Origin of the sequence: Latilactobacillus sakei subsp. sakei DSM 20017 = JCM 1157, from assembly GCF_002370355.1 — a bacterium.
Taxonomy (GTDB): domain Bacteria; phylum Bacillota; class Bacilli; order Lactobacillales; family Lactobacillaceae; genus Latilactobacillus; species Latilactobacillus sakei.
The window spans coordinates 288,357-519,042 of the sequence record NZ_AP017929.1 but is presented as its reverse complement, the minus strand read 5'-3'; the positions used below and the strand labels follow the sequence as shown (position 1 = coordinate 519,042).

Annotated in this window: 212 protein-coding genes, 1 tRNA gene, 13 pseudogenes and 1 riboswitch (1 of these 227 running past the window's edge); of the genes and pseudogenes, 163 read left to right on the top strand and 63 right to left on the bottom strand. The window is 40.5% G+C overall.

What is annotated here, in order from left to right; genetic code table 11:
• Nucleotides 1-36: 36 nt before the first annotated feature.
• Both LEUCM_RS02565 and LEUCM_RS02560 read left to right on the top strand, forming a co-directional pair.
• Nucleotides 37-765 carry a DUF6574 domain-containing protein gene (locus LEUCM_RS02565; protein ID WP_016264341.1) on the top strand — a complete coding sequence of 243 codons (729 nt, stop codon included), beginning with the start codon at nucleotides 37-39 and terminating at the stop codon, nucleotides 763-765.
• Between the two features lie 85 nt (nucleotides 766-850).
• Nucleotides 851-1,066 (top strand): P8 family protein, encoded by a 216-nt coding sequence (locus LEUCM_RS02560; protein ID WP_011373759.1) that lies wholly within the window; start codon nucleotides 851-853, stop codon nucleotides 1,064-1,066.
• A gap of 88 nt (nucleotides 1,067-1,154) precedes the next feature.
• On the opposite strand, the gene LEUCM_RS02555 is transcribed toward LEUCM_RS02560, so the two are convergent.
• Nucleotides 1,155-2,342 carry an SAM-dependent methyltransferase gene (locus LEUCM_RS02555; RefSeq protein ID WP_011373760.1) on the bottom strand — a complete coding sequence of 396 codons (1,188 nt, stop codon included), beginning with the start codon at nucleotides 2,340-2,342 and terminating at the stop codon, nucleotides 1,155-1,157.
• Between the two features lie 164 nt (nucleotides 2,343-2,506).
• On the opposite strand from LEUCM_RS02555, the gene LEUCM_RS02550 reads away from it, so the two are divergent.
• A complete protein-coding gene (locus tag LEUCM_RS02550; RefSeq protein ID WP_025016419.1) occupies nucleotides 2,507-3,520 on the top strand; it encodes an AI-2E family transporter in 1,014 nt (337 codons plus the stop codon).
• A 56-nt stretch (nucleotides 3,521-3,576) separates the two neighbouring features.
• Here LEUCM_RS02550 and LEUCM_RS02545 read toward each other — a convergent pair whose 3' ends face one another.
• Nucleotides 3,577-3,822 (bottom strand): helix-turn-helix domain-containing protein, encoded by a 246-nt coding sequence (locus LEUCM_RS02545; RefSeq protein WP_025016418.1) that lies wholly within the window; start codon nucleotides 3,820-3,822, stop codon nucleotides 3,577-3,579.
• 169 nt (nucleotides 3,823-3,991) lie between these two features.
• Between LEUCM_RS02545 and LEUCM_RS02540 the strand changes: the two genes are divergently transcribed.
• Nucleotides 3,992-4,189 carry a helix-turn-helix domain-containing protein gene (locus tag LEUCM_RS02540; RefSeq protein WP_025016417.1) on the top strand — a complete coding sequence of 66 codons (198 nt, stop codon included), beginning with the start codon at nucleotides 3,992-3,994 and terminating at the stop codon, nucleotides 4,187-4,189.
• A 106-nt stretch (nucleotides 4,190-4,295) separates the two neighbouring features.
• Here LEUCM_RS02540 and LEUCM_RS02535 read toward each other — a convergent pair whose 3' ends face one another.
• A complete protein-coding gene (locus LEUCM_RS02535) occupies nucleotides 4,296-5,348 on the bottom strand; it encodes a D-alanine--D-alanine ligase family protein (RefSeq protein ID WP_025016416.1) in 1,053 nt (350 codons plus the stop codon).
• A gap of 194 nt (nucleotides 5,349-5,542) precedes the next feature.
• Here LEUCM_RS02535 and LEUCM_RS02530 point away from each other — a divergent pair, with 194 nt between their 5' ends.
• From LEUCM_RS02530 to LEUCM_RS02510, 5 genes are all read left to right on the top strand, one after another.
• Nucleotides 5,543-5,983: an Hsp20/alpha crystallin family protein gene (locus LEUCM_RS02530; protein ID WP_011373765.1), complete on the top strand. Its 441-nt coding sequence runs from the start codon at nucleotides 5,543-5,545 to the stop codon at nucleotides 5,981-5,983.
• Between the two features lie 123 nt (nucleotides 5,984-6,106).
• Nucleotides 6,107-7,003 (top strand): ABC transporter ATP-binding protein, encoded by an 897-nt coding sequence (locus LEUCM_RS02525; protein WP_025016415.1) that lies wholly within the window; start codon nucleotides 6,107-6,109, stop codon nucleotides 7,001-7,003.
• Nucleotides 6,996-8,240: an ABC transporter permease gene (locus LEUCM_RS02520; RefSeq protein ID WP_016264344.1), complete on the top strand. Its 1,245-nt coding sequence runs from the start codon at nucleotides 6,996-6,998 to the stop codon at nucleotides 8,238-8,240. The genes LEUCM_RS02525 and LEUCM_RS02520 overlap by 8 nt, the downstream gene beginning before the upstream one ends.
• A gap of 140 nt (nucleotides 8,241-8,380) precedes the next feature.
• A complete protein-coding gene (locus LEUCM_RS02515; RefSeq protein ID WP_016264345.1) occupies nucleotides 8,381-10,276 on the top strand; it encodes a M13 family metallopeptidase in 1,896 nt (631 codons plus the stop codon).
• Between the two features lie 374 nt (nucleotides 10,277-10,650).
• Nucleotides 10,651-11,268 (top strand): sugar O-acetyltransferase, encoded by a 618-nt coding sequence (locus LEUCM_RS02510; RefSeq protein WP_025016483.1) that lies wholly within the window; start codon nucleotides 10,651-10,653, stop codon nucleotides 11,266-11,268.
• Here the strand turns inward: LEUCM_RS02510 and LEUCM_RS02505 are convergent.
• The 4 genes from LEUCM_RS02505 to thiM are packed head-to-tail and all read right to left on the bottom strand — an operon-like array spanning nucleotide 11,258 to nucleotide 14,695.
• The gene (locus LEUCM_RS02505; RefSeq protein WP_016264347.1) at nucleotides 11,258-12,424 is read right to left on the bottom strand and encodes an SLC5/6 family protein; all 1,167 of its coding nucleotides are present in this window, start codon (nucleotides 12,422-12,424) and stop codon (nucleotides 11,258-11,260) included. The genes LEUCM_RS02510 and LEUCM_RS02505 overlap by 11 nt on opposite strands.
• Nucleotides 12,414-13,088, bottom strand: a complete 675-nt coding sequence (thiE, locus tag LEUCM_RS02500; RefSeq protein ID WP_016264348.1) for a thiamine phosphate synthase — start codon at nucleotides 13,086-13,088, stop codon at nucleotides 12,414-12,416. The genes LEUCM_RS02505 and thiE overlap by 11 nt, the downstream gene beginning before the upstream one ends.
• On the bottom strand, nucleotides 13,081-13,893 hold the full coding sequence (thiD, locus tag LEUCM_RS02495) for a bifunctional hydroxymethylpyrimidine kinase/phosphomethylpyrimidine kinase (protein WP_016264349.1): 813 nt from the start codon (nucleotides 13,891-13,893) through the stop codon (nucleotides 13,081-13,083). Before thiD ends, thiE begins: the two co-directional genes overlap by 8 nt.
• Nucleotides 13,886-14,695: a hydroxyethylthiazole kinase gene (gene thiM, locus LEUCM_RS02490; protein ID WP_016264350.1), complete on the bottom strand. Its 810-nt coding sequence runs from the start codon at nucleotides 14,693-14,695 to the stop codon at nucleotides 13,886-13,888. Before thiM ends, thiD begins: the two co-directional genes overlap by 8 nt.
• A 72-nt stretch (nucleotides 14,696-14,767) precedes the next feature.
• Nucleotides 14,768-14,873: riboswitch (TPP riboswitch) on the bottom strand.
• Nucleotides 14,874-15,101: 228 nt separating this feature from the next.
• On the opposite strand from thiM, the pseudogene nagE reads away from it, so the two are divergent.
• Nucleotides 15,102-17,116, top strand: a pseudogene (gene nagE, locus LEUCM_RS02485) (N-acetylglucosamine-specific PTS transporter subunit IIBC).
• Nucleotides 17,117-17,175: 59 nt separating this feature from the next.
• Here the strand turns inward: nagE and LEUCM_RS02480 are convergent.
• Nucleotides 17,176-18,120, bottom strand: a complete 945-nt coding sequence (locus LEUCM_RS02480; RefSeq protein WP_016264352.1) for a DUF1002 domain-containing protein — start codon at nucleotides 18,118-18,120, stop codon at nucleotides 17,176-17,178.
• 99 nt (nucleotides 18,121-18,219) lie between these two features.
• On the bottom strand, nucleotides 18,220-19,368 hold the full coding sequence (locus LEUCM_RS02475) for a VanZ family protein (RefSeq protein ID WP_016264353.1): 1,149 nt from the start codon (nucleotides 19,366-19,368) through the stop codon (nucleotides 18,220-18,222).
• A gap of 267 nt (nucleotides 19,369-19,635) precedes the next feature.
• Here LEUCM_RS02475 and LEUCM_RS02470 point away from each other — a divergent pair, with 267 nt between their 5' ends.
• The 4 genes from LEUCM_RS02470 to LEUCM_RS02455 all read left to right on the top strand — a co-directional run bounded on the left by LEUCM_RS02470 (nucleotide 19,636) and on the right by LEUCM_RS02455 (nucleotide 23,717).
• Complete coding sequence (locus tag LEUCM_RS02470) at nucleotides 19,636-20,916, top strand: adenylosuccinate synthase (RefSeq protein WP_025016484.1); 1,281 nt, start codon at nucleotides 19,636-19,638, stop codon at nucleotides 20,914-20,916.
• Nucleotides 20,917-21,086: 170 nt separating this feature from the next.
• Nucleotides 21,087-22,397, top strand: a complete 1,311-nt coding sequence (locus LEUCM_RS02465) for an NCS2 family permease (protein WP_016264356.1) — start codon at nucleotides 21,087-21,089, stop codon at nucleotides 22,395-22,397.
• A gap of 124 nt (nucleotides 22,398-22,521) precedes the next feature.
• The gene (locus LEUCM_RS02460) at nucleotides 22,522-22,980 is read left to right on the top strand and encodes a DUF2975 domain-containing protein (protein WP_016264357.1); all 459 of its coding nucleotides are present in this window, start codon (nucleotides 22,522-22,524) and stop codon (nucleotides 22,978-22,980) included.
• A 74-nt stretch (nucleotides 22,981-23,054) separates the two neighbouring features.
• On the top strand, nucleotides 23,055-23,717 hold the full coding sequence (locus LEUCM_RS02455) for a class A sortase (RefSeq protein ID WP_016264358.1): 663 nt from the start codon (nucleotides 23,055-23,057) through the stop codon (nucleotides 23,715-23,717).
• 50 nt (nucleotides 23,718-23,767) lie between these two features.
• On the opposite strand, the gene LEUCM_RS02450 is transcribed toward LEUCM_RS02455, so the two are convergent.
• A complete protein-coding gene (locus LEUCM_RS02450; protein WP_016264359.1) occupies nucleotides 23,768-24,337 on the bottom strand; it encodes a helix-turn-helix transcriptional regulator in 570 nt (189 codons plus the stop codon).
• Nucleotides 24,338-24,851: 514 nt separating this feature from the next.
• Here LEUCM_RS02450 and LEUCM_RS02445 point away from each other — a divergent pair.
• A complete protein-coding gene (locus LEUCM_RS02445; RefSeq protein WP_016264360.1) occupies nucleotides 24,852-25,406 on the top strand; it encodes a recombinase family protein in 555 nt (184 codons plus the stop codon).
• A 126-nt stretch (nucleotides 25,407-25,532) separates the two neighbouring features.
• Here LEUCM_RS02445 and LEUCM_RS02440 read toward each other — a convergent pair.
• Nucleotides 25,533-25,605: transfer RNA gene (locus LEUCM_RS02440), tRNA-Lys, on the bottom strand.
• A gap of 240 nt (nucleotides 25,606-25,845) precedes the next feature.
• Here LEUCM_RS02440 and yycF point away from each other — a divergent pair.
• From yycF to LEUCM_RS02390, 9 genes and pseudogenes are all read left to right on the top strand, one after another.
• Nucleotides 25,846-26,559 (top strand): response regulator YycF, encoded by a 714-nt coding sequence (yycF, locus tag LEUCM_RS02435; protein WP_011373790.1) that lies wholly within the window; start codon nucleotides 25,846-25,848, stop codon nucleotides 26,557-26,559.
• Between the two features lie 9 nt (nucleotides 26,560-26,568).
• Nucleotides 26,569-28,467: a cell wall metabolism sensor histidine kinase WalK gene (walK, locus tag LEUCM_RS02430; RefSeq protein ID WP_025016486.1), complete on the top strand. Its 1,899-nt coding sequence runs from the start codon at nucleotides 26,569-26,571 to the stop codon at nucleotides 28,465-28,467.
• Nucleotides 28,457-29,473 (top strand): two-component system activity regulator YycH, encoded by a 1,017-nt coding sequence (yycH, locus tag LEUCM_RS02425; RefSeq protein ID WP_056936473.1) that lies wholly within the window; start codon nucleotides 28,457-28,459, stop codon nucleotides 29,471-29,473. The genes walK and yycH overlap by 11 nt, the downstream gene beginning before the upstream one ends.
• Before the next feature lie 50 nt (nucleotides 29,474-29,523).
• A protein-coding gene (locus LEUCM_RS02415; RefSeq protein ID WP_112234043.1) for an IS3-like element IS1163 family transposase occupies nucleotides 29,524-30,593 on the top strand; the annotation gives its coding sequence in 2 pieces (ribosomal slippage) (nucleotides 29,524-29,752 and nucleotides 29,752-30,593; 1,071 coding nt in all).
• 46 nt (nucleotides 30,594-30,639) lie between these two features.
• A pseudogene (locus LEUCM_RS02410) lies at nucleotides 30,640-31,044 on the top strand (two-component system regulatory protein YycI); the annotation flags it as partial.
• A 34-nt stretch (nucleotides 31,045-31,078) separates the two neighbouring features.
• Entirely contained in the window at nucleotides 31,079-31,885 is an 807-nt protein-coding gene (locus tag LEUCM_RS02405) for an MBL fold metallo-hydrolase (RefSeq protein ID WP_016264363.1), read from the top strand.
• A gap of 133 nt (nucleotides 31,886-32,018) precedes the next feature.
• Nucleotides 32,019-33,278, top strand: a complete 1,260-nt coding sequence (locus tag LEUCM_RS02400; protein WP_025016471.1) for a S1C family serine protease — start codon at nucleotides 32,019-32,021, stop codon at nucleotides 33,276-33,278.
• Between the two features lie 544 nt (nucleotides 33,279-33,822).
• On the top strand, nucleotides 33,823-34,302 hold the full coding sequence (gene rlmH / locus LEUCM_RS02395; RefSeq protein ID WP_011373797.1) for a 23S rRNA (pseudouridine(1915)-N(3))-methyltransferase RlmH: 480 nt from the start codon (nucleotides 33,823-33,825) through the stop codon (nucleotides 34,300-34,302).
• Nucleotides 34,303-34,441: 139 nt separating this feature from the next.
• Nucleotides 34,442-35,101: a hypothetical protein gene (locus LEUCM_RS02390; RefSeq protein WP_025016470.1), complete on the top strand. Its 660-nt coding sequence runs from the start codon at nucleotides 34,442-34,444 to the stop codon at nucleotides 35,099-35,101.
• Between the two features lie 56 nt (nucleotides 35,102-35,157).
• On the opposite strand, the gene add is transcribed toward LEUCM_RS02390, so the two are convergent.
• Nucleotides 35,158-36,183, bottom strand: coding sequence for an adenosine deaminase (gene add / locus LEUCM_RS02385; protein ID WP_025016469.1), 1,026 nt, complete (start codon nucleotides 36,181-36,183; stop codon nucleotides 35,158-35,160).
• Nucleotides 36,184-36,352: 169 nt separating this feature from the next.
• Between add and LEUCM_RS02380 the strand changes: the two genes are divergently transcribed.
• A complete protein-coding gene (locus LEUCM_RS02380; RefSeq protein WP_151388575.1) occupies nucleotides 36,353-37,696 on the top strand; it encodes an NCS2 family permease in 1,344 nt (447 codons plus the stop codon).
• 9 nt (nucleotides 37,697-37,705) lie between these two features.
• Nucleotides 37,706-39,490, top strand: a complete 1,785-nt coding sequence (locus tag LEUCM_RS02375; protein ID WP_025016467.1) for an adenine deaminase C-terminal domain-containing protein — start codon at nucleotides 37,706-37,708, stop codon at nucleotides 39,488-39,490.
• Between the two features lie 562 nt (nucleotides 39,491-40,052).
• Here LEUCM_RS02375 and LEUCM_RS02370 read toward each other — a convergent pair.
• Nucleotides 40,053-40,979: a DMT family transporter gene (locus tag LEUCM_RS02370; RefSeq protein WP_025016466.1), complete on the bottom strand. Its 927-nt coding sequence runs from the start codon at nucleotides 40,977-40,979 to the stop codon at nucleotides 40,053-40,055.
• 178 nt (nucleotides 40,980-41,157) lie between these two features.
• On the opposite strand from LEUCM_RS02370, the gene LEUCM_RS02365 reads away from it, so the two are divergent.
• From LEUCM_RS02365 to LEUCM_RS02355, 3 genes are all read left to right on the top strand, one after another.
• A complete protein-coding gene (locus LEUCM_RS02365) occupies nucleotides 41,158-42,834 on the top strand; it encodes an aryl-sulfate sulfotransferase (protein ID WP_025016465.1) in 1,677 nt (558 codons plus the stop codon).
• Nucleotides 42,835-42,867: 33 nt separating this feature from the next.
• Nucleotides 42,868-43,275 carry a DUF1697 domain-containing protein gene (locus LEUCM_RS02360; protein WP_025016464.1) on the top strand — a complete coding sequence of 136 codons (408 nt, stop codon included), beginning with the start codon at nucleotides 42,868-42,870 and terminating at the stop codon, nucleotides 43,273-43,275.
• 83 nt (nucleotides 43,276-43,358) lie between these two features.
• A complete protein-coding gene (locus LEUCM_RS02355) occupies nucleotides 43,359-44,195 on the top strand; it encodes a YitT family protein (protein WP_056936485.1) in 837 nt (278 codons plus the stop codon).
• A 216-nt stretch (nucleotides 44,196-44,411) separates the two neighbouring features.
• Here LEUCM_RS02355 and LEUCM_RS02350 read toward each other — a convergent pair whose 3' ends face one another.
• Nucleotides 44,412-45,635: an MFS transporter gene (locus LEUCM_RS02350; protein WP_025016463.1), complete on the bottom strand. Its 1,224-nt coding sequence runs from the start codon at nucleotides 45,633-45,635 to the stop codon at nucleotides 44,412-44,414.
• A gap of 193 nt (nucleotides 45,636-45,828) precedes the next feature.
• Between LEUCM_RS02350 and LEUCM_RS02345 the strand changes: the two genes are divergently transcribed.
• Nucleotides 45,829-47,358, top strand: coding sequence for a YfcC family protein (locus tag LEUCM_RS02345; RefSeq protein WP_025016462.1), 1,530 nt, complete (start codon nucleotides 45,829-45,831; stop codon nucleotides 47,356-47,358).
• Between the two features lie 276 nt (nucleotides 47,359-47,634).
• Here LEUCM_RS02345 and lepB read toward each other — a convergent pair whose 3' ends face one another.
• Together lepB and LEUCM_RS09850 are read right to left on the bottom strand one after the other, a co-directional pair.
• Nucleotides 47,635-48,246, bottom strand: coding sequence for a signal peptidase I (lepB, locus tag LEUCM_RS02340; RefSeq protein WP_011373809.1), 612 nt, complete (start codon nucleotides 48,244-48,246; stop codon nucleotides 47,635-47,637).
• Between the two features lie 84 nt (nucleotides 48,247-48,330).
• Nucleotides 48,331-48,474, bottom strand: a complete 144-nt coding sequence (locus LEUCM_RS09850; RefSeq protein ID WP_011373810.1) for a hypothetical protein — start codon at nucleotides 48,472-48,474, stop codon at nucleotides 48,331-48,333.
• 184 nt (nucleotides 48,475-48,658) lie between these two features.
• On the opposite strand from LEUCM_RS09850, the gene LEUCM_RS02335 reads away from it, so the two are divergent.
• The 4 genes from LEUCM_RS02335 to LEUCM_RS02320 are packed head-to-tail and all read left to right on the top strand — an operon-like array spanning nucleotide 48,659 to nucleotide 52,474.
• Nucleotides 48,659-49,912 (top strand): carboxylate--amine ligase, encoded by a 1,254-nt coding sequence (locus tag LEUCM_RS02335; RefSeq protein WP_016264380.1) that lies wholly within the window; start codon nucleotides 48,659-48,661, stop codon nucleotides 49,910-49,912.
• A gap of 8 nt (nucleotides 49,913-49,920) precedes the next feature.
• Nucleotides 49,921-50,625, top strand: a complete 705-nt coding sequence (locus LEUCM_RS02330) for an aspartate/glutamate racemase family protein (protein ID WP_016264381.1) — start codon at nucleotides 49,921-49,923, stop codon at nucleotides 50,623-50,625.
• Nucleotides 50,626-50,634: 9 nt separating this feature from the next.
• Complete coding sequence (locus LEUCM_RS02325; protein ID WP_016264382.1) at nucleotides 50,635-51,342, top strand: 2,3-bisphosphoglycerate-dependent phosphoglycerate mutase; 708 nt, start codon at nucleotides 50,635-50,637, stop codon at nucleotides 51,340-51,342.
• Nucleotides 51,323-52,474, top strand: coding sequence for a serine hydrolase domain-containing protein (locus tag LEUCM_RS02320; RefSeq protein ID WP_016264383.1), 1,152 nt, complete (start codon nucleotides 51,323-51,325; stop codon nucleotides 52,472-52,474). The genes LEUCM_RS02325 and LEUCM_RS02320 overlap by 20 nt, the downstream gene beginning before the upstream one ends.
• 44 nt (nucleotides 52,475-52,518) lie before the next feature.
• On the opposite strand, the gene LEUCM_RS02315 is transcribed toward LEUCM_RS02320, so the two are convergent.
• From LEUCM_RS02315 to LEUCM_RS02305, 3 genes are all read right to left on the bottom strand, one after another.
• Nucleotides 52,519-53,115 carry a VanZ family protein gene (locus tag LEUCM_RS02315; protein WP_011373815.1) on the bottom strand — a complete coding sequence of 199 codons (597 nt, stop codon included), beginning with the start codon at nucleotides 53,113-53,115 and terminating at the stop codon, nucleotides 52,519-52,521.
• Between the two features lie 25 nt (nucleotides 53,116-53,140).
• Complete coding sequence (locus LEUCM_RS02310; protein ID WP_016264385.1) at nucleotides 53,141-53,623, bottom strand: MarR family winged helix-turn-helix transcriptional regulator; 483 nt, start codon at nucleotides 53,621-53,623, stop codon at nucleotides 53,141-53,143.
• 171 nt (nucleotides 53,624-53,794) lie between these two features.
• Nucleotides 53,795-54,289 carry a thiol peroxidase gene (locus LEUCM_RS02305; RefSeq protein ID WP_025016461.1) on the bottom strand — a complete coding sequence of 165 codons (495 nt, stop codon included), beginning with the start codon at nucleotides 54,287-54,289 and terminating at the stop codon, nucleotides 53,795-53,797.
• A gap of 111 nt (nucleotides 54,290-54,400) precedes the next feature.
• Between LEUCM_RS02305 and LEUCM_RS02300 the strand changes: the two genes are divergently transcribed.
• From LEUCM_RS02300 to LEUCM_RS02290, 3 genes are all read left to right on the top strand, one after another.
• Nucleotides 54,401-54,604, top strand: coding sequence for a hypothetical protein (locus LEUCM_RS02300; RefSeq protein ID WP_025016460.1), 204 nt, complete (start codon nucleotides 54,401-54,403; stop codon nucleotides 54,602-54,604).
• Between the two features lie 111 nt (nucleotides 54,605-54,715).
• Nucleotides 54,716-55,990 carry a C40 family peptidase gene (locus tag LEUCM_RS02295; RefSeq protein WP_025016459.1) on the top strand — a complete coding sequence of 425 codons (1,275 nt, stop codon included), beginning with the start codon at nucleotides 54,716-54,718 and terminating at the stop codon, nucleotides 55,988-55,990.
• A 95-nt stretch (nucleotides 55,991-56,085) separates the two neighbouring features.
• On the top strand, nucleotides 56,086-56,646 hold the full coding sequence (locus tag LEUCM_RS02290; protein WP_025016458.1) for a guanylate kinase: 561 nt from the start codon (nucleotides 56,086-56,088) through the stop codon (nucleotides 56,644-56,646).
• Between the two features lie 60 nt (nucleotides 56,647-56,706).
• On the opposite strand, the gene LEUCM_RS02285 is transcribed toward LEUCM_RS02290, so the two are convergent.
• Nucleotides 56,707-56,895, bottom strand: coding sequence for a hypothetical protein (locus tag LEUCM_RS02285; RefSeq protein WP_011373821.1), 189 nt, complete (start codon nucleotides 56,893-56,895; stop codon nucleotides 56,707-56,709).
• 289 nt (nucleotides 56,896-57,184) lie between these two features.
• Here LEUCM_RS02285 and LEUCM_RS02280 point away from each other — a divergent pair, with 289 nt between their 5' ends.
• From LEUCM_RS02280 to LEUCM_RS02265, 4 genes are read left to right on the top strand one after another with little or no spacing between them, the layout of a single operon-like run.
• A complete protein-coding gene (locus LEUCM_RS02280) occupies nucleotides 57,185-57,613 on the top strand; it encodes a Fur family transcriptional regulator (RefSeq protein WP_016264389.1) in 429 nt (142 codons plus the stop codon).
• Between the two features lie 18 nt (nucleotides 57,614-57,631).
• The gene (locus LEUCM_RS02275; protein ID WP_035147525.1) at nucleotides 57,632-58,108 is read left to right on the top strand and encodes a hypothetical protein; all 477 of its coding nucleotides are present in this window, start codon (nucleotides 57,632-57,634) and stop codon (nucleotides 58,106-58,108) included.
• A gap of 35 nt (nucleotides 58,109-58,143) precedes the next feature.
• Nucleotides 58,144-58,962, top strand: a complete 819-nt coding sequence (locus tag LEUCM_RS02270) for a DUF6681 family protein (protein WP_035147527.1) — start codon at nucleotides 58,144-58,146, stop codon at nucleotides 58,960-58,962.
• A gap of 21 nt (nucleotides 58,963-58,983) precedes the next feature.
• Nucleotides 58,984-59,397, top strand: coding sequence for a hypothetical protein (locus LEUCM_RS02265; protein ID WP_035147530.1), 414 nt, complete (start codon nucleotides 58,984-58,986; stop codon nucleotides 59,395-59,397).
• Between the two features lie 9 nt (nucleotides 59,398-59,406).
• Here the strand turns inward: LEUCM_RS02265 and LEUCM_RS02260 are convergent, their stop codons facing one another.
• Nucleotides 59,407-60,336: an IS30-like element ISLpl1 family transposase gene (locus LEUCM_RS02260; protein WP_085391442.1), complete on the bottom strand. Its 930-nt coding sequence runs from the start codon at nucleotides 60,334-60,336 to the stop codon at nucleotides 59,407-59,409.
• A gap of 415 nt (nucleotides 60,337-60,751) precedes the next feature.
• On the opposite strand from LEUCM_RS02260, the gene nrdI reads away from it, so the two are divergent.
• The 4 genes from nrdI (at nucleotide 60,752) to nrdF (ending at nucleotide 65,383) form a co-directional block, all read left to right on the top strand.
• Entirely contained in the window at nucleotides 60,752-61,210 is a 459-nt protein-coding gene (nrdI, locus tag LEUCM_RS02250) for a class Ib ribonucleoside-diphosphate reductase assembly flavoprotein NrdI (protein WP_076631995.1), read from the top strand.
• A gap of 27 nt (nucleotides 61,211-61,237) precedes the next feature.
• Complete coding sequence (gene nrdE, locus LEUCM_RS02245) at nucleotides 61,238-63,385, top strand: class 1b ribonucleoside-diphosphate reductase subunit alpha (RefSeq protein WP_025016512.1); 2,148 nt, start codon at nucleotides 61,238-61,240, stop codon at nucleotides 63,383-63,385.
• A gap of 106 nt (nucleotides 63,386-63,491) precedes the next feature.
• Entirely contained in the window at nucleotides 63,492-64,418 is a 927-nt protein-coding gene (locus LEUCM_RS02240; protein WP_025016513.1) for a ribonucleotide-diphosphate reductase subunit beta, read from the top strand.
• 14 nt (nucleotides 64,419-64,432) lie between these two features.
• A complete protein-coding gene (gene nrdF / locus LEUCM_RS02235; protein WP_016265840.1) occupies nucleotides 64,433-65,383 on the top strand; it encodes a class 1b ribonucleoside-diphosphate reductase subunit beta in 951 nt (316 codons plus the stop codon).
• 54 nt (nucleotides 65,384-65,437) lie between these two features.
• Here the strand turns inward: nrdF and LEUCM_RS09845 are convergent.
• Nucleotides 65,438-65,527: pseudogene (locus LEUCM_RS09845) on the bottom strand (IS30 family transposase); the annotation flags it as partial.
• Between the two features lie 194 nt (nucleotides 65,528-65,721).
• Between LEUCM_RS09845 and LEUCM_RS02225 the strand changes: the two are divergent.
• Together LEUCM_RS02225 and LEUCM_RS02220 are read left to right on the top strand one after the other, a co-directional pair.
• Nucleotides 65,722-66,897 (top strand): IS256 family transposase, encoded by a 1,176-nt coding sequence (locus LEUCM_RS02225; protein WP_025016529.1) that lies wholly within the window; start codon nucleotides 65,722-65,724, stop codon nucleotides 66,895-66,897.
• A 111-nt stretch (nucleotides 66,898-67,008) separates the two neighbouring features.
• On the top strand, nucleotides 67,009-67,458 hold the full coding sequence (locus tag LEUCM_RS02220; RefSeq protein WP_025016530.1) for a DUF305 domain-containing protein: 450 nt from the start codon (nucleotides 67,009-67,011) through the stop codon (nucleotides 67,456-67,458).
• A 57-nt stretch (nucleotides 67,459-67,515) separates the two neighbouring features.
• On the opposite strand, the gene LEUCM_RS02215 is transcribed toward LEUCM_RS02220, so the two are convergent.
• The gene (locus LEUCM_RS02215; protein WP_025016531.1) at nucleotides 67,516-68,076 is read right to left on the bottom strand and encodes a hypothetical protein; all 561 of its coding nucleotides are present in this window, start codon (nucleotides 68,074-68,076) and stop codon (nucleotides 67,516-67,518) included.
• Nucleotides 68,077-68,405: 329 nt separating this feature from the next.
• Between LEUCM_RS02215 and LEUCM_RS10060 the strand changes: the two are divergent.
• A pseudogene (locus LEUCM_RS10060) lies at nucleotides 68,406-68,495 on the top strand (IS30 family transposase); the annotation flags it as partial.
• A 31-nt stretch (nucleotides 68,496-68,526) separates the two neighbouring features.
• On the opposite strand, the pseudogene LEUCM_RS02205 reads toward LEUCM_RS10060, so the two are convergent.
• A pseudogene (locus LEUCM_RS02205) lies at nucleotides 68,527-69,447 on the bottom strand (IS30-like element ISLsa1 family transposase).
• Nucleotides 69,448-69,514: 67 nt separating this feature from the next.
• On the opposite strand from LEUCM_RS02205, the pseudogene LEUCM_RS09840 reads away from it, so the two are divergent.
• Nucleotides 69,515-69,670 (top strand): annotated as a pseudogene (locus tag LEUCM_RS09840) (helix-turn-helix domain-containing protein); the annotation flags it as partial.
• 199 nt (nucleotides 69,671-69,869) lie between these two features.
• Here the strand turns inward: LEUCM_RS09840 and LEUCM_RS02200 are convergent.
• The 4 genes and pseudogenes from LEUCM_RS02200 to LEUCM_RS02185 all read right to left on the bottom strand — a co-directional run bounded on the left by LEUCM_RS02200 (nucleotide 69,870) and on the right by LEUCM_RS02185 (nucleotide 73,832).
• Nucleotides 69,870-70,835, bottom strand: a complete 966-nt coding sequence (locus tag LEUCM_RS02200; RefSeq protein ID WP_016265835.1) for an electron transfer flavoprotein subunit alpha/FixB family protein — start codon at nucleotides 70,833-70,835, stop codon at nucleotides 69,870-69,872.
• 13 nt (nucleotides 70,836-70,848) lie between these two features.
• Nucleotides 70,849-71,625: an electron transfer flavoprotein subunit beta/FixA family protein gene (locus LEUCM_RS02195; RefSeq protein WP_016265834.1), complete on the bottom strand. Its 777-nt coding sequence runs from the start codon at nucleotides 71,623-71,625 to the stop codon at nucleotides 70,849-70,851.
• Between the two features lie 12 nt (nucleotides 71,626-71,637).
• On the bottom strand, nucleotides 71,638-72,759 hold the full coding sequence (locus tag LEUCM_RS02190) for an acyl-CoA dehydrogenase family protein (protein ID WP_025016521.1): 1,122 nt from the start codon (nucleotides 72,757-72,759) through the stop codon (nucleotides 71,638-71,640).
• A 224-nt stretch (nucleotides 72,760-72,983) separates the two neighbouring features.
• Nucleotides 72,984-73,832 (bottom strand): annotated as a pseudogene (locus LEUCM_RS02185) (IS30 family transposase).
• 290 nt (nucleotides 73,833-74,122) lie between these two features.
• Here LEUCM_RS02185 and LEUCM_RS02180 point away from each other — a divergent pair.
• The 5 genes from LEUCM_RS02180 to pgmB all read left to right on the top strand — a co-directional run bounded on the left by LEUCM_RS02180 (nucleotide 74,123) and on the right by pgmB (nucleotide 80,591).
• Complete coding sequence (locus tag LEUCM_RS02180) at nucleotides 74,123-75,076, top strand: LacI family DNA-binding transcriptional regulator (protein ID WP_025016504.1); 954 nt, start codon at nucleotides 74,123-74,125, stop codon at nucleotides 75,074-75,076.
• Between the two features lie 177 nt (nucleotides 75,077-75,253).
• The gene (locus LEUCM_RS02175) at nucleotides 75,254-76,564 is read left to right on the top strand and encodes an SLC45 family MFS transporter (RefSeq protein ID WP_025016503.1); all 1,311 of its coding nucleotides are present in this window, start codon (nucleotides 75,254-75,256) and stop codon (nucleotides 76,562-76,564) included.
• Between the two features lie 20 nt (nucleotides 76,565-76,584).
• Nucleotides 76,585-78,837: a glycoside hydrolase family 65 protein gene (locus tag LEUCM_RS02170; RefSeq protein WP_096695387.1), complete on the top strand. Its 2,253-nt coding sequence runs from the start codon at nucleotides 76,585-76,587 to the stop codon at nucleotides 78,835-78,837.
• Nucleotides 78,838-78,906: 69 nt separating this feature from the next.
• Nucleotides 78,907-79,926, top strand: coding sequence for an aldose epimerase family protein (locus LEUCM_RS02165; RefSeq protein ID WP_016265828.1), 1,020 nt, complete (start codon nucleotides 78,907-78,909; stop codon nucleotides 79,924-79,926).
• 2 nt (nucleotides 79,927-79,928) lie between these two features.
• Nucleotides 79,929-80,591 carry a beta-phosphoglucomutase gene (gene pgmB / locus LEUCM_RS02160; RefSeq protein WP_016265827.1) on the top strand — a complete coding sequence of 221 codons (663 nt, stop codon included), beginning with the start codon at nucleotides 79,929-79,931 and terminating at the stop codon, nucleotides 80,589-80,591.
• Between the two features lie 71 nt (nucleotides 80,592-80,662).
• Here pgmB and LEUCM_RS02155 read toward each other — a convergent pair.
• Nucleotides 80,663-80,962, bottom strand: a pseudogene (locus LEUCM_RS02155) (transposase); the annotation flags it as partial.
• 66 nt (nucleotides 80,963-81,028) lie between these two features.
• Between LEUCM_RS02155 and LEUCM_RS02145 the strand changes: the two are divergent.
• The 7 genes from LEUCM_RS02145 (at nucleotide 81,029) to LEUCM_RS02105 (ending at nucleotide 86,661) form a co-directional block, all read left to right on the top strand.
• Nucleotides 81,029-82,098 (top strand): IS3-like element IS1520 family transposase gene (locus LEUCM_RS02145; protein ID WP_133285957.1). Its coding sequence is split into 2 segments (ribosomal slippage): nucleotides 81,029-81,245 and nucleotides 81,245-82,098, totalling 1,071 coding nucleotides; the frame shifts between segments, so codons are not numbered across the junction.
• A gap of 439 nt (nucleotides 82,099-82,537) precedes the next feature.
• The gene (locus LEUCM_RS02140) at nucleotides 82,538-83,113 is read left to right on the top strand and encodes a recombinase family protein (RefSeq protein ID WP_025016499.1); all 576 of its coding nucleotides are present in this window, start codon (nucleotides 82,538-82,540) and stop codon (nucleotides 83,111-83,113) included.
• An 84-nt stretch (nucleotides 83,114-83,197) separates the two neighbouring features.
• Entirely contained in the window at nucleotides 83,198-83,458 is a 261-nt protein-coding gene (locus LEUCM_RS10055; RefSeq protein WP_096695386.1) for a pentapeptide repeat-containing protein, read from the top strand.
• A gap of 50 nt (nucleotides 83,459-83,508) precedes the next feature.
• Nucleotides 83,509-84,578 (top strand): IS3-like element IS1163 family transposase gene (locus LEUCM_RS02125; RefSeq protein ID WP_112234043.1). Its coding sequence is split into 2 segments (ribosomal slippage): nucleotides 83,509-83,737 and nucleotides 83,737-84,578, totalling 1,071 coding nucleotides; the frame shifts between segments, so codons are not numbered across the junction.
• Nucleotides 84,579-84,917: 339 nt separating this feature from the next.
• Nucleotides 84,918-85,442: a GrpB family protein gene (locus tag LEUCM_RS02115; RefSeq protein WP_016265839.1), complete on the top strand. Its 525-nt coding sequence runs from the start codon at nucleotides 84,918-84,920 to the stop codon at nucleotides 85,440-85,442.
• A gap of 12 nt (nucleotides 85,443-85,454) precedes the next feature.
• Nucleotides 85,455-85,676 carry a hypothetical protein gene (locus LEUCM_RS02110; protein WP_061827405.1) on the top strand — a complete coding sequence of 74 codons (222 nt, stop codon included), beginning with the start codon at nucleotides 85,455-85,457 and terminating at the stop codon, nucleotides 85,674-85,676.
• 64 nt (nucleotides 85,677-85,740) lie between these two features.
• Nucleotides 85,741-86,661, top strand: a complete 921-nt coding sequence (locus LEUCM_RS02105; RefSeq protein WP_011373852.1) for an IS30-like element ISLsa1 family transposase — start codon at nucleotides 85,741-85,743, stop codon at nucleotides 86,659-86,661.
• Nucleotides 86,662-86,680: 19 nt separating this feature from the next.
• Here the strand turns inward: LEUCM_RS02105 and LEUCM_RS02100 are convergent, their stop codons facing one another.
• The 4 genes and pseudogenes from LEUCM_RS02100 to LEUCM_RS02090 form a co-directional block, all read right to left on the bottom strand.
• Nucleotides 86,681-87,010: a bacteriocin immunity protein gene (locus LEUCM_RS02100; RefSeq protein ID WP_025016527.1), complete on the bottom strand. Its 330-nt coding sequence runs from the start codon at nucleotides 87,008-87,010 to the stop codon at nucleotides 86,681-86,683.
• Nucleotides 87,011-87,113: 103 nt separating this feature from the next.
• On the bottom strand, nucleotides 87,114-87,332 hold the full coding sequence (locus LEUCM_RS09970; protein ID WP_231953414.1) for an IS3 family transposase: 219 nt from the start codon (nucleotides 87,330-87,332) through the stop codon (nucleotides 87,114-87,116).
• Nucleotides 87,333-87,406: 74 nt separating this feature from the next.
• A pseudogene (locus LEUCM_RS09965) lies at nucleotides 87,407-87,646 on the bottom strand (DDE-type integrase/transposase/recombinase); the annotation flags it as partial.
• Between the two features lie 365 nt (nucleotides 87,647-88,011).
• Nucleotides 88,012-88,545, bottom strand: a pseudogene (locus LEUCM_RS02090) (transposase).
• A gap of 58 nt (nucleotides 88,546-88,603) precedes the next feature.
• Here LEUCM_RS02090 and LEUCM_RS02085 point away from each other — a divergent pair.
• Nucleotides 88,604-88,924, top strand: a pseudogene (locus LEUCM_RS02085) (tagatose-bisphosphate aldolase); the annotation flags it as partial.
• A 297-nt stretch (nucleotides 88,925-89,221) separates the two neighbouring features.
• Complete coding sequence (locus tag LEUCM_RS02080) at nucleotides 89,222-89,671, top strand: cupin domain-containing protein (RefSeq protein WP_003680965.1); 450 nt, start codon at nucleotides 89,222-89,224, stop codon at nucleotides 89,669-89,671.
• 165 nt (nucleotides 89,672-89,836) lie between these two features.
• Here LEUCM_RS02080 and LEUCM_RS02075 read toward each other — a convergent pair whose 3' ends face one another.
• The gene (locus tag LEUCM_RS02075) at nucleotides 89,837-90,766 is read right to left on the bottom strand and encodes an IS30-like element ISLpl1 family transposase (RefSeq protein ID WP_096695384.1); all 930 of its coding nucleotides are present in this window, start codon (nucleotides 90,764-90,766) and stop codon (nucleotides 89,837-89,839) included.
• 156 nt (nucleotides 90,767-90,922) lie between these two features.
• On the opposite strand from LEUCM_RS02075, the gene LEUCM_RS02070 reads away from it, so the two are divergent.
• From LEUCM_RS02070 to LEUCM_RS02050, 6 genes are all read left to right on the top strand, one after another.
• Nucleotides 90,923-91,915: a hypothetical protein gene (locus LEUCM_RS02070; RefSeq protein ID WP_085391584.1), complete on the top strand. Its 993-nt coding sequence runs from the start codon at nucleotides 90,923-90,925 to the stop codon at nucleotides 91,913-91,915.
• Nucleotides 91,912-92,520 carry a hypothetical protein gene (locus LEUCM_RS02065; RefSeq protein WP_096695383.1) on the top strand — a complete coding sequence of 203 codons (609 nt, stop codon included), beginning with the start codon at nucleotides 91,912-91,914 and terminating at the stop codon, nucleotides 92,518-92,520. The genes LEUCM_RS02070 and LEUCM_RS02065 overlap by 4 nt, the downstream gene beginning before the upstream one ends.
• Nucleotides 92,517-92,672 (top strand): hypothetical protein, encoded by a 156-nt coding sequence (locus LEUCM_RS09835; RefSeq protein ID WP_157777014.1) that lies wholly within the window; start codon nucleotides 92,517-92,519, stop codon nucleotides 92,670-92,672. The genes LEUCM_RS02065 and LEUCM_RS09835 overlap by 4 nt, the downstream gene beginning before the upstream one ends.
• A 10-nt stretch (nucleotides 92,673-92,682) precedes the next feature.
• Nucleotides 92,683-95,142, top strand: coding sequence for a SpaA isopeptide-forming pilin-related protein (locus LEUCM_RS02060; RefSeq protein ID WP_025016496.1), 2,460 nt, complete (start codon nucleotides 92,683-92,685; stop codon nucleotides 95,140-95,142).
• Between the two features lie 11 nt (nucleotides 95,143-95,153).
• Nucleotides 95,154-96,134, top strand: a complete 981-nt coding sequence (locus LEUCM_RS02055; protein WP_025016495.1) for an MSCRAMM family protein — start codon at nucleotides 95,154-95,156, stop codon at nucleotides 96,132-96,134.
• 165 nt (nucleotides 96,135-96,299) lie between these two features.
• The gene (locus LEUCM_RS02050) at nucleotides 96,300-96,740 is read left to right on the top strand and encodes a hypothetical protein (RefSeq protein WP_056936488.1); all 441 of its coding nucleotides are present in this window, start codon (nucleotides 96,300-96,302) and stop codon (nucleotides 96,738-96,740) included.
• A gap of 51 nt (nucleotides 96,741-96,791) precedes the next feature.
• Here the strand turns inward: LEUCM_RS02050 and hflX are convergent, their stop codons facing one another.
• Complete coding sequence (gene hflX / locus LEUCM_RS02045) at nucleotides 96,792-98,063, bottom strand: GTPase HflX (protein WP_056936489.1); 1,272 nt, start codon at nucleotides 98,061-98,063, stop codon at nucleotides 96,792-96,794.
• 300 nt (nucleotides 98,064-98,363) lie between these two features.
• Nucleotides 98,364-99,365 carry an AraC family transcriptional regulator gene (locus LEUCM_RS02040; RefSeq protein ID WP_025016492.1) on the bottom strand — a complete coding sequence of 334 codons (1,002 nt, stop codon included), beginning with the start codon at nucleotides 99,363-99,365 and terminating at the stop codon, nucleotides 98,364-98,366.
• Nucleotides 99,366-99,486: 121 nt separating this feature from the next.
• Between LEUCM_RS02040 and LEUCM_RS02035 the strand changes: the two genes are divergently transcribed.
• From LEUCM_RS02035 to LEUCM_RS02010, 6 genes and pseudogenes are all read left to right on the top strand, one after another.
• A complete protein-coding gene (locus tag LEUCM_RS02035) occupies nucleotides 99,487-100,746 on the top strand; it encodes an MFS transporter (RefSeq protein WP_025016491.1) in 1,260 nt (419 codons plus the stop codon).
• A gap of 45 nt (nucleotides 100,747-100,791) precedes the next feature.
• Nucleotides 100,792-102,261 carry a rhamnulokinase gene (gene rhaB, locus LEUCM_RS02030; protein ID WP_025016490.1) on the top strand — a complete coding sequence of 490 codons (1,470 nt, stop codon included), beginning with the start codon at nucleotides 100,792-100,794 and terminating at the stop codon, nucleotides 102,259-102,261.
• Entirely contained in the window at nucleotides 102,258-102,572 is a 315-nt protein-coding gene (gene rhaM, locus LEUCM_RS02025; protein WP_025016489.1) for an L-rhamnose mutarotase, read from the top strand. The genes rhaB and rhaM overlap by 4 nt, the downstream gene beginning before the upstream one ends.
• Nucleotides 102,573-102,592: 20 nt before the next feature.
• Nucleotides 102,593-103,855 carry an L-rhamnose isomerase gene (locus LEUCM_RS02020; RefSeq protein WP_035148804.1) on the top strand — a complete coding sequence of 421 codons (1,263 nt, stop codon included), beginning with the start codon at nucleotides 102,593-102,595 and terminating at the stop codon, nucleotides 103,853-103,855.
• 17 nt (nucleotides 103,856-103,872) lie between these two features.
• Nucleotides 103,873-104,690 (top strand): annotated as a pseudogene (gene rhaD / locus LEUCM_RS02015) (rhamnulose-1-phosphate aldolase).
• 26 nt (nucleotides 104,691-104,716) lie between these two features.
• Entirely contained in the window at nucleotides 104,717-105,835 is a 1,119-nt protein-coding gene (locus LEUCM_RS02010) for an NAD(P)-dependent alcohol dehydrogenase (protein WP_085391585.1), read from the top strand.
• A gap of 151 nt (nucleotides 105,836-105,986) precedes the next feature.
• Here the strand turns inward: LEUCM_RS02010 and LEUCM_RS02005 are convergent, their stop codons facing one another.
• Nucleotides 105,987-107,156: an iron-containing alcohol dehydrogenase gene (locus LEUCM_RS02005; RefSeq protein WP_016264398.1), complete on the bottom strand. Its 1,170-nt coding sequence runs from the start codon at nucleotides 107,154-107,156 to the stop codon at nucleotides 105,987-105,989.
• 225 nt (nucleotides 107,157-107,381) lie between these two features.
• Here LEUCM_RS02005 and LEUCM_RS02000 point away from each other — a divergent pair, with 225 nt between their 5' ends.
• Both LEUCM_RS02000 and LEUCM_RS01995 read left to right on the top strand, forming a co-directional pair.
• A complete protein-coding gene (locus tag LEUCM_RS02000; protein ID WP_025016150.1) occupies nucleotides 107,382-108,269 on the top strand; it encodes an ROK family protein in 888 nt (295 codons plus the stop codon).
• A 136-nt stretch (nucleotides 108,270-108,405) separates the two neighbouring features.
• Nucleotides 108,406-109,680 carry an APC family permease gene (locus LEUCM_RS01995; protein WP_231953277.1) on the top strand — a complete coding sequence of 425 codons (1,275 nt, stop codon included), beginning with the start codon at nucleotides 108,406-108,408 and terminating at the stop codon, nucleotides 109,678-109,680.
• Between the two features lie 50 nt (nucleotides 109,681-109,730).
• Here LEUCM_RS01995 and LEUCM_RS01990 read toward each other — a convergent pair whose 3' ends face one another.
• Entirely contained in the window at nucleotides 109,731-111,167 is a 1,437-nt protein-coding gene (locus LEUCM_RS01990; RefSeq protein WP_056948595.1) for an APC family permease, read from the bottom strand.
• A 216-nt stretch (nucleotides 111,168-111,383) separates the two neighbouring features.
• Between LEUCM_RS01990 and LEUCM_RS01985 the strand changes: the two genes are divergently transcribed.
• The 4 genes from LEUCM_RS01985 to LEUCM_RS01970 all read left to right on the top strand — a co-directional run bounded on the left by LEUCM_RS01985 (nucleotide 111,384) and on the right by LEUCM_RS01970 (nucleotide 116,712).
• The gene (locus tag LEUCM_RS01985) at nucleotides 111,384-112,142 is read left to right on the top strand and encodes an ABC transporter ATP-binding protein (protein WP_025016148.1); all 759 of its coding nucleotides are present in this window, start codon (nucleotides 111,384-111,386) and stop codon (nucleotides 112,140-112,142) included.
• Nucleotides 112,143-112,156: 14 nt separating this feature from the next.
• On the top strand, nucleotides 112,157-113,977 hold the full coding sequence (locus LEUCM_RS01980) for an FtsX-like permease family protein (RefSeq protein ID WP_011373839.1): 1,821 nt from the start codon (nucleotides 112,157-112,159) through the stop codon (nucleotides 113,975-113,977).
• A 182-nt stretch (nucleotides 113,978-114,159) separates the two neighbouring features.
• A complete protein-coding gene (gene uxaC / locus LEUCM_RS01975; RefSeq protein ID WP_056936446.1) occupies nucleotides 114,160-115,575 on the top strand; it encodes a glucuronate isomerase in 1,416 nt (471 codons plus the stop codon).
• 111 nt (nucleotides 115,576-115,686) lie between these two features.
• Nucleotides 115,687-116,712 carry a LacI family DNA-binding transcriptional regulator gene (locus tag LEUCM_RS01970; protein WP_025016147.1) on the top strand — a complete coding sequence of 342 codons (1,026 nt, stop codon included), beginning with the start codon at nucleotides 115,687-115,689 and terminating at the stop codon, nucleotides 116,710-116,712.
• Nucleotides 116,713-116,762: 50 nt separating this feature from the next.
• On the opposite strand, the gene LEUCM_RS01965 is transcribed toward LEUCM_RS01970, so the two are convergent.
• Nucleotides 116,763-117,419: a histidine phosphatase family protein gene (locus tag LEUCM_RS01965; RefSeq protein WP_011373842.1), complete on the bottom strand. Its 657-nt coding sequence runs from the start codon at nucleotides 117,417-117,419 to the stop codon at nucleotides 116,763-116,765.
• A gap of 214 nt (nucleotides 117,420-117,633) precedes the next feature.
• Between LEUCM_RS01965 and LEUCM_RS01960 the strand changes: the two genes are divergently transcribed.
• Entirely contained in the window at nucleotides 117,634-118,092 is a 459-nt protein-coding gene (locus LEUCM_RS01960) for a MarR family transcriptional regulator (protein ID WP_011373843.1), read from the top strand.
• A gap of 373 nt (nucleotides 118,093-118,465) precedes the next feature.
• On the opposite strand, the gene LEUCM_RS01955 is transcribed toward LEUCM_RS01960, so the two are convergent.
• Complete coding sequence (locus LEUCM_RS01955; RefSeq protein ID WP_011373844.1) at nucleotides 118,466-119,368, bottom strand: proline-specific peptidase family protein; 903 nt, start codon at nucleotides 119,366-119,368, stop codon at nucleotides 118,466-118,468.
• A 73-nt stretch (nucleotides 119,369-119,441) separates the two neighbouring features.
• The gene (locus LEUCM_RS01950) at nucleotides 119,442-121,280 is read right to left on the bottom strand and encodes a cation:proton antiporter family protein (protein ID WP_016264408.1); all 1,839 of its coding nucleotides are present in this window, start codon (nucleotides 121,278-121,280) and stop codon (nucleotides 119,442-119,444) included.
• Between the two features lie 136 nt (nucleotides 121,281-121,416).
• Between LEUCM_RS01950 and crcB the strand changes: the two genes are divergently transcribed.
• The 6 genes from crcB to LEUCM_RS01920 all read left to right on the top strand — a co-directional run bounded on the left by crcB (nucleotide 121,417) and on the right by LEUCM_RS01920 (nucleotide 128,817).
• The gene (gene crcB / locus LEUCM_RS01945; RefSeq protein WP_016264409.1) at nucleotides 121,417-121,824 is read left to right on the top strand and encodes a fluoride efflux transporter CrcB; all 408 of its coding nucleotides are present in this window, start codon (nucleotides 121,417-121,419) and stop codon (nucleotides 121,822-121,824) included.
• Entirely contained in the window at nucleotides 121,821-122,168 is a 348-nt protein-coding gene (locus LEUCM_RS01940; protein ID WP_016264410.1) for a fluoride efflux transporter FluC, read from the top strand. The genes crcB and LEUCM_RS01940 overlap by 4 nt, the downstream gene beginning before the upstream one ends.
• Nucleotides 122,169-122,261: 93 nt before the next feature.
• On the top strand, nucleotides 122,262-124,553 hold the full coding sequence (gene helD / locus LEUCM_RS01935) for an RNA polymerase recycling motor HelD (RefSeq protein WP_056936445.1): 2,292 nt from the start codon (nucleotides 122,262-122,264) through the stop codon (nucleotides 124,551-124,553).
• Between the two features lie 107 nt (nucleotides 124,554-124,660).
• Nucleotides 124,661-125,590: a type I pantothenate kinase gene (gene coaA / locus LEUCM_RS01930; RefSeq protein ID WP_025016146.1), complete on the top strand. Its 930-nt coding sequence runs from the start codon at nucleotides 124,661-124,663 to the stop codon at nucleotides 125,588-125,590.
• A gap of 181 nt (nucleotides 125,591-125,771) precedes the next feature.
• Nucleotides 125,772-127,310, top strand: coding sequence for a glutamine-hydrolyzing GMP synthase (guaA, locus tag LEUCM_RS01925; protein WP_172952568.1), 1,539 nt, complete (start codon nucleotides 125,772-125,774; stop codon nucleotides 127,308-127,310).
• 139 nt (nucleotides 127,311-127,449) lie between these two features.
• Nucleotides 127,450-128,817, top strand: a complete 1,368-nt coding sequence (locus LEUCM_RS01920) for a hypothetical protein (RefSeq protein ID WP_056936444.1) — start codon at nucleotides 127,450-127,452, stop codon at nucleotides 128,815-128,817.
• Nucleotides 128,818-129,027: 210 nt separating this feature from the next.
• On the opposite strand, the gene LEUCM_RS01915 is transcribed toward LEUCM_RS01920, so the two are convergent.
• Nucleotides 129,028-130,299: a type II restriction enzyme gene (locus LEUCM_RS01915; RefSeq protein WP_011373853.1), complete on the bottom strand. Its 1,272-nt coding sequence runs from the start codon at nucleotides 130,297-130,299 to the stop codon at nucleotides 129,028-129,030.
• An 18-nt stretch (nucleotides 130,300-130,317) separates the two neighbouring features.
• Entirely contained in the window at nucleotides 130,318-131,181 is an 864-nt protein-coding gene (locus LEUCM_RS01910; protein WP_011373854.1) for a DNA adenine methylase, read from the bottom strand.
• Nucleotides 131,182-131,397: 216 nt separating this feature from the next.
• Here LEUCM_RS01910 and LEUCM_RS01905 point away from each other — a divergent pair, with 216 nt between their 5' ends.
• The 8 genes from LEUCM_RS01905 to LEUCM_RS09825 all read left to right on the top strand — a co-directional run bounded on the left by LEUCM_RS01905 (nucleotide 131,398) and on the right by LEUCM_RS09825 (nucleotide 138,953).
• A complete protein-coding gene (locus tag LEUCM_RS01905) occupies nucleotides 131,398-132,171 on the top strand; it encodes a DNA-methyltransferase (RefSeq protein WP_025016143.1) in 774 nt (257 codons plus the stop codon).
• Between the two features lie 162 nt (nucleotides 132,172-132,333).
• On the top strand, nucleotides 132,334-134,457 hold the full coding sequence (locus LEUCM_RS01900; protein ID WP_025016142.1) for a DEAD/DEAH box helicase family protein: 2,124 nt from the start codon (nucleotides 132,334-132,336) through the stop codon (nucleotides 134,455-134,457).
• Nucleotides 134,450-134,614, top strand: coding sequence for a hypothetical protein (locus tag LEUCM_RS09830; protein ID WP_155512445.1), 165 nt, complete (start codon nucleotides 134,450-134,452; stop codon nucleotides 134,612-134,614). The genes LEUCM_RS01900 and LEUCM_RS09830 overlap by 8 nt, the downstream gene beginning before the upstream one ends.
• On the top strand, nucleotides 134,604-136,646 hold the full coding sequence (locus LEUCM_RS01895; RefSeq protein ID WP_025016141.1) for an AAA family ATPase: 2,043 nt from the start codon (nucleotides 134,604-134,606) through the stop codon (nucleotides 136,644-136,646). The genes LEUCM_RS09830 and LEUCM_RS01895 overlap by 11 nt, the downstream gene beginning before the upstream one ends.
• Nucleotides 136,639-137,184 carry a hypothetical protein gene (locus tag LEUCM_RS01890; protein WP_011373860.1) on the top strand — a complete coding sequence of 182 codons (546 nt, stop codon included), beginning with the start codon at nucleotides 136,639-136,641 and terminating at the stop codon, nucleotides 137,182-137,184. Before LEUCM_RS01895 ends, LEUCM_RS01890 begins: the two co-directional genes overlap by 8 nt.
• Before the next feature lie 250 nt (nucleotides 137,185-137,434).
• Nucleotides 137,435-138,286, top strand: a complete 852-nt coding sequence (locus LEUCM_RS01885; RefSeq protein WP_197703328.1) for a sialate O-acetylesterase — start codon at nucleotides 137,435-137,437, stop codon at nucleotides 138,284-138,286.
• Complete coding sequence (locus LEUCM_RS01880; protein WP_011373862.1) at nucleotides 138,283-138,801, top strand: PadR family transcriptional regulator; 519 nt, start codon at nucleotides 138,283-138,285, stop codon at nucleotides 138,799-138,801. The genes LEUCM_RS01885 and LEUCM_RS01880 overlap by 4 nt, the downstream gene beginning before the upstream one ends.
• Complete coding sequence (locus LEUCM_RS09825; protein WP_155512444.1) at nucleotides 138,798-138,953, top strand: hypothetical protein; 156 nt, start codon at nucleotides 138,798-138,800, stop codon at nucleotides 138,951-138,953. Before LEUCM_RS01880 ends, LEUCM_RS09825 begins: the two co-directional genes overlap by 4 nt.
• Nucleotides 138,954-139,025: 72 nt before the next feature.
• Here LEUCM_RS09825 and LEUCM_RS01875 read toward each other — a convergent pair whose 3' ends face one another.
• Genes LEUCM_RS01875 through LEUCM_RS01865 form a run of 3 tightly spaced genes read right to left on the bottom strand, consistent with a single transcriptional unit; the run spans nucleotide 139,026 to nucleotide 140,340 of the window.
• Nucleotides 139,026-139,772: a sulfite exporter TauE/SafE family protein gene (locus tag LEUCM_RS01875; RefSeq protein ID WP_025016139.1), complete on the bottom strand. Its 747-nt coding sequence runs from the start codon at nucleotides 139,770-139,772 to the stop codon at nucleotides 139,026-139,028.
• A 41-nt stretch (nucleotides 139,773-139,813) separates the two neighbouring features.
• Nucleotides 139,814-140,137, bottom strand: coding sequence for a hypothetical protein (locus LEUCM_RS01870; protein WP_011373864.1), 324 nt, complete (start codon nucleotides 140,135-140,137; stop codon nucleotides 139,814-139,816).
• Nucleotides 140,134-140,340: a helix-turn-helix transcriptional regulator gene (locus tag LEUCM_RS01865; RefSeq protein WP_011373865.1), complete on the bottom strand. Its 207-nt coding sequence runs from the start codon at nucleotides 140,338-140,340 to the stop codon at nucleotides 140,134-140,136. Before LEUCM_RS01865 ends, LEUCM_RS01870 begins: the two co-directional genes overlap by 4 nt.
• 167 nt (nucleotides 140,341-140,507) lie before the next feature.
• Here LEUCM_RS01865 and LEUCM_RS09820 point away from each other — a divergent pair, with 167 nt between their 5' ends.
• Together LEUCM_RS09820 and LEUCM_RS01860 are read left to right on the top strand one after the other, a co-directional pair.
• Complete coding sequence (locus LEUCM_RS09820; protein WP_155512443.1) at nucleotides 140,508-140,648, top strand: hypothetical protein; 141 nt, start codon at nucleotides 140,508-140,510, stop codon at nucleotides 140,646-140,648.
• The gene (locus LEUCM_RS01860; protein ID WP_025016138.1) at nucleotides 140,649-141,161 is read left to right on the top strand and encodes an HAD family hydrolase; all 513 of its coding nucleotides are present in this window, start codon (nucleotides 140,649-140,651) and stop codon (nucleotides 141,159-141,161) included. It begins immediately after the preceding gene.
• A gap of 52 nt (nucleotides 141,162-141,213) precedes the next feature.
• Here the strand turns inward: LEUCM_RS01860 and LEUCM_RS01855 are convergent, their stop codons facing one another.
• Both LEUCM_RS01855 and LEUCM_RS01850 read right to left on the bottom strand, forming a co-directional pair.
• Complete coding sequence (locus LEUCM_RS01855) at nucleotides 141,214-142,509, bottom strand: L-cysteine desulfidase family protein (RefSeq protein ID WP_035148633.1); 1,296 nt, start codon at nucleotides 142,507-142,509, stop codon at nucleotides 141,214-141,216.
• A 23-nt stretch (nucleotides 142,510-142,532) separates the two neighbouring features.
• Nucleotides 142,533-143,867: an aromatic amino acid transport family protein gene (locus LEUCM_RS01850; protein WP_025016136.1), complete on the bottom strand. Its 1,335-nt coding sequence runs from the start codon at nucleotides 143,865-143,867 to the stop codon at nucleotides 142,533-142,535.
• A gap of 287 nt (nucleotides 143,868-144,154) precedes the next feature.
• Here LEUCM_RS01850 and LEUCM_RS01845 point away from each other — a divergent pair, with 287 nt between their 5' ends.
• Nucleotides 144,155-144,832, top strand: coding sequence for a helix-turn-helix transcriptional regulator (locus LEUCM_RS01845; protein WP_011373870.1), 678 nt, complete (start codon nucleotides 144,155-144,157; stop codon nucleotides 144,830-144,832).
• A gap of 55 nt (nucleotides 144,833-144,887) precedes the next feature.
• On the opposite strand, the gene LEUCM_RS01840 is transcribed toward LEUCM_RS01845, so the two are convergent.
• The 3 genes from LEUCM_RS01840 to LEUCM_RS01830 all read right to left on the bottom strand — a co-directional run bounded on the left by LEUCM_RS01840 (nucleotide 144,888) and on the right by LEUCM_RS01830 (nucleotide 147,189).
• A complete protein-coding gene (locus LEUCM_RS01840) occupies nucleotides 144,888-145,805 on the bottom strand; it encodes an NAD-dependent epimerase/dehydratase family protein (protein ID WP_025016135.1) in 918 nt (305 codons plus the stop codon).
• A 12-nt stretch (nucleotides 145,806-145,817) separates the two neighbouring features.
• Nucleotides 145,818-146,150 carry an ArsR/SmtB family transcription factor gene (locus LEUCM_RS01835; protein ID WP_025016134.1) on the bottom strand — a complete coding sequence of 111 codons (333 nt, stop codon included), beginning with the start codon at nucleotides 146,148-146,150 and terminating at the stop codon, nucleotides 145,818-145,820.
• A 109-nt stretch (nucleotides 146,151-146,259) separates the two neighbouring features.
• Complete coding sequence (locus LEUCM_RS01830; RefSeq protein WP_025016133.1) at nucleotides 146,260-147,189, bottom strand: helix-turn-helix transcriptional regulator; 930 nt, start codon at nucleotides 147,187-147,189, stop codon at nucleotides 146,260-146,262.
• Between the two features lie 202 nt (nucleotides 147,190-147,391).
• Here LEUCM_RS01830 and LEUCM_RS01825 point away from each other — a divergent pair, with 202 nt between their 5' ends.
• From LEUCM_RS01825 to LEUCM_RS01805, 5 genes are all read left to right on the top strand, one after another.
• Nucleotides 147,392-148,522 (top strand): glycoside hydrolase family 88 protein, encoded by a 1,131-nt coding sequence (locus LEUCM_RS01825; RefSeq protein ID WP_025016132.1) that lies wholly within the window; start codon nucleotides 147,392-147,394, stop codon nucleotides 148,520-148,522.
• A gap of 14 nt (nucleotides 148,523-148,536) precedes the next feature.
• Nucleotides 148,537-150,396, top strand: a complete 1,860-nt coding sequence (locus LEUCM_RS01820; protein ID WP_056936443.1) for a DUF2264 domain-containing protein — start codon at nucleotides 148,537-148,539, stop codon at nucleotides 150,394-150,396.
• A 28-nt stretch (nucleotides 150,397-150,424) separates the two neighbouring features.
• Nucleotides 150,425-151,711, top strand: a complete 1,287-nt coding sequence (locus LEUCM_RS01815; RefSeq protein WP_025016131.1) for an MFS transporter — start codon at nucleotides 150,425-150,427, stop codon at nucleotides 151,709-151,711.
• Between the two features lie 17 nt (nucleotides 151,712-151,728).
• Nucleotides 151,729-151,974, top strand: coding sequence for a hypothetical protein (locus LEUCM_RS01810; RefSeq protein WP_025016130.1), 246 nt, complete (start codon nucleotides 151,729-151,731; stop codon nucleotides 151,972-151,974).
• Between the two features lie 82 nt (nucleotides 151,975-152,056).
• Nucleotides 152,057-153,166: a glycoside hydrolase family 88 protein gene (locus LEUCM_RS01805; RefSeq protein WP_052039211.1), complete on the top strand. Its 1,110-nt coding sequence runs from the start codon at nucleotides 152,057-152,059 to the stop codon at nucleotides 153,164-153,166.
• A gap of 43 nt (nucleotides 153,167-153,209) precedes the next feature.
• Here the strand turns inward: LEUCM_RS01805 and LEUCM_RS01800 are convergent, their stop codons facing one another.
• The gene (locus LEUCM_RS01800) at nucleotides 153,210-154,910 is read right to left on the bottom strand and encodes a glycosyltransferase family 8 protein (RefSeq protein ID WP_025016129.1); all 1,701 of its coding nucleotides are present in this window, start codon (nucleotides 154,908-154,910) and stop codon (nucleotides 153,210-153,212) included.
• A 219-nt stretch (nucleotides 154,911-155,129) separates the two neighbouring features.
• Between LEUCM_RS01800 and LEUCM_RS01795 the strand changes: the two genes are divergently transcribed.
• From LEUCM_RS01795 to LEUCM_RS01775, 5 genes are read left to right on the top strand one after another with little or no spacing between them, the layout of a single operon-like run.
• Nucleotides 155,130-155,381, top strand: coding sequence for a GlsB/YeaQ/YmgE family stress response membrane protein (locus LEUCM_RS01795; protein WP_025016128.1), 252 nt, complete (start codon nucleotides 155,130-155,132; stop codon nucleotides 155,379-155,381).
• 18 nt (nucleotides 155,382-155,399) lie between these two features.
• Nucleotides 155,400-155,957 carry an alkaline shock response membrane anchor protein AmaP gene (amaP, locus tag LEUCM_RS01790; protein WP_025016127.1) on the top strand — a complete coding sequence of 186 codons (558 nt, stop codon included), beginning with the start codon at nucleotides 155,400-155,402 and terminating at the stop codon, nucleotides 155,955-155,957.
• Nucleotides 155,958-155,967: 10 nt separating this feature from the next.
• Complete coding sequence (locus LEUCM_RS01785) at nucleotides 155,968-156,162, top strand: hypothetical protein (RefSeq protein WP_025016126.1); 195 nt, start codon at nucleotides 155,968-155,970, stop codon at nucleotides 156,160-156,162.
• Nucleotides 156,163-156,177: 15 nt separating this feature from the next.
• Nucleotides 156,178-156,603, top strand: a complete 426-nt coding sequence (locus LEUCM_RS01780) for an Asp23/Gls24 family envelope stress response protein (RefSeq protein ID WP_025016125.1) — start codon at nucleotides 156,178-156,180, stop codon at nucleotides 156,601-156,603.
• Nucleotides 156,604-156,625: 22 nt separating this feature from the next.
• Entirely contained in the window at nucleotides 156,626-157,078 is a 453-nt protein-coding gene (locus LEUCM_RS01775; protein ID WP_094365867.1) for an Asp23/Gls24 family envelope stress response protein, read from the top strand.
• A 48-nt stretch (nucleotides 157,079-157,126) separates the two neighbouring features.
• Here the strand turns inward: LEUCM_RS01775 and LEUCM_RS01770 are convergent, their stop codons facing one another.
• Both LEUCM_RS01770 and LEUCM_RS01765 read right to left on the bottom strand, forming a co-directional pair.
• Nucleotides 157,127-158,566 (bottom strand): catalase, encoded by a 1,440-nt coding sequence (locus tag LEUCM_RS01770; RefSeq protein WP_025016123.1) that lies wholly within the window; start codon nucleotides 158,564-158,566, stop codon nucleotides 157,127-157,129.
• 170 nt (nucleotides 158,567-158,736) lie between these two features.
• A complete protein-coding gene (locus LEUCM_RS01765; protein WP_016264433.1) occupies nucleotides 158,737-160,230 on the bottom strand; it encodes a helix-turn-helix domain-containing protein in 1,494 nt (497 codons plus the stop codon).
• 391 nt (nucleotides 160,231-160,621) lie between these two features.
• Between LEUCM_RS01765 and LEUCM_RS01760 the strand changes: the two genes are divergently transcribed.
• The 6 genes from LEUCM_RS01760 to LEUCM_RS01740 all read left to right on the top strand — a co-directional run bounded on the left by LEUCM_RS01760 (nucleotide 160,622) and on the right by LEUCM_RS01740 (nucleotide 167,825).
• Nucleotides 160,622-164,020 carry a lectin-like domain-containing protein gene (locus tag LEUCM_RS01760; RefSeq protein WP_025016122.1) on the top strand — a complete coding sequence of 1,133 codons (3,399 nt, stop codon included), beginning with the start codon at nucleotides 160,622-160,624 and terminating at the stop codon, nucleotides 164,018-164,020.
• 19 nt (nucleotides 164,021-164,039) lie between these two features.
• On the top strand, nucleotides 164,040-165,068 hold the full coding sequence (locus tag LEUCM_RS01755; protein ID WP_016264435.1) for a WxLIP family cell surface protein: 1,029 nt from the start codon (nucleotides 164,040-164,042) through the stop codon (nucleotides 165,066-165,068).
• Nucleotides 165,065-166,093 carry a WxLIP family cell surface protein gene (locus LEUCM_RS01750; protein WP_025016120.1) on the top strand — a complete coding sequence of 343 codons (1,029 nt, stop codon included), beginning with the start codon at nucleotides 165,065-165,067 and terminating at the stop codon, nucleotides 166,091-166,093. Before LEUCM_RS01755 ends, LEUCM_RS01750 begins: the two co-directional genes overlap by 4 nt.
• Nucleotides 166,086-166,241, top strand: coding sequence for a hypothetical protein (locus tag LEUCM_RS09815; RefSeq protein ID WP_016264437.1), 156 nt, complete (start codon nucleotides 166,086-166,088; stop codon nucleotides 166,239-166,241). The genes LEUCM_RS01750 and LEUCM_RS09815 overlap by 8 nt, the downstream gene beginning before the upstream one ends.
• A 171-nt stretch (nucleotides 166,242-166,412) precedes the next feature.
• Nucleotides 166,413-167,297: a WxL domain-containing protein gene (locus LEUCM_RS01745; RefSeq protein ID WP_025016119.1), complete on the top strand. Its 885-nt coding sequence runs from the start codon at nucleotides 166,413-166,415 to the stop codon at nucleotides 167,295-167,297.
• A 111-nt stretch (nucleotides 167,298-167,408) separates the two neighbouring features.
• On the top strand, nucleotides 167,409-167,825 hold the full coding sequence (locus tag LEUCM_RS01740) for a transcriptional regulator, SarA/Rot family (protein WP_025016118.1): 417 nt from the start codon (nucleotides 167,409-167,411) through the stop codon (nucleotides 167,823-167,825).
• 41 nt (nucleotides 167,826-167,866) lie between these two features.
• Here the strand turns inward: LEUCM_RS01740 and LEUCM_RS01735 are convergent, their stop codons facing one another.
• Nucleotides 167,867-168,880, bottom strand: coding sequence for a LacI family DNA-binding transcriptional regulator (locus LEUCM_RS01735; protein WP_016264440.1), 1,014 nt, complete (start codon nucleotides 168,878-168,880; stop codon nucleotides 167,867-167,869).
• Between the two features lie 255 nt (nucleotides 168,881-169,135).
• Between LEUCM_RS01735 and LEUCM_RS01730 the strand changes: the two genes are divergently transcribed.
• Nucleotides 169,136-171,196: a beta-galactosidase gene (locus tag LEUCM_RS01730; RefSeq protein WP_016264441.1), complete on the top strand. Its 2,061-nt coding sequence runs from the start codon at nucleotides 169,136-169,138 to the stop codon at nucleotides 171,194-171,196.
• Between the two features lie 24 nt (nucleotides 171,197-171,220).
• The gene (locus tag LEUCM_RS01725) at nucleotides 171,221-173,143 is read left to right on the top strand and encodes a sugar MFS transporter (RefSeq protein WP_025016117.1); all 1,923 of its coding nucleotides are present in this window, start codon (nucleotides 171,221-171,223) and stop codon (nucleotides 173,141-173,143) included.
• A 64-nt stretch (nucleotides 173,144-173,207) separates the two neighbouring features.
• Here LEUCM_RS01725 and LEUCM_RS01720 read toward each other — a convergent pair whose 3' ends face one another.
• A complete protein-coding gene (locus tag LEUCM_RS01720) occupies nucleotides 173,208-174,266 on the bottom strand; it encodes a LacI family DNA-binding transcriptional regulator (RefSeq protein ID WP_016264443.1) in 1,059 nt (352 codons plus the stop codon).
• A 170-nt stretch (nucleotides 174,267-174,436) separates the two neighbouring features.
• Here LEUCM_RS01720 and LEUCM_RS01715 point away from each other — a divergent pair, with 170 nt between their 5' ends.
• Complete coding sequence (locus LEUCM_RS01715; protein ID WP_025016116.1) at nucleotides 174,437-175,516, top strand: SIS domain-containing protein; 1,080 nt, start codon at nucleotides 174,437-174,439, stop codon at nucleotides 175,514-175,516.
• A 17-nt stretch (nucleotides 175,517-175,533) separates the two neighbouring features.
• A complete protein-coding gene (locus tag LEUCM_RS01710; protein WP_016264445.1) occupies nucleotides 175,534-177,384 on the top strand; it encodes a glucose PTS transporter subunit IIA in 1,851 nt (616 codons plus the stop codon).
• A 56-nt stretch (nucleotides 177,385-177,440) separates the two neighbouring features.
• On the opposite strand, the gene LEUCM_RS01705 is transcribed toward LEUCM_RS01710, so the two are convergent.
• Nucleotides 177,441-178,847: a C69 family dipeptidase gene (locus tag LEUCM_RS01705; protein ID WP_016264446.1), complete on the bottom strand. Its 1,407-nt coding sequence runs from the start codon at nucleotides 178,845-178,847 to the stop codon at nucleotides 177,441-177,443.
• A gap of 216 nt (nucleotides 178,848-179,063) precedes the next feature.
• Between LEUCM_RS01705 and LEUCM_RS01700 the strand changes: the two genes are divergently transcribed.
• From LEUCM_RS01700 to LEUCM_RS01645, 12 genes are all read left to right on the top strand, one after another.
• The gene (locus LEUCM_RS01700; RefSeq protein ID WP_016264447.1) at nucleotides 179,064-179,804 is read left to right on the top strand and encodes a metal ABC transporter ATP-binding protein; all 741 of its coding nucleotides are present in this window, start codon (nucleotides 179,064-179,066) and stop codon (nucleotides 179,802-179,804) included.
• Nucleotides 179,801-180,655, top strand: a complete 855-nt coding sequence (locus LEUCM_RS01695; RefSeq protein WP_016264448.1) for a metal ABC transporter permease — start codon at nucleotides 179,801-179,803, stop codon at nucleotides 180,653-180,655. The genes LEUCM_RS01700 and LEUCM_RS01695 overlap by 4 nt, the downstream gene beginning before the upstream one ends.
• Before the next feature lie 2 nt (nucleotides 180,656-180,657).
• Complete coding sequence (locus LEUCM_RS01690) at nucleotides 180,658-181,602, top strand: metal ABC transporter solute-binding protein, Zn/Mn family (RefSeq protein WP_016264449.1); 945 nt, start codon at nucleotides 180,658-180,660, stop codon at nucleotides 181,600-181,602.
• A 113-nt stretch (nucleotides 181,603-181,715) separates the two neighbouring features.
• Nucleotides 181,716-182,183: a MarR family transcriptional regulator gene (locus LEUCM_RS01685; protein ID WP_016264450.1), complete on the top strand. Its 468-nt coding sequence runs from the start codon at nucleotides 181,716-181,718 to the stop codon at nucleotides 182,181-182,183.
• 110 nt (nucleotides 182,184-182,293) lie between these two features.
• Nucleotides 182,294-183,691 (top strand): MDR family MFS transporter, encoded by a 1,398-nt coding sequence (locus tag LEUCM_RS01680; protein ID WP_016264451.1) that lies wholly within the window; start codon nucleotides 182,294-182,296, stop codon nucleotides 183,689-183,691.
• A 100-nt stretch (nucleotides 183,692-183,791) separates the two neighbouring features.
• Nucleotides 183,792-184,529 carry a MurR/RpiR family transcriptional regulator gene (locus tag LEUCM_RS01675; RefSeq protein WP_016264452.1) on the top strand — a complete coding sequence of 246 codons (738 nt, stop codon included), beginning with the start codon at nucleotides 183,792-183,794 and terminating at the stop codon, nucleotides 184,527-184,529.
• A 144-nt stretch (nucleotides 184,530-184,673) separates the two neighbouring features.
• The gene (locus LEUCM_RS01670; protein ID WP_016264453.1) at nucleotides 184,674-185,990 is read left to right on the top strand and encodes a PTS sugar transporter subunit IIC; all 1,317 of its coding nucleotides are present in this window, start codon (nucleotides 184,674-184,676) and stop codon (nucleotides 185,988-185,990) included.
• Nucleotides 185,991-186,010: 20 nt separating this feature from the next.
• Nucleotides 186,011-187,441 (top strand): 6-phospho-beta-glucosidase, encoded by a 1,431-nt coding sequence (locus LEUCM_RS01665; protein WP_016264454.1) that lies wholly within the window; start codon nucleotides 186,011-186,013, stop codon nucleotides 187,439-187,441.
• Between the two features lie 13 nt (nucleotides 187,442-187,454).
• Nucleotides 187,455-188,351, top strand: a complete 897-nt coding sequence (locus LEUCM_RS01660; protein ID WP_016264455.1) for an ROK family protein — start codon at nucleotides 187,455-187,457, stop codon at nucleotides 188,349-188,351.
• Between the two features lie 233 nt (nucleotides 188,352-188,584).
• Nucleotides 188,585-188,824 carry a hypothetical protein gene (locus tag LEUCM_RS01655; RefSeq protein WP_011373895.1) on the top strand — a complete coding sequence of 80 codons (240 nt, stop codon included), beginning with the start codon at nucleotides 188,585-188,587 and terminating at the stop codon, nucleotides 188,822-188,824.
• Between the two features lie 28 nt (nucleotides 188,825-188,852).
• Nucleotides 188,853-190,268: a glycoside-pentoside-hexuronide (GPH):cation symporter gene (locus tag LEUCM_RS01650; protein WP_016264456.1), complete on the top strand. Its 1,416-nt coding sequence runs from the start codon at nucleotides 188,853-188,855 to the stop codon at nucleotides 190,266-190,268.
• Between the two features lie 532 nt (nucleotides 190,269-190,800).
• Nucleotides 190,801-191,814 carry an LCP family protein gene (locus LEUCM_RS01645; RefSeq protein WP_016264457.1) on the top strand — a complete coding sequence of 338 codons (1,014 nt, stop codon included), beginning with the start codon at nucleotides 190,801-190,803 and terminating at the stop codon, nucleotides 191,812-191,814.
• A gap of 4 nt (nucleotides 191,815-191,818) precedes the next feature.
• On the opposite strand, the gene abc-f is transcribed toward LEUCM_RS01645, so the two are convergent.
• On the bottom strand, nucleotides 191,819-193,330 hold the full coding sequence (gene abc-f, locus LEUCM_RS01640; RefSeq protein WP_016264458.1) for a ribosomal protection-like ABC-F family protein: 1,512 nt from the start codon (nucleotides 193,328-193,330) through the stop codon (nucleotides 191,819-191,821).
• An 865-nt stretch (nucleotides 193,331-194,195) separates the two neighbouring features.
• Here abc-f and LEUCM_RS01635 point away from each other — a divergent pair.
• The 4 genes from LEUCM_RS01635 (at nucleotide 194,196) to LEUCM_RS09960 (ending at nucleotide 197,685) form a co-directional block, all read left to right on the top strand.
• Entirely contained in the window at nucleotides 194,196-195,587 is a 1,392-nt protein-coding gene (locus LEUCM_RS01635; RefSeq protein WP_016264459.1) for an amino acid permease, read from the top strand.
• 67 nt (nucleotides 195,588-195,654) lie between these two features.
• Nucleotides 195,655-196,743 (top strand): YibE/F family protein, encoded by a 1,089-nt coding sequence (locus LEUCM_RS01630; RefSeq protein WP_035144475.1) that lies wholly within the window; start codon nucleotides 195,655-195,657, stop codon nucleotides 196,741-196,743.
• Nucleotides 196,740-197,486 carry a YibE/F family protein gene (locus tag LEUCM_RS01625; protein ID WP_025016113.1) on the top strand — a complete coding sequence of 249 codons (747 nt, stop codon included), beginning with the start codon at nucleotides 196,740-196,742 and terminating at the stop codon, nucleotides 197,484-197,486. Before LEUCM_RS01630 ends, LEUCM_RS01625 begins: the two co-directional genes overlap by 4 nt.
• Before the next feature lie 70 nt (nucleotides 197,487-197,556).
• On the top strand, nucleotides 197,557-197,685 hold the full coding sequence (locus LEUCM_RS09960) for a hypothetical protein (protein WP_011373902.1): 129 nt from the start codon (nucleotides 197,557-197,559) through the stop codon (nucleotides 197,683-197,685).
• Nucleotides 197,686-197,775: 90 nt separating this feature from the next.
• Here the strand turns inward: LEUCM_RS09960 and LEUCM_RS01620 are convergent, their stop codons facing one another.
• The 4 genes from LEUCM_RS01620 to LEUCM_RS01605 all read right to left on the bottom strand — a co-directional run bounded on the left by LEUCM_RS01620 (nucleotide 197,776) and on the right by LEUCM_RS01605 (nucleotide 202,254).
• On the bottom strand, nucleotides 197,776-199,134 hold the full coding sequence (locus LEUCM_RS01620; protein ID WP_025016112.1) for an MFS transporter: 1,359 nt from the start codon (nucleotides 199,132-199,134) through the stop codon (nucleotides 197,776-197,778).
• A gap of 123 nt (nucleotides 199,135-199,257) precedes the next feature.
• Nucleotides 199,258-199,554, bottom strand: coding sequence for an ArsR/SmtB family transcription factor (locus tag LEUCM_RS01615; protein ID WP_016264463.1), 297 nt, complete (start codon nucleotides 199,552-199,554; stop codon nucleotides 199,258-199,260).
• A 102-nt stretch (nucleotides 199,555-199,656) separates the two neighbouring features.
• Nucleotides 199,657-200,997, bottom strand: coding sequence for a C40 family peptidase (locus LEUCM_RS01610; RefSeq protein WP_016264464.1), 1,341 nt, complete (start codon nucleotides 200,995-200,997; stop codon nucleotides 199,657-199,659).
• A gap of 285 nt (nucleotides 200,998-201,282) precedes the next feature.
• On the bottom strand, nucleotides 201,283-202,254 hold the full coding sequence (locus tag LEUCM_RS01605) for a toxin Cry1Ac domain D-VI-related protein (RefSeq protein ID WP_016264465.1): 972 nt from the start codon (nucleotides 202,252-202,254) through the stop codon (nucleotides 201,283-201,285).
• Between the two features lie 212 nt (nucleotides 202,255-202,466).
• On the opposite strand from LEUCM_RS01605, the gene LEUCM_RS01600 reads away from it, so the two are divergent.
• From LEUCM_RS01600 to LEUCM_RS01540, 13 genes are all read left to right on the top strand, one after another.
• Entirely contained in the window at nucleotides 202,467-203,891 is a 1,425-nt protein-coding gene (locus LEUCM_RS01600; RefSeq protein ID WP_025016111.1) for a C69 family dipeptidase, read from the top strand.
• Nucleotides 203,892-204,176: 285 nt separating this feature from the next.
• The gene (locus LEUCM_RS01595) at nucleotides 204,177-204,719 is read left to right on the top strand and encodes a MarR family winged helix-turn-helix transcriptional regulator (RefSeq protein WP_025016110.1); all 543 of its coding nucleotides are present in this window, start codon (nucleotides 204,177-204,179) and stop codon (nucleotides 204,717-204,719) included.
• A gap of 144 nt (nucleotides 204,720-204,863) precedes the next feature.
• Nucleotides 204,864-206,048 carry an acetate/propionate family kinase gene (locus LEUCM_RS01590; RefSeq protein ID WP_011373908.1) on the top strand — a complete coding sequence of 395 codons (1,185 nt, stop codon included), beginning with the start codon at nucleotides 204,864-204,866 and terminating at the stop codon, nucleotides 206,046-206,048.
• A gap of 14 nt (nucleotides 206,049-206,062) precedes the next feature.
• Entirely contained in the window at nucleotides 206,063-206,308 is a 246-nt protein-coding gene (locus LEUCM_RS01585) for a YdeI/OmpD-associated family protein (protein ID WP_011373909.1), read from the top strand.
• 174 nt (nucleotides 206,309-206,482) lie between these two features.
• On the top strand, nucleotides 206,483-207,367 hold the full coding sequence (gene rbsU, locus LEUCM_RS01580; protein WP_011373910.1) for a ribose/proton symporter RbsU: 885 nt from the start codon (nucleotides 206,483-206,485) through the stop codon (nucleotides 207,365-207,367).
• A gap of 20 nt (nucleotides 207,368-207,387) precedes the next feature.
• On the top strand, nucleotides 207,388-207,783 hold the full coding sequence (gene rbsD / locus LEUCM_RS01575; RefSeq protein WP_025016109.1) for a D-ribose pyranase: 396 nt from the start codon (nucleotides 207,388-207,390) through the stop codon (nucleotides 207,781-207,783).
• Nucleotides 207,784-207,802: 19 nt separating this feature from the next.
• Nucleotides 207,803-208,711, top strand: coding sequence for a ribokinase (gene rbsK, locus LEUCM_RS01570; RefSeq protein WP_025016108.1), 909 nt, complete (start codon nucleotides 207,803-207,805; stop codon nucleotides 208,709-208,711).
• A 79-nt stretch (nucleotides 208,712-208,790) separates the two neighbouring features.
• On the top strand, nucleotides 208,791-209,798 hold the full coding sequence (gene rbsR, locus LEUCM_RS01565; RefSeq protein WP_025016107.1) for a ribose utilization transcriptional repressor RbsR: 1,008 nt from the start codon (nucleotides 208,791-208,793) through the stop codon (nucleotides 209,796-209,798).
• A 143-nt stretch (nucleotides 209,799-209,941) separates the two neighbouring features.
• Nucleotides 209,942-210,496, top strand: coding sequence for a PadR family transcriptional regulator (locus tag LEUCM_RS01560; RefSeq protein WP_011373914.1), 555 nt, complete (start codon nucleotides 209,942-209,944; stop codon nucleotides 210,494-210,496).
• Nucleotides 210,493-212,052 carry an MFS transporter gene (locus LEUCM_RS01555; RefSeq protein WP_011373915.1) on the top strand — a complete coding sequence of 520 codons (1,560 nt, stop codon included), beginning with the start codon at nucleotides 210,493-210,495 and terminating at the stop codon, nucleotides 212,050-212,052. Before LEUCM_RS01560 ends, LEUCM_RS01555 begins: the two co-directional genes overlap by 4 nt.
• A 95-nt stretch (nucleotides 212,053-212,147) precedes the next feature.
• Complete coding sequence (locus tag LEUCM_RS01550; RefSeq protein ID WP_011373916.1) at nucleotides 212,148-212,837, top strand: 2,3-diphosphoglycerate-dependent phosphoglycerate mutase; 690 nt, start codon at nucleotides 212,148-212,150, stop codon at nucleotides 212,835-212,837.
• A gap of 395 nt (nucleotides 212,838-213,232) precedes the next feature.
• A complete protein-coding gene (locus tag LEUCM_RS01545; RefSeq protein ID WP_056936442.1) occupies nucleotides 213,233-215,356 on the top strand; it encodes an AAA family ATPase in 2,124 nt (707 codons plus the stop codon).
• Between the two features lie 35 nt (nucleotides 215,357-215,391).
• Entirely contained in the window at nucleotides 215,392-215,928 is a 537-nt protein-coding gene (locus LEUCM_RS01540; protein ID WP_016264496.1) for a DUF308 domain-containing protein, read from the top strand.
• 56 nt (nucleotides 215,929-215,984) lie between these two features.
• On the opposite strand, the gene LEUCM_RS01535 is transcribed toward LEUCM_RS01540, so the two are convergent.
• Nucleotides 215,985-216,611 carry a DUF1361 domain-containing protein gene (locus LEUCM_RS01535; RefSeq protein ID WP_035145624.1) on the bottom strand — a complete coding sequence of 209 codons (627 nt, stop codon included), beginning with the start codon at nucleotides 216,609-216,611 and terminating at the stop codon, nucleotides 215,985-215,987.
• 187 nt (nucleotides 216,612-216,798) lie between these two features.
• Between LEUCM_RS01535 and LEUCM_RS01530 the strand changes: the two genes are divergently transcribed.
• The 15 genes and pseudogenes from LEUCM_RS01530 to LEUCM_RS01460 all read left to right on the top strand — a co-directional run.
• Nucleotides 216,799-217,791, top strand: coding sequence for a choloylglycine hydrolase family protein (locus tag LEUCM_RS01530; protein WP_025016105.1), 993 nt, complete (start codon nucleotides 216,799-216,801; stop codon nucleotides 217,789-217,791).
• A gap of 262 nt (nucleotides 217,792-218,053) precedes the next feature.
• Nucleotides 218,054-220,333, top strand: a complete 2,280-nt coding sequence (locus LEUCM_RS01525) for a BspA family leucine-rich repeat surface protein (RefSeq protein ID WP_162252435.1) — start codon at nucleotides 218,054-218,056, stop codon at nucleotides 220,331-220,333.
• Nucleotides 220,330-221,202: a WxL domain-containing protein gene (locus LEUCM_RS01520; protein ID WP_035145629.1), complete on the top strand. Its 873-nt coding sequence runs from the start codon at nucleotides 220,330-220,332 to the stop codon at nucleotides 221,200-221,202. The genes LEUCM_RS01525 and LEUCM_RS01520 overlap by 4 nt, the downstream gene beginning before the upstream one ends.
• A gap of 73 nt (nucleotides 221,203-221,275) precedes the next feature.
• A complete protein-coding gene (locus LEUCM_RS01515) occupies nucleotides 221,276-222,313 on the top strand; it encodes a WxLIP family cell surface protein (RefSeq protein ID WP_025016102.1) in 1,038 nt (345 codons plus the stop codon).
• A gap of 218 nt (nucleotides 222,314-222,531) precedes the next feature.
• Nucleotides 222,532-223,209, top strand: a complete 678-nt coding sequence (locus tag LEUCM_RS01510; protein ID WP_051524282.1) for a hypothetical protein — start codon at nucleotides 222,532-222,534, stop codon at nucleotides 223,207-223,209.
• A 2-nt stretch (nucleotides 223,210-223,211) separates the two neighbouring features.
• Complete coding sequence (locus LEUCM_RS01505; protein ID WP_157697960.1) at nucleotides 223,212-223,388, top strand: WxL domain-containing protein; 177 nt, start codon at nucleotides 223,212-223,214, stop codon at nucleotides 223,386-223,388.
• A 91-nt stretch (nucleotides 223,389-223,479) separates the two neighbouring features.
• The gene (locus LEUCM_RS01500; RefSeq protein ID WP_025016101.1) at nucleotides 223,480-224,043 is read left to right on the top strand and encodes a DUF916 domain-containing protein; all 564 of its coding nucleotides are present in this window, start codon (nucleotides 223,480-223,482) and stop codon (nucleotides 224,041-224,043) included.
• Between the two features lie 36 nt (nucleotides 224,044-224,079).
• Nucleotides 224,080-224,532 (top strand): annotated as a pseudogene (locus LEUCM_RS01495) (WxL protein host-binding domain-containing protein); the annotation flags it as partial.
• A complete protein-coding gene (locus tag LEUCM_RS01490; RefSeq protein WP_025016099.1) occupies nucleotides 224,525-224,809 on the top strand; it encodes a helix-turn-helix domain-containing protein in 285 nt (94 codons plus the stop codon). The pseudogene LEUCM_RS01495 and the gene LEUCM_RS01490, both read left to right, overlap by 8 nt.
• Nucleotides 224,810-225,040: 231 nt before the next feature.
• Nucleotides 225,041-226,960, top strand: a complete 1,920-nt coding sequence (locus LEUCM_RS01485) for a mucin-binding protein (protein ID WP_025016098.1) — start codon at nucleotides 225,041-225,043, stop codon at nucleotides 226,958-226,960.
• Nucleotides 226,961-226,969: 9 nt separating this feature from the next.
• Nucleotides 226,970-227,959: a mucin-binding protein gene (locus LEUCM_RS01480; RefSeq protein WP_025016097.1), complete on the top strand. Its 990-nt coding sequence runs from the start codon at nucleotides 226,970-226,972 to the stop codon at nucleotides 227,957-227,959.
• 131 nt (nucleotides 227,960-228,090) lie between these two features.
• Nucleotides 228,091-228,393, top strand: coding sequence for an LPXTG cell wall anchor domain-containing protein (locus tag LEUCM_RS01475; RefSeq protein ID WP_025016096.1), 303 nt, complete (start codon nucleotides 228,091-228,093; stop codon nucleotides 228,391-228,393).
• 1 nt (nucleotide 228,394) lies between these two features.
• Nucleotides 228,395-228,985, top strand: a complete 591-nt coding sequence (locus LEUCM_RS01470) for a WxL domain-containing protein (protein WP_025016095.1) — start codon at nucleotides 228,395-228,397, stop codon at nucleotides 228,983-228,985.
• Nucleotides 228,986-229,073: 88 nt separating this feature from the next.
• Nucleotides 229,074-230,138, top strand: a complete 1,065-nt coding sequence (locus tag LEUCM_RS01465; protein ID WP_025016094.1) for a WxLIP family cell surface protein — start codon at nucleotides 229,074-229,076, stop codon at nucleotides 230,136-230,138.
• 18 nt (nucleotides 230,139-230,156) lie between these two features.
• Nucleotides 230,157-230,686: the 5' portion of a helix-turn-helix domain-containing protein gene (locus LEUCM_RS01460; protein ID WP_025016093.1), read on the top strand. Its footprint extends 913 nt past the window's final position; 530 of the gene's 1,443 nt are visible here — the first part of the coding sequence; it begins with the start codon at nucleotides 230,157-230,159; its stop codon lies beyond the right edge, outside the window.

The window sequence follows — 230,686 nt, the reverse complement described above, 5'->3', positions numbered from 1 at the left end:
TTTTCGATTAGAATAGGATTATCAGGAGGCAAGACTATGCTAGAATGTCCACAATGTCATATTAAATATGGTCGCAAGCTGCAGCAGTGTCCAAATTGCGGTGCGGCTGCAATCAATCACGAAACGACTCAAGCCAAACCAACCGCACTCAAGTATCACCAATTTTTACAGGCGAGTTGGCGGCAACCCCTACAAACACCATGGCAGTGGGTTAATCCCCAATTTGGCTGGGTAACTTTTGCCATCTTATTGCTGGTTAATACGGCGACGATTAGTTTATTGATGGCGGGCTGGTCCGAACAAGTCGGGGCCGTGGCCGGTGTCACTGGCACGCAAGTTATCTTACGCCAGCCAGTGGCTTTATGGCCGCTTGAATTACGCCTCTTTTTAATCCAACTGGGTGGCTTATTAGTTCTGGTGGGAACCGGGTACTTACTGAAACGGTATCTTTTAAAACAAAAAAATTTGCGTTTTGACCGCTATTTAACTGAAATCAGTGCTTACGGGAGCTTCGTCTTATTGCTAACGATGGCGGCCTTGTTGGTTACTTTTATGGCTGGCTTGATGGCGCTGTGGTTAGTTGTCATCTTACTGGTGTTGAGTTATCTCTGGGTGAATATGGCAATTGTCGTCAGTCTAATCCGTCAACCAATGGCGGGCTTCGATCAATTTTACACGGTCATCCTATTTGAAATTATTGTTCACTTGCTATTGCTTGTGATGAGCAGTCAGGTCGTTATGATGGGCCTTGCGAACCTCTTTTAAAAATAAAAGTGCGTATTTTGGTACACTTTTTGAAAAAGGGACTAATATAGAAAGTGTAATAAGAAATATTTAGGAGGCTTTTGCAATGGCAGTAGGTACAGCAACATTGGTTTTAGATATGAAGATGTCAGAGGCATTTGACTGGAGCGACGATGCAACAATCGTGAGAGAAGCATTATGGGACCACTACATGGAATCAAATGGTCACAATACGGATCAAACAGTTGCCGCAATGAAACCTTACCTCAGCATGAGCGATTCAGAAGTACGGACTAAAGCTGAAGCACTTTTAAAAAAATAACTGAAGACAAAAAAAGTCGCCGTGAACAAGCAATTGTTCATAGCGACTTTTTGATTGGATAAAATGTGTGATAGCACACACTTTTATTTTAGACGTTATACATATAAGCACGTGTCATTGGTAAATCACGGGCGCTAGCGCCTTTAGAAACGAGGTATTGAATAACATCGATATTACCAGATTCAAAAGATGAGGCACAAGCTTGGAGATAGAGATCCCACATTCTAACGAATTCAAGACTCGTTTGTTGTTGGATTTCATCACGGTGTGCGTTGAAATTGGCATCCCAAATTTCCAACGTCTTTTGATAGTGCCGACGTAAAGGTTCCATGTCAGCGATTTGTAAACCGGCATCGACAATGTGTTGCGTATTTTCAACCAAGCCTGGCACATAGCCACCTGGGAAGATATACTTGTTGATCCAGGCGTTCTTGGCGCCGCCTTGTTGACGCGTAATGCCGTGAATAAGGGCCACGCCATCGTCTGTTAAGTAATCCGCAACATCTTTGAAGTATTCAGCCAAGTTTTCTTGACCAACATGTTCGAACATGCCGACACTTGTAATGTAATCAAATGGGGCGTGTTTTAATTCACGATAATCGACAAGTTCAACGGACGCAACGTCACTGAGGCCTTCTTCGTCAATTCGTTGTTGAACAAAATTATATTGTTCTTGGCTTAAAGTAATGCCGACAACTTTTAAGTGATATTCCTTAGCGGCGGTTAACATCAATGTGCCCCAGCCACAGCCGATATCGAGCAATGTCCGATTAGGTTGTGGATTGAGTTTTTGTAGAATATGGTGCACTTTGTTGATTTGAGCAGTTTCTAAATCATCTGTTGGTTGTTCGAAATAAGCACAAGAATAAGTCATGGTTTTATCTAGCCAAAGTTGGTAGAAATCATTTCCTAAGTCGTAGTGACTTTGGATATCCTTTTTGCTAGCTTTTTCTGAGTGTGATTGTTTAGGTAAAAAGTGAATGTAACTGTGACTGCGCATAAAACTCTCTGAGCTGTTATAAGCGGCTGTCAGTAGTTTTTGAAGTGGTGCGTCACCTTTGCCTGTCACCTCAATATCGCCTGCCATATAGGCTTCCCCTAAGGCTAATGAGGCGTTGCTGGTTAGTGATTTGATGGGGATGAGTTTTTTAAAAGTAATTGCTATTTCAGGCTCTCCGGTTCCGTAGACGTCAGTACTACCATCCCAAAAGTGGACGGCGACTGGAAAATCAAAAGAGTGTTGTAGTAGTTTCTTATAAAAAGTTTTTTCTAACATTCCGAAAATCCTTTCTAGGAAAAAATTTTTAATACCAAACTAGTATACGTTTATTTTAAAAATTATGTAAGTCATAACACTTATGTAAGGTTAGATTTTTCATTATTCAATTAACGCGAAGTGTTGTAAAATGATGATATGTTTTAGATTAGGGAGGAAAACGTGTGACTTTATACCAACGATTTGTAGCGAACGAACAATTACGGCGCCTAGTAGTTCTAATGGGGATGATTGGTGTTATTTTTGCGGTTCGTTCAATGATGAATATCATCTTGTTGACGTTCATCTTTACTTTTTTAGTTACCCAATTGGTGCGCCACGTGCAGCGTTATGTTCGGATACCACCAGCCGCGGTGGTTGTACCACTCTACATTTTAGTGATTTTATTGGTCTATCTCGGGGTAACCATTTATGTGCCACAAATCGCTAAACAAACGATTAAATTAGGTGAAAGTGTTTATAATTTTTACCAGAGTCCATCCTTTGATGCCAATAAATTCATGCAACTGATCAGCCAATACATGAAACAGTTTAATTTGACCGACCAGTTAAAGCATGGTGTTTCAACCTTGGTTAACTATATTACCGGGATTGGTACGATGGGCGTGACGATTGTCTTGTCGTTTATCCTCAGTTTCTTTTATACGATTGAACTGGATAAGTTACCACAATTTGGTGGGCTCTTCTTAAAGAGTACCTACGGTTGGCTTTTCCGAGATATTGCTTACTTTGCTAAAAAATTCGTGAACACTTTTGGTGTTGTGATTGAAGCGCAAATCTTTATCGCGGTCGTTAATACGGTCCTCACAACGATCACATTGACGGTGATGAAGATGCCTAATATTCCGAGTTTGGCAATTATGATTTTCTTATTATCAATGGTCCCAGTGGCGGGTGTGATTCTGTCATGTATTCCACTATGTATCATCGCTTTTTCAGTGGGTGGTGTGCAGTATGTGATTTATATTCTGGTGATGATTACCGTCATTCACGCGCTAGAAGCTTATGTCTTGAATCCGCGCTTTATGTCGAGCAAGACACAACTACCAATTTTCTTCACCTTTGTCGTTCTCTTTGTCGCTGAACGTTTCTTAGGCACGTGGGGCTTGATTGTTGGGTTACCAATTTTCACGTTCTTCTTGGACGTCTTAGGGGTTAAAACAATTAAAACGAAATAAAAAAAGGACCCGGCATTTAGCCGAGTCCTTTTTGATTAGTTTAGTGTACTACTGATTTATGAAAGAGATTCGGGGCGGGTTAAGTTACTGTCGGCAATGATGACAGCGAGTTGATTGAGATCAACTTGTAATTCAGTCGCGATGATGAACAACGCTTTTAATGAAGGGGCAGCGCCTTTTTCCCAGCGGAAAATCATGGAGCTACTGACCTTAATATTGTATTTTTGCGTTAATAAATCGGCTAGCTGCCGCATCGTAAGATTCCGTGAAACCCGCTTATCATGTAATAGTTGTCCAAACATTAAATTCACCTTCTTACTCGCAATAAAAACTATAGTACTAAGTATATGACAAAATACGCTAAAAAGTTAACACTTTCGTACAAAATCGTTAATTGACAAGTTTATCTAGATGACGTAATATTCCTAATGTGGAGCAAAGTTTGAGAATATTCATTTGGGGGTGCCAAATTTGGCAGGAAAACTTTTCGTGCTATCAGGATATTTAAAGGGTCGTGACATCAAGCAGCAGGAAGTTGCTGATGTTTTAAATAAAACGCTAACAACTGCTAACCGTAAGATTCACGGTAAAATTCCGTTTACCGTCAAGGAAATTCAGTTGCTACACGATCAGCTAGATGTGCCGATTCTAATCTTCTTTGAATCTTAGTTCCTAAAGAGGAATAATTAGATTAGGATTAAGCGGGGGTACCACTAGTATTTAATAATAAAAAAACGATAAGCCCTCAGGCTTATCGTTTTTTTTTAGAAACTTATTATTTTTCATTAAGTAAAGCTAATTTACCATTCACAATCATTTCGCATAAATCAGGGTAGCTAATACCAAGAACTTCTGCTTCTTGAGGAATTAATGATAATGGTGTCATACCAGGTAATGTATTGCCTTCGATGACGTATAAGCCAGTTTCAGGACTCCAGAAGAAATCGATGCGGGCGTAGTTGGTTAAACCAAGCGCGTGCATGGCATCAAGCGCCATTTGTTTCATGGCTTCGTGAACATTATCTGGTAAGTTGTTAGGTGGTGTGACGAATTTCGTCGTGTTACCTGTTACGAATTTGTGTTCAAAGTCATACCAACCGTCATTGACTTCAATTTCAATGGCTGGTAATGGTTGTTCGTTAATGACACCCAGTGAGAATTCGCGACCCTTGATGAATTCTTCGATCAAGGCTTCGTTATCAAAACGCAAAGCATCTTCGACAGCTGGTTTTAATTCAGCTTCGTTGTGGACGATATGTGTCCCAACACTTGAACCACCATTACTTGGTTTAACCACAACAGGGTATTCAAATGGCATTTCTGGCATTGGTTGATGACGATAAGCAGCGACAAAACGTGCTGTTGGAATGTTGTTGAAGAGTAAGATTTCTTTAGAAACTTTTTTGCTCATAGTAATACCAGCAGCTAATGTGTCACTACCAGTATAAGGAATTTCAAAGACATCGAGAACCGCTTGAACTTTACCGTTTTCGCCATCGCCACCATGTAGTGCGAGGAATACGATATCAGCAGTTTTACAAATTTCTAAGATATTCGGACCAAATAGTTGTGTTGAACCATCTTCGCGAAGTTTATTGATGTCGTCATCTGTTAAAACTTCATCATCAATGTCATAATCTTTTTCAACGGGATCAGATGAATAAAGAGAGTCAATTGTGGCACCATCTTTCAATTCATTCCCTAAAAAAAGATCGACAAAGGCAACATCATGGCCTTTTGTTTGTAGTGCATGGGTAATCTTGTGTCCGGACGTTAGTGAAACGTTACGTTCAGTACTACGACCGCCCGCTAAGACAACAATTTTCATATGAATCTACCTCCGAGTATTTTTGGAACCTTAAGTATAGCATAAAACGCTTAAGGCGGGAATTAAAATGCTAAATTAGGGCGGTTAACTATTTTGCGTTAGCACTCGCGATAAAAGAGTGCTAATTACTTGCATTAGACGACTAACGCGTTAAAATAGAATTGTAATTAAGATAAAGAAAGGAAGTTTTAGAGATGGCAAACGAATTAATGGATCGTCGTCAAGATTGGTTAGACAGTTTAGTAGGTGATGACTTTTTCAAGAATTTCGGCAAACAATTCTTTGCAATGTCGCCTGAAACTGACAACTTGTTGAAAACAGACGTGAAGGAGACTGACAAGGATTATCAATTAACGGTTGATTTACCTGGGCTCAACAAGCAAGACATCCACGTCGATTATCAAAACAACACGTTAAAGATTAGTGCAAAACGGGATAGTTTTAACGATCACAGCGACTCAGAAGGAAACTTGATTCAAAGTGAACGTCACTATGGTCGCTTCAGTCGTCAATATTATTTACCAGAAGTTGATCGCCAAGGAATTAGCGCGAAATATGAGGACGGCGTTTTGCAATTAGTCTTACCAAAAATGGCTGAAGATACACAATCAACAAGCCAAATTGAAATTCAATAATGATTATTTAGGAGTCGCCGATTTTTGTTGGTGACTCTTTTTTTATGGTAAATAATAATAATGCGTTTTCGTAAGGGATATTGTATAGTTAAAGTGGTTAATAAATGTTGAGGAGGCAGTAATATGCTAACGTTAACGCATCTTGAAAAAAGTTTTGGGGCGATGAAAGCTGTTGATGATGTATCATTTACCGTTCAACCTGGCGAAATATTGGGGCTCATTGGGCAAAATGGTGCTGGTAAGACGACCACTTTTAGAATGATATTGAATTTTTTAACACCGGATAGCGGGACGATTTTGTGGCAAGGGCATGCATTTACCAGTCGTGACTACGATCAATTAGGTTACCTGCCAGAAGAACGGGGCCTCTATCCTAAGATGACCGTTGAACAACAAATTTTATATTTTGCGCAGTTACGCGGGCGGACCGCGGCGGAAATTAAACCACAAATTGACGAGTGGTTAGCACGGTTTGCTGTTAAGGGCCAACGTACTGATAAGATTAAGGATTTATCCAAGGGCAATCAACAAAAGGTGCAACTGATTGCGACCTTAATTCATAAACCAGCGCTCATTATTTTGGATGAACCATTCAGTGGGTTGGATCCTGTGAATGCTGGTTTATTAGAAGATGGTATTTTATGGTTGAAGTCGCAAGGCTCGGCAATTATTTTTTCGAGTCATGATATGACGAATGTTGCCAAGATTAGTGACCGGATTGTCATGTTGCGCAATGGGCAAGTCGTGTTATCCGGAAGTGTCGATGAAGTACGAGCACAGTTTGGCCGCACGAAACTCTTCTTAGAATCACCGTTAACGCAATCTGAATTGGAACAAATTGAAGGTGTTTCACGTGTAACACGCCACGGTCACCAGTTTGAATTGACGCTAGCTGACGAAGCGGTTGGCAAAGAGATTTTCGAACGCACGACGCAAGCCGGTTATATTCCAGAATTTAGTCAACAAGCGCCTAGTCTAGACGAAATATTTAGATTGAAAGTGGGTGAGCAACATGACTAAATTTAAGATTATTTTTAAACAGGTTTTCTTTAAAAATATCAAAAGTCCGGCCTATATCATCATGATTATTATGCCAATTATTCTATTAGGGGTCGTCCTAGGGATTGGCAAATTGATGGACCAATCCACCGAACCAGCTAAGATTGCGGTTCTCAGTCAACAACCAGCTGAACAAGCAGCCTTGCAACAAATGAGAGGGCAAGATTACGTCATCGATACGCAAATTAAGACGCAACCGCAAGCAGCTCAAGCGTTGAAACAAGAAAAAATTGATGGTTATTTAATCATTCAGCAAGGCAATAGCCAATATTTTGAACGGAAAGATAGTCGTGATTTTGATCCGAGTGGCATTCAAAATCAGTTGAATGAAATGAATATTGTGACCCTTGCGCGGCAAGCTAACGTCCCGGCGGACCAAATTCAAAAGTTAACGACACCGATGACGATCAAAGCCGTGACCGTTCAGTTTGAAGCTGGGCAACAAAAAATTGATCAATCTAATCAAAAACAAGTGGGAGAAGGCATTTCATTAGCGATTACAGTCTTAATGTTTGTCTTCATCGTTAATTACGCGGGGATTATCGCACAGGAAATTGCGACTGAAAAAGGCTCGCGTATTATGGAAATCATTCTCTCAAGTGTCTCGGCGACAACTCAATTCTTCGCTAAAATTGCCGCTGTATTAGCGTTAGTTTTAACTCAGATTGTCTTTTACATCCTAATTGGAGTGGTGGGTTATCACTACTTAAAACAACAATTACCATTATCGGCGATTTTAAAGCAAGTCGGACCGAACCTCTGGACACCACCGGTTTGGTATGCGATTAGTTTCCTAATTGTCGGCGTTTTACTCTACACAGTGATTGCAGCAATGCTAGGGTCTGTCGTTTCGCGAATGGATCAGGTGCAACAAGCCATTTCACCGTTATTAATCCTCAGTACAATCAGTTATATGTGCGGGTTTATCTTAACGACGCGCTCGGATATCGGCTTTTTAAAAGGCCTGAGTTATGTACCGCTCTTTTCGCAAATCATGTTACCGGTGCGTTTTGCTAGTGGCGATTTAAGTGCGACCGCAGCAGCGCTGGGTCTTGGCTTAGCGATTATCACATTGATGGGGCTCACCTATTTGGCGCTGATTATCTATCGTATGAACATTTTGGTCTATTCAGACAAGGGCGTGATGCGCTCATTTATGCGGTCATTTGCAATGCTGAAAGCGGAAAAGCAAAAATAAAAAAACGGTTGGCATCATTCTAAAAGAAGATGCCGACCGTTTTTGATTGCAATCGTTATCAATAATTAAAGCGCTTAGACTACCGGAAAGTAGGGCATCAATGGTAGAATTGAATTAGAATCTGATTGAGGAGGATGACAATGACAAACGTTCGAATGCAAGATGATTTTTACACGGCAGTGAATCAAGAATGGTTAAAAACAGCCGAAATTCCAGCTGATAAACCAGCAACCGGTGGCTTTGTGGCCCTGGTGGATGAAATCGATCAACAATTAATGACCGATTTTAAGCAACTTAAACAAACGGATAATGCGTTATTACAACACTTTTTAGATTATTATGCCCTAGCGGCCGACTTTAAAACACGTGATGAACTCGGGATTAATCCGATTTTACCGTTTATTGCACGGGTTCGCTCAATTAACAATTTAACAGAATACAATCAAGGCTTGGCAGACTGGGTATTATCAGGCCTACCAACACCTTTTGGCTTGTCAGTAGATGCCGATATGAAAGATACGGCACACCACGCGCTCTACGCTGAAGCGGGGAGTCTAATTTTACCTGATAAAACGTACTACGAGGATGGTAACCAAAGCGCTGAACAATTATTAGCAGTCTTTACCGACATGATGGTCCAACTGTTGCAAAAGGTGGGCTTCGCACCGGTTGTCGCGACTAAGACCGTTAAAGACGCGTTGGCTTTTGATCGCTCACTCGCACCATTTGTGAAGAGCGCCGAAGAAGCTGCGGATTATGCAAAGTTGTATAATCCTAAACCACTAAGCGACTTTATCGCACAACAACAAACGATTGATTTTCAAAAGCTCTTCAGCCGCATTTTACCAGTGCAACCAGATAAAATTATCGTGACTGAACCAGCTTATTTTGAACAACTCAACGAGTTGGTTAATGATGATCATTTTGACCAATTTAAGGCTTGGTTACTTGTGATGACTATTCGTGATTGGAGTGGCTACTTGAACGAAGAAATGCGCCAGATTAGTTCAATTTATAGTCGCGCATTATCCGGTAGCAAGGAAGCAAAACCGCAACAAAAGAGTGCCTATTACTTAGCCCTCGGCATGTTTAATCAAGTCGTTGGGGATTACTATGGCCGCCGTTACTTCGGGGCAACTGCCAAGGCGGATGTCGAAGCCATGGTGAAAAAGATGATTGGTGTCTATCAAAACCGCCTCGAACAAAATGATTGGCTGACCGCAGAAACCCGCGAAAAAGCGATTGTGAAGCTTAATCATTTAGGGATTCATGTTGGCTATCCTGAAAAGATTGCACCCATCTTTGAAAAATTGGTGACTGTATCCCAAGCTGATGATGGCACGTTATTTGAAAATACGGCTGATTTCATTCGGACGATTGAAACGGAAAACTTTGCTAAATTAACCCAACCAGTCGATCGTGCAAAATGGGAAATGGGCGCGGCGACAGTCAACGCCTACTATTCACCTTCTAAAAACGTGATTGTGTTCCCGGCAGCTATTTTACAAGCCCCATTTTATAGTTTGCAACAAAGCAGTAGTGCTAATTATGGTGGGATTGGAGCGGTTATTGCCCACGAAATTTCACATGCTTTTGATAACAATGGTGCACAGTTCGATGAATTCGGGAACTTGCATAATTGGTGGCAAGCAACTGACTTAGATCATTTCAAGACGCTATCACAAGCAATGATTACCGAATTTGATGGCTTAGCATTTGCTGATCAAAAGGTGAATGGCAAGCTAACTGTTTCGGAAAACATTGCTGATGCTGGTGGCTTAAGCTGTGCGCTAGAAGCGGCTAAAGGTGAAGATGATGTTGATTTGGAAGCCTTCTTCGTTAACTGGGCAACAATTTGGCGGATGAAAGCCACACAACAATATCAACAATTACTATTAAATATCGATGTCCACGCACCAAATGCCTTTCGGGCGAACGTCCAAGTTCAAAATCTAGCGGATTTCTACACTACTTTTGATGTTCAATCAGCAGACAAGATGTATTTAGCACCGGATAAACGCGTCACAATTTGGTAAATTAAAAAAGTGCGTTTGAAACGGTTTGGCTTTGAGCATTAGCACAGCTCGGTGAATAACTGCTGGAAGCAGTTGTTTAACGAGTGACGCTAAGCGCAGAAGACAGTTTCAAAAAACACGATTAAAAAAAGTGCGTTTGAAACGGTTTGGCTTTGAGCATTAGCACAGCTCGGTGAATAACTGCTGGAAGCAGTTGTTTAACGAGTGACGCTAAGCGCAGAAGACAGTTTCAAAAAACACGATTAAGAAAAGTGCGTTTGAAACGGTTTGGCTTTGCGCATTAATGTCGAGTGTCAAAGTTTGGAAATCAAAAAGAGGCCGGAGACAAAATTACTTTTGTCCCGGCCTCTTTCATTGGAAATGGGGGATTTTGAATGACAGAAAAAGAACGAATGGTTAACGGTCAGATTTACCGTGCAAATGATGCGGAACTACGGGCAGATATGAAACGGGCCCGTGTTTTAACGCGTCTTTTTAACCAAACTACGGAAGAACAACAGGCTTACCGCCGCGAATTGACGCACCAATTATTCGCTCAAAGTGGCGCCGATTTATATATTGAACCACCGTTTCGCACGGATTATGGGTGTCAGACGACAATCGGTCAGCGCGTTTATATGAACTATGATTGTATTATTATTGATGTCGCGCCAGTCACAATCGGTGATAATGTTTTCTTTGGTCCCCGAGTTGGTCTATACACCGCCGGGCACCCAATCTCAGCACAGGGCCGTCGTGATGACTTAGAATATGGCAAACCAATCACAATTGGCAACGATGTCTGGCTGGGCGGCAATACGGTCGTTAATCCGGGTGTGACAATTGGCAACAATGTCGTGATTGGTTCCGGCTCAGTGGTCACGAAAGATATTCCGGATAATGTTATCGCAGGCGGGAATCCCTGCCGTGTATTACGACCAATTGATCAAGCCGAAGAGGATTATTGGGCCCGCGAAAAAGAACAGTATTTTGCAGAAATCGCTAATGACTAGTTTTCCGATGACCTACAACTTGAGCGATACAGAATAAAATTAACCAGAGGCAGATCATCAAAAAGATGGTTGTTCCCAGTGGGAAATCAAAGCGCTGCAAGCCATAATAAGCAATTGCTCCTAAAAGCCAACCACTAAAGTTGACGGCGATTGGCAATCGACGGTAGAAGTAATTGAAGAAGACAATCGTGTAGAGTGGTGTGAAGGCTGCGCTAATGAGTGTGAGAAAGAGTTCATATTTGAAGAGTTGTTGATTAGCGATTAAGCCCAACCCAATCAATGTGACGACGATCCCTAAGCCATTTTCTGAATAACGGATTTTAGGGAACAGGTTTTTGAGATTAACGCCAGCAGAATAGGCATCCAAAAAGGTCGTCGTAATGGTCGAGAAGATGATGATAAATAAAATTAAAAAGCCAAAGCGACTAGTTGCTAGAAACTGATTAAAATCAGTATAGCCAGTCGTAATAACGGTTAAAAAGCCTAAGAAAAACATCATTAGACTACCAAGAAAGTAGCCGCTAGTACTCCATAAAGAGAGTGCTAGTGGCTTTTTTGAATCCTTGGTATAATCCGCAATTAATGGTAACCAAGAAAGGGCCATCGCAATACTGAGCTCGATGGCGGCCCCAAAGCTCAGTGGATTGGCACTCAGATGAGTGGCGTGACCAGCAAATTGACTGAGTTGCCAAAAAAGGCCCAGGCAAGCAACCACTAAGAGTAATACGATGGAGTTATTTAGCTTGAAAAAGAATTGCGTTTTAATTGCCAACCAGAAAATAATTAAGCCAGCCACGATAATGGCATTCATCAGATAACTGAGGTGAGTCAGCTTGAGTTGCTGCATGGCTTGGGCGGCATTAGCAATCATGATGCCAGTCCACCCAATTAATTGAATGACGTTTAAAATCGCAAAGAGGATAAAACCGATTTTACCGTAAATTGGGGCTGTTAACTCAATCGCGTTTTGATGACGCGTGCCACCGAGAAAACTAGCCGGTAATAGCAATAAAAAGGCACCAATCAGGTGACCAATGATAATGGCTAGACTGCCTTTGACGAGACCAAGGGGCGCAATGAGTGTCCCAGTGATGATTTCCGCAATTGAAATAGCCGCCCCAAACCAGAGTAGGAATTGATTATGATTAACTTTCATGATTATTCCCTTCTGAGCTCTGCCAAGGTTGGTTTAATAGTTGGATTGCTTGGGGAATATTTTTAGCCTGTGTAATAGCAGAAATCACGGCCGCCCCCGCAACACCGGTCTCAGCAACTTGTTGGCAGTTTTTTAAACTAATGCCCCCAATTGCAACAACCGGTAACTGGCTGAGTTGCGTGAATGTTTTTAGTTGTGCTAAACCGAGTGGTGTTTTGGCATCTTCCTTAGAATTCGTCGGAAAGATGGGGCCCACACCAATATAATCGAGCGCCGGTTGTTGATGACTGCTTAGGATTTCTTGAGCAGTATGACAGGATAGCCCGGTAATTAGGCCGTGTTGTTTGGCGACTTCAATTTTAGGCCATGGTTGATCAGATTGCCCAACATGGAGTCCGTCTGCTTGCAAATCTAAAGCTAATTCTAAGCGATCATCGATAATAAAAGGCACGTGATAAGTACGACAAAGTGCTTGCGCCTTTTTGGCGTAGTCGGACCGCATTGCGTCAGTTGGTAAGCTATTTGGGCCCTTATCTCTGAATTGAAAGCAAGTAATCCCAGCTTGTAAAGCCTGGTCAAGTATAGGTAAAAAGTTTTCTCGACCAGTATCTTGTGTACCAGCCACTAAATAAGTTTGGAGTATTTCCTGGGCAATATTAGTCATGTTCAACCTCCTGATAAGCCCAATGATTTGTAGGGCCGTGACCGTGGCCGACCGCAATTGGGTTAGCAATGGCAGCTTGAATGAAGGCTTTACTAATCTGAATGGCTTTTTTGAGTGGGACTTTTTTAGCAAGTTCGGCGGTTAAACAAGCCGAGAAGGTGTCACCAGTGCCGTGGGTGCGAACGGTCGCAATCCGTGGTGTATTTAACCAGTCGTCACTACCATCTGCGTAGAGAACGTAATCACAGGCTTGGTCACTATTATCGAGATGGCCACCTTTAATGATGATATTTTTAGCGCCCATTTTTTGTAGTTGCGTTGCGGCGGTTTTAAAATCGGCAGTTGTTTGAATTTTTTGACCAGTTAAAACTTCTGCTTCTGGTAGGTTAGGTGTTAAGACAGTTGCCAAAGGTAAGAGTTCTGATCGTAAGGTGTCAATGGCGGAGTCAGCTAGTAGAGAGGCACCACCTTTTGCAATCATAACCGGATCGAGTGTTAAGGGGCCAAAGTCGAAGCGCCGGAGGTTTTGGGCAACGACGGCGACGTGCTCAGCATCGGCGAGCATGCCTGTTTTACAGGCTCGGATCTTAAAATCGGCTGCGAGCGATTCAAACTGTTTGGTGACTAGTTCGAGCGGTAGCGGGAAGCTATCTTGAACGCCAATTGTATTTTGGGCCGTAATTGCGACGACCACGTTGGTGGCAAAGACGTCGCGTTCTTGGATGGTTTTAATGTCGGCTTGCATACCAGCACCGCCACCACTATCTGAACCGGCGATTGTTAAGGCTTGTGGGAAATTATTCATGAGTTAAGACCTCCGTGACTTGTGCATGGGTTTGAACGTCAGCTGCTGTGATGTTAAACAAGCAGTCTAATAGTTGTGGGTAAAAAGAACCAGGTAAAGGCGTTGGCATTGCTTCGGCGACTAATTGACCGGCGACTGCAAAGGTCGTTGCCGCGTCGATGGCCGCTTGATAGGGATTGTCAGGACTAACGGCGACAAATGCAGCGCAAAGACCAGTTAGCATATCGCCAGAGCCGACGTGGACTTGGAAAAGTGGCGTGCCATTGGCGACTTTGGTCGTGTGTTGACCATCAGTGATGATATCGGTTGGACCTGAAAGTAAAATGGTTGTTTGCTGTTTTTTAGCCGCTGTTCGAGCAACTTTTACGAGATCAATTTCGCCATTGCCTGCATCAATACCATTAGCTTGCCAGTCTAAACCAGCTAGATAAGCAATTTCGCCCGCATTTCCGCGGATAATTTGGGGTGTTCCCAATGCTAAGAGTTCATCGATAATTTTCTGACGATAATGAATTGAACCGACTGCGACCGGATCGATGACGACTGGTTTAGCTTGGCGATAAGCTTCAGCCATTAAAGTCTTCATTTGGTGAATGGGTTCAGCGGATAGTGTCCCAATATTGATGCTGAGTGCCTGCGCAATAGCGACCATTTCTGGGGCCTCTTCAGGATCACTAGACATGATTGGAGATGCACCGATTATATTTTGAACGTTGGCGACTTGATCGACCGTGACGCTGTTGGCAACGTTGGTGATAATCGGGTTAGCTTGTTTTATCTGGTCTAACAGTGTCTTTGACATGCAAAAAAACCTCCCTTAAAATCAAAAAAACCACTTTTGGATGCACGAATGCATAGAAAAGTGGTGTTGGTTTAATAGAGAAAGGCACTTTCCTACGCAAGTCTGAACTTACAGGTTCAAAGGGATCAGGTTGTACAAACCTATCTCAGTTCTTCTAAGAACACCCCTAGTGCAAAGCGATTAAATTGTACCTTCAGTATACGTCAAATCATTATTTTTGCAACCGTTTTAATTTTAAGGTAATAATTAATGCCGTTATACGGTATAGACCAAAATATTTTTGAATTAAGAAACCGCTTTATTCCTTGGCCTTAAAGGTCTATACCAACTATTAAGCGCTTGCTTATCGTTTGCATTAATGATTTAATATTGTTAACGAAATAAATGAATGAATGGAGAACACCTTATGAAGAATTACTTACAACGAATGGGTCGTTCATTAATGTTGCCTGTTGCCGTATTACCAGCAGCCGCAATTTTGATGGGGATTGCTAACTGGGTTGGCAATGGCGATTCAAATGCAAACGTCTTTACAATTTTCCTAGCAGCTGGTGGCGGCGCAATTTTAAACAACTTGCCATTATTATTTGCCGTTGGTCTAGCCCTAGGGATGTCTAAGGATCAGGATGGGGCAGCCGCACTTGCTGGTTTAGTCGCTTTCTTAGTCCCTAAGACAATTTTAGCACCTGCCTCAATTCAAGCGATGCAAGGTTTATCAGATATCGCTAAGGTGAATCCAGCCTTTGGTAAAATCGAAGGTAATGTTTTAATCGGGATTATCGCCGGTTTAATTGCAGCTGCAATGTACAATCGTTTCCACAACGTGAAGTTGCCAATGGCGCTTTCCTTCTTTAGTGGGAAACGTTTGGTGCCAATTATGGCCGCAACAGCAATGATGGTTGTTTCAGCAATCTTGTACTTTGTTTGGCCAGCTGTCTTTACTGTTTTAGTATCATTTGGTGAAGCAATTTCAAAACTTGGCTGGGTTGGTGCCGGTCTATACGGTTTCTTCAACCGTTTATTGATTCCAACTGGTTTACATCACGCCTTGAACTCAGTGTTCTGGTTTGATGTTGCTAACATTAACGATATCGGTAACTTCTTGGGCGGTGCGAAATCACTTGCTAACGGAACAGCCGTGATTGGTAAGACAGGGATGTACCAAGCTGGTTTCTTCCCAGTCATGATGTTTGGGTTACCCGCTGGGGCCTACGCAATTTACAAGAACGCTCGCCCAGAACGTCGTAAAGCAACAGCTTCATTGATGTTAGCTGCTGGTTTTGCGTCATTCTTTACAGGTGTGACAGAACCACTTGAATTCTCATTCATGTTTGTCGCATGGCCACTTTATGTCTTGCATGCAGCTTTCACAGGGATTTCATTAGCCGTCGCTGCTTTCTTCCACTGGACAGCCGGTTTCGCATTTAGTGCTGGTTTAGTCGATTATGTTTTAAGTTTAAAAAATCCAGTTGCCAACCATTGATGTTATTGGTTGAAGGCTTAGTCATGGCAGTTATTTACTACTTCGGTTTCAACTTTGCCATCAAGAAATTCAACTTGATGACACCGGGTCGCGAAGCAGATGATGCTGTTGATGAAGATACTGCCGGTGTCGAAACAGATGCTACTGATGATAAATTCATGATTCAAGCAAAACGGATCTACGCTGCAATCGGTGGTAAAGACAATATTAAAGTAATCGATAACTGTACGACCCGTTTGCGTCTACAATTAGAAGATACAGCCAACGTTAACCAACCTGCTATCAAGGCAGCTGGTGCCGCTGGGATTAACGTCTTAGACAAAACCAATATTCAAATTATTATCGGGACAGAAGTTCAATTTGTGGCGGATGCCTTGAAAGAACTTTATAACCACAACACACCAATCGCAACCAGCGCATCAGAACCAGCTGCTGCACCAGTTGAAGCCCCTGTTGATAGTGATATTAACTCAGGTGAGACAGATGTCTTTTACGCAGTTGCAAACGGTGAATTGATTGATATTGAAAATGTTGATGATCCAACTTTTGCACAAAAGATGTTAGGTGACGGCTACGCAGTCGTGCCAACTGATGGTAAGATTGTCGCACCAGTTGATGGGACAATCATGACGATTTTCCCAACGAAGCATGCGATTGGTATTAAGACGACTAATGGTTTGGAAGTCTTAGTCCACATGGGGATTGATACGGTTGAATTGAACGGTGCACCTTTTGAAGTCGCTGTTGAAGAAGGCCAAACAATCAAGCATGGTGACTTACTGGCAACCGTTGATCTTGATCAAATCGTTGCAGCTGGTAAGCAAACAGCGATGATGGTGATTATTACGAACATGCCAGCAGTTGCTTACATGAAGTTCAATAATATGGGCCAATCAGTCCAAGCTGATACAGTTGCCGTAAAAGCAACCACTAAATAAACAATCAAAAAACGCCTGACGAATTAAGTTCGTCAGGCGTTTTTGTGTGGTATTAATCATTATCCAAATAGGTTTTTAAAGAAGTTGCCAATACTATCGAATAATTTTTGAATGAAGTTACGGTTACTTTCAGTGTTTAATTTGTCGAAGACATTCTTAGCATTACTTTGAATGTTATCCATTAATTTACCGGCTTGGTTCTTAAAATCATCTGATTTAAGCGCACCAGAATCTTGAATTTTAACGAGTAAGTTAATGATTTGTGTCTTTTGGTTATTATTGATGATTGTTGTGAGGTTATTTTGTTCTAATTGATTATTAACGATGTTGGTAATTTGGTTAACGGTTAGGTTATCACCCTTGTTAGCCATGTCTTTTTTAGCACCTGTTACGGCGTTGTTAAGTTGTGAATCAGTATAGCCGTCAGTGCCTTTGTTAGCCTGGGTAATATCACTGAGGGTGCTCATTTCGTCTTGAGCGGCGGTGACTTGTGATTGATTTAAGGTTTCACCATTTTCCGCGAAAGCGGCGTAAACGCCAGCGAGCGCACCAGAACCATCAATTGGTACGGCGGAAGTAACGTAGATCGTCGCGTTAGTGACGCCTGCGGTTAATGCCGCATTTTTATATTGGTTCGCGGTAATTGTTGTGATATTGTTGCTGCCGTTAAAATCGACAATCTTAACGTTAATACCGGTATTGCTATTATTCTTTTGAATCAACGCACTAGAATAGACGTTGGAATTCGCGTTAAAAGTTTGTTGATTTTGATCGAGATATTTAACGAGGGTTGAACCGGTGACTGTTAATTCATCAGAATCGGTGATGTTAGCGGCGTTTTGAAGCGTTGAGAGGGTTTCTGATTTTTGCGTACTTGAAAGACTTGTTCCGAGTGTTGCGACTGGTTTATCCCAAGTATTACTGTCGGCAAAAACGCTGTGGGCGCTGAGGCCTAAAATAGCCGTCATGACGATTGGGAGAATGTATTTGAGTTTATTAAACATAATCGTAAATCCTTTCTCAGATATAAGATACTTTCATTATAGCTAATTTAACAGGGAAAGTATCTTAATTTGCTAGACCTTTAGAATTAAGCGGTGTTTTTAATTATTTTTTAAGGGATGCTCTCCTTGCGGTTGAACCAAACTCATTTCTTGGGTCTTGGTTAACTTCTCATAAAAGAGTTGCGGCTTTTTGAAAAGCCACGATAATAGGAAGTTACCCGTGAATAAGACGGGTGGTAAGGCAGCCAGACCGCCTAGTAGAAGGTAGATATCTAAATGCGTTTGGCCGCTAGCAACCAAGGCATCGATGGTGATCCGCCATAATTGGAAACTAGGTAGGATGATAAAGAACAGTAAAAATTGGCGACTGAATATCCGCCAAGCAATGGCATTTTCGGCGGTGATTTTTAACCTCAAGAGCGCTTTACCAGGTGTCTGCCCCCGCCAGAGGACGGGCAGTAAGACGAAGTAGAGTCCGTTTTCTAAACAATAGTAGAAAACATCATTGCCAAAAGTAGGTAGTTTTAATAAACGCCAAATCGCTGTAACAATTATGCCAATCAGTGTTAAGAGACAATAATCGATTCCCAGTGCTAATAAGCGACGGAGATAACCAACTTTTTGGCCGTTGATGTAAGCCGCTTGATCAAGTGCATCACGAGTCGGCAAGAAATAGGTTAATAAGGGTGCTAAGCCGAAGCCGATGAGTCCGCCACTCGTGTTTAGCAGTAGATCATCAACATCGAATAACCGATATGGTCGGGGGTAAATACCATAGAGTCCTGACAGCTGGGTTAATTCGAAGAATAATGTGAGGCCAAAACTTAATAATAGGGTCTGTTTGAATGATGTCCGGAAGAAGTAACGAAGGTAAACACCAAAGGGGATGGTTAAAACGATATTAAAGAGCGGTTGAATCGTCGCCGCTTGTTTAAGCGTTGCGAGATAGGTTGCCGGTTGATTCCAAACCCAGTGTGTCGTGTTAATAAATTCGCGGACAAAAGTGAACGGCACTAGGTTATAACGCGGGGTCGTCAAATGAGCGACGACTGATTTTGGTGGTAAGGGGAGTATAATGAGACAGTAGGCGGCTAATAAGTAGAAGATAAAGCTATAAATCACTAAGCTTCGCCAAAAGGTTAGTGCGCCAAAACGCCGGTAATGATAGATTAAAACCGGAATTGTGAGGGCGATTGCGACAAACGGAAAAACCGTCGCTGCGGTGATGATATTATCGAGATATAGCATTAGGCAACTCCTTGAAAGATTAAGATGGTTTAATTGTAGAGGGCAAGTTGGTGGATGTCAAAACCGTAATTATTGTTCGTGTTTAAAGCGCTGTATTAACGTTGTGTAATCATCATTAGGATTTAAAACGTTAATCAGGTAGTGTTTATTAATAAAGTTCGTGTTTTCAGTTGATTTCAAATAGCTGAGTTGGTACAATAGCTTTTGTGAGTTTAGTACTTAAATATCAGGTTAAGACAATTAACTTGAATAAAGGGGTTTATTCATATGACATCTGCAGTAGTAGTTGGAACACAATGGGGCGACGAAGGTAAGGGGAAAATCACCGACTTTTTAGGTCAGAATGCTGACGCAATCGCTCGTTATCAAGGTGGAGACAATGCAGGCCACACCATCAAATTAGGCGAAGATACTTATCATTTACAATTAATTCCATCTGGGATTTTTAACAGTGATAAGGTCAGCGTCATCGGTAACGGGGTTGTGGTTAATCCTAAATCACTCGTTGGCGAATTACGTGGTTTAGCTGACAAGAATGTAGATACAAGTCAATTGAAATTATCAGATCGGGCCCACGTCATCTTGCCTTATCACATTAAGCTAGATGGCTTACAAGAGGCCGCTAAGGGTGATCAAAAGATTGGAACGACTAATCGTGGGATCGGCCCAGCTTATATGGATAAAGCAGCTAGAAGTGGTATTCGTGTGGCTGATCTATTAGATAAAGATTTATTTGCAACTAAATTAAAACAAAACTTAGCTGAAAAAAATGCCTTATTTACAAAGATTTATGAAGTTGAAGCTTTAGATTTCGACTCAATTTTTGAAGAATACTACCAATATGGTCAAGAATTAAAACAATACGTTTGTGATACATCTGTTGTTTTAAATGATGTTTTAGATCAAAAGGGCAACGTCTTATTCGAAGGGGCCCAAGGTATTTTATTGGATATCGACCAAGGGACTTACCCATTTGTAACTTCTTCAAATCCTGCCGGTGGCGTTTCAACTGGTTCAGGGGTCGGCGCTTCACGGATTGATGAAGTGGTCGGGGTTGCTAAAGCTTATACATCACGTGTTGGTGATGGCCCATTCCCAACTGAATTATTCGATGAAACGGGTGATTTCATTCGTCAAGCAGGCCACGAATACGGCACTGTTACAGGACGTCCACGGCGAATTGGTTGGTTTGATACAGTTGTGCTTCGTCATTCTAAACGGGTGGCTGGCTTAACGCAACTTTGTTTAAACTGTGTTGATGTTTTAACTGGTTTGAAGACGTTGAAAATCTGTGTCGCTTACGAATTAGACGGTGAACGCATCGATCGTTACCCAGCAAGCTTGAGCGAATTAGCACGTTGTACACCAATCTATGAAGAATTACCTGGTTGGGATGAAGATATTACTGGCGTTAAGACACTTGAAGAATTACCAGTCAATGCGCGTCGGTATGTTGAACGCTTGCAAGAATTGGTTGATTTACCATTAGCCACATTTGCGGTTGGTCCCGATCGTGATCAAACAAACATTTTAAAAGCAATCTGGTAAGCACAGCCTAAAAAAGGGTACAAAAAAAGAGAATGCAAAGTTCGTTTTCGAAACGCGTCGTTAAACGCGCCAACAAACTTTCATTCTCATGGGTTTGGCACCAGTCAGTATTATACACACATTACCACTAAAAAGATAGTGGGAAAATTAGTTGTTTTAGAGGAGTTATTATGGAAAAAGTAAGTCGTTTCTTCGGTATCGAAGAACAACATTCAACGGTCCAACGGGAAATTCTAGCCGGATTCACCACGTTTATTTCAATGGTTTACATTTTATTTGTTAATCCAAGCGTTTTGGGTGCTTCAGGGATGGATAAAGGGGCCGTTTTCGCGGCGACTGCTTTAGCCAGTGCCATCGGGTGTTTCTTGATGGGCTTGTACGCTAAATATCCAATCGCAACAGCTCCCGCACTTGGGATTAACGCGTTTTTTAGTTATTCAGTAGTCATTGGGATGGGTGTTTCATGGCAAACGGCACTCGCAGGTGTGTTTGTCGCTTCATTGATTTTCATGGTAATCACTATTTTTAAATTACGTGAAATCATTATTGATGCGATTCCGCGCGATCTTAAATTAGCAATTTCGGCCGGGATTGGGATGTTTGTGGCTTTTATCGGCTTACATGGCGGTGGTTTAATCGTCGCCAATAAATCAACAGTCGTGGGTCTTGGGGACTTCTCACAAGGCACGACTTGGTTAACAGTTTTTGGCTTGATTATTACAATTATTTTAATGGTTAAAAAAGTACCAGGTGCGATTTTTATTGGAATGGTCTTAACTTCTATTTTAGGGGCCGTAACGGGTTTAATTAAGTTACCAACTCATTTTGTCGCTGCCGCACCTAGTTTAAAACCAACATTCCTAGCTGGTTTGAATCATGTTGGGGATATTAATACGGTTCAAATGTGGGTGGTTGTCTTGACGTTCTTATTAGTGACGTTCTTCGATACAGCGGGCACATTGGTTGGTTTAGCTGAACAAGCTGGTTTCATGAAGGACAACAAGATGCCACGTGTTGGGAAAGCCTTGATGTCAGATTCTTCAGCAATGTTGGCTGGTTCACTCTTGGGGACATCACCTGTTGGGGCCTTCGTCGAATCATCAGCCGGGATTGCCGTTGGTGGTCGGACTGGTTTAACAGCAGTGGTTACCGGGATTTTATTCGTCTTCAGTTTATTCTTCTCACCACTTTTAACGGTGGTGACGTCACAAGTAACGGCGCCGGCTTTAGTAATTGTTGGGGTGTTAATGGCGCAATCATTGAAGAAAATTGACTGGGAAAAATTGGAAATCGCGATTCCAGCTTTCTTAATCGTTTTGGGGATGCCTTTAACTTACAGTATTTCAGATGGGATTGCTTTAGGGTTTATCGTTTACCCAATCACGATGATTACGGCTGGTCGTCGTAAGGAAATTCATCCAATTATGTACGTGCTCTTTTTCGTATTCGTAATCTTTATGTATATTCTAAACGTCGGTTAACACGACTTAGCGGTTGGTCCTGTGGATCAGCCGCTTTTTTTGTTTCTTAATTTTTGGATAAAGGCGCGGCGTTTAAATTGTTTATTTGGTGTGAATCGCTTAAATTAAAGAGGAGGTGAGTGACATGAAAATTCAAATCCTATTTTTGAAATTAGTTTGTGGCTTAGCCAGCTTACCGCTAATCTTTATCGGGTTGATTGGGCCACGGTTAACGCATAAAATTGCGCAGAACTTCCCCCAAATTCCGGGTGGCTTGTGGTTGGTCGTTCTCTTGGTTTATGGGTCATTGATCCTGGTACTTTGGGGGTTGTACCAACTCCAACGAATTTTACGCGAGGTCGATCTAGTCGGTCATTTTGGCCAGCAGACACAACAAGCCCTCCGCCAAATTCAAAAAGTCGCCAGTATCAATGGCGCGGCCTATCTCTTGAGCTTACCATTATTCTATTTAATTGCAGTCAGACAAGCGACACCGGGTGTCATGTTGATTGACCTAGGGTTAGTTGTTATCTCACTGGCAATTGCGATTACCGCTAATTTATTTCGAAATTTAATGCATCCGGCAATTATTGTGGAAAAATAAGACTTTTTAAAATGAGTAACCGCTTTGAGATGTGATACAATAAAATAAATCAGTAGTAAAGGGGATAAATTGTTGTGCAAAAAAAGACGAAGAATCGGCTTATTAATAGTCTGCTAGCACTTTTATTGCTCATTGGTTTAATACTTGTTTTTATTGGCCCAATTCGCAATCAAATGGTTAAATCAATGGCTAATCGCCGGATGAATACGGTGACGGCCGCTCAAATTAAGAAAAACCAACATAAAAAGGCTAATTTTGATTTCAATAGTGTTAAAACACTCGATACAAAGCAAATCGTCAGCGCCGCCGTTAAGGGCGATGTGATTGTTTTAGGGAAGGTTGCGGTTCCGAGCGTCGGAATTGCATTGCCGGTCATGAAGGGCGTCTCAGAAGCAACAATGGCCCAAGGCGGTGGTACGATGAAACCTGACCAGAAGATGGGTGCCGATAATAACTATGCCTTAGCCGGTCATTCATTTACCAACATCTTTTTACCATTGGAAAATGTTAAAGTCGGCGATATGGTTTACCTAACTGATTTACAAAACGTCTATTCATACCGCGTAAACGTTAAAAAATCGATTGCCCCTGAAGAAGTCAAAGTAATCGATGATGTCCCGGGACATAAAATGGTCACCTTAATTACCTGTGATCAAACGGTTCGTCGGTGGTGCGTCCAAGGCGAATTAGTGAAGACTGAAAAAGCGAATAAGACGAATTTAAAAGTATTTGGCTAATAAAAAAGTGTTAACCCAGAAAAAAGGGTTAGCACTTTTTTTAGCTTCTTTTAAAAAATAACGGTCAGTAAGCTACCAACTACAAAAATTAAAATAAATAACCATATTATTTTACCAATTGGATGGTTAGGGTTGATTGTCAGGCCGATTCCAACGACCTTAGGAATCAAGAGGGGCTGCTTATTTCCAGGCTGTTTAGAGTAGAATTGAACTGTTTTAAAGTAGCTCAAGATAACGAGGATTGTTGTAAAAACTAAGACTAAGAGCCCAGTTAACTGTTCATTGACCAGTGATTTGAAAAAAATCGTAGCTAGAATGATGATGACCAATCCCGATAAAGTAAGCAACAAGGCATAATCTAATAAGTGTGTCTTTTTTTGTTGATTAATTAACTGGTAATCGTTAGCGACTTTATTGAGATAGTTGGTGTCTTGCTTCAACATATCGTCGAGTGATAAATCATATAGATTACTAATGGCGACCAGCATTGGGACGTCGGGATAGTTTTTACCGTTTTCCCAGTTCGAAATAGTCTGTCGACTTGTGTGAAGCTGATCTGCGACAGCTTGTTGAGTTAAATGTAGATCAATACGACGTTTTTTAAGCGTAGTGGCTAACATGATGATTCCTCCCCCAATTGAGCTTAATCATATTATAAGAAAGTAGAGAAGTATTTAAAAGCAAGTGATATTTGCATAGTACTAACTGAAAAACAATTTATTATTTTTGACTATTAATAGTCGCTAAATAGTAATAATGCGATGAAATTTTCAAAATAATTAATAATAATTGTGCAAAATTTAATATAGACCGTCATTTTTGCTAGCGATATTAGATGAAACGATTGATAACAAAAGCTTTAAAGGATTATTAAAATTTTAATAAGCTTAACAAGAGTTAAGCTTTTTTGATAAAACGTTAAAGCGTATAACTTTAACGAGTCATGATGGGTGTGATAACTTATAGATACAATAAAGTAGATGAACTTAAACGGAGAGTGTACACTTGGGGTTAGGCGGCGTGGTTCGATAGTTTCTGAACGGAATGTTTACAAAACGTAAATATAAGCCTTGCTAATCATCGCGTATCTTTTAAAATAAGTTTGTGCATCAAATTTTAGGAGGTAACACTATTATGAAATATGGCTATGCAAGAGTGTCTACGATGGGCCAGAATTTAGATACACAAATCGAGCAACTAAAGCAGGCCGATTGTGATAAAATCTATTCCGAAAAATTCACAGGGACGACAACTGATCGGCCTAAGTTTAAGTTGCTTCTAAAAAAGTTAAAACCGGGCGATACGCTAATAGTGACAAAATTAGACCGATTCGCGCGTAATACAATTGGGGCTTTAAGTATTACGAAAGAGTTGTTTGCGCGTAATATCAAGGTGACGATTTTAAATATGGGGACCATTGAAGATACCCCCACAGGAAACCTAATGCTAACGATGCTGAGTGCCTTTGCGCAATTTGAGCGGGATATGATTGTGACGCGGACACAAGAAGGTAAGGAAGCTGCGCGGATGAATAACCCACTCTATCATGAAGGCCGGCGGCAAAAGTATACAGATCAGCAAATTGAAGGCGCACTGAAGGATGTTGAAAAAGGTTTAACCATCCAAGAGATTAGTTTAAAAACAGGAATTAGTATTTCGACGCTAAGACGTCGTGCCGTGAAGGCCTAACACAAAAGCCCGCTTATCTTCTTAGATAGGCGGGCTTTACTGGGCGGATAATCTTTTATTTTTGTATAAAAAAATAGTCATAACGATGCAATTGCATCATTATGACTATTTATCGTGTATACTTGATGGGTGGTCAGGGGATCGAACCCTGGACCCACGGATTAAGAGTCCGTTGCTCTGCCAGCTGAGCTAACCACCCATGTGATTTAATGTCTCATGCCTTACGACTTAAATATCATACCATAGAGATTGGCAATCTGTAAACAGTTTTTTTAATTTTTTTCAATAAAATTGTTGCGGGAGTAAGTAGCAACGCATTTAGACCCATTAAATATCGTTAATGGCGGGTTTATAACGGGCTTGAAAACGAGACCAGATTTTGAATTGCATTCTTAAAATGAGTATAATAGAAGACAAAGCATCCAAGGAGGATACTAAAATGGCTAAAAAAATATTGGTAGTTGATGATGAAAAACCCATCTCGGATATCGTTAAGTTTAATCTAACGAAAGAGGGCTATGATGTTTACACAGCTTATGATGGGGAAGAAGCACTACAACAAGTAGAAGAAGTTGTCCCTGACTTAATTCTATTAGATTTGATGTTACCTAAGGTTGACGGTCTTGAAGTCGCTCGCCAGGTACGCAAATCACACGATATGCCAATTATTATGGTAACAGCTAAAGATTCAGAAATTGATAAAGTGATAGGGCTAGAATTAGGCGCTGATGATTATGTCACAAAACCTTTTTCCAATCGTGAATTGGTTGCCCGTGTTAAAGCAAATTTAAGACGCCAAGGGTCAACCAGTCAATCTGATAAAGAAGCAAATGAGGAAAACCACGAAATTAACATTGGCGACCTCACGATTCACCCAGAAGCTTATATTGTGTCTAAACGGGGCACGAAGATTGAATTAACACATCGTGAATTCGAATTATTACATTACTTAGCCAAACATATTGGGCAAGTAATGACGCGCGAACATTTATTACAAACAGTTTGGGGTTATGACTACTTTGGTGATGTGCGCACAGTGGATGTCACAGTCCGTCGTTTACGTGAGAAGATTGAAGATAATCCTAGTCATCCAGAATGGTTAGTAACGCGTCGTGGTGTTGGTTATTATTTAAGAAATCCTGAGCAGGAGTAAGTTTAACGCATGAATAAAAAAATTCGGTTATTCCAATCAATCCATTTCAAGATTGCAATTGTTTTTGTCTTGTTGCTGCTAGTAACACTAGAGGTGATTGGGGCTTCGTTTGTTAAGCAATTGGAATACCAAAATGTGAAAGATTTTAAGCAGTCATTGCAAGTGACTCCCTATGTTCAAAACCAATTAAGCAATGAATTGATGAGCAATAGCGGTAATGCGAATAAAAATATCAAGGATATTATCGGCGATATGGGCAATTCTGCTGAGATTCAAGTCGTTGATAATAAAGGGACCATTCGGGGTGTCACTAATCTGAATACGCAAAGTACTGTTGGTCAAAAAACGCGTAATCCACGTGTGAAACAGGCGATTTATTCAGGGCATACGGAACAAGAAGTTGCCTATAGTGAAAGCCAGGGCAGTTATTATACGGCGATTCAACCGTTGACGGATCCCAATGGTGACAGCAATACTGTCGTTGGGGCAGTCTATATTCGTGCCAGCATGGAAGAGGTCTATAAAGGCATTTCATCGATCACGGTTATTTTCCTGACCTCGTCTCTTGTGGCAGGTTTATTAGGGATGGCTTTATCGATTGTCATTTCCCGGGCAATAACGCGTCCAATTGATGAAATGAAGAAACAAGCAATTCAGATGGCACGTGGCGATTATTCAGGCCAGGTCCGCATCTATGGACAGGATGAATTGGGCCAACTTGCGATTGCGGTTAATAACTTGTCAGTTCGGGTCGAAGAGGCGCAAGAAGCGTCCGAATCCGAGCGACGGCGATTAGATAGCGTTATGAGTCACATGACTGATGGGGTAATTGCGACTGATCGACGAGGTAATATCACGATTATTAATGAAACCGGGCAGGACTTTCTCAATGTGACTAGCGATGGCGTCTTGGGCCAATCGCTTCTAAAAGTGCTTAAAATTAGTGAAGAATATACACTTCGCGATTTATTAGAAACCCAACAAGTGATGGTCTTAGATTTTTCAGATCAACAAGATCATGACTTGATTTTGCATGTCGATTTTTCATTGATTCAAAGAGAAACAGGCTATATCACCGGGTTAGTGTGTGTGTTACATGATGTAACGGAACAACAAAAGAATGAACGTGAACAACGCGAATTCGTTTCAAATGTTTCTCACGAATTGCGGACACCATTGACGAGTGTTCGGAGTTACATCGAAGCCCTTAATGATGGTGCTTGGCAAGATCCTGAAGTCGCACCGAACTTTTTGAAGGTTACGCAAGAAGAAACTGATCGAATGATCCGAATGATTAACGATTTATTGAGTTTATCGCGGATGGACCAAGGGACAGCTAAAATGAATTTAGAATTTGTTAATTTAAATGAATTCTTTGGCTATGTACTTGATCGGTTTGATATGATGATTAAACGGGATCAGGAACACGATAACAATGCATCACCGAGAGGGACGGGCAAGTTACCAACTGATGATCCTAATAAAAAATACAGTATTACGCGCGACTTCACCAAGCGGGATTTATGGGTCGAAATTGATACCGATAAATTCATGCAGGTAGTCGATAATATTATGAATAATGCGATTAAGTATTCACCAGATGGTGGGGTCATCACTTGTCGTTTATTGGAAACCCATCGTCATGTGATCTTAAGCATTTCTGATCAGGGCTTAGGGATTCCACGTAAAGATTTAGGGAGAATCTTCGATCGTTTCTACCGGGTTGATAAGGCGCGCTCTCGGAAACAAGGCGGGACCGGTTTAGGCTTGGCAATTTCAAAAGAAGTTATCGAAGCACATAATGGGCGTGTTTGGGTTGATAGCCAAGAAGGCAAAGGCTCAACATTCTATATTTCTTTACCATACGAACCAATTGATTCTGATGGAGGTGATTGGGATGAAATTTAATAGTTTTGTGATGCGGGTCATCCTGATTGCTTCAATCGTTTTAAGTATTATTTTATCCTGGAAGATTTGGACGAATAATACACATTACGAACGACGGACAGATAGTCAAACGACGACGAAAGCGGTGAGTCGAAAATCGGATCGCAAGATTAGCGATATCTTTTTACCCACGCAAATCCTGTGGCGGACTAATCAACAGAGTCAGCTCGTTTATAATTCAAAAGAAAGCTTAGTGCCCAAGCTGAAGGAAGCCATGAAGTTGACTAAATCAGCACGGTTTAAAGCATCTAAGTTAAGTGAAGCCAATTACTATCAGGCGATTACAACTGATGATACATTGACCTTGTTGTATCCGGACAATATTTCGTATGCGGTCTTTAAGAAGGTTTTTGACGACAGTAACAACCAATTGAGCCGGAATACGACCTTTAATCGGATTAAGATTACGATGGGGAATAAGCCACAGCTGACATTGATGAACGATAAGAGTCACATGACTTATCAAACGACGATGCGGCAATTTTCAGAGGCCCAAGTGAAACGTATTTTGGATCATTCAGATGTACACTTGAATGTTAAGGAGAGTTTGTTAAATCATAAACCGTTTATTTATGTGGCTGCCGATCAGTCCCTTTTACCATATAGTTACTTAGTCAACCAACAACCAGAAAATTACTATATTACGACCCTATTGGATCAAAAAAATACTGATAATATTGATGCTAAAGAACAAGGGGACAATGTAATCTATACAGATGGTGCCAATAACGATTTATACAAGCGACTAACCATCAATCATAAAACGGGTGAAATTGCATTTGTGAAATATGAGGATACGAAGTCACCGACAGGCTTAACGAAGAGTTTTGAAACGAGTTTTGCTGCGTTGTTGAAGACGGGCAATTCATTATCCGGCATGCGTTTTTACAGTTATGATGAAGATACCAATTCGACGACTTATCGCACCTATGTTGAAGGTGCTCCTACCCTAGTATTTGGTACATAAATTTCTGAACAGTTGTGCCATAATTAATAAAACAAGATAGGAGCATTCCAATGAAACGATATCAAGATGATTTTAAAGCCAGCATTGTGAAGATGCATCGTGAAGAGAAAAGATCTATTCGCTCGCTTTCCGAGGAATACGGTGTTTCTCCAGCCGCAATTCATAACTGGGTTAAAGGCGCTAAATCAGTTGAGCTAGAAGACGGTACTGAAGTAACGTCCAAAGAATTCAAACAACTTCAAAAGGAAAATCAGCGATTAAAGGAGGAACTCGAAATTTTAAAAGCTGCGGCGGTGTTACTGGGAAAGCATTAGGACGAATTAATTGCCTTGTCTTCATAGAAGATCAGTTATTGCGACACCGCTTATCAATTATTCTTTCGGCACTGAAATTACCGCGCAGCACCTATTACCATTGGAAAAGATATCAACCTAGTCAACACGAACGTGTTGATAATCAACTCAAAGAAAAAATTAAATTGATTTGGGAAAATAATTATCGTGCCTATGGTTATCCACGAATAACGATGGTGCTTCGCAAGTCAGGCATCTGTGTTGGGTCAAAACGAATTTTACGATTAATGAGGGAAATGGAGATTCACTCTTTAATGAATCGGCGATTTAAAAAACCTGGCACTCATGTGGATCATTCACAACGCCCCAATTTAATCAAGCACCAGCCCAATGCAAGGATATGGCGTGCTGACATTACTTATTTGGAATTACGTCCAGGAACCTGGGTTTATCTCAGTTCTATTTACGAACCAAAGGTTCATCAAGTTCTTGCTTTCAAGATTGGTCGTCAGATGGAGGCGACGTTAGTTGTAGAAACGATTAATCAGGCGCTTGAATATCATCAAAAGCCACAATATTTTCACTCTGACATGGGTTCACAGTACACCAGCAACGAAGTTGAAACTTTACTTGAACGGCATCAGATTAGCCACTCATACTCAAAACAAGGTTATCCTTATGATAATGGGCCAATTGAAGCTTTTCACTCATTGTTGAAGAGAGAGTTTGCCTTTCAAACAACTTTTTCCAATTTTGAGGACTTGGTAATCCGAACCTCAAATTACATCAGTTGGTTTAATTCCGACAGAATTAGAACGAGTGTTTAGAAAAAGATGTGCCATTTATTGACATAGGAGCAATCGGTATTCAAAAGCGTTATCGAATAATCAGCAAGCTGTTTACGTCCAAAAGGTCCCAGGGGGGCAAATGATGGACGAACATGGACAGTTAATTTTTACATTGGATAACGGACAAATTAGCCAGTATACGCAGACTTATATCAATAAGGTTCAAATTTTACGTGAAAAGGAAATGACCAAGATTTCTGCACAAGGGGCAGTCGTCGATTTATACACGGATAATGAAATTCCAAATAACTCCAAGATTTTGTGGGTTCAACTAGGCTATAGCGCCCTATTAGACGCCAATAGCAGTACGGTCTACGTACCAGCCTGGCAAATCGCCATTGAAAATAAGAGTACCAAAAACGTCGTCGTTAAGCGCATCAATGCGTTCACCGGCGCCTTAATGAAGAATCGCAGCGAAGTAACATCATAAGAATCAGTGAAAAAGCCAAGGGGATAGCGGATAAATGGTAGAAAAAGATGAAATGCGGGTTAGCGTCTTAGCCAGCAGTAGTTCAGGCAACACAACTTTTATTGAAACACCAACTCAAAAAATATTAGTCGACGCGGGAATGAGCGGTAAACGCGTTCAGGATTTAATGCACAGTATCGGTCGGGATTTAAAGGATGTTGACAGTCTACTAGTGACGCACGAACATCGCGATCACAGTAGTGGCGTGGGTGTTTTAGCCCGCCGGTATGGGATTGATGTGTATGCTAACCAACCGACTTGGGATGCGATGGCGTCAATTATTGGGACCGTTCCTGATGAACATAAGCACGTCTTTGAGATGGGTAAAACCAAAACACTCGGTGATATCGATGTTGAAAGTTATGGCGTTTCACACGATGCCGCTGCGGCGCAATTCTATCAATTTCATCATAATAACCGAGCCTTCGCAATCTTAACGGATACGGGTTACGTTTCGGATCAAATCAGAGGCACTATCGAAAATGCGGATGCCTACTTGGTGGAATGTAATCACGATTTGGAAATGTTACGAATGGGTAAGTACCCTTGGTCGCTTAAACAACGTATTCTTAGTGATACGGGTCATCTATCTAACGAAGATGGGGCTTCAGCCTTAATGGCCTTTATGGGACAACAAACAAAGCGTGTTTTCCTAGGTCATTTGAGCCAAGAAAACAATATGAAGGAGTTGGCACACTTAACGGTGGCATCAATTTTAGAACAACATGATTACGGTGTTGGCACGGATTTTGAAATTTTGGATACTGATCCAGCGATTGCGGACCCTTTATTTGTTGTTTAGGCATAAAAGCGTTAAAATACCGCTATAAAAACAATTTAAAATTCGTAACTTGTTCATGAATTTTTCAAATTTAAATTTTATGATAGAGATAATCAATAAACAGAATAAAATTAGAAAGTTTGGGTGATTTAGTATGAATCAAAATTCAGGATTAATGAAAACAGCGGTTGTTGCAGTTATTTCAGCATTGATTGGTGGGGGCGCAGCCTATGCCGGTTTTTCTCGACTCGGCAGTTCGGCCAATGATGTCACGACTGCAACGCAGACGCCTACTAAAGCGGGGGCAACTAAGATTAGTAATATCAAAGTGAACTCATCATCACAGACGACAACAGCCTTCCAAAAGGTTAATACATCAGTTGTATCCGTTGTGAACTTACAAAAACAACAACAATCAACCGGTGACCTGAGTTCATTATTTGGTTCAGGCAGCACCAACAGCAATAGTAGTTCTTCTAAGAGCAGTAGCAGTGATTTAGAAGAATCCAGTGAAGGTTCAGGTTTAATCTACGAGAAAAAAGACGGCAAAGCTTACATCGTGACGAATAATCACGTGGTTGCTGGTTCTGATAAAATCGAAGTCATTTTGAGTGATGGCACAAAATTGGAAGCTAGTTTAGTTGGGACAGATGCTGTTTCTGATTTGGCTGTCTTAAAAATTAACGGGACTAAAGTGAAGAAGACGGCAACGTTTGGTGATTCAGATAGTATCAAAGCTGGTGAATCAGTTCTTGCGATCGGCTCACCATTGGGTTCAGAATACGCAACTTCTGTCACACAAGGGATCATTTCTGCTAAGAAACGGACAATTGATGTGACGGACGAAACAACTGGCCAAACAACTGGTCAAGCGACTGTTATTCAAACTGATACAGCGATTAACCCTGGGAACTCAGGTGGCCCATTAGTTAATATGGCCGGTCAAGTTGTTGGGATTAATTCAATGAAGTTAGCCTCAAATGGTGATACGACAGTTGAAGGGATGGGCTTTGCTATTCCAAGTAACGAAGTTGTTAAAATTATTAATCAATTAGTGGCTAACGGGAAAGTCGTTAGACCAGCACTTGGGATTAGTGTGATAGATTTAACCAATATTTCATCAACACAACAATCTTCAGTATTAAAACTACCATCAACCGTCAATAGCGGGGTAGTGGTTGCCTCAGTAACAAGCAATTCAGTTGCTAAGAAAGCTGGGATTAGTAAATACGATGTGATTGTCGGTTTAGGCGGCAAGACGGTTTCAAGCGTTGCAGACTTACACACAATCCTATACAGTTACGCGATGAATAGTACAACTGAAATTCAGTACTACCATAATGGCAGCTTGAAAAAAGCGAATGTTAAACTTACACAAGCAGCTTCATCAGATAGTACGACAACAACTAAATAAACGCACTAAAAATAAAGACGCACGACCGGATTTTTCCGATCGTACGTCTTTTTTATGGTGTTAAATTAAAAAAGAAGTTCGTCAAGGGGGACAAGTAGCCGAATTGTTAAGTTTTAAAAAAGTCAATGTGGATAGCCAAAATGCGGCAACGACAGAAGCTTGTGGATAAGTCTGTGGATTGTGGGTATAACACGGAAAAATAAGCACTAATGTTATCCACAAGTTAATAAATGAAAAGTGGATAACTTTTTAAAATTAAAATAAATCGTCAAAAAATGTTGATTTTAAAGCATTTGAAAATGGATACACAGTAGTGCGAACAATTAAAAATCGGTGGATAACTTTTTTTATAAGAAAGCGTTCCAAAAAATGTGATTCGATTATTTAGTGGTTCAAAAAAATTTAACCACAAGACTTGGGACGAACACTTGTGCATATGTGGATAACTTTTGTGGATAACTTGTACTTTTCGGTGAATTACTGTGAATAGCTTTTTTTTAGAATCAATTTCGCCTAAAATAGAAGTATTAGCTAGGAGGACGTTATGAATATCAAAATTATCACAGTTGGGAAACTGAAAGAAAAATACTTGAAGGCGGGCATTGCGGAATACGCCAAACGCTTAAGCAAATTTTGTAAGTTTGAAATCATCGAAGTGTCAGACGAAAAGGCACCGGAATCTTTGAGTGAGGCTGAAATGACGACCGTTAAAGATAAAGAAGGCGAACGGATCTTAGCCAAGGTGAAGGATAAGGAACACGTGATTGTGTTAGCCATTCACGGCAAGCAACGTGCGTCAGAAGAATTCGCAAAAGAAATCCAAGATTTGGCAACCTATGGCACATCAGATATCACTTTCATTATTGGGGGCTCACTCGGAACAAGCGATGCCGTCAATAAACGTGCTAACGATGCACTATCGTTTGGCAAATTAACGTTACCCCATCAATTGATGCGCTTAGTTTTAACGGAACAGATTTACCGGGCGTTTATGATTAACCAGGGATCTCCGTATCACAAATAAGAAAAATTGAGAGCCCAGATAAATTTTGTCTGCGGTTCTTTTTTATACCCATCAAAGTGACATATTATGTCGGGGCAATTTTATATACTTTAGTTATCGAGATGCGTAATCTCAACTAAGGTATTTGGGGGCTATTAGTATGAATAAGAAATTAACGGTTGGTTTAGCAACGGCGACGCTTCTTTTGTTGGCGGCGTGTGGGCAACAGGCTGATTCAACGAAGACAAGTAGCAACAGTCACAGTACGACGCAATCGGAAAAACGGGCTAAAAAGCAAAGTGAATTAAAATTGCGGGCTCAAAGTAGCGCCAAAAAACAGGCTTCAGAAGCGTCAGCTAAAGCGATGAGCGAGTCTCGTGAAAAGGCCGCGATTGCATCATCAATAGCAGCTGCTCAATCGGCTGAAGTTGCAAGCAGTACAGCCGCTAGTGAACAAGCGGCATCTGCAAGTTCAGCGTCTGCTGCTCAACAAGCATCAGAAACGGTAGCTTCTAAAGCAAGTGAATCACAACAAGCAGCGGAACAAGCTAAGCAATCTGCAATTAAACCGATCACACAAGCAGAGGCGATTGAAGCTGAAAAAAAGGCGTTCGAAGGTGCTGAAGTTATTGTTTCGCATAACGGCACTTTCAGTAGTCAACCTGATGGTTCAATGACGGCTCATGACTATTCTGGGGCGCAGGGGGAAGATTTCTGGACCTTCACGCCGAATGCAGACGGTACGATTACGGTTCTTTCGAAGTTTGGTTCCGTCAAAGGTGGCGAACAACAAATCGAAACGCATGTGGTGCCAAGATAATCACCAACTCAAAAAGCGCGCTAAGACAATTTGTCTTAACGCGCTTTTTGAATATCTTATTTTTGCAAGTAATCTGCGACATAAGCGTCGATTTCTGCGAGGTAGGTTTGTTTTTGGGAATCACTAATCCACGCTGTTTCAAATGAGTTCTTTGCAAACTGAACGACTTGGTCAATAGTTAAATCATTTTTAGTAGCGATAGCTTCGTAATTATCGTTGATATAGCCGCCAAAATAAGCTGGATCGTCAGAATTAATTGAGACTTTGACATTGTGATCGATCAGTTCGAGAACTTCTCGATCCTTCATATCATCGGCAACAAGGCGGTTAGAAAGTGGGCAAGAAGTTAAGCCGATTTTAAGCTGTTCGACCCAGTCAACCAGGTCCGGATTTTCGACGATATTGGTACCGTGATCGAGGCGTTCAACGCGAATGATTTCGAGGGCTTGTTGAATGTGTTGGATTGAGTCCACTTGATCGATATCGGCATGCATCGTAATCCGATAACCTTGAGCAACCGCATCGCCGTATTCTCTAAGGAACTTCAATGGTGGATTGTGATGTTCATCGGAGTCTAAACCGATACCGAGAATCTTAGCTTGGTAGGGTTTGGCGATTTCTAGTAGTTGGCGCGCTGACTCTGTGGAAAGATCGCGGAGGAAACACATGATTAAGTGGGCATCGACATTGAAGGCACGGGCATCGACACAGGCACGATAAAAGCCGTTCACGACGGCTTCAAAAGCTACACTGCGTGTCATATGAGCTTGGGGATCAAAGAACAATTCGGCGTAACGGATATTTTCTTGGTGGGCCTTTTTCAAATAAGTTAACGCTAATTGGTAGAAGTCATCTTCAGTTTGTAAAACATTCATTGCGGGGTAATAAACTGCGAGAAATGATGCGAGTGAATTGAAGTTGTAGCTTGCTTGAACTTCTTCAATCGTAGTTTGGCCGATATCAACACCATTTTTTTGCGCAAGGGCTAATTTCAATTCGGGTTCCAATGCGCCTTCCAAGTGAAGATGTAATTCTGCTTTAGGTAAACCATCAATAAAGTCACGTGTTGCCAATTGTGTCATAAAATCTGCCTCCTAATGAATTAATAACTTGGCACTAGCATAACTTAAAAAATTCGCAATTTCAAGTTAAACACGAACTATTTAATTAAATAAAATAAAATTGTTCTTGAATAATCAAATGCAGTTTGGCATACTAGTGTTATTAATGATAAACGGGAGTGATTGGGAAATGGCACCAATGAAGCAATCAGGGATTCAAGCAAGCGCAGATCGCATGTTTAAGTTACAAGAATCTGGCACAACAATGAAACGCGAAATTTTCGCGGGACTGACAACGTTTGTCTCGATGGCTTATATTCTATTCGTTAATCCACAGATTTTAGGCGAAGCCGGTATGGATAAAGGCGCAGTCTTCACAGCGACCGCTCTTTCAGCAATTGTTGGTTCGTTATTAATGGCCTTTTTAGCCAATTATCCAATCGCGATTGCCCCAGGACTTGGCGATAACGCGTTTTTCACATATTCAGTCGTCATTGCTATGGGCATTTCTTGGCAGACCGCTATGGCAGGTGTCGTGGTCGCATCATTGATTTTTATGGTGATTACCTTATTCAAGGTTCGGGAATACATTATTGACGCGATTCCACATGATTTGAAACTAGCGATGGCCGCCGGAATTGGCCTGTTCATCGCGTTTGTCGGGTTACAAGGTGGCGGTTTAGTTGTTGCCAGCAAATCAACCCTCGTTCAAATGGGGTCATTCACAGTGCCGACAACTTGGCTCACGATTTTCGGTTTAATCGTGACCGGCGTATTGATGGCTAAAAAGGTAAATGGTGCCATCTTTATTGGGATGATTGCAACCACGATTTTAGGCTTAGTGACAAAATTAATTTCGTTACCAGCACAATTGATGTCAGTTGCACCAAGTATGAAACCCACGTTTGGCGTAGGGATCCAACACTTAGGTGATATCAATCAACCACAATTATGGGCAGTCGTTTTAATTTTCTTATTGGTAGCTTTCTTTGATACTGCCGGGACTTTAATCGGTTTGGCAGAACAAGCTGGCTTCATGAAAAATGGTAAAATGCCCCGTATTGGCCAAGCGTTAATGGCTGATTCTGTTTCAATGATGGCCGGGTCAGTAATGGGCACAACACCAACTGCCGCTTATGTTGAATCATCCGCTGGGATTGCCATGGGTGGTAAGACGGGTTTGACTAGTTTAGTGGTTAGTGTATTGTTCGGGTTTTCGATGTTATTCTCACCATTATTAACAGTCGTTACATCACAAGTGACCGCGCCTGTTTTAATTATCGTTGGTGTTTTAATGGCAAGCTCATTAAGTAAGATTGATTGGAGTCGCTTTGAAGTGGCGTTACCAAGTTTCTTAACGATTATCGCAATGCCGCTGACTTACAATATCGCTTACGGGATTGCTTTTGGCTTCTTAGTTTACCCAGTGACAATGCTTGCTGCGGGTCGGCGCAAGGAAATTCATCCGGCCATGTACGCTTTATTCGTTGTTTTTGTTATCTTGTTGTACGTCATTAATATCTTACCGAAATAAAGGAGAACGATGATTATGTCAGATCGCTTAACGGCTTTTAAAGAATTAATTCAAGCTGGGGGTGCTAAGCGGCCCGCAGACCTCATTATTAAAAATGGTCAGTTAGTCAATGTGATGACCGCCGAAATTTATCCGGCAGAAGTCGCTGTTTACCAAGGTAAAATTGTAGCGGTAGATCCCGATGTTTCAGCGTATCAAGGGACTGAAACGCGTGTGATTGATGCTAAGCAGCAATACATCGTACCGGGCTTGATTGACGGTCACATCCATGTAGAATGCAGTAAGTTAAGTATGACTAGTTTTGCTGAGGCCGTTGTCCCACACGGCACAACCAGTATTATTTCAGGATTAGACGAATATATCTCAGTAATCGGTGTCGACGGTTTATCAGAAATTTTTAAAGAAGTTGATCAATTACCAATGCGCGTTTTCTGGGGCGCGCCATTCAAGACCCCTTACACGATTCCAGCTTCTACCATCGCTGATAATATTGATTCAACGGTTCAAGCGCAACTACAAAAACGGTCTGACGTTTATGGCGTTTGGGAAACGGTGCGTGAAGCAGTTGAAACACTAGACGAAGATACCTTAAAAACATTATTGAGTGCGCAAGATAACCACGTACCCGTTTGGGGCTGCGCGCCAATGGCAACGGGCACTAAGTTGAACGAATACTTGATGAGTGGCGTCCGGGTCGATCACGAGAGTTACGACCACCAAGAATTATTGGAAAAGGTTCGCAAAGGGATCAACGTTGTGATTCGTGAATCATCAGTGACGCATTTCTTAGCTGAAAATATTCGCGCCATCACTGAAACAAACGGTCAGATTGCACGGCATGTCAGTTTTTGTACGGATGACGTTAACGCAATGGATATCGTCAATAAAGGTCATCTCGATCATTTAGTACGTTTGGCAATCGCGGCTGGGGTTGCACCAATGACGGCCATCCAAATGGCGACGATCAATAGCGCTGAAGCCTACCGCATTGATGATCAAGTCGGCTTAATCGCACCAGGGCGCAATGCGGATATCTTATTGGTTTCTGATTTGGAAGCTTTTGAGATTACACGCGTCTTGGCTAAAGGTCAACCGGTGGCAACGGACGGGCACATCGATCATAGTATTGAACGCCCGGTTCGCCCGGCTAGTTTAGCTAACACTGTTATCAGAGAGGCTGTCCAAGCTAGCGACTTTGAATATCATGTGGCAGCAGATGCAAGTCAGGTCACTGTTCAAACGATTGCCAGCGAAGGACCTTTTGTCCGCCATGCTAAGACTAAGATGTTAGCGGTTGAAGATGGGATTGTTCAAATCGATCCAGCAAAAGACGTTGCGTTGATTTCCGTCTTGGAACGTTTCGGTAAAAATGGCAACCAATCATTAGGATTCACCTCGGGTTGGACGCTCAAAAAAGGTGCGATGGCTTCGACCGCCGCACCCGATGATAACAACATTATCGTGATGGGTGTTAATCCAGACGATATGGCTTTGGCGGTCAATACGTTGATCGAACGTGATGGTGGCCAAGTGGTTGTGGCTGATGGTCAGATTTTAAGTTTCTTACCATTACCAATCGCCGGGATTGTCAGCGATGTAACGCCAGCTGAATTGGCAGTTCAAGAAGAAGGCATTTTAAAAGCCAGCCAAGCTATTGGGAGTGAAGTGGTCGATCCGATGTTTTATATGACGTTCTTACCAATTACAGCGATTCCCGATTTAGCCATTACTGATTTAGGAAACGTTGATTGTAATGAATTAAGACTATTTGACCCGATATTAACAACTCAATAGGTAATAAAAAGGGATTCGACAAAATAACTTTGTCGGATCCCTTTTTTGTAATATTGAGGTATTTATTGGTTAAACGTGTTCTGTAACCCATATCCTTCCGGTTAACCCTGAGCGCCAAATAATCGCCGAGCGATTATTCGTCCCTCTGTGTTAATCCTCGGGATAAAATCAGGGTTACGACACACTCTGATTTTAAACGTGCTTTTGCCAGTAACTTTCTGTGCTTTGCTAAACTTATCAAACCGGTGATTTCATCACCAATTCGCTAAGCTCTGCAAATGCTCAAAAGCTAACCACTGGCAATGCACTCTTTTGAAAACGTGCTTTTTGAAACTGACTTCTGCGCTTAGCGTCACTCGTCAAACAACTGCTTACAGCAGTTATTCGCCGAGCTGTGCTAATGCTCAAAGTCAAACCGTTTCAAACGCACTCTTTTTTTGAACGTGCTTTTTCAGGCATATTGTTGCAGTTAGCTACGTCTCGCAAATAATCGACTGTGTCGCTTATTCACGAGCCTAGGCTAAGCCACACAATATGAACGCCTGAAAAAGCACTTTTTTGATTAGGCGAGTGGTTGTCCGTCCGCTTCTTGATAGCGTTGTAAGATGTAAATCGCGAGAATCACTAAGATCGCCCCGCTCATTTCAACCCAGCTGAATTTTGAGTGGAAGAAAATGATGCTGAGGATGAAGGTGATTACGGGTTGCACGGCATCTACGATACTGATTACGGTTGATGGTGCGAAATTTAAACTGTGTAATAAACAAAGATAAGCAAAAACCGTTCCGATTAAAATGACAGCTAAGATTGCAATAATCCCAGAACCATTTAAATGAGGTGGTGCTTGCCAGAATGGGCGGTTGATGTTGAATAAAATCCCACTGATAAACATCCCCCAACCAAGCACTAAAATCGGTGATTTTTCATTGACGATAGGGCGTGGTAAAACAACGTAAAACGCTGCTGTGACCCCTGATAAAATCCCCCAGATTAATGAATTAAACGGAATTGTCAATGTATGAATATTCCCTTTTGTAATTGAGAGGAAAACCCCTACTAAGGCAATTCCAAATGAAATCAAATCAATTCGGTTAGGCCACTTGCGAACAAAGGCGAGCGTCCCAATTACGATGAAAAGTGGGCTCAAGTATTGCAAAATAGTAGCCGCTGCGGCGTTCCCAGTTTGAATACTCATGAAGAAGGTGTATTGATTCCCCATAATCCCAAAAAGCGCGTAGGCGATTAACCAGGCTGTCAATCGCTTAGATTTAAAGATTGAGAAGATATCTTGTTTGAACTTAATCGCACCGATTAGTAAAAGAATTAGACCGGCACCTAAGGTTCTAACAGATAAGAACCAAGTCGCAGGGACTTTTTGCCCTTGCGAGATAAATTCGAGGATTGTCCCAGAGACGCCCCAAAGTGCAGAAGCCATGGTTGCCCAAAACATCCCTTTAGCGATGTTTTGCGGCTTTAGTTGATTTGTCATTGCTTTAGCCATCCTTGTTATTTTTTAGTAAATCCATAACTATTCATTATAGGCTAAATGGGCGTGATATGCCATTTACAAATACGAAATTTTCCGAAAATATCTCGATAATTAATCATTAAATATTCACAAAGGAAAGCTAATATACTACTAATAAACAGATTACGAGGTATTGTGTATGAAAAAACGTCTGAAACAAGGAACGGTCATTCTCCTAGGAGTCATCTTAGCGGGGCTGCTCCTTTTTAAATTAGTAGGAAGCTCATCGTTATTTAACAAGGATATATTGAGTACATCTCAGATTATCAAAAACATTGGTAGTCAGACAATCAAGACGCGGCAAACGCGTCAGGAAAAATTAACCGCGACTTATAAAAAAGCACTTAAATCGGATCAATATACGAGCGCTAAGCCCTATGTTAAGGTCAATCCTTATGGGACGTCACCTCTGAGTGCGTTGGTGTTGTTTAAAACAAATACGGCGACTAAGGTCACGGTCGAAGTGGTGGGGAAAACCGCTAAGACCAGTATTAAGAGTGAAGTTGGCAAAACTTACACCAAGAGTCATACCATTTCAGTTTTAGGGCTTTATGCGAACTATCAAAATAAGGTGCGCTTAACATTAACGGATAAAGCTGGCCATAAGACGTATCAAACGATTACTGTCAAAACAGCCGCTTTACCGAAAGCAATTGCTTCGATGTCATTGAAGGTCAAAAAAGCGGATAAGACGAAGATGTCAATTGGCAATAGCAGTCTAACGTTCTTAGTGCGTTCAACACAATATCCAGTTGGTGTCGATGCGGATGGTGAAATTCGGTGGTATTCAACCAATTATGTCCAACATATTTTTAAAGTACTCAGCAACGGCCATCTTCTTTATTTAACGAAACCTGATAATAAAGATTTAGTCTACAATGATTTGTTGGAAACTGATTTTATGGGACGTGTTTATCGCGAATACCAATTCTCGACGGAAACGCGTAACAATGAATCGGCAAATGATAAAACCGAAACAACCATTATTCACCATGATGCGATTGAATTACCGAACCATAACTTATTGCTGACGGTTTCGGATGGGGGTTCAAAATATGTTGAGGATACAATGGTCGAGTTATCACGTAAAACCGGCAAAGTGGTCAAAGTGATTGATTTGAAGAAGCTTTTACCAGCTGAGCTCTATGAAACCTATAAGGCGACAAAACGTGCCGATGGCAAGTTAGATTGGTTCCACCAAAATTCAATCGACTATGATACCAGTGATGATAGCATCGTTATTTCAAGTCGCAATCAGGATTTAGTCATGAAACTAGATTACAAGACATCTAAAATTAAGTGGTTATTCAGTAGTAAATCGGCTAGCAAGTGGCCATTGAAATACCGTAAATTATTGTTGAAAGCTGCCGACAGCCAAACAACCTTTACGGGTGGGCAACACGCCGCCACAATTTGGCCGACCGGCGAAGCGGACCAGAAGCAACTAGTGTTGTTCAACAATAATATGGCCGTTTCAAATGGCGATAAGAAGACGTCTGGCAAGTACTCCGAGGGTGTCAGCTATTTAATTGATGAACAGGATAAGACGATTAAGAAAACCTGGTCCTACGGCAAAACATTGGGTAAAACGAATTTTAGTGAAGTAATCGGCTGTACGCGTAAATTAACAAATGGCGATTACTTGATTGATTTTGGGTTTAACGATCAAGGCAAGACCAGTCGTATTGTAGAGGTGGATCCCAAAACTAATAAAGTGGTCTATAATTTGACGTTTACCAATTTTACGACAATTGGTTATGCTTATCGGGCCGAACGGTTCTCACTATATAGTCAGAATTATCAATTTAAGTTATGATGATTAGTAACTAAGTAGAAACGAGGCGCGAAGATGCAGTATATCGCATTATTACGGGGAATTAATGTTGGCGGTAAGCGAAAAGTTCAGATGAACTTGTTACGGACCGCGTTTGAAGATGCCGGGTTTACGAATGTGCGGACCTATATTAATAGTGGTAATGTGTTATTTGAAACACCCGAAACAGAACTGACGGAATTGGTGGCGGTTTGTGATCAATTGATGGTCACGACGTTTGGCTTTTCAGTCCGAATTGCAATTGTTACGGCTGATTATGAGCAGGTTGCTGTTACGGGGCAGTTTGTTTTCTGGAGTGCACCTGTTAAGACACACGGGCGCACGCGCTGGGCGACAATTGTTAAAAATAAGGCACTTTACCAGTGGATTACAATCCGCAATGCCAACACCGCTCGGAAATTAGCAGCTTTAGCACAAGACTAGTTACTTAAAAGCGTCAAAGTGGCATATTATTTGATATTCGTATATACTTATGGTAACAATCCAAAAAAGAAATGAGTGAAGCGATGCGTTTATCAAATTTGAAACAGACGATGCTGCAAATGGGTTTAATCTTAATTGCGTTAGAAATAATTGCAATTGGGATCCAACTCTTCTTTGCCCCCCACGAAGTAGCAGCCGGTGGGGCAACCGGTGTGGGAATTTTATTAGAGGAATTAATGGGCTGGCGGATTTCGACGGTGGTCTTAGTGATCAACATCGGGATGCTGATCTTAGCTTATTTTCTCCTCGATAAAAAGACCACGTTAAGAATCCTCTTTGGTAGTTTTATGTTACCAGTTTGTTTGGCCATCACTCCGCAGGCGATGGTGATTGAAGATAAACTGTTGGCGATTATTATCGGGAGTGTGGTATATGCTGCCGGAATCGCCTTGTTATATCGAATTGATGCATCTAGTGGCGGGTCAACCGTGCCACCATTAATTTTTAAGAAGTATTTCAATATTAAACCAGCATTAAGCTTGTTGGTCGTTGATTTATTAGTTTGTTTTGCCAATGTTTTTGTTTCTGGTTTCGAAACCTTTATGTTAGCAACCTGTTCATCGATTTTGACATTGATTACGATGAATTATATCGAAACAGGTCTTAACCGGAAAAAAGTGCTCTACGTGATGAGTAACGAACAGTTGGCAACTATCAAAGAACATTTGGTGGAAGAAGCTGATGTCGGTGTGACAATCTTTGACGTAACAGGTGGTTACTCTAACGAAGACAAGCAAATGTTGATGTTAGTGGTCGAAAATCAGGCCTACCAACACATCATTAATAAAATTCACGAAGTGGACCCGCTAGCGTTTACGATAGTCGGCAACATAGCAGAAGTCCGTGGCGGCAGTTTATAAAAATAAGCGTGCGTTTTAAACAATAAAAAAGGGGTTGGGACAAAATTTATTTTTGTCCCAACCCCTTTTTTGATACCCGAATTTTTATAGTCTAAACGTGTTATATAAGTCATATCCTTGTGGTTAACGCCGAATGTCAAACGATTGCTTACAGCAATCATTCGCCACCCTCTGTTAATCCTCAGGATATACCCGACTTATATAACACTTTCTTTTTTACAGATGGTTAAAATAGCGTTCCGCTTTTAAATTTTGGACGGTGAGCATCACGACGAAGCTGATTAGATAGAGCGTCGAGATGAATAACATGACGGTTAGAATGGAATAGTGATCCAGTAACCAGCCGATAATGACGCTTGAAAACCCACCGACACAGCGACCAACGTTCATGATGACGTTATTGGCAGTTGCCCGAACTTCGGCGGGGTAGAGGCGACTAACAATCGCTCCGTAGCCGGCGAACATCCCGTTTGAAAAATAGCCGACAAGCGCACCGACAATCAAGAGGCCGGTCATATTTTTAGGTAAGGTCAACACGTAGACGCCAGCTGCAGAAGCGAGTAAGAAGCCGCTAAAAGCAACGCGGGGGCCGATGCGATCGAGAATCCAACCAAAGGTTAACATACCGGCTGACATCCCGACAATTGTTGCGAGCATCCAGGTGGAAGAGCCAGCAACACTGAGGTGTAACTGTTGTTGCATCATTGTTGGCAACCAGTTCATTAACCCGAAGTACCCAGCGATTTGAACCACTGCCATAACCATTAAAGCTAATGTTTGATGCGTTAATTGACGCGTTTTGAAGAGGGCTTTAATTTGGCCTTTAGGTCGTGCTTCGTCGGTGTCAAAGCTGCGACTTTCGACTAAGTGATGCCGAATGAAGAAGGTGATAATCACTGGGAATAATCCGAATAAAAATAGTGCGTGCCAACCGTATTGAGGCAATACCCAAGCGGCCAAAAGTGAGGCGGCAATTGCGCCTAATTGACCGGCAACACCGACGTACGACGAAACGCGCCCGAGTTGTTTTTTGGGAAAGCTTTCCGCAAGAACGGTCATGCCAATCCCATATTCACCACCAGCACCAATCCCGGCTAAAAAGCGACAAAGGTAGATGAGGGTGAGTGAATTTGCGAAATACATTGCTGCCGTAGCAAAGGCGAAGATAAAAATCGTGTAGGTGAACGTCTTAATGTGCCCGACGCGATCGGCTAAAACGCCAAAAAAAACGCCACCTAACAACATCCCGATATTAGTAATCGTTGCGATCAGTCCTGCTTGGGTGCCGCTGAGGTGTAACTCAGCAATAATGGACGATAAGGCAAAAGACAAGAACATAACGTCCATGTTTTCGAGTCCGAACCCGGCGGTCGTTGAGGCGACCACCTTAGACTGGTAGCTTGTTAATCGATGTTGGCTGTGTGCCGTGATAGTTTTCATATTCAATTTTCCTCCAAAAAGGCCGCTCTCTGTCGGCCCTTATTTTGCTTTGTGCTATTCTAGCACAGATTAAGCGCAAACCCAAGGTTAAAAAATAGAAAGCGGTTTAAATAAAGCGGGTAATTGATTGACGACACTGTCATAATCTTCTAGTATTAGAGGTATACCAGTGATTTATAAAGGAGGAGCGACAATGGCAACGAAGAAACGACATCATTTTACTTTTCCAAGCGCCTATACGGTGATTTTATTGGTCTTATTATTAGTGATGATTTTGACCTATTTCATGCCGTCTGGGAAGTACGCGAGTTTACAATATAATACCCAAAGCAATAATTTTACCATTACTAGCCCAACCGGCCGCGAATCAACGGCTCCCGGGACGCAAGCAACACTCAAGAAGTACCATGTTAATACGAGTTTAGCGAAATTTAAGGATGGCTCCGTATACAAACCCGTAGCGATTCCGAATACGTATCAACATTTGAAAAAAGCCAACACCGGCCTTTTTGGTGCGGTTAAGCAGTTCTTGAATGCGCCTATTCAAGGCTTGGCTGAAACAATCGATATTATAACCTTCGTACTTATTTTAGGGGGAATTGTGGGCGTCGTGAATAAAACCGGGGCATTTGCTGCCGGAATGGCTGCCCTATCTAAGAAGTTAAAAGGCCGTGAAGCTTGGTTGATCGTGATTGTGACGAGTTTAATCGCACTCGGGGGGACCACTTTCGGTCTTGCCGAAGAAACGATTGCCTTTTATCCCATTTTAGTGCCAATTTTCATGGCGGCTGGCTACGATGCGCTGGTCGCAATCGCCGCGATTTATTTAGGTAGTTCAATCGGGACAATGGCGTCAACGGTGAACCCGTTCTCAGTTGTTATCGCGTCGAACACTGCCGGGATTAGTTTTACAGAAGGGATGGGCCTCAGAATCGTGATGCTCGTCATCGGGACTGCGATGTGTATCTTCTATACCATTCGCTATGCTGAAAAAGTAAAAAAGGATCCTGAAAAATCATTAATTTATAGTCAAAAAGCAGAATTAGAAGCTCATTTCTTGGGTGATCAAGAAAATAACGTCGTGCCTAAGTTTGATTTCCGGAAGAAATTAATGTTGATCATCTTTGCGGCCGGTTTTGTCATCATGGTCTTTGGCGTTAAGGAATGGGGCTGGCTCTTCAATGAAATTTCGGCCTTATTCTTGGCCATTACCTTTATTTTAGCCTTCATTTCTGGCTTATCGGAAAAAGACTTCGTGGGTGAATTTGTGGCCGGCGCTTCTGATTTACTAGGAGTTGCCTTGGTCATCGCCCTTGCACGGGGTGTGACGATTATCATGGAACAAGCTCAGATTAGTGATACGTTACTTTTCTGGCTCAGCAATGGGGTTTCACATATGAGTGGGGTCATCTTCTCAACCGTGATGTTCTTCGTCTTCATCCTATTAGGGTTCTTTATCCCATCGAGTTCCGGCTTGGCTGTCCTTTCGATGCCGGTCATGGCACCGTTGGCCGATGTGGTTGGCGTTCACCGCGATGTGATTATCAGTGCCTATAACTGGGGGCAAGGGATCATGTCATTTATCACACCAACTGGTTTGGTTTTAGCATCCTTAGCGATGGTCCATGTCACGTTCGATAAATGGTTGAAGTTTGTGCTACCATTGATGTTAGCAATCGGTCTGTTAGCTATGATTTTACTCGGCATCAGTGTTTATCTATAAAAAAATAAAGAACCCGGACAAATTAATTTGTCCGGGTTCTTTTTGATATTTGAAACTGACTTCTGTGCTTAGCGTCACTCGTCAAACAACTGCCTGCAGCAGTTATTCACCGAGCTGTGCTAATGCTCAAAGTCAAAGCGTTTTAAACGCACTTCTTTTTTAACGTGCTTTTGTCAGTAGCTTTCTGTGCTTTGCTAAACTTATCAAACCGGTGATTCCATCACCAATTCGCTAAGTTCTGCAAATGCTCAAAAGCTAACCACTGACAACGCACTTCTAATAGATTTTAAATTTCGTAATTGGCCAGTAACGTAACTTAACGACCCCTTGGATCCCGTTATAAGCTGAGGCATCATCACTGATGAAGCCGACTTCTTTGTAACGACTATCCTTAGAAACGGTCCGGTTATCACCCATGACGAAGTAGTGATGAGCTGGGACTTTCTTTTGACCTAAGACATCTTTGAGATCGAAAGTGGGGCCGTTTGTTTTGGGGTTAAGTGTGAAGTAATCTGAACCAGCGAGGTAGGTTGAAAAATCAGCCTTATAGGCTTTGAGATATGGTTCGCTGACTTTTTTACCATTGATGTATAGCTGGTCGCGATCGAATCGAACGGTATCGCCAGGCATTCCGACGATTCGTTTGATATAGAATTCCCCTTTAGCATCAGGTGCTTTGAGAATGACGACATCGCCCCGTTTGAGTTTGGCGTGGCGAAGCGCGATAACGCGATCATTTTGTGTAAAGTTCGGTTGCATTGAAGGTCCAAAAACTTGTTCATTGGAAATCACGAAGGTTAATAATAACTGTGAAATACCCACCATGACAGCGGCTAATAGGACAATTTGTAATGTTGATTTCCAAAATTCTTTTGCTTTATTTGACATTTTGGCACATCCTTAAAATTCAGTACCTTCATTGTACTACAATCAAATGCTTGATGACAACAAAGTCGTATAGTCACTTAACGATTAACGGGCCATCTTATGGATGCTTTGTCGTTCTTGGCGATCAGATTGCGCCGCAGATTGATCGTTGATTGACTGGCTTGCGATTAAGTAACCGACACATACGATTCCAACTAATACTGCGAGTAGACGCGCTTTCTTTGACATAATAATCCCTCCAAGTAGATGATAAATTTAGTTTAGCATCGACAAGTGGTTCTCACCATCGAACGAACTAACGAAATTGAAGCTAGCGTGACAATTCTGTTATATTTATGAAAAGGTAAAGAGGATGTCTCTCGACAAGGCGTTCGTGGTATACTAGAGGCATTATTTCTAAGAGGTGAAAGTAATGCCAACAATTGAAGCTAATTTTACACCCGTATTACTCGGTAGTGATTTTAATGTTTATGGAATGGCACGCTCATTCTATGAATTAACAGGAAAACCCGTGCAAGCTTATGCCGGTGCTGAGCTTGCCCCAACGCGCTATACAAAAATCGTGGATGTTGATATCACACCTGGTTTCAGTGAAGATCCCGTCTTCATTGAAAAGATGCGCGACTTAATTTTAAAATATCAAACACACACAGAACCAGTGATTTTAATTGGTTGTGGTGATGGGTACGCTGAATTAATTGCTAAACATAAAACAGAATTAGAAGCAGCCTTTGTTTGTCCTTACATCGATTATGATTTATTAAAACGTTTGAATAACAAGGAAAACTTCTACCAAGTTTGCGAAGAATTCGACTTGCCTTATCCTAAGACTAAGACAATTACGCAACAAATGGTGCTTGATGGTCAAGTGGACCAACCTTTTGGCTACCCAGTGGCGTTAAAACCCGCTAACTCTGTTGAATGGTTAGATGTTCATTTTGAAGGTCGTAAAAAAGCATTCCGGATTCAATCGCAAGCTGAATTCGATATGATTATTAAAAAAATCTACGACAATGGCTACACATCAGACCTGATTTTACAAGACTTCATCCCTGGGGATGACAGTCGGATGCGCGTTTTAAACGCCTACGTTGATCAAAACCACCAAGTGAAGATGATGTGTTTAGGTCATCCATTATTGGAAGATCCCGCACCATCAGCAATCGGGAATTACGTAGCCATCATGCCAGAATACAACGAAACAATCTACAAGCAAATTCAAACTTTCTTGGAAGCCATCAAGTTTACGGGTTATGCCAACTTCGACATGAAGTACGATGAACGTGACCAAACTTACAAGTTATTTGAAATCAACTTACGTCAAGGCCGTAGTAGCTTCTTCGTCACATTGAATGGTTACAACTTGGCACAATGGGTTGTTAAGGATTACGTGACTGGCGAATTGAAGGACCAAGCAACGGTTTATGCTAATAAAGATAATGATCAAGCAGCACTTTGGTTAGGTGTTTCAAAGGGTGTTTTTGAAAAATACGCGCGCGATAACGAAGATAAGACAAAGGCTTTAGCCTTAATCAAAGCGGGTCGTTATGGCACAACTTTCCAATATGCAAAAGATAACAACCCTAAACGGTGGGTATTAACACAATGGATGTTACACAATTATCGTAAGAACTTCGCACGTTATTTTAAAGAAAATAAAGGGTGATCGCGACTATGAAACAGTTTTTTACAGTGCTCGGCGGCATGGGAACGGCTGCAACCGAAAGTTATATCAGACTTCTTAATCAACGGACACCAACGACTAAAGATCAGGATTTCTTGAACTATATCGTGGTTAATCACGCAACAATTCCTGATCGGTCGACGTATCTAATGGACCACAGTCAACCAAGTCCAGAACCTGATTTATTGGAAGATATTCAACAACAAAGTCTTTTGAAACCAGCCTTTTTTGTCATTGCCTGCAACACAGCGCATTATTTTTACGACGACTTGCAAGCAGCTGCCTCAGCACCGATTGTTCATATGCCTCGGGAAACGGTCAAGAGTATTCAAACAACCTATCCAGATGCTAAACGAATCGGTATTTTGGGTACTAAAGGGACTGTGACTGATGGGATTTATGATGAAGCATTGTTAGCTGAAGGTTATGAAGTGGTGAAACCTAGTCTTGATTTGCAAGAACGGACGATGGATTTGATTTTCAATGATATCAAGGGCCAATCACAGATGAAACCTGAGAAATATCATGCTATTTTAGCGGAGATGCAAACACAATGCGACGCGATTATTTTGGGTTGTACAGAATTGTCACTGGCACAAGAATGGGCACCTGACCATGATTTTCCAGTAGTTGATTCACAATCCGTCTTAGTGGATCGGTCGATTGAATTAGGCCTTAAGTTACGTGAAAAGTGAGTTTGAAAAATGGCGAATTTAGTAATTGTTAGACACGGCGAAAGTGTCGCCAATCAACTGAAGACCTATACCGGTTGGTCGGACGTGGCGCTCACCGCTAAAGGGCGACAACAAGCCCATCAAGTTGGCCGGCAGATAAAAGACGCTGGCTTTCAATTTAGCCACGTGCACACGTCTTTATTGAAACGGGCAATTTTGACCAGTTACATTGTTTTAGAAGAACTCGATCAATTGGCGCTACCAATGACTAAGAGTTGGCGCTTGAATGAACGACACTACGGTGCTTTGCGTGGCTTGAACAAAGACACGACGAGAACCGTTTTTGGTGTCCACCAAGTAGCGCGCTGGCGGCGCAGTTATACAGCGGTGCCGCCACTTTTAATTCGGTCATCAACTGCGCGTCGCTATCGCTTAGTGCCACGTAAGAGTCGACCACGCGGTGAAAGTTTGGCGCAAGCCACCCAACGTTTATTACCTTATTGGCAAGATCAAGTGGTGCCGGGGTTACTTGCTGGGCAAGATCAGCTAATTGTTGCGCATGGCTCGACTTTGCGTGCCTTAATTAAGGTTATCGAACAAATTTCAGATCAGGCCATTGATGGCGTGGAAGTCGCAAACGGCGAAGCGCTCTATTATCAATTTGGCACAGATTTAACAGTACTCAAGAAGGGAAGACTAGCACTAGGTAGTGAAACGGATGAAGAGAAAGAAAATTAATATTGCCTTGACGATTTGTGTTTTAGTATTAGGTGTCAGTCTGACCTTTTATTTTAGAAGACAATTTGTTCGACAGGGGCAAGCATTGGCTAATACGCAAATGCAATTGAAGTTAACCAAAAAGCAGTTAGATATTCAGCGTGCCAAAGTCAATAAAAATGATATTGATGATCGGGTGGTTAATGAATTAACGACGCCAGAGCAGGCATATTTAAAACAAGAATTATTAGATAATAATTTCAGTGGCACCATTTTAATCGTCCGCCATAACCATGTCATTTATCAAGGTGGCCGTGGTTACGCGAATAGCGAACAATTTACGACGCCCAAAACGACGTATCAAATTGGCTCGGTGCAAAAGTCACTTACTGCGGCACTCGTGATGAAGGCTGTTGAAAATGGTCAGTTGAAATTGACGGATCATCTCAGTCGCTTTTATCCACAAATTCCCAAAGCAAACCAGATTACATTACAAATGATGTTGGATATGCGTTCAGGGCTTTTTGAAACGAGCGCGCCTAAAGTTGTTCAAACCGATGCACAACGTCTCCAATTTGCAATCAAACATTTGCAGGTTAAAAAGATTGGCCAACATGCCTATTCGCCAGTCAATTATGTCTTGTTAGCGGGGATTTTGGAGCAAGCCACACATAAAAGCTACAATGATTTGATGAAACAACAGATTATTACGCCGTTGGGGGTTCAGGCCTTTAACTTCATGCCAAACTTTTCGGATCCACAGCATGCGACAGCTTATGCCTACCAAAAAAATGGGGCATACGGTGCAGAAATTGAAGACCCGGCCTATATTTATACACGGGAACTTGGGACGGGAAATCTCTATGCGACTGCTAGCAGCTTGTATCAAGTAGAAGAGGCAATTGTGCAAGGTAAGGTCTTTAAGTCGAAGTACTTACAACAATTACGGCACACCAATAATGGCCAATATTCAGGTGGGGTTTATAATTATCGCGATTATTTCACTAGTCACGGTATTGAAGCAGGCTTTGAAAGTCATGTTCAGATGTCCCAAAATGGTGAATCAGGGATTATTTTATTATCCAACCAATATAAATCAACACCATCGTTGGTCACGATGAGTAAGCAAATTTATCAACAATTACTAGTCTAAAAAAAGAGCGCGAGACAAAAAATAACTTTTGTCCTGCGCTCTTTTTATGCGTTAGTTTTAATCGTTTGTTTGAAATGGCGGGCGCCAATCGTGAATAAAGTAAAGCCGATTAGACAACCTACCCAGTTGAGAATGATATCGCTGATAGCGAAAGTCCCTAAGTAAAAGACGTATTGAAGAATTTCAATTCCTAAAATGGTAAGCAATGCGATAATGTTGGTTTCAGTGAAATCCGCTTTTAAACTATAGAGACCGCCCAGTGGGATGAAGTAGATGACATTTAATAGGGCCTCCAGAATTGTACGGCGATCATGACTAATAAAATCAAATGGATTCAGGCTGACAGCATGGTAAACACTGGCTTTTGTGAACAATACGATGAAGAGTAGCAGGAGATAGACGCTATAAATCAAGTATCCGTAAATCGGTGAAAGGCGCTTTAAGTCCCACTGAATCCAGCCTAACCAGAGCGCGAGGGTCAAAAAGAGAATTAATAGGACGGTCGTCTTAGGAAATCTAGCCATCACACGGGTTAAGCGGGGATAACCCCAAAGTGTGGGTAAAACGATGCGATGAATGAAGGCTCTACTAAAGAGAAAAGATAAAACCCCCGCCAGAGAATATTCTAATATTTTACGCATGAGAACCTCCTAAAATAGTGCTTTTTTAAAGTTTAGTATGGTGTAAACGTTCTTTGAACTCAGCCATAAAGTCGAAATTTTGAGTATCTGATAAGGTGTGTTCTAATTTGGTAAGCAGCTGATTAAGCGTTGCTTGTTCTTCACTTGAAAGGCTGCTAAATAAGGTTTCCGTAAACTCGTCGCGGCCATCAAAGGCTTCTTGGATAATCGCGCGACCGGCAGGGGTGATAAAAACGTGAGTTACCCGCTTGTCGTGTTCATCGGATTGACGTTGAATATAGTCTTTAGCAGCCAGCTTATTGAGGCATTCTGTCAACGAAGAGGGCCGAATCGCCAATGTTTGGGCAAGTGTACTTTGCATTTGTCCATTTTGTTGATGGAGTAATTTTAAAATGCGAATTTGACTGACAGATTTATGATGCGATGAAAATTGCATGCCGTAATAATGGCGATAATGGTGAATGACTTTATTAAAAGTTTGAAAAAGATCGTTGCTAAGTGTCGTCATTGCGACTCCTTCAAGTTTAAATTTAAGTAACTGGTATAGGTATAATACGCCAAGCCCCAAGGCAAAGCAATATTGTTCATCATATCACATCGCTCACGTGATGGGTTGAACAATCAGGCTAATAAAAAAACCACGACCAACATTGGTGTGGTTTTGAGTAGATTCACTTAATTAGTGAGCTGATTTTAAAAATTCGAGTGCCGCTGCATGATTTGGTTCGTCAGTTTGTTCAACGATTAATTCTTCGTAGCTAATTGTGCCATCTGCTTCGACAATCATAATTGAACGTTGCAACGTATTATTGCTAGGAACGTATAAATTGAGGGCTTTACCGAAGCTCAAGGCTTCATCGGAGAGGAGTTGCATCAGTTGAACACCTTCGGCGGCACACCAGGCTTGTTGTTGTTCAACGGTATTCGTTGAAACGGTGTAGAAGTTGATATCTGTAAATTGATCAATTGCTTGATTAAAGTGTTTTGTTTGAATGCTGCAAACACGTGTATTGATATCTGGCACAATGCTAATCAATGTTCGTTTGCCCAGTAATTGTTGGGTTGTGCGTGTTTGATGATCTGCATCAACCAATTCAAAAGCGGGTAATTGCTCACCAACTTTAGGTGGTGTCCCAATTGTCTCGAGTGGTTGATCATGTCTTGTAATTTGCATCTTAAAACCCCATTTCCTAGAAGATGGTTTCATTTTAAGCTGAAAGCGATTGAAACACAATTAAACAGGCTTATGATAAGCTTAATTAAAATGAATGATGAGGTGGTTATTTTGGAAACTAAAAAAATTCAGGCGCTCTATGCCAAAAAGATGTTTAATCAAATTGTCAAAGAGGTAAATGTTAAGCCATTGGCCTACGAAATCGTTGACGCCAACGGAGACGAAACTGCCGTCTTAATTGGTCAGGCGCAATGGTCGCAAATCCAGCAATTGTTAGCGATTAAAAACATTGATATAGCAGACATCGACTCGTGATAGTAATTTAATTGTAACAGTCCTGTAACAGTCAGATGATACACTGATAAACGGATAAGAAATATGGACGGTATTAAGTAGTTAATTATATTAAAAACAGGAGTGGACAAAGTGAAAAAATTAGGTAAGTTAATGGTCAGTGCGTTAGCGATGTTATCAATTAGTGCACCAATTGCGATGAGCGTGGGTGTTGTTAGTGCCGATTCAGTAACAGATACAAAGGCTGCCATTACGAAAACTAGTACTGAAAATGCCGCTTTGTTAACGAAATTAAATGATGCTCAAAATAAAGTGTCAGAAATCAATAGCCAAGTTTCTAACAAGGTCATTGCCATTGATGATGCTAAAGCAAATATCAAGTCAACTGATCAACAAATCGTTGCACTTGATCAATCAATTGAAAAAGCTAAAGCTGAAGTGCAAGCCCGTAAGAGCGTGATGAAGAAGCAAGCTGTTTCACTTCAAAAAGAAGCGGGTAACAGTGTCTCAGGGAACGTCTATGTTGATTTTATCGTCAATAGTGATAACTTCTCAGATATGATGAGTCGTGCGTCAGTTGTTGGTAAGTTAAACCAAGCCAGCAAAGAAGCGATGACAGCTGTTAGTGATTCAGAAAGTACATTGGCAACTTTAAAAACAACACAAGAAACTAAAAAAGCAGACTTGGTTAAAACAAAATCACAATTGGAAGCTGATCAGGCTAAATTGGTGACTTTAAAAGATGACGCTGAAAAAGAACAAAAGCGTTTTGAAACAGAAGTTGAAGGTCACAAAACACAATTAGCTAACTTACAAAGCCAATTGGATTCACAAACAGCAGCCGCTGTTGAAGCCGCTAAAAAACAAGCAGAAGCAGACAAAGCTGCTAAAACTGAAGCACCAAAAACGGCAACAAAATCAGAATCAACATCAAGCGATATTAAGAACGAATCATCAGACAATACTAAGACAGAACCAGTATTAAATAATAATGCTGGTACAAAAACACCAAGCAACAACAATAACTCAGCCTCAAAAGCAACAACAAAACCAGTTGCTAACACAGGCTCATTAGTGTCAAACGCACTACAATTTATTGGTACACCATATGCATGGGGTGGGGCACAACCTGGTGGCTTTGACTGTTCTGGTTTAGTGATGTATGCAGCTAAGATGGCTGGTATCAGCTTGCCACGGACATCACAAGCACAAAGTACGCTTGGGACACAAGTGTCATTATCAGAATTACAACCTGGCGACCTTGTTTTCTGGGGTGGCGTTGGTTCAGCACATCACGTTGGGATTTACATCGGTAACGGTTCATACGTTCATGCACCAGCACCTGGTCAAAGCGTAACAACCATGTCAATGCAATATTACAAACCTGACTTTGGTCGTCGGATTTAGTTAAGCAATTAATATTAAACAGAAAAAAGTTTGGCTCTCCCTGAGAAGGAAGGGTCAAACTTTTTTAGTTAAAATAGATGAGAAGTGGGATAAAAATGGTAGAAAAACAGTTATTAGTGATTACAGGCGCCACCGGTAGTGGTAAAACAACGGTTAGTCATTGGTTAACCGAAATGTATCAGATTCCCCAAGTCGTAACCCATACGACGCGGCCTAAACGGCATAACGAAGTCGATAGTGTGGATTACTATTTCGAGACTGAGTCATCGCTTGCACAGAAGCATTTAATCGAATCAGTGACTTATTCAGGCTATCATTATGGTTCTTCACATGAAGCGCTTGAGCTAGCTTGGGCGAAGTCCCCATTGATCAGTTTAGTGGTTGATACCAAAGGGGCCCAGACTTATCTGGAAACCTTTGGCAAACAAGTGACCGTCTTATTTTTAACGGTCTCGGAAGCAACAGCTTTAATTAGTCGCTTAGAAAAGCGTAATGATTCACCAGAAGCAATCCAAAAACGCCTTGCGAGTGCGGAATTTAAACGGGATTTAATGGTTTCAGGACCGTTACATGATCAAGCACAGATTATTGTGAATGATGACTGGCAAGAAACGCAAAAGACATTGATGACAATTATTGAACAGTTACGTCAATAACAAAAAAGGGAAGTCCGACAAAACGTTGTTTTGTCAGGCTTCCCTTTTAACGATTAGTGCTTAAGCAAGTTGTTGCTTGTTTGCACGGTTAGGTTGTTTCACTTTAAATGTTAATTTTTGGACAGCTTGTTCAATTGTAATACCACTTGCACTGATTTTTTCATTGTTCGTTGCAGTTGCGATAAATTTTTGAGTTTGAGTATCAAGTGAAACATGATACCAATTATTAGTTTTGTTTTGTAATTGCATAATTAAAATCTCCCTTCAAATAACTAAAACACTGGTAGAAGGCCAATGAAGACGGTTTCCTAAAAACCATCTGAGTAATATCATAACGCTTGACCGGGTTAATTGCAACTATTTTTACTCGAGTTTGATTAAAATTTGTTAAAAGGGGAAATTGTTTTTCGTCACGGACCGTTATAAGAGCGTATAATAATAGTGTGTAGCAATTAAACCATTTAAAACTAAAATGACGACGATTAATGCTATAATCAGTTATTCTGAATAGCAGGTATTAAGAAAGGAACCGATTAAAATGAGTGAAATGACGACGGCGCTGGCCGTTTTAAAAGCAAACGGATTTAAGATCACAAAGCAACGTCGCGAAATGTTGACTTATTTAGCGCAGTACGAAAATCATTACATCCCAGTGACCCAAATTGACGATCATATGCGGGCGATTTTCCCAGGGATGAGTCATGATACCATTTATCGCAATATTAAAGACTTTGAGCAGCTCGGTTTAGTCGAGCAACAAACTGAAGGCGAACAAGCTCATGTGAAGTATCAGTGTGATTTTGAACATCGTCATCATCATCACTTTATTTGCCGTAACTGTGGCAAGGTGATTGAGTTGAAGATGTGTCCACTGGATTTCTTCAGTGATCAACTCCCCAACTGCCAAGTTGAAGGACATCAATTTGAGTTATACGGTCTTTGTGAAGACTGTCAAGAAAATGAATAGATAGGAAGGAAGAGTGTTATGGCATTTCATACGCCCCCAATCGTGCCCCCAGCAGCGATTATTTCATTAATTATTGCAATGAGCGCAACGAACGTCGTTGTTAATACTGTTAAACCAGTCGCTAATATTAAGACGGAGCAAAAGACTTCAGTTTCAGAAAGCTCACAAAGCAGTGTAAGCAGTAGTCAATCAGCGAGTCGTTCAGAAAGCGATGAGACGACTAGCAGCCAATCATCTAGCGAACCGGAAGAATCAGTATCAAGCAGCTCGGAATCAACATCAACGCCGTCAGATCAAGAACAATCAAGTACAGATAATACGACGGAAACCAGCTCAAGCGAGACGACTGATACAACGCAAAACGACGAGTCAGCTGATTCAAGCGATACAACAAGTGATACTCAAACAACAACTAATAACAGCAGTAGTGCAGCGTCATCAACAGGGACATCCCAAAACGTGGCCAAGGCCACTAGCGGTAGTGCAACGCAATAACGAACTGCTGTTAATATTGAAAGGCGGAATGCGCAATGTTATCTTTTTTGGATATCATTAATCATTATTTTGGCTACTTAAACATTAATAATCGGGTTAAAAACCGAATTTTTTCAATCATCTGTCTAATCGGTGATTTTTACTTACTATATAAGAGCATCTACTACTTTAGAGCACAAGCAATTGGACGAGGCGTGATTAATCTAATTGTTTTTTTAGTATTACTCTATTTTGCAGTGATGAATCTTTATTTCTATTATCGTGGTCGCAACGCGGTTGTCGATGTGTCACCATACGTCGAAAAGGCGCTGGGTGGCGATCCAACTGCGCCACATCCCTTAGCTGGACAAACAGCTAAGCCTAAAATCATCTCACAAGTCCAGCCAGCAACCGGCTTATTTGAAGAGAAGGATTTGCTACCAGCACAACTAGAAGTCGATAGTGCGCATCAACAACAACTCGACCAATTAGTCGCACAATTAATTGAAGCTGGCTATATCAGCTTAAATTACGCTGGGTTGGCAGATGCCGATATTTACGAGCAAGCACAACATTTCCAACGCCCAATTTATGCAATTGGTGAACGAGTGGCCTTGCCGTTTTATGAGCTTAAACAAGAAGACGGTCAGTGGGTGGTTTATGGTGGCATTAACGCGATGGCCAAGGCACCACTTGCTGTTATCAAATCAGTGGGGCTCACACCAATCCAGGAATTAACCGATCGTTATCAATTAGCGATTGCCCACACGTGGATTACTGGTGGACCACATAAGATGGCCGGCCGTAGTGGGGTTGTTGAAGGCAGTGATCCTTATCAATTAATGGTTCAAATGGCCTATCAAAAAAGAGCTTAAATCTAATCTGGAGGAAAATGAGTGGAAATCCATAATGAATTTCTAGATTTGAATTATCGTTATCAATATTATTTATTAGAATTAGTCGCTGATCATGGGGATTACTATCTAACAGTAAATCGTGCGATGAAATTATTGGGCTTATCTAAGTTCAAACTGAGTCAATATGTTGAGACGGTTAATGCGGATTTAGCGATGATGAGCCCTGAGAGTTATTTGAGAATTAATGGGGATGGCATCTTTGAAAGTGGCCATATCAGTGAATCAATCGTCCGTAAAATTCGACTAGACTACTTACAACAATCCAATTTATTCAAGATGTTTGAATTTAGTTTATTGAATCCAGGTAAAAACGAAACGACTGACTTTTGCGATGCTTTATTCATTGGGAAAACTAAGTTCTATGAATTGCGGAAGGAAATGGTAGAAGGGTAGATTGCAAATTTAATCCGAATTTTTGGACAAATTTGTCAGCATAACCTGATACGGTGTTTGCCAGTCGAGTATTTTAAGCGGTCGCTGGTTAATTTGGAGTAACGTCGTCGTTAAATCTTGAGCACTAATGTGCTCAAAACGAGTCCCTTTAGGATAAAAATAACGTAAATTCCGATTAAAGCGTTCATTACTACCACGTTCAGCTGGCGTATAAGCATGGCAGTAATAGGTCTTAATACCATATTGTGATTCAAGTGATACTAGCCCACTAAACTCAGTGCCACGGTCCACAGTAAAGCTGTGCACCGGACCATTAAAAGTGGTTAGGAACTTAGTTAGTGCTTCATTAACAGTCGCTGTCGTCCGATCTTTTAACCGGTATGCCCAAAGGAACCGTGATTTGCGATCGATTAAAGTTAATAAAACTGCCTTACTATGCCCACGAGGACCAACGACTGTATCTAGTTCAAAATCGCCGATGCGATTACGTTGATTAATCATCATGGGACGCTGTTCAATTGATCGCCCCAAAGATTGATTATATTTGGATCGTTGGTCAACGTTACGCCGTTGGCGTACGCCATGTTCAGGTAGATCATTCAAGGAGAAACAAATTCTCCCCTGATTTAGCCAATTATAAATAGATTTAGTAGCTAGTTTAAATTCGTGAGCAATCATTCCTGGTGACCAGCTTAGACGTAAATGGTTGAGAATTTTTTGCTTTAACTCATCGCTCAGCTTAGTTTTCCGACCACATCGTGATCGCTTGTATTCGGCATCTGTTTGTGCTAATTCAGCCTGATAAGGTTGACATCGAGATAATTCATAAGAAATTGTTGACGGTGATCGGTTCAGCCGAACGCCCATTTGGATATTGGACAGCCCTAGTTCACAAAAGGTTTCGATTTTAATTCGTTCGGAATAGGTTATACTAGACAAAAGATCAGCTCCTAAAAGATGGGTTTGTGGTAAACACCATTTTAAAGGAAGCTGATCTTTTTTGTCCGAACAGCGTTCGGATTAATTTTACAATCTACCACATAATCAAAATATTTTTTGATCATGAACCGTACAGTGTGCTCTTCTCAATTGATAATAAGGCCTTTGGTGCAAACTGTGAGCTGGGTCCTGGGAGCTTGCTTCCATTCATTAAAAGTCCCGTTTATCGTCTCTTAGTGCAGCTTAAAATACCAACGGTGGGCCCATTTTAGCCACCTCGCATGAATCTTTATATTCAACACAATTTGTAGATCAATCAGATCGTCCACCGATTTGCATAGACACCGCATATAGTGATACAATGATTGCCTAACCACTATATATAGAAAAAGGGCGATGATTAGTTACGGAAACCATAAATATTCTCTACATCAGTTTGAGTGGCAACACGAAATATTTTATTAGCAGACTGACAACATACTTTGAAAAAGAACGTCATGTTCGGGTTAGTTCCATTAATGTTAAAGAACACCCTGAATTCACCACTCTTGACCAGCCGTTTGTTACCTTCCTACCAGCCTTCATTAAAGGTGGTAATGGGGTTAATAACGGTTATACTGAAATATTAACTACTATTTTGGGAGATTACCTCGCGTACGAAGGCAATTACCAGCATTGCTACGGTATTATCGGTAGCGGTAATCGTAATTTTAATAAGCAGTTTGCACTCACGGCTAAACAATATGCTAAACGCTTCGATTTTCCTTACATTACCGATTTTGAGCTACGTGGCACCGTACACGACATTCCTCGCATTGCCGATGCCATCTTAACCTATCGCGATCAATTTTGTTTTCAAACAACAAAGGAGTAATCCCTAATGATAACTAGCACCCCAGAAATGGAAAATACCTATTTTTACTTAAATAACCTCGTAAATATCCCAAGCAACGGAGAAATTCCGCTACATTATGATCAAGAAGCCCTAAAGGCTTATTTCGAAGAGACAGTTAAACCGAAGACCAAGCAATTTGATTCGTTAAATGCCAAGTTAAATTACTTGGTTGACGAAGATTATATCGATCCAAGTATCCTGGAACAATACTCTCACAAGTTTGTGCAGTCCTTGTTCGACCAAATGAGAGACCATCACTTTCGTTTTCGCAGCTTTCTCGGTGCCTACAAGTTCTACACACAATATGCCATGAAAACTAATGATGGCCAGAAATTTTTGGAAGACTTTGTCGATCGCGTCGTCTTCAATGCCCTCTATCTCGCTAATGGTGATGAACAACTTGCCAATGACGTTGCCGATGAATTGATTTCACAACGTTATCAGCCTGCCACCCCCACGTTTCTCAACGCGGGTAAAAAACGGCGCGGTGAAATGGTATCATGTTTTTTAATCGATGTGGCCGACTCCATGCTCTCAATTGGACGTGGCGTTAATTCTGCCCTTCAACTATCTCGAATCGGTGGGGGCGTCGGCGTTAACCTGTCAAACTTGCGCGCCTCAGGTGATTCTATTAAGCAGATTTCCAACGCCTCGTCTGGCGTTGTACCAGTGATGAAGTTACTTGAAGACTCATTTAGCTACAGTAACCAACTTGGGCAACGGAACGGCGCCGGAGTGGTTTATCTCAACGTCTTCCATCCTGACATCTTACATTTTCTGGATACCAAAAAGGAAAATGCGGACGAAAAAATTCGGGTGAAGACCTTGTCCCTCGGTTTGATTGTTCCTGATAAATATTATGAATTACTCAAGACTAACGAACCAATGTATCTTTTTAGCCCCTATGATGTCGAACGTGAATATCGTACGCCATTTGCTTACATCGATATCACCAAAGAATATAACAACATGGTCGCTAACCCCAATATTAAGAAGTCAGTTTTTAACGCGCGGAAACTAGAACAAAAGATTTCTCAACTCCAACAAGAATCTGGTTATCCTTACATCTTGAACATTGATACGGCCAACCAAACTAACCCTGTCGATGGCAAAATTATTATGAGTAACCTTTGTAGTGAGATCTTACAGCCTCAAGAACCGTCAAAACTTGATGACGACCTATCGTACAAGACAATTGGCACCGATATTTCATGTAATCTCGGATCAACTAATATCATGAATATGATTGACTCGCCGGACTTCGGTCACTCAGTTGAGGTTGCTGTTCGTGCGCTCACCCTCGTAACTGACACAACCGACGTTAAGGAAGTACCGACTGTTAAACATGGTAACGAACTTTACCACACGATTGGATTAGGGGCTATGGGTCTGCATACTGCCCTTGCACGCCACCAAATTGAGTATGGCTCACCAGAGGCCCTTGAATTTACTGATGCCTACTTCCTAGCTTTAAACTACTATTCACTCGTTACGAGCAATCGAATTGCCCGTGAACGCCACGAAACCTTCGCTAAATTTGACCAATCAAAGTACGCTGATGGCAGTTACTTCGATCAATACTTGAACGCAGACTTTAAATTTAAGAGTACCAAAGTTGCAAAAATCTTCAAAAATATTAAATTACCATCTGTTACAGATTGGAAGGCACTCAAGCAAGCTGTGATTACTGGCGGCCTTTATCATCGTAATAGACTCGCTGTGGCACCGAACGGGTCAATTTCGTACGTCAATGAAACAAGTGCATCACTTCATCCAATCACACAATTAGTAGAACAACGTCAGGAAAATAAGGTAGGCTCAATCTTCTATCCAGCACCTTACCTGTCTAACGAAACTTTGCCTTACTACACACCCGCATATGATATTGATCAACGAAAAATTATTGACACCTATGCCGTAGCTCAAAAGCACATTGATCAAGGCATGAGTCTGACACTATTTATGCGTTCAGTTTTGAAACCTGACCTTTACGAGTGGAAGGACAATAACAATTTAAAGATGACAACCCGAGACCTTAACCGGTTACGGAATTACGCCTGGACAAAAGGCATTAAGTCACTTTATTACATTCGAACGTTTACAGAAGACGATGAAATTAAAACGGCAAATGAATGTGAATCATGCATGATCTAGGAAATTCACTTGGGGTCTTACCGTCCGTTTAACACACCGGCATACGTTATTGGGTCACAAGACCCATATACCCATGAATCCTAATTAAGGAGACGAACAAATAACGATGGACTACTTATACTACAAAGCAATTAACTGGGATGATATTAAAGATAATTTCGATAAATACATGTGGGAACGACTCACCACTAACTTTTGGTTGGACATTCGGATTCCCATCACGAATGATCAAACGGCTTGGCAACAGCTATCAGATACTCAACAACAGGCCATTACTCGTATGTTGGCAGGTACATCAATGTTAGCCGTCTACCAATCAGAAGTTGGCACCCCTGCTATTCGCCACGATCGGCGAACTCAACAAGAAGAATCCGTATTAAACACCATTACCTTTATGAAATCAGTCCATGCCAAAAGCTGTACGACCATTTTCCGGGCTCTGATTCCGGGTAACGGCGGTGAAAGTTTTACTTGGGCAGATGATAATGCCAATCTGCAAGCTGAAATTGACCAACTAGCCCAAATGAGCACTAGCGATATGGCCTTACAGAAAAAAGCCCTTTTTATTCTGACTGAAACTGGGCTCTCGTTTGGTAAATACTGGACAATACTTCAAACACAGGCTCTCGTCAATACTTACCAAATGTTGGCTAATATTCTCCGCGGTAGCGCTCTTTTTAGTGCTTATATTGGTTACAAATTTCGCCTCAGATTTGAAGAACTCACTGTAAGTGATCAAACCGAACTGCAGTATTGGATTAATACACAGTTTGATCAACTCATGCAAACTGAAAAAGACTTCTTAGAAGCTAACCTTGACGATGCCACCGAAGCCATCAATCTGGCCTCCTATGGTGCCAATCATGCATTAATGTCACTTGGCTTTAACGCTGTCTACGAAGTTCAACCGTCTTCACTAGTGGCGCAACTCAAAGAACTGATGATTGACCAAAATCAATTTTTGCAACAGGTAACGGCTGCAAACAATGAATCGGACACTGAAAAAATGACCGATAACGACTACGACTTTTAAGGAGCATTCAACTAATGAGCTATAAAACAATTAATTGGGACGTCATCGAAGACGAACTTGACGAATATGTATGGGATAAAGCAACGGCACAATACTGGCTGGATACGCGAGTACCTGTTTCTAATGATTTACGGGACTGGCGGACACTCTCTGGCACCGAAAAATCGGTTATCAATCGGGTTGTGGGTGGATTAGCCTTGCTGGACACACTCCAATCCGAAGAAGGAGTCGACGTGCTGCGGCCCGACGTTCGGACACGAAAAGAAGCAGCAGTCCTCAATGACTTTTTGATGATGGAGTCAATTCATGCCAAAAGCTACGGCACTATTTTGACATCTTTGAACGATCAAGCCACTGTTGACGAAGTATTCAAATGGATGAACAATAATCCCAGAATGCAATACAAAGCCAAACGGATCAATGATATTTATCAAACGGGAAACAACCTTGAAAAGAAAGTTGCAAGCGTCTTTCTTGAAGGAATTTTGTACTACACCAACTTTTTTACCCCACTTTGGTACCGTGGTAACAATAAGCTGGCAAATCTTTCTGAAGTTATCAAACTGGTGATCCGCGATGAATCTGTTCATGGTACCTACCTCGGCTACAAATTTCAATTGGGATATAACGAGCTATCGGCGACTGAACAAAAAACATTCAAAAAGTGGATGGATGAGTTGCTCGACGATCTCCTTGAGAACGAGTTTGCGTTCACCGAAGAAGTTTACGCGCCGATTGGGTTAGCGGAAGACGTTAAACAATTCGTTCACTACAACGCCAACAAGGCGCTCCAAAATATGGGCTTTGAATCCCGCTTCCCCAATGCTGAGATTAAAGATATCAACCCAATCGTAATGAACGGAATTTCAACCGAAACGGCTAATCATGATTTCTTCTCACAAGTTGGTGCTGGCTATCTAATGGGTAATGCTGAAGCTATGAGTAGCGGCGACTATGACTTCTAACATAGGCTTCTAGGCATAATTAAAATTTAAAAAAGGCTAATGGTAGATTGTAAAATTAATCCGAACGCCCATTTGGATATTGGACAGCCCTAGTTCACAAAAGGTTTCGATTTTAATTCGTTCGGAATAGGTTATACTAGACAAAAGATCAGCTCCTAAAAGATGGGTTTGTGGTAAACACCATTTTAAAGGAAGCTGATCTTTTTTGTCCGAACAGCGTTCGGATTAATTTTACAATCTACCAAATGCATAAAAGATTTCTGAATTGTATAGAAATAGGGAATGCCTTCCCTTATGATATTTAGTAACCACAGAAAACATCACAGGAGGCATTCCCCATGAATGAACTTACCACAGAAATTATCGCTGCACTAGCCCAAAAGCAAGATTTGGACGAAGTTTTTCGTCACCACCTCGAAATTGCGATTAACCAGCTGCTTCAAACCGAATTGGCAGAGTTTTTGGGTTACGAACGCTACTCATACGCTGGGATTAACACTGGTAATAACCGCAACGGCAGTTATGAGCGCTCGTTTGATACGAAGTACGGCCAACTTAACTTAACCATTCCTCGAGATCGCAATGGCCGGTTTGAAAATCATACCTTGCCAGCCTACGGTCGGCACAGTGATAATTTAGAAACAACGGTCATTCAGTTGTATACCAAGGGAATTACCACTGCTGAAATTGCCGAACTCATTGAGAAAATGTACGGTGCTCACTACTCCAAAGCCACGGTTTCCAACATGACTAAAGCCGTCAATGAACAGGTTCAAGCTTTCCAGCAACGTCGACTGGCTTCACAATATGCGGCCATCTTCTTAGATGCCACTTACTTGCCGTTAAAGCGGGATACCGTTCAAAAAGAAGCCGTTCATATTGCGATTGGCATTCGTCCAGATGGTACGAAAGAAGTGCTGAACTACCAAGTGGCGCCAGCGGAATCGACTGGAATCTGGACTGAACTGCTGGGAACCTTGATCAAGCAAGGCGTTAAAGATGTGCTGTTGTTTGTGGCCGATGGGTTAGTTGGTTTGGATGAAGGCTTGAATCGGCATTTCCCTAAAGCCAAACGACAACGTTGCCTGGTTCATGTTGGGCGGAATCTGATGAACAAAGTTCGCGTAAAAGACCGCAAGGCCGTGATCAGTGACTTTAAACAAGTTCATCGGGCCGCCAACCGTGAAGCAGCCGAACTGAAACTGAATGAGTTCGCCAACAACTGGCATCAGACCTATCCCAAATTAATCAAAGATCTGCTTAAAATGCCGAATTTACTCACTTTCATGGACTTTCCACCAGCTATCCGGCAATCACTATACTCCACTAACCTGATTGAGAACTTTAATAAGCATCTCAAGCGCACCACCCATCACAAAGAACAATTTCCAACGGAAGATTCACTGGATCGCTTCCTGGTTTCTCAGTTTAATGTTTATAACGAGAAGTCTCTGAAGCGGATCCAACGAGGGTTCAAAGGACTCCAGGACACCTTGGAAGCATCATTTATTTAAGTTAGATACATATTATATGTACGAAGGCATTTCATTTACACAAGATTCTTGACGCTACCCAATTTTTTTTGTTATAGTCAAAATAAAGCCAGCGAAAGCGAGGAGGACGTCATGAAACAATACACGAAATTTTTACTGATGATTCTTGTCTCTACAGTTATTATGTATGGGTTAATGTACCTTAATGTGTTCCAATTAGATCATATTTTTCTAAGCCAAACGCGACTGTATATGGCGCTAATTATGGGCGCCACCATGGCCATTGTAATGCTGTTATTCATGTGGTCAATGTACCAGAATAAACGTTTGAACCGCCTGATCCTACTTGGTAGTGCGGTGATATTTGCTGGCTCGCTTTATCTAGTTCGTAGCCAAGCGACCGTGCACGATGCAGCTTGGATGCAAGAAATGATCCCCCATCACTCGACCGCGATTCTAACCAGTGAACGCGCGCAACTCAGGGATCCGGAAGTCAAAGCCCTCGCACAGAAGATCGCTAAAACGCAACGTGAAGAGATCACGGAGATGAAACGATTATTGAAAAAAGTTGCCGATCAATAGCTGATAAAAAATAAGGAAGTTGACCAATCGGGCCAACTTCCTTATTTTTTAGGCTTATTAATCAACCGCAACGATCTGACCAGTCGCGATCGGTAACGTAACGTGTGCATCATAGTGGCCGACCATTCCGGCAACACTTTCTGGCAAGTGCACGTTAGCAGTCACGCCGTGAATATAGATCACGCGTTTTTCAAGGTGTAATTCCGACTCACCAAATGCTTTTTTAAAGTTAGCTTGTAGCTCACTTAATGGGACTTTCTTCTCATAAGTAAAATCACCGTGCTCATCCGCAGTTGGATAGCGGTCATGGGGAATATCCATATGTTCTGGGGCATCGTCAAAAGGTACCATCGTCGTCCCCGAAACGGCTTCAGTCTCCATGAGATCAACAAAACCATCTGCATTCGCATCCTGTGCAGCCGTTGCGATCAACGCCTGCTTACCATCCGGAAAGCCATGAAAATGTTCCCAATGCTGCATATTGGCCGGCGTGTTGTGCATTGTGATCTTAATCGTTAATTCATCATCTGCAATTGCGAACGTCGCTTCGCCATAAGCAGCCGTTCCAATCTTATCCGCATTCAATGGTACAATTTGTGCTGCATAGTGTGTGGTCATCAGCAAAACCTCCTTGTATTACCTGAACAATGATCAATAGCTACGCCGCTAGTATAACACAGTTCAGCGCTTACAAGTACCTGATTAGGCCAAGCAAGCAGTTATAGCATATTCTTAATTATGCTATGTGTAAAGTACCTACGGCGTAAAAATAGCGCAATTCAGCACGTCCTTAAAAGAACGAGTTTCCTTGCGCTTACATAAAAGCGGACAACTTTTATTCGATATCGGGTAGATTGTAAAATTAATCCGAACGCTGTTCGGACAAAAAAGATCAGCTTCCTTTAAAATGGTGTTTACCACAAACCCATCTTTTAGGAGCTGATCTTTTGTCTAGTATAACCTATTCCGAACGAATTAAAATCGAAACCTTTTGTGAACTAGGGCTGTCCAATATCCAAATGGGCGTTCGGATTAATTTTACAATCTACCAGTTGGCAAATTACAAGTTTAATCCGAACAAGCCCGGAATCTTTCAATGGCAGTCTGTTGATGATGTATTTTTAATGGTCGTTGATTAATTAGTTCAAGTGCTGCTAGGATCTCATCAGTCGTTACTTGGCTAAAATTGGTCTTTTTCGGGAAGAACCAGCGTAACCGTCTATTAAAATATTCATTGGAACCTCGCTCTCATGGTGAATATGGATGGCAAAAATAAACTTTGATCTGATAATCCTGTTCTAAGGCCTGATAATTGGCAAACTCTTTACCATGATCAACAGTAATGGATTTTACTTGGGGACCGAAGGCCCCCATAAACTTGCCAAAGGCGGTGTTTAGAGCCTTAGCCGTTCTATTAGGGGCTTTGATGGCCCATAGAAGTCGGGTCTTACGTTCTACGAATGTAACCAGACATGATCGTGACTCACTTCGACTAGAAAGCACCGTATCTACTTCCCAATGACCAAAAGCTAACCGTTGATTAACAGTTGTTGGCCGTTGTTCGATGGAAGTCCCACTTGTAAATTTCCCACGATTTTCGCTCACTCGGTGCTGGCGGACATTCCGATTGGGTAGATCAGTCAATTTGAAGGGGAGCCAGCCACGATTAAGCCAATTATAAATTGACGCAGTGCTCAAGTTATAAGCGGCCGCAATGGTTTCTGGTGACCAGGTTAATCGTAAGTAATTGGTAATTAAAGTCGCTAATGCTGCCGTCAGCATCGAACGACGACCGCAATTCCGCCTTTTGCGATCTGCATCTTGCTGAGCTAATTCTGGATCATAAGGTTTAACTCGGTCCAACTCATAGCTAATCGTAGCTTTGGCGACGCCTAAGGCGTCAGCCATTACTTGGTAAGATTTATTCCCCTCATTGACCAGTTGTGCTAGTGCGCCACGTTGAAAACGTGATAAAGTAGATGTACCCAAAGTAATCACTCCCTATATTGGTTGGAATTAGCTACTACCATTGTAAGTGATTGCTTTGGGCTTTTTAATTTCTGTTCGGATTAATTATAGAATTTGCCAAATCGAAACCTTTTGTGAACTAGGGCTGTCCAATATCCAAATGGGCGTTCGGCTGAACCGATCACCGTCAACAATTTCTTATGAATTATCTCGATGTCAACCTTATCAGGATAAATTAACCAAAGGCCGCTGAAAGTACTCAACTGGCAAACATCTTACCAAGTAATGCTGAATAATTTGTCAAAAATTCGGATTAAATTTGCAATCTACCACTGAATAAAAATAGTCCATTTTTTTAGTATAAGAGCACACTGACAGGGTGTAAAGTTCTTCGCACAACAAAACGCCAACGATCCCTATCTAAGAGTCGCTGGCGTTGATTTTTAAACTCTTGTGCTACTTAACAGGGTATCCATGAAATCATTGGAATCCCCAACGTACGCATAATCTGATTTGGTAAAAATGGGCGCATCCGGATCGGTATTTACCGAAACAATCGTCTTCGCATTTTCGATTCCCACTAGGTACTGGGTGGCCCCCGAGATACCGAAGTTAATCAATAAATCGGGTGCAATAGACTGGCCGCTTTGTCCAATTTGGCTTTCATGTCCAAATTCTGCGTGATCGGTTAATGGCCGAGAAACACCGACCATTCCGCCCAGACGAGCCGCTAATTTCTGCGCTTTTTCGATCAGTTGCGGGTTATCAGCCCCCCGTCCTAAGGCAATCACCACACCGGCATCACTAATGTTGGCCGAACTACTGATAATTGGTGTCGGTTTTTCCATCTTAATGTGTGCTTCTGGATGAAATTCAAAGTCCACGTTCGTTACTTGCGTAGCAACTTGCGCTGGTTCAGCCTGAAATACATTGGGCCGGACCGTTGCCATTTGTGGCCGGCGATCCGCACAAATGATTTCACACATGATGTCATCACCATAAGTTGGCTTCACTTGAACCAGTGTTTCACCATCAAAGTAGACGTCTAAACAGTCCGCCGTTAACCCTGTTTGGAGTTTTGCCTGTAACCGTGGGGCCACCGACCGCCCAACCACCGTTGCTGGAATCAGCATGCTGTTAGGTTGAACCTGTTTCACGACCTGATAGAGGCCATCCGCAATCTCGGTGTCCGTCGCTGCCGCAAACCGGTCGTCGGCTAACACAAAAATTTCATCGGGACCGTACTGCTTGACCGTCGCAACGGTTTGGTCCGCGTCGCTGGTCGGCAATAGAGCCACCACACGCTGACCGTTCGCAATTGCTCTGGCCTTGGTAATCAGTTGTAAACTGGTCGGCTCCACCATCGAACCGTCCGTTTGCACATAAACTGCAATCATTGATTGTGCCATTTTATTCACCCCGCTAATTTCGAATCCGCGCCAGCAGTTCTTTGACTGCCGTTGCACTGTCATCACTGAGTTGAACCGTTTGACGGCTCTCACGTTTTGGTGCGTACACCTTTTGTACTGTGGTTGGCGAACCGGCCTGACCAATGCGTGTTGCATCTAAGTCGAGATCGTGTTCCGTCCACACGTCGATTGGTTTTTCAAAACTGGTTTGAATGTTAACCGGTGTTTCGTAGCGTGGGGTGTTTAATTCACTGCGCACTGTTACAACGGCTGGCAATGTCACTTGGACACTTTGCGTTGCGCCATCCAATAAGCGTTGGCCGTACAAGGTGTGTTCATCGACAAACCGCAGTTCTTCAGCAAAGGTGACCTGGGGCACGTTTAAGTATTCGGCCACGATCGGTCCGACTTGGCCGGTATCCGCATCGACTGCTTGGCGTCCCAACAATACCAAATCCACGCCACCAATTTTTTTAATTGCCTGACTGATTAGATAGCCGGTTGCGAGGGTATCGGCGCCCCCAAAGGCCCGTGAGCTGAGGAGAATGGCCTGATCAGCCCCCATTGCGAGACCGTCGCGCAGCGAACTCATGAATCCGTCCGGCCCCATGCTCAGCAAAATGACTTCTCCACCAAGTTGATCTTTAATCCGGAGTGCTTCTTCGATCGCATTTTTATCAAATGGATTGATGACCCCTTCGACATTATCCCGCACCATATTGTTCGTCTTGGGATCGATTTTGACCGAATCACTTCTTGGTACCTGTTTAATGCAGACCACAATTTTCATGTTGTTCACCCCTTACTGATTAACCTGTTTTAGTGCAATTTCACCGCTCATCCGTTCTACCGTACCTTCAGCAATTTCCATGGCCCGCGCATCACGAATGAGGTGCTCGATCGGATACTCGCGACTATACCCGTAGCCGGCCAGTACTTGAAGCGCCATATCGCCGCACCGGACCGCCGAACGACTTCCGTACGATTTTGCCATCGCGGCAACTTTGGCATACGACTGTCCCGTGATCTTCAACTGTGCCGCATGCTGATACAGTAGCTCCGTGTTCTGACGGGCAATCGCGATTTCTGAAATTTTTTCTTGAATGGTTTGTAATTCATAAAGCGGGGTATCGAGTGCTTTACGCTGCTTCGAATAGTCGACCGCAATCTGTAATTCGTGTTCCATAATGCCCGTGAGGACGGCGCCCATCAAGATCCGCGCGTCGTCGTGGGCGTTATTGCCGATTTCGAGGCCTTGGCCGATCTGACCAAGTAGGTGGTAACCCGGCACCTTGATATGATCCATCACAATTTCGCCGACGGGTGTCCCGCGTAGACCAATGAAGTCTTCACGCTTTCCAAATGAAAAACCAGGCATATCCTGATCCACGACAAACACGGCCATTTGATCATCTTCCGTTTTTGCCAACACACAGTATACCTGGGCGAGGCCGCCGTTCGTGATCATAATTTTATCGCCGGTAATGATCCAATCATCGCCACTCTTCACAGCCCGCGTAGCAATCCCACGCGGGTTTGAGCCCCCAGACGATTCAGTCTGCGAGAAGGCAAAAATTCGATGGGCCGCACTCGTCAGATACTCATCCTTTAAGCGCTGATCACCATACTTTAAGAGCTGTTCCAACGTCTTAAAGTGGCCTTCCAGTGTAACTGCCATGCTGGCATTACCAATGGCCATCAGGTGAATCGCCTTGGCAACGCTGTTATAGCTAATGCCTGCTCCGCCATATTCACGTGGTAGTGTCATTGTTAACAAGCCATTATCGATCACTTTTTGGAATAAGCCTTGCGGATAATCACCCTGGGCGTCGATTTCCATATCCAGCGGTGCTAGTTCATTTTCGGTAAATTCACGGACCATTCTATGCAACATTGAAGCCGCCATTTTTTCTTGGTTTTCCATTCCGTGCCACCCCTTTTAGTTTAATAATTCACAATATCTCGCCTTCTATTGTATATTCCATTATTATATTAGTCAATACGAGCATTTTAAGTATCTAGAACTATTTTATAAACTTGATGGACGTCAAGTTTATATCTCCCAAAAGCTAATACACTTTAGTCGAACTAAAATTAAGGGAGAGATCATATGCAACATAATATTCTTAAATATGGCAAATTACAAGTTTAATCCGAATAAGCCCGGAATCTTTCAATGGCAGTCTGTTGATGATGTATTTTTAATGGTCGTTGATTAATTAGTTCAAGTGCTGCTAGGATCTCATCAGTCGTTACTTGGCTAAAATTGGTCTTTTTCGGGAAGAACCAGCGTAACCGTCTATTAAAATATTCATTGGAACCTCGCTCTCATGGTGAATATGGATGGCAAAAATAAACTTTGATCTGATAATCCTGTTCTAAGGCCTGATAATTGGCAAACTCTTTACCATGATCAACAGTAATGGATTTTACTTGGGGACCGAAGGCCCCCATAAACTTGCCAAAGGCGGTGTTTAGAGCCTTAGCCGTTCTATTAGGGGCTTTGATGGCCCATAGAAGTCGGGTCTTACGTTCTACGAATGTAACCAGACATGATCGTGACTCACTTCGACTAGAAAGCACCGTATCTACTTCCCAATGACCAAAAGCTAACCGTTGATTAACAGTTGTTGGCCGTTGTTCGATGGAAGTCCCACTTGTAAATTTCCCACGATTAAGCCAATTATAAATTGACGCAGTGCTCAAGTTATAAGCGGCCGCAATGGTTTCTGGTGACCAGGTTAATCGTAAGTGATTGGTAATTAAAGTCGCTAATGCTGCCGTCAGCATCGAACGACGACCGCAATTCCGCCTTTTGCGATCTGCATCTTGCTGAGCTAATTCTGGATCATAAGGTTTAACTCGGTCCAACTCATAGCTAATCGTAGCTTTGGCGACGCCTAAGGCGTCAGCCATTACTTGGTAAGATTTATTCCCCTCATTGACCAGTTGTGCTAGTGCGCCACGTTGAAAACGTGATAAAGTAGATGTACCCAAAGTAATCACTCCCTATATTGGTTGGAATTAGCTACTACCATTGTAAGTGATTGCTTTGGGCTTTTTAATTTCTGTTCGGATTAATTATAGAATTTGCCACAATGAAAGGATTTTATAAAGGTATAGGGCCTTAAGTAATTGTGTAAGCGATGAAAGAATGACTTTGGTCAAAGTTGAAGTTTTACTTGAGATTAAAATCGATGGTCTACCTGAATTTGTCGGTAAATGGAGGGATTTCGTGGTAAACTTCAGATGGAGAAGCTTGCCAATAAATGAAAAAGGAAACGCTCATGATTACAATAAAAGATATTGCGCGTCGGGCTGATGTCTCAGTCTCAACCGCCTCACGTGCGCTAAATAATAATTCAAGAATTAGCCTTAAAACGCGTGAACGAATCCAAAAACTCGCCAAGGATCTTGATTATCTGCCAAATTATACCGCTAAGAACCTGACTCGCGGTGAAGCAAACGTCGTCGGAGTTATTTTTCCAACGGTGGAAAGTTCCTCACCGGAGAATCCGTTCTATATTGATATGCTCCGAGGCATCAATCAGTCGCTAGTCGCCCGACACTATGTTTTATCAATTGCGATTGGGAGCCGAGTTGAAGAGGTCCTTGCTAACGTGACGGCCATGGTTCAACAGGCAAAGGTCAAACGGTTCGTTCTACTATATACGGATGAGAATGATCCGGTCGTTGACTATTTGCGTCGCGAAAATTTGGACTTTGTGGTTATTGGTCAGCCAGTTGGAGATTTGCCGGATCGATACGTCGATAACGACAATGTTCAGGCTGGGCGAGATGCCACAATGGCAATTCTTCAAAATGGCGGGGTTCGAAACCCACTATTTGTTGAATCCGAATATGAGTGGCAATACGAGCGAAATCGCCGAATGGGCTACGAAAAGGCGATGGCGGAAGTCCAATTAGAACCGCTAGTATTTAGATTACCAAAACGCGTTTCTGAAACAGCAGTCGAGGTATTTTTGAATCAGCACCAAGAGGTCGATGCGGTAATTGCAACCGACGATGTTGGCTTGCTGCGGTTTAATCGGGTTTGGAGCAAAATTCGACACACAAAGAAAATTCCGATGATGAGTTTCAATAAGAGTGAGCTACTAGCGTTGATTGACCAAGATGTCCGCATGGTTGATATGCGGCCGGAAATGCTGGGCAGTCGCGCGGTAGAATTGTTATTTACCGATCGAAATGTTCAAAAATTAATTGTGCAGTACGAGTTGTGAGCAACAACTCTTTTTTATTTTATTTTTGTGCAAACGGTTGCACAAATTATCAAAGCGGTTTATAATTCATTTTGTTAAGAAAAATGGGTTCACATAACCCAAATAAACAGGGAGTGACAAATCATGGAAAATGATTCAGCACAAGGCAACACGGCTACAACGCCAAAAACCAAGCCAATGCCAAAATTGTCTATCGCGACAATTTGGATGATTAGTTTCGGATTCTTCGGTGTTCAAATGGCTTTCTCTTTACAATCTTCACAAATGGGGCGGATCTTCCAAACTTTGGGAGCTGATCCAACCAAATTAGGTTTCTTCTTTATTCTTCCTCCACTAGCAGGTTTAGTGGTTCAACCATTAGTTGGCTATTATTCAGATAAAACGTGGATGCCTAAAATTGGTCGTCGATTACCTTACCTTTTGATGGGATCGTTAGTCGCCGTCATCGTTATGTTCTTACTACCAAACTCTGGTAGCTTAGGATTTGGTTATGGATCACTTGCAGCACTTTGGTTCGGTGCCATCACAATTCTCTTCATGGATTTATCGTCTAACGTTGCCATGCAACCATTCAAGATGATGGTCGGGGACATGGTGAATGATGAGCAAAAAGGATTTGCTTACTCAATCCAAAGTTTCTTATCAAATAGTGGTTCAGTGCTAGCTGCAATTTTCCCATACCTCTTAACTGGTTTGGGTGTTGCTAACATTGCGCCAAAGGGTGTCATTCCGAACTCAGTTATTTTCTCATTCTATACAGGTGCCGTTATCTTAGTTATCTGTAGTGCCTTCACTATTTTGAGAGTTAAAGAATATACACCCGCAGAATATAACGCCTATCACGGTATTACTGAAGCAGATGTTCAAGAAAAAGTTGGTTTATTTACACTTTTGAAACGTGCTCCTAAAGTATTCTGGACGTTAACTCTTGTTCAATTCTTCTGCTGGATGGCCTTCCAATACCTTTGGACTTATGGTGCAGGTGCCGTCGCCAAGAACGTTTGGCGCGCAACAGATCCTGCAAGTGCTGGCTATCAAGCCGGTGCCAACTGGTTCGGTGTTCTATCCGCAATTTACGCTTTAGCTGCCGTTGTTTGGTCATTAGTTCTTGCTAAGATGCCAAATGACAAGCACAAGCCAATGTACGCAACTAGTTTAGTATTAGGTGCCGTTGGGTTTGCCTCAATTTTCGTTGTTCATAATCAATGGGTTCTCATCCTCTCATTCTGCTTGATTGGTATTTCATGGGCCGCAATGATGATGTTCCCATTCACCATTTTGACCAACGCACTTTCAGGTGCCAACATGGGCTCGTACCTTGGTCTATTCAACGGAAGTATCTGTTTACCACAAATCGTTGCTTCAGTATTGAGTTTCGCTTTGTTCCCATTGATGAGCTCATCAATGCCAGGGATGGTTCTCTTAGCCGGTATCTTGATGTTAGTCGGTGCCTTCTCAGTAAGCAGTATTAAAGAAGTATTCGCATAAAAATTAAAGGAGTCTGAATGATGAAACGAACATTTGACGTATCACCGTGGCACATTGTGACCACTAAACTTAATCCAGACGATAAACGTCTTCAAGAATCAATGACCAGTCTTGCAAATGGTAACCTCGGCATGCGTGGATTCTTTGAGGAAGGTTACAGTGGCGACACGCTTCCCGGAATCTACATTGGTGGCGTTTGGTTTCCAGATAAGACAAAGGTTGGCTGGTGGAAAAACGGCTATCCTAAGTACTTTGGCAAAGTGATTAATGCAATCAACTTTATCAAGGTTGGCATTAAAATCAACGGTGAAGTTGTTGATTTGGCTAAGGACAAGGTGAGTGACTTCAACCTTGATTTAGATATGCAACAGGCCGTTCTCGAACGGGTTTTCACTGTTGAAAAGGGTGGCGCAAAGGTTCAGATTTCATTTGAACGATTTGTCAGTGCTGCAACTAAGGAACTCGTTGTTCAAGGGATTATCTTGAAGAATGTGGGTTCTAAAGAAGCTAAGGTTGAATTCAGTTCATCCGTTGATGCTGATGTACAAAATGAAGACGCCAATTACGATGAAAAGTTCTGGGACGTTTTGAAAGTTGCTAAGACTGATAATGAAGCCGAAGTTATTGCGGAAACAAAGCCAAACGACTTTGGAACACCACAATTTACGGTTGGTGCTTTATCAACAGTTGTCACGGACTGGAACAGTGAGTCTGCAGACCAAACCGATGTCTCAGCGACGAACCATTTTAGCGGAACACTGGCTGCTGGTGAGCAAACAATTATCCAGAAGCGCACAGTTGTTGTGTCATCACGTGACTTCCCTAAACAAGCTGATCTTGAGGCTCGTTTAACCCAATTAAATAAAGAAATTTCTGCAACATCATACAGTGATTTATTCAACGCCCACAAAGCTGTTTGGGCAAATCGCTGGAACGTTTCTGATGTTAAAATTGCTGGCGACGATGAAGCGCAACAAGGAATTCGTTTTAACCTATTCCAGCTCTTCTCAACGTACTATGGCGAGGATTCTCGTTTGAACATCGGACCTAAAGGCTTTACCGGTGAAAAATACGGTGGTGCCACATACTGGGATACAGAGGCCTTTGCGGTTCCCGTTTACCTTGGTGTTACGGATCCAAATGTTACCAAAAACTTGTTGAAGTATCGTTACCAACAAATTGACGGTGCCTTCCATAATGCTAAGGAACAGGGCCTTAAGGGTGCTTTATACCCAATGGTTACGTTTGATGGGATTGAATCTCATAACGAATGGGAAATTACATTTGAGGAAATTCACCGTAACGGCGACATTGCCTACGCAATTTACAACTACACAAACTACACTGGTGACAAGTCATACGTTCAGCATGAAGGCGCCAAGGTCTTAACGGAGATTTCACGTTTCTGGGCTGACCGGGTTCACTTCTCAGAACGGAATGGCAAGTACATGATTCATGGTGTTACTGGCCCTGATGAGTACGAAAATAACGTTGATAACAACTGGTATACCAACATTTTGGCACAATGGACGTTGAAATATACGCTTGAAATTTTGCCAGAGGTTGCACCAGAAGTTGCTAAAGACTTAAACGTCACTGACGCTGAAAAGAAACAGTGGCAAGACATTGTGGACAGAATGTACCTTCCTGAAGACAAGAAGTTAGGAATTTTCGTTCAACACGATGGCTTCCTAGACAAGGATATCAAGCCAGTCAGCTCACTTCCTAAGGATCAATTGCCACTTAACCAAAACTGGTCATGGGACAAAATTCTTCGTTCACCATACATCAAACAAGCCGATGTTCTTCAAGGAATCTGGGACTTTATTGATGACTTTACACCTGAACAGAAGAAAGCCAACTTTGATTTCTATGAGCCATTAACGGTTCATGAATCAAGTTTGTCAGCTTCAATCCATGCCATTTTGGCAGCTGATCTTCATTATGAAGAAAAGGCAACCGAATTGTATGAACGGACAGCTCGTCTCGATTTGGATAACTACAATAATGACACGGTCGATGGTTTGCACATCACAGCTATGACCGGTGGCTGGTTAGCCATTGTTCAAGGATTCGCTGGCATGCGAGTTCGCAACGGTGAGTTACACTATGCACCATTCCTACCTAAGAAATGGCAGTCATACCAGTTCCGTCAATTGTTCCGCGGTCGTTTGATTGAGGTAACGGTTGATCAGTCTGGTACGAAGCTTGACTTGCTCGATGGCGACCCAATTACGGTTGACCTCGATGGTAAGAAGGAAGAGCTTAAATAGGACTAAAAAAAGGGCAAGAGTGGGAAACTGCTCTTCGCCTTTTTTATTAAAAGAAAGTGGGTGAGACTGGTGGAATCGACTGTTAAAGATTTTGGCCATTTAGAAAATGGTGAGTTAGTCAAAGAATTTACGATTACAAATAAAAATGGTGTGAGCCTCCGCACAATCAGTTACGGAGCAACCTGGACTGGCTACTTTGTGACACCAGAGAAGAATATCATTTTAAATTTTGATAACGTGCACGAATATGAAACGAATCCCTTTCATTTAGGAAACACCATTGGTCGGGTGGCAGGACGGTTGAGCGGCCATACGTTTAACGTCGCTGGATTCAGGGTCAATTTGAAGCCAAACGAAAATAAAAATGTGCTACACAGTGGTAACACGGGCATTGATCGGCTCAATTGGCATGGCGAGATTATTCTAGACGACCAATCTGCCAAAATTCGATATACCATGCAACAGAAAGCAATTTTTCCTGGGACGTTGGAAATGGCCATCACCTATTCTTTAGATGAGGATAACCATGTTTCCGTACAATATGAGGGACGCAGCAACGTGGAAACCCTATTTAATCCGATGACGCATGTTTACTTTAATTTGGATGGACCGGACGCGCCAATCAAGGATGAATTCTTGAAGATAGTTGCGGATAGGCATATCGTGGTAAATGAAGAAAAGATTCCAACGGGTGAAATACAGGTCGTTGAAAATACCCCGTTTGATTTTACAAACCTTGTTAAGCTGGGCGATCAATGTGAAAAACTTGGCGGCAACGAACAGTTTGATGATGCCTTTAAAAAGCCGGATACATCGCTAGGCGTAACACCAAGCTTGTTACTAGTTGATAGCGCAAAGCAGCATCAATTAGAAATGGGCAGTGATCGCAATGGCGTCATTATTTTTAACGTCAATCCCGATTGCATTGGCAAAGATGCGGATTGGCTTGCTGCTCATCCAGATAACGGACTGGCTGTGGAATTACAAACGGTCCCAGATGCGATTCACCACGACGGATTTGGCGACATTGTTTTACCCGCTAATCAAACTAAAACTTACACATCAACTTATTACTATTCGGAGGGATAACCATGAAGTTTGAAGATATTAAGGGATTTGCATTTGATTTGGACGGCGTCATTGCTGATAGTGCCCGATTGCACGCTAAGGCATGGCACCAAACGGCGGATGAAGTTCATTCAGAATGGACACCAGAACTAGCGGAAGCCTTGAAGGGTGTCAGCCGCATGGATTCACTGGAAATGATTTTGAAGGCGGGTGGCCATGAAAATGACTACACCGAGGATGAAAAGGTGGCTTTGGCTACCGAAAAGAACACCAAGTATTTGAAGCTGGTTGAATCATTAACGCCAGATGACGTGCTACCAGGGATGAAAGCCTTCTTAGACGAATTAAAAGCTAGCGGCTATAAAATGTCCGTCGCTTCAGCCTCAAAGAACGCCCCTGCAATTTTGAAGCAGTTGAAAATTACCGACTACTTTGAAGGCGTGGTTGATCCAGCCAAATTGCATGCCGGAAAACCAGATCCAGAAATCTTCAGTTTGGCGGCCGGTGTGATGGACTTAGCACCAGAAGTTGTTGCCGGTCTAGAAGATTCAGGTGCTGGCATTAAGTCAATTAATGCTGCGGGTGAACTTTCAATCGGGATTGGTAATCAATTGATGGAAGCGGATGTGCGCTTTGCGGATACGAGTGAAGTTTCGTTAAAAAATATTAAAGCTAAATTAGGCTAATCATTGAGCCGGCACTGTTTTTAGGGCTCTCTGTCAAATCCTGTTGATAGATAGTCTTACAGAACTAGAAGCTAAGCGGCTTCTAGTTCTGTTTTTGTATTTGGTTTTGTTCTCGTTTGTTGAAGCTTAATCCGCGAGATTAAATGATGGAAATTTCTAAATCCAAACGCAGTCCGCTGAATCTGCTTAATCATCCGATTAATACCTTCAATTGGACCGTTAGAATACTTAGATTCACTGGCATTCAAGACAATTTCCAGATTACTTTTAAACGTTTTTAGTGTTTCCTTCATTTGAAAACTTAGGTTTTCATTTTTGTAGAGATAGTAGACAATGCCATCTTTGTCATGATTTTTAAGACAGGACATGATACGGCTCCTATGATGGAATTACGGACAAACTGTTCGATATAATACATCATAAAGGAGCTTTTTATTATGGCAATTAAATATTCAAATGAATTTAAAGAATCGATTGTTAGCTTAAGTCAGACTGGCCGTTCGGCCAACTCACTGGCTAAAGAATACAACGTCAGTGTTTCAACGGTCACTAAGTGGATTAAACAAGCTGATCCTAACAACACTAAAGTGCTATCATCAAATGAACGTGCTCTGATTAAAGAAAATAAACGGTTAAAAGAAGAACTTGATATTTTAAAACGAGCGGCGGTGCTCATGGCAAAAAGCTAATTATTAAAGGGCGTGCCCTCGTGTTAGAAGTCGTCAACGCTAATTTACTTGCTGGGCACCGCATTACGCGTATCTTATCAGTACTCAAAATTCCGCGCTCAACCTACTATGATTATCTACATTGGCAGCCAAGTAGAACTGAACGCCGCCGGCATTTAATTAAACAAGAAGTGTTAACGGCTTGGTTAAGATATCCAATGTATGGCTACCCACGATTAACGATCTTACTAAATCAACAGTCTGATATTCACGTTAGTCAGCGTCTGGTCTATCAACAAATGTGTGAATTAGGGATTAGATCTAGAATGGTTAAACGAATCAATAAGCCAACCACTCAGACTGATTATGATCAGCGACCAAACTTGATTAAGCAGTTAACTGATCAATCTGGTATTTTATTGACTGATATTACGTACATTCCCCTTAACCATACTTGGTGTTACCTAGCTAGTGTTTATAATCCAGTAACCCGACGGGTTATTGCTTACCAACTTAATACGCAGATGACTAAAGAACTAGCGACTAACGTTATTACCCAAGTCATGGCGCAAGCAGTTAAACCACAAATTATTCATAGTGATATGGGAAGCCAATACACAAGTGACTTATTTGAAAACACTTTATCGAAGTATAGTATCAAGCATTCTTACTCCCGAAAGGGTCAGCCCGGCGATAACGCGCGAATTGAAAGTTTTCATTCAATTTTGAAACGTGAATACGTTAATTTCCAAGATTTTAAGACAATTCATGAAGCAATCGCCGGAATTGATAACTATATTCGTTGGTATAACAGTGATCGTATTTCACTTGTAGCGTAGCTACAGGCTATTAAATTCAATAATGTTGGGGCTTATTTAATATACTCTAAAGCGTTTTTAAAATCTGAACGGGACTAAAACTTCGGCCTCCGAAAATTAAATTAAGTAATTTAAATTGAAAGTCAAATTTGCTCGTACTTTTATGTCCGGATTCTTGACATAGGAGCCTAGAGCTTACAATGGATTGAGTTATCAATAGGAAATATGCGAAATCGGTTGAATCACATAATATTAGTCTTGCGTATGCAGAACAAAGATGGCTGGATGATGCGATTAAATTGAATTTACAAGATACCAAAATATATATTAACTTAGCTAATCTATACAGTAAGCTAAATTAAGTCTCAATAACTGTACAGTTTTTGAGACTTATTTAAAAGTGTGCTATACTGGGATTTGTAGAGTCTCATATTCTTAGTCTCAGAAAAGAGTGATATTTTTGGTTAAAATTTATGGTTATGCCCGGGTTTCAACTTCAAGTCAAAATTTAGAAGAACAAGTTGCTCAACTTGTCGACGCTGGTGTTAATCCTCAAAATATTTATTCTGAAAAATTTATAGGCACAACAACTCACCGACCTATTTTTGATCTACTATTAAACACAATTTCTAGTGGTGATACTTTAGTCATTACAAAACTTGATCGGTTCGCTCGAAATACGCGTGAAGCCTTAAATAGTATTGAACCACTGTTAGATCAAAATATTAGTATTAAAGTTCTCAATCTAGGGACTATCGAAAATACACCAATGGGCAAAATGATTGTTCGAACCTTGTTGTCCGTTGCTGAGATGGAACGTGATATGATTGTCGAACGAACCCAGGCAGGTAAAGAATATTCCAAGAAACACAATTCTAAGTTTAAAGAAGGTCGCCCTAAACGAAAGATTGGCCCCCATGAAATGGCAATTTATGAATATTATCAAAACCATTCCATCAAAGAAACCACTGAAGCTTTTAATACTTCTAAAGCGACACTCTTCCGAATCAAACAACAAATTGAAATAGGCGTATAATTAGACGCTGAACAATACAAGATTAATGTATATTTTCTAGAAAGAATTCACATTAGAAAGCGAATTAAATTATCATATGAACATATGGCAAGTTCTAAAATAGAGTTGAATGAAGTGAAATTTGAAAATGTTGAACTTACAAATGTGAAAATGACACATTCCAATTTTACCAATATCACTTTTATTAACTGCACATTTAGACATGTGAACTTTTCGAATTCATCATTTAATAATATTTCAATGGTTGATTGTGATCTAGATGAAGTCGATTTTACACAATCAGAATTTGATGGTATCCAATTTATATCTTCAAATTTTGCTCCTACCCTAGTATTTGGTACATAAATTTCTGAACAGTTGTGCCATAATTAATAAAACAAGATAGGAGCATTCCAATGAAACGATATCAAGATGATTTTAAAGCCAGCATTGTGAAGATGCATCGTGAAGAGAAAAGATCTATTCGCTCGCTTTCCGAGGAATACGGTGTTTCTCCAGCCGCAATTCATAACTGGGTTAAAGGCGCTAAATCAGTTGAGCTAGAAGACGGTACTGAAGTAACGTCCAAAGAATTCAAACAACTTCAAAAGGAAAATCAGCGATTAAAGGAGGAACTCGAAATTTTAAAAGCTGCGGCGGTGTTACTGGGAAAGCATTAGGACGAATTAATTGCCTTGTCTTCATAGAAGATCAGTTATTGCGACACCGCTTATCAATTATTCTTTCGGCACTGAAATTACCGCGCAGCACCTATTACCATTGGAAAAGATATCAACCTAGTCAACACGAACGTGTTGATAATCAACTCAAAGAAAAAATTAAATTGATTTGGGAAAATAATTATCGTGCCTATGGTTATCCACGAATAACGATGGTGCTTCGCAAGTCAGGCATCTGTGTTGGGTCAAAACGAATTTTACGATTAATGAGGGAAATGGAGATTCACTCTTTAATGAATCGGCGATTTAAAAAACCTGGCACTCATGTGGATCATTCACAACGCCCCAATTTAATCAAGCACCAGCCCAATGCAAGGATATGGCGTGCTGACATTACTTATTTGGAATTACGTCCAGGAACCTGGGTTTATCTCAGTTCTATTTACGAACCAAAGGTTCATCAAGTTCTTGCTTTCAAGATTGGTCGTCAGATGGAGGCGACGTTAGTTGTAGAAACGATTAATCAGGCGCTTGAATATCATCAAAAGCCACAATATTTTCACTCTGACATGGGTTCACAGTACACCAGCAACGAAGTTGAAACTTTACTTGAACGGCATCAGATTAGCCACTCATACTCAAAACAAGGTTATCCTTATGATAATGGGCCAATTGAAGCTTTTCACTCATTGTTGAAGAGAGAGTTTGCCTTTCAAACAACTTTTTCCAATTTTGAGGACTTGGTAATCCGAACCTCAAATTACATCAGTTGGTTTAATTCCGACAGAATTAGAACGAGTGTTTAGAAAAAGATGTGCCATTTATTGACATAGGAGCATTTTAAGCAAGCACTGTTTAACAAGTCTAACTTCATTTTTACTAAGTACGAAGATTGTCAATTAATAGAAGTTGAGTTTATTAGGATAAAACATAAGGAGTTATCGTTAACAAAGTGTCTATTGTCCAAAAATAATTTTTTATACACTAGACTTGATGGCTTAAATTTTAGTAATTTGAAATTGAGTGATTTATTGTTTTCTATGGATCTTATAAGTGGAATGACGATTACTAAAGAACAAGCAATGACATTTTTTGAGGAACTTGGAGTGAATGTTGTTTAATCTTTATAAGGTGGGAGTAGGATAATGCGAGTAGAGAATGTTGTCGTCGCTAATTATAGTGAAGATTGGGCAAAGGAATTTGAAAAAATCAAAACAGATATCTTAAAAAAGATATCCGCAGACATTATTCGAATTGAACATGTCGGAAGTACTTCAGTTGAAGGTTTGTGTGCTAAACCAATTATTGACATTGATATTGTGATTGAGGATTACAGTAAATTTGAGGCTGTAAAATCTGGCTTGGCATCTTTAGGGTATGAGTATGAGGGGGATTTAGGTATTACGGAGCGGGAAGCTTTTTCTTATGAAATTGATCAAAAAAATCAATTTATGGAGCACCATATTTATGTATGTCCAAAGCATTCTGTAGAATTAAACCGTCATGTCACTTTTCGAGATCATCTTAGAAATAATCAACCTGATTGCCAGAAGTATGGTGAGATAAAACGAGCAGCAGCGAAAAAGTTTCCAACTGATATTGAAGGATATTTAGATATGAAGGGTGTCGTGATTTCCGAAATCTATCAACGCTGTGGGTTGCTGAAATAGGGGGTGAATAAAATGGCTATTTGTTTGATTAGATACAATCGCAAGTATTTGCCAGCTATCGTAACATTGTTTAATAGCACTATTCAACGAGTAAACAGAAAAGACTATAGTCAAGCTGAATTAAATGAGTGGATTCAAAGTAATCCTGATTTTGATTTGTGGCATGAAACGCTAACAAGTAGCTATTGTTTATTGGCTATGGCAAATTCTATAATTAATCCGAACAGAAATTAAAAAGCCCAAAGCAATCACTTACAATGGTAGTAGCTAATTCCAACCAATATAGGGAGTGATTACTTTGGGTACATCTACTTTATCACGTTTTCAACGTGGCGCACTAGCACAACTGGTCAATGAGGGGAATAAATCTTACCAAGTAATGGCTGACGCCTTAGGCGTCGCCAAAGCTACGATTAGCTATGAGTTGGACCGAGTTAAACCTTATGATCCAGAATTAGCTCAGCAAGATGCAGATCGCAAAAGGCGGAATTGCGGTCGTCGTTCGATGCTGACGGCAGCATTAGCGACTTTAATTACCAATCACTTACGATTAACCTGGTCACCAGAAACCATTGCGGCCGCTTATAACTTGAGCACTGCGTCAATTTATAATTGGCTTAATCGTGGCTGGCTCCCCTTCAAATTGACTGATCTACCCAATCGGAATGTCCGCCAGCACCGAGTGAGCGAAAATCGTGGGAAATTTACAAGTGGGACTTCCATCGAACAACGGCCAACAACTGTTAATCAACGGTTAGCTTTTGGTCATTGGGAAGTAGATACGGTGCTTTCTAGTCGAAGTGAGTCACGATCATGTCTGGTTACATTCGTAGAACGTAAGACCCGACTTCTATGGGCCATCAAAGCCCCTAATAGAACGGCTAAGGCTCTAAACACCGCCTTTGGCAAGTTTATGGGGGCCTTCGGTCCCCAAGTAAAATCCATTACTGTTGATCATGGTAAAGAGTTTGCCAATTATCAGGCCTTAGAACAGGATTATCAGATCAAAGTTTATTTTTGCCATCCATATTCACCATGGGAGCGAGGTTCCAATGAATATTTTAATAGACGGTTACGCTGGTTCTTCCCGAAAAAGACCAATTTTAGCCAAGTAACGACTGATGAGATCCTAGCAGCACTTGAACTAATTAATCAACGACCATTAAAAATACATCATCAACAGACTGCCATTGAAAGATTCCGGGCTTGTTCGGATTAAACTTGTAATTTGCCAATTGTTAAAACGGACCAAAGTTAATAGGAAAAGACAATATGGCTAAACCCATTACATGTTTTCTCATTTCAGCAGCATCTATTTTACCCGCTGGTACCTCAGATTTGATGAAGTTGTAAACTTCCAACACACTCTTTGGAACATTGTGATGTCTCAGATAATAAGCAGAAATCTTGCTGGACAATTCAACAACAACTTTACTATAAGATTCGTCGTTATTAAGCTTTGAAGCACAAATCAGTAAATATTTTTGAAGCTCCGGTATTTCTTCGACCTCAGGATCCATATACGCTTTACTCATCTTGTTTAAAAGTAATTCTGAATTTTTTTGCATTTATTTGGTCCTCCTGACTCAACAGCTGATTTTTAACAAAAAATACTAGCACAGAAACAATATACTAAAGTGCAACACAAAAGTTAGACAAAATTGAATATTTTTAAACTGCTAAGGCATGTTCCCTGTATTCGCAGGGAGTCATGCCTTTTGTTTTCTGTGATATTCGTCGATTGTTAAACCAATCGATGTAATTCTTTGTGATTTCCTTGAATTCTCCAATATCTTTACACTGTGGAAATCCATTAAGACATTCTGTTTTAAGAAGATGAAAGAAGCTTTCAATTGGCGCATTATCAAGACAGTTTCCCTTACGAGACATGCTTTGTATAAATTTTTTTCAGAGAGTTTATCGGTATAGTAATTCAATTGATAATGCCAACCTTGATCTGAATGAATTATTGGTTTTATTCCTTCCGGAATATTTTCTGTGAGTTCATCGAGTGTATCCATAATTAGTTTACTGTTAGGACCATTACTTACTTGAAATGCTAAAACTTCCTTGCTTGCTTCGTCAGTAATAGCTGAAACGTAAGCCCACTTAGTATCGGCCAAGCGTACTTGTGTAACATCGGTATGTAATACTTTGAAAGGTACGGTTTCATTAAAATGCTGATGTAGAACGTTACGGGCCACTTTTCCAACTGTACCTTTATAAGATGAATATCTACCATTTCTGTGGCGGTTATAAAGGCTTACTTGAACATTAAATTAGATATCCATCAAACGACGCACTACGGCGTCTGATAGATGGATATCTAATTTAATGAGCTCTTCTTGAACGCGACGATAACCGTAGGTTAGACGTCCGCGATATCTTCCGCTTTCGGCAATTTTTAGTATCTCTACTTTTACATCTTCATACTTATCTACATAATTTTTGATACGTTTACGTTCATCATGATAAGTCGCTTTCTTAAGTCCAATGGTCTTAAGAATATCGCCGACTTTATACCGGTTAGATTTCGGAAGAGACTCTTGTTCGACCCTGATCTGATCAACTATTTGTGTTTTCTTTCGTCCTTTGAGGTTCCGAACAGGGTCATTGATTTTTTTAAGATTTCGTTCTCCAATTTTGCATCATATAATTCTTGATTCTTTTTCGTCAATTCTTCACGAAGTTGATCGATTTCGTTCTTGTTTACTAACTTACGTAATTTCTTCTGATTATGTTTCACTTTGGTTTTTCTGCCTTTCGGATGAGGCTTCAAGGCTTCTATACCATACTGATTGAAGGCTGTCCTCCAAAGACTGATTTGACAAGAATTAACATCAAATTTTGCGGATACTTCGGCTAAAGTTTCATCATGAGTTTGATAGTAGTTTATCACATCAACTTTAAACTCAACTGAGAAACTTCGTTTAACTCTTCTTCGTTTAAGAGCGTCTGCGCCGCTCAAACGAAAGTTTTGTATCCATCTACCTACTTGTATTCGAGGCAAGTTACGTTTCTTTGAAAGAAGACTGATACTAATGTCACCTTGAAGATATTCACTAACGACTTCTGCTTTTAATTCTTAACTATATTTGACCATAGAAAAAGTGCTCCATAACTATTAGATTTCTTGTCTAACAATTATGGAGCACTTTACAGCTAATGATGCAGTTGATCGACCATTTATTTATCTATCAGCAGGTGTCAGTGCTGAGACATTCCGCAATGAACTAACTTTCGCAGGGCAATCGCATACGAAGTATAATGGTATTTTAGGTGGGCGTGCAACCTGGCTTGAGGGCGTTGAGGTATATGCGCAGAAAGGTCGCACTGGTTTACTTGAATGGCTTAACAAGCAAGGAAAGCAGAATGTTACAGAATTGAATGACATTTTGAATGAAGGTGCAACTCCGTGGTACGATTGGTATGGTGGTTTAGGCAACATAGAAGTTTTTGACAAAAAAGTAATGACTGACTAATAGGTAGTCATCGTTAGACTTTTAATTGATTGACAGCTTCATAATAAACAACTCCTAAAAATAAAAAAACAGCTGGGGACCGTTTCTCCAGCACAGTTCAAGAAAGAAATAGCTTAGACAAACAGCAGATGTCTAGACTGTTTTTTTAAGTAGCATTAATTGACATGGGCTAACGGATAAATAACAAGCGCAACTAGGTTAAAGAAACAAAAATCATTATTCGGCTAACCGCAAATTCATATTAGGTCTACCTTTATTTATTTGTGCTATAATAGAACTCGGAAGGGGTCATGAATGATGCAGAAGAAAAAAATCGAATTAAAAGATTATGGTGCTGCTCCATTTGCAATTGATTTGAAAGAAGCTGCCATGCAAAATGACAACTATCGGACGACGTTATGGACAGGTGATCATTTTCAAGTTACTTTGATGGCAATTCCACCGCATGGCGGCGATATCGGAATGGAGATTCATCATGGCAATGATCAATTTATCTATCTAGTTGATGGGGTCGGTCATGTCCAAATGGGTAAAGATAAGAACAAGCTGACAGTTGATCGCAAGGTCTATCCTGGTGAAGCAGTTGTTGTTCCCGATAACACTTGGCATAATGTTATTAATGCTGGTGATAAAGTTATGAAGTGCTACTCGATCTATTCACCAGTCAAACATGAACACGGGGTTACAGAAACAACTAAAGAAGATGCTATTAAGCAAGAAGGACAACTAGAAGGTACTGGCGAATAAGCGTCTAGTTATTTTGATATAGTCCATAGCCGAAAAAGCTCTGACAAATGAGTTGACTCATTTGTCAGAGCTTTTTTTGTCATTTAAAGATAAACTGTTAGCTAATATTAAACAAACTGAGGTAGTTCAAAGGAGGATAAGAATGCTATTTGGTAGATTGCAAATTTAATCCGAATTTTTGGACAAATTTGTCAGCATAACCTGATACGGTGTTTGCCAGTCGAGTATTTTAAGCGGTCGCTGGTTAATTTGGAGTAACGTCGTCGTTAAATCTTGAGCACTAATGTGCTCAAAACGAGTCCCTTTAGGATAAAAATAACGTAAATTCCGATTAAAGCGTTCATTACTACCACGTTCAGCTGGCGTATAAGCATGGCAGTAATAGGTCTTAATACCATATTGTGATTCAAGTGATACTAGCCCACTAAACTCAGTGCCACGGTCCACAGTAAAGCTGTGCACCGGACCATTAAAAGTGGTTAGGAACTTAGTTAGTGCTTCATTAACAGTCGCTGTCGTCCGATCTTTTAACCGGTATGCCCAAAGGAACCGTGATTTGCGATCGATTAAAGTTAATAAAACTGCCTTACTATGCCCATGAGGACCAACGACTGTATCTAGTTCAAAATCGCCGATGCGATTACGTTGATTAATCATCATGGGACGCTGTTCAATTGATCGCCCCAAAGATTGATTATATTTGGATCGTTGGTCAACGTTACGCCGTTGGCGTACGCCATGTTCAGGTAGATCATTCAAGGAGAAACCAATTCTCCCCTGATTTAGCCAATTATAAATAGATTTAGTAGCTAGTTTAAATTCGTGAGCAATCATTCCTGGTGACCAGCTTAGACGTAAATGGTTGAGAATTTTTTGCTTTAACTCATCGCTCAGCTTAGTTTTCCGACCACATCGTGATCGCTTGTATTCGGCATCTGTTTGTGCTAATTCAGCCTGATAAGGTTGACATCGAGATAATTCATAAGAAATTGTTGACGGTGATCGGTTCAGTCGAACGCCCATTTGGATATTGGACAGCCCTAGTTCACAAAAGGTTTCGATTTTAATTCGTTCGGAATAGGTTATACTAGACAAAAGATCAGCTCCTAAAAGATGGGTTTGTGGTAAACACCATTTTAAAGGAAGCTGATCTTTTTTGTCCGAACAGCGTTCGGATTAATTTTACAATCTACCGAAGTCGCAGATCATTTTAATCTTCAATTCAAAAAAAATCAGTTGATTGGCCCAGAAATGCAGATTCGCCAGTTTGTTTTTGAAATCTATTATAGTTACTTTAATGGCATTGAAAAACCATTGGCGTTATTCCAAGAAACTGTCGACCAGATGTTAGTGACGATGCGCGATCAGTTTCAGATTAATCTACTACCAACGACAATTACAAAGTTGGAGACTTATCTCAAGGTACAATCATTGCGATTACGGGGAAAAAACGCGTTAACTGCCCCCTTATTAGCGCCTGATTTTAAGACGCAACAACCGCAACTATGGCAGCCGGTATTGAGCATGCTGACGACTAACTATCAGTTATTACGAATTCCGCTAGAAGTGGAAGCGGAAGGTCTACTGACGTTTTTATTTACCGAAAGTTATGTACCACTTGAAATTGACTATTTAACACCGGACCTTAAAAATGGTGTGTCGCAAAAGACCGGCCAATTTGTTAGCAAAGTTGAGCACGTCTTGATGAAAGATGAAGCGCATAGTGAACAAGCTCAAAATATTCTGGCTAACTTAGCGCATGATTTAGATCAAATTCATGCAAAGCATTTAACTTTTTACACAGAACCAACAACCTTTATTGATGAACAACAATTGACCTATTTTGCAGAAGCAAATCCACTATTTCATCAAATTATTTTGACGTTTACGACCAAACAAGAAACGGATTTGGATTGGCGTAAACAGGCGAGTTTGTATTATGATTACATGTTTGCCTGTATTGAAGATATTCCGCTCGAAATATTAAAAGATCGTGTTTATATTTGTGTGGATTTCTCACAAGGTAGACTCTATAATCAGTATATGAAGAAAACAGTCAACTACTTTAACAATCTGAATATCGAAGTGCAAACGACCGTTGATGAACGGACGGACCTCTACCTATCTGATTTTTACTCAAGCACGTTGACCTGTGAACAATTAATTTGGAAGAATCCGCCTACTATTTTGAACTGGCAGCAATTTGGGGATTTAGTGGTCGCGATTAAAAAGGGGAAACTATGAAATCAGGCAAGCAGATTCTCGCCTTAACAATTCTTAGTTTAGGCGTTTATCGTTTTTCACAAACTTTTTTGATGCAACAAGTTCAAAAAGTATCAGCAGCAGATACCGCTGTTGGAAAAGAAAATTCAGATGCTTTAACGGGTAATGAATTGAATATTACGGTTAAAAACTATCCGACAAAGGTGATTGAGTCATCATCAGACTCACAGTCTTCAAGTTCGTCTGCCCAAACAGAGCAGCCAGTTTCAAAGACGCAACCTGATCAACAAACGACTAATCAATCGACAACAACGGCCCAACAAGTTCCTGCAGCACAGCAGGATCAATCTAAGACAGCAAATACGCAAGAAGTAGCAGAAGAGCAACAACGTGCAGCTCAAAAAGCGACTAATGCAAGCGATAAATCAACAGCGGCGCAATCCGTTGCGCAAACGACCCAGGATCAAGCTAAAGCTGCTGAGGCAACAACCGCTAATACAGCTAAAAATACCCATAAAATCGCAAAAAAAAGATTAAGAAACATGCTAAGGCAAGCAGCCAAGGACATGGGAATCAACAAGGGCAAGATAATGCAAATCAAGATCAACAACAAGCAGATTTTTTGAAGCATCACGCTCAAGTTGAAAAAGATATCGCGATGTTCCAACAAAGTATGAGCCCTAATACACCATCTGGCGGCGCAACAACTCAAGTCGGGGCGGTCTTTGGTGCACTAGCAGGACAAGGGGTATACGCTGTTCAAAATGAAATTGAATGAGGTGATAGAATTGAAGCAACAGCATTATTTTCGGAAACTAACGGTTATTTTGACGGTTGTTAGCCTAATGCTGAGCCTTTTTGATATATCCGCATTAGCAGCGGCAACCGATACTAAGAAACAATCACCAATTGAATCTTTTGTAATTCGTGGGCTTGATGATAATGAACAAGCTGTTCCCAATGCTAAAATCAATTTAAAATCAGAGAATGGTAAATACGACTATACGTTAAGTTCAGATAATCGTGGTTTTTTCAAAACAGTCGTTGAGACACTAACAGGACATACCGTTCGTGGCATCATGCCTGGAAAATATCACGTTAGCTCAATTGCTGCACCAACTGGGTATCAATTGGAAAAGTCTAATGAACTAATTGAAATTGCTGCGGATCAAGCTAATTTCTATCACTTATACTACACTGATGCGAGTCAAGGCGACTTAGTTGTTAAGACGCAATTACAAGACGGCACACCGGTGTCTGGTGTTGTTTTAATGGCGGTTAATCAAAAAACAAATGAAAGTTACACAGCACCAGCAAGTGATGACAAGGGTTGGACTAAGTTGACATTACCAACGGGACGTTATCAATTGAAGGTAATTTTTCACCCAGATAGTAGTGAACCACAGTGGGCACCGACTGTCACGGTTAGCGCTAATCAATCGTTGACGACGACGGTTGTTTTTGGCAAGACCAAAGGAGAGATGATGACAACAGTTACGGACCAAACAACTGGTGATCCGCTTGTCGGTGTTCAGCTACATTTACAGTCAGTTAAGGATGCAACTTATCAGAAGACTGGAACGACTGATAATCATGGACAGGTGAATTGGACAAGCTTACCAACTGGCGATTATCGCGTTTCCGTTACAAAGATGATCCCTCATTACAGTGTTGTAGGCGCTAATGATCAAGTTATCACGGTTACTAAAGATAAAACGGCGCAGGTCAATTTTTCGGCAATTAGCCAGACTAAAATGTTAAAGATTACCAGTCTTTCAGAATCCGGAATAGCTTTACCACATGTGAGCTATCGTGTTACGACGATGGCTAATGAACAATACCGGACCGTTCAAACTGATGATAACGGGCAAGTAACAGTTGGGCAATTACCCGCGGGACGCTATCAGATTCGAGAAGTTGCAGTACCGGATGGCTATCAATTGGCTAACATTTCCCAGGAAATAACCCTCGATCAGGAAACAACAGCTGTTTCGTTTGTTCATCAGATACAACGAACGGATGCGAAACATGACGTTACTTTGAATGCGTCTAATGCGCAAGGAAAAGCGCTGGCTGGCGTTCAACTAAAGCTCAAACTGGTGGGTTCTAAAGAAAGTTATGAGCGAACAGTTACGACAACGGCGACTGGTAAAGCTACTTTGGCAGCTGTCCCAGTAGGCGACTATCAAGTGACGCAAGAATCAACGGTGACGGGTTATCAGCCAACCACTGCTGTTCAGTCATTAACAATTAGTAATGACCATCAGAATACCGTAGATTGGCAATTGCAACGAACGGTAGCGGATGTTACTTTTAGAGTTCGCGATGCCGCAACGCATCAACCGTTAGCCAAAGCTGCTTTTACTTTAACGACAGCAACGCCGGCGGATAACGGTCAAACTGTTTTTGTTTCGCAAAAGACGAATCAAGATGGTGAAGTGACCATTAAGCAAGTACCAACAGGTGAAATAACTTACGAGCAAATTGCCAATGCTGCGGGCTACGAGCCACTAGCAGCGATTCAAACGGCGATTGTGGGTGCTGATGGGACACAAAATACTGAAGTAACAGTTGATAATCAGCGGCTAAAGGTGACTGAAAAGCAGCAAATTATCGTGCATAAAACCAATCAACAAGGGCAAGGGTTAGACGATGCGGCCTTTAAATTAACTAATCTGGCAACTGGGCGGACACAAACGCAAAAGACGGTGTCCGGGCAACTACACTTTACTGAGTTGAACCCAGGACGGTATCAGATTCAGGAAACAAAAGCCCCAACTGGCTATCAGTTGGATCAAACACCTCAGTTTGTGACGATTAAAGCCCATGAAAAACGGTTATACCAAGTCCGCTTTGCTGATAAACGTGAAGTGACTGCGCCAATCAGTCCATTGCGCATCCAGATTTTAGATAATCACTTGCAAGGCGTTGCTGGTGTTTTACTGCGACTAACTGCCGATCAACCAGATGACCAAGGTCAGACCGTTTGGGAATTGACAACTGATCGATTCGGACAGGCTATACTCCCCAATGCAAGTACGGGGCACTATCGGGTTGAGGTTTTACAAGTACCGACCGGGTATCAATTGTCGTTTGATCAAAGTCAATTAGATGTCAGCCGCTATGGTGAAAATCAGTTACAATTACAAGCTAATCGAATTGAGATGCCATTGCAAACCTTAACGATTAACAAAACCAACTTAAAAGGGCAACCTTTATCAGGTGCTGTCTTTAAGTCGAGTCACTGAAAACTGGTCAGATGACTAAAGTTGAAACGGATCAAACCGGTCGGGCTGAGTTGCGGGACCAAAAACCAGGGCGCTATCGCGTAACTGAAGTGGAAGCACCACTTGGTTACCGGTTAGCAACTGAACCTAGAATTGTAGCGTTGTCTGAAAAATCACCGCGAGCAACACAACTAACGGTAACAGATGAAGCGCAAATGGGGCAGTTACTGATTAAGCATACAACTAAAAAGGGCGCACCGATTGCAAAGGCCTACTTTGAGGTTAAGGATCAAAGTGGTCGAGAAGTCGGTTATTATCAAACTGATAGTCAAGGACAGATTAAATTAACCCAGCTAGCAGTGGGGCAATATACTGTTCAAGAAATCAAGGCACCAACTGGGTATGAAATTAATCCGGCAGTGACAAAGGTGGCCATTACGGATCGCAAAACAGCAACGGTCGCCATTAAGGCTGAGCAACAAGCACCCGATGTTAAATTGGGGAGTTTTGTATTGATCGATAGGGATCAGAAAACGCAGTTAGCGATTGCTGGTGCAACTTATCGATTGGAAACGTTAGCTGGTCAGGTGGTTCGGCCAGAAATTGTAGTGGGTGCAACTGGTCAAGTCGTAGTTGACGACCTCACACCTGGTCAATATCGACTCGTACAATTGACGGCGGCACCTGGCTATCAAAAACAAACTAACAATCAAATCATCGAAATTAAACAGGATGCGCAACTTAAACAGGTGACGATTGAAAGTCATCAGTCACAAGGGACAGTCATTGTAAATCAAGTAGATGGCAATACGAACCAAGCTTTGGTTGGAGCGAAATATGAATTACAAAATCAAAGTGGTAAGGTGCTTGTCGAAAACTTGAAGAGCGATGAACATGGTCAAGTTCGCATCACACATCTCGATCCTGATACGTACCGTTTGGTGCAAGTATCGGCAACTAAGGGCTATGACCCGCTTAAAAAGCCGATTGTCTTTACGATAACCAATCGCTAATCAAACTATTACAACTTTTTAAACATTGTTGATGCTAATGATTAATGATTGTTTCGCGATATTTTTCAAATCTAAAAAAACCCCGAGATTTATTCGCTACCCGCTGGTATAGAATAAAGATAATCAAGTAAGGTTGTTAATACCGAACGAAGTGGGGTTATCAAAATGTCAGTATATTACCTAAATAGAAAAGATCCTGTAAGCGAAATGATTAAAACGGTTCAAGCCGGTATGGCAAGTCTTAGTTATTTTGACCACCTAGAAGAAATTTGCCGTGACGTTAATATCAGTTTAGACGATGCTATCTTATTACAACGGATTAATGAGATGATAACGGGTCGATATGTTGATGCACAAATTGTATTCAGTGCGGGATTGGTTGAAGAAGACCTCTATCGTTTAAAGGATGCTGGCTGGCTCTTAGGGATGCGCGATAGCGAACGGACAAAACAATACGTGATGTTAAGTCCACGTGCGCAAAAGGCCTTAGAAGCGATTTCAAGTGCCTATGAACAAGATGGCCCAGTAATCGCCCCTAAAATTGATTCGGCTGATGTGCAACGGATTATGCAAGCAGCGGATAAAGTTTTTCAAAAATATCAATAATCAAAAAAATAGCGTCGAAAACAATTACTGTTTTCGACGCTATTTTTTTAGTTATTCTTGAACATATTTTTGAACGGCACCTAGTAAATCAGGGCTGATTTGTGCCCGAATTTTAGTCCCTTCTTCTTCATAACTTTGTTCCAGAATGTTGGCGCGTTCGCTTAAGTAAGCAACCGCTTGGCCTTCTGTAAATGGAATGAGGAAATCAAGCGTTGGATATTGTTCAAAGAGTTGCTTGTTGATGAGCGCGATTAAAGCATCAATGGCAACCTCATCACGTGCAGAGTAAACGATTTGTGTGCCATCGACTTCTGGGTAGCGGGTATCAGGTTTTAAATCAGCTTTATTGTAAGCTTCAATGACCGGAATATCCTTAACACCTAATGAGTCGAGTGTTTCTTGTGTTGTTTTCATCATATCGAGGTAATTAGGGTCTGAATAATCGACAACGTGAATCAATAGATCAGCACCCGCGGCTTCAGCCAAGGTTGATTTGAAAGCCTGGATCAAGTGATGAGGTAATTTAGTAACGAAACCAACCGTATCACTTAATAAGAATTTCTGCTTGTTAGGAAGAACAATTTCGCGAACACTTGTATCAAGGGTTGCAAATAACATGTCCTTTTCAAAAACTTGTTTTTCAGGTGTGTCTGGATTCAAACGTTGTAAAATACGGTTCATCGTTGTTGATTTACCAGCATTGGTATAACCAACGAGTGCCACAACAGGGACCGCATTTTTAGTCCGTTGACGACGTTGGACTTCTTGTTGTTGATCAATTTGGGCTAATTCACCCTTTAATTTAGTAATCCGTTTTTCAATTAAACGACGATCTAATTCAAGTTGTGTTTCACCGGCCCCACGGTTAGTTGAACCACCGCCACCTTGTTGATCCAGTTTGTTTTTTGAAGGGTGTAAACGTGGTAATTGGTATTTTGCTTCGGCAATCGCAACTTGTAGTTGGGCTTCCTTAGTCTTAGCGCGGCTAGCAAAGATTTCTAGAATCAACTGTGTGCGATCCAGAATACTCATTTCTAATTCTTTTTCAAGGTTTCTAATTTGTGAAGGGGATAGTTCATCGTTAACGACAATGATATCAGCATCGGCTTGAGCAGCTTCAGCCTTGATTTCTTGGACTTTACCCTTACCAAAATAAGTTCGGTGACTAGCTTGATCGATGTTTTGGCGTACTTCACCAACCACTTCTAAGTTATCAGCGCGGGCTAATTCGCCTAATTCACGCATTGTATAGTCAAAGTTTGTTTGGCGATTGCTAACGCCAGTAATTAATACTCGTTTTTGTGCCATTTTTGTTTCTTGCATATGAGACTCCTTTTTTGTTAAGTTGGCCCTCTTTAAGGGAATCTTCTGCATTAAAAAAGAAGCTGGTAGGCAGCTTCTTATCGTTAATTAGCAGTATTATAAAAATAGAGTCAATAGAAGCGCCCTTAAAAAAAGACCAAACAGTTATTCAATTATTAAACCTGGACGATCAAATTGAGTTGACATGTTGTTGACGCTCCTTTAAAAAATCTAGTTGGTTAAAACGGCCGATTTAACGGCTGTTTTCCCGTTAAGTGTAACATGAAACAATTAAAAAGCCAATGAAGCAAGAAGTATACATTAATTATTTGAGAAAGTAGGGAGGATTTTCTTAGGACTGGTACGAGTTTTTCCGGGTAGTTCTGAATATTGTTCTTTATATTTTTTATAGAAAAAAGTTTTATTTGTAATGCCAACTTGTTCCATAATATCTCGGATAGGTTGGTTAGTAGACGTTAGTAGTAATCGGGCGTTAATTAAACGTTGGTAGGTTAATAAACCTGAAAATGATTTCCCTGTTTTATTTTTTAAAAGGTTGCTTAGATAATTTTTATTATAACCTAGCTTGGCAGCCTCTTTAGTTAGTGTTATTTCACGATAATGGTGTTCAATATCATGTAAAACCTCAGTGACTGTCTTTTGAGAGGAGCTTAGTGTACTAGTTGGTTTAATCTGATAATTTCTAACAAGTTCGGTTAATAAAATTTGAAGGTAAGATGAAATTACTTCGTTATAGAAAGGACGTTTTTTGACGTATTCATTAACTAGATTTTCGATCACAGAGTTTATTTGGGAGTGATTATTATGTTTGAAGAGGATGAAATGGTTAATATTTTCTTCCCCGTAACTACGATTAAGGAGTAGTGAATAAAGTAGGCTTTGGCTTTTTTTAAGATTATTTAACCAGTCAATTGAAATATTAGTATTTTGAAAAAGAATATTAATCATAATATCGTTAGTGTTTAGTTTTTTTATAGTGTGTGTACAGCCAATATCAATTAATAATAAATCGTGTTGGTGTAAGAGAATCTCACGACCATCAACAGTTTGATGACAGTTACCAGATACCATGTAATTTATCTCTAAAAATTGATGTGTATGTGCGGGATAATCTGCATAACGATTATGTTTACTAATATAAATATCCTTATTAGCGAAAAAATATTTATTTTGAAGCGTAAAATCAGAAGATTTATTAAGACGTGCATATGAAGGAATATCCGCAATATAATGGTTATTTTTTTTCTGCTCTTTTTCGATGGTTGTTTCAGCCGTTAAAAGATTAAGAATACTAGAGTTCATAATATTTCCCCCTGTGAAAATGATACTTTAGTTCTCTTTAAATGACATTGTAACATTTTGAGCAATGAAGTTAAATATAACTTGTAAGCGATTTCTAAAATGATATTAGGAGATGAGATCTATGCCAGAAAAAAGTAAGCTTAAATCCGTAATAGCCGTTTCGTTAACAAACTATTTAGATTCAGGCTCAATTGTTGCTGGTGCAAGTGGACTTGCATTATGGACAAAAGCATTAGGACTTAGTAGTTTTGAAGTCGGATTGTTAGGGGCTCTAAGTGCGAATGCTTTTGGTGCCGCTGTGGGTGCTTTAATTGGCGGTCGATTATCTGATAAATATGGTCGTAAATTTATCTATACGTACAATATGTTGGTTTATATGTTAGGCGTCTTAATTGTTATGGTGTCATTTAACTTTCCGATGTTATTGACAGGCTTTATGGTAACTGGGATATCTGTGGGTGCTGGTGTACCAGCATCATGGACGTATATTGCAGAAACCTCTCAATCGAGCAATCGGGCACATAATATCGGGATATCACAATTTGCTTGGTCGATGGGACCAGCTATTATTTTTGTACTAGGTGTAGTTTTATCACCTCTTGGCCTTTTAGGTAATCGAATTATTTTTGGCTCGTTGTTTGTAGTTGCGCTCATTGCATGGATGATGCAAAGGGGATTGGAAGAGTCTTCCGATTGGCAAGAACAAAAGCAAAAAGAAAATGCTAGTGGTATTAAACCGCATCCTTATAAAGAATTATTCTCTAATATCGTTAACGTTAAAACGATTTTATATTTAATCGGGGTTTATGCATTGTGGAATTTAGCAGCAGGTGTTCAAGGATTTTTCATGCCATACATCTATTCAACTGTTGGTGGTTTAACAAATATGCAAGCTAACTTATTATCAGCGGTCGTTTGGATTTTAACTTCAATGACTGGATATTTCATCTTTGCTAAATTGGGCGATCGCGTTAGTCATCGATTAATGTACGGTATAGGTGCCTTAATGGCAATGTTAGCTTGGGTTTTAATTACCTTTGGCGGTATGGGATGGACTACTCTATGGGGATTTGTATTACTTTGGGGACTATCTGCAGGATTTGGTGCACAAGCTTTCTACGCATTATGGGCAACAGAGTTATTCCCAACACGTTATCGTGCAGGTTCTCAAGGTGTAATGTTTTTTGTTGTTAGAGCTTCAGCTGGTATTTGGTCGATTATTTTCCCACCAATAATGGCTTCTCTAGGATTTAAATACGCTGGCACTATGATTGTTATCTTTTTAGCAATTTCATTAGTGATTGGTGTTATCTGGGCACCACATACACGTGGTAAATCATTAGACGAAATAACAGAAGAACGGTATGGTTCAAAAAAATAATGTGAATCAAATACTCAAGAGTATTATGCGTTAGGAGTGATTTATTTGAAAAATTATATTGCAGTTGATATTGGGGCTTCTAGTGGACGATTGATGTTGGGTCAACTAGTAGATCAAAAATTAGAACTTAAAGAGTTGCATCGGTTTTCGAATGGATTCATCAAAGAAAATGGCCATGATCGGTGGGATATTGACCGATTAATTGATGAAATATTTAAAGGCTTAGAAATCGCAAAAAAACAAGGCATCGAAAACGCAGTTTTAGGAATTGATACATGGGCAGTCGATTATGTATTAATTGGCGATGATGGACGGAAACTACAAGATCCATGTAGTTATCGTGATAGTCGTACTGCTAATAGTATTCAAGAATTAACATCTGAGTATTCTAAAGAATATATTTATAAAAAAACGGGCATTCAATTTTTGGATTTTAATACACTATACCAGTTATATGAAGAAGATAATGAGTTACTTGATAAAACTGATCGAATTATGATGATACCAGATTATATTGGTTATGTTTTAACGGGAAACGCAGTTACGGAAGTAACGAATGCCTCTACAACACAAATGATGAATCTTCGTCAAGGATTATTTGATGATGATTTATTAAAGAAGGTAAATGTAACTGATGATCAATTTCCAAAATTAGTAGATGCAGGAACAAAATTAGGAAAATTGTCACATAAATGGTATCGACAATATGATATACCAAAATGTGAAGTTGTAACGACAACAACACACGATACAGCTTCTGCCGTCGTTGGAACACCCGGAAAAGGTGATGACTGGGCATTTTTGAGTTCAGGAACATGGTCACTGCTTGGTCGAGAGTTGGATGTACCTGAAAATGGTGAAGAAGCATTTAAAAAAAATTATACAAATGAATGGGGAGCATACGGTACTTATCGATTTTTAAAAAATATCATGGGACTTTGGATTATTCAGAGTATTCGAAAAGAACAAAATAATAAATTTAGTTTTGCAGAAATGGCTGAAGCAGCTGAAAAGGTTGAACCATTTCAACAATTTATTGATATTAATGATGAACGTTTTAAAAATCCAAGCAGCATGATTGATGAAATCAAGGCATATTGTCAGGAAACGAAACAAAAGGTCCCTGATACAACAGGTGAATTAGTAAACACTGTTTACTCAAATCTAGCGCTATTTTACGCGAACGAACTACAAAAATTAGCGCGGATTACTAAGAAACCAATTAACGTTCTAAATATTGTTGGTGGTGGTAGCAATGTAGCATTCTTAAACCAACTAACAAGTGATTTGGCGTCAGTGAGAGTCGAAGCTGGCCCTGGTGAGGCAACTGCAATTGGTAATATTCTAGTTCAGATGATTGCGCTAGGTGATATAAAAAATGTATCTGCTGCAAGGTCAATTGTAAGCGCTTCTAATGGAATTAGACATTTTGTTCCTCGTGAAAATTATTATGGAGAAGTGTTAGAAGCATATCAAAATTATATTAATCGAAAAAGTGAGGGAACAGGCGAATGAAACGAATTGCACAGATTATGTATGTTTATCCGGATCAATATGATGAATATGAACGACGTCATAATGAACTATGGCCAGAAATGAAGGAAGCATTAAAGAAATATGGTGCGACCAATTATTCTATCTTTTTAAATCGTGAAAATGGTGAGTTATTTGCTTATCTTGAAGTTTCGAATGTAGATCAATATAACAAAATAGCTAATACAGATATTTGCAAAAAATGGTGGGTTTACATGGAACCACTTATGAAAACAAACCCAAACAGTAGTCCTGTAGCACTAGACTTAAATGAAGTATTCCACTTAGCGTAAAAATATAGGAGGTTTTTGAAATGAATAAAGAAGAAAATGTTAAAAAGAGCTATGAATTAGCAAAAGAACGTTATGCTGCATTAGGTGTTGATACAGAAAAGGCATTAGAAGACTTAGCTAAGGTAAAATTATCAATTCATTGTTGGCAAGGTGATGATATTCATGGATTCCTATTCCCTAACCAAGAATTGACAGGCGGTATTGGTGTTAGCGGGAATTATCCAGGATTAGCAACAACCCCAGATCAATTGAGTTCAGATTTATCTGAAGGCCTATCATTGATTCCAGGGAAGCATAAAGTACAATTACACGCTACTTATGCTGTAACGGATAAGCCAAAAGATTTAGATGAATTAGAACCAGAAGATTTCAAATATTGGGTTGACTGGGCTAAAAAAGAGGGTGTTGGTCTTGACATGAACGGGACATTCTTCTCACACCCAATGTTGAAAGATGGCTTCACTTTAGCAAGCCCAGATAAAAATGTACGCGATTTTTGGATTGAACATGGTAAACGAAGCCGTAGAATTGCTGAATATTTCGGTAAAGAATTAGGACAACAATCTGTTAATAATTTTTGGGTGCCAGATGGTTATAAAGATAATCCAATTGATAAAATATCACCACGTCGCCGTTTAATGGCTTCATTAGACGAAATCATTAAAGAACCAATGGATGAAAAAAATACAATTGAAGCTTTCGAAGGTAAATTGTTTGGAACTGGTGTTGAGTCATACACTGTTGGCTCACATGAATTCTATGAAAATTATGCTTTAACACGTCAAAAATTATGGACAATTGATGCTGGTCACTTCCATCCAACAGAAGATGTTTCAGATAAGTTTTCGGCATTCTTACCATTTGGTAAAGGTTTAATGCTTCATGTTTCACGTCCAGTACGTTGGGATAGTGATCATGTAGTTATCTTTGATGATGCTTTAATCCGAATTATGCGTTCACTGGTTAGAGATGACTTATTAGGGCGTACTAATATTGGGTTAGATTTCTTTGATGCAACTATTAATCGTGTTTCTGCATGGGTCGTTGGTGCGCGTGCTTCTCAAAAAGCTATTCTACAAGCAATGTTGGCACCAATTGATGATTTAAAGAAAGCAGAAGAACAAGGCGACTATACAAAACGTCTAGCAGTGACAGAAGAATTAAAATCATATCCATTTGGTGCTGTTTGGGATGAATTCTGTGTTAGAAATAATGTACCAGTTGGAGAAGATTGGTTGGATAATATTAAAGATTATGAAAATAACGTTCAGTTCAAACGCTAATCAAAGGGGATTATAAAATGACGAAGTTTATAGATTCACCATTTGTTGAAGAAGTAAAAAAATTACGTATCGTCTATTTGATCATGGATGGGACGAGCGCAACGGTGGTAATGTTAGCTATCGAATTTTACCTGAAGAATTAACAGGATACACAGATATTGAAACCGTTAAACGGACCATCCCAATTGATTTTAATGGTAAAGATTTAGCAGGCATGTATTTCTTAGTAACAGCAACAGGAAGATATTTTAAAAATATTATTGATTTTCCAGAACGTGATTTAGGACTAGTTAGAATTAATGAAGATGGTACTAGTGTTGACTTAATGTGGGGATATTCAGATGGTGCTGCACCTACTAGTGAATTTCCAACACATCTAATGGGACATCAAGTACGTTTAAAAATGGATAATAATCAAAGAGTTGTCATGCACTGTCATCCAACAAACCTAATAGCCATGACATTTACACAAAAGTTAGATGAACGTGAAATGAGTCGTATCTTATGGAAGATGCAAACAGAGTCATTAGTTGTTTTCCCAGAAGGCATTGGTATTATTCCTTGGATGGTACCAGGAACGGTTAAGATAGGGGAAGAAACAGCGCATAAATTAGAAACTTATCGAACCGTTATTTGGCCACAACATGGTATTTTTGCGACAGGTAGCACAATCGATGAAGCATTTGGATTAATTGAAACAATTGAAAAAGCTGCTCAAATTTGGACCATTATTCAAACCCAAGGCGGACATATTGAACAAACAATCACGGATCAAGATTTAAAAGACTTAGCACAGGCGTTTAACGTTACCCCTCATGAAGGTTATTTGGACTAAATTTATTGGGTAGGAAGGTATTTAAAATGAAAATTAAAGCTGCAGTTGTTGAAGAAAAAGGTGGACCATTTGTCATTAAAGATAATATTGAATTAGCCCCACTCCATCCAGATGATGTTCAAGTCCACATGGTCGCAAGTGGCATTTGTCATTCTGATGAAGCACTCCGCAAAGGCGACGCAATCATTGGTTATCCAATTGTGCTTGGTCATGAAGGTTCCGGGATTGTTGAAAAAGTTGGCTCAAATGTCCAAAGTTTAAAAGTTGGCGATCATGTCGTTCTGTCATTTTATGCTTGTGGTATTTGCGAAAACTGTCTTAAAGGGGTGCCAACCCAATGTTTAAATTATGCTGAAAATAACCTTTCTGGTGTACGTCCAGACGGTAGTTCTCACTTTACTGAAAACGAACACCATGTTGCTGATATGTTTGATCAATCATCATTCACCACAACGACTGTCGTTCGTGAAAGAAATGCCGTTAAAGTGCCTGATGATTTAGATTTACGTGAACTCGGACCTCTTGGTTGTGGCTACGTCACTGGTAGTGGTACTGTTTTAAATACTTTAAAACCAAAACCTGGTGATACAATCGCCGTCTTCGGTACAGGGGCCGTTGGTTTAGCCGCAATGATGGCCGGTAAAATTTCTGGCTGTACCAAAGTCATCGCAGTCGACATTATCGACGAACGCTTGGCACTCGCTAAAGAACTTGGCGCCACTGATACCATTAACAGCCGTCAAACAGACGATGTTGTCGCAGCTATTCAAGCGCTCACTAACGGCCGTGGTGTGAACTTCTGTGTCGACACCACTGGGATTACACCAGTCATGGAAGACTCAATCAAAGCCCTTTGCCAAGGTGGTGTTTCAGCAACAATCGCTGTTACCCCTAACCACATCGATCTCGATACTTGGAACGATTTATGCGTTAACGATAAATCAGTCGTTGGCGTTAATATGGGCGATTCAATCCCACAAATCGACATTCCGCGTTTAATTGAATTCTACCGTCAAGGGATGTTCCCATTTGATAAAACTGAAAAATTTTATGACTTCGAAGATATTAATCAAGCAAGTCAAGATTCAAAAACTGGGGAAACAATAAAACCAATTCTAATTATTGATAAGAATTATCAACTTTAATTAAATAGACTATAAAAATACTGTGTAGATGTTTAAATTCATCTGCACAGTATTTTTTGGTTTAGAGTTTTTAACAGTAATCATAGGTATAAAAAATACGAGACTAAAAATTAAATAGATTTAATCTCGTATTAATATATTAATTGAAAGTTTATTCAGCGTCATATGCCTTTTGGAAAAGGGCAACGATTTCTGCTTTAGTTGCCTTACGTGGGTTTGAAAAGGCGTTGCCGTCTTTCAAAGCATTTTCGGCCATCATTTCGAAATCGGCTGGTTTAGCACCGATTGCTTTGATGCTAGTTGGAATACCAACATCGGCTGCCATTTGGCGCATCCCTTTGATAGCAAGTTCAGCGGCATCTCTTGTTGAAAGACCATCCGTATTTTCGCCCATCGCGCGTGCTAATTCTGCAAAACGGTCGGGACAAGCGACGATGTTGAATTCTTCAACGATTGGTAATAAGAGGGCACAACAAACACCATGAGGAGCATCATATTGGCCACCTAATTGATGGGCCATTGCGTGCACGTAACCAAGATCAGCGTTGTTGAAAGCCATGCCTGCTAACATTTCAGCTTCGCACATCTTGGTCCGCGCTTCGATGTTATGGCCGTTAGCAACAGCTTCGCGCAAGCTTTCTTCAATCAACTTGATGGCTTGGAGACATTGGCCATCAGTAATCGCATTACGGTTGGTTGAAACGTAGGGTTCGATGGCTTGGACAAAGGCGTCCATCCCGGTTGCAGCCGTTAATTTAGCGGGAACATCTAACATTAACATTGGATCGTTAAATGAAACGAGCGGAATATTCCGCCAAGAAACGACGACAAATTTAAGATGGGTTTCTTCATTTGTAATAACGCAGTGGCGGGTTAATTCTGAACCTGTTCCGGCAGTTGTATTAACCGCTAATAGTGGTGGTAGGGCGTTTTCTAAGGTCTCAATCCCAGCTAATTTGGTAATGTCGTCACCGTTAGTGAGCAAGATACCAATTCCTTTACCACAATCGTGAGCGGAACCACCCCCGACAGTAATGAGGCCATCACAACCATCAGCGAGGTATTGCGCCTTGCCGGCTTGAATATTGCGGACTTTAGGATTAGGTTCAACACCGTTAAAGATGCTGTATTGAACACCGGCTTGATCCAATGAAGCGAGTGTTTGGGCGACAGGACCATCAGGAACACCTTCTAAAAAAGTATCAGTCACGATTAAAGGTTTGGTAATATTTAACATTTTGGTGCGATCACCAATCTTTTCGATGACGCCAGGGCCAAAAAAGTTAACGCTAGGCATTAAAAAATCAAAGTTTGTTTTCATAATGATGGTGCTCCTTATTCTGAATTATTTCACAATTCAATGATAACGCTTACCGAAGCGAAACACAGCGGACAAAGCAATAGAATTGTCCATTCTAAGTAGAATAGCGGTATGGGGTATTTTATGTTAGAATGAAAGCGTTACAAAGAACGAGGTGTTAACTTTTTGATTAAGTTCAAAAGTTAACAATTGTTATCTTAAATAATAATTGGGGGGGATTTGAGAATGGCTAATTTAGCGCTGATTGATGTTGGGGGAACAACCATTAAATTTGCCTTATGGGATGGTACTGCTCATAAGTTAACAAAGCAGGGAATGGTTGCGACCCCTAAATCGCTAAATGCTTATTACGCAGCGTTGACCAAAATTGTTCGGACATATCAATTGTCAGATCAAATCGTCGGCGTGGGAATGAGCACACCCGGGGCAGTCAATAAAGCGACTGGGATTATTGAAGGTGCCAGTGCCCTCCCGTACATTCATAATTTTGAAATTCAAGGTGCATTAGAAATGCGATTTGGATTACCCGTCATTATGGAAAATGAGATTAATTGTGCAGCCTTGGCCGAATTAGGCAGTGGTTCAGCAGAGGGCTTACAGAACGTTTTATATTTGGCGATTGACTCAGACGTTGGGGGTGCGGTCATTATTGATGGACACATTCAACATGGCTCGCATCTGTTTAGTGGTGAATTTGGTGCGATGTTAATGGTTGATGGTCATCCGCTAAGTGAGGTGGGAACCATTACCTATTTAACGCAACAATATAATCAACAAGCCCATGCTGAACTGACGGGAACGGAAATTTTTGCTTTGGCGAGACAAGGCAATTCTTTGGCACACCAAGTGACTACGGCCTTTTATCAACATTTAGCGCAAGCTATTTATAATTTACAATATTGTTTTGATCCAGAAGCCATTATTTTAGGGGGCGGTCTTGAAAAGATTGATTTTTTAGTCCCTCATATTGAAATTGAACGTCGCAAATTATTAACGCAAGTTCAGTTAGCACCATTTGAAACACCACTTTTAGCGAGTCAGTATCAAGACGATGCTAACCTAATGGGAGCATTGGTTGATTTTCAACAGTGTTACCCGCAGAAAATGCTTTAACTGTCATTTATTTTAGTTTAAAATATGATAACTAATGTTTTTTTATATCTAGGAAGGAGTGATTGATATCAAAACGCAAACACCACCTCAAGAATTAAATCGAACAGTCGGCTTTACGGCCGCCTTATCAACAGTAATGGGGACTGTTATCGGCGCAGGCGTCTTTTTTAAAGCATCATCAGTAACAGAAGTCACAGGTTCAACGGGGCTAACAATGTTGGCCTGGTTGCTTGGTGGTATCATCACGATTTGTGCGGGCTTAACGGCTGCTGAACTGGCAGCTGCGATTCCAGAAACCGGCGGTATGATGCGCTATATTGAGAAAACTTATGGCAGTGTCGCAGCCTTCCTACTAGGTTGGGCGCAAACAACGGTTTATTTCCCGGCCAATATTGCTGCATTATCAATTATTTTTGCGACACAATGTTTGAATTTATTTGGATGGGCGCCTAGCTGGCAAATTCCGGTTGCAGTCATTGTCGCAACGAGTTTAACAATTATGAACTTCTTTGGAAGTCGTGTGGGTGGCTTTGTTCAATCCTTTACGACTGTCTTTAAATTAATTCCTTTAGCTATTATTATTATTTTTGGGTTAATTAACCCGGGGACTAACGCAAGTCACGTTTCACTCTTTACTGTAGCAGGAACGGGTACATCGAATAATGTCTTATCAGCATTGGGTAATGGGGTATTAGCAACATTATTTGCCTATGATGGCTGGATTCATGTTGGGAATATTGCCGGGGAAATGCGCCATCCTGAAAAGGATTTACCAAAATCAATTTTGTTAGGTCTTTTTGGAACAATGGTGGTTTACCTCTTAGTTAACGCAGTCTTCCTACTAGTCTTACCAATCTCACAGATTGCTGGTAACGAAAATGCCGCTGCTGAAGTGGCTGGCCATTTATTCGGCGGTTTTGGTGGTAAGCTAGTAACCATTGGGATCTTAATTTCAGTTTATGGTGCAATTAACGGTTATACAATGACCGGGATGCGTGTGCCATATGCGATGGCAACTGAACAACACTTACCATTTAGCAAACAACTTAGCCGCTTATCAAAAGCTGGCATTCCAATTTTATGCGGGATTTTACAATTAGTGATTGCGATCGGCATGATTTTTGTGGGTGGTTTTAATACCTTGACCGATATGTTAATCTTTGTCATCTGGATATTCTATGTGATGACCTTTGCCGCAGTGATTATCTTGCGTAAACGCGAACCAGAAATGAAACGGCCTTACAAAGCAGTTTTATATCCAGTAGTCCCATTAATCGCGATTTTAGGGGGAACGTTTATTGTGATTAACACCTTATTCACGCAAACGATCTTAGCCTTAATCGGGTTGGGAATCACATTGATTGGCTTACCAATCTATTACTACTTAGAAAAGAAATATCATCAAGCTTAAATAAAAAACGGCTAAGCCCTTGTAAAATCACAGGTCTTAGCCGTTTTTATTTAAGCTGTTTTTTTTCGTTGATACTTAGCGATTAATGGGAGGATGACCCCTAAGCCCATTAATGAAACGGAAACCACGACGTTTAAGATCAATTCGTGGGTGTATTTAGAAGTGCCTGGTGTGGCATCCTGTGGGAAGATACTGAAGATTGTCCCTAATGCGGTGATAAGCAAGCACCAGAAACCAACAATAATCGCCCAAGGTTTGTTTTTAATGTACGTATATTCTGATGGGTATTTGTCGCTGTTGAAGCGGACCCGTAAGAAGGCGACGAAGATGAAGCAAGTAACAAATGGTGAGACGATGCCGTTGATATTCAACAACCAATTAAAGATATCGTTGATGGCGGGTAAGAAGGCACTTGAAGCTAGCACGAAAGTACAAATCCCAGTCGTTAACCAGTAACCGTTGATTGGTAAGCCTTGCTTGTTAGTCTTTGTGAGGGCCTTAGGTAAGAACTTCTTAGCAGTATCAGATAAGAAGATTCGGGTCCCACCATCGAGTAACATAGCGAGTTGCGCGCCCATGTAGATGGCTTGTGTAACGGCGAAGATGTAGAGCAAGACTTTGCCCATATGGAATTGTTGACCTAGCGCTAAGAACGCGTAGTAAGAACCGTTCATTTTTAAATCATTAGGTAAATGGTTGGCATCGAAGAAGACACCAATCGCAAATGAGCCGAAGATTGTTAAGAAGGCTGTCATTAAAGCGAGGGCCATCATGGCTTTAGGGAAATCTTTTTTGCCATCTTTCATTTCGCTGACATATGGTGCGACTAATTCGGCACCGTTCATGGCGAAAATTAAAAGGCCGATGGTTGAGAAGTAATGTAAATCGAATTTAGGAATAAAAGTATGCCAGTTCATTGGTTGTGTGGCGATAGGGGCGCCGTTAAATAGGCCGGCAAATGTCATGAGAACGAATAAAATCGTCATGATAAACATTGCGCCACCCCCAACAATACTGAGGATTTGCAGTGACGCTGTAAATTTATGTTGGAAGAAGATGAATAAAATAGTGATAGCGGCTGTTAAGAGTGCAAATGTCGCCCGTGACAACTTATCTTCAATATTACCGTTCCCCATGATAATCCAGAAGAAGGAAACGACCATTGAGTTGGCAACATCGACTAAGTAAGGCAAACTGGCAACCCAGTAACACCAAGCAGTGAGGTAACCCCAAACATCCCCACTGGTATGGCGCATCCAACTGGATAAACCACCGCCATCTTTACTGAAAGCTGAGCCTAAGTGGCCAACCATTAATTCATAAGGTAAGACATAAGCGAATAATAGCACGATCCATGAGAAGACAACCGCCATCCCTTGGTTTTGAAAGTTATAAATAATATCATCGAAGCCAATTACCGTGACAAAATCCATTAAAGCGAGGACTTGCCAGGTAATGTATTTCTTTTTTGGTTCAATTTCATCCATTACAAAAATACCCCTTTTCTGAAAATAGCAATGTTTCTATTATAGTCAAAGATAATTAGGAAGACAAAATTTTTTTGATGTTTCACATGAAATTTTTAAAAAGTGAACCTTACAAACTTGTTATTTTAATCTAGCGAATTGTCATTTTAAAAACAGGCGATAAGTTATTTAATCCGATATACTAGTTGTATTAATGAAATTTGGAGGCATTTAACTATGGATACACCAACAGTTGTTAGCGTAAAAGATGTACAAAAAACGTACGGTAAAGCTAACGAAAAACAATATACAGCTTTAAAAGGCGTGACCTTTGATGTGCAACGTGGCGAATTCGTCGGCATTATGGGTGCTTCTGGTTCAGGGAAAACAACGCTTTTAAATATCCTATCAACTTTAGATAAACCAACCGCCGGTGAAGTGAAGATTAACGATCAAGAAATTAGCCGCTTAAAAGGCAATGCATTAGCTGACTTTAGAGCTCAAGAAATCGGCTTTATGTTCCAAGATTTTAACTTACTTGAAAACTTAACAGCTTACGAAAATATGGCATTACCATTAACGCTCCAAAACGTGACTGGTAAAAAGGTCCGCGAAAAAATTACAACAATTGCCAAAACGTTATCAATTGATGCGATTTTGAATAAGTACCCAACCGAATTATCAGGTGGACAAAAGCAACGAGTGGCTGCTGCCCGGGCTTTAGTGCATAATCCAGCCATTCTTTTTGGGGACGAACCAACTGGTGCGCTTGATTCTAAGAGCGCCCGTGAATTATTGGATACAATGGCCCAATTAAACGAAGAACAACGCGTTTCAATCTTATTGGTGACTCATGATCCATTCTCAGCAAGTTATTGCCAACGGATTCTCTTCATCAAAGACGGTCAAATTGGACAAGAATTAGTGCGTGGTGACAAAACACGTGAAGCCTTTTACCAAGAAGTTTTGGATACATTAGGAACATTTAACCACTAGGAGGAAGACTAAATATGCTATGGAAATTATCATTAACCGGCATTAAAGGCCGGTTTAAAGACTATTTAGTCCTTTTTTCGGGCCTAATTATGTCGAGTGCCATTTTTTACATGTTCGAAGCATTAGCGACTAATAAGGATTTTGTGACGAGTAATTCCCCAATTGGCATGGCAGCGATTGTCTTCCAAATTGGTTCCGTCTTACTCGGCATTATCACACTGGTCTACATTATCTACGCCAATAGTTTCTTGATGAGTATGCGGCGCCGTGATTACGGGATGTTCATGATGTTGGGTGCCAAAGGGCGCAAGATTGCCCAATTGATTGCAGCTGAAACGCTCGTCATTGGGACGGCTGCCACGTTAATTGGGACGGCGATTGGGATTGGATTAACGCAAGTTGTGAGCCAATTCTTACTTTCTCGATTAGACATGCATATCAAGCATTTCTCACCACTCTACTTACCAGCGGTGATTACCACCTTGATTTTCTTCATCGTTTTATTCATCATTGCGGCGGTTGTTAACCAATATCAATTATTGAAAACACCTGTCTTACAATTACTCCATGATGATCAACAACCAAACCGCATTAAGGAAAATAAAGTTACGCGCTTAATTCAAATCGTTTTAGGCCTTGTCTTCTTAGCGGTTGGTTATTACATGATGATTGCAATCGCAACGTTCCAAGTGATGGGCTTAGTGATTGCCTTAGTGACAATTGTTTTAGGGACCTATTTCCTATTTAACGCCTTTTTCGGTTGGTTATTGATGCTCTTAAAACGCAATGAAAAGTTGCGGAATAAGGGTTTAAATAACTTCACGTTAGCGCAATTGAGTTTCCGAATTAAGGATTACACAAAAATGTTGGCTTTAGTAGCGATGCTTTTTGCACTTGCATTAGGTGCGATTACGGTCGGAATTGGTTATCAAAATGAAATTCCCAAGATTGCTGACTCAGCATCTGCCTATGACGTGGTTTTAAATCAACCCACTCAAAAAGCTTTGACACTGACTAAGGATCTCAAAGGGGTTAAACAAACGGCGACGTATCAAGTGAAAGAAGATGCGAAGACAGTTTATTACCGGACTGCTCAACTAAAACAAACACCGTTATTGACTATGGAATATGGTAAGACGGGTAGCGTTTCTACCGAGACAAAAGTTCGCCAAGTCCCATTACGTGAACTTCAAACAGGGGATACCTATCTCTTCAGATCAATTCAAGTACCAAGTCAAACGGCTAAAGCAGTTAAACTTGTTTCTAATGAGGTCTTTGCACAAATCGCAGCGCCAACCAAGGTTGTTAAAACCTACGATGTGCAAGACTTTAGCGCTAACTTACCTGTCATTAAGAAGTTATATCAAGAACAACTCAAAGCCAATCCAGAGTTGAAGGCTAACCCAGAAGCTGATAGTAGTAAGTATGTCAGCTATAAGATGGCTAACGGCGTTTTCAGTGGTCTTGAATTCATGGGCTTCTTCTTAGGGATTGCTTTCTTAGCAATGTTAGCTAGTTGCCTAATGTTCAAAATTTTATCGGGTGCGGCTAGTGACGTGAAACGCTATACGATGTTGGCTAAAATTGGCGTTCGTCAAAGCCTCTTGAAGCAATCGATTGCCAAAGAAATCGGCGCATTATTCCTATTACCAGGGATTGTTGGTGTCGTGCACGTCTTGTTCGGCTTACAAATGTTCAAAGAATTAATGATCGATCCATACAATCAAATTTGGATTCCATTCAGTATTTTCATCGTGTTATATGCCGTGTACTATGTGGTGACAACGTGGTTATATCGGGGCATTGTTTTAAAAGAAACTAAATTTGGGGAATAAATAAAAAAGGCCTGTTAAGCGCAGTTCAAAGCGCTTGACAGGCCTTTTTTGGATTGGAAGAAGGATTGACAATCGCTTATGAAAGCGCTATATTATTGATGTTGAAGAAAAGACGCGCGGTTTTTCTTTTTTATTTCGCATTAAATGTTAACGATAACATGACGATGAAGGAGCGTTAAGATATGCAATTATTAGATGATGATTTTCTCTTAGACAATGACATGGCCAAGACGTTATACCACGATTATGCAGCGCAAATGCCGATTATCGACTTTCACTGCCATTTGAACCCTTCAGAAATCTATCAAAATAAGAACTATACCAACATCACTCGCATCTGGTTGAACGAAGGGACGTACGGCGATCACTACAAGTGGCGTTTAATGCGTGCCAACGGCGTTGATGAAAAATATATCACCGGTGATGGCGATGATTATTTAAAATTTATCGAATGGGCTAAGACAATCGAAAATGCCTACGGTAATCCACTTTACGAATGGACGCATTTGGAATTACGCCGCTTTTTCCACATCGATGAACGTTTAACAGCGGAATCAGCACCCCGTATCTGGGAAAAGGCCAACCAACTCTTACAAACAGACGACTTCAAACCACGTCAATTGATAAAAAATTCAAATGTACAAGTGGTCTGCACAACTGATGATCCTGCTTCTGACTTACACTACCATCAGTTATTAAAACCGGAAGAAGCTGCCAACGGCTTTAAGACGTTACCCGCAATGCGCCCTGATCAATTGATGCAAATTGATCGTGACGGTTTTGGTGATTATTTGAAGACCCTTGGAAAAGTAGCTGGGGTTGAGATTCATGATTTTGAAACGATTGTAACAGCTTTGACGCAACGGTTCGAATTTTTCAATGAAACGGGCGGGCGCTTATCGGATCATTCGCTATTGACTTACCATTTTGAAGAAGCGACTCAAGCGGAATTGGATGCGATTGTTGCTAAAGGGATTAATAACGCTGCACTCAGTGAACACGAAATTAATCAATATTTGACGATGTTGTTAGAAGCATTGATGAAACTCAATACGCAATTCAACTGGACGATGCAATTCCATATCAATTCTGATCGTGATTTAAACCGCCCAATGTTCGCTAAAATTGGTCCTGACACGGGTTATGATGCTGTCGGGACACAACCTGACATTGTTAAACATATCAGCGCACTCTACACGAAGATGCAACAAACTGAAGACGTGCCTAAGTCAATTTTCTACTCACTAAACAGTAATGATTGGTTAGAATTGGCAACCATGATGGGCTGTTTCCAGGGTGGGACAACGCAAAAATTACAATTGGGCGCCGGCTGGTGGTTCAATGATACCGCCGAAGGGATGACCCAACAGTTACAAGTCTTCGCACAACAGAGCCTCCTACCACACTTTGTTGGGATGTTGACGGATTCCCGGAGTTTCCTATCATATCCACGCCACGAATACTTCAGACGTGTTTTATGTAGCTTCTATGGCCGCTTGGTAGAACAAGGTCGTGTGCCAAACGATGCTGCAGAATTAGGGCGTGTTGTTCAAAATATTGCCTATAATAATGCGCACGATTATTTCGACTTTTTTTAAAATAAATGAAAGAAGCCTGCGATGAATTATCGCGGCTTCTTTTTTATATTCAGCGTGCGCAATGATTTCTGGTACAATGTTCTAAGAGCGTACAGAAAGGAAGCATGCGGCGTGAAAAAGGCTGATAAGACAACCGTCACGATTCGAACGATTGCACAACTTGCAAACGTCTCGCATATGACGGTTTCACGAGCACTGAATGATAGTGAGCTGGTAAAACCAGCCACGAAGGAGAAAATTTTAGCGATCGCCAAGGAGATCGGCTATGTGCCTAATATTAACGCGAAGAGTCTAGTGACAAATCGGTCTTATATGATTGGGATTTTCTTTACCAACCTTGAAACAGGGACTTCTAATAGCTTTATGACTGATGTTGTGGCCCAAGCGCAATCGGTACTGCCCAAGAGTTATTCGCTTTCGATTAATAGTGTCGCCAAAGCGATGGCTGGGCAGTATATTTCAATTAATAACTACGATGGGATTATCGTTATTAGTCAGTCTAAATCTGATTATGATTTTATTGAATATGTTCATAACCTAGGCTTACCGTTAGTTGTTTTGAACCGGGTGATCGAACGTGATGACATTAATAATTATGCGATTGGCGATCGATTAGGTGGTGAGTTAGCCACTAATTATGCGATTCAAATGGGCCACCGTAAGCTAGCGTTGATCCGGGGCATTGATTCGTTCGAATCATCCGTCCAGCGGACTAATGGGTTCATGCAAGCTGTTGAGGCGAATGGCATTGCAGTTGACCCGACACTAATTAAAGTCGGCGATTATCGACCAGAGAGTGGCCATGAATTGATGCGGGAGATTCTGGCGAGTGGTAATATTCCGTCCTGTGTTATTTGTGAGAATGATGATATGGCGGTTGGTGCGATTAGTGCCTGTGTTGAACTTGGTTATCAGATTCCACGCGATATCTCATTTATCGGGTTTGATGATATGGCATATGCCAAATTTATTACGCCGTCATTGACGACAATTAAAAAACCGACTGCCCAAATCATCGAAATGGGTGTCGCTAAATTAATGGCGATTGTTGAAGGCGAGCAATCAGACGTTGAACAAAAAATTGTTGATCCAGAAATGGTCATCAGACAATCAGTCGTTAATTTATATCAACACTAATAAAAGAAGCGCTGAAAACCAAATTGGTCTTCAGCGCTTCTTTTGATATTTTAAAGGGTTAATTCATTATAACTTTGAACTGTGACGCCTTCATCAGTGAGGACCACTTTTGTGATACTACCGTTCATCGGGCTCACCGTTACGTCAAATTGACCATTGCCAAATTTGCCGACGATACTGCGAATGGTTGTGCCATGACTGACCATCAAGACATTATCGCCATCTGAACATTCTGAGCGAATTTGTTTGAAGCCTTTACCAACGCGGGCCCAATATTCGGCCGCATTTTCAGCGTCGTTAAAAGGATCAGCTTCTTTCATGAAGTCTTTTGAAGCATCGAGTGAGTACTTCGTAATGATTTCTTTGAAAGTTTTAGCGTCGTGGCTAGCGCCAGTCATGTACCAAGCTTTCGCTGAATCTTCACCTTCATAGTAACCGTAGAATTCTTCGCGGAAATGAGGGGTGATTGTATAGGGTGTATCGAGGTAGAAACTCTTTTTAAGAATAATCTTAGCCGTATCCATCGCGCGACTGCGATCACTTGAGTAAGCCTGGGCGAAGTTCACCTTTGAAAGTTGTTTGCCGGCTAGTTCAGCGTCTGCGATGCCTTTTTCGGTAAGGGGTGAATCGGACCAGCCTTGCATCCGGTTGTAGCGGTTGAAGAAAGTTTGTCCGTGACGAACTAAGTAGAGTGTAATGCGTTTCATGTAATGACCTCCATCGAAAGCTTTAATTAATTCTATTCTAGCATAGATAGCGCTTCATTTTCACATGAAACATAGTTAATACTAATATCAGGATTATTAATTTAACGAATGAGCGTATATCTTTAAAAGTTGGAATATGTATGATAACTTTTATTAATATTGTATTTTACAAAAGTATATTTTTAACGATATTAATAAAAAGGGATGATTTTGAATGGCAAACAAAGTAAGCACTGCAATCAGTGTAGATCAGTTTAATGAATGGTACCTTAAAATTGGTCAAATCTATCATAAAATTAATCATATTACGGTAAGCCATGATCTTAGTTATGACCAATATTTGATTATGCGAGAACTAAAGCGAATCCCTAGTATTGAAGTGACAAAGCTGTCCCGGATGTTTGATATTACGAGTCCGGCGATTTCGCGCAAGGTCAATGTCCTCTATAAAAAGAAATTGATTACTAAAAAGCGGAGCGATATTGAAGATCAACGGAAAGTTTTTATTTGTCTAACACCATTAGGTGAACAGTTAATTGAAGAGCTGGAAGATGATTTTGAAGCTTTATTTAAAGAAATGATTGGCGAAATTAATCAGGAACTAATGCCGCTTTTCAAAAGTACGGATTGTTTTTATAATTACCTTTCAAAAAAAGCACAGCAACAAGCCTAATTTAAAAAGTAAAAAGCACCTAAGCTATGATGAAAATCCGCTAGGCAATGACTGCGGGGGATTATCACCAAATCCTAGGTGCTTTTTTGGGTGTTAATGCTCAGAAGCTATCCGTTTCAAACGCACTTCAAACGTGCTTCTCGAACTACCTTTTCCGGTTAACTAAAAAATGGTAATGATGGTTGAAAAACACCGTCATTACCATTTTTGTATTAATGCTCAATTACTAAGCACGCCAGTCAGCACTTTGTTCTGAAACGTGCTTTTCGAACTGCCTTTTCCGGTTAACTAAAAAATGGAAATGATGGTTGAAGAACACCATCATTTCCATTTTTCTGTTAATCCTCAAAGCCAAAACGTTCGAATCAGCACTCTAGTCTTTGAAGTTGCCACTTTCTACGTCCTTGATGAATGTCTTCAAGTGGTCGAAGTATACTGGGGCGTTATCAATCATATGATGATGACCACCATTTGGTGTTGTCACCAAACGTGAATGTGGAATCTTTTCAGCCATGATCTTAGCTGTTGCGATTGGCATTGTTTCGTGTTCGCCAAATGTGATTAATGTTGGGACAGTAATCTTGTGGAGTTGGTCACGGAAGTGCCAGTCCTTCAATTTACCAGTCACAACGAATTCGTTGTCGCCTTGGAAGACGCCATAAACGTCTGTTGCCATTGTTGGGATTAAATGTGAGATAGCTAATGGTTGTTTACGATCAACGTAACCAGCGTTTAATTTGTCAACAAGTGCTTGGTATTCGTCGTTATCGTAATCGTTCTTAGCTTCACAGTCTTGCATGAATTTTAATTGTTCAGGGGTCATGATATCTTCGCGAATTTTGTTGATGTTTGTCACATATTCGTCGATTTCATCAACCATACTTGAGATGATGGCACCCTTCAAGTGTTGGCCGTATTTAGCAGCGTACATTTGAACTAATGCGCCACCCCATGATTGGCCGATTAAGTAGAAGTTGTCGATGCCGAGTTTTTGACGGACTTCTTCAACTTCGTCTAGGAAGTAATCGTAAGTTAATAGTTGGTCATTGCCTGGTTTTGAGTAATCAGGTTGATCAGAATAAAATGAACCAAGTTGGTCGTACATGTGTACTTGCACACCAAGATCAGCTAATTCCTTACCGAAGTTTTCCCAGTATTCGTGATTGCCACCAGGGCCACCGTGTAAGCAAAGTAAGTGAATATCGCCTGTTCCTTGCGTGTTCGTCCACAAATGATAACCATTATCCAATGTGAGGATCGTTGTTCCTTGTTTCATATCTGCACCATCCTTTAATTATGATAGTTTCATTATAAACCTATTAAAGGAAATGTGCGAGTGTTAACAAGGATTAGTTGCGGGTTTCTAATTGCCGTCTAATCGCTGGTACAGCTTTTTTGTTACCGGTTAATATCAAGTGATCGTTCAAGTGAATTTGCGTGTCACCATGTGGCATAATCAGTTCCTGATTGCGGTAAATTCGGCTAATAGTAACTTGGTCCACAAATGGTAAGTTGGAAATCTGTAAGCCAGTGAAGCGTCGGTTTTGGACGGTCACTTCGAAGAGTCCGGCATCGGTATTGTCGATGATTTGAAGCGTCGATGGTGTTTCAATTAAACTCCGCAGTAAGCTGATATTGGCTTCGTAAGTATTGAAGACTTCAACACCTTGTTCCTTAAGTTGATCGTATTTTTCATCTAAGATATCCTTTGCTTCAAACCGGGCGATAATCCGGGGCACCTTAGCGTCAAGTGCTAGTTGGGCGAGGCGATAATTTTGTTCATGGTTCAGATAACCGAGGATGATAATATCGGCATCAAAAGCACCGGATGTCACAAGGCTATCCTCACTGAGATCTGGTAGTAAGGTCAGGTCAGCGGCACTGTGGTAGATTTCGTAATTGCCTTGGTTATCAGTGAAGAGTTGTGTGGTATAAAGCCCGTTTGATAGTTGTTGGGCAATGGGAATCGTCATAATGTTGGCGCCGATAAACTTAACGCGTTTGCGCGGTAAATCTTCGGGTGTTGGTTGATAGAAGCGATTGAATAGGATTGGACCGAGGATACAACTTAAAATGGCAGCCAAGGTGAAGGCCCCGGATTGTTGTTCGGTAATGGTTTTTAAGTTTAGACCCACCGTTAAAATGGGCAAGACCAACGTAATTGTTGTCGCACTTAAAAAAGTACCTGCAATCGCATTAGTTTGTTTAAAGCGCCGTTTTAAAACCCAGTAGGTAGCTGCTTTGGAGAGCATAAAACCGATGAAGAAAAAGGGGATTAACGACAACGATTTACGATCCGCTAAGAGTGCTGGCAGGTCCAATTTAGCACCCGTCATGATGAAAAAGATCGGGATGAAAAAGCCGTAACCGATGGAGGTTAACTTATCGGTTGTTTCTTCGCGTGGCCGTAATAATTTCATGACCATTCCGGCTAAGAAGGCCCCTAAAATACTTTCGGCGCCGACTTCTTCAGCAATTGACACGAGTGTAATGATTAAGAAGAAAGCCAAACGGATGTCGAGTTGCGTGGTGGATTTATCAATCCGGGCGAAGAAATGATAGACGCCTTTGAAGCGGACTAACAAATAAATCGCAGCAACGAAAATTAATGATAGGAGCCAGAGACTTTTCGAACCGGGGTTATTGAGGGATGAATAAACCGTCAATGCGACCAACGGAATGATTTCGCCCAACACCGCAATCAAGAGAATTGTTTGACCGAGTGGTTGGCTAAGCAGTTCCTTTTCCTTGAGCGCGGCAATTACGACACCGAGGGCAATCGTTGAAAAGAGGATGGTTGCCAGACCAATATCTTTAAAGAGGCCACTCCAAGCGAGTAAACCACTTAAGCCAAATGAAATCAGCAAGATAAAGGCAAAACTGGTAATCGCTAATCTGACTGGACTCGGTTGAACTTTTAGTTGGGGGTCAGTTGGTGTGGGTTGTTTTTTAAAGAGGTCAAAATCGATTTCCATCCCACTTAAGAAAATCAAAACGGTCACGCCCAGCGTTGAGAGTTCCGTTAAAGTCGGGGTGGAGACGATTAAATGGAAGCCACTCGTCCCTAAAATAATGCCGACGATAATTTCGGCGACGGCGGTGGGCAGATAGGACATTTTAAATTTAGCCATCAGAAGCGGCGTCATTAAAGCCGCTAATAAAACGATGACAAGTGCAAGGTTAGTCATGACTAACATCCTTTCGAAATACAAAGTTGTTTAAGAGGATACACTAGATACTTTAAAAATTAAAGGTCAATTTACAATTCGGTCAAACTTGGTTAGTATGGAAGGAATAAAAACAAGAAGAGGTCAGGTCACGATTATGAAAATAAAAGAGAGTTTAGCCGTTGGCAGCTTTGCCTTTTTCGGTGGTATCTTGCGTTATTTAATCGGATTGGTATTGAATCAGCCAACTGGGTTTCCGTATGGGACTTTGTGCGTCAATTTAATTGGGGCGTTTTGCCTACCATTTTTGATGCGCTATATCGTGGCACGCTTACATTTGTGTGACCAATTAGCCTTGGCAATTGGGACTGGCTTTTTTGGTGCTTTCACAACGTTTTCGAGCTTTAGCGTCGACGCGATTCGATTGGTAAATCAGCAACAATGGTCAGCCTTTGCTTGGTATGTCGGGATTAGCATGATCGGGGGCGTCTTGTTGAGTTTACTAGCGGATTACTGGGCGGTTAAATTGACACACAACCCTGAAGAACAGGAGGTCTCACAATGACCATTTTATTAGTTGGTTTGGGGGCAGCGCTGGGCGCCATTTTGCGGTATCAATTGACGCGAATTGGGAATCACGTCGCTAGTGAATTCCCACTGATGACCTTTTTAATCAATCTAACCGGTAGCTTTTGTCTGGGCTGGTTGACCGCATCTCAATTAAGTCAGCCGGTGACGCTCTTTTTAGGCGTCGGTGTGCTTGGCGGGTATACGACCTTTTCAACCTTAAATAGTGAACTGAGCCAATTGTGGTTTCGGCGCCGGTATCATATTTTCTTTGGTTACTGGCTTTTGACCTATGGATTGGGTCTGTTGGTGGCTGCAGCCGGCTTTTATGCTGGTTTATAGCTGATAACAGCCAGTAGGCCGATTGACTCGCACTCATGTGAATTAAGTGTTAAACTGGTAGGGCTATTTATTTAAAACAGGGAGGCATTTGCTTTGACTGACGTACAGAAATCATTGGAACAAAGCCGATTAACAGAAATTATTGGTTTAATTAAAAAAGCTGAGACCCATTTTGAAGGGGCTGTTAAGCGCGCAAAATCGGAAGAAAAAGAAATTAACGAGAACTTCTTCAACGACGTTCGCCTTAACTTCAATAACGATTCCGCGATGACTGAAACCGCCGTTTCGATTGAACAGCAGCGGCAAATGCTACAAGAACGCAATCACTCGTGGCAACAATCTTCACGGCAATTGGCAACCTTGCAAAAGATGGAAAAGACGCCATACTTTGCCCGTGTTGATTTTCAAGAAAAGGGTGAACCTAAATCCGAATCAATTTATATCGGGTTAGGCTCATTTACAGATACCGACGATCATTTCTTAATTTATGATTGGCGGGCACCAATTTCATCAATTTACTATGAAGGTAAGACGGGCGCTGTGACGTACCAAACACCAGACGGTCCGCAAGATGTGAATATCTCACTTAAGCGTCAATTTTTGATTGAAGATGGCCAAATCAAGGCTTTATTTGATACGCAAGAAACGATTGGCGATCAAATGTTATTAGAAGTGTTAGGTGAAAAATCTGATACACAGATGAAGAGTATCGTGACGACGATTCAACGTGAACAAAATCAGATTATCCGTAATACCGATGCTGATTTGTTATTCGTTCAAGGGGCAGCTGGCTCAGGGAAAACGTCAGCTATCTTGCAACGCATCGCGTTTTTACTCTATCGCTATCGGGGCAATTTAGATTCGAGCCAAGTAATCATGTTCTCGCCTAACCAATTATTCAACGACTACATCGCAGATGTGTTGCCTGAATTGGGCGAACAAAATATGATTCAAATGACTTACTTCCAATATGTGGCGCGCCGGCTACCAAACATGGCGGTCCAGAGCCTCTTTGATCAATTCGAAACACCAGTTAACGAAACCGATGGCCGGATTAGTCGCTTGAAAGAAAGTCTCGTCTTTTATAAGGCTGTTAAAAAGTACGCTGCACATCTTGAAAAAGCCGACATGCGCTTCCGCGATATGAAGGTCAAGGGCCGCGTCTTGATTACGAAGGAACACATCAGCGAGGTTTATTACCGGTTTAATGAAAACTACCATCTCGGCAATCGATTAGATGCGACTAAAGAAAGTTTGTTGCGGACATTGAGCCACAAGGTCGATCACGAAACTAAGGCCGACTGGGTGACTGAGCAAGCCGAGAATATGAGTGATGAAGAAATCCGCGAATTGATGTCTGGTAAAGATTTCAAGACGGGTGATGCTGAAAGCAAGTTTATTGCTAAGCAGATCGTGCTAGAAGCGTTCAAACCCGTTCGCCGGTCTATTCAACGCAATCGCTTCTTAAGCATCCAGGCGCAATATATTCACTTCTTACGGGTTGTGCCACAACTTGTGAAGTTAGCCGATTTTGATATTACAGAAGAGCAATGGCAAGACCACGTCACTCATTTTGTCGCACAATTGAAGGCTAAGCAGATGACGTTGCAAGATGTCACACCTTATCTTCACCTCTACGATTTGATGACGGGTAAAAAAGGCGAACGTGATATGCGTTTTGTCTTCATCGATGAAATTCAAGATTACACGCCTTATGAATTGGCCTTCTTGAAGCTCCACTTCCCTAAGGCGCGCTTCACATTATTGGGCGATTTGAACCAAGCGATTTTCACTAAAGGTAATAGCACAAATCTCTTGCAACAAGTCCAACAATTATTTGATGCCCAAAATACAAAAGTGGTGCAATTAACACGTTCATACCGGTCAACGCAACAAGTGACCGACTTTACCAAGGGCTTATTAAAAGGTGGCCAAGCCATCGAAGCCTTCAACCGAGTTGGCGATAAACCAAACTTGATTGTGCGCCAATCAGAAGCTGAGTTAGTGGCTGATGTCAACCGCCAATTAGCAGCAAATGAAGCGGATAAATTATCGACGGCGATTATTACCAAGACATTGGTGCAAGCCCAAGAATTGACGAAGATGCTCAAGGAAACGGGAACCAAAGTCACCTTGATTCGTTCCGAAAACCAACGTTTAGCAGCCGGGACATTAGTGGTCCCAAGTTTCTTAGCTAAAGGTTTGGAATTCGATGCCATTATTGGCTGGCAAATCAGTGCCGCCAACTACAATCATGAAGATCAACGGCAATTGCTCTACACGATTTGTTCAAGAGCAATGCATCGCTTGACCTTGTTAGCCACTGATGCACTCTCACCACTGATTGATAATGTCGATCCAGAAAAATATACATTAACAAAATAATACGACTAGAGGGACTCATCAAATTGCTTGGTGAGTGCCTTTTTTTGTGTTAATTATGGTAAAATGTAACCGTTTAGCAGTTAGTTAAGCCCTGGGAGGATTAAAGCATGAAAAACGAGATGAACTATTACGAAATCTCGCGAGAAGAATGGCGTTATTTTCACGGCCGTGGCGAAAAATACACCGCCATTACGGACGATGAATTACAGCAAGTCAGCGGCTTAAACGACCGCATCTCGTTAACGGATGTCAGTGACATTTACGTGCCACTCCGTCATTTATTACAAATGAAGTATGAACAATTCCAAGAAAATCAAATTAAGCAGTCTGAATTTTTAGAAATCAAACCGCACAAAACACCGTTCATTATCGGCATCGCCGGTAGTGTCGCGGTTGGTAAGAGTACCACCGCGCGTCTATTGCAGCTATTACTGAGTCGGGTCTATCCAGATAAGACGGTCCAAATGATTACGACCGATGGCTTTTTATATTCAACCTCTGAATTGAAACAAAAAGGGATTCTCGATAAAAAAGGGTTCCCCGAAAGTTACGATATGCCGCAGTTAATCAGCTTCTTGAACGCTGTGAAAAATAACGTGGCGCCGGTTAAAGCGCCCAAGTATTCACATCAAATCTACGATATTATCCCGAATGAGTTTGATATCATCGATGATCCCGATATTTTAATCGTCGAAGGGATCAACGTTTTACAATTACCGACAACCGAACAAATTTACGTCAGTGATTTTTTCGACTTTTCAGTTTACGTGGATGCCAATCCAAGTTTAATTGAGAAGTGGTTTCTAGAACGCTTTGACCTCTTATTAGATCTCGCGAAGGATGACCCAACGAACTATTATTATCCTTATGCGATTAGTGATCGCGCCAGCGCCTTTAAGATGGCCCGGCGTGTCTGGCGCGACATCGATTTACGTAATTTGAACGACTATATTTTACCAACAAGAAACCGCGCCGATTTAATTTTGCATAAAACCAAACATCACCTGATTGATAAGGTATTTCTACGAAAATATTGATAGTAGAATGAGTTTTTTCACAGGAATGGCTGTCATCCATTGACGTTTTCATGATTAATCAGTAGAATAGATACATTATAAAAAAGTTTTAGCGTTACTAATCGAGCTGAGTAAAACGAGGACCATTTAAGTTTTACTCGGCTTTAATAAAAAAGGAGTGAGTTGTTTGGCCCAAAAGGACATGCAAGATTTCGATAAGATTATCGTTTTAGATTACGGTAGTCAGTATAATCAATTGATTACACGTCGTATCCGTGAATTCGGGATTTTCTCTGAATTGTTGCCTAACACGACAACAGCAGCAGAAATCAAGAAGATCGCCCCTAAAGGAATTATTTTCTCTGGCGGCCCAATGAGTGTTTACGATGATGGTGCCTTTTCAGTTGACCCCGAAATTTTTGAATTAGGGATTCCAATTCTCGGTATTTGTTACGGGATGCAGTTGATCAGTTTCAAAAATGGCGGTAATGTTGAAGCATCAACAGAACGTGAATATGGTAAGGCTGAAATTACAGTGACTGACAAAGACAGTGACTTATTCAAAGGTCTTCCTGAAAAACAAACAGTATGGATGAGTCATGGTGATAAAGTGACTGCAATTCCAGAAGGTTACGTGACAGTTGCTGAAAGTGATAATACACCATTTACAGCAATTGAAAACCGCGACAAACATATTTACGGGATTCAATTCCATACTGAAGTGCAAAACACTGAATTTGGGAACGATATCTTGAAGAACTTTGCATTTGGCGTCTGTGGGGCCCAAGACAACTGGACAATGAACGATTTCATCGACATGCAAATCGAAAAGATTCGCGAACAAGTCGGTGACAAGAAAGTCCTTCTTGGTCTTTCAGGTGGTGTTGATTCTTCTGTTGTTGGGGTGTTATTACACCGCGCAATTGGCGACCAATTGGTCAGCATCTTTGTTGATCACGGCTTACTCAGAAAAGGCGAAGTTGAACAAGTTATGGAAAGCCTTGGCGGTAAATTTGGCTTGAACATCATCCAAGTTGACGCTAAAGAACGTTTCATGAGCAAACTCGCTGGCGTTTCTGATCCAGAAAAGAAACGGAAGATCATTGGTAACGAATTTATCCAAGTGTTTGACGAAGAAGCAACTAAGTTAAACGGGATTGACTTCTTAGCGCAAGGGACTTTATACACTGACATTATTGAAAGTGGTACAAGTACTGCGACAACCATCAAATCACATCATAACGTTGGTGGTTTACCAGAAGACATGCAATTTAGCTTAATTGAACCTTTAAATACATTATTTAAAGATGAAGTTCGTGACCTTGGCGAAAAATTAGGCATGCCATATGAACTCGTATGGCGCCAACCATTCCCAGGTCCTGGCCTTGGTATTCGTGTCCTTGGCGAAGTGACTGAAGATAAATTGAAGATTGTCCGCGATAGTGATTTAATTCTTCGTGAAGAATTTGCACTCGCTGGTTTAGATAAAACCGTATGGCAATACTTTACAGTCTTACCAGGCATCCGTAGTGTGGGTGTCATGGGTGATGGCCGGACATACGACTACACAGTTGGTATCCGTGCTGTTAACTCAATCGACGGCATGACAGCCGACTTCTCACGTATTCCATGGGATATCTTGCAAAAGGTTTCTGTGCGAATCGTTAACGAAGTCGATCACGTCAACCGTATCGTGTACGATATCACGAGCAAGCCACCTTCAACAGTGGAATGGGAATAGATTCTCAATTAAAAACACCGCAAATTGTTTCGACAACTTACGGTGTTTTTTTGTGCAATAATTCAGGCTTTTAACGTCAGGTCTTTGAAATTAGGCGCAATATAAGGTACCATCTAGTCAATGGAAGTAGGGATGATTGATGGTAAATGGTAAACAATTAGAAACCAGTGAAAAAATCAAACAAGGGCTCGTTTTTGCGGTTGCAAAACTGATTCAGATCTTACCGCTGATTGGCTTAACGATGTTACATAGCGGTCATACCGCGGCATCCTATATGCCGTATATCTTATTTTATACCGCGTTGAAAACTGGCTTATTATTCGTGAATAGTCTGGGTCACGTGCAGAATTCGTTTAAAATAACCAGTATCAGCATGTTATTAGCTGCTGGGGCCTTATTCGTGTTAGCCATTTCGCCGTGGTTATATTTAACGGATATTGCGGCCTTTATTTTGGGCGCCAGCGCCAGTGTGATTATGCCGACCTATGAAGGTGTTTATTATCACGAGCGGGTAGTCTGGAAATGGCATCTGATGGGGACCGAAATTAAAACGTTATTGGCTTTTAGCTTAGTAACAGTTGGTCTATTGACCATCGCTAGTCATTTTTCATATCGGTTAGTCTTTATTGTTATCATGCTATTTGTATTGATTGGCTTTGTCGGGATGCAACGCTTCGAACCATTTGTGAAGCAACTTGATGAATCAGTATTTGTCGCACAAACCAAATCACTTAATAACTTGGAACTATTTGTCTGGGCAACCGCGATGGCTTTTGCGCTGAGATATCTGCGCCTTTTTGAAGCCCGATTTGTCTGGTTATTAATTACCGTTGCTGTCATTGGTTTAGTCGCGCTAGTCTTGCGGGTGATCATCACGCGTGGTACTAAAACGAAGATGCCAGGTTGGCTCTTGATTGCGGCCTTAATTAACGGGGCGTTTGAAACGTTCTTAATGCTCTATATATTTGTCGCGATCCAAAATCAGGGCTTGATGATAGGGGCCTATGTTACTTACGGTGCGGGGATGATTCTAGCCCAAGTTATTCGAAAGAGCGTGCAAGGGCGCTTTTCGAAGTTATCAGATTTAAAAGTCCAACTACTGGGTTTTGTGGTGGGTGCTTGGTTGATGATTACGCCGCATCTAATTTTATTAGGCATCTTATTAATTAGTTTCTTTGGCAGTGCTAACAGCATTCTTTTGAATCACCGCGCTTATTACACCGGTGTCACAACGCCCGCGCAAACCTTAATCGTTAAATATCGGAATACGTATCTAGGTAGTATCCTGATGCAATTTATCTTGATTATTGGCTTGATGGGCTTAGCCGTAATGCGGCAACAAGACATGACGACCGTGATTGCTCAAATCAGTGGCAGTGTCGCAATGTCGGACACCACCAGTCAGTTAATTCACCTAGCCGGTCTGATTAGCGTTGGCTTCTTAACACTGATTGCCGGATTGGCAGGTAGATATTTACCAGCGATGGATGAAAATCCGCTAACTTAATGGATAAAAAACGGTCCCTAAACGGGGCCGTTTTTTTGTGGTTTTTGAGGATTATGTTATTACTTATACGGATTTTTTTGGAGATTAAAAGTATAAAAACGCCCTACTGGTGCAAGACTCAATTAAACGAATAGTGACGCTTTAAAATATACGCCGGATTCTAAAAATAGGTATTGTTAATTATAGGAATTATAGTTTGGGATGCTAATACTATTCAATTACTGAAAAAATCCAACTAATCCATTGTTTCACTGTACTACGTCTACGAGGAATAGTTTTTCCACTAATATTTGGTACATATTCTGCGAGGACACTATCGATATAGGAATCATCAGATTCGCCATTATTTTTTAAATAGGAGTCAAAAACGAGTTTAAAAGTGATATGGCTAAGTATTTGTCTAATAATTTTTTCATTGCGGAAGTCAGAGTTGGGTAAAATATTGATTGATTGACCTAAATCAGTTAATACATACTTACTATGTTCCCTTTTTGCTAACCCTAAGAACCTAAGAGAATTTGCATAGTAATCACTTTGCCGAACATCGAAATTAAATTTTTCAGCAAGAGTTTTTTTATCAATAGGAGTAGCTAAATACTGCATCATATCTAAAACTGTTTGAAATGTATTGGCTTGAGGATATACGATTTCTGTTGATTCTGGAAGCATGGGGCTTTGGTGAGATATCTGTTTTACTACATCTGAATTTAGGTTTAAGGTTCGATTTAATATAAAAGAGTATTGTTCAACCTTTTTAATAGATGAGTAATTATTGACATCAGTAAAATCATATTGATAAAAAGTATATATATCATCAGCAAAAGTAAAGTATAGAGGAATGACTGGTTTTTGTGTTCCTAAAGTATTATAAACACGAAAAGGATGATAGAGTTGACGAATAATGAAATCTTCAGGTATGTGGGTTTTCGCCTCAACGATAGCCAGTTTATCAAAGCTTTCAAAGCCTGCATCAATCTCTACCTGAGCATTAGCAACATGAAAATCGTATAAAGAACCGTCTCTTTGAGCAATTTTGTAATTTAAATCACCGGATTTTAGGCGACCTGTTATTGTATCAATAGCGGGGAAATTTTGATCGCTCATTAGGATGTGATCAATCATACCTGAGGCTTTTGCGACATTTAAAGCTACTGCTTCTGATGTAATACCAAACGAGTCCCAAGTACTTACCCAAGAAGGGAGAGTTTTAACGATTGGTCGTATATTTTCATATTTTAATTTCTGGTATGCTTTGAATCTACCGATTGTATATGTTCCACGTGAGGAAGGTAGTATTACTAACTTATTTTTCTTAAATAACTCGGGTAAACTAGATGACCAATCATACTTTGTTATTAGTCTAGGTTCATAGAATTCTTTGATTTGTTTTGCGGAGATATTAAAAATACCATTAGTATCTATTTGATCTAGAATATGATACTTATCAAATAATTGAGTCCAAGCGTCATTTGCTTTTGTCATAACAATCCCTCTATTAGATTAATTTTCATCAAGGTAGTTATAGTTCATGATTAAAACTTCATCCACTTTACCTCTGCCTGTTGCTTTTGAATTTATACTACGAGATGCCGGCACAATTACAGTTGTATCTTTATAATTAGCATAAATTTCATGGATATAAGGGACAGAGGAGTTACTGAGCATTACTTTAACGCCTTTGGCAGTCAGACGATCTACAAGATCTCGTAAACGCTCTTGTTCATCTGCGCCAAAACCGTTTAATGTGTAGCCTACAAAGCTTTGCCGATCATTGACCATTGGGGCGTATGGAGGATCAAAATATATAAAATCTCCCCTTCTTGCCCCTTTGACAGCATCTTCGAAGTCGCCGTTGATAATTTTGATAGTTGATTTATTTAAAAATTTACTTACATGTCGTAGAACTATCTCATTAACGATTGCTGGGTTTTTATATTTACCATAGGGTGTGTTGATTTGATTTTGACTATTAACTCTGAATAAGCCATTAAATCCGGTTTTATTCAAAAATATAAAACGAGCAGCACGTTCAACATTTGATTTGGTATCAATAATTCCATTTCTATCCCACTCACGAACTTCATAATAATAGTCACTACTGGTATTTGCTTCGTGAATTTTTAAGTTGCTAATTAATTCGTCGATGTTATCCCTAACAGCATTATATGCAAGGAAAAGTTCAGTATTGAAGTCATTAATAGTAGATTTATTATACTGCAGTTGAAAAAAGACAGCACCTCCACCAACAAAAGGTTCGTAGTACCTTCCAAAAGTTTTTGGCATATACTTTGTTATTTGGGGGATTAATTGACGTTTGCCACCAGCCCACTTCACGAATGGCTTAACAAGTGGGTTCTTATTCATTTTTTTCACCTCTATATAAAACGTATGTTTGTATAATGATACACCAAAATAGGGGGATTTAATAGTGTTATTCGAGACCTGAAGGACTTTGTTTCTTCATTTAAATTCTAATTTTCTTTAATAGTATTGGTAAGACAGGGCACCTCAAGAATAAACTTCTTAAGTATGAAAAAAATGAAGCAGTAATGTGTATAGGTTTAATAGGTGGTGATTATTATGAAACAAGTTTACAAAGATGAACTAGTTAAATTGATCTGTAGTGACACGTTTGAGTGTATGCAAAGATTCCCCTCGAATTCAGTGGATGTAATTATTGCTGATCCTCCATACTTTTTAAGTAACGGGGGTTTTTCGAATAGTGGAGGTAAGATGGTTAGCGTCAACAAAGGAGAGTGGGATAAAATTAATGATGTAAAGCCTGAGGTATTTTATACAAGACTTATTCGATCTGCGGATCGAATTTTAAAAAAAGATGGTACAATATGGGTATTTGGTTCGATGCATAATATATACATATTAGGGTATTTATTGCCAAAATATGGATTTAAGATATTAAATAATATTACTTGGCAAAAGTCCAACCCAGCTCCTAATTTAAGTAAGAGGATGTTCACACATTCAACTGAAACTATTATTTGGGCAAAAAAAGAGAGTGGAAAACAATTCTTTAATTATGATTTAATGAAAGAATTAAATCATAGTAGTCAGATGAAGGATGTTTGGACGACACCAACTATTAATAATTATGAGCGCCGATTCGGAAGACACCCAACCCAAAAGCCATTGTCTGTTATTGATAGAATGGTAAAAGCAAGCACAGATTCTGGGATGATATTGTTAGATCCATTTGTAGGTTCTGGAACAACTGCAGTTGCAGGAGCAAGGAATGGGATAAGAACGATTGGAATAGATAACTCACAAGATTATTTAAATATAGCAATAAAAAGAGTATCAAATTTTCAAGAGGAAAAATTAGGAAAAATTAAATAATTATTATATTTAATGGCTAGATTAATCTAGCCATTTTTTTGCTTAAAAATAGGTGACGAATAACAGTTATAACTGTAGTGAATAGAAAGCTAATGCGGTACAATAACACTTATAGAATAGTTAGTGATTAATTTATCCTATGACACTCGGAGGACTAGTGATATGTTTAGTACTGATTTAAAAAACTTAAAAATACAATATCGAACAACAGTCAACCAAGTAATAGATGAATTTTATGTGCCAGTCTTAAGCAAAGCTGTACGTTATGATAGGGCGGTTGGATATTTTTCATCTAATATTTTAATAGCATATATTGATGGATTAGAGAAATTTGTAGAAAATAACGGAAAAATAAGATTAATTATTTCACCATTTATAACAAAAAAAGATGGGGAAGTTTTTTTAGATTCTATTAATAAAATTAGTTCTATTTCAGGATCTCTTAATGAACTATTTAGGAATTTTAGACTAGATGGGAATGATGCACAAATCTCTGCACAGATTCTCTATCGATTAATTATGGACGGTATATTGGAAGTTAGAGTTATCGTTCCTAACAATAACTTAGGTTTATTTCATGAAAAAATCGCTTTATTTTATGACGAATTAGGAGATACGATTGCAATAAACGGATCTAACAATGAAACCCAAGGCTCTGTAGAGCACAATTTAGAATCGTTTAGTACATTTAGATCCTGGATCAACGGACAAGAGTTGTACATCGATACATTTAAGGAACAATTTGAGGATACTTGGCAAGGTAACCTTAACGAATACCACATGCTGTCATTACAGGAGGCAGTAGATGACGATGTACTTCGTGAATATGAAACAGATGAAAGTATAAAAACGTTATATTCTAAACTAAGTAGACATGGTGGGTTAGAAAAACAGAATGAGCCGAAGAATGAGACTGAAAGGTTAGGATTCGATCCGTATGATTATCAAAAAGTTGCAGCAGAGACGTGGATGGAAAAAAGTAAGGGGATTATTGCATTTGCAACAGGAACCGGTAAAACAAAAACTGCTATTTATGCGTTCGATCAATTAATGAAAAAAGAAGGAGCAAAAGTTTTCTTAATTACGGTTCCTGATAAAACGTTAGTAGAGCAATGGTCTAAAGAGCTGTTGAATTACTGGGGTAATTTAGTGAAATGTTATTCTGAAAACAACCAATGGGTTAATCAATTAAAAAATAAAATAGACTATTGGAAACTTGAACCGGATGAACCCTTATTTATCGTAACGACTAATCAAACATTCCATGGTGAAAAATTCACGCGTCAAATTAAGAAATTAAATAAGGACTATGTTTTTTTAGCGGATGAATGCCATCGTCTGGGGACTGATAACTTATTGAATAGCCTGCCTAGTGTAGAAAGACGACTAGGACTTTCAGCAACCCCTAGTATTTATATGTCTGAAGAAAAAACAGACCGCTTGTTTAACTACTTTGGAGGTATTATAGCTGAATATAGTTTAGAAAAAGCAATAGAAGACGGAAAGCTAACACAATATGAGTACCATCCTGTGAAAGTTAGACTATCTGATGATGAAATGGAAAAGTATAAAGAGTTAACGCATAAAATAGTGAAGATGTTAGGTAATGATGACGAAAATAGTTTAGAGGGGTTGTCACTTGAGGCGCAGATGTTACTCTTTAAGAGAGCAAGAATTATTTATGGGGCATATGACAAAATAATTAAGTTGGAATCGTTACTTGATAAATTAAAAGATCAAAGAAATATGTTGATCTATTGTGGAGCAACCTCCTTGTCTGAAGGAATTGCTGGAGATGACGAGGGAAATGAGCTAGATCAGAGTAATACTGAGGCAAGTAAAAAACAAATTGAAATTGTAAATCAGATGTTAAAGGGTAAAGGAATTCTAGCTGCTCAATATACTAAAGATGAGAATGGTAATGAGAGACAAGATAGAATTGATGCATTCAAAAATGGTGTAATAGACACTTTAGTGGCTATTAAGGCATTAGATGAAGGGGTCGACATTCCTGAAATATCGATTGGTATTATTATGGCGAGCTCGGGAAATCCGCGTGAATTTATACAACGAAGAGGTCGATTATTAAGAAAATCCGCGGGAAAAGAGATTGCCATTATTTATGATATGGTCGTTTTGGGAGAAGAATCCGAGTATGACGGAATAAATATGACAGAATTAAAACGAATAGGAGAATTTTCAAAGGCTGCAAAAAATAGAAATGAAATCTTAGATGAATATCAAGAATTGTTTGATAGATATTTGGAGGAAAAAGAAGATGAATGAAGAAAATGAAAATACAGTAGACTACGAGAAATTAGTTGAAACTAAAGAACTTCTTTTAAAAGTGGCTGAAGAGTATATAAATGAAGGTGTAAAAACATCTGTAAGGGATAAAGTAGATAAAGTAGTTAGATTGGTGGGAAAAAAATATGATTTTTAAAGAACTAAAACTGATTAACTTTAGACAATTTAAGGGTGAAAATAAATTTGTATTCCCAATAAATGATCGAAAAATCACGTTAATCATTGCTCGTAACGGTGTTGGGAAAACAACTTTTTTACAAGCGTTCCGTTTTTGCTTTTATGGGGAAAGTCCAAATGTTTTAAAATTACCTAAGAGTGAAGAATTATTAAATTACTCAGTAGAAAATAATATGAGTGAAATGGATGAGCAGCCACTTTCGGTACAAGTTAAGTTTCAACATAACGGTAAAGATTATATAGCGGTTAGAACAGTTAGATTTAGAATGTTTAACCGTAAGATGCAAAAACTTACAAAAAATTCAGACGATAGCTTTGAATTATGGGAAGAAACAGAAAATCGCGGTGCAATAAAAGTTGAAGATGGACTAAAAAGAATTCAGGAAATGATTCCTACTGGATTGGCACATGTTTACATGTTTGATGGGGAACGTGTTGAAAAGCCAATTGGAAGTACAGAATTTAAAAATGATTTAAAGGATTCAATAGTAGGTGTGTTGGGTTTGAAAAAACTTGAACAGGCAAGAGATTTTTTGGGAAACAAATCCAAATCAGGATCAGTGATTGGGCAGGTTCATGCGAAATTAGTACCAATAGGTTCTACTGAGCAAGAGGTTTTAGATCGGTATGCTAGTGCTGAGGAGAATATTACACAATTAAAACAAGAGATTGTGATACGTCAAAACCAAGTGGAGAGTTTAACGAAAGATATTGAAGTTGCTACTGAAGCACAAAAAAGTATTGAGAAACTTGAATTGTTAGTTCAAGTAAAGAAAATTGCTGAGTCCAAAATATCTGCACAAGAACGTGAAATAGAAGAATTAAGAAGAAGAGCTAACGACTGCGCTGTTGAATTATTACTAAAATTAGAAGTTGCAAAAACATATAAAAAGTATGAGAAGTTTATTGCAAAGGAAGAGGAACAGACAGAAGTATTTGAAAACTTATATCAGTCGGTTGTTGAAGATATTTTGAGAAGGCATAAATGTATTTGTGGACGTGAGGTTCATACAGGTAGTATTGAAGCAGAGCATCTGAGAGAGTTATCAGTACTTCCTCAAGACAACGCTAACTATTTAAATGCATTAAGGAGCTTATATAATTCTCTTGCTAATCTTCCAAGTCTACGAAAAAGTATAACGAAATATCATAATCAATTAGTATTGGCTAAGAAAAAATTAGAAGAATTAAGAAAGGAGGGTGAGCACGCGATTGAAAAAGTTATAAAAAAAGAGGAGGAAATTGGAGCAAAAAATCAAGTGGATATTGAACATCTTAGAGCAACTAAGGCCCGTATTCTGTATAATATTGATATTAACGAAAAGTCTATCGAAAGCAACCAACGAGTTGTTAATGAACTTAGCTCAGAACTAAAGAAAATACAGTTTAATAGTCAACATAATAGGAATGTAAATGCATCACTAAAAATGCTCAATCAATTGAAGTTAGAGATTGAGGAAGAATTAGATAATAAGAAAAATATTGCTCGTGAATCGATTGAAAAAAATATGAACTTAGTTCTCACAGAGGTAATGGATCAACATTACGAGGTAGAACTAGATTCAGAATATAAATTAACAGTCTATAAAAAAGTAGATGATAAACGATTGCAAGATGAGACTGAGGTTTTATCTACAGGGCAAAATGTAATGATGTATCTATCATTTTTAAAAGCATTATTGATGACTGTTGAACAACACGCGGAGTTCGATGATATTCAAAGTAGCGGAGTTATTATGGATGCAGCACTTTCTAATCTGGATGAAGAACATATTAAACAAATTAGTAGTAGAATATTAAATTCGTTTGACCAACTAATTTTCTTATCATTTAAAGCGCAGCTTCGAAATGAGTTAATTACTGGAATACACAATAATATCTCATGTGCATATGAGTTATCTAAGGATATGATGGGAAATGTTGTGTCACGAATAATTGATACGAATAATGTTGAAGAGTATGTAAACGAGGATGACGAAATAAATGAGTAATAATATGATGAACCCAACTGATTTTTCTTTTTATTATCAAACTGAAGAATACACTAGAAGTGATAACTTTCTGAGCAATCATGGATTGTCAGGTGAAGGAGTGCAGTTTTTAACAGCTTTATTGGGGATAAATAACAGCAGTAAAATAGCTTTGGATAATCGACCCAATGGCGAGGTGAAAAAACGTTCTTTATCTAGAACTGTTTATCAAAGGGCAATGGTTGAAATGGATAGAGATTTTGGTTTATTAACGATAATTGATAGCTTGAATGAACCGTATACAGAAGTGTTAAATAAAAAAGCTTTCTTAAAAAATACAAATGGTGAACGGTATTTTGAACTTCCTAATGTATCTACGTTCTATCAGTACTTTTTGGGTGGTATTGAATATGTAGATGAGATTATTTTTCAGTACGGAGACAAAGAAGAGGATATTTTTGATTCGATTTATGAGTATTTAACGGATAAAGAAAATAAGCAAATCATGGATGATTTTATAGATGAGTTAGGTGGTGAAATAGATGAACCAAGAATTTAAAAAGACAGAAGTTAATACCACAGGTTATAACGGGAATGAACCTACCAGGATTTGCCCAAAATGTCAGATAGAAAAGCCATTGAGTGAGTTTGGTTGACGTGACATGGGAAATAACGTTATACGAAATCAATCATGGTGTAAAAAGTGCCGTTAATATTTAGAAACCACAATTTAAATCTAAATTGTGGTTTCTTTTTGCATTCATAGTCTAATTAGACTATGCTATAAAAATCAGTTCAGGAGGATTTTTATGATGAAGTCAATTTTATTAGTCGGTCAGTCAAATATGGCCGGGCGGGGATTTATTCAAGATGTGCCGGGATTGCGGCACGAGCGCGTGAAGATGTTGCGCAATGGGCGCTGGCAAATGATGGCCGAACCAATTCATTTTGATCGCGAGGTTGCGGGTGTTGGGCCGGCTGCATCATTTGCGGCGGCTTGGGTCCAGGCGCACCTGGATGAAGAATTAGGTTTAATTCCGTGTGCTGAAGGGGGCAGTTCAATCGATGAGTGGGCGAGTGACGAAATGTTGATGCGCCACGCGATTGCTGAAGCCAAATTCGCACAGGAATCTAGCGAGTTAATTGGGGTATTATGGCACCAAGGGGAAAGCGATAGTCTAAAAGGCGGTTATCAAACGTATGCTGCCAAGTTAACGGCGGTCTTTAGTCATTTACGTCAAGCATTGGGTCAAGCAGACTTACCCATTATTGTCGGGCAATTACCAGATTTTTTAGGCCAAGAAGGGTTCGGCGCTAGTGCGACAGAATTCAATGACATTAATCGGGAAATGGCGAACGTGGTTGCGCAAGATCCCCATAGTTACTTAGTCAACGCCGCCGAATTAACGGCCAATCCTGATGGCATTCACATCGATGCGGCCTCACAACGGCGCTTTGGCTTGCGCTATTACGCTGCTTTTGCCAACCAAGAGGATGTCCTCGCGGTACTGCCAGATGAAGCTGCTCAATTAGGAGTACTTTATCAACGGCCAGAAACCCCGCAGGAAAAGATGTATCGCTTGAGTCGTGCTTTTGCACTTGGACAAATGAGCTATCCAGAATTCATCGCGCAATTAACGGGCAAGGGGACTGCCAAATGATTCAGTTTCTAATTTTGGGTTTATTGAAGAAAAAGCCAGGTGCTTATGGCTACGAATTATTAGCTGATATGGAAAACAATTATTTCGAATTCTTTTTGAACTTTACGAAGGGTTCTTTTTACTACAACTTACAACAACTAGCGGAAAAGCAATTGATTGAAAAAATAGTGGATGATGCCAGTGATAAGCGCGAGAAAAATCGCTATGTGCTGACTGCGGGGGGAGAAGCGGCTTTTGAAAAACAGTTCGCCCATTATGGCGGGCAGAATAAGCCGATTACTTTCCCATTCTACACACCACTACTATTCACTGATCAAGTTGAACCAACGCAAATGCGCGAACTCTTGCAGAGCCAAATTGCACAAACTAAGGAAAAAATCCAAGCGATTGAAGCGGCATTAAATACCGCAACCAATCTACAACCGATGTTTATCAAAATGATGGCCAACTCAAAACGACACCACGAAGTTAATTTGGAGTGGCTGCAAGAACAACTAGCAGAGGGGATACAATGAAGAGAATAGTTGATTTAGTAATTACCATTATAGTTTTACTACTATTTGGCGTGCTTATTTTTAGATTTGTGACGGATTTTAAAAAGACGCTATTACTAGTAACTGTGTTAGCAATTGCGATTATTTTGAAGCATTATATCCGTAAAAAATAAGTTGTCGTAATCTCTTTTAACAAAAAAGTCTGTCATAAATTTAGTGGGATACTAAATGATGACAGACTTTTTTTAATAGGCTTGCATAAATAAACTAACTGCTAGTCCTAGTGCGGCGATGCCAATCCCAATTTTAGTTAGGCGTTCTGGTAGTAGACGGACGATGATGGGACCAATGAGGCCGCCAATCAAAAAGCCGATTCCAAGGGGCAAGACAAGGCCCCAATTGATGGTCGTTTGAAGCGCGTAGACTAGTGTTGCGATACAGTTCGCGAGGCCCATCGTTAGATTTTTGGTGGCGTTATATTCTTGGAAAGGCGCTTGGCTGATGACTGAGAGCAGTGATAGCATCAAGACACCAGAAGCAGCACCGAAGTAGCCGCTGTAAATGCCGACTAAGAAAACACCGAGCCAAGCGAGGCTAACTTGCCATTTAGCGGGTTGACCAACTTGGAGATGGCGTGGTAAGAGGATTAAAATGCCGGCAGATAAAATGAAAAAGGGGACAATTTTTTGGAATGTTTCTGCTGGAATTTTAAAGAGTAATAAGGCCCCCACAATACAGCCAATTAAGGTTAACGGTAAAAGCGTGATGAGTTCCCGTTTTTGGTGTTTCAATTCCTTGCGTGAAGCCAGTGATGCGCCAACGCCGGTGAAGATTAAGCCCGCGGTGTTGGTGACATTGGCCGTGACCGGTGGTAACCCGAGTGCGAGTAGGGCTGGGTATGAAACGAGTGATGCGAGACCGCCGACGGTACTAACGATGCCGGCTGCCACGCCAATCAGAATTAATGTAAAACTCAATTGGATAAATGACATGAATAAGGGGCTCTTTTCTATAACGAATTAACGTTTTAATATTATAGGACTTGATCGTAGTAACGGTAGGCGCAATATTCAACGGGATACTTGAGTGCGTAGATGTAAAAAGCATCGCTGACAGCGTCACTGATGGTCATCATTTCACTACCACCATCAGTTAGTAAGAAATAAGTCATGGCCAGTGCCAGTAAAATAACGATTGAATCAAGAAAAATAGCCATCACCTTAGCGGCTTTGATGGTGATTAATTGCCAGCGTTCATCGTTCTGGTAGGCCCGCGACTTATTGTGTTTGAAGTGAAGATCTAAAAAGATGAAAACTGCTAACAGCATAATCAGAATTAACATGATGAGTTGCTTCATTTTGAATCCTCCTCTGGTGAAAAGACAGTTGTTATTTCGACCCCAAAGACCTGCGCAATCTTAAAAGCGAGTTCTAATGAGGGTGTATATTTATACTTTTCGATTGAAATCACGGCTTGCCTGGAAATGCCGGTTCGTTCGGCGAGGTCAGCCTGGGTCCAGTTGCGCTCAGCGCGTAAGACTTTAATGCGATTTTGAATCACGTAACGAACTCCTTCCATAATGTAATGAACTAGTTACTTTCAAATTGTAATGAGTTGATGACATTTTGTCAATTTTATTTTGAAAGTTAACGCGATTGTGGTTGGAGGATTAGTGGTTTAAAATAGGGGGTAGTTAGAAAATGATAGGCTGAAGGGTTGGTTGGCAGATGATAAAATTAATCACTTTTGATTGTTATGGGACGTTGGTTGATACGGCACCATTTTATGAGGCTGCGGGAGAAATTGGCGTGCAACATCAGATTGATCGCGGACTTTTTCAAAAAGCTTTTGAGCTGTATGAAGATTGAATGATGTATGGCGAATATTTCATGCCTTACGAACAGGTCATCGAACAAGCCTTGCGGTATTGTGCGCATGATTTCAATTATGAGTACGAGAATGCAGATTTAACGCAAATGTTAACGGTGCAGGCTAATTTAAAAGTTTTCCCAGAAGTCATCGATTTTTTGAAAACAATGAAGGCTAAGGGGATTCAATTAGGAATTATGACGGATGCTTCGTTACCAATTCTCAAGCAGAATTTGGCGCAAATCCCAGTTGAATTTGATTATTTATACACCTCTGATCAATTAAACTGTTATAAACCAACGCTTAATTTCTTTGGCCAAGTTGCTGATCAATTAATGGTGACTAACGAGGAGCATTTGCATATTGCTGCCGGTTATTGGTGGGATATCATTCCTTGTCAGCGCCTGAATTGGCAACGGATTTGGGTTAACCGCAAGCAAGCCCAGGCTTTACCAACAACCGTAATGCAACATGAAGTGGCAGATTTAACAGCTACAATTGATTTAATTTAAACAATAAAAGAACCGTCTTGAATGCCAATATTAGGCACGCAAGACGGTTCTTTTATTTATTTAACATAATATCTAAAATCACAGGGTCTGTTTCCCGAAGGCCTTCTGTGCCTAAACGTCCGATGCCGTGAATTGTCTCATCGATTGTTGGGCAGACAATGCCGTTACTATTTGGAATAACAATTCCTTGCAAGGCGAGGTTAACGCCGCGGTACATTGAGGAAACGGCGGTGGCGACTTTCATGGCACAAGCACAGCCGGCCCCGTCGCAGATCATCCCGGCCGCGTCGCCAGCCATGTTTTGAATCGCATGACAAGCATCTTCGTAAGTTCCGTCATAGAGATAAACCACACCAGCCGCGGCCCCCATTGCGGCCGAATCAGTCGCGCAAAAGGCGGATAAGACGGGCAAAAATGAGTGAATGTATAGGGCGGTGAGATGGGATAATGTTTGTGCCCGAATCAGCTGTTCCTCAGTCGCCTGAACGGCATCTGCCGCTACGCTGACCGGAATGGTAGCTGTGATGCCTTGATTACCGGAACCAGAGTTGGACATCGCAGGTAATTGCGCACCACCCATGCGCGCATCGGAAGCCGCTGCCGCGTAAGCAATCATCCGATTACCAAGATCGTTTTCAGTGCCAGAACCAAAGTGATTACGTTTGGCACCATTAATTGATTGGCCGAGTTGAAGACCATAGTCGTGCGTAAAGCCATCTTGGGCAAGCGCTAAATTAAGGGTGTGCGCCTCTTTCATGAAACGAAGGTGTTCCAATGGTTCGTTCATGGCAAAATCCCAAACAGCCTTAAAGTTCATAGTTTGTAAAAATTGTTTTGATTCAGAGCTCGCGTGCGCCGCGGGACGGGGGTGGTCAATTAAAATTTGGTTATCTTTTTTTAAAGAAAAGATATTGGTATGGCTGCCAGCAATCGCAACGGTGACCGTATTTTCAAGATCTTTAATGGTCACTTCAACATATAAATCGTCAGGGACAAGTGCTGTTTTAGCAGTCACTTTACCAGAATGAGCGAGGTCTAGAATGGTTGGTAAGTCTGTAGCGCGAAGGCCTTCAATAACGCTGAGGCCAACCGTCGCGTCACCAGCAATTGCCCCCGCGGCCGCAGCAACTAATAAACCAGGTTCGCCAGTACCAGGGACCATAACCGCTAGGGCATTTTTCATCACGTTTGGTGAAACGTGCACCTCAATGGCTTGAATCTCGCGATTAGTCAGTTGGGCCATACAAGTTGCGGCCCCAAAGGCAACGGCAATTGGTTCAGTACAACCGGTAGCGGGCACGACACCATTTTTGAGGGCTTGAATGAAATGTTTTGATTGTAAAGACATAATAATCACTCCTTATTTATTTTTTAAATGAATGCTAAGAACGGTGAAATCATCAGTAGAATACCGGTAAAAACGATGAGATATAGGCTAGGACCCTTGAGCTTATTGAGAGCGGGAACACGATAGACAAGATAGACGGGGATTAAACAACCAATCATTCCGAAAATTGGTGAACATAATGATGTAAAACTTAAAACGGGAGCATTTAGTAAGATTGCGCTCCAAGAAACTAGGATAGCGAAGATTAAAATACCGAAGCTAAGGTTCTTTTTGTTAATCTTATGCTTTGGCATAATCCGATGTAAAATATTAACGGCAATTCCCTGACAGGCTTCATGGAATCCAAGAAAGACACCAAAGAAGGCCGTCATAACAGCGAAAATATTTAAAATGAAACTGAGAATTTTAATTGAATTACCGTTCATATTCTGAGCAGCAATGGCGAGTGTCGAGATGTTCTTCTCGTAAGCTTCAACTGCTTGGTCATGACCTAAAGCAAGATTGAATGAAATGGCATAGAAGAAGACAACGAAAAATAGTGTGAAAAAGGCAATATTCATGGCACGAATTGATTTATAGCGTGCTACTTCAATATTTTTATTGTGGGATCTAAACGAAATAACCATTGGTGATAAGGATTGGAGGAATAAAATAGAAGTGAGTGTGAAAGGAAGCAAGATGATTGTTTGTTTAATTAAGTAACCTAAATCAGGAAATGCTGCAACATTTCTAAGATCCCAATGTTGGATCATCACAACGCCGAGGACAAAGACAATGATTAGTTTCGTACAAACCATAAAGGATGAAATTTTGAAAAGTAATTTTTCGGCACGAGAAGCAATTGCGACGAGCAAACAAATAACGATCAACCCATAAAATGGGTTATTTGACCAGACTGTTTTAGTAACATGGAAGGAATGTAAAAATGAAGCGCTATCATTTGTAATCGCAGTGGAATAAACAAATACCCAGATTAGTAGCATTAAAAAGTAGAGAACACCTAGTAGGAAGCCCCAATTTTTACCCAAATAACTACTGATAACACTAGGATAGTCTTCGCATTTTTCAGATTCGGCTAAGGTATTGATGAATAATTTTTGGAATAAATACATAGCAGGATAAGCAATCACAGCTGAAACCAGGAAAACCCAGAGGCCAACTAAACCGACTTTAACAGGTAAAAAAACAATGCCGGCACCGATTGCCATACCAATACTCATAAAAACCCAGCCCCAGTCTGTGCCGTCAAACTTAGTGGCCGCCTGCCATTCCGTTAAAGACATGCCTGCCTTATCAGCATGTTTTTGAGATCTCGAAAGATGTGGTGTTGATTGTGTAGTTGTTTCCAAATTGCTCACTCCTTCATTAATTTTGAATTTAATAAATAGTTAGTAATTATTTAGAATAGTGTCGCCACTTCTTGAAGGTAACAGAAACAACACTGATATTAAGCTTATCAAGAATTAATAACCGATTTTTAATCATGTATAATCATCCTCTCAAGTATTATAAACAAAGTATACAACTGAGCAATCTGTTTTACAATAATAATTTATTATTATAATAAATGTTTGTAATCTATCGAGAAATTAAGTATTATAAAGGATACTAAGAACAACACTATTGTGAATGGAGGATGGTTCTGATGGTTAGCGAATTAGAGAGATATCAAGGATTAGTTCATTTTTTAGGTCAAGTTTTAGGTAGTAATTATGAAGTTGTTTTACACTGGATTAATCAAGATGATTCGTACTATATTGCAGCGATTGAGAATGCTGAAATTAGCGGACGTAATTTAAATTCTCCGATCACTGGTTTCGCGTTAGATCTTATTAGGAATAAAATATATCAAAAACAAGATGCTGTGGTTAATTACAAGGCTAGTAGTGATAAAAACCAGCAAATTCAAGGGTCTACTTACTTCATTAAGGATGATCAGGGTGTTTTGTTGGGATTGTTATGTATTAATTTTAATGCGCAACCATATTTAGCGGCGGTTGATAATCTTATTAATCTTGCTAATCTGGATTCGTTAATGGCATCAGTACCTACAGTGGCTAGCGAACATCAACAGCAACGCCAAGTCGTTACAAATGAAGAAGTGCTCCATTCGAGTGTTGAAGAAATCATTTATGCGGTAGTAGCACCCAATACACTGCAGCCAGGTATTAAGTTAACGCAGGATAAGAAAATTGAAATTTGTCGAAAATTAAATGAAAAAGGTATTTTTAAAATTAAAGGTGCTTTATCAAAAGTTGCTGAGATATTAGGCACCTCGGAACCAAGTATCTATCGATATTTAAAATTAATTAATCAGTCATAAATACAAAATAGCGCCACCGATATTTTCGGTGACGCTATTTTTAACATTATACTTTTTAAACCGTCAATATCTCTCGAATGCCTTCTTCAAACGATGTAATTTTAAATTCAGGGAAGCGAGTTTTGAATTTATCCGAAACGAAGATGTTGTCGGCTTGATAACGGGGGAGCAGCTCTTGTAGTTCGCGACTATTTTGATTGAAGAAACTTGCTAATTTGAATTGCCACATTTTAATAATCGAATAGGATATAGGTTGGTACGTGATTTCTTGAATCAGTTCAACTAAGCCCTTGTAAGTAATGCTATCGGCACAAGGAAGGTGCCATGTTTGACCGTAAGCATCAGGGGTGTTGCCAATTAAAGCCATGGCGCGGCTAGCATCTGGTGTCCAAATTAATGTGCGCAAGAATTGATCACTAACGGGAATACGTGCTTTTTGCCCGGCTTTGATTTTGTTGAAAAGAAGTGTATTGGTAATACTATTGGTTTTGGCGGGACCGTAAAATTCAGGGGCGCGGCAAATAACAGCCTCTATTTGACCCGCTTGCATAGCATCAATAACGGTTTGTGCCATTTCTGCCCGAGCCGTTGCCTTTTGACCGTCTGGTTGGAAAGGACTGTCTTCAGTTTGTGGTGTTGCATTTTTAGCGTACATATAAGTGTTGTCGAAGAAAACTAATTTACTGTGATTGATCTGACAGGCGCGAATCACATTATCAATCATAATCGGAAATTGAGCGGTCCACATATCAGAATTCATAGGTAAACCGGCTGTGAAATAAACAATTTCGCTCCCTGCGACTGCTTGATTGGTTTCTTCAAAATTGAGCAGATTAGCTGGGTGGAGTTGGTCTTCAGGGTTAACCTTCCGCGGGTTACGGCTCACAAGTCTGATGTCGTGACTATAGTTTTTGTAGAGTTCTTTTGCGAGTTCCTGGCCGATTTGGCCGCTGCTCCCTAGAATTGTTTGCATGATTAACGCTCCTTATTTTGTATGGGTGGTCATAATTTGGGTGACTTTATCGAGAAATTGTTTAAGTTTTACAATTTCGGTCGTATCGTGATTGAGGTAATAAAAGTTCTTCGTACCTTCTGCGCGATAGTCGATTAGTTTGGCATCCTTGAGGACTTTGAGATGGTGTGAAACCGCGGGTCGCGATAAGCCGGTTGCTTCAGTAAGTTCACTGACTTGTAGCCCGTCACAATCACTTTCCTCTAATAAGCGGATGATAATGGCTTGGCGTTTTGGATCGCCTAAGGCAATTAAAAATTGACTGACATCGGTTAGATCCTGTTGTAGTGCTTGATAGTTTGGCATAAAAAAACTCCAATCGTTCGTTGGTTTAAATTATTAAACCATTAAGACGATACTTTGTCAACGATAGTGAATCATAAATAAAAAAATAACGACGCTGTTAGAGGCGTCGTTATTTTATTGTTATTAACTGTTTATAGTAATCAGTTGGTGAAAGACCAGTGCTTTTTTTAAAAGCGGTCGAAAAATGATGCGATGAGCTAAATCCAAGTTGATTCGCAATTTCGGTAATACTTTTTTGATGGCCTGCTAGCCATTCTTTAGCGGTGTCCATTTTGATGGTTTTAAAATAGGTCATAATACTTGTGCCGGTTTCTTGCTTAAAAATCTTTTTTAAGTTAGCACTACCGACCAAGAACTCTTGAGCAATTGAATCAATGGTCATTGTTTGCTCAAGGTTTTGGTGCATATAGGTGATGATTTGATTAACCAGGAGATTTTTATAAAGTGTGCCTGAAATTGTTTTGGAATAAGCTAATTGTTGTTTAGTTGATATTAGCGATCGGTCTGGGCTGGGTTGCTCGGTAATAACTGATTCAGGGAGACGAGTTTTAATCGTTTGTTCACTGAGTGTTAATAAAAGGCGGGTTACATCAGCGTATAAAAGTGCACAGGACACAGTAAAGAATTCGCCAATCTCAACATCATGAGCAATTTCGGGTTTACGGCTCCGTAATATTGCGATTTCTTGACTCTCCTGACTGATTTGTGTGAGCAATGTGTCGTCGGCAATTGAAAACGTATGATAAGAGAGATCGTTTAAAGCAGTTGATTCGGCCTGGAAAATAAGATGTAGTGCAATAGTTTCTGGCACACTAGCTGCAAAATTCACTTGTTTATCAGTAGGGACGATCAATAACTCATTTGGATTAATAATATAGTTTGATGGCCCCTCTAGAATAACCTGACCACTTTTAATATAGAGTAAAAGATAGGTTTGTGCTTGTTGGTAATGGTGATTAGCGCCTAGTTGTTGGGGTTGCTCACTGACGGTTAAAATTGATTTTAATTTCAAATAAGGGAAATTGAAAATACCTGGCATGATAAACCTCGTCGTTTAATTTTTAAGTACACTAAAAGAGTATTATTTTATCTGAATATATAAATCCGCTTTCATATATCTAAAAGTGTACCATAAAATCGACGAATTCGTACAAGGATAACATTGTGAAAATGATAATATAAGGCTTGTAGAGAAAGCGCTTACTAACGAAACGGGTAGTAAATGCTAGGGAGGGATTCAGATGGACATTAAGGAATCTAATGAAAATGATTTACAGCATATCTGGGCGCAAGTACAACAGAAATTGAAGATAACAAGTCAAAGGATAGGAAGTACTATTCCTTATATCGCGATTGACCACAGATACACTGATGTTGGTAGTACGCATATCACTTGGTGGACAAACGGTTTTTGGGCAGGGTTGTTATGGCAAATGTATCATGCGACACAGGATCAACAATACTTAGAAATTGCACGAGCGATTGAAAAAAAGTTAGATGTTGCATTAGCGCAAGAAGACCGACTGGATCATGATGTTGGTTTTATGTGGTTAAATGCTGCAGTAGCAGATTATAAAATAACTAACGACCCAGAAGCTAAAACTCGCGGACTAAAGGCTGCTCAAATATTGGCAGGACGTTATCAATCAACTGGTCGTTATTTATTGGCTTGGAACGGTGTCGATAAAAAAGGCCAAGTAATTGTTGATTGCTTTATGAATCTGCCGTTACTTTACTGGGCAAGTGAGACATTTAATAAACCAGAATTTGCGGAAATTGCAACCAATCATGCCTATACCGCTACTAAAGCATTGGTGAGAGCAGATGGTTCGGTCAATCATATTGCAGTTTTCGAACCACAAACGGGTGAGTTATTAAAAACCCTTGGTGGGCAAGGATATGGTGAAGGTTCGGCTTGGTCTCGAGGGCAAGCATGGGGGATTTATGGCTTAGCGCTAGCTTATCGAAATACACACGATTCGTATTTTTTAACTCAAGCAAAGTTAGTCGCGAATGCTTTTATTGCAAACGTTGCGTTGAGCGGTTATGTATCACATATTGACTTCAGATCCCCAGAAGAACCTGTTTACTGGGACACGACAGCAACGGCGATTGCAATTTGCGGATTACTAGAATTAAGCCAGTATCTACCAACAGATCAACAGCATCTTTATCGAGCATCAGCATTGAAAATGTTCTGGGCTTTAACCGAACGCTTTTGTAATTTCAATCCAGAAGAGGATGAATTATTAACGGGCGGTTCAGCGAAGTATCATCGGGCATCAGATCGAGAAGTACCAATTATTTATGGGGATACGTTCTATATCGAAGCGCTCCTTCGATTACTCGCCTTAAATTTAACGATTTATTAAAAGGAAGCGATTACATGACGAGGATTCACTTGGAAACAAAAGCAGATTATCTCGCATTATTTGAACAAATTAATCAGCCTTTACGACAGCATTATCAAGGTAAATCGCGGGTGTTTTTTGGGACAACCGGCGTTGGTTATGGTAATCGAATAGCTGGTATTGAAGGTTTCTCACGGATTCTATGGGGTGCAGGGCCAGCGATTACCCAAATACCAACTGATTGGCAACGTGAAATTAAGCTCGGTATCCTGGCAGGAACTGATCCGAAGTCACCAGAATATTGGGGGCAACTACACAATCGGGATCAAAGAATGGTCGAAATGTCAGCCATTGCCTTAGCCCTATTACATGAGAATCACTATTTATGGCAACAATATACGCAGTCTGAACAGACACAAATAGCAACTTGGTTTAAGCAAATTTTTGACTATCAATGTTCAGATGGTAATTGGCAATTTTTCAAAATACTTGTTTATCAAGTTTTAGTACAACTTGGCATTGAGGTGCCAGAAACTGATTATTTAGCAGCCTTGGCAAAGATTGAGGATTGTTATCGTGAGGATGGATGGTATCAAGACAGTGCGCGTGGTCGTGAAGACTACTACACACCGTTTGCTTTTCAATATTACGGTATTATGTATAGCGTTTTGGTACCAGATGCACCACAGAGTGCAATTTATAGGAAGCGCGCTCGGCTTTTTGCGGAACAGTTTATTCATTTCTTTGATGAATCAGGGTCTAATGTACCCTTTGGGCGGAGCTTAACTTATCGGTATGCGGCAGTCGCATTCTGGAGTGCAATGGTTTACGGGAATATTTGGCCTGAAAAAGTGGCAGTTATTAAAGGTATCATCAATCGTAATTTAAGATGGTGGCTTCAACGACCAATTTTTGATAATAGTGGTTTGCTAACTTTAGGCTATGGCTATGCGCAACTGACAATGACCGAACCTTATAATAGTCCGACATCGCCTTACTGGGCGAATAAAATCTTCTTATTGTTGGCTTTACCTGCCAATCACGCCTATTGGCAAGCTGAGGAAGTCGCATTACCAGTTATGGCAGAAACACAATTACTAGCTGTACCACATCTGCTAGCGAGTCATGATCGTGGTCATACTGTGTTATTGAATGCGGGTCAACCGGGCCCCAACTATCATGCTTTAACGAATGAAAAATATTTTAAGTTTGCTTATTCCAGTCAATTTGGATTTTCGATTCCACGAGGAAATCAGCTAAAGGAAGAAGCAGTCATGGATTCAATGTTAGGTTTACAAACAGTAGATACGACAATGACGGCAAGTCGCGGTGGACAGGATAAAATCGAAACGAATCAATTTTATACTCGGCATAATGTTACCGATGTGCGTCAAACGGAAGATTACGTTGCCTCAACTTGGCGAGTGAACCAGGCACTAGCAGCCCGAACTTGGTTAATTCCTTTTGAAGGTTGGCAAATTAGAGTTCATCGAATTGAAGTCACACAAACGAGTGTTGCTTATGAAACCGGGTTTGCTGTCGCAGATTCGCCTGATAATCCCGGACAAATAGTGACGGATCAAATAGGGAGTTATTATAGTGGACCTGCTGGCTTCAGTGGCATTGTGAACTTGGCAGCGATGCATTTAGAACAAGCTGATGCGACGATTCACGGCTTTCCTAATACCAATTTAATGACAGCAGAAGTGGTTGCCTTACCGGGTCGCCAAACAACATTAACACCGGGCACACATTGGTTAATAACGGCAGTTTATGCACATCAAGATGTAACCTATGCTAAACAAAAATGGCAACAGATACCGGTCGTTCAGTTAAAAAACACCAGATCACAGCCAATACTAGTAGTCACAAACAAAGCAATTGAACTTAATTAGAGTGATTTTAGAAGGGAAGGCAAAATAAATGGCTAATGCTAAAAATGTAAACGCCACCAAAAAAGTGACGCCAACAATTAACGCTAAGGTAAAAGATGAAGATCAACCTAAATTACCAATGGCTTTTGCAATGGCAATGTTTATGTCACCGGCAGTCTGGATTGGTCCAGTTGCATCTACGAGAAGTACGTTGCTCCCACAACTTTTCAGCCAGATTGATTCTGCGCATAAAGTTTGGGCGGTTGGTATTTTAGGGATGGTCTCGTCGCTAACGGCAGCAATTGCGAACTTAATGTTTGGGGCATTTTCTGATGTCACGCGTTCAAAAATGGGTAAACGTAAACCTTATATTGTCATTGGAACGATTGTAACAGCAATTTCATTAGTGGCGATTGCTAATGTACAGTCGATTATGTTAATTATTGGGATTTGGGTCATCACGGCTGCTGCGGAAAATGCAGTTGCCGCCGCTATTTACGCTCAGATTTCTGATCGAATTGCACCGCGATGGCGGGGAACAATTTCAACCTTTTATGGGGTTGGTGGCACAATCGTCCCAAAACTCTTCGCAATTTTAGCGGCTCAGTTTTTAGGTGATGTACGAGTTGGGTTGTACGTGATGGCTGCCATAGCGATGGTGTTAATGATTGTGCATATCTTACTAGCACAGGAACAATCGAATCTGGATGAACCTAAAGCAACCATGAATAAGGGTGGGATGATTAAACACTTCTCATTACCAACTAAGGGTGCTCGCGATTATTACCTCGCATTATTTGGAAAATTCTTCATGGTTTTGGGACACACAATTATTACCACGTACTTGCTATATATTTTCACGGATTATATGTCGATGGATGATCATGCTGCAAGTGCTGCTATTTCTGTTTTTTCATCAATTATGTTGGTGATTGGGTTAGTATTTGCCCTCGTTTCAGGGATTCTTGCCGATAAATTAAAACGGGTTAAATTACCAGTATCAATTGCCACTTATTTATTGGGATTTGCAGCGTTATTCCCATTATTTACAGCACAACCTTGGACGATGTACGTTTACGGCATTTTAGCGGCTATGGGAACTGGGATTTATAATTCTGTTGATGGGGCGTTAAACTTGGATGTTTTACCATCTGCTGAAACAGCAGGTAAGGATTTAGGTTTAATTAACTTAGGTGTTACTGGTGCGCAGATGTTAGGTGCATTAGTTGCTTCGATGATTGTTACGGAAATGGGTTATCAAGCAATCTTTTTATTCTCAGTGATTATGGAAGTGATTGGTGGGATTTTGATTTCTGCCATTCGGAGTGTGAAATAGTAGGAGGCTGATTTAAGATGGCAACAAATAAAATTCAATTAGATCCACAAGATTTTGCGCTAGCATTATTGAATAATGCGCAGGTCAAGGGGGAAGATGATCTACGGTTGAGTAAAAATGGTTTAAGGTTATATTTAACGGCCTATCTTTTAGCAAATGACTTTAACGCACTAGAGGCACAACATTTTAACCAATTAACAGCAGAGGAATTGGATCGTCTGTTTAGTCGATTAAAGGCATTCGACTTCAACCAAATTAACTAATACTAAAGCGTATCGTTAAAAGCGATGCGCTTTTAGTCGTTTTTATTGTAACCTGTATATGAAATGGTGGGAGGTTCATAAGATGGCAGATTGGGTAGATGATTATTTACAACGTGTAATTGAAAAGGTTGCAGTGGAGATGCAACATTTAGATGGTAAAACGCCTTATATTCCCTATGACGGGCGTTATAGTGATGTTGTCGTTGAACGGGGAGCGGATTGGTGGACCAATGGTTTTTGGGGTGGCTTGTTGTGGCAAGTTTATAGTGCCACTAAACGTCAGCCTTTTTTAGAAACAGCTATTATTCAGGAAAAACGTTTGAATCGGGCATTAGCAACCTTCAATGATATTCATCATGATGTTGGCTTTATGTGGTTATTGACTGCTGTGGCGCACTACCGTGTCACTGGGGATCAGCAAGCTTATCGAACTGGGCTACATGCGGCTAATTTATTAGCCGGTCGCTTTAATATCGAGGGTCAGTTTTTAGTTGCTTGGAACGATCATCCGGGCTGGGTCATTATTGATAGTATGATGAATATCCAACTACTTTACTGGGCTAGTCAACAAACTGGGGACCCGCGTTTTAAAAAAATAGCGACTCACCATGCAGATACAGTCGCCCAATATTTAGTCCGAGAAGATGGATCTGTTGGTCATATTGCGAGTTTTGATGCTGATACGGGTCAGTTTATTGAGTTGCTTGCAGGGCAGGGGGTTAGTTCGAATTCGGCATGGAGCCGTGGTAATGCGTGGGCGATTTACGGGTTTGCATTAACTTACCGTCAGACTAAGAATCAAAAATATTTAAGATTAGCAGAAAAAATAGCTCAATATTTTAGCCAACAAATTGAACAGAGTAATCATATACCATTGGCCGATTTTCGAGCACCAGCTGAACCGCGTTTGCATGATGCGAGTGCGGGGATGATTGCGGCTTGTGGGTTTTTAGAACTAGCATTGTGGGTTGATTCTAAACAATCAATTGAGTATACAATGATTGCTAAAAAAATATTACATTCAACAGCGCAACAATATGGTAATTGGGGGGAAGAAGAAGATGGTATTATCGGCGGTGGTACTGAGGCTTATCATCGACCAGCTACTTACGAAGTCCCTTTGATTTATGCTGATTATTTTTTCACAGAAGCACTTTTACGCCTGAAGAAAAAGGCATTGTTTATCTGGTAAATAGTAAATAACCCCACGCCATTTTCATCGCGTGGGGTTATTTTTATTGGCTTTTAGGTGTTTTTTGAGTGGAAAAGGGAAGGATTTCAGCTTGTTGGCTACGTTCTAAGAAGCGGTAGCGGTAATAGCGATATTGTGGGGTGAAGGGGTGCGCCGAATCTGCTTGCCATGGTTTTTCATGGCCACAGAAATGGACGATTGCTGGTTCCTTTTGCGTTTCAGCAAATTGGCGGCGTAAGCGTTCATCTGGCGCTGTCACTTTAGCAGTCAAAATGTAGGTTTGTGCATTCCATTTAGGATGCAGGTGCAGCCATTGGTCGTGCAAGATGGCGTTTAGCGCGTCTTGATCATGGAAGCGTAGTTTGTCTGGATGATGATTAATGAAATCTAGTGTCCGTTCGACCACTTTTTGTGCCCGCCATTTTTTCAAGTCCATTAACATGACACCTGAATTAAAGTAGCGGGGGCTTTGGTAGTCAATCGCCATTGCTTCTAAGCGGTGATGAAAACCGGCGTCTTCAACGGCTGCTAATAAGAAGTCACCTAAGTCGAGGTCCCAAAGACGGGCGAGATCGACTGTGGCTAAGGCATCACAATCTAAGTAGAGCGCGCGATCGAGTTTGGGAAGTACGAGCGGAATGAGAATGCGATAATAAGCGGATTTCAAAATGCGGTCGCTTTCCACGATATTTTCAAGTAAGGCTTCATCAACTTCTAGGAAGGTTAATGTGGCGTGAAAGGCGGCGACGACCTTTTGAAGCGGCACTTTATCGCGGGTGGATAGATGATCTGCGAGTACATAGAATGCGTAGTGACGGTGTGAGTCGTTATGATTCAAAATCGAAGCATACAAAACGGCCAATGGTTCAATAAAAGTGGCATTGACAGCCGATACGATGTTAATCTGGTCACTTCTGAGAGTCGCTAATTGTTGTTGATATTGTTGATATTCTGCCAAAAAAGGGTGGGCTTTGAGTGTATTCCATGGTTTGTGGTGAGTCGTGAAATGGATAATTTTAGGATGGTTGATCGCTGCCTCAAAAAGTGCCGCATATTCAGCATTAATAGGCGCATGTTGTCTAAAAATCAATGAATTTTGAACGTTCCAACTAGGGTTTAAAAATTGAACGTCTCCAGCTAAAACGGCATTTAAAGCGTCTTGGTCGTGGAAAATAATTCGCTCAGGATAATGATCGATAAAGGCTAATGTTCGTTGAGTGATATGGAATTGTTCCCAACGAGTGACATCGATTAGCATCATGCCTGAGTTAAAATACAACGCCTTAGCTTTGACAGCGGAAACGCCCAAGCGCTTGAGCATTAATGCTTGACCAGGATCGATTACTGCACCGATGATATTGTCGTTGAGGTCACTTTCGTAAAGTGGGGTAACGTCACTCTGCGCTAGAATATCAGCATCCAAATATAAGATCCGCGTCACACCATGTTTTAGGAGTAATTCTGGTGCCAAGATCCGATAATAAGCGGTCTGGTTGATGTGATTACTTTCAGGACAGTTTGCTAGACGGCGTTGATCGAGATTTAAAAATGTCACAGCATGGCGCGCTTGCATAAGCGCCTTGATATTAGTTTTAGTTTGCTGTGATAATGCATTATCGCAAATGTAGAAATGAATTACCGTTGTAGCAGCGATATGTCTCTGTATTGATTCAAGCCCAATTAAGAGCTGATCTGCATAATGATTATCTGCTGCAAACATCACATTAATCTTTTTGATGATCATCAACCCCTTCAAAAAATAGTGCTTTGAACCCATTTAAACAACTTCAAATAAATCTGTAAAGTTAATCGATTACAAATAATGTCAAAGAATATGCTTTTTAAAATTTATAAAATGAATAAGCTGATACTTTTACAAAGTGACGTTGAACTTGCTACATTGGAAGAGAACAAGTAATCGGATTCAATTCGATTATAATATAGTTACGAAAGGATGATTGTTATGTTTCATTGGTTATGGGTTTTAATTATTGGTGCAGTAATTGGTATTATTGCGGGGGCGATCACAAGTCGTGACTTACCTGCTGGTTGGATTGGTAACATCGTTGGTGGGCTAGTCGGTGCTTGGCTAGGTCAAACCCTATTTGGTAGTTGGGGACCACAATTAGCCGGCATGGCATTAATTCCTTCAATTTTAGGCGCTGTAATTATCGTATTCTTAGTATCAATCTTAATGTCACGTAGTAAATCCTAAAGCAAAGGGGCAGACACCATGAACAAATTGACAAAGACTATGATCGGCTTAGCCAGTTTTCTGGGATTATGTCAGGTAGCATGGTTCATTTTGCTCGTTTATCCGCTAGAATTTGTGGATCAGCAAGCCATTAATTTTAACTGGTTGCCGGAACAATGGGTGAACAATATCGGCCTTGGACTAGGTGTGATTAGTGGCTTAATTTTTCTATATCTTCTATTACTCGCGCTGTTCAGTCCGCCGAAAAATCGGCAAATGATTATTAAGACCGATCGGGGCGAATTAGCACTTTCTCGTAAGGCCGTTGAAAAGACGATTTCACAAGCTATTATCTCTAAACATCGTTTAAAGGATGTCTACGTCCAAACAACATTTAAGGGACGCCAACCAAAAGTCAGTGCAGAGATTAAAGCGAAAGTGCTTGATAATAATGATATTGATAAACAAGCAATGGCGGTTAAAGAAACCGCTCAACAAGCGCTACGGCAGGTTTTTGATATGCCAATTAAGGCAGTTAATGTCAAACTTGCACCACTCACGCATGATCAAGGCCGGACACAAAATAAAGTGATTTGAGGTGAGACAAATGAAACGTTCTTATTGGGGCTTTATTGCAGGTGCAGCATTAGCGGCGATTTGGATCGGCTTCGGATTTGTAAGCCTAATTTTAATTTTGATTGCCGGGCTGATTGGCTATATAGCAGCAAGTTTAACGGGTTCTAAAGATGATTTAGAAGGATTTAGATCTCAAGTGAACCGTGTTTTAAAACAAGATAAATAATGGAGGTGCAGCGAAATGGTAGAACAAGCACATTTAGATGACGTATTGGCAAACAGTAAGTTAACGTTCGAAGATGCTGTGATTGCGAAGATTGCTGGCAAAACGGCACAGGACATCGATGGGTTACTATCAATGAACGGCAATTTCTTCAGCGATATCGCTGATCGGTTCAGAACTGATAGTGATCCTACCAAGGGCATTAGTGTTGAAGTTGGCGAAAAACAAGTCGCCATTGATATGACGCTTATCTTGGAATACGGGCGTAATGCGCGCGATGTTTTTGAACGATTGACAGCAGCAGTAACTGAAGCGGTTGAATCAATGACTGGCTTGAGTGTTGTTGAAGTTAACAGCCATGTCAGCGACATTATGACTAAAAAAGAATGGCAACAACAAGGTAGTAACACTAAAAAAAGCGACACTGACAAAAGAGTTCAATAAATAAAAAAAGGGGATTAGAATAATGGATAAGCCAAACAAACCAATGGATAAAATGATGGAAAAACCTAATAAGGAAATGCCAGATCATAACGCACAAATCGAAAAAGAATTAAACTTTTCTGACGGCGTGATCGAAAAAATCGCTGGACAAACTGTTCATGATATCGATGGTGTTTTAGAATTATCAGGCGGCATGATGAGTCAATTAGCAGACCGTTTCAGAGATGAAGAAGACCCAACTAAGGGTGTTGATGCTGATATCGACGATCAAGAAGTGACAATCGAATTAGATGCCATCTTGGAATACGGCAAATCAGCCCCAGATATTTTTGAACAAACAACAGATCAAATCGCCAAATCAGTGCATAAAATGACTGGCTTAAACGTTACGAAAATCAAGATGAACGTTTCTGATTTATTAACGAAAAAAGAGTGGGCGGCAAAACAAGAGACAGGGAAAAAAGATAACGAATAAAAAATAGGTGGTCCCCAAACGGGGCCACCTATTTTTTCGTGTTAGTGATTATTCAAACTGAGCTAAATCTAAGTTTAACGCTGTTGCGACGCGCCGACCATATTCTGGATCAGCTTGGTAAAATTGTTTAACTTCGCGAATTTGAATTTCTGGTTTAGTCACTTGACCAAGATTCATGCGAATATTTTCGATTAAGCGGGTTTGTTCATCGGCTGATAATAACCGGTAAAGTTTGCCAGCTGCTGAGTAATAATCGGGATCGGCAGAGAAGTTGCCAGTTGTACCAGAGAGTTGATCGCCATGAATCTTAGCTGCTGGGACTTCAGTGGGTCCATCTTGACTGTTGGGTTCGTAGTTAACGCCAGTTGCTTGATTTTGGGCCATCGCACCGTCACGTTCGTAATTATGAACGGGGACTTTTGGTCGGTTGACAGGGAGTTGCTCGTAGTTGGCACCAAGCCGGTAACGTTCAGCATCCTTATAGCCAAATAGTCGACCTTGAAGTAATTTGTCGGGTGATGCTTCAATCCCAGGGACTAAGTTAGCCGGTGAGAAGGCCAGTTCTTCGATATCTTCGAAGTTATTCGTTGGATTTTCATCGAGGACCATTTGACCGATTTCGATTAATGGATAATCCTTTTGTGAAATAACTTTAGTAACATCAAAAATATCTTGGGGATAATTCAAGCCATCTTCATAAGGGACGAGTTGGACGGCAACCGTCCAACTTGGATAATCGCCGGTTTCAATTGCGTCGAATAAATCATTTTGAAGGTAATCAGTATCCTTACCAGCGAGTTCATCGGCGAGTTCGTTGCTGAGATTGTGAATACCTTGGTTCGTCTTGAAATGGTATTTAACCCAGAATTGTTCACCTTGTGCGTTAACCCATTTGAAGGTGTGGCTACCAAAGCCGTGCATCATCCGGTAACTAGCAGGAATCCCGCGATCACTCATGAGAATCGTGACTTGGTGGACAGATTCGGGTGACAGGGACCAGAAATCCCATTGCATATCTTGGCTACGGGCATGTGTCCGGGGATCACGTTTTTGAGAGTGGATGAAATCGGGGAATTTTAGTGGATCATTGACGAAGAAGACCGGCGTGTTATTGCCGACAATATCGTAATTGCCTTCTTCCGTATAGAATTTAACGGCGAAACCGCGGACATCGCGGTATGTATCGGGATAGCCGGCTTCACCAGCGACTTGAGAAAAACGAGTGATAAGCGGTGTTTTTTTGCCGACGCCACTGAAAACAGCGGCTTTGGTATATGCGCTCATGTCCTTGGTAACCTTGAAATAGCCTTTAGCGCCAGCGCCTTTGGCATGCACCACCCGTTCAGGGATGCGTTCGCGGTTAAAGTGGGCGAGTTTTTCGAGTAATTGATAATCTTGGATTAAGACGGGGCCGCGTTGGCCGGCAGTTTGCGAATGTTGATTGTCCGCCCACGGTTGCCCCTCGTTAGTCGTTAGTTGATTTGTCATAATATTTGACCTCCTAAGAATAGTTTAAAAACTAGGAACACACTGAAAAAGATTGTGCGCAACTTACCTAGTCACTATAGGACCTTCAACAGGCAACCGTCAAATGAAAGAGCTTGCTCAACAAGTTACTAAAAAAGAACTGCCGAGGTTATCGGCAGTTCTTTTTCGGGTTAGTGGTATTTAGACACGCAATCATGGTTTAGCGTTTTGTAAAAGGTCTTACCATAAACTTGTTGTAGTACGGTGCTAAGGAGGGTCGACCAATCATGTGGATTAAAAATATTGTTGAACAGGAAGAAGTCGCCTTTTAACGTTTCAGAATTTTCGTAACTATCCGAGACAATGAAATCTGCTTGATCGATGCGATCAATAAAGGTGATTGCTGGGCCAAAAACGTCTTGCAAACTTTTGATAATCATATTAGCAGCGTAGAAATTTTTCGTATACTGAACGTTGATTTTCAACGGCTTAATTTGAACGTTGTAGTCCAGTAAGAAGAAAAACAATGAATTTAACATAGTGCCCATCGTGCTGTTCAGTAGTTTAGGGTAAATTTTCGCTTCATCATTGAGAAATTCTTGCAGGGATTTAAAGACGGGATCAGCATTAATATTCTCTTCTTTAAAAGCCGATGTAGAGATACTGAATTCTAAAAAATCAGTAACATCGACGGAGATAAATTCTAAATAAATGAGCGCAATTGCTAGGTAGTAAAACGATTCAAAAAAATGTGTTTCAGTTTGTTCAAGTTTAAACGTGATGAAGAAGTCGCGTAGTAGTAGTTGGATATCGTTTGTAAAGTCGGTGTCGAGGGCCAAAATTGTTTGTGCAATGACAGTTTTATCTGCAGATGTATCGTAATTGGCAACTAGCAAACGCAATAAAGAGCCAAGAAGTAAAGATTCATCTTGTAAAGTTTGTTCTGAGAAACCAGGCAATTCAATCGTAATTGGATTAACGGTATTAACAGCTGTTAGTAATTGCCGTAATTTTGGCGTTAGGTTCACGATGTTTTTTTTCTGGATTAAATCAAAATAAGTGACAGCCTTCAACGTCTCAATTTGATGACGTTGTGAAAAACTTAAGTGGTCTTTGACAGTGAGCGTATATTTTGAGCGGTTCGTGACAAAATCAGGCGATAACCCCCCGCGATAAATTGCGCTATAAGTATAAACCGTCAATATTCTGATGTGGAGTGGATCACCAACAATATTTTGGTTGCCTCTAAACGAAATCGAAACGTGAAAGTGTTGAAAATAACGTTTCAGTGATTTGATGATGTTTTGAATGGTAGATGGCGAGAGATTAACGGCCTCTGATAACGCTTGGATTGAACTAAAGTTGTTCTTAAAAAGAGCGTCCATCACTTGGAATTTAGTGGTGCGCACAATATAAGTGTAACGAAGCTTAAAAATAGTAGCACCAAATGAGCATCCTACAGGATAGACCACACTGTACTGATTGTCGGCCGTAACTAATTTGAGTTGGGGGTCTAGTTCAGTAAGATCTTGCTGAATTTCTTTGAGGTAGCGAATGGCCGTAATTTTCGAAAGTGAGAACTGAAGCATAATTTCTTTAAGTGTCGGAGATTCATCCGCATACTCAATATATTTAAATAACTGTAGGAGGGTAATGGCTTTACTTGATAAGAAGAAATCCTTCATTAATCGGCACAACCTGACTTTTAACGATTTTAGTTAACAAGTTAACTAATTGCACTTGATATTATCAGATTAAATTTAAAATAACAAATTAGCAACTTAGTTGTTTACCCATAATATGGAGCGTAACAACAAAAAATAAATAATTGATACCGAATGGTAACAATTATGTGTTTTTTGCTAAACAGTTACCATGTTATTCTTTGATTATCGACAATGTATATGTGGTTAATTATTCATCCGCAATTTAGTAGCGCGGATTATTGGTTTGATTGTATAGGCCGTAGTGCGTAAATACTTTAGTTAGCTGTTGTCATTAGAAATTTCTTGGGAGGGATAGAACGTGACTTTAAATCAACGAAATATAGTGTTCAGGTTGGTGTTATTGCTGGTAATGAGTCTTCAAATCATCGCCACGACCGGAACGAGTCTTGCTGAAAGTAGTATTAAAGTAGATTCAGATCTTGCGTTAACGTCGGACCAAGAATTATCCAATGAGAAACAAATCATGGTTAAAGTAAGCGACCGAGCAAAGGCACAACGAGATTTAACGCTGACTGTACCGGATGGCGCAACATTTGATGTAACTACCACAGAGAAATTAAATCAAAATCCGACCTATTCAGTCGAATTTGATCCAAAGGACAAAGCAAAACAGATAACGCTAAAAGAAATTATTGGAGATGAACAGAAAACATCTGCTAGTGCATCGACTGTGAATAATTCACTTAAATCAGTTGCTAAAAAAGATTATTTATTAGTTTTTAAAATTGAGGATAGAACAATTCTTAGCAACCAACAATTGAAGTTAGCAACTGCGATGACCAGCAGTCGTTACGAATCTAAGCCACTCGTTTTTAAAGGAATTATTCAGGCCAGTCAATTTTCTAAGGAAGTATTAGAACAGAAAACGGCCGCCAAAGAAACGGAATCACGTTATGCAAATAGTCGAGCTTCAACAGAATATTTACCAGTACCAGATGATACCGTTCCGATGTCAGGGGTTTTAACTCAACAAGTTGGGACAAGTCCGATATATGACAAAGAAAATGATGTGTTACAGATTACAAATAGAACCGGACAAGTAGGTGGTATCTGGTCAAAGAAAAAACTGAATTTTAGTAAAGATTTTGTATATGATTCATACATTTACTTAGGTAATCAAACAAGCAATGCCGCCGATGGTATAACGTTTACCTTTCAAAATGATTCGCGAATGTCTTCGACCCCCAAGAAAGTAATTGCCGGTGGTGGTTTCGCGTTAGGTGTTTACGGGAACTCCAGCAATAGTCGCAATGGTTATGTCAAAAATGCTTTATCCATTGAGTTTGATACGTATATGAATACAGGCTCACGTGATCCAATTGATAAGGAAGTTAATAGTAATAATGGCAAGGGACATATCGCAATTGTGATTCCTAAAGCAAAAAATAATACAGCTTCTGGGAATCATATTAATCCGCAATATCCAAGTGATTATTTATCGAATGGTAAGTGGCGTCGATTTAAAGTAGCGTGGGATGCAACACATAAAGTAATGACTTATGGATTAGAGGGACTTGATGAGCAAACATATCAATTTGAGCCTTCGAAAGTTTTTGGCGCGAATGAAGCATACTGGGGCTTTACAGGTTCTACTGGGAATAAAAGTGCTCTGAATGCAGTCGCTATTTCAGAAATTCCACAAAAAGGATCTCAATTATTAAAAATAAAAGATGAACGAACACAAGAAGTTATTACTGATTTGGGACAAGTAAGACCAGGCGATTCATTAACATATGAATTAGATACTAAATATATTGATGGTCCTGAGGATTGGAGCGATATATTTATTAAATTATTATTGCCAACAGGGATCAAGTACGTTCCTGGAACAATTACATCTGATGGGGCCGTGGTTGGTGACGGTGGTAATGTCAGTGGACAGACATTAAATGTGCCTATTGGCGATTTAAAAACGGATCAAATAAATAAATTGAAGTTTAGCGCAAAAGTTACGAATGATATTGCAGACGGGACTAAATTACTTAATCGTGGTCTTGCCTATAATACGGATTTTGGGGTTCAAAGTAATTTGGTAACGTTACAGATTGATAAGCCGGCGGATCCGGTTCTAACAAAAAAAGTTAGAAATGTTTCAGAGGATGAAAAAGTATTTAAAGATGAAACTAGTGCTTATAAAGATGATACGGTCGAATATGAAGCGGTCGTTAGTTTGGATCCTGGCAAAGATTTATCAGGTGCTATCTTCAAAGATGCAATTGACAATAATTTGACTTTATTGAAGAACGAAATACAAATGCAAATTGAGCAAGAGGATGGTTCCTGGGGGGATCCCCAGAATGTTGCGATTGAGCCAAGTACTGGAGAAATTAAATTAGCAGAAGCGGTTAAAAAACCAACAAAGATTAGATTTGTCTTTAAAGCGACAATTAATTCTGATAGTAAATCAGAAATCGATAATACTTTCTCACTAATTAGTGGTAGTTATGGTGGACCATGGCATTCAAATGTTGCGAAAGTAAAAGTAGGAAAAAAAACACCCCCCACAGTTATCAAAGAGGTCAAAAATTTAACCAAGGCTGATGATGATTTTGCACTAGAAACAGAAGCTGAAGTTGATGACCAAGTTGAGTATCGAATCCAACTGGTTAATCTGTCATCGGTTGATACTAAAGTAGGGACCGTTCTAAAGGATGTTTTGGATTCTGATTTAGGCGATATTCAACAAGTTAAGATTGACTATCTCGATAAAGATGAAAATATTACAGCCACTCAAACTGCCGATTTAACTGATTATCAGGTGACATTGGATCATGTTCTACCGGCTGCGGGACGGGGAATGGCAATTGCTTATATCAAAGCAAAGGTCAAAGAAACCGATAAATCAGTTATTAATAATAAGGCTAGTTTAACAACTGAATTTGGTAAAGGGACTTCTGATAATGCCAAATTGAACATTAAGCAAAGCAAGGGGCGAATCGTAGTTCGTTATCGGGATCGAAAAGATGAAAGCCACAAGTTGGCCGAAGATGAAACCTTTGATGGCAAGATTGGCGATACTAAACTGGTTCAGCCTAAAGTGATTCCAGAAACAGACGGTAATTGGACCGTTGTCGACTCTTCTAATATGACTAATCCAGATTGGGGTTCAACCACGAAACCTGATTGGACATTGGCCCACGATTATACCGTCACTTACGCCAAAGATGAACAAGTCATTACTTATCGGTATGAAGAATCTCACATTGGTATTATTGCCGATAAACGCTGGGATTTTGGTAAACATGATACAACAGCGACTGATCGGAATTACTATCTAAAGGCTAAGACGCAAGATGCTAAGAAACAGCCTTATGAAGTCGGTGTTGAGGATTACTATACTTCCAAAGGTTGGACACTCAATGTTAAACAAGATGATCAGTTCCATACCAATGCCAATGAAAAAATTGGTGGTAGTCAGAAGTTCTTAGATAATGCTGTGTTGAATTTCCATAACGGTCAAATTGCTTTAAAAGAAAGTGATGATATTGGCTCAACCGCACCAGTTTCTAAGTTAACTTCTGAATTTGAACTGGCACCTAAAGGCGCGGCAGTTAATTTAATGACGCACACCAATAAGACACCTGATCCTGGTTACTATGCCGCACATGGCTTTGGGATTTGGGCTTATCAATTTGGGGATGCCCAACAGGCTGATTACAGCATTGGTTTGAAAGTGCCTAAAGCAACAAAACGATTCCCAAGACAATATACAAGCCAATTAACTTGGTCACTAGTAATCGCAGAATAATAAAACGAGGTGCGTACGATTGAAATTTGTTAGACGTTTAATGGCATTGAGCTTGGCTTTTGTGGGCTTGATGCTCTGCCAAATGACACAGGTTCAAGCTGCTGCTCAAACCCAAAAAGCGGACTTTGAAGTGCAGCCCATCTTGCCGGATGAACAAGAGGATTTAAGTTTAAATTACTTCAACATGAGTTTGGCACAGGGACAAACTAAAAAACTCGAAATGCGGATTCAGAATTTTACGGATCACGCAATTACGGTTCATTCCGACTTGAGAAATTCGATGACCCAAGTTGGTGGTGGCGTTAGTTTTCAAGCTAACACTAAAGGGTTAGATCCAAGCTTGAAAGTACCGTTCACTAAAATTGCTAAATTAGATAAAAAGAGCGAGACCATTAAATTAGCAGCTCAAGAGACTAAAATTCTTAAAATGACGGTCAAAATGCCGGAAGATCGAACAAACGGCATGATTTATGGGGATTGGCATTTTATTGAATATCTTCATAAAAAAGGTGGCCAATCATCAGTTGGTAGTAACTATGCCTATTCAGTGGGCGTTGCACTGAAAGGCCAACACTACAAGGTTTACCCCGAATTGAAATATGACAAAACAGAAGCCATGATTTATCGGCGTCATGCTGCAATGGGAATTAAGATCCGTAATACACAACCAATGGTTATTAATAAGGTTAGCGCCAAGGCAGTTGTTTCTAAAGAAGGGCTCTTTTCTTCCAAACATGTTTATACGACTAGCAACCAATCTGTAGCCCCTAACTCAGTGTTAACCCTACCGATTTCGTGGGATTACGAACAGTTGAAACCAGGGAAATACACGATTGATACGGTTGTTCATGGTCAGAATCTCTGGAACAAGTTGCCATTGACTTGGCGCTTCAAGAAGAGTTTTACGATTAAGGCCGATGATGTCAAAACCGTTAATGCACAAGCGCTTAAAAAGCCAAAGAATAAGTGGGCTTATGTGGCAACTGCCAGTGGGGTCTTAATGCTAGTGTCAGTAACCGGATTGGTCAAAGTATTGAGACGCTCATGAAAAAGCGGTACTTAATCATCAGTATAATGCTCGCTTTTTGGGGATTAATGCGCCAGGCAACACCGCAACTAGTGACGGCAGCAACAGCTGATGCTAAACAGAAAGTAACATTTATGATTTATCCAGAAATACCGAAGGATAATCTTGGGGGGAATAAGCTCGGCTACTTCAATCTTAAATTAAAACCAAATGCTGAGAAGACTTTAAAAATTAAGGTCTTTAACCCAACGAATAAGCCAATTACGGTTAAAGTTAGCGCCAAAGATGCGCAGACTGCAGACGATGGTCGAATTGATTACTTGTCGGATGATCCGGTTTCTAAAAAACTTTTGCCAGAGCCGGGGAGTCAATATGTCCATTTCAAACTACAAGTGGTTGTTCCCCCTAACGCTCAAAAATCGGTAAACGTAAAAGTTAAGATGCCAAACACTGCTTTTAAAGGCAAAAAAGCACTCGCAATTAATTTAGCAGCGATGGGGCCAACGGGTGGCAGTATCAACAACCGTTATGTATACGCAGTTGGTGTTACTTTAAATGGCACAAAAATGGCAACTGAAAAATTACACCGGATAGAGATGCCTAAGATGCAGACAGGTTTTGTTGATAAGAAAGCAGCCTTACAGTTTAAGGTTACTAATCCCGATCCGGTTTTCCTCAAAAAGGGCCATTTATCAATCAAGTTAACCAATCAGAAGTTAGGCTTTTTCAATTACAAGCTGGATTTGAAAAAAATGCATATCGCACCTAATTCGACCTTTAACGCTAATTTGTTATTGGGTGGCAAACGGTTGGTAGCAGGACGCTACACTATGGTTGCTCACTTTAAGAGCGATCAATATCAACATCAAATTAAGAAAACCGTTCAAATTACTAAAACAGATGCGCGCTACATTAATGAGCATAATCCGAACTATCAAAAAAGGCGTCGTATCTTACTAGTTGCTGTTACTATATGTGCCTTATTAATAGTGATATCAATTTATAACATTCGGAAACATGGAAGTAGGGATTCAAAAAATGATTAATAAATTAATCGATAAGTATAACTATTCAACCGTTAAATATACGTTCATTGCACTAACCACACTGACGACCATCTTATTTCTGGTGAGTCTAGCCTTCGCAATTGTGAGTTATATCAATTTTAATACGTATACCACGCTAACGATGTAAGACAGTACTGGCTGCGCTGATCATTAGTTTTGGGTTATCAGCCGTAAAAATACCCGTCAAATTAGCCAATCATTTGACAGATGGACCATCTAAATTCGTTATAACGACACATAACGTGTCTTATAAAAAAACGTGCTTAGAGCACAAATTATATCTAGGGAGGAATTTCAAATGAAATTCACAAAATTAACTAGTGCAGCTTTAACAGCCGGCACAATCTTAAGCATTCTTGCACCAACAGCAACATTCGCTGCTACAGCAGAACACGATGCTGACGCTAATGGCGGTACAGAATTACCAATGTCTGACAAGACTGAAGTTGGGATCTCATTTGGTGATAACACTGATAACGGGAATACTGGCTACTTACGTTTACAAATGGTACCGCACGTATTAGATTTTGGTAACCATACAGAATTCTTATCACAATATCCAACATTTGATGCTACTGGTCATAACGTAAGTACCGATAGCAATGATCGTCATGCTTCATACAAGAACACAGATACCAATTTAACAGCAACTTTAAATACAGAAGACCCTAAATTAGAAGATGTTAAAGGTAAAGCATGGGCAACAGTTGTTGATAAACAAGTCACTCGTGAAAACAATGATCCAGAAGGCGAAACTGCTAAAACAACAAAGAAGAGTGGTACATGGCAATTAAAAGTTAAATCAGATGATGCTTTAACAGCAACTGAGAACGGTGAAACAATCAATAATGCTAACCTATTGCTTAAAAATACTGCTTATGGTCGGACATTAGATGTTCCTAAATTGACAAATGAAGCCCAAGATAGTGGTTTCCAAGCTGACACAACTATTGATAATGACGACGTATCAACAATTACGAATAATGTGTCATTATCATTAGATGGCACAAGTCCAGAAGTTGAAGTTGCTAACGCTGCTGATTCTGAAGGACAAGGTGCTAACGTCTTTGGTTGGGATCGTTCAGACATCAACTTAACATTGCCAAAAGATTCAAAAGTTGGTAATAACATCTATACAGCTCATTTAACATGGACATCATACACAGGTGTTACAGCTTCATAATATTGTTTGAATGTAAAAAAGGATTCTGGCTATCCAGAATCCTTTTTTAGCAAAACAGATTAACATGACTAAATATAGCGATATGTTAAGAGGAATGTGTGGTGAACATATATGGGGAAGAATACATTAGCATTTTATGAAGCGATTCAGCAGCTAGATAATATGAGAAGGTCCCTTAATGAGCCGTGCGAGGCGTATCACATTTCATTTGAACAGTTTGTTCTGATGAAACGGATTGCTGTCGCAGGTGGTATTAGGCCAACGAAATTGAGTGAGGATTTGCGTATCTCAAGAGCGGCCGTGAGCCGAAAATTGACGCAGCTCTATTATAGCAATTATTTGTCTAAAGAACGCAGTGGCGTTAATGAAGATCAGCGCGTCGTTACAATTGCGTTAACGTCAACTGGAGAAGAGGTTGTTAAGAAGATAGATAAATTCTATAAAGCTAAGCTAGCAACACTCACAGACCCAGTAGAAGAAGTGCAGTCAACTGCAAAAATTTTTGAAACGTTGAGTCAAATAGGTTAAATTTTAATATCATGAAAAAACACCCAATTAATGGGTGTTTTTTATTTTAGCAAGGAAGAATGGTTTAAGAAGCTTTTTCGATAGATTAAATCAGCATCAATTAAAATTGTTTTTCGCATTTTAGTAGGAAAAATAATGTTTTCTTTGAGTGTATCAATTGCTACTTTGGCGAGTTGGTCAGTATCAATTCTAAACGTTGTTAGAGGTGGTGAAACATACTTAACGAGATCGATATCGTTGATACTAATAATTGAAGTATCTGTCGGTACGGTAATTTTATTTTCATTAAAAGCTTGTAAAACACCAACTGACAATAAATCAGATGCAATCAAGAAACCGTTAGGTAGAGGCTGACTGTCAAGGTTAGCAACTATCATTTTACCTAGTTCATAGCCAGTTTTAACGGAAAAATCATCACCAATATAGATGGCTTCTGGATGATAGATGCCTAGTTCGCGGGTATAACTTTCAAAGTACTTCTGACGGGGATCCTTTAATTGGGTCAGTGCTTGGTTAGCATGCCAAAAGGAACCGCCAATAAAACCAATCAGTTTAAAGTTAGTTTTAATAAATAAATCAATTGCTTGTTCAGTGATTGTTTCTAGATTAGGTTGAACTGCGTTGAAGCGATGGGGATCTGGATTGGCATCTATAAAAAGGCAGTTACTAGATTGATTTGCAAGAACGTCCAATTCCTCTGAGTTAAATTGGCCAATGGCAATTAAACCATCTATTTTATCGGGGATATCAGTGACATTTAAATAAAAATCAAGAATAATATTAGTTTGATTACTGTAATGAACAATACTTTGCCGAAGATTACTGTAATAAACGTCTTCCAGCTCTTTTTGAGGAGAAATAGCAAAAATGACACCTATGTTATAAGGATTCTTCTTAATATTACTAATTTGTTGATAGTTAAGATTGCGAGCAGTTTCTAGTATTTTATTACGGGCAGTGTCTGAAATTGAAAATGTCGGGTCATCGTTTAATAATCTGGAGACCGTAGCAGGTGAATAACCAGCTTTAGCAGCAATTTCGCGAATTGTCGTCATGAAAATCAACTCCTGTAAAGTAAGATGTGTACATAATTATGTAAGCGGTAACGATAACTAAATCATAGCATACTTTTACGAAAGATAAACTACTATATTATTGATTTGTAGCGGTATAAACACGGTAAACAAGAGTTAATTTTTGTTTACTATGTTTTAGTAATTAATTTATGAAAACGCTTGCTGATGATATTTATAATCATTATGCTAGGGATAGATTAAAAATGACTTTCAAAAAAGGTAGGTAAAAATCATATGGTAAGGGACTTAAAAACAACCGTTTTTTTACACGGTGGGGATTATAATCCGGAACAATGGCAATCTCAGCCAGATGTTGTGAAAAATGATTTTAAGGCTTTTGAGCAAGCTAAAATTAATACATTCTCATTAGGGATATTCTCGTGGGCTAAGTTAGAACCGAAAGAAGGGCAGTTTGATTTTTCTTGGTTGGATCAAATATTTAAACAAGTAGCTGATCAAAAAGGAAAAATAATTCTAGCAACGCCCAGTGGTGCTAGACCCAGATGGTTAGCCGAGAAATATCCCGAGGTACTTAGGGTTAACGAACAGGGCCAACGATTACAATTTGGGGAAAGACATAATCATTGTTATACGTCGCCGATTTATCGCGAGAAAGTCCAAATTATTAATCGTAAGTTGGCGGAACGCTATGGTCATAGTGGATTAGTTATTTTATGGCATATTTCAAATGAATATGGTGGTCAATGTTATTGCGAACTGTGTCAGTCAGCTTTTAGAGAATGGTTAAAACGTAAGTATCAAACATTAGATAATCTAAATAATGCTTATTGGAATACATTTTGGAGTCATACGTATACAGATTGGCAGCAAGTGCAAGCGCCAATGCCAAATGGTGATACTGGTGTATTAGGGCTAAATTTAGATTGGCGTAAATTTGTAACAGACCAAACAATTGATTTTTATGAGTCTGAAATTCAACCGCTAAGAGAGATAACCCCAGAAATGCCAGTAACGACTAATTTCATGGGTGGTAATCCACCAGAATCACACGTGTTCTATGACCTGGATTATCAGAAATTTGCCAAACATGTCGATGTTATCAGTTGGGATTCTTATCCTAATTGGGCTAATGGCTACGAAAGTACGGCGCACTTAGCCATGAAAACAGCATTGATGAATGATGTGATGCGCGGTCTTAAACAATCAAATTATTTAATTATGGAAAGTACACCCTCACAAGTAAATTGGCATCCTTACAATCGTTCAAAACGCCCAGGCATGCATGAAATGGCTAGTTTACAGGAAATTGCGCATGGCGCAGATTCAATACTATACTTTCAACTTCACCAATCATTAGGGGCTTCGGAAATGTTTCATGGTGCTGTGATTAGTAATCAAGTGGAAACAAAAGGTAGAGTTTTCCGGGATGTTATGAAAGTAGGACAGGATTTAGAACAATTAAAAACAGCTAAAAATACAAAATATCAAGCAGCAAAAGTAGCAATTGTTTTTGATTACGCTAATATGTGGGCGTTAGATGATGCTCGTAATTACGCGGATGAAACGAAGAAATATTGGCGGACAATCAGCGAACATTATCGCTATTTCTGGGAAAATGATATTGCCGTGGACATTATCTCGACTGAACAGGATTTAACGGATTATCAATTGGTCATTGATCCAATGCACTTTTTAATGAGTAATGACTATGCTGAAAAATTAGCAGCATATGTGAAGCAAGGTGGACAGCTTGTCGGAACTTATATAACAAGTGTTGTGGATGTGTCCTTTTTAACACACCAAGGAGGCTGGCCACAAGCCTTGAAAGAAAGTTATGGGATTACAATTCAAGAGACTGATACACTCTATCCACAACAATCAAATCATGTATTGATTGGAAATAAAAGTTATCAAGCAAAGGATTATTGTGAAGTTGTATCAGTAGTGGATGCAGAGACTATTGGCACTTATGAAAATGATTTTTATAAAGGAACACCGGCGCTTACGAAAAACAGCTTTGGTAAAGGAATAGCCTATTATCAAGCTTGTCGCCTAGAGGATGATTTTTTAGATGATTTCTACGCCAAAATAACACGAAAATTAGGACTCAAAGCGCAATTACCATTAAAAGAAACGAACCCTACCGTTTCTATTCAAGTTAGAGAAGACAAGCATGATCGGTATTATTTTATGATTAATTTTAGCCATGAACCTATTACATTAGAAGTAACGAGAGACTTGGTGGACGTATTGACGTCTGATCATAAAATTACAAACGGGCCTATTAAACTAAGCGCTTATGAGGCCAGAGTCTTTTCAGAGGCAATCAAATAAAAAATAGATTAGGGAGGTATTAAGATGGAAAAACAGCAAACGGCTAAGAAAAAGTTAACGTGGCCACAGTTAAAGGAACGAATTGCATTTGCATTGGGGAATTTGGGGCATTCCGCCTTTTATGGGGCATTAAGTACGTATTTTATTGTTTATGTCACTAGTGGGATGTTTACGGATCTTAGTCCCAAAGTGGCTAATCGGTTGATTGGTTTAATCACCACACTAGTCGTGATTATCCGACTGGCAGAAGTCGTCGTTGATCCAATCCTGGGGAATATTGTTGATAATACAGAGACTCGTTGGGGAAAGTTTAAACCTTGGCAAGTGATAGGGAGCGTTGTCAGTGCAATTTTACTTGTTATTATTTTTACAGGGATTTTTGGATTAGCTAAGGTAAATTGGCTCCTCTTTGCAATAGCGTTTGTAATCATTTTTATTATTTTAGATGTATTCTATTCCTTTGCCGATGTGGCCTATTGGGGCATGGTGCCCGCTATCAGTGGAGATAGTAAAGAACGTGGTATTTTTACAGCATTGGGTAGTTTTACAGGCTCTATTGGTTGGAACGGGTTAACGATGATTGTTGTTCCGATTACGACATACTTTACTTACCTGGCAACAGGAAAGCATGATCAAGGGCCTCAAGGCTGGTTAGCCTTTGCGATTATTGTTTCAATAATTGCAGTCCTTTCAGCGTTAGCAGTTGCGTTTGGCACAACGGAAAAAAATGACGTTATTCGGCAGGCGGCTAGTCAAAAAACAACAATTAAGGATGTTTTTGTAGGAATCGCCAAAAATGATCAGATTCTTTGGATTAGCTGTGCTTATCTACTATATTCACTTGCTTACGTTGTTACAAATGGGGTTTTATTCTATCTATTTAAATTTGTGATTGGACAACCTGGTGAATTCTGGATAGCTGGCGCAGTGGCAACAATTGTGGGCTTCTCAACAGCGCCATTATATCCACTTTTAAATAAATTTATTCCACGTAAAATGTTATTCTTAGTTGGACAAATTTCGATGATTCTATCATATATTATCTTTATTTTTGCTAGTACAAATATGGCATTATTAATTGTCGGCTTAGTCCTCTTTAATTTCACTTTTGCACAGCTCGTAATTGTTTTATCGTTAACAGATGCGATTGAATATGGTCAATTAAAAAATGGTAATCGTAATGAAGCAGTTGTCTTGGCTGTACGTCCAATGCTGGATAAGATTACAGGTGCATTTTCAAATGGGATTGTTGGAACGATAGCGATTATGGCAGGAATGACTGGGAGTGCAACGGCCGCTGATATGACGGCAAAAAATATTCACACTTTTGAGCTATTCGCCTTCTACACACCATTGATTTCATCAATTTTAGCGTTAATTGTATTTATGTTTAAGGTTAAAATTACTGAAAAGAAACATGCTGAAATTGTGACTGAGCTAGAGAATCGTTTAGCAAAAGGCCACTTACCTAGTGATAATGATAAGGTTTTGACGGGCATTACGACTAAAATTCTAGCGCCTGTTGATGGACAGTTATTAACGTTAGATGATGTTCCAAATGGTTTTGAGGGGAAAGGCTTTGCAATTCAACCAACAGAGGGACATATTTACGCACCATTTGACGGACATATTAAATTTACTTTTTCGACGCGGCATACATTAGGAATTGTCTCGGATAATGGCCTGGAGATGATTATCCATGTTGGTTTGGAGACCGTTAATATGCGAGGTGAGGGATTTGTCACTCATTATGTTGACGGCCAAAAGATCTCGGCAGGGGATTTGCTACTCAGTTTTGATCAACAACTAATTCACGAAGCAGGTTATGATGACATTGTGATTAATTTCTTTACACAACCTAAACAAATGAGAACGTTGGAGAACTTACAGGCTAAATCGGTCACTCATGGGGAATCGATTTTAGAAGTAATCATGATGGAAAAATAGTGATAATAAAAACGAGTTAACCTATTAGGGTTAACTCGTTTTTTTAATACTGATTTATTTTTGTTTAGCAAGATTCGCCCAAAATCAACTTAGGCGTAATATCTGGTAGTGAGGTTTGAAGGCTTTGCTTTTCTAAAGTAGCAATCAATAACTGTGCGGCTGAGTTACTGAGGGCTTCAATATTATGGTCAACTGATGTAATTCTTGGGATGCTAAACGCATTTTCTTCGAAGAATTCACAGCTTCCTAATGCAAATTCTGAAAAATCAAGATTAGTAAGATCTTTAATACCTCTTAAAAAGCCCATAGCAACACGATCGTTAATAGCGACAACTGCATCAAAGGAGAGTTGCGATTGAATAACGTGTTTTGCAGCATTGTAGCCGTCTTGAAAATAGAAATTATTATTAAAAATATAATCATCGGAAATGGGAACGTTATTTTCGAGAAGAACCTCTTTAAAAGTATTTGTTCGATCGTTTGTGATCCATGCTGATGCATTACCACCGATGAAAATAAACTGATGATGCTTCTGCTTAAGCATATAGTTAACTAAGAGTTTGGTTGGAATAATCTGGTCTCGATTTAGATAAGTGAGATTTTCAGAATTTGGTAACTCAGTGATATTAGCACGTCCGACGATGATTGTTGGCATTTCGCTGATTAAATTCTCAAGAGTCTTGAGATAGTCTTGAGGGATGTTGAGACGATCAATGAGACCACCTAAAATAATGGTTGCGTCAAAGTGATTTTCACGAATTTGGTTTACAATTTTGGTTTCAATGGCTAAGACAGAGTCCTTATCAGTTGTTAGCGCAGTTTGTGAATCAAATAGAGATAGTGTGTAACCAGCAAGTAGTAGTCGTTTTTCTAAAATAGCAACGAACTGATTAAAATATGGATTAGTAATATCAGAAACGATAACGGCAATCATATTTGTTTTTTTTGAGACCATTCCACGGGCAATCATACTAGGTTGATAGTGGTATTCATTGATAACTTTGCTAACTTTTTTTTGAGTTGCATCAGCAACACTAGGATCATGATTAATGACTCGAGAAACAGTGCTTACTGAAACACTAGCTAATTTAGCGATGTCTTTAATTGTAATGTTTTTATTCATTGGGATCCTCGATATTTTTTATTTAGTTCAGTTTACCATTAAACGAAAGGTTCGTCAGCAGCGTTTAAGATAACGTTACCAATTCATTTAAGAAAACGCTTGCCAAAATGCTTATATAGATATATACTCTGTTTGTGGAAACGTTACCACAAAAATGGAGGAAATTAATTATGGATCAAAAACCAACAATGATGACTTACATTAGAGAAGAAGCAGAATACCTTAAAAATATGCTTAATCATTATCCAAATAATATACCAACAATTGATGGTCGAGAATGGTTATTACTAGCGACAGGCTCCAGCATTAATGCCGCTTATAGTGCAAAATATTATATTGAGCATTTAACAGATGTCATTATTGAAATAGAAGAACCATTCAAATTTCACTATTATGAAAAATTACGCCCAGCAATTGATGTCGTTATCGGGATTTCCCAGAGCGGTGAGAGTACTTCGACTATTGATGCGCTAAAAAAGATTAAATTGGAACGTCCTACTGTTAGAACATACGCAGTAACTAGCAACCTTACAAGTGAAATAACACAAGTTGTTGATAGGGTTATTGATATTGAAATGGGAGAAGAACGAGTAGGCTATGTGACTAAAGGTTTCTCTATGACGACATTTAAGTTGATGCTGATGGGGCTGAAAACGGCTAGAGAACGTGGCCAAATCACTTCAGAACAAGAGCAATTAGAATTAAAACAATTTGCAACTGCAATTGAAGAAATTCCTAATATTATTAATAAAACGGAAACATTCTTTGAACGTCGGCAAGCAGAGTTTAGTAAAGCAACTCGTTTTACTGCACTTGGATGTGGTTCAGTAATGGGAACAGTGCTAGAAATGCAAACCAAATTCTGTGAAACGGTCAGAGTGCCTAGCCAAGGAATGGATATTGAAGTATTTATGCATGGCCCCTATTTAGAAGTTAACCGCAATCATCAGATGTTCTTTATTGAAAGCAATTCGCCAGTCAATGATCGATTAACTAGGTTAAAAGAATATGAAACGCAATACGTGGATAATTTATATACAATCACTTTAAATGATACGGTAGATGAACGCACAATTGCTTTAGATTTGAGCCAAATTGATGAATATAAAGCACCATTGTTTACGATTATTCCGTTCCAAGTGCTTGCACACCATATTGCTGAAGAATTAGGGCGAAACTTAACACAGAGAATCTATACCGACTTTGGTGTTGCAATGCAAAGTAAAACAAAACCTGGTAATTATGCCTGAAAATGGAGGGGTATGAAATGACACAATCATATAAGGAAATTTCAAAAAATATTATTGAAGGTGTGGGTGGAGAAGAAAATATTAAAAGCCTAACACACTGTGTAACACGATTGAGATTCGTTTTAAAAGATACTGCTAAAGTAAAACAAGATATGCTAGAACAAATGCCAATTGTGATGACTGCACTTAGTACCGGTGGTCAATATCAAGTTGTTATTGGACCTAAGGTAACTGATGTCTACGATGCAGTAATGGTTGAACTTGGAAATTTAGAGGATAATACCAATGAACCTGAAGAAAAGAAAAAACTATCAGACCGTTTATTGGCGACTATTTCGGCAATTTTTACACCCTACATTAATATCTTAGCTGCTGCTGGGGTTTTAAAAGGGCTTGTTATTCTGATACAAATGATGCATTTATTTGGTGAAAAATCATTAGTCTTAGCTGTTTTAAATGCTTTAGCTTCAGGCGTATTTACAATGCTACCAATTTTTATCGCAATTACTGGTGCAGAGAAATTTAAAAGTAATAAATATACAGCTGTCGCTTTAGCTGCAGCGTTGATTTATCCGCTAACAGCTGCAGATATACCTGCTAATGTTATGTTAGGCTCATTAGCAATTCCACTAAAAGTGTATGGCGGAGCGGTATTGCCAACGATTTTTGCCGTTTACTTCTTATCAATTATTGAAAAATGGTTGAAAAACATAATTCCAGAAGTTGCGAAACTTGTTTTTGTACCAACACTAGCATTATTAATTACTGGGTTTGTAACATTCCTTGTAATCGGACCATTGGCGAACTATGTAGGTGTTGGAATTGCTAATGTTTATACTTGGCTATATAATCTAAGTCCTGTTATTTCAGGTGCGATCTTAGCTGGTGTTGGACAATTCTTCGTTATTTTTGGGATTCATTGGGGGATCATTCCCTTGGGACAAATTAATGTTCAAGTATTGGGGTATGATACGATTATGGCCATGTTTATGTCTGCTGTTTTCGGGCAGTTTGGTGCAGTAGTCGGCTCAATCTTTACGAGTCGTAACTCCGATGAACGCCAAATTTCAATCTCTGCTTCAATCTCTGCTCTATTTGGGATTACAGAACCAGCATTATATGGCGTTAACGTTAAAAAGAAATATCCGTTTGTTGCGGGGTGTATTGGTGCCGCAGTCGGCGGGGGAATTACTGGATTATTAGGGGTTAAACTTTATGGATTTGCACCAGTCCTTAATATCTTTATGCTAGGAATGTTTAATGGACCACAATCTAAGATGATTTATGAAGTAGTAGCTGTTACTGCCGCATTTTTAATTGCTGCAATTTTAACCATTATTTGGGGTCGGCGTTACGCTAAACATAGTCAACATAGTGATGTGTATGTTTCAACTGAGGTTAATAATGATACTAAATTAGAATTGCATGCACCAGTTACAGGAGAAGCTATTGCAATTACTGAGGTTAGTGATCCGGTGTTTGCCAGCAAAATGATGGGTGATGGTTTTGCTGTTAAACCAGATAATGGTCAAATCTATGCACCAATTGAAGGTGTTATAACATCAGTTTTCCCAACAAAACATGCAATTACACTAAAAGGTAATAATGGTGTTGACGTGTTATTGCATATGGGGATTGATACAGTGGCCTTAAAGGGACAAGGATTTGATATTTTAGTAACGGAAAATCAAAAAGTAACCACGGATACACAATTAGCTAATATCGATTTAACGTTTTTAGCAAGTGAAGGTAAAGATGATAGTATTATGGTTATCTTCCCAGAAAACTTAAACGGTGAAGTAAATGTCAAAAAAGGTCATTACACTGTAACTGATATGGTGGGCGAATTTAATAAAGGTGAGTCATAATAAATAAAAAAATGAGCTTCAGACAAATATTGTCTGAAGCTCATTTTTATGACTAATTAGTCATTCAAGTTATAACGTAATTTCATGTGTTCTGATCCTGAGATCACCATTTCGCCTAATAGTTTTGTTTGGCGTTGGAGTGATTCTGTTGCTAGTTTGTTGTTGGCTTCTTCCAAGAAGGCAATGGCATCTTTTTGACCGTCAAAGGCTTTGTCAGTTGCGTTTTGGATTTCGTGATAAGCGCTCATTGCTTCTAATTCGAAGGTATTACGCATATCAACGTAGAAGTCATAGTCTGTATCGCCAAGTAAGGCTGTTGTACAGCTCAACCAGTACATATTGTTAAGGTCGAATGTTCCTGTCGCATTCTTGTATGATTCAGGTGTGTCATTAACGTTGGCGTAAAATGGCACAACTGTATTGAAGGTATTAGCACCGTAAGCTAACCAGTGAATACCAGCGATTTCAGCAGGGACGTTGTTACGAACTTGTAAAATGTGCACATTGTGGTTCCGGTTAATCCCGATAGGACGGAAGCGTGTTTTAACGTCTTCTGGTGCGCTACCGTAAGGATCGTATTCCGTATTTTCAAAGTGGGCGCTCAAGACAAACTTAACGTCTTCGATTGAAATTTTACGGTTGGCATGGCAGATGAATGGTAAATCATGGTCCATAGGATCTTGTTTGATTTCTGGGTTGAAATATTGTTGACCATACCAAGTACGAGGGTTGTTATAAACGGTATCTTTGATGGTTGCACTACCGAAAATGTGACGGAGGTTGTAACCTTCAAAGTCTGGGTTTAAGTTATTATCATCAATTAATGCTTTTAAATCAGCTGAACAAAGTGTGTTGTCTGAGCCAAAGGCAAAGTGATCGATGTTCATGCGGTTAGGTGCAACCACGTAAGCATCATCAGGGATGCGAACAGCAGCCCAGTGATGACCACCAATTGTTTCAAGCCACCAAACACTGTCTTGATCAGAAAAGGCAATTCCGTTTGGTTCGTATGTGCCGAATTCTTCGAGAAGCGCGCCTAAACGTTCAACCCCTTCTTTAGCACTGTGGATGTAAGGCAATACTAAAGTAACGATATCTTCTTCACCGATACCACCGGGAACAAGTGGGTCTAATCCTTGAATACGAGGGTTAGTTGTAATTGTTTCGGTTGCTGACATTGTGACGTTTTCGCTGTTGATCCCAGCAGCTGGCCAGATGCCGTTTGTGAGTAGTGAGTTAGGAATTGATGTATAACGCATTGGGTTATCAGGTAATTTGATTTGCACACCACTGATTACGGCTTGGTAATCGCGTGGTTGGTCTTCTGGATTGACGACAACAAAACGTTGAGGATCTAGAGCTTCGTGACCATCATCATTTCTAGAAATCATTGTTGAACCGTCGATTGAAGCTTTCTTGCCGACTAAGACTGTCGTACATGAACCCTTAATTGGTTTTTTCATTATTAAAACACTCCTTATCGATTTATTAGTACTAGTATAGCGCTTTTGGAGGGGAAAGTGTGGGATTTAGAGTGAATTCATGTGAAAAAATTATTAATCAAGTGTAAGTCGGCTCTTAATATTTTTAGCCTAGGCTAAAATATTTGTTAATTATATTAAAATCGGTTATGCTGATAGATGTTAAGTTAGGTTCGCCTAAAAGAATGGAGGCTCTTTATGTTATCAATTAAGAACCTCACCGTTGCTTACGATGACACACCAGTATTTACTGATGTTGCCGTTCACTTTGACGCAGGCAAAATCACTGGTATCATTGGACCAAACGGTGCGGGAAAATCAACGCTGATTAAAGCAATTTTAGGGTTGGTTAAAGCACGGCAAGGCTCAGTTTTATATCAAGGAAAATCAATGCGAGCTGTCCAAAAGCAGGTCGCATATGTTGAACAGCGCAAGGACCTAGATTTGAATTTTCCAATCAACGTTTTTGATGTTGTATTGACGGGCACGTACGGCAAGTTAGGTCTGTTTCGTGATCCAGGGAAGCAGGCAAAAGCCGCTAGTCGAGCGGCGCTAGAACAGGTAGCCCTCGGTGATTTTGAACGCCGCCAAATTGGTCAGCTGTCAGGTGGCCAATTGCAACGGGTTTTCGTGGCCCGCGCAATTGTGCAGGAAGCGGAGATCATTATTTTAGATGAACCCTTTGTCGGTATTGATTTGCAAAGTGAGACTGCAATCATGGCCATTATGAAACAGTGGCGTGATGCAGGTAAGACGATTATTGTTATTCATCATGATTTGAATAAAGTGTCACAGTATTTTGACGATTTAGTGGTTATGAATCACGGTATCGTGGATTATGGGCCCACTGATCAAGTTTATAACGCCCAGAATATTGAGCGTGCATTTAGTGCGGACTTATCTGCCGTCTTGTTTGAAAAACAGGAGGTAGACCAATGACTAGTATTTCAGCATTTATTGGCGCATTAGGGCGCTACGAATTTTTACAAAGTGCATTATTAACCGCCATTATGGTCGGAATTATGTCGGGGATTATCGGAAGCTTCATCATATTGCGAGGGATGTCCTTGATGGGCGATGCGATTTCGCATGCCGTGTTACCTGGCGTGGCCGTTGCCTATATGTTGGGGATCAATGTGCTAGTTGGCGCATCCGTATTCGGTATTTTAGCGGCGGTCTTGATTGGCTTTGTCGCGACCCACAGTAAAATTAAGACGGATACGTCAATCGGAGTCGTTTTCAGTGCGTTTTACGCATTGGGCTTTATTCTGATTTCGATGGCAGAAAGTGCGACGAATCTCCATCATATTTTATTCGGTAATATTTTAGCAGTGAGTGATCAGGATATTATGACGACCGCGATTGTATTAGGCATCGTTATCTTATTTGTTTCATTCTTCTATAAGGAATTATTGATTACCTCATTTGATGAAACCTACGCCAGAACTTACGGGCTCAAAACGCAGGTCTTACATTATGGCTTGATGCTGGTTTTAACGTTAGTGACAGTTTCAGCATTACAAACGGTCGGGATTATTCTGGTAGTGGCGATGTTAATTACACCTGCTGCGACGGCCTTTTTATGGACTAATAAACTCGTGACGATGCTCTTTTTATCAGCTGGGATAGGGGCAGTTGCGGCAATTAGTGGGCTGTATTTCAGTTATACCTTCAATTGGGCGTCTGGCCCGGCAATTGTCTTGATGGCCGCTGTTTTATTCGCGATTTCGTTTATTTGCGCACCCAAGCAAGGCTTTTTGAAATGGCGTTCAGCTAAGGGAGGGCAATAACAATGAAGAAAATACTCATTACTTTATTAACCGTCGGCGGGATTATTGGTGGCGTGTACGGCTTTATTCACCAACGGGCACAATCCAAAGCACAAGCCAACAATCAACACACTAAATTGCGGGTTGTGACGACTAATTCGATTTTAGAAGATATGGTCGCCAATGTTGGCCAAGAGCGGGTTGAGTTGTACAGTATCGTTAAACGGGGGACCGATCCCCATGAATACGAGCCTCAACCAACTGATATTTCAAAAGCGACGGACGCGGATGTTTTGTTTCATAATGGCTTGAATCTTGAAACGGGTGGCAATGGTTGGTTTAAAAAGTTAGTGTCAATCGCACATAAGAAGTTTGGGGAAGACGTTTTTGCGACGACTAAAGGCATCAAGGTCCAACATCTAACGACCAATAAGGACGAACCAGATCCACATGCGTGGTTGGATTTGGCCAATGGCATGCAATATGTTGAAAATATTACAGCCGCCTTGCAAGCTAAGGACCCTAAAAATGCTGATTATTACCGGCGGAATGCGGATCAGTATATTGCGCGCTTAGAAAAATTACACACGAAGGCTCAGACGCAATTTGCTGATATTCCAGAAAAGCAGCGTGTATTGGTGACTTCTGAAGGTGCCTTTAAATACTTCGGAGAAGCTTATGGCGTGACGCCAACTTATATCTGGGAAATCAATACGGAATCGCAAGGGACACCAACTCAAATGAAATCAGTCCTTGCCAAAATTGCGGCAACAGATGTTCAGAGTTTGTTTGTAGAAACATCGGTATCACCGAAATCTATGGCTAAAGTTGCCCAAGAAACAGGACTGCCAATTTATGCAAAAATCTTTACGGATTCCTTGGCGCAAAAAGGAAAACAGGGCGATACCTATTACACAATGATGAAATGGAATATCGATAAAATTCATGCTGGGATGATTGGCCAGTAAGTTTCAATTCAAAAGTCTTTCTAAACGGAAGGCTTTTTTTGTTGTTTTAGATTGTTGAATCAGAAACAATAGATGCTATACTGCTAGATAGATGACCAAATGAGGGAGTGAAGATGATGGATAAAGAAGCAGAAATTATTCAAGCTTTTACGGCGTTATTTTATAAAAAATCGTGGCTGGAACAAGGCATTATGGAAGCGCAGTTGAGTGGCTATAAGTCTTCTGAGATTCATTGCTTGGAAGCAATCGCCAAGCAAACGGATCCGAATGTGACCAAAATTGCTGAAGCACTGCACATGACGCGTGGTGCGGCTAGCAAGCTGACGAAGAAGCTTTTGAAAAAAGAAGTAATCGAGTCTTATCAAAAAGCCGACAATAAAAAAGAAGTTTATTTCCGTGTTTTACCTGAAGGCCAAGCGGTCGTTACAAAGCATGATCAGCTGCATCAACAATTTCAAGAACGCGATCATGTGGTTTTTGAAGAGGCAACCGATGAACAATTAACATCACTCTTGAACTTTATTGAGACTTATAGCGCTCATATTGATCAAGCCATTGAAAATCAAAAGACAAATCATTAAAACAGACATCATCAATTTATTTTGATCATGTCTGTTTTTTTGTTGACAAGGAATCAAAATGGCGTTATTGTTTCCTAGTCGACAATATTATGAAGTTCGAGGATTTTTAAATGACAGATTCAAAGATGACTAAATTACCAAAGGCGGTTTTAACCGCTGCGTGGGCGATTGCCCTAGGCGCGATTGCGCCAATGTTAGATTCAACAATGATGACAATTGCAATTCAACAATTAACACAGACTTTTGCGACGACTTTAAATGTGATTCAGTGGGCGATTACGGGGTACGTTTTAGCGCTGGCGATTGCCGTCCCCATTTCAGGTTGGTTAATGAACCACTTTAACGGTAAGCGGATTTTTATTGGTGCGGTGATTGCATTTGGCATTACCTCCGTTTTAGCTGGTTTTAGTTGGAATGTAACGAGTTTTATTATTTTCAGATTACTACAAGGCTTTAGCGCCGGGATTATTACGCCGCTGATGTCAACCTTACTTGTGAAGACGGCCGGTCCCGAAAACTTGGGACGGGTGATGGCGATTGTCAGCACACCGATGATTTTTGGCCCGATCTTAGGCCCGGTTTTAGGTGGTTTTATTTTGCAAGTGGCTTCGTGGCACTGGTTATTCTTGATTAATGTTGGGATTACGCTGATTGCCGTCCCACTAATGATCCATAGCTTACCCAATTTTGAACCTTTTAATCGTCAAAGTCGTTTAGATGGCTGGGGGATTTTAATGCTATCAATCATGAGTGCGACGTTGATTTACGGCGTTTCTAAGGCCGCTGATTATGCAACGTTTAATAATGGGGAAACGCTGCTCTGGGTTGGGATTGGCGTCCTCATGGCCGTTATTTACGTGATTTATGATTGGCGGCGTCAGCATCAAACCGTTTTACCACTTAATTTATTTAAGCATGGCCAATTTGCTGTTGCGAGCAGCGGGCTTTTTCTAGCCAATATTGCGATTATGGGACCGATGTTGATTTTGCCACTCTTTTTCCAGAGTTTCCGGCACTTCACGGCAATTCAAGCCGCCTTAGCAATGATGCCCCAAGGAATTGGGATGTTAGTGACACGGCCTTTAATCGGTAAGTGGATTGATCGCTTCGGTGCCAAAAGAGTGGTTTTACTAAGTTTAGCAGTCGCCTTAATCGGCTCGGTTCCCTTGATGCTGATGACTGATCAAACAAGCATGGTTTGGATTGCATTAATCCTATTTGTACGAGGCATCAGCGTTGGCGGGATTAACTTACCATTGACGAGTGATGCGTATCTCGGCATTCCTGAGCGACAGCTAGCCGAAGCGGGTGTTGGCATCAATATCATCGAAAATGTCGGTTCTAGTTTCGGCTCCGCATTGATTGCGACGATTGTCGCCACGATTGGCTTAGGCAATCATGGGACAGTTCAACAACAATTAGCCGGTTTTCACGCAGGTTTCTTGGTTTCCGTAATTGTTTTATTACTATTAATCGGACCAGCATTGAAATTGAGTCAGAAGAAATAGGAATTCGTTCAATTTATAACAAACTTTTCCTAATCCCCTTTTCCGGCTACGATAATATAGTAGAATAAAGTTATCAATAGTAATGAAATGGGGAGAGCGCATGGCTTTTTTTGGCTATAAGGATATGGATAAGTTATCAGATGTAGATTTAGCAATTTACCGGTATATTGTTAGTCATGATGAGAAGGTCCCGTATATGCGAGTTAGGGAACTGGCTGCGGGTGCCTGCGTGTCGAATTCGTCAGTCATGCGGTTTATTCGGAAAATTGGTTACGATAGTTTTCCGGAGTTTAAGGTGTCTTTAAAGAGTGAATTAAAAACAGGTGAACAACCAAGCGATGAGCTTCCATTGGTAACGATGGAGGCTTTTTCCGATGACTTGCTTCGACTGATTAAGATTGTTGGTGGGATTTTATTGGAGGCTGACAATATTTTCTTAGTGGGGATGGGCGCATCTGGGGCGATTGCGGAGTACGCATCACGGCAATTATCGGCACTGTGTTTTAACAGTAGTGCAGTCAAAGATCCCTATTACCCGCTGTCTTCACAACTAAAAAATACGACCAATAACGTGATTATTACGTTGTCTGTTTCCGGGAAAACGCCGGAATTAATTGAAATGCTCAATAATTTTGTCAATGATCCAGATACAACACTGGTGACGATTACGGGTAATTTAGAGAGTCCTTTAGCGCGGATGGGACGGTACGCACTGACTTATAATATTGAAGAATCGCGGATTCACCAATATTATGACATGACCAGTCAGGTGCCGTGTGTCTATATTATTGAAGCCATTTTGCGCCAATTACGACAACAAGTTGCGTTAAACAATTAAATGGAACAGGGTGTACCACGAATGGTATAGATAACAACTAGCCGGTATGTGTAGCAATATCGGCTAAACATATTTATTTAATGTAACCGTTTTACTATAATTAAGTTATTGAAAATATTATAGATTACATTAGGAGGTTTTTACATGGATAAGTTTAATAGTTTTATGGAACGCACCATCGTCCCGTTTGCGACTAAATTAAATGAACAGCGACATGTCGCGGCGGTTCGTGATGCATTTATGTATACATTTCCGATTACGATGGCAGCATCGCTCGTTATTTTAATAAATAACTTAATTTTTTCTAAGAGTGGTTTTATCGCTCAGATTTTATTCTTACCAAAATTCTTTCCAAATCTGGAAAAAGCACAGCAATTATTCACATCAGTTACCAATGGGACTATGAATATTCTCTCTATTTTTATCGCATACTTAGTGGCTCGAAACCTAGCAAAACACTTCAAGTCAGATGATATGTTAATCGGGATGACCGGGATTGCGGCCTTCATGATTTTATACACACCAGCTGTTGTCAAAGACGGTGTTTCATATCTACCAACGACGTATTTAGGCGCACAAGGCTTATTCGTCGCAATGATTTGTGGGATGATCGTCGGTGAATTCTTACCTAAATTATTCAATATCAAAAAGTTGAGAATTAAGATGCCAGAAATGGTACCACCTGCAGTGGCCCGTTCTTTCAACGGTTTAATTCCAATTGTTATCATGATTATGATTTTTGCGATGGCTAACTTCTTCATTTCATTAATCGCACCACAAGGCATCAACGAAATTATCTATAAAACGATTCAAACCCCATTGCGCCATATCGGGGTTAACATCTTCGGGATTATGATTATCGCCGTTGTTCAAAATGTACTTTGGTTAGTCGGGATTCACGGCCCTAATACATTGAATGCTTTACGGTCAATTATGTTTACGGAAGCTGATTTAGCTAACCAAACATTCATTAATAGTCACGGGACTGCCTGGGGCGTTCCTTACCGCGAAACTTGGGGTATTTTGAATGACGTCTTCGCCAATATGGGTGGTAGTGGGATGACACTTGGTTTAATCATCGCCATCTTTATTGCATCACGGCGTAAAGATTACCGTGAAATTGCAAAATTAGCCCTAGTTCCTGGTTTGTTCAATATTAATGAACCATTGATCTTCGGTTTACCAATTGTTTTGAATCCTATTTTGGCGATTCCATTTGTTTTAACACCTGTGATTAACATTTTAGTTGGGTACACAGTGACCGTTATCTTTAATTGGATTCCAACGCCTGCCTTTGGGTTAACGTGGACCACGCCTGGGCCATTGATGCCATTCTTAGGGACTGGTGGGAACTGGTTAGCGTTAATTATCGGATTCTTATGTTTAGGCATTTCAGTATTAACTTATTTACCATTCGTCATTGCAGCCAACAAAGTTGCTTTGAACAATGCGCAAAAGTAATTGATTAAAGGAGAATTGACATGGACAAGCAAGAATTTCCGCAAGACTTTATGTGGGGTGGCGCAGTTGCGGCCCATCAATTAGAAGGTGCCTATCAAGCTGGGGGCAAGGGTCTCAGTATTGCTGATGTAATGACACTGGGAAGTCACGGTGTGCCTCGAAAAATAACCGACGGTGTGGTTGACGGTGAATACTATCCTAACCACAACGGCATCGATTTTTATCATCGGTACAAGGAAGATGTTAAATTATTTGCTGAAATGGGTTTTAAATGTTTCCGAACATCAATTGCGTGGACGCGGATTTTTCCAAATGGGGATGAAGCAGAACCCAATGAAGCTGGGTTGCAATTTTACGATGATCTTTTTGACGAATGCTTGAAATACGACATTCAACCAGTGGTCACCCTATCCCATTTTGAAATGCCATATCATTTAGTACAGCAATATGGTGGTTGGCGCGATAGAAAATTAATTGATTTCTTTACCAATTTTGCGACGGTTTGTTTCAAACGGTATCAACATAAGGTTAAATACTGGATGACGTTTAATGAAATCAATAACCAAACGAATTACGAAGATGGTGGCTCAGCCTACACGGATTCTGGTTTATTATTTAAACCAGGTGAAGATAAGGAAAAAGGGATGTACCAAGCGGCTCATTATGAATTGGTAGCGAGTGCCAAAGCGGTTCAAATTGGCCATCAAATCAACCCGGATTTCGAAATTGGTAGCATGATTGCGATGTGCCCAATTTATCCACTGACATCTAAACCGGCAGATATTTTATTTGCACAAAGAGCGATGCAAACACGCCTTTGGTTCTCCGATGTCCATGCGAACGGCTTTTATCCACAGTGGTTATTAAATCATTTTGACCGCAAACAATTTAACCTGGATATGACAACAGAAGACATGGTCATTTTGAAGGCCGGGAAAGTTGATTATATTGGCTTTAGTTACTACATGTCCTTCGCGGTTCAAGATACCGGCAAACTAGAATACCACGAAGATCAGGATCGGGTTGCTAATCCGTATGTTGAGGCGAGTGAATGGGGCTGGCAAGTCGATCCAATCGGCTTACGCTACGCACTGAACTGGTTTACAGATCGCTATCACTTACCATTATTTATTGTTGAAAATGGCTTAGGCGCAATCGATGAAAAGACGGCGGATAATCAGATTCATGATGATTATCGGATTAATTACCTACACGACCATATTTTACAGATGAAAAAGGCCGTCTTAGAAGATGGTGTTCAGTTATTGGGTTATACCCCTTGGGGCTGTATTGATTTAGTAGCTGCCAGCACGGGCCAAATGTCTAAACGGTACGGCTTTATCTATGTTGATGTTGACGATTACGGACAAGGCACTGGCAATCGGTATCGTAAGGATTCGTTTTACTGGTACCGCGATATGATTGCGACGAATGGTGCGGAAATTAATTAAAGGTGGGGTCAGAATGACAAATTTTGTTGGGATTGATATTGGCGGCACAACGATTAAAGTTGGGTTAGTCAATCAAGAAGGCCAAATCGTACGTAAAGAAGCATTTGAAACACCCCAAGACCAAACGACGTTAATTGCTAAATTAGTGCAGATCATTCAGGATTTTCAACAAACAACGCCGATTGCAGGTGTCGGGGTTAGTGTGCCAGGTGTGGTTCAAGCAGACGGTTTTCTGACGACAGCTGGCGCCGTTAAATGCTTAACCGGTGTCGATTTGAAAGGTCTACTGACTGAAAAATTGAATCTACCCGTGGCTGTTGAAAATGATGCGAATGCAGCTGCAATTGCGGAACAATGGTTGGGTGCCGCTAAAGGTGTTACCAACTACCTAAGTTTGGTACTGGGTACCGGTGTTGGTGGCGCGTTAGTCATCAATAACCAAATCTATCGTGGGGCGCATGCGCGCTCAGGTGAATTTGGGTGGATGCTCGTTGAAGATGACGAGATTGATGTTGAAATGGGTTCCTTGAACTTCAGAGGTGCCACTGTCATTGGCTTATTGCGGCGTTATAACCAATTCAGTGCTGATCAGCTGACTGATGCTCGGATTATTTTTGAACGGGCGGCGCAACATGAAGTCCTCGCACAAAATGTGTTAACGAGTTACTACCACAGCTTGGCGAAGGGAATTATTAATTTGATGGTTGCTTTCGATCCTGAAAAGGTGATTATTGGCGGTGGCATTAGTGCCAACGAAACGTTTATGACGCAACTCAATGCTGAAATTCAAAACGTGCAAAGTGTTCATAATAGTATTAAAGACCTTGCGTTACCGACAGTCGTGGCGGCCGATTTAAAAAATGAAGCCGGTATTATCGGAGCGGTTTACCAAGTGATGCAGAAGCGCTAAGCGCAAAAGATTCAAAAAAGTCGTTCATCAGTGATTGGTGAACGGCTTTTTATGTTGCTGGTTGGGAAGTTACTAAATTTAAACAAACTAATGGAATTTTAATTAACCGTTTACATTTTAGTAAAAGTTTAGTAAAATGAATTTGTTAGCTGAAGAATGCGTTTACACCGCGATTAGAGATCACGCTTAAACGGTTTCCGGCTAAAAATCTATTTTAGAAAGAGGCTATTAGAATGAATGATAATAAATTAACCATCGATGCAGATCAATTTGCAGCAGCCATTATCGCCGGAAATCCGAAGCAAACAAACGAAGACAACAAGGTTTATATTAAACGTCAATTGACGTTATATCTTGAATCCGTTTTATTAGCAAACGATTTTAATTCATTAGAAGAAAACCAGTTTGGCACAGCCAAGGAAAAGCAACGCCAAGCTATTTTAGAAAAAATTATTGAACACCGTTATCACTAGTTTTAAATCAAATGAAAGGAATTGAACAATGAAAAAACTAAAAGATATCAAACAATATAGTTCATATGCATTCGGGGCATTTGGCCACGATGCTTTCTATGCAACACTTAGCACTTATTTTATGATTTTTGTTACTAGCCAATTATTCGATACAAAAAATGCCGCTTTTAATGCAAAAATGATCGGTTATGTCACTTCCATGATGGTTGTCATCCGGATTGTTGAAATCGCCTTTGATCCACTTATCGGTGGGGTAGTTGATAATACCCGGACTCGTTGGGGGAAATTTAAACCTTGGTTACTAATTGGTTCATTGATTAGTTCTGTTGGTTTAGTCATGATCTTCACGAACTTCGGTGGCTTAGCAACAAATAGCCCTTATTTATACTTAGTTCTTTTTGCAATCGTTTTCGTTATCTTGGATATCTTCTATTCATTTAAAGATATTGCATTTTGGTCAATGTTACCTGCTTTAACCGTTGATTCAGAAAAACGGACGAAGTTTGGGGCCATTGCTCGTTTTGGTTCAACGTTAGGTGCCCAAGGGGTAATCATCGTTATTGTGCCAATCGTAGTCTTCTTCTCACAAATGTTTTCAGGGACACATGGTAGCGAACAAACTAGCGCTGGTTGGTTAGGGTTTGCCGTTGTCATCGGTGTTGTTTCATTCTTAGGCGCTTTAGCAACGATTATCGGTACTAAAGAAGAAAAGAGTGCTATCCGTGAAAATACTGAAAAGATTCGTTTCCGCGATGTCTTCAAAGTAATCGGTAAAAATGATCAATTAATGTGGTTATCACTATCATATTTCTTGTTTGCTTTTAGTTACGTTATCACAAACTCACTTTTAATTTACTACTTCAAATACGTCATGGGTCGCGCTGCAGCCTTCTCAACAGTTGGTGTGATTACCGCTATCTTAGGGGTTATCTCAGTTGCCCTATTCCCAACTTTAGTATCATTGATTCACCGTCGTGCTATCTATCTTGGCGGGATTGCCATGATGATGCTTGGCTACATTCTCTTCTTATTTGCTGGTAGCAACTTAGTTGTTGTCTTAATCGCTGTTGGGTTATTCTTCTTCCCATACCCACTTGTTTTCTTAGCAGCTTTAATGACAATTACTGATAGTGTTGAATACGGTCAATTGAAGAGTGGGACACGTAACGAATCTGTTACGTTAGCCGTTCGCCCATTATTGGATAAATTAGCTGGTGCCTTTGCCAACGGTGTTGTTGGGATTGCCGCAATTCACGCAGGTATGACAGGTAACGCTAAACCAAGCGATATTACAAATGGTGGTTTATTACAATTCAAGACATACATGTTCTTCGTACCAATGGCTTTATTAATTGTTTCTGCTTTGATCTTCATGGCAAAAATTAAATTAACAGAAGCAAAACACGCAGAAATTGTCAGCGAATTGGAAAAGAAATTAGATTAAAAAAGAGTGCGTTATAAGACGTTAATGGTCTGAGGATTAGCATAGATTGGTGAATGAGCGCTGAAAGCGATTGTTCACCAATCGTCGCTAAACGCAGGACCATGTCTTATAAAAGCATGTTAAAAAAAGAGTGCGTTCAAAGCGGGTTGACGCTGAGCATTAGCTGAGTGTTGTGAATAACCAGCATGGCTGGTTGTTTGCAATACGGTGCTGAGCGCAAGCATCAGCTTTGAAAAGCACGTTTAAAAAAAGAGTGCTGTAACACTTGGTCAGCTTCTGAGCATTAACATAGAGTGACGAATAACCGATGGAATCGGTTGTTTGGCAATCGTCGTTAAGCGCAAGAAGTTAGTGTTAAAAGCACGTTTAAACAAACAAAAAAGTTCCCATCCTTAATCAGGTGGGAACTTTTTTGAATGCTGAAATAATAAAAAAGCCTTAAAAGTATTAAGTTGGCTTAATAAAACGACCATCTTTAACGATTTTTAATATACTCGAATAGGAGATTAGTAAACAGATAGGAGTCGTTATTTTGAAGAAGTTAAAGATTGTACTAGGGGTTATCGGGGTTATTTTAGTAATTGGTGGGGGTTTTTACAAAATAAAAGAAAACCAAGCAATTCGTGCGATTAAAACCCAAAACAAACAGGTATCCAATCGGATTAATCAGGACAAACCTATCTCATTTTTATTATTAGGGGCTGATACGGGTTCTGATGGGCGTGTCGATCGCGGCCTCTCGGATTCGATGATGGTGGTTACGTTAAATCCTAAAACTAAGAAAACCTTGGTTTATTCAATTCCGCGGGATTCGCTCGCCGAAATGGTTGGCAGCAAGACTAAGAATGTTCAAAAAATTAACGCGGCCTATGAATTAGGACAAGCGAAGATGGCTAAAAAAACCGTCAGTGAATTTATCGGTGTGCCAATCGATTATTCGGTCACGATTGATATGGGCGCGCTCAAAGAACTGGTTGATTTCGTCGATGGTGTTGATGTTAAAACAAATATCGATGTGAGTTTCGATGGGCAGACAATCAAAAAGGGCCGCCACCATTTAAATGGCAAGCAGGCCCTAGTTTATACACGGATGAGATACCAAGATCCCCGTGGTGATTATGGTCGTCAGTTGCGCCAACAAGAAGTCTTGCGCGGGGTCGCTGATAAGATTCAAAAGCCCCAATACTTGGTCCATTTATCAGGTTTAATGACAAAATTAGGCAAGCACATCAGTACGGATTTAACGGCTGATCAAACGAAAACGTTAATTGAAAATTACCATCAATGTGGGACCGACATTACGAGTGGTCAAATCATTGGGAAAGAAGCCTGGATTAACGGGAGTTCTTATCAAGTGATTGCGACCGATAAATTGCAAGCAACGTCTAACAAACTTCGTGAGAGTCTCGGGTTACAAACCAAAACGTTAAGTAACACAGAGACTGAATTGAATCAATTAAACACGGCGTTCTTTAAAGACAATACTAATAAGACGTTTAATACTGATGGCTTAAATACGACTTATTATTCAGATAATACGTATTAGTTAATTAGCGTGGAATCAATTGATAACGTTGGCTAGCGACACCGTCGATAAAATCGCGGTCATGTTCGATGAACAAGAGTGTTGGGCGGGTTTGGACAATTAATGTTTGGAGTTGTTCGCGCGTAATGACATCTAGGTAGTTTAACGGTTCGTCCCAGACATAAAATTGGGCTTCTTCACAAAGCGAACGAGCGAGGGCGGCCTTACGTTTTTGCCCCATACTCATCGTTTCAAGCCGGTGGTTGAACTGTTCCCGCTCAAAACCCAGTTTCCGTAAAGTTGAGAGTAATTGTTCTAGTGATACCTTCCTGGCGGCTGCAAAGTCAGCTAGTGAGCCACTGAGCTGTGTAAAATCTTGTGGTAAATAAGAAACCTTGATTCGCGGCGCAATGGTCAACTGCCCACTGACTTGATGCTGCATTTCAGGAAGTGCGAGTAAGGCTTTGATAAAGGTTGATTTTCCCGTACCGTTAGCGCCGGTTAATGTGACTTGTTGGCCGGCCTTTAGTTCAAATGATAGCGGCTGATTTAGGGCGCGACCATCTTGTTCAAGTACTAGGTCGGTTGCGGTTAGGACGATTTGTTGCGGCTTTAAAGGCTGATTGTTAATCGTCAGTGGTGCGGTAATTTCAACGTTTTTGAGCAGACCTTGTTTTTCAGTAGCCGCTTGTTCACTACGAGCAGTAATCGTTGTGGCGCGCTTCATTACCTTAGCGGCGCGGTGTCCAATGAAGCCCTTATCGAGATTGGCACTTTCATTTTTGACACTACCCGCATTTTTACCACGTTCAGCCTGTTGGGACCACTGAGATTTTTGTTGGGCCGTTTGATTCAACCGCTTGATTTCACTTTTGAGCAGGCTGTTTTGATGCTGTTCGGATTGGGTTTGTTGTTCCTGAGTGGTCTGCCAGGTTTGATAATCGCCTTGTTGGACGGTAATATCCGCCCGGTTGATTGATAAAACGTGATCGATAACTTGGTTTAAAAAGTGCCGGTCATGGCTGATGACGATGAACCCTGTTTTTTGTTGTAAATAGTGTGCCACGGTATCGCGACCATCTTGATCGAGATGATTCGTTGGTTCATCGATGAGTTGAAAATGATGCTCGTCGATGAATAATAACGCCAAGAGCGCCTTGGTTTGTTCGCCGGGACTCAGCGTGTTGAATGGTTGCCAGAGACAGTCGAGATCAACTTTGAGTAAATTGAGTTCTCGTTCAATTTGCCAAAAGGTGCTGTCATCTAATTGACCGAGCGTCATTAGAACGTCGCGGGCTAATTGACTCGGATCAGCTACGGTTTGTGGGAAATAGTGAAAATCTAGATCCGTTTTCAGTTGTCCCTCAAATTCTAATTGGCGTTGAAGTAGTTTTAACAGCGTTGTTTTGCCCCGGCCGTTGCGCCCGATTAGGCCTAAGCGCCAGCTAGCATCGAATTGAAGTGTGACGTCTTTGAAAAGGGGAGTTGCTTGATCTGGATAGTTGAATGTTAATTGTTTGAATTGGATTGTGCCCATTAATATCACCTCATAAATTTAAATGAGATTGGTTGGTTGTCGTTTTGCATGCACAAAAAAAGACGCTACTATGGGCGTCTGTTAACAAGTCTGGTTTTTTTACCGGCCTTGAAAATAAACGCAAGCTAGCTCTAACGACAATCAGAAATAAACGGTCCCCAAACGTGGGGCCATTTAGTACCAATCGAGTTGTCAGAAATTTAGCCTGCAATTTTCAATGCCAGTCACATCCTTTGAATAAGTTGTTTTAAATTCTAGCAGATTCCTTTTGAAAAAACAACTGCTTAAAAAAGGCTTTACAATTTCGATGGGCTTGGCTATACTTAGAAACTAATAATAACAAGGAGGCTTTATCATGATGACAATGCAACGAGTTGCCTTTAACTTTTTCTTTAAGAAACCCAGAATTCGACTGGTTGATTAAGGGAAAAGATTGTCTATTACATGATAAACCTTAATAAACTGGAAGATGACTGGGTAACCCGAGTCATCTTCCTGGTGGAGCTCACTAGTGAAGACTAGTGGGCTCCTTTTTTTGTTATTAGAAAAAGTGCGATATATCCGGATTATAGAACACGACAAGAAAAAGAGTGCGTTTGAAACGGGTTGATTTTGAGCATTAGCACAGCTCGGCGAATAACTGCTGTAGGCAGTTGTTTGACGAGTGACGCTAAGCGCAGAAGTCAGTTTCAAAAAGCACGTTTAAAACCAGAGTGTGCCGTAACCCTGGTTATATTCTGAAGATTAACACAGAGGGACGAGTAATCGCGTGGCGATTGTTTGGCGCTCAGGGTTAACCGGAAGAATATGGGTTACAGAACACGTTTAGCACCACCAAATAAAGCATCGAGAGGGCGTTTTGCAGATGGGTTTAGGGACAAGATTATTCAGAAAAGAGTCACTTGAGCGGTATCTTCAACAAGATCAACGTTTAGCTAAAACACTAACGGCGAAGGATTTAATTGCGTTAGGCGTGGGGGCGGTCATTGGGACTGGGATTTTTATTTTACCGGGCACGATTGCCGCGCTACATAGTGGGCCGGCCATTACGTTGTCATTTATGATTGCGGCAGTGGTCTGCGCAGTGGCCGCAATGTGTTACGCTGAATTTTCATCAGCGTTGCCAGTCGCGGGGAGTGCGTATTCTTACGGCAATATTATTTTTGGAGAACTGATTGGTTGGTTGTTAGGTTGGGCATTATTCTTGGAATACATGTTATCAGTCGCGGCTGTTTCAACCGGTTGGTCTGCATATTTCGTCTCCTTCATTGAAGGCTTCGGCGTGCATATTCCGAAGGCGATTACAGGCTCATTTGATCCCGCACATGGCACTTATATCAATTTATTTGCAGTCTTAGTTGTGACGCTCATTTCAGTGTTATTGATGTCTGGGACGCGTTCATCGACACGCATCAATAATTTGATGGTGACGATTAAAATCGGCGTTGTGCTACTATTCTTAGTCGTCGGCATTTTCTATGTAAAGTCGTCTAATTGGCAACCATTCATGCCGTTTGGTGTTAGTGGGGTCTTCAAGGGCGCATCATTAGTATTCTTCGCTTATTTAGGCTTTGATTGTGTCTCGGCTTCAGCGGCCGAAGTAAAAAATCCACAAAAGAATTTACCAATTGGGATTATCGGGACCTTAGTAATTTGTACGTTATTATATATTTTAGTTGCTTTTGTTTTGACTGGGATGGTGTCATATCGTGAATTAAACGTGGCTAATCCAGTCGCTTTTGCCTTACAAGTCGTGCATCAAAACTGGTTTGCGGGCTTATTATCACTTGGTGCTTTGGCTGGGATGTTCACAATGATGTTGACGATGACTTACAGTAGTTCGCGGCTAGTTTATTCAATCGGCCGGGATGGTTTATTACCTAAGATGCTCGGTAAAATTGAAACACGCCACCAAACACCAGTCAACAGTGTCCGTGTAGTGACAGTGATTATCGCGACACTAGGAGGGCTCGTTTCATTAGATCAATTGACGAATCTGGTCAATATTGGGACGTTAATTGCCTTTTTCTTCATGTCTATTGGGGTGATTCCATTGCGTAAAAGAAAGGATATTCCGAATAAAGACGGTTTCAAAGTACCGCTATATCCTTGGTTACCACTATTATCGGGCTTACTTTGTTTATTCATGTTATTCGAATTACCGGCAGTCACTTGGATGGCAGCGGGGATCTGGTTCATTTTGGGCTTGATCATTTACTTCAGTTACGGGTTAAAACACAGTCGGTTAAATGATTGATTAAATTTGCGATAAACGTTTGGTGATTAACAGGCAAACCGCTACAATATAATTTGAGGTGACAACTGTGAAACATAAACGCTTATGGCTGGCGCTAGGTAGTTTGTTGATCTGTATGATTGGGGTTTTAGCAACATACCACGATGCGACGCGCTACAAACAACCGTTGATCCAAGTGACGGCTGTCAAAACGATCCAAAAAACGAAAACAACGGATGATTACCAGAATCAAGATACCGAAGTCCAGCAAAAAGTAACGGGGCGGTTCTTGAATACGAAGCGTAAGGGGCAGACGATTCAGCTCCAAAATACCTATTCCAAATCACTGGCCGATAGTTATCGTTATTATCGGGGCCAGCAAGTTTTCCTACACCATGATCAAGATCGCCATCAATGGCTCTTAAACGAACCTAAGCGCGATACAGTGCTAGTAGCTGTGATCTTGGGCACCTTTAGTTTATTGCTTGTGATGATGCCTAAGCGCGGCCTGATGACCATCTTAAGTGTTGTCGTAAACCTTGCGTTCTTCATTATCACGCTCCACTTTAACGCTGCAACTGGTGGTCGTTGGTTATTGCCGCTGATGTGTGGACTCGCTGTAGTTTTAACTGGTCTGACATTATTGTTGGTACTCGGACCGAATCGGCAAATGTTGGTGTCATTTGGTGCGACAATTGGAGCTACGTTCTTGGCATTACTGTTGAGCGTTATCCTGCTAAAAATCAGCGGCGACCAAGGACTCCATTACGAAACAATGGATTACGAGCTCCAACCCTACAAGACGGTTTTCTTGGCGGAAGTCGTGCTAGGGATTTTAGGCGCTGTGATGGATGAAGCGACCGATATTTCATCATCACTGCAACAGTTAGCCTTTGAACAACCCAATGTGACGAGACGGCAACTCTTTAACTCGGGGTTAGCGATTGGACGAGAAATTATCGGGCCACTCGTTAACGTCTTGTTCTTCATTGTTATGGCAGAAGCTTTTCCGATTATTTTATTGTATCTGAGAAACGGGAATACAATTGCCTATACACTATCGCGCACGATGACCTTGGGATTCACACAAACCGTGATTAGCGCAGTCGGCATTACCTTGGCTGTGCCGGTGACAAGCTTGTTGGCAAGCCAGTTAGTGGAGGTGCGTCGCTTATGATGTTATTAACGGGTGTTTTATTACTACTATTAATACTAGTGTGTGGTTGGCAAGGCTTAACCATCTTTTTCAGCCTTGGGTTGAACTTCGTCGTTATCATTTTAGCGCTGGTCTTAATTGCTGGTGGCTTTAATCCCTTAGTGGTCAGTGGGCTATTGAGTCTGATCTTGTTGGCGACATCGATCTTCATGAATACGAAGCAACCAGTAACGGCTAAGACAGCGTTTGTGACGTCGTTATTAGTAGTGCTGGCATTGTTAGTTATCATTGTGCCGATTAGCCACTGGGCAGCAACCTATGGCTTTGGCGCGGAGGATGCTGAAGAGATTGAAGGTTTTGGTCTGGCAATCGGGTTATCATTTCCGCAAGTTGGCATGATCATGACGGTTTTAGCCAGTTTAGGCGCAATCGCAGAAACCAGCATTGCGGTTGCTAGTGGGTTAGTTGAGATTCTGGAATATGATGAACAGATGGCACCGGCACCTTTGTTTAAAGCCGGGATCGCGATTGGTGAGAAAATTATTGCGACAGCCTTCAATACACTGTTCTTTAGTTTCTTCGGGAGCTTCCTATCATTGACGATTTGGTTTATTCAATTGGGTTATCCGCTCGCTAAAATATTAAATCATAAAATTTTAATTGGTGAGATATTAACGTTGCTAATCGGGGTAATTGGCGTGATAGCAACCGTTCCTATCACCAGTTGGTTATTGAACCATTTTAGAAAGTTACCAAAGGCTTAAACATTACTTGAAAAAAAAGTGAATTCAGATTAGAATAATAGAATATATGCATGAAAGGAGGAAATGCGAAATGTCACAAAACTTACATGTTAGTGTTTCTGGTAACCGTCGTCCTATCAACCAAAAGAATGCTAAAAAACGTAATGCTGAAACAACAGCTGTATTGAACTTCTTGAAGGAACGTAAATCAGCAAAATAATTATAATGAATTATCAAAATAATTTTAAAAGACCATCTGAAACCGACTTGTAAAAGTGGCTTTCGGATGGTCTTTTAATGTGGCGTGCGTTTATTTTTTTAATCTTAGCATGAATGGTAATCCTAAGAATGATAAGCCGGCTGCTCCAAACATTACTGCTTTGAAACCGAGGATTAGTGCGTGTTGGTCAGCAATTGAACCACTTTGGTAAAAGAAGATAACTGATAGAGTGACACCAACTGCACCGCCTAGTAAGCGAAACATATTGTAAATTCCAGACGCCTTTCCGATTGCAGATGGTTCAACAGCACCGAGGACGCTTTTTTGAAGAGCAGGACCTGCCATCGAGAGCCCCGCACCAGCAAGCATTAGTGGGAGTATAAACTGCCAGTAAGAATAGTGACCGTAGAGTAAAAATGCGATTGCTAGGTAACCAATTCCTTGTAGAGTTAAACCTAACGTAGCAATTTTATGTTCTCCAAATCGATCGACAGCTGTACCCGCAAACGGCGCAACGAATACCAAAGTGCCAGTCCAAGGAAGCATCTGCAGGCCAGCTTCCAAAGAATTTGAGCCAAGCCCACTTTGTAAAAATTGTGGTAGGAAGAAGACGACACCGTACATAGAAGCATAGAGTAAGAAGGTAGCTAAGTTGCCGTTTCTGAATACTGGCACTTTAAAAAAGTTAAGTGGAATTAGGGGTGTCTTTGTATTTCTTTGGCGCTGAATAAAATAACCGACAAGAACTAATCCGAAGCAACCTACTAATATTGAAACAATAGGGCGGGGACTTGAAGTACTAGTTGATAAGGCCCAGATGATGCTTGCCGAAGAAATGATAATTAGTGAAGCGTCAAGTGGATTAATTGGAGTAGCAGAGCCTAAACTTTCGGGTAAATAATGACTAGTTAATAAAATGCCAATGATACCGATTGGAATATTAATCCAGAAAATCCATTGCCAAGATAATGTTGAGACAATTAAGCCTCCCAGTGAAGGTCCAATAATCAAGGCTAAGCCACCGATACCACTCCAAATACCTAATGCTTTGCCGCGTTTAGCTACTGGCAGTGTATTAGTTAAAATGGCCATTGACATCGGTGTCATGACGGATGCACCGATTCCGGCGACAATCCGAGCTAATACTAAAGAAGTAATATTAGGGGATAACGCACATAATAAGGAACCTAGTGTAAAGATACCAATTCCAAGATTATAGATTTTTCGGCGACCAAAACGTTCACCGAAGGCAACACCGACCAATAATACAGCGGCAATTGTGATGTTATAAGCATTTAATGCCCATTGCAAGGTGCTAACTGAAATTTTGAAATCTGTTCGAATTGAGGTTGAGGCTGTGGTGATAATCATTGAATCCATCATTGACATAAAAAAGCCAAGTGATGTCAGTGTAAGTAACCAAAATTGGTTTGAACGCTTGTTTTGCATAGAAAAAGACTCCTCGATAGAATAAAATAGTTCAAAAGTTTTTGAACTATTAAACAATACCACTTTGCTAATCGATTGACAACTAACAAAAAAGCACCCAGCCAATTGGCTAGGTACTTTTAATTAGAGTGTTTCAAAAAAATGGGTGAGGTAACGGTCAAAAGTTTCAGGATTAAGCATCACATATTTCTCACGTGCTTCTTTACGTGCTGTAATTAATTGTGCTTCTTGAAGTAATTTAAAGTGGTAGGAACCTGATGATTTACTGATATTGAGGTTATTACCAACTTCACCACAAGTTACTTCATGACCAACCGCTTTTAAGTGGCGTAGAATGTTGAGGCGAATTGGATCAGCGAGAGCTTTAAATATTATCACTTGTTGTTTTTCAATTTGTGTTTGCGTTATTGTAGTTGTCATATATAGTATTCTACCGAAAATAGTAGGTTTTTCAAGTAATTAGAACTTAGGAATAATAAAAAAAGCAGAAGCTATAGCTCCTGCTTTTTTATTATTTTTTAATTAAAGTACGCGTACTGCGAATGAAGGCATGAAGTAACTTGAGATTGTACCAATCTTAACTGATTCGCCAGGTTGTGGTGCGTGAACGTATTGGCCACCACCGATGTAGATAGCATCATGGTATGATGCACCAGCGCCACCCCAGAAAATGATATCGCCAGGTTGTAAGCTGTTAAGTGATACGCGTTGACCAGCACCTTCTTGAGCAGTTGTGATACGGCCCAATGAAACGCCAGCACGTGAGTATGCATATTGTACTAAACCAGAACAGTCAAGACCAACACCAGGTGTTGAGCCACCCCATACATAAGGTGTACCAATTTGTGACAATGCAGCACTAACAACTGATTGTGCGTTACCGCTTGTAGCAGTTGAGTTGTTTGTGTTTGTTGATTGTGAAGGTGTTGTTGCTGTTGTGGTGTTAGAGCTTGAAGCTGTGTTTGTTGTGTTTTGTGTTTGAGTTTGTTGTTGAGCAGGAGCACTTTGTTGTGTTGAAGCTGATTGTGCAACAGGTGCTACTGAAGTGCTAGTTTGTGATGTTTGAGTTTGAACTTGAGTTGCTTGACTTGTTGATGATGAAGTAGCAACTGATGATGATTGTTGAGCAGGAGCAGCAGGTGTTGTTGATGATGATTGTGAAGCTGCAGGTGCTTGTTGTTGAGTTGTTGATGTTTGAGTAGCTGATTCAGAAGTTGCAGTTGTAGCAGCAGGTGTTGTCGTAGTTGTTGAAGCTGCTGGTGTTGTTGTAGCAGTAGTAGTTGCAACTGGTGTAACAGCTGGTGCATCAGTAATAGGTGTGACGCCGGCTAAGTTAGGGTTGTTTAAAACAACGTAGCTTGAAGGTACCCAACCTTTGTTTTCTAATTGGTACCATGTAACGCCGTTAGCTGTCTTAGAAGCAATAACGTTTTGTGTCTTACCATAAGTCAAGTAAGCGCCAGTTGGTTGAGCAGCAGTTGTGTTTGTCCAGATTGTTGTAGCACCAGACTTGTAGTTAACTGTGATCGTGTCTTTAGCAGCAGGAGCAGCAGTTGTAGCAGCTGGTGTTGTAGCACCTGTCTTCACGAATTCACCGGCAACCCATTCGTTATCAGCTAATTGATACCATGTTTGACCATAAACTTGTTTTGTATTTTTGATTGTAACGTTTTGGTTGTTTGTTAAGTAACGTGTAGGTTTTTGACCAACTTCAGGACTTGTCCAAACAGTTGTAGCACCGTCTGTGTAGTTAACTGTCCCTGTAGTAGCAGCTTGAGCTTCATTAGCTTGGATACCCATTAATGCAAGACCAGCTAAACCAACGATACCAGATGATAAATAAGTCATTTTTTGTTTTTTCATTGTGATTGAAGTGCTCCTTTGAAGTTTGTTTTTAGACGTTTAAGTTTGTTTTAATTTATCGTGCTCAGTAAGCATATCATTCTAACGTGACAAACATGTTACATAATAGTTAGCGCGGTGTTACAAGTTTCTTAAGATGTTAGGATTTAAAAGACTAATTAACAGATTATGTTAAAAAGGTAGCGTTTAATAACCATCTTTTGTAAAAAACGTTCGGATTTTACTAAAAAAGAGGGACCACCAAAATATTTCGGTAGTTCCTCTTTATGTTACAGCTAGATTAAATTATTGTAACAAACCGTCAGATTGTGATTGTGTTGTAATTTGATTATCGCTTGCTGATGAATCTGATTGCGTACCGTTCGTATTATTATCACTGTTAGTAGGCGTGCTGTTTTGAGTACTAGCAGATGAGTAACTTGTGTTAGTTGTCGGTGTTGTGGGTTGTGTGTAATTGTTGTTAGTTGTTGTTTGATTGGTTGTAGCAGCCGTGTTATCAACTGTATTATCCGTTGTTTGGTCGGTAGTCGTTGTGTCAGTTGATGAACTATTTTGGCTAGTAGCTGTTGATGATTCACTCGTGCTATAGCTGTCAAATTGAGCTTTGGCTTCCTTGATTAGCTTTAAGTAGCGTTCTTTGAATTTCTTATGTGTTGTTTTTTCGACGAGCGCTTTAGAGTAAGTGAAATCTTCAGTCGTTAAGGTTGCTGGAATAGCGGTATGATTGCTATTTGTAAAGAGATTATCAACAGCAGTCATGGCTGCTTGTTGGGCCTTAGCTTCTTTATAAGCAGCTAATTTTTTGGCGTCATTAGCATAATCTGATTCTGAACCAAGTTGGAGGCCGTCTTTGACAATCCCATCAGCATCGAAGAAGTCGCTATCCTTAGTTTTCTTCGCTTTTTTCTTTGGCTTCTCAGCAGGGGCATCGGTATCAATCCGTTTTAAGTCCTTTTGAGCTGCTTTGAAGGCGGACTTAGATTTGCTTGATAATGCGCTCATATAGAGATTATCCGAAATCTTTTTATCTAAATTTTGAGCAGATTTGATGATTTTATGCTTGTTAGTAGCAGTTAATTTTGCAGGCTTTTTATGATCAGCGTCAGCGTAAAGTTGGTTGACCTTTTGAACATACTGTTCAATTTGATCCTCAGTTTTAGTAGCGGCGGCGGGGACCGTCGTTTTATTCTGACAACCGGCTAGAATCACGAAACAACTAGCCATGAGCATCAACAGAACGTGTGTTAATTTTTTCATTTTGAAACCACCTTATTGTTAGGATACTTAATCTATAATATATCATGAAAAGATTGCTCAAACATAAATTAATGAAGAAACTCTAATTTTTAAGTGACTTGATGATTGTTTTAGAGAATCTTATGAATATGGGTATACATTCGACCGAGGCGGGCGTACACTAATAGTATCTTTATGAGAATAATTTAATGTTCTCCAAATCAAAAGGAGCGATAGACATGGAATCAGCTTGTACAACAATTTTAGTTGGTAAAAAAGCATCAATTGACGGCTCAACAATGATTGCCCGCAATGATGATACTTTTATGCCCTTAACCCCCCAACGGTTTTACATGAATCCGGCAGTTAAAGGCCGTAAGGGTGAAAAAATTAAATCTTGGTTGAACGGTTTTGAAGCGACTTTACCAGAAGATGGTTATCGCTGGCCAGCGGTGCCCAATGTGGATTACAAGAACAAGGGTTATTATGACGAAAGTAGTATTAATGAAGTTAACGTTGCGATGAGTTGTACTGAAAGTACGTACGGCAACGAAAAGTCATTAGCCTACGATCCATTGGTTAAAGACGGCTTAGACGAAGATTGTATACAAGCAATGGTCGCACCTTACATTAACTCAGCACGTGAAGGGGTCAGCTACCTCGGTAACTTGATCAAACAATACGGTTCACCTGCGGGCAACAGTGTCTTGTTCAGTGATCATGATGAAGTTTGGTATATGGAAATTGTCACTGGTCATCTTTGGTTAGCACAACGAATTCCAGATGATGGGTATGCCGTAGCGGCAAACCAAGTGGCGATTCAACAAGTTGATTTCAGCGATGCGGATAACTTCATGTGGGCTGAGGGCATTCAAGAATATGTTGAAAAACATCACTTGAATCCAGATAAGACGGGCTGGAATTTCCGTCATATCTTCGGCACAATGAACGAAAAAGATCGCCACTACAATACACCTCGTGTCTGGTACGCACATCACTTATTTGATTCAGAATTTGACATGTCACCTGAATCAGCTGATCTACCTTTTATTCGCAAGATTGAACATAAGATTAGTGTTGAAGACATTGAAATGTTACTTGGTTCACATTATAACGAAACAGAATTCGATCCAATGGGTCACGGCGCTGATGCTGACAAGTATCGTTACCGTCCAATTGGCTTAAACAGAACACAAAATGCGCATATCTTACAATTGCGCAACGACGTGCCTAAAGAACAAGCTGCGATTATGTGGATTACCTTAGGGATGCCAACTTACACACCATTTATTCCCTTCTTTACAAATGCCAATGATACAGATCCTAGCTTCAGTGAAACACCAATGAAATGGGATATTAATAGTGCTTATTGGATGTACCGGACAATTTCAGTCTTGGTTGAAGGTCACTATAGCCAACATATTCAAGGTAACGTTGACTATCTAACAAGCTGTAAACAAGAATTACGGACAATGTTGGATAGTATTGAAGAAGAAGCTAAGAATTATCAAGGCGAAGCACTAACAAAATATTTGACAGAACAAAATTATTTGATTGTTAACACAATGAAAGATAAAGCCATGGGCATGATTGGCGAACTCGTCATGTCAGGAATTAATTTATCTAAATTGACATTCAATATGGATCGCAATCTATAATAGGTTTGAAAGGAGTGAATTACTAACGATAGTTAGTAGTTTGCTCTTTTTTTACAATAACGCCAAAATAATAGAAATTTTAATAAAAAAGTTGCAGATAGTTATCCTTGCAATAATTAACGTTACAATATAATTGTTAATCATTAAGTGGCTTTGTACTAAATTAATGAAAACAGGTACTTTCTTTTTTGAAAGAATATGCTACTATGGTTGTTAGCAATCAAATTAAAACCATTAATTATTCTTGACCCTCATCACTTGTATTTATAAAAAGGAGATTCAATTATGTCATCAAAGATTACGGGGAAATATTCTGAAGACTGGGAAGTTATCACCCATCTATCACTCATTTATCGTTGGGTTATCAGCAATCTTAGCGATTTTGTTAGTGGGGAAAGTTTGAATTATAAAGTATCATTTGATCAATTCTTGATTATGTATGAAATCGCCACTAACGACGATTTAACGGGTAGCAAATTAGCTAAAACAATGAGTGTTAGTCGTTCTGCAATCTCACGTCAATGTCGCTTACTTAAAGAAAACGGCTACGTGGTTGAAGAACATTTACAATCAGATCAACGGGTTAAATTCTTGAGTTTAACTAAACAAGGACAAGATGTTTTAGATCGCTTAGTTAGTCGTTATCTACAAAAGTATCAAGAAATCGAAACACAAATGGGTCGGGAAAAAATCGATGGCTTAATTCAATTTATCGACCAATTCTATTTAGACGTTATTGAACCTAGTGATTATCACGATAATAAAATGGGCCGTTCATTCTTAGAAAAAGTCCAACAAATCCAATCAGACGACCAAATTGCCAAATAAATAAATCAAAAGGGACCCTTCGCCAAATTCATTTTTGGTGGCGGGTCCTTTTTTAGGTGTTATTAAATCAAGGGTTGTAACTTCCTGTGAAATTGCTTACAATTGTGGCATGAAGGAATTACTTATAGATTGGGAGACGATAACATGGAAAAAATTCTAGCAATTAACGCGGGCAGCTCAACACTAAAATGGCAATTATTTGAAATGCCCAGTGAAACAGTTATCGCCAAAGGGATGATCGATCGCTTAGGTTTATCTGATTCGGTGTTTACCGCTAAATATGGTGACAATCAAAAGTTTAAAGAAGTTCAAGATGTAACCACTCATGAAATGGCAGCAACGCTTTTACTCACACGTTTGAAGGAATTAGGGATTGTTAGTCATTTGGATGAAATTACCGGTGTTGGCCACCGAGTAGTTGGGGGCGGTGAAGCTTTCAGTGATTCAATGGTTATTAATCCGGTGGCATTGGACGAGATTAATCGCTTGGCAGAATACGCGCCATTGCATAACCCCACACAAGCTTATTACATCAAGATCTTTACGGCGCTACTACCAGGTGTGCCCCAAGTAGCGGTTTTTGACACCTCTTTTTACAGTACCTTGGCACCCGAAAATTATTTATACAGTATTCCGCAAGAATATTATCAAACATTTGGCGCAAGAAAATACGGCGCTCATGGGACCAGTCATCGATATGTCGCCCATCGAGCCGCTGAAATCTTAGGAACACCGCTAGAATCTCAAAAAATGATTACGCTCCATTTAGGGAGTGGGGCATCAATTACCGCGGTCCAAGATGGTCATGCCGTTGATACTTCAATGGGTTTTACCCCACTGGCTGGGATTACAATGGGCACACGTTCTGGCGATATTGACGTTTCTTTAGTTGCTTTCTTAGCAAAAAAATTAGAAATTACAATGCCTGAAATGATCGATATTTTAAATCACAAATCAGGTTTGTTAGGTATTTCAGAACTCTCACCAGATATGCGTGATTTGGAAGAAACCGCCGCTACACGGCCACAATCAGCGTTGGCATTATCAATCTTTGTCAATCGCGTCGTTAAATATGTGGGTTCATATGTGGCCTTAATGAACGGAATCGATACGTTAGTTTTCACAGCCGGTAGTGGTGAAAACGGGAGTGAATTACGGGCAGATATTTGTAAACAACTTGCTTGTTTTGGTGTAAAATTGGATGAAGAGAAAAATAATGTCCGCAGCCAAGAACGGATTATTAGTGCTGATGATTCGAAGGTCAAAGTTTTAATTGTCCCAACGAATGAAGAATTAATGATTGCCAGAGATGTCATGCGGTTAAAATAATGGAGTGATTGAAGATGGCGCAAAAACCATTATTTGAATTTGAAGTTGATATTCCAAGATTAAGTGCGCGACTTGAGGACCAGCCAGCCGTGAAAACTTTTTTCGAGGCCTTAACCCCCGGGTATCAACGGGAATGGGCGCGCTATGTTTACGGCGCTAAGGCTGAAGAAACACAACAACGACATTATGCTGATATGCTGATGATTTTAGAAGCTGGTTACAAATCAAAACGCGGGTATTCACAAGCTAAGAAAAAATAAATTTAAAAAAGATTAATTGGGTGGAAACGGTGCCTGATTAATCTTTTTTTATGTTTAGGTTGTAAACCGTTTTCAAAAAAGGTTGAATTATCGAAAAAGGTCATTTATAATAATCATCAAGATAGTTAGTAAAACGTTTTACTAATTGATTAAATAGGCTTGGAGGAAATTATGATGAACGCTGTAAATATCTTAATCGGCTTAATGCCGATGATTGGCTGGGGGATTTTCCCAGTTATTGTTGGTAAAATTGGTGGTAAACCAGCGAGTCAAATCCTGGGGACCACTTTTGGGACATTAATTCTAGCAATTGTCGTTGCCATTTTCCGTGGGACACCAATTCCTGAAACGAAAACTTTCATTTTCTGTTTGATTTCAGGTGCATGTTGGGCACTGGCACAAATTATTACTTTCCACGTTTTCGAAACAATGGGTGTTTCTAGAACAATGCCGATCACAACTGGCTTTCAATTAGTTGGGGCATCTTTGTGGGGAGTCTTCGTTCTAGGTAACTGGTCAAGTTCACAATCAAAATTAATCGGTTTTACAGCGATTGCATTAATTATCATCGGCGTTTATCTCACCGCTTGGAGCGAAGATAAATCAAGTGCTAGCAAGAGTGGTGCGGTTAAGGGCATCTTGTTATTATTAGTCGGTGAATTAGGCTACTTAGGTTATTCAGCCTTTCCACAAGCAGTTAGCGCTGATGGTTTCCAAGGCTTCTTACCACAAGCTATTGGGATGACAATTGTCGGCATTATCTTCGGCTTAACCCAAACTAAAAAAGATTATAAACCATTTAAAGAAGCAACTTCATATAAGAACATCTTCAGTGGGTTCTTCTTCGCTTTTGCGGCATTAACTTACTTGATTTCAGCACAACCATCTGTCAACGGTTTAGCAACCGGTTTCGTTCTATCACAAACCAGTGTTATCTTTGCGACAATTGGTGGGATTTACATCTTAAAAGAAAAGAAATCAAAAAAAGAAATGATCGCCGTAATGGTTGGTTTATTATTAGTCTTGGTGGCAGGTTCTGTCACAGCATTTATTAAATAAAAATAAGGGAGATTGGTGTCATGAGAAAAACTAAGGTGATTAACACACAAATTTCGAGCGTTATTTCAGATATGGGACATTTCGATACATTAAGTATTGGGGATGCTGGTATGCCAGTACCAGCTGGTACGAAGAAGATTGATGTGGCCATTGAAAATGGTGTACCGAGTTTTATCCAAGTTTTAACAAATATCTTAAGTGAATTAGAAGTGCAAAAAGTTTACTTAGCAAATGAAATTAAAACAGCAAATCCAGAACAATTAGCGGCGATTAAAGCTTTAATTGGGGAGACACCAATCGAATTTATTGATCATTCACAAATGAAACAAGACTTAAATAAGGCCAAAGCATTTGTCAGAACAGGTGAAATGACACCTTATTCCAACATTATTTTAGAAAGTGGCGTTGTCTTTTAACAACCAGGAGGGTATTCAAATGAAAAAAGTAATCGTATTAGGTTCAACCAATGTCGACACAATTTTAAACGTTCAACGTTTTCCACAACCTGGCGAAACGTTAGCAATGGATGGCCGCGCAGTTGCTGGTGGCGGTAAAGGTGCTAACCAAGCAATCGCAGCTGTTCGTTCAGGTGCCCAAACAGCTTTCATTAGTAAGGTTGGTAAAGAAGGTGCCGCTGATTTCATGATCGACACGTTCAAAAAAGACGGGATGAACGTTGATCACGTGCGCTGTTCAGAAACAGCTGGGACAGGCCAAGCTTATATCATGGTTGATGCTCAAGGTCAAAACAGTATTTTAATTTACGGTGGCGCTAACCAAGACGTGACTGTTGAAGATGTTCACGAAGCAGAAACAGCCATTAAAGCAGCCGACCGAATTGTGGCGCAATTCGAAGTACCGATCCCTGCCATTATCGAAGCTTTCAAGATTGCCCGTGCAAACGGCGTTCAAACAATTTTGAACCCAGCACCTGCCATCAAGAATATTCCAGCCGAATTATTAGCAGTGACGGACATGATTGTCCCTAACGAAACTGAAGCAGAAATTATCACTGGCATTAAAGTGACTGACGAAGCTTCAATGCAAGCCAACGCTGAAGCAATGTTCAAATTAGGGATCAAAGTGGTCATTATCACGGTTGGTTCTAAAGGGTCATTCTATGCAACACCAACTGCAACTGGTTTTGTCCCTGCCTTTAAGGTTAACGCAGTGGATACAACAGCTGCTGGTGATACTTTCATCGGTGCGTTAAGTACAAAACTTGAATTGGATTACAGCAATATCGAAGCTGCGATGACTTATGCCAATAAGGCGTCATCAATTGCCGTGCAAACTAAAGGTGCACAAAATTCAATTCCATATGAAAAGGATATTCAGTTATAATAGATTAAAGGGCGCTCATGGCTTAGTCGGCTGTGGGCGTTTTTAAATGATAGCGGGTTTTACAATGGGGGAAGTTAACGTGGTACGAAAAGTAACGATTAAAGATGTCGCTGCCTTGGCCCAAACATCGGTGACAACTGTTTCACTAATTTTAAATAATAAGGGCCAACGCTTTAGTGCAGAGACGATTGCCCGGGTAAGAGCAGCGCGTGAAAAAATCAGCTATGAACCGGATTATTTTGCCCAGAATATGGTCAATAAGGAAACCAAAACAATTGCGGTTTTAGTACCGGATATCAATAATCCTTTTTTTAGTCAGTTTATTCAAGGGGTTGAAGAAGTCGCCTATCAGTACGATTTTATTCCGTTGATTTATAGTGCGGGCCAGAATAATCAGAAAGTTAATTATTATCTGAAAGAGCTGGTCCGACGAAATGTCGATGGGTTTATTTTGGCGGTTTCACATATTGAAGAAGAAACGCTAGAGGGCCACTTGAAACAACGTAAAATACCGTATATTCTGTTAGATCAATCGGAAAAGCAACATCAAAGTGATGAAATCGCTGTGGCGGATACGGAAGGCGGCCGAATGGCGGCTAATTATCTGATTGAAAAAGGGCACCGTCAAATTGGGATCGTGTTGCCAGAACAGCGGGCTTGGAATATCGAGCAGCGTTTTATTGGGTACCAAGCAGCCTTGGTTAGTCATCAAATCACGGTTAATCCGGATTGGCAAATAACGACCCCCTTATCTAAACAGGGAGGCTATCAAGTTGCCCAGCAGGTGATTGATAGTGGGGTCTCTGCGGTCTTTGCCGTCAATGATGAGTTGGCGATTGGCTTAGCACGGGGGTTAGCCGAATTAGGTCATGCGGTACCAGAGTCAATTTCGATTATTGGTTACGATGATATTGATTGGTGTGAATACGTCACACCGCGACTAACCACTATTAAACAACCGATTTTGGCGTTGGGCCAAGAAGCGACCCGCTTGTTGTTAAATCGGATTGAAAAACCCACGTTAGGGATGCAACAAAAAATGTTATCAGTTGAATTGGTTGAACGAGATAGTGTTCAAGCGCAATAAAAATTAAATTAAGGACCAAAAAGTACGGGCGACACTAGGCTTGGCAATTTGCCAACCGAATGTAGGCCGTCTTTTTTTGTGCTTTATAAAAAAAGCTTGCAAATATGTCGGAAAGACCGATTGAAAAGTGAGGTTATGAGGATATGTATGAATTGCTGATGTTATCAGCCTTAATGAGTCGGAATATGTCGGGCTATAAGTTGCGGATTATCTTGGAAAATGCCATGCTGCCCAGACGGAAAATCTCAAATGGGGTTTTGTATCCGTTGTTAGATAAATTGGAAAACAAAGGCTGCATTGGTTTTGATGAAGCTGATCAGGATTCACGGGGCACAAAGATTGCGCACATCACGGAAGAAGGCCGGCGCTATTTTGCTGAATTAATGACTAAACCAGTCGCTCATGATGCGAAGTGGGATGACGCTTATCGCTTTAAGATGCGCGGGATGCACTATATCGATTCCGAAGAACAAATCAGCATTTTACAAGACTACCGCAATGAGTTAGCTGAAGATTTACACGTCTATCTGGGTATCAAAAACCATCTAACAGATTTGCGGGATGAAGAGGGGACCAATACTAATTATTATCAGTGGCAGGTTCGTTCAATGGATTTTGTAATCACCACGCTTAAAGCAAAGGTCGACTGGCTCGAAGCCCAAATAAAAGAGATCGAGAAAATGGAGATAGTAAAATGAAAAAAACAACAAATCGTTGGATAGCGCTGGTCGCTATGAGCCTAGGGGTCTTTATGGGGCTACTAGATGTCACCGTCGTTAATGTGGCTTTGCCCAGTATGGCGGTTGATTTTAAAACCACTTTCAGTAACTTACAATGGGTATTGAACGCCTACACGTTAATGTATGCGGTCAGTTTGTTAATTGTTTCCAAATTAGGGGACATGTTCGGGCGCAAGAAAATTTTTATTATGAGTATGATTTTATTCACGGCCGCTTCTGTCGTTAACGGACTGGCACCAAACTTATTGGTATTGGATATTGGTCGTGCAATTCAAGCAATTGGTGGCTCTGGGATGATGAGTTTATCGATGGCGCTAGTGGCATCGAACTTTGAAGGGCGTGAACGGGGAACAGCACTGGGGATTTTAGGCTCCGTCATTGGTTTTTCAACTGCCATCGGACCTTTGGTGGGTGGCTTTTTAGTCGAAAGTTTCGGTTGGCCATCAATTTTCTTCGTCAACTTACCAGTTGGGATTATTTCGGTTTACTTAGTGATTCGGAATGTTAAAGAAACACCAGCATATGGTGCAGGCGAATCAATCGATTTTATGGGGATGTTTTTATCAGCAATTGGTTTATTCTCCGGGATTTATGGCTTAATTCAAAAAGAACAACACATGCACTGGGCTTGGACCGACATGCGGATTATGGGGTGGTTAGTCGCTTCCGTTTTGATTCTAGCGCTCTTCGTTTTTGTGGAATTGAAAGCCAAAGCACCAATGATGAACTTGACGTTACTTACAAATCGCCATTTCGTGGGTGTTGTGATTTTGGCCTTCTCATTAGGGGCTGGGATCTTTGCCTTAGCCGCTTATCAAACGAGTTTGATGCAAAATTATATGGGATATTCAGCCTTTTCAACTGGGGTCCATCAATTGCCAATGAGTCTATGGTCACTTGTCTTGGGACCATTCACCGGGGTATTAGGTTATAAATTTGGTAAAAAATGGCTGATTGCTTTTGGGTTTACAGTCTCGGCACTCGGTTTATTAATCTTTAGACAAGTGACCACGACCGATTTTACTTACATGCAATTATTACCGTTGCTTGCGCTAACTGGGTTAGGGAATGCGATTATCAATCCAATGATCAATACAGCGGCGATGGACAATATTAATCCTCAAGAAATCGGAATGGCCTCCGGTTTGTTGAACGTTTTCCGTCAAATTGGGATTACCGTGGGGGTCGTGATTCTCGGATTGTCACAAACAAACGCCTATGAGAGTAGCTTAAGTACTGGCTTTAGTGGGAGTTCAATCCCAAAGGCGGCAGCAACTGGGATTCACCAATCATTAGTCGAAGCGGGTGCTTTTTCAGGGCATGCAATCGCATGGGGGCAGCAATTAGTGAAGACGCCGTATGCTGCCAAGGTGCAACAAATGGTGGTCACAGCTTTTGATAAAGGGATGATTGCTGTGGTCACGACGTCCTTAGTTTTAATGGTGATTGCCATTTTAGCAGCACTTTTCTTATTAAAAGAAACAAAAAGTGTCGATCAAAAACCCCAAAAATAAAGTTCATTATTTTCTGAAAAGATAAGACTGTAAATTGTGATGGAAACAGTGTAAAATGGACAGAGTAAAAATAAAAAAAGTGAGGTTACTTACACATGGCTAAATTAGTTTTTATTCGTCACGGACAAAGTGAATGGAACTTATCAAACCAATTCACTGGTTGGGTTGATGTTAACTTAAGCGAAGAAGGCGTACGCCAAGCTCAAAACGCTGGTGCTTTATTGAAAAAAGAAGGCATCCTTTTTGACCAAGCTTACACATCAGTATTGACTCGTGCCATCAAGACATTACACTATGCACTTGAAGGTTCAGACCAATTATGGATTCCTGAAACAAAATCATGGCGTTTAAACGAACGTCATTATGGTGCATTACAAGGCCAAAACAAAGCTGAAGCAGCTGAAAAATGGGGCGACGAACAAGTTCACATCTGGCGTCGTTCATACGATACACTTCCTCCACTATTGGATGCAAGTGATGAAGGTTCAGCAGCAAACGACCGTCGTTACGCACACTTAGATCCAAAAGCGATTCCTGGTGGCGAAAACTTGAAGGTTACTTTGGAACGTGTTATCCCATTCTGGGAAGACGAAATCGCTCCAAAATTAATCGACGGCCAAAACATCATTGTTGCAGCTCACGGTAACTCACTACGCGCCTTAACAAAATACATCGAAAACATCTCTGATGAAGACATCATGGACGTTGAAATGGCAACAGGCGAACCAGTTGTTTATGATTTAGATGAAAACTTAAACGTAGTAAGCAAGAAGAAATTAAACTAATATAGTGCGGTTGGTTTCTGAGTATAGTGTAAAATAAGCGCCTATCATCTGAACTTTTGATGATAGGCGCTTATTTGTAACTAGACGGAAGAAGCTAGGGAGGAAGCACGTTTTAGCTTACTCAAATAGGTTAGTCCCGCAGGGGATTAGCCTATTTTTTTGCTTAAAAGTGGCTATGCTAAATTTGTACACTGAAAAGTAATACCGAGTGTGCCTATTTAGTGAAAATATGCACTACCCATCAACTTTGAAGATAGTTAACCACTGAAACTTCGTAGCACTTTTCTTGATCGAGTGCTAAAAAGTGTTATAATAGAACCATAAGCAAAATGATTAGGTTATTGATAAGATAGCCACTAGTCATTTAATGTTTAATATAATGGAGGTGCAGTTGTATGGCAAATATGTACGGAAATGATCCTTTTTTTAATAATGATATGGATGATATCTTCAATCAAGTTTTCAGAAGAATGGGTAATTCAGAGTCAGCGCGATATGTGATTAACGGACGAGAATTATCACCGGATGAGTTTGCTCAGTATCGGGCAACTGGTAAATTACCTAATCGAGAAAAAGAAATTGAAATTAAGCAAAATGGTGAACATGCCCTTAAAAAAGGTGGCATTCTTGAAAAATTAGGTCGAAACTTAACCCAAGAAGCACGGGATGGTTTATTAGATCCTGTGATTGGCCGGTATAATGAAATTCAAGAAACAGCTGAAATATTGAGTCGCCGGACTAAAAATAATCCCATTCTAGTTGGGGATGCAGGTGTTGGGAAGACCGCAGTGGTTGAAGGATTAGCACAAGAAATTGTGGCTGGGAAAGTACCCGAAGCCATTAAGGATAAAGAAATCTATTCAATCGATTTGTCCTCACTAGAAGCTGGGACACAATATCGTGGTTCATTTGAAGAAAATATTAAAAATTTAATTAAAGAAGTAAAAGCAGCCGGCAATGTTATTCTCTTTTTCGACGAAATTCATCAAATTTTAGGGATTGGTTCAACTGGTGGCGAAGATGGCGGCAAAGGGTTAGCCGATATTATCAAGCCAGCTTTATCACGTGGTGAGTTGACGGTCATCGGTGCGACAACCCAAGATGAATATCGCAACACAATTTTGAAAAATGCCGCATTAGCAAGACGATTTAACGATGTGCTGGTCAATGAACCTAGCGCAGCAGATACGGTTAAAATCTTACAGGGGATTAAAGGCTTGTATGAAAAACACCATCACATTGAACTACCAGATGACGTTTTGAAGGCGGCCGTTGACTATTCTGCTCAATATATTCCACAACGGACGTTGCCTGACAAGGCAATCGATTTATTAGATATGACTGCGGCTCATTTAGCAGCTAAACGCCCAGAAACAGATAAAGCTAAATTGGCGGCTGAACTTAAACAATTAGAAGCTGATAAAGCCGCAGCTGTCGAAGCTGAAAATTATCAAGCTGCTGAAGAGCTAAAAGTTAAAATTGAAAAAATTAAAGCGCAATTGGCAACCGATGATCAGCATGCGGCAGAAGTGATTGCGACTGTTGATGATATTGCACAATCTGTTGAAAGATTAACTGGGATTCCCGTTGCCAAAATGGGGAGCAATGATATTCAACGCTTGAAGAACTTAGGCCAACGCTTAAAAGATAAGGTCATTGGTCAAGATGAAGCTGTTGAAATGGTAGCGCGGGCTATTCGCAGAAATCGGGCAGGTTTTTCGGAAGGTAATCAACCAATTGGGAGCTTCTTATTTGTTGGTCCAACTGGGGTTGGGAAAACTGAATTAGCAAAACAATTAGCCTTAGATATGTTTGGTAACAAAGAAGCGATTATCCGTTTGGATATGAGTGAATATGCTGACCGGACAGCCGTTTCTAAATTGATTGGGACGACAGCCGGTTATGTTGGCTATGACGATAATTCGAATACATTAACCGAACGCGTTCGTCGTAACCCATATTCAATTGTCTTGTTTGATGAAATTGAAAAAGCTGATCCACAAGTTTTAACATTATTACTACAAGTGATGGACGATGGTCGCTTAACGGATGGTCAAGGGAACGTGATCGACTTTAAGAACACGGTGATTATCGCGACATCTAATGCCGGTTTTGGTAATGAAAAATTAACCATGAACGACCAAGAAGATGCTAAGTTATTAGATAAGTTAGCACCATACTTCAGACCAGAATTCTTAAACCGGTTTAACGGGATTGTTGAATTTACGCATTTAACGAAAGCTGACTTGTCACAAATTGTGGATTTAATGTTAACCAACGTTGAACAAACATTAGCTAAAAAAGAATTAACCTTAGTTGTTTCAAAAGAAGCTAAGGATTGGTTGATGGAAGAAGGCTACGATGAGGCAATGGGGGCTCGTCCATTAAGACGGGTTATTGAACAACAAATCAGAGATAAGGTCACTGATTTTTACCTCGATCATGCAGATGTCAAAGACTTAAAGGCAGATTTAGTTGATGATCAGATTGTCATTCAAGCGGTCGACTCTGAAAACTAAAGACTGAAAATTTTTTTACGGAAGAAGTCCTCAAGATGTTATCAAAGAATATTTCGAATAAGTTACGCCAAGCAACTGGTGTGAATGGCTTATTGTCCTTAATATTGGGTCTATTAATCCTGTTTTTACCCGGGCAATCAGCCATGGGTGTCACGGTGATGGTAGGTGTTGTTTTTATCATTATCGGTCTGTTCGACATCCTTTCTATTTTTAAAGAAGTTGATGAAAATACATGGGTTCGACTAGGGCACTTGCTCTTAGGCCTTTTGTATCTCATTGTTGGGATCTTTGTATGCGTTAATTTAGCTGCTAGCGCAACCTACTTATTCCTACTAGTCGGGATTTTTGTAGGAATCACGTGGTTGGTAGAAGGCTTTGTGGAATTGGGAACAGTGCGCTTAGCAGTTTCTAAGGGTTGGACGATATTCTCTGCGGTCTTGAGTATTGTTGCAGGGATAATTCTTCTGATGACACCGCTCTACGGGGCAGTTATGCTGTGGACCTTATTAGGCGCAATTCTAGTGGTTCTCGGTATCTTTAAAGTTGCGCATTACTTAGCTTGGCAAAAATAAGCGCAGTTAAACAGTGAAAAAGCCCTCGCAGTATGCGAGGGCTTTTTTTTATTGGTTTATAGGTCATCGAGTTGTGCTAATTGGTAGCCCATCAACATCAATATCAGTTGTAGAATTGAAAATGCGATCACGAAAATCCAAAAATCAGATTGGTTCAAAACACCGAGAACGCTCGCGATTGTTGTGTGGAGTTGGTAGAAAACATCCCACGAGTTGATTCGTAAAAAGCGCCCGATATAAATGGCGACTGAGGAACAAACACTTAAAACACCGAAGGTCGCTGCTTGATTAACGAGGCGTTGATAGTTGGGGATAAAGAGTGGATAAAGGATGAATAAACTCGTCAGCCCTAAGGTGACACCGACAAAAATCCCGCCGGCTAAAATCGCGTATTCCACAAATTGGAAGGCGGTGCTCAAGCCAACACCAATTGATGAGAGGTGACTGAAGTCGGTAATCATGTAGAGTGCGTTGGGGAAAAAGAGTAGCCAAACTACTCCGATTAAGTAGCGCCAACGACTATTTTTGAATAAGCGCCCCAGTAAACTCAGATCAAACGGTATTAGGGCTAAAATGATGTTCCAAATTAAGAAGGCAAACCGACTTTGATAGAGTAAAATTAACGCGAAAAAGAGCAGGATAATAGCATGAATCGTCAGAACTTTTTTGGACAAATGAAACACCTCCCGTTATTTCTAAATACTAATAGTATAGCGTGAAATGGGTGGCGAAAACGTTAAACTTTAATTAAGAGCCATTTAATTGGCGATATGTTATTTAATTTTTAAATGATGAGTTAAAAATCGTGTTATTTTGCGGACTTTGCTAGTGCTAGCATAGACTTTAATCATGATTAAAGGGGAAATGACAATGTGTACAAGTCTCACTTATTCAACCGTTGACGGGCATCATTTTTTAGCAAGAACCATGGATTTTTCATTTGAATTAAATGGTAATCCGCTCTTTTTACCGCGCCAACATCAATGGCAACCGGTTTTGGAAAAGCAAGCGATTCAAAATCAATACGCGTTGATGGGGGCCGGTGCTAAGTTGGGTGATCAATATCTAGTAGCCGATGGTTTTAATGAACATGGCTTAGGCTGTGCTGAGTTATATTTCGCGCACGCCGCAGTTTACGAGCCACAACCAGTACCTAATAAATTGAATTTGGTGGCTGAAGAATTTATCGTGTGGGTTTTGGGAAACTATCAAACTTTAGAAGAAGTGGCTGCGGATTTAGACAACGTGCGGATTATCGAAAGCGACCAAGGTGTAATGGGCGCGAACCAACCACTACATTGGATATTATCGGATCGTTCCGGTAAAACAATGGTGATTGAACCCCGCGGCAATGGGCTTCAGTTAATTGATGATCCGGTTGGGGTGATGACTAATACGCCGGATTTAGACTGGCACATTAAGAATTTGAGTAATTATTTGAATTTACAACCACAACCCTTTATGGAGCGGCCTTTTGGTAATTATCAAGCAGGTCCTTTTAGCCAAGGGACGGGGACCCAGGCGTTACCCGGAAGTTATACGCCACCAGATCGGTTTGTCCGGGCTGCCTATAGTCGGCAATATATGCCAGAAGCCAATAACGTGGCCGAAGGGGTTAATCATATTTTGCATATCTTAGATAATGTCACAATTCCAAAGGGTGTTAATATTGGTTCGGGTGGTAGTTCAGATTATACGCAATATCAAGGCATCAGCGGGCTCAACAACTTGGCTTATTATATGGTCAATTACGATAATCGTCATGTTTATCAAACCAATTTAACAACTGACCTCATTGAGAATCAAAAGGAACCAGTAATATATCATTTACCGCAAGGTCAGCAAAATACCATCCTTAACTAACTAAAAATAACCAAACCGTTATCCCAAAATGGATAACGGTTTTTTTATGTGTCTAGCTGATGATTGTCAATATAGGTTTTTTTCAAAAATTCAAATTGGCATTTGAATTTTAAACAATAATTACCACCTGTTAAATGCTAAGGTATTAATTGAATTATAGATTAATTAAATTGGCAAGAGATGATTGAGGTGGTACGTATTGAGGCTATTTAAATTATGCATGACTTTATTATTAATGGTAAACATGTTAGCGAGTTCGGTAATGACGACTGAAGTAAATGCTGTTGAAGCGCCTGCTAATGCGTCTTCGGAAACGATCACTAAAATAGCTCAGGACGCTATTTCAGGTTCAACACCAACTAAACAATCAAATAGTGTCATTCAAAAAAAGGCGGCTTCAGATGCGGAAACACAAACCATAACGCCAGCAACGTCAGGTGAAAAAGCGACGCTACTTGAAGCACCGCAGACTAAAAAAACTAGCCAACCCCAAAAGCAGCAACTTGATCAACGAGCAGGCACCAGTTTGGGAACAGTCACCTGGTATATCGATGATACAACGGCGACCTTACATTTATCAGGCGGTGTATTGCCAGATAAGGTGGCTAATGATAATACTAATACACCTTGGTATTTCCCTAATTCGCCTTATATTGCGCGGATTGCGCATATCAGCATTGATGGTGAAATTACAGCTAAAGATGTCTCCTATATATTTTGGGGGTTGACCAACTTAACAACGGTTCAGGGGTTAGCTAATCTAAAAGGGGCCACTAATTTTACGATGTTATTTGCCAGTGACAGTGCGCTGCAATCAGTTGACGCGACTAACTTAGATTTTTCAAAAGTGACAGCAATGAATTCGATGTTTAGTGATTGTGCCAACCTAGTATCTGTTGGCGACACAGCGAATTGGCAGCTTGGGCAAGTCACCACAATGGTAAGATGCTTCAGTGGTGATAAAAAATTAAGTCAGCTAAATAGTACGAATTGGGACACTTCTAATATTCAAAATATGAATAACACATTTTTCAATTGTACGGCCTTAACGAACTTAGATGTTTCAAAATGGCAGACGGCAAAAATGACTAATCTGGGGAGTACCTTTTCACAATCGGGCATTACTGTTTTAGATGTTTCAAATTGGGATACCAGTCACGTTACTAATTTAAGTAGTACTTTTCTGAATACTAGTATTGCCGAATTAGATGTTTCGAATTGGGATACAAGCCAAGTGACGACAATGGCTTATACTTTTTCGGGATGTTCAAGACTTGAAACCTTAGATGTCTCAAAATGGCAGCTCGGCAAAAATACATCGTTGTCTTACACGTTCAGCGGTGATCAAAGATTAACGCAGTTAGACGTTTCTAAGTGGCAAACCGCTAATGTGACGAATATGGCTTCAACATTTTCCGGGACTGTCGGTGTTAAGACTTTAGCGGTTAAAGATTGGCAGACCACTAAAGTGACAACCATGGCGGGCATGTTTGCCAAGAGTGGCGTTGATCAGTTAGAAATTGCTGATTGGGATACGAGCAACGTCCAAAGTATGCGACTCATGTTTGATGCGACGAAGTTAACAACGCTTGATTATCCTGATTGGAATACCGCTAGTGTAACCGATATGAGTTATATGCTGCGTGGGATGACGAAATTAACGGGTGCTTATTTCACGAATTGGGATACGAGTCAGGTAACGAATATGGGCGGCATGTTTTTGAATGATCAACAATTAGCGCACCTGCGGTTGGGACCCAAATTTAAATTCTTAACGAGTGCCTCAACTGGACCATCATTAGCAGAACCCAGCACTGAAACACCCTATTTTGGGAAGTGGCAACGACATGATGCAAATGATAATCAAGTTGGGAATACCTATACATCAGCAGCATTAATGGCCCAGTACGATGGGACGACTGTTCCAACTGGTGATTATTATTGGGCCGTCGCAACACCCCCAACGATTACCAAGTTGGTACGTAATGTGACAGCTGATGGTAATAATGCCCCATTTAAGACGGCAACAACGGCTCAAAAGGGTGACACAGTTGATTACCAAGTCAATATCACCCAGCCAAGTGGTCAGCAATTAGATCGGGGTGCGGTCTTTGAAGATGTACTTGATTCACATTTGAAATTTAATAATAATAAGGAACTATCAATTTCATATTCTGATGAAAATGGTGATTTTCATGGAGAACAGCTCATTAAATTTAACGATCAATGGCAGATTGCACTCGGCGAAAATTTAGCAATCGGACAAAAAGCACAAGTCCTAATTAAGGCGATTGTCAACGACGATAGTGCGCCAGAAATCGATAATCTTTTCAAATTGGTTTCTGGAAGTTACGGTGCCGGTACCACTTCAAACACTGCTATCGTACACGTCAAGAAACCATTGACGTTAACCGAAGCGATAAAAAATGAAACGACGGATACGGATTGGGACACCAAACAGGATGTGAGTCCGGGTGATCGAGTCGGCTTTAAGCTCGATTATCAAAACACGACGGGCGCCACTAGCAACCAGATAACGTGAGTCAACCAGTTACCTCGAATACAGTTGATATGAACGTGGTCCAATCAGAGCATCAATTAACCATTCGGTATGTTGATTTAGATGAGGATCTTAGCCAGCCTGCTAGTGCGGGGACTCAAATTGCCGCGCCGATTACGGTGTCTGGTAAAACTGGCACAGCTTTATCAACCCTTTTACCAGGGCAGCAAGTCGCCCCTAAGGTGATTGAGGGTTACACGATTTATTCAGTCAGTGAAGATCCAGATTTAAAACCGGAGAATTGGCAAAAAGCGTATCGCGATGATCCTCAAATTGGCGACCAAGATCGAATCATTACTTACGGTTATAAAAAGGCAATGTTATCGATTGATGCGCCTAGCAGTTGGGAATTTGGTGATTATAATAATAAACCCATGGACCGGACGTATTATTTAAATCATAATCAGGGCACGCCACAAGCAGTGACGGTCACCGATAATTATGGCGTTCAAAATTGGCAATTACAGGTTAGCCAAGCAAAACCGTTTGTTGATAGTGAACAACATGAGTTAACCGATGCAAAATGGGCCTTTTCAAATGGCAACGTTAAGACGTTATCGAACACCGATGTGGGGACTGTCACTAATAATAGTGAGCACTTCACATTGGCATCAGGCCAGAGTGCCACTTTAATGACGATGACTAAGAGTGGTCATTTCCAATCCGATTCACCGGATACCAGTGATCCCGAAAATCCCTATACCCAAGTTGGACAAGGGCAGTGGGCTTATCGCTTTGGTGACGAAAAAAGTGCCGATTATAGTATTGGTTTAAATGTACCGGCAACTACTAAACGATATACCGGTCATTATCGAACGAAATTGACGTGGTCACTATCAGTTGGCCCATAGTAACACTTGTTTCTTGGGAGGAACAATCAAATCAGAATAGCTTGGCAATTAAAAATAGGGTTGAGTGATAAAAATGCGATTAAGAAAATGGACAACAGGGTTAGCAGTTGGGCTGTTCGGCTGGCTATTATTGGCTAGCAACCAGCCGGTTTCAGCAGCACAGGAACATATCGATTTTGAAGTTGAAAAAGTTAAATCGAACCGCCAAGTGGATCAAGAAAATCGCTTTTTTGATTTAGGAATTGAACCGGGTAAAAAAGAAACCATTCAGGTTTTGGTTCATAATTTCAGTGATAAAAATATTAAAGTTCATTCAGAGATTGATAATAGTTTGACGCAACAAGGTGGGGGGATTATTTATCGCCCTACGAAAGATGGCATTATCAAAGAAACATCGCATACATTGATGGATGTTGCTAAAGTTCATCGGGCCGATCGAGTGATTACGCTAGGCCCTAATGAGGTCAAAAAGGTCAGTGCGACGATTACGATGCCATCTGAACAAACCAAAGGGATGATTTACGGCGCTTGGCATTTTATTGAATACGGTCAAAAAGAAACTGACAATCATTCGAATGTCTCCGGGAGTTATGCCTACAATATGGGGATCGTTTTGCGCGGTAAGCCTTACGAGATTTACCCAGAGTTGAAATATCAAGGGGTTAACCCAACCGTCAGAAACGGGCATCCAGCGTTAGGGATTCAGTTGAATAATACGAAACCAATGGCCATCAAGAATGCCAAGGTGAAGGCGGTCGTTTACAAGAATGGCTTCTTTAAAGACAAGCGTGTTTATGAAACAGACAGCGTTGATGTTGCACCTAATTCGCAGTGGACTGTGCCAATCTCATGGGCGTTCGATCGATTGAAACCCGGTCGTTATAACATTTCCATCAGTGTTAAAGGTAATAGTTATTGGAACCAATTACCAATGAGCTGGCACTTTAGAAAGAAAATCACGATCAATCAACAACAAGCCGATAAGATTAATCAAGCATCAGTGAAGAAACCCGTTAATAAATGGGCGTATGTCGCGACTGCTAGTGGCATTTTGATGCTTGTTTCATTCTGGTTTGTTTATCGGGTATTGAAATTAACAAGGGGGCTTTAAACGTGCAACGCTTAATTACAAAATGGGGCCCTAAAAAGGCTCGCTTGGCGACCTTCATAGTATCAGGGGGGCTTAACAATTTGGTTTGTATTGACCCTCTACCTGGCCATTAAATTTTATTTAGACTTACAAAAAATAACGATTATCACAATGTAACAAGTTACGGGGGATGGGTGGGCAGCGAAAGAAAATATAGTTAAAAAAGGGAGGAATTTCACATGAAATTCACAAAATTAACAAGCACAGTTTTAACAGCATCAACATTATTAGCAATTCTAGCACCTGCAACTATCGCTAGTGCTGCAACACCAAAAGACGATGCAGCAGCTAATGGTGGTACTAAGTTACCAATGACTGACACAACAGATGCTGGCATTTCATTTGGTGATACACATGATAACGGCAATTCAGGCTACTTAAGATTACAAATGGTACCAAAGACATTAGATTTTGGGAACCATGCTAAGTATGACGCAGCACACACAAACTTTGATGCAACGGGCGCTAATTTAGGCGTTGTTGGTAATGATACACACGCTTCATACGATCAACAAGATAGCAATAAAACAGAAACATTAACAACGAGTGACGCTAATTTAAAGGCCGTTCAAGGGACAGCTTGGGCAACAGTTGTTGATAAACAAGTTGAAAACCCAGAATTAGCAGCTGCTACACCAAAGGCTAATACAGCTGGTGACTGGAAGTTAACTGTTTCAGCTGATGGCGATGGTCTAAAAGCTGGCGGACACACAATTGCAGACGCTAACTTAGTATTTGGTAATACAAAATACGGTCGGACAGCTGATATCTATGGTTTAACAAACCAAGATCAAGATAATGATGGTTATACAGCGCTGGGACAACAGATGCAACATACGCAAAATCAGTTAGCTTGAACTTGAGTACACCAAATGAAGAAAAAGTGGTTGGAACAGCTGCTAAAGATGCTGGCGATGGCGCTAACGTCTTTGGTTGGAACCCAAGCGATATTCGTTTAGCTTTAAACGGTTCAAACGATGTGGCAACTGGTGAATATCACGCTGGTTTAACATGGACATTAAACACAACAATCTAAGCGGACATATCAACTAAAACATCATGAAACCAAGCGCTATCTTGGGAGGGCACTTGGTTTTATACATAAGTGATTAGAAAGGAAGGCTGGTATGTTTAAACGTTTGAATATGTTGTGGTTTTGCTTGATCTTAGTGGATTTATTAACCGTTCAAACGAGTAATCCAGTCTTCGCTAAGAGTGAGGGGTTAGCTATTCCTGCTGAGCCCAAGGCGACGTTCATGTTAAGACCTGAATTACCGAAGGATAATCTGGGTTGTAAGCGTTTAGGGTACTTTAATCTAAAATTGAAGCGTGGGCAACAACGCACCGTATTTTTAAAAGTCTTTAACCCAACCGCCCAACCGTTGACGATTTATGGTCGCGTCAAAGATGCGACAACTAATGATAATGCGACAGTTGATTATCTGGGGGCCAACCCGATTGATCGGCAGTTATTAAAACAACCGGGGAGTCAATTAGTTAAAGTACCACGAGCAACAAAATTACAACCAAACGAAACAAAACGATTAAAGGTTACAATTCAAGCTCCTGCCAAAGGTTTTAAAGGGCAAAAAGCGACGGCGATTAATTTAAGCACCAATCAGTTGGCTAAACATAATGCTGTTGAAAATCATTATGTTTACGCGATTACCTTAATCTTAAATGGACGATAATTAACGGTCAAAGACCGGCAACCGCTACGTTCGGCTGAAATCAAGACGCGCTTTGTGAAGCAAAAGCGGGCAGCAATTAGTGTTGCGATTGCTAATCCCAATCCAGCTTATCTGAAGTCGGCGACCGTTAAAGTTGATTTACAAAACCAACAGTGGTCATTGATTCGTTATCAGGATCAGAAATCAAATCGTAAAATTGCCCCGAATTCTCGCTTCTATGAAGATGTCCCACTAGGTGGCAAGCGGTTAGTAGCGGGTGTTTATCGGATGACGCTAACAATTAAAACGGCGCATCAGCAACAGATTATTCATAAGAATATCGCAATTAGTAAGGGCCAGGCCCGCTACATCAACCAAAATAACGATCAATATTTGAAGTATCGCAATCTCCTATTATTGGGTGGTTTTGTGATGGTCTTAATGGGCGTTATTGGCGGGTATCGGATTTTGAAGGTAAAGCATATGAAGAGAGATGAGCACGATGATTAAGAGTGAAAAAAATCAATATTTAGAAGGTTACCAATTATTAACAAGGTTAGAAAATGGCTTGGATACAATTGCGAAACGGCATGGTGTGAGCTTTAGCCAATACTTAATTTTGAAACAAATTGTTGAAAATGATTGTAATGAACCATCATTGTTAGCAAAGGCCTTTGCCATTTCACGGCCCGCGATGTCTCGTAAGCTAACGGTTCTGTTTCGGAATGGCAAGATTAAAAAATTATATAACCTAAAAGATGAAGATCAACGTATAACGAGTTTGTAGGTCACGGCAGAGGGCAAGGCAATCGTCGCTACTCTGAATGATGAATATGATGCGATTTTGTTGCCATATAGTACGCGAAGCGATGCGTTAATGGCACAATTCATCGTCATTTCAAATCAAATACTAAAAAAATAATTAATCGACTATGTAAATGTTTTTGAAAACAATAATTTACCTACGTAAGTTATTACTGTGAGATATTAACGACATAGTGGGGAAGGGGGAACTGAATTGAATCGGGAAAAAGGGTTTAGAAAAGTGTTACTGTTTGGACTAGCCTTATATGTCGTTGGATTCGGCTTAGGACAAGATGTGACGCATAGTTATGCGACTGAAGCTAGCAGTGATGCGACACTCACCAGTCAGTTAAGTAGTGATTCGGAGAGCACATCCAGTCAATCATCGAGCGAAACGCTCGCTTCGGAAACGCCTAAGATTGCGCCTGAAACAAAAGGCGAGTCGACCAATCCAGTTAAAGTTATGCCATCATTGGCTAAGACACAAACACCAGTGACACAAAAGGTAGCGCGCGCAGCAACGACCTATAAGATCCAAGATTTGATTGATCAAGGGGGCGTTAAAACGACTGTCACCTGGGATATTTATAGTCAGTCAGAAGACGATATCTCTCAGGGCTATACAGGAACCTATTATCCTAAAGTAATTAAATTCTCGGTATTACCTAATAATGTGCTACAACCTGGTGATACCATCAGTTTCAGTGTGCTTAGATATACTGGAAAATTAAGTGGTCAGGGACCGGTTACGATGGCCAGCGTCTCACTCAGGGAATTAGGCCAATATGACGGTAAGTCGTTGGTACTGGGCAGTGAATATGTTCCCGATAAAGCGGTCGATGCGTCGAGTGACTTGCCTAAGAGTTCGGGTGGGGTGGCAACTTTAACGAATGAAACAACGCCTGATTACACGGCGGCTTATGCCGGCAGTACGATTAATGGGACGAAATCATCAGTGACGGTCATTCCGGCCACGCATTTTAATGGTTTTCAAGTGACTAATGCGGCAGTTGGTTCTGACAAAAAAGGAACATTAACCTTAAGTGGTTATACAAAAGACCAAACCTACTTCCAGTCAGCCTTAGATGGCACGCCTAACCTTAAGGGCGTGCCAACGGCTAATTATGTCCGAATTTATCGCATTGATAAAGAGTCAGCACAAAATATTAATAAAGTTAGCTTTGATTTAAAAACTTACATGCCAGCGTTAATGCCGGATGGGCAACATATGGCTGCCAAAGCGGGGACAACTGGGCCGATGCTCTTCATTAAAGCCCCCGCAGCTGTGCCGATTAATAACAGCGGCAGTGTCGCCGCCGATGCGACTGACGATGAGATTATCGCTAAAACATCGCCGCAAACCTATGGTGTTTTGCATAATTCGGATGGCAGTATGACCCTTTACTTGAACTATGGCAATTTGACACGGCCTTATGAGTTACCGGTCGATACGATTACCAAAGGGGTTATGAATAATTCTTGGGATGGGACCCAAGAGGGATTAGATTACGCGCTCAACCGGCTATCGAATAACAATTATTCGGCCTTAGCGACTTCAACTTATTTCACAATGAATATTAGTTTTAATGATCCAAGTATCGAAAATACGGTCCAAGCAACGTACAAAGATACACTTAATAATACAGAAACGATTAACCAACCATCATCACCACCCAGTGCTTCAACAGATGGGCAAACCACAATCAAGGTGCATTATGCTGATCAAAATGGTAAATACATCAAACCGATTGAAACTCATTATGGTTGGCCTGATACAGATAAATTACAAATCACAACGCAAGATTTAACAATTCCGGGGTATACGTTAGATAAGTCGAATCTACCCAAAGGCGCTGATCCAGATACTGGTGCGCTCACTTTAAGTTATCCCAAAGAAGCAGGTAAAGTTGATGATATTTTGTATCGCTTTATCCAAAATAAACAAAAAATTGACGTGACCTATGTCGACGACACAACAGGGAAGCAATTAGCGACCGATACGATGTCGGGTGTTGTTGATGAAAATTCAAAATACAATACACAAACGAAATTAGCAGCGTATGAAAAACAGGGTTATCAATTAGTGAGTGATGAAACCAATGGCGCAACACTGCTTTTTAGCGACCAAGATTAGCCCTTTACAGTGCACTTAAAACATGCGATTAAAGCGGCACCGGATGAAAGCAAGCAAGTCAAACGAACGATTCATTATCGCTATCAATCTAATAAGCAAGCAGCACCGGATGTGGTCGATAAAATAACCTTTACAAGACATGACCAGATTGATCAAGTCACCAACCAATCGATTGGCTTTACGAAGTGGGTCTCAACAGAAGGGACAACGACGTTTGCAAAACAGACGAGTCCGGTGATTAAAGGTTATACCGCTGATCAATTAACTGTTCCGGCGGTTGAAAATATTACTCAAGACTCAGCCGATATTACGGCGACGGTCACTTACACAGGACAAGCGCAAAAAGCCACGGTTACTTATCAACGAAGCGATAATCAGGCCGTCATTCAAGCCGATCAATTAACCGGCGTCAGTGGCCAAATCAGTGTTTATCGAACCGACGCTACTTTAGCAGCCTTAGCGGATAAGGGCTATACCGTTGCCGATAATCCATATCCGAGCGATGGCTTAGTATTTGATGATGATGTGGCTGTCGATCAGAACGTGACGGTGTTACTGAATTACAATCCGTATTATAACCGAGTCTATTTTAAATCAGTGCCTAGTGAGATGGACTTTGGCCAACATACTTTGGCAAGTACGACTGAAAGTTATCAACCAACAGTCAATCAAGCATTAAGCATCCAGGACGAACGCGCACTAGGATCGAAGTGGACTTTGAAAGCAGCACTCGTACAACCTTTTACAGGTGATACGCAAAAAGCACCGCTAGAAGGCGACTTAACTTACCAGCGTGCCAACCAATTACCAACGATGATTACGGCGCAATCAACGATTATTGCGACGACTACAACGACGAGTCATGATCCGGTTGATATTTCTGGGCAATGGCAGAATCAATTAGGGCCGCAATTAGTCGTGCCAGTCGGCGGTGCTTTAATCGATCAATACGCGGCTCAAGTCGAATGGACGTTGGAAGATGGTGTTGCTAACGAATAATTTTCGGAAATTCAAATGCTGATTTAAATTAGAAAAAAAATTAAGAAAAGCGCTTATGCTATAGTGTCATTAAGGTTAATGATTGCGATAGTCAAAAGTTGAGATGTAAAAAGAGTGGGGGTGATTAGCAGTTGCGCTGGTTAAAAAACAAATCAAAATTTGTGGTGCTAATGTTGATCATCGGAAGCGGCCTAATCGTTGTAAACCCAACTCATACAAGTGCTAACGCACAAACAGCGACTAAGAGTGTTGCACGAGTTGGCTTTTACGAAACAGGTCAACCACACAAGCAAGCGCCAATACAAACCGAAACAAAACAGCAAGCTAGATTGCCACAGACCGGGACAAGCTCAGTCGGGTTAAGCACGATTGTGGGCATTGTTTTACTGATCGGCAGTTTAGGGTTATTCAAACAAAGACGGGGGAATTTTTAAAATGAAAAAATTTATGATGAGTACTTTATTATTGAGCGGGATGTTAAGCATTTCAATGGGCCAAGTACATGCGGCCGATACTGATAGCCACGATACGACTGGTAAGGTTGGTTTTAAAGCACCAGATACTGGTGGTTTAACAATGACTAATACAGATGCTTTAAATATCGATTTTGGGTCAAATCCCATCTCAGCGGATGATAAGACCTATTCCAATATCAATGATGCTAAAGCAACCGTTCAAGATATTCGAGGGACAGCAGCTGGCTGGACATTGACAGTTGCCCAAAATGCGCAATTTAAAACGAGTGATAACACTGAATTAACAGGTGCGCAAATAACAATCAAAACACCAACATTAGATACTGCTTCAACAGCCACAGCAACTGTCGATCAAAGCTTGGTATTAACAACTGATAATACAGCTCACAAAATAATGGGTGCTGCAGCAGGTGAAGGTAATGGGACTGCCATTGCTGACATGAATACGGGCTCAGTGACATTAGACGTTCCTGGTAAGACAGTTAAAGTGGCTAAGGATTATACAACAATGTTGACTTGGAATTTAGCAGATGCCCCAGCCGACAACTAAGGTGCCATATTAAAATAATCAAGATAGATGAGGCTAATTTAGTCTCATCTATTTCTGCTTACTGGAAAAAAGGCAAGGGGATTAGAATATGAAACGCAAATATCGTTTAATGATCTGGGGACTCGTTTTATTCATGAGCGTGTTCGTTAATGTTAAAGTAGCCGACGCCGCTAATAACGCCGGCTTTGAAGTGATTCCGGTCGCCTCTAAACAACAGTTAAATCAAAAAGTAACCTATTTTGATTTAAAACTAGCGCCAAACCAAGCCACAACGGTGACGGTGAATGTTAAGAGTACGAGTCAAACACCCATCACTGTTGAAACCTCAGTGGCCAAAGCAACTACGAATACCAACGGGGTTGTTGAATATAAGGCTTTTAAACAAAATAAAAGTTGGGGACTACCTGCTAATATTGAAAAAGTAGTCACGACTGATCAAAATAAAATACAATTACAGCCGGGCGAAGTGAAACCCGTGGCTTATCAAATTAAGATGCCCAAAGCGGCGTTTGATGGCGAACTCGTGGGTGGGTTGAATTTTGTTAAAAAGGTGACCGATGACAAAGTAAAAACTAACAGTAGTATGGGTGTTAAGAACCAATACGCCTATACAATCGCAATGGTCTTACATGGGCAACAAGAATTAACAAAAAATAAAATGAGTCTGGGTAAGATAACGACGCGCCAAATTAATAATCGCAACGTCATCAGTATCCCGTTGAATAACCAAACTGCCGCCTTTTTAAATAAGGTGACAACGAAGGTCACAATTAAAAAGCAAGGGCAAGCCAAAGCAGTTTATACACAAAAAACATCTGACGGTCAGATGGCACCTAATTCAGTTTACGAGTTGCCGGTTAGGATTGGTGAAACGGCCTTTAGACCAGGTCGGTATACGGCACAGGTCGTAGTAACGTCTAAACAACAACACTGGCAATTTACCAAAGACTTTACGATTACTAAAAAACAAGCACGGCACTATAACCAAAAAGCGGTGATTAAAGAAGACGATTCATGGTTAGGTCTAAGTCTAATCATTACCGGCATTGTATTGTTATTAATCTTAATCATTGTGATTTATTGGCGGAAACAACGTCGAATCAAGTTATTAGAAAGTGAATTAGCAGCCAGTAAACGAGACAGCAATCAATAGAGTGGAGCGAACGCGTTAATGGAATACTTATTGGAAGCAGAAGATTACCAGAGCCTTCTTTTATTTGCTTATATCGAATCTTCACCGACGAATGCTGTTTCGGTTAAAATGATCGAAGATAAGTTTGATTTAACTTATTTTAAGGTTAATCGTTTAATGGGAGATTTAATTCAAGATTTAGAAAAATTAGATTTGGATCAGTATTTTTATATTGAAAAAGAAAATGGTGAATACCACTATCGAAAAAACGGCTTAGATTCAATCAAACGCTTGCTGTGGGTTTATTGTCGACGCTCGCTGAGTTTTAGTCTGATTGATTTCATGCTCAAACACCCTGGGGCAACAATTGAAGAGTTTTCGGATGAAGCCTACATTAGTTTGACGAAAGCTTATAAGGTTCGTAAATCTGTTCGGACCTTCTTGAAGGAATACCAAATTAAAGGGTTCGATACTAAAAATGTGCATGATGAATTCCGATTACGGTTAGTCTTAACGCAACTTTATTACCATGCGTTTAAAGATTATGAATTACCGTTTGAACAGGTTAA

What these genes read in the sequence shown, in the direction of transcription:
- LEUCM_RS02565 (WP_016264341.1), top strand. Translation starts at nt 37, where the DNA reads ATGCTAGAATGTCCACAATGTCATATTAAATATGGTCGCAAGCTGCAG.
- LEUCM_RS02560 (WP_011373759.1), top strand. Translation starts at nt 851, where the DNA reads ATGGCAGTAGGTACAGCAACATTGGTTTTAGATATGAAGATGTCAGAG.
- LEUCM_RS02555 (WP_011373760.1), bottom strand. Translation starts at nt 2,342, where the DNA reads ATGTTAGAAAAAACTTTTTATAAGAAACTACTACAACACTCTTTTGAT.
- LEUCM_RS02545 (WP_025016418.1), bottom strand. Translation starts at nt 3,822, where the DNA reads ATGTTTGGACAACTATTACATGATAAGCGGGTTTCACGGAATCTTACG.
- LEUCM_RS02535 (WP_025016416.1), bottom strand. Translation starts at nt 5,348, where the DNA reads ATGAAAATTGTTGTCTTAGCGGGCGGTCGTAGTACTGAACGTAACGTT.
- LEUCM_RS02530 (WP_011373765.1), top strand. Translation starts at nt 5,543, where the DNA reads ATGGCAAACGAATTAATGGATCGTCGTCAAGATTGGTTAGACAGTTTA.
- LEUCM_RS02525 (WP_025016415.1), top strand. Translation starts at nt 6,107, where the DNA reads ATGCTAACGTTAACGCATCTTGAAAAAAGTTTTGGGGCGATGAAAGCT.
- LEUCM_RS02520 (WP_016264344.1), top strand. Translation starts at nt 6,996, where the DNA reads ATGACTAAATTTAAGATTATTTTTAAACAGGTTTTCTTTAAAAATATC.
- LEUCM_RS02515 (WP_016264345.1), top strand. Translation starts at nt 8,381, where the DNA reads ATGACAAACGTTCGAATGCAAGATGATTTTTACACGGCAGTGAATCAA.
- LEUCM_RS02510 (WP_025016483.1), top strand. Translation starts at nt 10,651, where the DNA reads ATGACAGAAAAAGAACGAATGGTTAACGGTCAGATTTACCGTGCAAAT.
- LEUCM_RS02505 (WP_016264347.1), bottom strand. Translation starts at nt 12,424, where the DNA reads ATGAAAGTTAATCATAATCAATTCCTACTCTGGTTTGGGGCGGCTATT.
- thiE (WP_016264348.1), bottom strand. Translation starts at nt 13,088, where the DNA reads ATGACTAATATTGCCCAGGAAATACTCCAAACTTATTTAGTGGCTGGT.
- thiD (WP_016264349.1), bottom strand. Translation starts at nt 13,893, where the DNA reads ATGAATAATTTCCCACAAGCCTTAACAATCGCCGGTTCAGATAGTGGT.
- thiM (WP_016264350.1), bottom strand. Translation starts at nt 14,695, where the DNA reads ATGTCAAAGACACTGTTAGACCAGATAAAACAAGCTAACCCGATTATC.
- LEUCM_RS02480 (WP_016264352.1), bottom strand. Translation starts at nt 18,120, where the DNA reads ATGTTTAATAAACTCAAATACATTCTCCCAATCGTCATGACGGCTATT.
- LEUCM_RS02475 (WP_016264353.1), bottom strand. Translation starts at nt 19,368, where the DNA reads ATGCTATATCTCGATAATATCATCACCGCAGCGACGGTTTTTCCGTTT.
- LEUCM_RS02470 (WP_025016484.1), top strand. Translation starts at nt 19,636, where the DNA reads ATGACATCTGCAGTAGTAGTTGGAACACAATGGGGCGACGAAGGTAAG.
- LEUCM_RS02465 (WP_016264356.1), top strand. Translation starts at nt 21,087, where the DNA reads ATGGAAAAAGTAAGTCGTTTCTTCGGTATCGAAGAACAACATTCAACG.
- LEUCM_RS02460 (WP_016264357.1), top strand. Translation starts at nt 22,522, where the DNA reads ATGAAAATTCAAATCCTATTTTTGAAATTAGTTTGTGGCTTAGCCAGC.
- LEUCM_RS02450 (WP_016264359.1), bottom strand. Translation starts at nt 24,337, where the DNA reads ATGTTAGCCACTACGCTTAAAAAACGTCGTATTGATCTACATTTAACT.
- LEUCM_RS02445 (WP_016264360.1), top strand. Translation starts at nt 24,852, where the DNA reads ATGAAATATGGCTATGCAAGAGTGTCTACGATGGGCCAGAATTTAGAT.
- yycF (WP_011373790.1), top strand. Translation starts at nt 25,846, where the DNA reads ATGGCTAAAAAAATATTGGTAGTTGATGATGAAAAACCCATCTCGGAT.
- walK (WP_025016486.1), top strand. Translation starts at nt 26,569, where the DNA reads ATGAATAAAAAAATTCGGTTATTCCAATCAATCCATTTCAAGATTGCA.
- yycH (WP_056936473.1), top strand. Translation starts at nt 28,457, where the DNA reads ATGAAATTTAATAGTTTTGTGATGCGGGTCATCCTGATTGCTTCAATC.
- LEUCM_RS02405 (WP_016264363.1), top strand. Translation starts at nt 31,079, where the DNA reads ATGGTAGAAAAAGATGAAATGCGGGTTAGCGTCTTAGCCAGCAGTAGT.
- LEUCM_RS02400 (WP_025016471.1), top strand. Translation starts at nt 32,019, where the DNA reads ATGAATCAAAATTCAGGATTAATGAAAACAGCGGTTGTTGCAGTTATT.
- rlmH (WP_011373797.1), top strand. Translation starts at nt 33,823, where the DNA reads ATGAATATCAAAATTATCACAGTTGGGAAACTGAAAGAAAAATACTTG.
- LEUCM_RS02390 (WP_025016470.1), top strand. Translation starts at nt 34,442, where the DNA reads ATGAATAAGAAATTAACGGTTGGTTTAGCAACGGCGACGCTTCTTTTG.
- add (WP_025016469.1), bottom strand. Translation starts at nt 36,183, where the DNA reads ATGACACAATTGGCAACACGTGACTTTATTGATGGTTTACCTAAAGCA.
- LEUCM_RS02380 (WP_151388575.1), top strand. Translation starts at nt 36,353, where the DNA reads ATGGCACCAATGAAGCAATCAGGGATTCAAGCAAGCGCAGATCGCATG.
- LEUCM_RS02375 (WP_025016467.1), top strand. Translation starts at nt 37,706, where the DNA reads ATGATTATGTCAGATCGCTTAACGGCTTTTAAAGAATTAATTCAAGCT.
- LEUCM_RS02370 (WP_025016466.1), bottom strand. Translation starts at nt 40,979, where the DNA reads ATGACAAATCAACTAAAGCCGCAAAACATCGCTAAAGGGATGTTTTGG.
- LEUCM_RS02365 (WP_025016465.1), top strand. Translation starts at nt 41,158, where the DNA reads ATGAAAAAACGTCTGAAACAAGGAACGGTCATTCTCCTAGGAGTCATC.
- LEUCM_RS02360 (WP_025016464.1), top strand. Translation starts at nt 42,868, where the DNA reads ATGCAGTATATCGCATTATTACGGGGAATTAATGTTGGCGGTAAGCGA.
- LEUCM_RS02355 (WP_056936485.1), top strand. Translation starts at nt 43,359, where the DNA reads ATGCGTTTATCAAATTTGAAACAGACGATGCTGCAAATGGGTTTAATC.
- LEUCM_RS02350 (WP_025016463.1), bottom strand. Translation starts at nt 45,635, where the DNA reads ATGAAAACTATCACGGCACACAGCCAACATCGATTAACAAGCTACCAG.
- LEUCM_RS02345 (WP_025016462.1), top strand. Translation starts at nt 45,829, where the DNA reads ATGGCAACGAAGAAACGACATCATTTTACTTTTCCAAGCGCCTATACG.
- lepB (WP_011373809.1), bottom strand. Translation starts at nt 48,246, where the DNA reads ATGTCAAATAAAGCAAAAGAATTTTGGAAATCAACATTACAAATTGTC.
- LEUCM_RS09850 (WP_011373810.1), bottom strand. Translation starts at nt 48,474, where the DNA reads ATGTCAAAGAAAGCGCGTCTACTCGCAGTATTAGTTGGAATCGTATGT.
- LEUCM_RS02335 (WP_016264380.1), top strand. Translation starts at nt 48,659, where the DNA reads ATGCCAACAATTGAAGCTAATTTTACACCCGTATTACTCGGTAGTGAT.
- LEUCM_RS02330 (WP_016264381.1), top strand. Translation starts at nt 49,921, where the DNA reads ATGAAACAGTTTTTTACAGTGCTCGGCGGCATGGGAACGGCTGCAACC.
- LEUCM_RS02325 (WP_016264382.1), top strand. Translation starts at nt 50,635, where the DNA reads ATGGCGAATTTAGTAATTGTTAGACACGGCGAAAGTGTCGCCAATCAA.
- LEUCM_RS02320 (WP_016264383.1), top strand. Translation starts at nt 51,323, where the DNA reads ATGAAGAGAAAGAAAATTAATATTGCCTTGACGATTTGTGTTTTAGTA.
- LEUCM_RS02315 (WP_011373815.1), bottom strand. Translation starts at nt 53,115, where the DNA reads ATGCGTAAAATATTAGAATATTCTCTGGCGGGGGTTTTATCTTTTCTC.
- LEUCM_RS02310 (WP_016264385.1), bottom strand. Translation starts at nt 53,623, where the DNA reads ATGACGACACTTAGCAACGATCTTTTTCAAACTTTTAATAAAGTCATT.
- LEUCM_RS02305 (WP_025016461.1), bottom strand. Translation starts at nt 54,289, where the DNA reads ATGCAAATTACAAGACATGATCAACCACTCGAGACAATTGGGACACCA.
- LEUCM_RS02290 (WP_025016458.1), top strand. Translation starts at nt 56,086, where the DNA reads ATGGTAGAAAAACAGTTATTAGTGATTACAGGCGCCACCGGTAGTGGT.
- LEUCM_RS02285 (WP_011373821.1), bottom strand. Translation starts at nt 56,895, where the DNA reads ATGCAATTACAAAACAAAACTAATAATTGGTATCATGTTTCACTTGAT.
- LEUCM_RS02280 (WP_016264389.1), top strand. Translation starts at nt 57,185, where the DNA reads ATGAGTGAAATGACGACGGCGCTGGCCGTTTTAAAAGCAAACGGATTT.
- LEUCM_RS02275 (WP_035147525.1), top strand. Translation starts at nt 57,632, where the DNA reads ATGGCATTTCATACGCCCCCAATCGTGCCCCCAGCAGCGATTATTTCA.
- LEUCM_RS02270 (WP_035147527.1), top strand. Translation starts at nt 58,144, where the DNA reads ATGTTATCTTTTTTGGATATCATTAATCATTATTTTGGCTACTTAAAC.
- nrdE (WP_025016512.1), top strand. Translation starts at nt 61,238, where the DNA reads ATGGAAAATACCTATTTTTACTTAAATAACCTCGTAAATATCCCAAGC.
- LEUCM_RS02240 (WP_025016513.1), top strand. Translation starts at nt 63,492, where the DNA reads ATGGACTACTTATACTACAAAGCAATTAACTGGGATGATATTAAAGAT.
- nrdF (WP_016265840.1), top strand. Translation starts at nt 64,433, where the DNA reads ATGAGCTATAAAACAATTAATTGGGACGTCATCGAAGACGAACTTGAC.
- LEUCM_RS02225 (WP_025016529.1), top strand. Translation starts at nt 65,722, where the DNA reads ATGAATGAACTTACCACAGAAATTATCGCTGCACTAGCCCAAAAGCAA.
- LEUCM_RS02220 (WP_025016530.1), top strand. Translation starts at nt 67,009, where the DNA reads ATGAAACAATACACGAAATTTTTACTGATGATTCTTGTCTCTACAGTT.
- LEUCM_RS02215 (WP_025016531.1), bottom strand. Translation starts at nt 68,076, where the DNA reads ATGACCACACACTATGCAGCACAAATTGTACCATTGAATGCGGATAAG.
- LEUCM_RS02200 (WP_016265835.1), bottom strand. Translation starts at nt 70,835, where the DNA reads ATGGCACAATCAATGATTGCAGTTTATGTGCAAACGGACGGTTCGATG.
- LEUCM_RS02195 (WP_016265834.1), bottom strand. Translation starts at nt 71,625, where the DNA reads ATGAAAATTGTGGTCTGCATTAAACAGGTACCAAGAAGTGATTCGGTC.
- LEUCM_RS02190 (WP_025016521.1), bottom strand. Translation starts at nt 72,759, where the DNA reads ATGGAAAACCAAGAAAAAATGGCGGCTTCAATGTTGCATAGAATGGTC.
- LEUCM_RS02180 (WP_025016504.1), top strand. Translation starts at nt 74,123, where the DNA reads ATGATTACAATAAAAGATATTGCGCGTCGGGCTGATGTCTCAGTCTCA.
- LEUCM_RS02175 (WP_025016503.1), top strand. Translation starts at nt 75,254, where the DNA reads ATGCCAAAATTGTCTATCGCGACAATTTGGATGATTAGTTTCGGATTC.
- LEUCM_RS02170 (WP_096695387.1), top strand. Translation starts at nt 76,585, where the DNA reads ATGAAACGAACATTTGACGTATCACCGTGGCACATTGTGACCACTAAA.
- pgmB (WP_016265827.1), top strand. Translation starts at nt 79,929, where the DNA reads ATGAAGTTTGAAGATATTAAGGGATTTGCATTTGATTTGGACGGCGTC.
- LEUCM_RS10055 (WP_096695386.1), top strand. Translation starts at nt 83,198, where the DNA reads ATGGCAAGTTCTAAAATAGAGTTGAATGAAGTGAAATTTGAAAATGTT.
- LEUCM_RS02115 (WP_016265839.1), top strand. Translation starts at nt 84,918, where the DNA reads ATGCGAGTAGAGAATGTTGTCGTCGCTAATTATAGTGAAGATTGGGCA.
- LEUCM_RS02110 (WP_061827405.1), top strand. Translation starts at nt 85,455, where the DNA reads ATGGCTATTTGTTTGATTAGATACAATCGCAAGTATTTGCCAGCTATC.
- LEUCM_RS02100 (WP_025016527.1), bottom strand. Translation starts at nt 87,010, where the DNA reads ATGCAAAAAAATTCAGAATTACTTTTAAACAAGATGAGTAAAGCGTAT.
- LEUCM_RS09970 (WP_231953414.1), bottom strand. Translation starts at nt 87,332, where the DNA reads ATGTCTCGTAAGGGAAACTGTCTTGATAATGCGCCAATTGAAAGCTTC.
- LEUCM_RS02080 (WP_003680965.1), top strand. Translation starts at nt 89,222, where the DNA reads ATGCAGAAGAAAAAAATCGAATTAAAAGATTATGGTGCTGCTCCATTT.
- LEUCM_RS02070 (WP_085391584.1), top strand. Translation starts at nt 90,923, where the DNA reads ATGCAGATTCGCCAGTTTGTTTTTGAAATCTATTATAGTTACTTTAAT.
- LEUCM_RS02065 (WP_096695383.1), top strand. Translation starts at nt 91,912, where the DNA reads ATGAAATCAGGCAAGCAGATTCTCGCCTTAACAATTCTTAGTTTAGGC.
- LEUCM_RS02055 (WP_025016495.1), top strand. Translation starts at nt 95,154, where the DNA reads ATGACTAAAGTTGAAACGGATCAAACCGGTCGGGCTGAGTTGCGGGAC.
- LEUCM_RS02050 (WP_056936488.1), top strand. Translation starts at nt 96,300, where the DNA reads ATGTCAGTATATTACCTAAATAGAAAAGATCCTGTAAGCGAAATGATT.
- hflX (WP_056936489.1), bottom strand. Translation starts at nt 98,063, where the DNA reads ATGCAAGAAACAAAAATGGCACAAAAACGAGTATTAATTACTGGCGTT.
- LEUCM_RS02040 (WP_025016492.1), bottom strand. Translation starts at nt 99,365, where the DNA reads ATGAACTCTAGTATTCTTAATCTTTTAACGGCTGAAACAACCATCGAA.
- LEUCM_RS02035 (WP_025016491.1), top strand. Translation starts at nt 99,487, where the DNA reads ATGCCAGAAAAAAGTAAGCTTAAATCCGTAATAGCCGTTTCGTTAACA.
- rhaM (WP_025016489.1), top strand. Translation starts at nt 102,258, where the DNA reads ATGAAACGAATTGCACAGATTATGTATGTTTATCCGGATCAATATGAT.
- LEUCM_RS02020 (WP_035148804.1), top strand. Translation starts at nt 102,593, where the DNA reads ATGAATAAAGAAGAAAATGTTAAAAAGAGCTATGAATTAGCAAAAGAA.
- LEUCM_RS02010 (WP_085391585.1), top strand. Translation starts at nt 104,717, where the DNA reads ATGAAAATTAAAGCTGCAGTTGTTGAAGAAAAAGGTGGACCATTTGTC.
- LEUCM_RS02005 (WP_016264398.1), bottom strand. Translation starts at nt 107,156, where the DNA reads ATGAAAACAAACTTTGATTTTTTAATGCCTAGCGTTAACTTTTTTGGC.
- LEUCM_RS02000 (WP_025016150.1), top strand. Translation starts at nt 107,382, where the DNA reads ATGGCTAATTTAGCGCTGATTGATGTTGGGGGAACAACCATTAAATTT.
- LEUCM_RS01995 (WP_231953277.1), top strand. Translation starts at nt 108,406, where the DNA reads ATGGGGACTGTTATCGGCGCAGGCGTCTTTTTTAAAGCATCATCAGTA.
- LEUCM_RS01990 (WP_056948595.1), bottom strand. Translation starts at nt 111,167, where the DNA reads ATGGATGAAATTGAACCAAAAAAGAAATACATTACCTGGCAAGTCCTC.
- LEUCM_RS01985 (WP_025016148.1), top strand. Translation starts at nt 111,384, where the DNA reads ATGGATACACCAACAGTTGTTAGCGTAAAAGATGTACAAAAAACGTAC.
- LEUCM_RS01980 (WP_011373839.1), top strand. Translation starts at nt 112,157, where the DNA reads ATGCTATGGAAATTATCATTAACCGGCATTAAAGGCCGGTTTAAAGAC.
- uxaC (WP_056936446.1), top strand. Translation starts at nt 114,160, where the DNA reads ATGCAATTATTAGATGATGATTTTCTCTTAGACAATGACATGGCCAAG.
- LEUCM_RS01965 (WP_011373842.1), bottom strand. Translation starts at nt 117,419, where the DNA reads ATGAAACGCATTACACTCTACTTAGTTCGTCACGGACAAACTTTCTTC.
- LEUCM_RS01960 (WP_011373843.1), top strand. Translation starts at nt 117,634, where the DNA reads ATGGCAAACAAAGTAAGCACTGCAATCAGTGTAGATCAGTTTAATGAA.
- LEUCM_RS01955 (WP_011373844.1), bottom strand. Translation starts at nt 119,368, where the DNA reads ATGAAACAAGGAACAACGATCCTCACATTGGATAATGGTTATCATTTG.
- LEUCM_RS01950 (WP_016264408.1), bottom strand. Translation starts at nt 121,280, where the DNA reads ATGACTAACCTTGCACTTGTCATCGTTTTATTAGCGGCTTTAATGACG.
- crcB (WP_016264409.1), top strand. Translation starts at nt 121,417, where the DNA reads ATGAAAATAAAAGAGAGTTTAGCCGTTGGCAGCTTTGCCTTTTTCGGT.
- LEUCM_RS01940 (WP_016264410.1), top strand. Translation starts at nt 121,821, where the DNA reads ATGACCATTTTATTAGTTGGTTTGGGGGCAGCGCTGGGCGCCATTTTG.
- coaA (WP_025016146.1), top strand. Translation starts at nt 124,661, where the DNA reads ATGAAAAACGAGATGAACTATTACGAAATCTCGCGAGAAGAATGGCGT.
- guaA (WP_172952568.1), top strand. Translation starts at nt 125,772, where the DNA reads ATGCAAGATTTCGATAAGATTATCGTTTTAGATTACGGTAGTCAGTAT.
- LEUCM_RS01920 (WP_056936444.1), top strand. Translation starts at nt 127,450, where the DNA reads ATGGTAAATGGTAAACAATTAGAAACCAGTGAAAAAATCAAACAAGGG.
- LEUCM_RS01915 (WP_011373853.1), bottom strand. Translation starts at nt 130,299, where the DNA reads ATGACAAAAGCAAATGACGCTTGGACTCAATTATTTGATAAGTATCAT.
- LEUCM_RS01910 (WP_011373854.1), bottom strand. Translation starts at nt 131,181, where the DNA reads ATGAATAAGAACCCACTTGTTAAGCCATTCGTGAAGTGGGCTGGTGGC.
- LEUCM_RS01905 (WP_025016143.1), top strand. Translation starts at nt 131,398, where the DNA reads ATGAAACAAGTTTACAAAGATGAACTAGTTAAATTGATCTGTAGTGAC.
- LEUCM_RS01900 (WP_025016142.1), top strand. Translation starts at nt 132,334, where the DNA reads ATGTTTAGTACTGATTTAAAAAACTTAAAAATACAATATCGAACAACA.
- LEUCM_RS09830 (WP_155512445.1), top strand. Translation starts at nt 134,450, where the DNA reads ATGAATGAAGAAAATGAAAATACAGTAGACTACGAGAAATTAGTTGAA.
- LEUCM_RS01895 (WP_025016141.1), top strand. Translation starts at nt 134,604, where the DNA reads ATGATTTTTAAAGAACTAAAACTGATTAACTTTAGACAATTTAAGGGT.
- LEUCM_RS01890 (WP_011373860.1), top strand. Translation starts at nt 136,639, where the DNA reads ATGAGTAATAATATGATGAACCCAACTGATTTTTCTTTTTATTATCAA.
- LEUCM_RS01885 (WP_197703328.1), top strand. Translation starts at nt 137,435, where the DNA reads ATGATGAAGTCAATTTTATTAGTCGGTCAGTCAAATATGGCCGGGCGG.
- LEUCM_RS01880 (WP_011373862.1), top strand. Translation starts at nt 138,283, where the DNA reads ATGATTCAGTTTCTAATTTTGGGTTTATTGAAGAAAAAGCCAGGTGCT.
- LEUCM_RS09825 (WP_155512444.1), top strand. Translation starts at nt 138,798, where the DNA reads ATGAAGAGAATAGTTGATTTAGTAATTACCATTATAGTTTTACTACTA.
- LEUCM_RS01875 (WP_025016139.1), bottom strand. Translation starts at nt 139,772, where the DNA reads ATGTCATTTATCCAATTGAGTTTTACATTAATTCTGATTGGCGTGGCA.
- LEUCM_RS01870 (WP_011373864.1), bottom strand. Translation starts at nt 140,137, where the DNA reads ATGAAGCAACTCATCATGTTAATTCTGATTATGCTGTTAGCAGTTTTC.
- LEUCM_RS09820 (WP_155512443.1), top strand. Translation starts at nt 140,508, where the DNA reads ATGATAAAATTAATCACTTTTGATTGTTATGGGACGTTGGTTGATACG.
- LEUCM_RS01860 (WP_025016138.1), top strand. Translation starts at nt 140,649, where the DNA reads ATGATGTATGGCGAATATTTCATGCCTTACGAACAGGTCATCGAACAA.
- LEUCM_RS01855 (WP_035148633.1), bottom strand. Translation starts at nt 142,509, where the DNA reads ATGTCTTTACAATCAAAACATTTCATTCAAGCCCTCAAAAATGGTGTC.
- LEUCM_RS01845 (WP_011373870.1), top strand. Translation starts at nt 144,155, where the DNA reads ATGGTTAGCGAATTAGAGAGATATCAAGGATTAGTTCATTTTTTAGGT.
- LEUCM_RS01840 (WP_025016135.1), bottom strand. Translation starts at nt 145,805, where the DNA reads ATGCAAACAATTCTAGGGAGCAGCGGCCAAATCGGCCAGGAACTCGCA.
- LEUCM_RS01835 (WP_025016134.1), bottom strand. Translation starts at nt 146,150, where the DNA reads ATGCCAAACTATCAAGCACTACAACAGGATCTAACCGATGTCAGTCAA.
- LEUCM_RS01830 (WP_025016133.1), bottom strand. Translation starts at nt 147,189, where the DNA reads ATGCCAGGTATTTTCAATTTCCCTTATTTGAAATTAAAATCAATTTTA.
- LEUCM_RS01825 (WP_025016132.1), top strand. Translation starts at nt 147,392, where the DNA reads ATGGACATTAAGGAATCTAATGAAAATGATTTACAGCATATCTGGGCG.
- LEUCM_RS01820 (WP_056936443.1), top strand. Translation starts at nt 148,537, where the DNA reads ATGACGAGGATTCACTTGGAAACAAAAGCAGATTATCTCGCATTATTT.
- LEUCM_RS01815 (WP_025016131.1), top strand. Translation starts at nt 150,425, where the DNA reads ATGGCTAATGCTAAAAATGTAAACGCCACCAAAAAAGTGACGCCAACA.
- LEUCM_RS01810 (WP_025016130.1), top strand. Translation starts at nt 151,729, where the DNA reads ATGGCAACAAATAAAATTCAATTAGATCCACAAGATTTTGCGCTAGCA.
- LEUCM_RS01805 (WP_052039211.1), top strand. Translation starts at nt 152,057, where the DNA reads ATGGCAGATTGGGTAGATGATTATTTACAACGTGTAATTGAAAAGGTT.
- LEUCM_RS01800 (WP_025016129.1), bottom strand. Translation starts at nt 154,910, where the DNA reads ATGATCATCAAAAAGATTAATGTGATGTTTGCAGCAGATAATCATTAT.
- LEUCM_RS01795 (WP_025016128.1), top strand. Translation starts at nt 155,130, where the DNA reads ATGTTTCATTGGTTATGGGTTTTAATTATTGGTGCAGTAATTGGTATT.
- amaP (WP_025016127.1), top strand. Translation starts at nt 155,400, where the DNA reads ATGAACAAATTGACAAAGACTATGATCGGCTTAGCCAGTTTTCTGGGA.
- LEUCM_RS01785 (WP_025016126.1), top strand. Translation starts at nt 155,968, where the DNA reads ATGAAACGTTCTTATTGGGGCTTTATTGCAGGTGCAGCATTAGCGGCG.
- LEUCM_RS01780 (WP_025016125.1), top strand. Translation starts at nt 156,178, where the DNA reads ATGGTAGAACAAGCACATTTAGATGACGTATTGGCAAACAGTAAGTTA.
- LEUCM_RS01775 (WP_094365867.1), top strand. Translation starts at nt 156,626, where the DNA reads ATGGATAAGCCAAACAAACCAATGGATAAAATGATGGAAAAACCTAAT.
- LEUCM_RS01770 (WP_025016123.1), bottom strand. Translation starts at nt 158,566, where the DNA reads ATGACAAATCAACTAACGACTAACGAGGGGCAACCGTGGGCGGACAAT.
- LEUCM_RS01765 (WP_016264433.1), bottom strand. Translation starts at nt 160,230, where the DNA reads ATGAAGGATTTCTTCTTATCAAGTAAAGCCATTACCCTCCTACAGTTA.
- LEUCM_RS01760 (WP_025016122.1), top strand. Translation starts at nt 160,622, where the DNA reads ATGAGTCTTCAAATCATCGCCACGACCGGAACGAGTCTTGCTGAAAGT.
- LEUCM_RS01750 (WP_025016120.1), top strand. Translation starts at nt 165,065, where the DNA reads ATGAAAAAGCGGTACTTAATCATCAGTATAATGCTCGCTTTTTGGGGA.
- LEUCM_RS09815 (WP_016264437.1), top strand. Translation starts at nt 166,086, where the DNA reads ATGATTAATAAATTAATCGATAAGTATAACTATTCAACCGTTAAATAT.
- LEUCM_RS01745 (WP_025016119.1), top strand. Translation starts at nt 166,413, where the DNA reads ATGAAATTCACAAAATTAACTAGTGCAGCTTTAACAGCCGGCACAATC.
- LEUCM_RS01740 (WP_025016118.1), top strand. Translation starts at nt 167,409, where the DNA reads ATGGGGAAGAATACATTAGCATTTTATGAAGCGATTCAGCAGCTAGAT.
- LEUCM_RS01735 (WP_016264440.1), bottom strand. Translation starts at nt 168,880, where the DNA reads ATGACGACAATTCGCGAAATTGCTGCTAAAGCTGGTTATTCACCTGCT.
- LEUCM_RS01730 (WP_016264441.1), top strand. Translation starts at nt 169,136, where the DNA reads ATGGTAAGGGACTTAAAAACAACCGTTTTTTTACACGGTGGGGATTAT.
- LEUCM_RS01725 (WP_025016117.1), top strand. Translation starts at nt 171,221, where the DNA reads ATGGAAAAACAGCAAACGGCTAAGAAAAAGTTAACGTGGCCACAGTTA.
- LEUCM_RS01720 (WP_016264443.1), bottom strand. Translation starts at nt 174,266, where the DNA reads ATGAATAAAAACATTACAATTAAAGACATCGCTAAATTAGCTAGTGTT.
- LEUCM_RS01715 (WP_025016116.1), top strand. Translation starts at nt 174,437, where the DNA reads ATGGATCAAAAACCAACAATGATGACTTACATTAGAGAAGAAGCAGAA.
- LEUCM_RS01710 (WP_016264445.1), top strand. Translation starts at nt 175,534, where the DNA reads ATGACACAATCATATAAGGAAATTTCAAAAAATATTATTGAAGGTGTG.
- LEUCM_RS01705 (WP_016264446.1), bottom strand. Translation starts at nt 178,847, where the DNA reads ATGAAAAAACCAATTAAGGGTTCATGTACGACAGTCTTAGTCGGCAAG.
- LEUCM_RS01700 (WP_016264447.1), top strand. Translation starts at nt 179,064, where the DNA reads ATGTTATCAATTAAGAACCTCACCGTTGCTTACGATGACACACCAGTA.
- LEUCM_RS01695 (WP_016264448.1), top strand. Translation starts at nt 179,801, where the DNA reads ATGACTAGTATTTCAGCATTTATTGGCGCATTAGGGCGCTACGAATTT.
- LEUCM_RS01690 (WP_016264449.1), top strand. Translation starts at nt 180,658, where the DNA reads ATGAAGAAAATACTCATTACTTTATTAACCGTCGGCGGGATTATTGGT.
- LEUCM_RS01685 (WP_016264450.1), top strand. Translation starts at nt 181,716, where the DNA reads ATGATGGATAAAGAAGCAGAAATTATTCAAGCTTTTACGGCGTTATTT.
- LEUCM_RS01680 (WP_016264451.1), top strand. Translation starts at nt 182,294, where the DNA reads ATGACAGATTCAAAGATGACTAAATTACCAAAGGCGGTTTTAACCGCT.
- LEUCM_RS01675 (WP_016264452.1), top strand. Translation starts at nt 183,792, where the DNA reads ATGGCTTTTTTTGGCTATAAGGATATGGATAAGTTATCAGATGTAGAT.
- LEUCM_RS01670 (WP_016264453.1), top strand. Translation starts at nt 184,674, where the DNA reads ATGGATAAGTTTAATAGTTTTATGGAACGCACCATCGTCCCGTTTGCG.
- LEUCM_RS01665 (WP_016264454.1), top strand. Translation starts at nt 186,011, where the DNA reads ATGGACAAGCAAGAATTTCCGCAAGACTTTATGTGGGGTGGCGCAGTT.
- LEUCM_RS01660 (WP_016264455.1), top strand. Translation starts at nt 187,455, where the DNA reads ATGACAAATTTTGTTGGGATTGATATTGGCGGCACAACGATTAAAGTT.
- LEUCM_RS01655 (WP_011373895.1), top strand. Translation starts at nt 188,585, where the DNA reads ATGAATGATAATAAATTAACCATCGATGCAGATCAATTTGCAGCAGCC.
- LEUCM_RS01650 (WP_016264456.1), top strand. Translation starts at nt 188,853, where the DNA reads ATGAAAAAACTAAAAGATATCAAACAATATAGTTCATATGCATTCGGG.
- abc-f (WP_016264458.1), bottom strand. Translation starts at nt 193,330, where the DNA reads ATGGGCACAATCCAATTCAAACAATTAACATTCAACTATCCAGATCAA.
- LEUCM_RS01635 (WP_016264459.1), top strand. Translation starts at nt 194,196, where the DNA reads ATGGGTTTAGGGACAAGATTATTCAGAAAAGAGTCACTTGAGCGGTAT.
- LEUCM_RS01625 (WP_025016113.1), top strand. Translation starts at nt 196,740, where the DNA reads ATGATGTTATTAACGGGTGTTTTATTACTACTATTAATACTAGTGTGT.
- LEUCM_RS09960 (WP_011373902.1), top strand. Translation starts at nt 197,557, where the DNA reads ATGTCACAAAACTTACATGTTAGTGTTTCTGGTAACCGTCGTCCTATC.
- LEUCM_RS01620 (WP_025016112.1), bottom strand. Translation starts at nt 199,134, where the DNA reads ATGCAAAACAAGCGTTCAAACCAATTTTGGTTACTTACACTGACATCA.
- LEUCM_RS01615 (WP_016264463.1), bottom strand. Translation starts at nt 199,554, where the DNA reads ATGACAACTACAATAACGCAAACACAAATTGAAAAACAACAAGTGATA.
- LEUCM_RS01610 (WP_016264464.1), bottom strand. Translation starts at nt 200,997, where the DNA reads ATGAAAAAACAAAAAATGACTTATTTATCATCTGGTATCGTTGGTTTA.
- LEUCM_RS01605 (WP_016264465.1), bottom strand. Translation starts at nt 202,254, where the DNA reads ATGAAAAAATTAACACACGTTCTGTTGATGCTCATGGCTAGTTGTTTC.
- LEUCM_RS01595 (WP_025016110.1), top strand. Translation starts at nt 204,177, where the DNA reads ATGTCATCAAAGATTACGGGGAAATATTCTGAAGACTGGGAAGTTATC.
- LEUCM_RS01590 (WP_011373908.1), top strand. Translation starts at nt 204,864, where the DNA reads ATGGAAAAAATTCTAGCAATTAACGCGGGCAGCTCAACACTAAAATGG.
- LEUCM_RS01585 (WP_011373909.1), top strand. Translation starts at nt 206,063, where the DNA reads ATGGCGCAAAAACCATTATTTGAATTTGAAGTTGATATTCCAAGATTA.
- rbsU (WP_011373910.1), top strand. Translation starts at nt 206,483, where the DNA reads ATGAACGCTGTAAATATCTTAATCGGCTTAATGCCGATGATTGGCTGG.
- rbsD (WP_025016109.1), top strand. Translation starts at nt 207,388, where the DNA reads ATGAGAAAAACTAAGGTGATTAACACACAAATTTCGAGCGTTATTTCA.
- rbsK (WP_025016108.1), top strand. Translation starts at nt 207,803, where the DNA reads ATGAAAAAAGTAATCGTATTAGGTTCAACCAATGTCGACACAATTTTA.
- LEUCM_RS01560 (WP_011373914.1), top strand. Translation starts at nt 209,942, where the DNA reads ATGTATGAATTGCTGATGTTATCAGCCTTAATGAGTCGGAATATGTCG.
- LEUCM_RS01555 (WP_011373915.1), top strand. Translation starts at nt 210,493, where the DNA reads ATGAAAAAAACAACAAATCGTTGGATAGCGCTGGTCGCTATGAGCCTA.
- LEUCM_RS01550 (WP_011373916.1), top strand. Translation starts at nt 212,148, where the DNA reads ATGGCTAAATTAGTTTTTATTCGTCACGGACAAAGTGAATGGAACTTA.
- LEUCM_RS01545 (WP_056936442.1), top strand. Translation starts at nt 213,233, where the DNA reads ATGGCAAATATGTACGGAAATGATCCTTTTTTTAATAATGATATGGAT.
- LEUCM_RS01540 (WP_016264496.1), top strand. Translation starts at nt 215,392, where the DNA reads ATGTTATCAAAGAATATTTCGAATAAGTTACGCCAAGCAACTGGTGTG.
- LEUCM_RS01530 (WP_025016105.1), top strand. Translation starts at nt 216,799, where the DNA reads ATGTGTACAAGTCTCACTTATTCAACCGTTGACGGGCATCATTTTTTA.
- LEUCM_RS01525 (WP_162252435.1), top strand. Translation starts at nt 218,054, where the DNA reads ATGACGACTGAAGTAAATGCTGTTGAAGCGCCTGCTAATGCGTCTTCG.
- LEUCM_RS01515 (WP_025016102.1), top strand. Translation starts at nt 221,276, where the DNA reads ATGCGATTAAGAAAATGGACAACAGGGTTAGCAGTTGGGCTGTTCGGC.
- LEUCM_RS01510 (WP_051524282.1), top strand. Translation starts at nt 222,532, where the DNA reads ATGAAATTCACAAAATTAACAAGCACAGTTTTAACAGCATCAACATTA.
- LEUCM_RS01500 (WP_025016101.1), top strand. Translation starts at nt 223,480, where the DNA reads ATGTTTAAACGTTTGAATATGTTGTGGTTTTGCTTGATCTTAGTGGAT.
- LEUCM_RS01490 (WP_025016099.1), top strand. Translation starts at nt 224,525, where the DNA reads ATGATTAAGAGTGAAAAAAATCAATATTTAGAAGGTTACCAATTATTA.
- LEUCM_RS01470 (WP_025016095.1), top strand. Translation starts at nt 228,395, where the DNA reads ATGAAAAAATTTATGATGAGTACTTTATTATTGAGCGGGATGTTAAGC.
- LEUCM_RS01465 (WP_025016094.1), top strand. Translation starts at nt 229,074, where the DNA reads ATGAAACGCAAATATCGTTTAATGATCTGGGGACTCGTTTTATTCATG.